The sequence below is a fragment of the Rhizobium sp. NPDC092011 genome (genome assembly GCF_044756305.1).
In the GTDB taxonomy this organism is placed as follows: domain Bacteria; phylum Pseudomonadota; class Alphaproteobacteria; order Rhizobiales; family Rhizobiaceae; genus Rhizobium.
The window spans coordinates 1,599,862-1,822,052 of sequence record NZ_JBIVSO010000001.1 but is presented as its reverse complement, the minus strand read 5'-3'; the positions used below and the strand labels follow the sequence as shown (position 1 = coordinate 1,822,052).

At 58.9% G+C, this 222,191-nt stretch carries 207 protein-coding genes, 1 tRNA gene and 5 pseudogenes (1 of these 213 running past the window's edge); 106 read left to right on the top strand and 107 right to left on the bottom strand.

Translation table 11 applies throughout. From position 1 onward, the window contains the following. Nucleotides 1-18 precede the first annotated feature (18 nt). Nucleotides 19-95, top strand: a tRNA-Met gene (locus ACIQJ2_RS08330). Nucleotides 96-909: 814 nt separating this feature from the next. On the opposite strand, the gene ACIQJ2_RS08325 is transcribed toward ACIQJ2_RS08330, so the two are convergent. The 6 genes from ACIQJ2_RS08325 to ACIQJ2_RS08300 form a co-directional block, all read right to left on the bottom strand. Next, complete coding sequence (locus tag ACIQJ2_RS08325) at nt 910-1,212, bottom strand: putative quinol monooxygenase (protein WP_400668676.1); 303 nt, start codon at nt 1,210-1,212, stop codon at nt 910-912. Continuing rightward, the gene (locus ACIQJ2_RS08320) at nt 1,209-2,150 is read right to left on the bottom strand and encodes an ABC transporter permease (protein WP_400668674.1); all 942 of its coding nucleotides are present in this window, start codon (nt 2,148-2,150) and stop codon (nt 1,209-1,211) included. The genes ACIQJ2_RS08325 and ACIQJ2_RS08320 overlap by 4 nt, the downstream gene beginning before the upstream one ends. After that, nucleotides 2,143-3,717, bottom strand: a complete 1,575-nt coding sequence (locus ACIQJ2_RS08315; RefSeq protein WP_400668672.1) for a sugar ABC transporter ATP-binding protein — start codon at nt 3,715-3,717, stop codon at nt 2,143-2,145. The genes ACIQJ2_RS08320 and ACIQJ2_RS08315 overlap by 8 nt, the downstream gene beginning before the upstream one ends. Continuing rightward, entirely contained in the window at nt 3,714-4,880 is a 1,167-nt protein-coding gene (locus ACIQJ2_RS08310) for a Gfo/Idh/MocA family protein (protein ID WP_400668670.1), read from the bottom strand. The genes ACIQJ2_RS08315 and ACIQJ2_RS08310 overlap by 4 nt, the downstream gene beginning before the upstream one ends. Nucleotides 4,881-5,002: 122 nt before the next feature. Beyond that, nucleotides 5,003-6,124, bottom strand: coding sequence for a substrate-binding domain-containing protein (locus ACIQJ2_RS08305; RefSeq protein ID WP_400668667.1), 1,122 nt, complete (start codon nt 6,122-6,124; stop codon nt 5,003-5,005). A gap of 38 nt (nt 6,125-6,162) precedes the next feature. Further along, the gene (locus ACIQJ2_RS08300) at nt 6,163-6,990 is read right to left on the bottom strand and encodes a sugar phosphate isomerase/epimerase family protein (RefSeq protein ID WP_400668665.1); all 828 of its coding nucleotides are present in this window, start codon (nt 6,988-6,990) and stop codon (nt 6,163-6,165) included. A gap of 188 nt (nt 6,991-7,178) precedes the next feature. Between ACIQJ2_RS08300 and ACIQJ2_RS08295 the strand changes: the two genes are divergently transcribed. Next, nucleotides 7,179-8,534, top strand: coding sequence for an ROK family protein (locus tag ACIQJ2_RS08295; protein ID WP_400668663.1), 1,356 nt, complete (start codon nt 7,179-7,181; stop codon nt 8,532-8,534). Between the two features lie 9 nt (nt 8,535-8,543). Next, nucleotides 8,544-9,548 carry a substrate-binding domain-containing protein gene (locus ACIQJ2_RS08290; RefSeq protein WP_400668661.1) on the top strand — a complete coding sequence of 335 codons (1,005 nt, stop codon included), beginning with the start codon at nt 8,544-8,546 and terminating at the stop codon, nt 9,546-9,548. 169 nt (nt 9,549-9,717) lie between these two features. Here the strand turns inward: ACIQJ2_RS08290 and ACIQJ2_RS08285 are convergent. Continuing rightward, nucleotides 9,718-10,203: pseudogene (locus ACIQJ2_RS08285) on the bottom strand (IS21 family transposase); the annotation flags it as partial. Between the two features lie 76 nt (nt 10,204-10,279). On the opposite strand from ACIQJ2_RS08285, the gene ACIQJ2_RS08280 reads away from it, so the two are divergent. Beyond that, complete coding sequence (locus ACIQJ2_RS08280; protein ID WP_400668658.1) at nt 10,280-10,636, top strand: hypothetical protein; 357 nt, start codon at nt 10,280-10,282, stop codon at nt 10,634-10,636. Nucleotides 10,637-10,818: 182 nt separating this feature from the next. Here ACIQJ2_RS08280 and ACIQJ2_RS08275 read toward each other — a convergent pair whose 3' ends face one another. Genes ACIQJ2_RS08275 through ACIQJ2_RS08265 form a run of 3 tightly spaced genes read right to left on the bottom strand, consistent with a single transcriptional unit; the run spans nt 10,819 to nt 12,963 of the window. Beyond that, on the bottom strand, nt 10,819-11,349 hold the full coding sequence (locus tag ACIQJ2_RS08275) for a lipocalin family protein (RefSeq protein WP_400668656.1): 531 nt from the start codon (nt 11,347-11,349) through the stop codon (nt 10,819-10,821). 34 nt (nt 11,350-11,383) lie between these two features. Then, nucleotides 11,384-11,935 (bottom strand): hypothetical protein, encoded by a 552-nt coding sequence (locus ACIQJ2_RS08270; RefSeq protein ID WP_400668654.1) that lies wholly within the window; start codon nt 11,933-11,935, stop codon nt 11,384-11,386. Beyond that, nucleotides 11,935-12,963: an SAM-dependent methyltransferase gene (locus ACIQJ2_RS08265; RefSeq protein ID WP_400668652.1), complete on the bottom strand. Its 1,029-nt coding sequence runs from the start codon at nt 12,961-12,963 to the stop codon at nt 11,935-11,937. The genes ACIQJ2_RS08270 and ACIQJ2_RS08265 overlap by 1 nt, the downstream gene beginning before the upstream one ends. 224 nt (nt 12,964-13,187) lie before the next feature. Here ACIQJ2_RS08265 and ACIQJ2_RS08260 point away from each other — a divergent pair, with 224 nt between their 5' ends. The 9 genes from ACIQJ2_RS08260 to ACIQJ2_RS08220 all read left to right on the top strand — a co-directional run bounded on the left by ACIQJ2_RS08260 (nt 13,188) and on the right by ACIQJ2_RS08220 (nt 20,194). Further along, complete coding sequence (locus ACIQJ2_RS08260) at nt 13,188-14,570, top strand: NAD(P)/FAD-dependent oxidoreductase (RefSeq protein ID WP_400668650.1); 1,383 nt, start codon at nt 13,188-13,190, stop codon at nt 14,568-14,570. Next, nucleotides 14,567-15,814, top strand: coding sequence for a class I SAM-dependent methyltransferase (locus ACIQJ2_RS08255; RefSeq protein ID WP_400668649.1), 1,248 nt, complete (start codon nt 14,567-14,569; stop codon nt 15,812-15,814). Before ACIQJ2_RS08260 ends, ACIQJ2_RS08255 begins: the two co-directional genes overlap by 4 nt. A 25-nt stretch (nt 15,815-15,839) precedes the next feature. Continuing rightward, nucleotides 15,840-16,211 carry a DUF2147 domain-containing protein gene (locus ACIQJ2_RS08250; RefSeq protein ID WP_400668647.1) on the top strand — a complete coding sequence of 124 codons (372 nt, stop codon included), beginning with the start codon at nt 15,840-15,842 and terminating at the stop codon, nt 16,209-16,211. Nucleotides 16,212-16,228: 17 nt separating this feature from the next. Then, nucleotides 16,229-16,678, top strand: a complete 450-nt coding sequence (locus tag ACIQJ2_RS08245) for a DUF2177 family protein (RefSeq protein WP_400668645.1) — start codon at nt 16,229-16,231, stop codon at nt 16,676-16,678. Nucleotides 16,679-16,806: 128 nt separating this feature from the next. Further along, on the top strand, nt 16,807-17,349 hold the full coding sequence (locus tag ACIQJ2_RS08240; protein WP_400668643.1) for a sigma-70 family RNA polymerase sigma factor: 543 nt from the start codon (nt 16,807-16,809) through the stop codon (nt 17,347-17,349). Beyond that, a complete protein-coding gene (locus ACIQJ2_RS08235; RefSeq protein WP_400668641.1) occupies nt 17,346-18,062 on the top strand; it encodes an anti-sigma factor domain-containing protein in 717 nt (238 codons plus the stop codon). Before ACIQJ2_RS08240 ends, ACIQJ2_RS08235 begins: the two co-directional genes overlap by 4 nt. Nucleotides 18,063-18,065: 3 nt before the next feature. After that, entirely contained in the window at nt 18,066-19,073 is a 1,008-nt protein-coding gene (locus ACIQJ2_RS08230) for an alpha/beta fold hydrolase (protein WP_400668639.1), read from the top strand. Further along, nucleotides 19,057-19,485 carry a DoxX family protein gene (locus tag ACIQJ2_RS08225; RefSeq protein ID WP_400668637.1) on the top strand — a complete coding sequence of 143 codons (429 nt, stop codon included), beginning with the start codon at nt 19,057-19,059 and terminating at the stop codon, nt 19,483-19,485. Before ACIQJ2_RS08230 ends, ACIQJ2_RS08225 begins: the two co-directional genes overlap by 17 nt. 151 nt (nt 19,486-19,636) lie before the next feature. Further along, nucleotides 19,637-20,194: a fasciclin domain-containing protein gene (locus tag ACIQJ2_RS08220; protein ID WP_400668634.1), complete on the top strand. Its 558-nt coding sequence runs from the start codon at nt 19,637-19,639 to the stop codon at nt 20,192-20,194. An 82-nt stretch (nt 20,195-20,276) separates the two neighbouring features. On the opposite strand, the gene ACIQJ2_RS08215 is transcribed toward ACIQJ2_RS08220, so the two are convergent. Beyond that, complete coding sequence (locus tag ACIQJ2_RS08215; protein ID WP_400668631.1) at nt 20,277-21,065, bottom strand: DUF4394 domain-containing protein; 789 nt, start codon at nt 21,063-21,065, stop codon at nt 20,277-20,279. A gap of 202 nt (nt 21,066-21,267) precedes the next feature. Here ACIQJ2_RS08215 and ACIQJ2_RS08210 point away from each other — a divergent pair, with 202 nt between their 5' ends. The 13 genes and pseudogenes from ACIQJ2_RS08210 to ACIQJ2_RS08150 all read left to right on the top strand — a co-directional run. Beyond that, complete coding sequence (locus ACIQJ2_RS08210; RefSeq protein ID WP_400668726.1) at nt 21,268-21,813, top strand: sigma-70 family RNA polymerase sigma factor; 546 nt, start codon at nt 21,268-21,270, stop codon at nt 21,811-21,813. Then, complete coding sequence (locus ACIQJ2_RS08205) at nt 21,810-22,514, top strand: anti-sigma factor domain-containing protein (RefSeq protein ID WP_400668629.1); 705 nt, start codon at nt 21,810-21,812, stop codon at nt 22,512-22,514. Before ACIQJ2_RS08210 ends, ACIQJ2_RS08205 begins: the two co-directional genes overlap by 4 nt. Nucleotides 22,515-22,657: 143 nt before the next feature. Next, a complete protein-coding gene (locus ACIQJ2_RS08200; RefSeq protein ID WP_400668627.1) occupies nt 22,658-22,924 on the top strand; it encodes a hypothetical protein in 267 nt (88 codons plus the stop codon). Nucleotides 22,925-23,111: 187 nt separating this feature from the next. Further along, entirely contained in the window at nt 23,112-24,404 is a 1,293-nt protein-coding gene (locus tag ACIQJ2_RS08195; protein WP_400668625.1) for an HD-GYP domain-containing protein, read from the top strand. A gap of 382 nt (nt 24,405-24,786) precedes the next feature. After that, nucleotides 24,787-25,035: a CopG family ribbon-helix-helix protein gene (locus tag ACIQJ2_RS08190; RefSeq protein WP_400668623.1), complete on the top strand. Its 249-nt coding sequence runs from the start codon at nt 24,787-24,789 to the stop codon at nt 25,033-25,035. Beyond that, nucleotides 25,032-25,322 carry a type II toxin-antitoxin system RelE/ParE family toxin gene (locus tag ACIQJ2_RS08185; protein WP_400668621.1) on the top strand — a complete coding sequence of 97 codons (291 nt, stop codon included), beginning with the start codon at nt 25,032-25,034 and terminating at the stop codon, nt 25,320-25,322. Before ACIQJ2_RS08190 ends, ACIQJ2_RS08185 begins: the two co-directional genes overlap by 4 nt. A 298-nt stretch (nt 25,323-25,620) precedes the next feature. Further along, the gene (locus tag ACIQJ2_RS08180; RefSeq protein WP_400746479.1) at nt 25,621-26,391 is read left to right on the top strand and encodes a hypothetical protein; all 771 of its coding nucleotides are present in this window, start codon (nt 25,621-25,623) and stop codon (nt 26,389-26,391) included. After that, on the top strand, nt 26,366-26,638 hold the full coding sequence (locus tag ACIQJ2_RS08175) for a hypothetical protein (RefSeq protein WP_400668615.1): 273 nt from the start codon (nt 26,366-26,368) through the stop codon (nt 26,636-26,638). Before ACIQJ2_RS08180 ends, ACIQJ2_RS08175 begins: the two co-directional genes overlap by 26 nt. A gap of 1,187 nt (nt 26,639-27,825) precedes the next feature. After that, nucleotides 27,826-28,119 carry a DUF982 domain-containing protein gene (locus ACIQJ2_RS08170; RefSeq protein ID WP_400668612.1) on the top strand — a complete coding sequence of 98 codons (294 nt, stop codon included), beginning with the start codon at nt 27,826-27,828 and terminating at the stop codon, nt 28,117-28,119. 102 nt (nt 28,120-28,221) lie between these two features. Then, the gene (locus ACIQJ2_RS08165; RefSeq protein WP_400668610.1) at nt 28,222-28,536 is read left to right on the top strand and encodes a hypothetical protein; all 315 of its coding nucleotides are present in this window, start codon (nt 28,222-28,224) and stop codon (nt 28,534-28,536) included. 299 nt (nt 28,537-28,835) lie between these two features. Next, nucleotides 28,836-29,870 (top strand): IS110 family transposase, encoded by a 1,035-nt coding sequence (locus tag ACIQJ2_RS08160; RefSeq protein WP_400668607.1) that lies wholly within the window; start codon nt 28,836-28,838, stop codon nt 29,868-29,870. A gap of 657 nt (nt 29,871-30,527) precedes the next feature. Continuing rightward, the gene (locus ACIQJ2_RS08155; RefSeq protein ID WP_400668604.1) at nt 30,528-30,770 is read left to right on the top strand and encodes a hypothetical protein; all 243 of its coding nucleotides are present in this window, start codon (nt 30,528-30,530) and stop codon (nt 30,768-30,770) included. Continuing rightward, nucleotides 30,757-31,149 (top strand): annotated as a pseudogene (locus ACIQJ2_RS08150) (glycoside hydrolase family protein); the annotation flags it as partial. The gene ACIQJ2_RS08155 and the pseudogene ACIQJ2_RS08150, both read left to right, overlap by 14 nt. Nucleotides 31,150-31,237: 88 nt before the next feature. On the opposite strand, the pseudogene ACIQJ2_RS08145 reads toward ACIQJ2_RS08150, so the two are convergent. After that, nucleotides 31,238-31,471: pseudogene (locus ACIQJ2_RS08145) on the bottom strand (IS3 family transposase); the annotation flags it as partial. Nucleotides 31,472-31,833: 362 nt separating this feature from the next. Here ACIQJ2_RS08145 and ACIQJ2_RS08140 point away from each other — a divergent pair. After that, a pseudogene (locus tag ACIQJ2_RS08140) lies at nt 31,834-32,168 on the top strand (DUF1515 family protein). 288 nt (nt 32,169-32,456) lie between these two features. On the opposite strand, the gene ACIQJ2_RS08135 reads toward ACIQJ2_RS08140, so the two are convergent. From ACIQJ2_RS08135 to ACIQJ2_RS08120, 4 genes are all read right to left on the bottom strand, one after another. Continuing rightward, nucleotides 32,457-33,482: an IS110 family transposase gene (locus ACIQJ2_RS08135; protein WP_400668601.1), complete on the bottom strand. Its 1,026-nt coding sequence runs from the start codon at nt 33,480-33,482 to the stop codon at nt 32,457-32,459. Nucleotides 33,483-34,207: 725 nt separating this feature from the next. After that, nucleotides 34,208-34,543 carry a helix-turn-helix domain-containing protein gene (locus tag ACIQJ2_RS08130; protein ID WP_400668598.1) on the bottom strand — a complete coding sequence of 112 codons (336 nt, stop codon included), beginning with the start codon at nt 34,541-34,543 and terminating at the stop codon, nt 34,208-34,210. Further along, nucleotides 34,540-34,755, bottom strand: a complete 216-nt coding sequence (locus tag ACIQJ2_RS08125) for a type II toxin-antitoxin system RelE/ParE family toxin (protein WP_400668724.1) — start codon at nt 34,753-34,755, stop codon at nt 34,540-34,542. Before ACIQJ2_RS08125 ends, ACIQJ2_RS08130 begins: the two co-directional genes overlap by 4 nt. 3 nt (nt 34,756-34,758) lie before the next feature. Continuing rightward, nucleotides 34,759-35,340 carry a hypothetical protein gene (locus ACIQJ2_RS08120; RefSeq protein WP_400668595.1) on the bottom strand — a complete coding sequence of 194 codons (582 nt, stop codon included), beginning with the start codon at nt 35,338-35,340 and terminating at the stop codon, nt 34,759-34,761. Between the two features lie 273 nt (nt 35,341-35,613). Between ACIQJ2_RS08120 and ACIQJ2_RS08115 the strand changes: the two genes are divergently transcribed. The 3 genes from ACIQJ2_RS08115 to ACIQJ2_RS08105 all read left to right on the top strand — a co-directional run bounded on the left by ACIQJ2_RS08115 (nt 35,614) and on the right by ACIQJ2_RS08105 (nt 37,830). Continuing rightward, the gene (locus ACIQJ2_RS08115; RefSeq protein WP_400746477.1) at nt 35,614-36,219 is read left to right on the top strand and encodes a phospholipase D family protein; all 606 of its coding nucleotides are present in this window, start codon (nt 35,614-35,616) and stop codon (nt 36,217-36,219) included. A gap of 166 nt (nt 36,220-36,385) precedes the next feature. Further along, the gene (locus ACIQJ2_RS08110; protein WP_400668589.1) at nt 36,386-36,679 is read left to right on the top strand and encodes a hypothetical protein; all 294 of its coding nucleotides are present in this window, start codon (nt 36,386-36,388) and stop codon (nt 36,677-36,679) included. A gap of 743 nt (nt 36,680-37,422) precedes the next feature. Continuing rightward, entirely contained in the window at nt 37,423-37,830 is a 408-nt protein-coding gene (locus ACIQJ2_RS08105) for a hypothetical protein (protein ID WP_400668587.1), read from the top strand. A 261-nt stretch (nt 37,831-38,091) separates the two neighbouring features. On the opposite strand, the gene ACIQJ2_RS08100 is transcribed toward ACIQJ2_RS08105, so the two are convergent. Next, the gene (locus ACIQJ2_RS08100) at nt 38,092-38,994 is read right to left on the bottom strand and encodes an alpha/beta hydrolase (protein WP_400668585.1); all 903 of its coding nucleotides are present in this window, start codon (nt 38,992-38,994) and stop codon (nt 38,092-38,094) included. A 299-nt stretch (nt 38,995-39,293) separates the two neighbouring features. On the opposite strand from ACIQJ2_RS08100, the gene ACIQJ2_RS08095 reads away from it, so the two are divergent. Continuing rightward, entirely contained in the window at nt 39,294-41,483 is a 2,190-nt protein-coding gene (locus tag ACIQJ2_RS08095) for a TonB-dependent siderophore receptor (RefSeq protein WP_400668583.1), read from the top strand. 381 nt (nt 41,484-41,864) lie between these two features. Here the strand turns inward: ACIQJ2_RS08095 and fhuB are convergent, their stop codons facing one another. The 7 genes from fhuB to ACIQJ2_RS08060 all read right to left on the bottom strand — a co-directional run bounded on the left by fhuB (nt 41,865) and on the right by ACIQJ2_RS08060 (nt 52,472). Then, nucleotides 41,865-43,847 carry a Fe(3+)-hydroxamate ABC transporter permease FhuB gene (gene fhuB / locus ACIQJ2_RS08090; protein ID WP_400668722.1) on the bottom strand — a complete coding sequence of 661 codons (1,983 nt, stop codon included), beginning with the start codon at nt 43,845-43,847 and terminating at the stop codon, nt 41,865-41,867. A 5-nt stretch (nt 43,848-43,852) separates the two neighbouring features. Beyond that, entirely contained in the window at nt 43,853-44,758 is a 906-nt protein-coding gene (locus ACIQJ2_RS08085) for an iron-siderophore ABC transporter substrate-binding protein (protein WP_400668720.1), read from the bottom strand. Beyond that, on the bottom strand, nt 44,748-45,560 hold the full coding sequence (locus tag ACIQJ2_RS08080; protein ID WP_400668718.1) for an ATP-binding cassette domain-containing protein: 813 nt from the start codon (nt 45,558-45,560) through the stop codon (nt 44,748-44,750). Before ACIQJ2_RS08080 ends, ACIQJ2_RS08085 begins: the two co-directional genes overlap by 11 nt. Before the next feature lie 83 nt (nt 45,561-45,643). Further along, nucleotides 45,644-46,234 carry a sigma-70 family RNA polymerase sigma factor gene (locus ACIQJ2_RS08075; protein WP_199147757.1) on the bottom strand — a complete coding sequence of 197 codons (591 nt, stop codon included), beginning with the start codon at nt 46,232-46,234 and terminating at the stop codon, nt 45,644-45,646. Between the two features lie 179 nt (nt 46,235-46,413). Then, entirely contained in the window at nt 46,414-47,094 is a 681-nt protein-coding gene (locus ACIQJ2_RS08070; RefSeq protein WP_400668581.1) for a 4'-phosphopantetheinyl transferase family protein, read from the bottom strand. 28 nt (nt 47,095-47,122) lie between these two features. Continuing rightward, nucleotides 47,123-48,442, bottom strand: coding sequence for a lysine N(6)-hydroxylase/L-ornithine N(5)-oxygenase family protein (locus ACIQJ2_RS08065; protein WP_400668579.1), 1,320 nt, complete (start codon nt 48,440-48,442; stop codon nt 47,123-47,125). 31 nt (nt 48,443-48,473) lie between these two features. Beyond that, nucleotides 48,474-52,472 (bottom strand): amino acid adenylation domain-containing protein, encoded by a 3,999-nt coding sequence (locus ACIQJ2_RS08060; RefSeq protein ID WP_400668578.1) that lies wholly within the window; start codon nt 52,470-52,472, stop codon nt 48,474-48,476. Nucleotides 52,473-52,796: 324 nt separating this feature from the next. On the opposite strand from ACIQJ2_RS08060, the gene ACIQJ2_RS08055 reads away from it, so the two are divergent. From ACIQJ2_RS08055 to ACIQJ2_RS08040, 4 genes are all read left to right on the top strand, one after another. Next, nucleotides 52,797-53,951 (top strand): GNAT family N-acetyltransferase, encoded by a 1,155-nt coding sequence (locus ACIQJ2_RS08055; RefSeq protein WP_400668576.1) that lies wholly within the window; start codon nt 52,797-52,799, stop codon nt 53,949-53,951. Nucleotides 53,952-54,038: 87 nt separating this feature from the next. Then, entirely contained in the window at nt 54,039-55,220 is a 1,182-nt protein-coding gene (locus ACIQJ2_RS08050; RefSeq protein WP_400668574.1) for a PLP-dependent transferase, read from the top strand. A 328-nt stretch (nt 55,221-55,548) separates the two neighbouring features. Then, nucleotides 55,549-57,003 carry an NCS1 family nucleobase:cation symporter-1 gene (locus tag ACIQJ2_RS08045; protein WP_400668572.1) on the top strand — a complete coding sequence of 485 codons (1,455 nt, stop codon included), beginning with the start codon at nt 55,549-55,551 and terminating at the stop codon, nt 57,001-57,003. A gap of 134 nt (nt 57,004-57,137) precedes the next feature. Beyond that, nucleotides 57,138-57,491 carry a hypothetical protein gene (locus ACIQJ2_RS08040; protein WP_199147821.1) on the top strand — a complete coding sequence of 118 codons (354 nt, stop codon included), beginning with the start codon at nt 57,138-57,140 and terminating at the stop codon, nt 57,489-57,491. A gap of 254 nt (nt 57,492-57,745) precedes the next feature. On the opposite strand, the gene ACIQJ2_RS08035 is transcribed toward ACIQJ2_RS08040, so the two are convergent. From ACIQJ2_RS08035 to ACIQJ2_RS08000, 8 genes are all read right to left on the bottom strand, one after another. Continuing rightward, nucleotides 57,746-57,919 (bottom strand): hypothetical protein, encoded by a 174-nt coding sequence (locus ACIQJ2_RS08035; protein ID WP_199147769.1) that lies wholly within the window; start codon nt 57,917-57,919, stop codon nt 57,746-57,748. Between the two features lie 547 nt (nt 57,920-58,466). After that, entirely contained in the window at nt 58,467-59,357 is an 891-nt protein-coding gene (locus ACIQJ2_RS08030; RefSeq protein ID WP_400668570.1) for a LysR family transcriptional regulator, read from the bottom strand. Nucleotides 59,358-59,405: 48 nt separating this feature from the next. Then, nucleotides 59,406-60,689 carry an NAD(P)/FAD-dependent oxidoreductase gene (locus tag ACIQJ2_RS08025; protein ID WP_400668568.1) on the bottom strand — a complete coding sequence of 428 codons (1,284 nt, stop codon included), beginning with the start codon at nt 60,687-60,689 and terminating at the stop codon, nt 59,406-59,408. A gap of 202 nt (nt 60,690-60,891) precedes the next feature. Continuing rightward, complete coding sequence (locus ACIQJ2_RS08020; RefSeq protein ID WP_400668566.1) at nt 60,892-61,851, bottom strand: bile acid:sodium symporter family protein; 960 nt, start codon at nt 61,849-61,851, stop codon at nt 60,892-60,894. Between the two features lie 154 nt (nt 61,852-62,005). Then, complete coding sequence (locus ACIQJ2_RS08015; RefSeq protein WP_400668564.1) at nt 62,006-62,974, bottom strand: threonine/serine dehydratase; 969 nt, start codon at nt 62,972-62,974, stop codon at nt 62,006-62,008. A 195-nt stretch (nt 62,975-63,169) separates the two neighbouring features. Next, complete coding sequence (locus ACIQJ2_RS08010; protein WP_400668562.1) at nt 63,170-63,622, bottom strand: MarR family winged helix-turn-helix transcriptional regulator; 453 nt, start codon at nt 63,620-63,622, stop codon at nt 63,170-63,172. 9 nt (nt 63,623-63,631) lie between these two features. Beyond that, nucleotides 63,632-64,420: an alpha/beta fold hydrolase gene (locus ACIQJ2_RS08005; RefSeq protein WP_400668560.1), complete on the bottom strand. Its 789-nt coding sequence runs from the start codon at nt 64,418-64,420 to the stop codon at nt 63,632-63,634. Between the two features lie 284 nt (nt 64,421-64,704). Continuing rightward, entirely contained in the window at nt 64,705-65,190 is a 486-nt protein-coding gene (locus tag ACIQJ2_RS08000) for a MerR family transcriptional regulator (RefSeq protein ID WP_400668557.1), read from the bottom strand. A gap of 83 nt (nt 65,191-65,273) precedes the next feature. Between ACIQJ2_RS08000 and ACIQJ2_RS07995 the strand changes: the two genes are divergently transcribed. Continuing rightward, entirely contained in the window at nt 65,274-66,512 is a 1,239-nt protein-coding gene (locus ACIQJ2_RS07995; RefSeq protein ID WP_400668554.1) for an NADH:flavin oxidoreductase/NADH oxidase family protein, read from the top strand. A 101-nt stretch (nt 66,513-66,613) separates the two neighbouring features. Here ACIQJ2_RS07995 and ACIQJ2_RS07990 read toward each other — a convergent pair whose 3' ends face one another. The 15 genes from ACIQJ2_RS07990 to ACIQJ2_RS07920 all read right to left on the bottom strand — a co-directional run bounded on the left by ACIQJ2_RS07990 (nt 66,614) and on the right by ACIQJ2_RS07920 (nt 83,588). Beyond that, nucleotides 66,614-67,744, bottom strand: a complete 1,131-nt coding sequence (locus ACIQJ2_RS07990) for a helix-turn-helix domain-containing protein (RefSeq protein WP_400668552.1) — start codon at nt 67,742-67,744, stop codon at nt 66,614-66,616. Between the two features lie 970 nt (nt 67,745-68,714). Continuing rightward, on the bottom strand, nt 68,715-69,215 hold the full coding sequence (locus tag ACIQJ2_RS07985; protein ID WP_199147797.1) for a DUF995 domain-containing protein: 501 nt from the start codon (nt 69,213-69,215) through the stop codon (nt 68,715-68,717). 30 nt (nt 69,216-69,245) lie between these two features. Beyond that, on the bottom strand, nt 69,246-70,190 hold the full coding sequence (locus ACIQJ2_RS07980; protein ID WP_400668550.1) for a glycoside hydrolase family 26 protein: 945 nt from the start codon (nt 70,188-70,190) through the stop codon (nt 69,246-69,248). A 17-nt stretch (nt 70,191-70,207) separates the two neighbouring features. Beyond that, entirely contained in the window at nt 70,208-70,747 is a 540-nt protein-coding gene (locus ACIQJ2_RS07975) for a DUF995 domain-containing protein (RefSeq protein WP_400668548.1), read from the bottom strand. Then, nucleotides 70,744-70,899, bottom strand: a complete 156-nt coding sequence (locus ACIQJ2_RS07970) for a hypothetical protein (RefSeq protein WP_400668546.1) — start codon at nt 70,897-70,899, stop codon at nt 70,744-70,746. The genes ACIQJ2_RS07975 and ACIQJ2_RS07970 overlap by 4 nt, the downstream gene beginning before the upstream one ends. A gap of 39 nt (nt 70,900-70,938) precedes the next feature. Further along, a complete protein-coding gene (locus tag ACIQJ2_RS07965) occupies nt 70,939-72,723 on the bottom strand; it encodes a glycosyltransferase family 2 protein (protein WP_400668716.1) in 1,785 nt (594 codons plus the stop codon). Nucleotides 72,724-72,767: 44 nt separating this feature from the next. Then, a complete protein-coding gene (gene galE, locus ACIQJ2_RS07960; RefSeq protein ID WP_199147807.1) occupies nt 72,768-73,754 on the bottom strand; it encodes a UDP-glucose 4-epimerase GalE in 987 nt (328 codons plus the stop codon). Beyond that, entirely contained in the window at nt 73,754-74,767 is a 1,014-nt protein-coding gene (locus ACIQJ2_RS07955) for a UDP-glucuronic acid decarboxylase family protein (RefSeq protein WP_199147809.1), read from the bottom strand. Before ACIQJ2_RS07955 ends, galE begins: the two co-directional genes overlap by 1 nt. 557 nt (nt 74,768-75,324) lie before the next feature. Beyond that, nucleotides 75,325-75,663 carry a slr1659 superfamily regulator gene (locus ACIQJ2_RS07950; RefSeq protein WP_199088194.1) on the bottom strand — a complete coding sequence of 113 codons (339 nt, stop codon included), beginning with the start codon at nt 75,661-75,663 and terminating at the stop codon, nt 75,325-75,327. Nucleotides 75,664-75,681: 18 nt separating this feature from the next. Next, nucleotides 75,682-76,236, bottom strand: a complete 555-nt coding sequence (locus tag ACIQJ2_RS07945; protein ID WP_400668543.1) for an ATP-binding protein — start codon at nt 76,234-76,236, stop codon at nt 75,682-75,684. A gap of 3 nt (nt 76,237-76,239) precedes the next feature. Further along, nucleotides 76,240-78,504: a SpoIIE family protein phosphatase gene (locus tag ACIQJ2_RS07940; protein ID WP_400668714.1), complete on the bottom strand. Its 2,265-nt coding sequence runs from the start codon at nt 78,502-78,504 to the stop codon at nt 76,240-76,242. A 92-nt stretch (nt 78,505-78,596) separates the two neighbouring features. Beyond that, complete coding sequence (locus tag ACIQJ2_RS07935; protein WP_400668541.1) at nt 78,597-79,772, bottom strand: methyltransferase domain-containing protein; 1,176 nt, start codon at nt 79,770-79,772, stop codon at nt 78,597-78,599. Further along, on the bottom strand, nt 79,769-80,284 hold the full coding sequence (locus ACIQJ2_RS07930; RefSeq protein ID WP_400668538.1) for a ubiquinone biosynthesis methyltransferase UbiE: 516 nt from the start codon (nt 80,282-80,284) through the stop codon (nt 79,769-79,771). Before ACIQJ2_RS07930 ends, ACIQJ2_RS07935 begins: the two co-directional genes overlap by 4 nt. Before the next feature lie 34 nt (nt 80,285-80,318). Further along, nucleotides 80,319-82,025, bottom strand: coding sequence for a putative bifunctional diguanylate cyclase/phosphodiesterase (locus ACIQJ2_RS07925; RefSeq protein WP_400668536.1), 1,707 nt, complete (start codon nt 82,023-82,025; stop codon nt 80,319-80,321). A gap of 387 nt (nt 82,026-82,412) precedes the next feature. Then, complete coding sequence (locus tag ACIQJ2_RS07920) at nt 82,413-83,588, bottom strand: aminotransferase class V-fold PLP-dependent enzyme (RefSeq protein ID WP_400668534.1); 1,176 nt, start codon at nt 83,586-83,588, stop codon at nt 82,413-82,415. Between the two features lie 190 nt (nt 83,589-83,778). On the opposite strand from ACIQJ2_RS07920, the gene ACIQJ2_RS07915 reads away from it, so the two are divergent. Then, a complete protein-coding gene (locus tag ACIQJ2_RS07915; RefSeq protein ID WP_400668532.1) occupies nt 83,779-84,567 on the top strand; it encodes a hypothetical protein in 789 nt (262 codons plus the stop codon). Between the two features lie 101 nt (nt 84,568-84,668). Here the strand turns inward: ACIQJ2_RS07915 and gstA are convergent, their stop codons facing one another. Then, nucleotides 84,669-85,274, bottom strand: coding sequence for a glutathione transferase GstA (gene gstA, locus ACIQJ2_RS07910; RefSeq protein WP_400668529.1), 606 nt, complete (start codon nt 85,272-85,274; stop codon nt 84,669-84,671). Between the two features lie 495 nt (nt 85,275-85,769). Between gstA and ACIQJ2_RS07905 the strand changes: the two genes are divergently transcribed. Next, nucleotides 85,770-88,121 (top strand): methyl-accepting chemotaxis protein, encoded by a 2,352-nt coding sequence (locus ACIQJ2_RS07905; protein WP_400668526.1) that lies wholly within the window; start codon nt 85,770-85,772, stop codon nt 88,119-88,121. 181 nt (nt 88,122-88,302) lie between these two features. On the opposite strand, the pseudogene ACIQJ2_RS07900 reads toward ACIQJ2_RS07905, so the two are convergent. From ACIQJ2_RS07900 to ACIQJ2_RS07890, 3 genes and pseudogenes are all read right to left on the bottom strand, one after another. Then, a pseudogene (locus ACIQJ2_RS07900) lies at nt 88,303-88,422 on the bottom strand (N-acetyltransferase); the annotation flags it as partial. Nucleotides 88,423-88,582: 160 nt separating this feature from the next. Next, nucleotides 88,583-89,824: an NAD(P)/FAD-dependent oxidoreductase gene (locus tag ACIQJ2_RS07895; protein WP_400668524.1), complete on the bottom strand. Its 1,242-nt coding sequence runs from the start codon at nt 89,822-89,824 to the stop codon at nt 88,583-88,585. Then, nucleotides 89,821-90,138: a MocE family 2Fe-2S type ferredoxin gene (locus ACIQJ2_RS07890; protein WP_199151534.1), complete on the bottom strand. Its 318-nt coding sequence runs from the start codon at nt 90,136-90,138 to the stop codon at nt 89,821-89,823. The genes ACIQJ2_RS07895 and ACIQJ2_RS07890 overlap by 4 nt, the downstream gene beginning before the upstream one ends. Before the next feature lie 179 nt (nt 90,139-90,317). Between ACIQJ2_RS07890 and ACIQJ2_RS07885 the strand changes: the two genes are divergently transcribed. After that, nucleotides 90,318-91,358, top strand: coding sequence for a LacI family DNA-binding transcriptional regulator (locus tag ACIQJ2_RS07885; protein WP_199151535.1), 1,041 nt, complete (start codon nt 90,318-90,320; stop codon nt 91,356-91,358). 189 nt (nt 91,359-91,547) lie between these two features. Here ACIQJ2_RS07885 and ACIQJ2_RS07880 read toward each other — a convergent pair whose 3' ends face one another. Both ACIQJ2_RS07880 and ACIQJ2_RS07875 read right to left on the bottom strand, forming a co-directional pair. Continuing rightward, entirely contained in the window at nt 91,548-92,582 is a 1,035-nt protein-coding gene (locus tag ACIQJ2_RS07880) for a sterol desaturase family protein (protein ID WP_400668522.1), read from the bottom strand. Between the two features lie 194 nt (nt 92,583-92,776). Continuing rightward, the gene (locus tag ACIQJ2_RS07875) at nt 92,777-93,706 is read right to left on the bottom strand and encodes a sugar ABC transporter substrate-binding protein (RefSeq protein WP_400668520.1); all 930 of its coding nucleotides are present in this window, start codon (nt 93,704-93,706) and stop codon (nt 92,777-92,779) included. A 230-nt stretch (nt 93,707-93,936) separates the two neighbouring features. On the opposite strand from ACIQJ2_RS07875, the gene ACIQJ2_RS07870 reads away from it, so the two are divergent. From ACIQJ2_RS07870 to ACIQJ2_RS07855, 4 genes are all read left to right on the top strand, one after another. Next, on the top strand, nt 93,937-94,770 hold the full coding sequence (locus ACIQJ2_RS07870) for a sugar phosphate isomerase/epimerase family protein (protein WP_400668518.1): 834 nt from the start codon (nt 93,937-93,939) through the stop codon (nt 94,768-94,770). Between the two features lie 50 nt (nt 94,771-94,820). Beyond that, nucleotides 94,821-95,948, top strand: coding sequence for an S-(hydroxymethyl)glutathione dehydrogenase/class III alcohol dehydrogenase (locus ACIQJ2_RS07865; protein ID WP_400668515.1), 1,128 nt, complete (start codon nt 94,821-94,823; stop codon nt 95,946-95,948). A 137-nt stretch (nt 95,949-96,085) separates the two neighbouring features. Beyond that, nucleotides 96,086-96,457 carry a PsiF family protein gene (locus ACIQJ2_RS07860; RefSeq protein ID WP_199151482.1) on the top strand — a complete coding sequence of 124 codons (372 nt, stop codon included), beginning with the start codon at nt 96,086-96,088 and terminating at the stop codon, nt 96,455-96,457. A gap of 163 nt (nt 96,458-96,620) precedes the next feature. Next, entirely contained in the window at nt 96,621-97,529 is a 909-nt protein-coding gene (locus ACIQJ2_RS07855; protein ID WP_400668512.1) for a TIGR03571 family LLM class oxidoreductase, read from the top strand. Nucleotides 97,530-97,558: 29 nt separating this feature from the next. Here the strand turns inward: ACIQJ2_RS07855 and ACIQJ2_RS07850 are convergent, their stop codons facing one another. From ACIQJ2_RS07850 to ACIQJ2_RS07800, 11 genes are all read right to left on the bottom strand, one after another. Beyond that, nucleotides 97,559-98,434: a DUF4118 domain-containing protein gene (locus tag ACIQJ2_RS07850; RefSeq protein WP_400668510.1), complete on the bottom strand. Its 876-nt coding sequence runs from the start codon at nt 98,432-98,434 to the stop codon at nt 97,559-97,561. Nucleotides 98,435-98,662: 228 nt separating this feature from the next. Further along, a complete protein-coding gene (locus tag ACIQJ2_RS07845) occupies nt 98,663-99,211 on the bottom strand; it encodes a phosphatase PAP2 family protein (RefSeq protein ID WP_400668508.1) in 549 nt (182 codons plus the stop codon). 99 nt (nt 99,212-99,310) lie between these two features. Further along, nucleotides 99,311-100,918 (bottom strand): GMC family oxidoreductase, encoded by a 1,608-nt coding sequence (locus ACIQJ2_RS07840; protein WP_400668506.1) that lies wholly within the window; start codon nt 100,916-100,918, stop codon nt 99,311-99,313. Between the two features lie 71 nt (nt 100,919-100,989). Further along, nucleotides 100,990-102,420 carry an NAD-dependent succinate-semialdehyde dehydrogenase gene (locus ACIQJ2_RS07835; protein WP_400668504.1) on the bottom strand — a complete coding sequence of 477 codons (1,431 nt, stop codon included), beginning with the start codon at nt 102,418-102,420 and terminating at the stop codon, nt 100,990-100,992. Continuing rightward, nucleotides 102,410-103,402 carry an NAD(P)H-dependent flavin oxidoreductase gene (locus tag ACIQJ2_RS07830; protein WP_400668502.1) on the bottom strand — a complete coding sequence of 331 codons (993 nt, stop codon included), beginning with the start codon at nt 103,400-103,402 and terminating at the stop codon, nt 102,410-102,412. Before ACIQJ2_RS07830 ends, ACIQJ2_RS07835 begins: the two co-directional genes overlap by 11 nt. A 2-nt stretch (nt 103,403-103,404) precedes the next feature. Next, entirely contained in the window at nt 103,405-105,018 is a 1,614-nt protein-coding gene (locus tag ACIQJ2_RS07825) for an AMP-binding protein (protein WP_400668499.1), read from the bottom strand. After that, complete coding sequence (locus ACIQJ2_RS07820) at nt 105,015-105,788, bottom strand: enoyl-CoA hydratase/isomerase family protein (RefSeq protein WP_400668496.1); 774 nt, start codon at nt 105,786-105,788, stop codon at nt 105,015-105,017. Before ACIQJ2_RS07820 ends, ACIQJ2_RS07825 begins: the two co-directional genes overlap by 4 nt. Continuing rightward, nucleotides 105,788-106,975 carry a CaiB/BaiF CoA transferase family protein gene (locus ACIQJ2_RS07815; protein WP_400668494.1) on the bottom strand — a complete coding sequence of 396 codons (1,188 nt, stop codon included), beginning with the start codon at nt 106,973-106,975 and terminating at the stop codon, nt 105,788-105,790. Before ACIQJ2_RS07815 ends, ACIQJ2_RS07820 begins: the two co-directional genes overlap by 1 nt. Further along, nucleotides 106,972-107,718, bottom strand: coding sequence for an enoyl-CoA hydratase/isomerase family protein (locus tag ACIQJ2_RS07810; protein WP_400668492.1), 747 nt, complete (start codon nt 107,716-107,718; stop codon nt 106,972-106,974). Before ACIQJ2_RS07810 ends, ACIQJ2_RS07815 begins: the two co-directional genes overlap by 4 nt. 9 nt (nt 107,719-107,727) lie before the next feature. Continuing rightward, nucleotides 107,728-108,654, bottom strand: a complete 927-nt coding sequence (locus ACIQJ2_RS07805) for a hydroxymethylglutaryl-CoA lyase (RefSeq protein ID WP_400668489.1) — start codon at nt 108,652-108,654, stop codon at nt 107,728-107,730. Between the two features lie 86 nt (nt 108,655-108,740). Next, a complete protein-coding gene (locus tag ACIQJ2_RS07800) occupies nt 108,741-109,301 on the bottom strand; it encodes a MarR family transcriptional regulator (protein ID WP_199146084.1) in 561 nt (186 codons plus the stop codon). A 220-nt stretch (nt 109,302-109,521) separates the two neighbouring features. Here ACIQJ2_RS07800 and ACIQJ2_RS07795 point away from each other — a divergent pair, with 220 nt between their 5' ends. From ACIQJ2_RS07795 to ACIQJ2_RS07760, 8 genes are all read left to right on the top strand, one after another. Beyond that, the gene (locus ACIQJ2_RS07795) at nt 109,522-110,568 is read left to right on the top strand and encodes an ABC transporter substrate-binding protein (RefSeq protein WP_400668486.1); all 1,047 of its coding nucleotides are present in this window, start codon (nt 109,522-109,524) and stop codon (nt 110,566-110,568) included. 25 nt (nt 110,569-110,593) lie between these two features. Continuing rightward, on the top strand, nt 110,594-111,658 hold the full coding sequence (locus ACIQJ2_RS07790; protein ID WP_400668483.1) for an ABC transporter ATP-binding protein: 1,065 nt from the start codon (nt 110,594-110,596) through the stop codon (nt 111,656-111,658). A gap of 2 nt (nt 111,659-111,660) precedes the next feature. Further along, nucleotides 111,661-112,557, top strand: a complete 897-nt coding sequence (locus tag ACIQJ2_RS07785; RefSeq protein ID WP_400668712.1) for an ABC transporter permease — start codon at nt 111,661-111,663, stop codon at nt 112,555-112,557. Further along, on the top strand, nt 112,557-113,381 hold the full coding sequence (locus ACIQJ2_RS07780; RefSeq protein WP_400668481.1) for an ABC transporter permease: 825 nt from the start codon (nt 112,557-112,559) through the stop codon (nt 113,379-113,381). The genes ACIQJ2_RS07785 and ACIQJ2_RS07780 overlap by 1 nt, the downstream gene beginning before the upstream one ends. Nucleotides 113,382-113,417: 36 nt before the next feature. Beyond that, nucleotides 113,418-114,800, top strand: a complete 1,383-nt coding sequence (locus ACIQJ2_RS07775; RefSeq protein WP_400668478.1) for an aminotransferase — start codon at nt 113,418-113,420, stop codon at nt 114,798-114,800. Between the two features lie 24 nt (nt 114,801-114,824). Further along, entirely contained in the window at nt 114,825-115,844 is a 1,020-nt protein-coding gene (locus ACIQJ2_RS07770) for a histone deacetylase family protein (RefSeq protein WP_400668475.1), read from the top strand. 61 nt (nt 115,845-115,905) lie between these two features. Next, nucleotides 115,906-117,237, top strand: a complete 1,332-nt coding sequence (locus tag ACIQJ2_RS07765) for an MFS transporter (protein ID WP_400668472.1) — start codon at nt 115,906-115,908, stop codon at nt 117,235-117,237. Between the two features lie 43 nt (nt 117,238-117,280). Continuing rightward, a complete protein-coding gene (locus ACIQJ2_RS07760; protein WP_400668469.1) occupies nt 117,281-117,721 on the top strand; it encodes a PaaI family thioesterase in 441 nt (146 codons plus the stop codon). 219 nt (nt 117,722-117,940) lie between these two features. Here the strand turns inward: ACIQJ2_RS07760 and ACIQJ2_RS07755 are convergent, their stop codons facing one another. Both ACIQJ2_RS07755 and ACIQJ2_RS07750 read right to left on the bottom strand, forming a co-directional pair. Beyond that, a complete protein-coding gene (locus tag ACIQJ2_RS07755; protein ID WP_400668466.1) occupies nt 117,941-118,861 on the bottom strand; it encodes an alpha/beta fold hydrolase in 921 nt (306 codons plus the stop codon). A 90-nt stretch (nt 118,862-118,951) separates the two neighbouring features. Continuing rightward, nucleotides 118,952-119,809: an alpha/beta fold hydrolase gene (locus ACIQJ2_RS07750; protein ID WP_400668463.1), complete on the bottom strand. Its 858-nt coding sequence runs from the start codon at nt 119,807-119,809 to the stop codon at nt 118,952-118,954. Nucleotides 119,810-119,978: 169 nt separating this feature from the next. Between ACIQJ2_RS07750 and ACIQJ2_RS07745 the strand changes: the two genes are divergently transcribed. Continuing rightward, on the top strand, nt 119,979-120,446 hold the full coding sequence (locus tag ACIQJ2_RS07745) for a helix-turn-helix domain-containing protein (protein ID WP_246761820.1): 468 nt from the start codon (nt 119,979-119,981) through the stop codon (nt 120,444-120,446). Between the two features lie 4 nt (nt 120,447-120,450). On the opposite strand, the gene ACIQJ2_RS07740 is transcribed toward ACIQJ2_RS07745, so the two are convergent. Then, entirely contained in the window at nt 120,451-121,392 is a 942-nt protein-coding gene (locus ACIQJ2_RS07740; RefSeq protein WP_400668461.1) for a LysR family transcriptional regulator, read from the bottom strand. 137 nt (nt 121,393-121,529) lie between these two features. Here ACIQJ2_RS07740 and ACIQJ2_RS07735 point away from each other — a divergent pair, with 137 nt between their 5' ends. Continuing rightward, entirely contained in the window at nt 121,530-122,774 is a 1,245-nt protein-coding gene (locus ACIQJ2_RS07735; RefSeq protein ID WP_400668458.1) for an MFS transporter, read from the top strand. 42 nt (nt 122,775-122,816) lie between these two features. Here the strand turns inward: ACIQJ2_RS07735 and ACIQJ2_RS07730 are convergent, their stop codons facing one another. Then, complete coding sequence (locus tag ACIQJ2_RS07730) at nt 122,817-123,809, bottom strand: AraC family transcriptional regulator (protein ID WP_400668455.1); 993 nt, start codon at nt 123,807-123,809, stop codon at nt 122,817-122,819. A gap of 171 nt (nt 123,810-123,980) precedes the next feature. Here ACIQJ2_RS07730 and ACIQJ2_RS07725 point away from each other — a divergent pair, with 171 nt between their 5' ends. From ACIQJ2_RS07725 to ACIQJ2_RS07695, 7 genes are all read left to right on the top strand, one after another. Further along, complete coding sequence (locus tag ACIQJ2_RS07725) at nt 123,981-124,475, top strand: flavin reductase family protein (protein ID WP_184711217.1); 495 nt, start codon at nt 123,981-123,983, stop codon at nt 124,473-124,475. 40 nt (nt 124,476-124,515) lie between these two features. Next, nucleotides 124,516-125,301, top strand: a complete 786-nt coding sequence (locus ACIQJ2_RS07720; RefSeq protein ID WP_400668452.1) for an SDR family oxidoreductase — start codon at nt 124,516-124,518, stop codon at nt 125,299-125,301. Between the two features lie 40 nt (nt 125,302-125,341). Further along, the gene (locus ACIQJ2_RS07715; RefSeq protein ID WP_400668449.1) at nt 125,342-126,580 is read left to right on the top strand and encodes a styrene monooxygenase/indole monooxygenase family protein; all 1,239 of its coding nucleotides are present in this window, start codon (nt 125,342-125,344) and stop codon (nt 126,578-126,580) included. Between the two features lie 94 nt (nt 126,581-126,674). Then, nucleotides 126,675-128,264 (top strand): phytoene desaturase family protein, encoded by a 1,590-nt coding sequence (locus ACIQJ2_RS07710; RefSeq protein WP_400668447.1) that lies wholly within the window; start codon nt 126,675-126,677, stop codon nt 128,262-128,264. A gap of 208 nt (nt 128,265-128,472) precedes the next feature. Continuing rightward, on the top strand, nt 128,473-129,663 hold the full coding sequence (locus ACIQJ2_RS07705; RefSeq protein WP_400668444.1) for a nitrilase-related carbon-nitrogen hydrolase: 1,191 nt from the start codon (nt 128,473-128,475) through the stop codon (nt 129,661-129,663). 102 nt (nt 129,664-129,765) lie between these two features. Continuing rightward, the gene (locus ACIQJ2_RS07700) at nt 129,766-130,254 is read left to right on the top strand and encodes a hypothetical protein (RefSeq protein WP_400668442.1); all 489 of its coding nucleotides are present in this window, start codon (nt 129,766-129,768) and stop codon (nt 130,252-130,254) included. Between the two features lie 57 nt (nt 130,255-130,311). After that, the gene (locus ACIQJ2_RS07695; RefSeq protein ID WP_400668439.1) at nt 130,312-131,718 is read left to right on the top strand and encodes an APC family permease; all 1,407 of its coding nucleotides are present in this window, start codon (nt 130,312-130,314) and stop codon (nt 131,716-131,718) included. Between the two features lie 152 nt (nt 131,719-131,870). On the opposite strand, the gene ACIQJ2_RS07690 is transcribed toward ACIQJ2_RS07695, so the two are convergent. The 3 genes from ACIQJ2_RS07690 to ACIQJ2_RS07680 all read right to left on the bottom strand — a co-directional run bounded on the left by ACIQJ2_RS07690 (nt 131,871) and on the right by ACIQJ2_RS07680 (nt 134,461). Continuing rightward, nucleotides 131,871-132,557 carry a response regulator transcription factor gene (locus ACIQJ2_RS07690; RefSeq protein ID WP_400668436.1) on the bottom strand — a complete coding sequence of 229 codons (687 nt, stop codon included), beginning with the start codon at nt 132,555-132,557 and terminating at the stop codon, nt 131,871-131,873. A 351-nt stretch (nt 132,558-132,908) separates the two neighbouring features. Then, nucleotides 132,909-133,586, bottom strand: coding sequence for a phosphoribosylanthranilate isomerase (locus ACIQJ2_RS07685; protein WP_400668433.1), 678 nt, complete (start codon nt 133,584-133,586; stop codon nt 132,909-132,911). Nucleotides 133,587-133,606: 20 nt separating this feature from the next. Then, entirely contained in the window at nt 133,607-134,461 is an 855-nt protein-coding gene (locus ACIQJ2_RS07680) for a MurR/RpiR family transcriptional regulator (RefSeq protein WP_400668431.1), read from the bottom strand. A 149-nt stretch (nt 134,462-134,610) separates the two neighbouring features. On the opposite strand from ACIQJ2_RS07680, the gene ACIQJ2_RS07675 reads away from it, so the two are divergent. The 6 genes from ACIQJ2_RS07675 to ACIQJ2_RS07650 all read left to right on the top strand — a co-directional run bounded on the left by ACIQJ2_RS07675 (nt 134,611) and on the right by ACIQJ2_RS07650 (nt 140,161). Further along, complete coding sequence (locus ACIQJ2_RS07675; protein WP_400668430.1) at nt 134,611-135,864, top strand: ABC transporter substrate-binding protein; 1,254 nt, start codon at nt 134,611-134,613, stop codon at nt 135,862-135,864. A gap of 77 nt (nt 135,865-135,941) precedes the next feature. After that, nucleotides 135,942-136,832, top strand: a complete 891-nt coding sequence (locus ACIQJ2_RS07670; protein WP_400668428.1) for a carbohydrate ABC transporter permease — start codon at nt 135,942-135,944, stop codon at nt 136,830-136,832. Further along, the gene (locus ACIQJ2_RS07665) at nt 136,829-137,668 is read left to right on the top strand and encodes a carbohydrate ABC transporter permease (protein ID WP_400668426.1); all 840 of its coding nucleotides are present in this window, start codon (nt 136,829-136,831) and stop codon (nt 137,666-137,668) included. Before ACIQJ2_RS07670 ends, ACIQJ2_RS07665 begins: the two co-directional genes overlap by 4 nt. Before the next feature lie 32 nt (nt 137,669-137,700). Continuing rightward, nucleotides 137,701-138,903, top strand: coding sequence for an aminotransferase class I/II-fold pyridoxal phosphate-dependent enzyme (locus tag ACIQJ2_RS07660; RefSeq protein WP_199146120.1), 1,203 nt, complete (start codon nt 137,701-137,703; stop codon nt 138,901-138,903). Nucleotides 138,904-138,914: 11 nt separating this feature from the next. Further along, nucleotides 138,915-139,853: a carbohydrate kinase family protein gene (locus tag ACIQJ2_RS07655; protein WP_199146122.1), complete on the top strand. Its 939-nt coding sequence runs from the start codon at nt 138,915-138,917 to the stop codon at nt 139,851-139,853. 164 nt (nt 139,854-140,017) lie between these two features. Then, the gene (locus tag ACIQJ2_RS07650; protein WP_199146124.1) at nt 140,018-140,161 is read left to right on the top strand and encodes a DUF1127 domain-containing protein; all 144 of its coding nucleotides are present in this window, start codon (nt 140,018-140,020) and stop codon (nt 140,159-140,161) included. A 299-nt stretch (nt 140,162-140,460) separates the two neighbouring features. Here ACIQJ2_RS07650 and ACIQJ2_RS07645 read toward each other — a convergent pair whose 3' ends face one another. Both ACIQJ2_RS07645 and ACIQJ2_RS07640 read right to left on the bottom strand, forming a co-directional pair. Then, entirely contained in the window at nt 140,461-141,534 is a 1,074-nt protein-coding gene (locus tag ACIQJ2_RS07645) for an ROK family transcriptional regulator (protein WP_199146181.1), read from the bottom strand. A gap of 11 nt (nt 141,535-141,545) precedes the next feature. Then, nucleotides 141,546-142,223, bottom strand: coding sequence for an SGNH/GDSL hydrolase family protein (locus ACIQJ2_RS07640; RefSeq protein WP_400668423.1), 678 nt, complete (start codon nt 142,221-142,223; stop codon nt 141,546-141,548). A gap of 271 nt (nt 142,224-142,494) precedes the next feature. Between ACIQJ2_RS07640 and ACIQJ2_RS07635 the strand changes: the two genes are divergently transcribed. The 6 genes from ACIQJ2_RS07635 (at nt 142,495) to ACIQJ2_RS07610 (ending at nt 149,117) form a co-directional block, all read left to right on the top strand. Further along, the gene (locus ACIQJ2_RS07635) at nt 142,495-143,535 is read left to right on the top strand and encodes a substrate-binding domain-containing protein (RefSeq protein WP_400668709.1); all 1,041 of its coding nucleotides are present in this window, start codon (nt 142,495-142,497) and stop codon (nt 143,533-143,535) included. 57 nt (nt 143,536-143,592) lie between these two features. Further along, nucleotides 143,593-145,086: a sugar ABC transporter ATP-binding protein gene (locus tag ACIQJ2_RS07630; protein ID WP_400668421.1), complete on the top strand. Its 1,494-nt coding sequence runs from the start codon at nt 143,593-143,595 to the stop codon at nt 145,084-145,086. 16 nt (nt 145,087-145,102) lie between these two features. Then, nucleotides 145,103-146,077 carry an ABC transporter permease gene (locus tag ACIQJ2_RS07625; RefSeq protein ID WP_400668419.1) on the top strand — a complete coding sequence of 325 codons (975 nt, stop codon included), beginning with the start codon at nt 145,103-145,105 and terminating at the stop codon, nt 146,075-146,077. Continuing rightward, entirely contained in the window at nt 146,077-147,036 is a 960-nt protein-coding gene (locus ACIQJ2_RS07620) for an ABC transporter permease (RefSeq protein WP_400668416.1), read from the top strand. Before ACIQJ2_RS07625 ends, ACIQJ2_RS07620 begins: the two co-directional genes overlap by 1 nt. Nucleotides 147,037-147,054: 18 nt before the next feature. Continuing rightward, nucleotides 147,055-147,738, top strand: coding sequence for an SGNH/GDSL hydrolase family protein (locus tag ACIQJ2_RS07615; protein ID WP_400668414.1), 684 nt, complete (start codon nt 147,055-147,057; stop codon nt 147,736-147,738). Between the two features lie 320 nt (nt 147,739-148,058). Further along, nucleotides 148,059-149,117 (top strand): acyltransferase family protein, encoded by a 1,059-nt coding sequence (locus ACIQJ2_RS07610; RefSeq protein WP_400668412.1) that lies wholly within the window; start codon nt 148,059-148,061, stop codon nt 149,115-149,117. A 9-nt stretch (nt 149,118-149,126) separates the two neighbouring features. Here the strand turns inward: ACIQJ2_RS07610 and ACIQJ2_RS07605 are convergent, their stop codons facing one another. Beyond that, nucleotides 149,127-149,759 (bottom strand): TetR family transcriptional regulator C-terminal domain-containing protein, encoded by a 633-nt coding sequence (locus ACIQJ2_RS07605; protein ID WP_400668410.1) that lies wholly within the window; start codon nt 149,757-149,759, stop codon nt 149,127-149,129. A gap of 264 nt (nt 149,760-150,023) precedes the next feature. Between ACIQJ2_RS07605 and ACIQJ2_RS07600 the strand changes: the two genes are divergently transcribed. The 8 genes from ACIQJ2_RS07600 to ACIQJ2_RS07565 all read left to right on the top strand — a co-directional run bounded on the left by ACIQJ2_RS07600 (nt 150,024) and on the right by ACIQJ2_RS07565 (nt 159,067). Then, nucleotides 150,024-150,851 carry a uracil-DNA glycosylase gene (locus ACIQJ2_RS07600; RefSeq protein ID WP_400668407.1) on the top strand — a complete coding sequence of 276 codons (828 nt, stop codon included), beginning with the start codon at nt 150,024-150,026 and terminating at the stop codon, nt 150,849-150,851. Between the two features lie 3 nt (nt 150,852-150,854). Further along, on the top strand, nt 150,855-152,480 hold the full coding sequence (locus ACIQJ2_RS07595; protein ID WP_400668404.1) for a GMC family oxidoreductase: 1,626 nt from the start codon (nt 150,855-150,857) through the stop codon (nt 152,478-152,480). 12 nt (nt 152,481-152,492) lie between these two features. Continuing rightward, nucleotides 152,493-152,813, top strand: a complete 321-nt coding sequence (locus ACIQJ2_RS07590; protein ID WP_199146142.1) for an NIPSNAP family protein — start codon at nt 152,493-152,495, stop codon at nt 152,811-152,813. A gap of 51 nt (nt 152,814-152,864) precedes the next feature. Next, the gene (locus tag ACIQJ2_RS07585; protein WP_400668401.1) at nt 152,865-153,929 is read left to right on the top strand and encodes a BMP family ABC transporter substrate-binding protein; all 1,065 of its coding nucleotides are present in this window, start codon (nt 152,865-152,867) and stop codon (nt 153,927-153,929) included. Nucleotides 153,930-154,023: 94 nt separating this feature from the next. Continuing rightward, nucleotides 154,024-155,607 (top strand): ABC transporter ATP-binding protein, encoded by a 1,584-nt coding sequence (locus ACIQJ2_RS07580; protein ID WP_400668398.1) that lies wholly within the window; start codon nt 154,024-154,026, stop codon nt 155,605-155,607. 2 nt (nt 155,608-155,609) lie between these two features. Next, complete coding sequence (locus ACIQJ2_RS07575; protein WP_400668395.1) at nt 155,610-156,647, top strand: ABC transporter permease; 1,038 nt, start codon at nt 155,610-155,612, stop codon at nt 156,645-156,647. Continuing rightward, nucleotides 156,644-157,534: an ABC transporter permease gene (locus ACIQJ2_RS07570; protein WP_400668393.1), complete on the top strand. Its 891-nt coding sequence runs from the start codon at nt 156,644-156,646 to the stop codon at nt 157,532-157,534. Before ACIQJ2_RS07575 ends, ACIQJ2_RS07570 begins: the two co-directional genes overlap by 4 nt. 15 nt (nt 157,535-157,549) lie before the next feature. Further along, nucleotides 157,550-159,067 carry an amidohydrolase family protein gene (locus ACIQJ2_RS07565; protein WP_400668391.1) on the top strand — a complete coding sequence of 506 codons (1,518 nt, stop codon included), beginning with the start codon at nt 157,550-157,552 and terminating at the stop codon, nt 159,065-159,067. 85 nt (nt 159,068-159,152) lie between these two features. On the opposite strand, the gene ACIQJ2_RS07560 is transcribed toward ACIQJ2_RS07565, so the two are convergent. Beyond that, the gene (locus tag ACIQJ2_RS07560) at nt 159,153-159,722 is read right to left on the bottom strand and encodes an invasion associated locus B family protein (protein ID WP_400668388.1); all 570 of its coding nucleotides are present in this window, start codon (nt 159,720-159,722) and stop codon (nt 159,153-159,155) included. A gap of 480 nt (nt 159,723-160,202) precedes the next feature. On the opposite strand from ACIQJ2_RS07560, the gene ACIQJ2_RS07555 reads away from it, so the two are divergent. Continuing rightward, entirely contained in the window at nt 160,203-161,297 is a 1,095-nt protein-coding gene (locus ACIQJ2_RS07555; RefSeq protein ID WP_400668385.1) for a hypothetical protein, read from the top strand. A 208-nt stretch (nt 161,298-161,505) separates the two neighbouring features. Then, a complete protein-coding gene (locus tag ACIQJ2_RS07550) occupies nt 161,506-162,072 on the top strand; it encodes a hypothetical protein (protein ID WP_400668382.1) in 567 nt (188 codons plus the stop codon). On the opposite strand, the gene ACIQJ2_RS07545 is transcribed toward ACIQJ2_RS07550, so the two are convergent. The 9 genes from ACIQJ2_RS07545 to ACIQJ2_RS07505 form a co-directional block, all read right to left on the bottom strand. Then, nucleotides 162,069-162,335 carry a hypothetical protein gene (locus tag ACIQJ2_RS07545; protein WP_400668379.1) on the bottom strand — a complete coding sequence of 89 codons (267 nt, stop codon included), beginning with the start codon at nt 162,333-162,335 and terminating at the stop codon, nt 162,069-162,071. The genes ACIQJ2_RS07550 and ACIQJ2_RS07545 overlap by 4 nt on opposite strands. Before the next feature lie 62 nt (nt 162,336-162,397). Then, nucleotides 162,398-162,637: a hypothetical protein gene (locus tag ACIQJ2_RS07540; protein WP_199146155.1), complete on the bottom strand. Its 240-nt coding sequence runs from the start codon at nt 162,635-162,637 to the stop codon at nt 162,398-162,400. Nucleotides 162,638-162,850: 213 nt separating this feature from the next. Continuing rightward, entirely contained in the window at nt 162,851-163,672 is an 822-nt protein-coding gene (gene trpA, locus ACIQJ2_RS07535; RefSeq protein WP_400668376.1) for a tryptophan synthase subunit alpha, read from the bottom strand. Beyond that, nucleotides 163,669-164,859 carry a tryptophan synthase subunit beta gene (trpB, locus tag ACIQJ2_RS07530; protein WP_400668373.1) on the bottom strand — a complete coding sequence of 397 codons (1,191 nt, stop codon included), beginning with the start codon at nt 164,857-164,859 and terminating at the stop codon, nt 163,669-163,671. The genes trpA and trpB overlap by 4 nt, the downstream gene beginning before the upstream one ends. A gap of 1 nt (nt 164,860) precedes the next feature. After that, nucleotides 164,861-165,793 carry an ABC transporter permease gene (locus ACIQJ2_RS07525; RefSeq protein ID WP_400668370.1) on the bottom strand — a complete coding sequence of 311 codons (933 nt, stop codon included), beginning with the start codon at nt 165,791-165,793 and terminating at the stop codon, nt 164,861-164,863. Continuing rightward, nucleotides 165,790-167,304, bottom strand: a complete 1,515-nt coding sequence (locus tag ACIQJ2_RS07520; RefSeq protein WP_400668367.1) for a sugar ABC transporter ATP-binding protein — start codon at nt 167,302-167,304, stop codon at nt 165,790-165,792. Before ACIQJ2_RS07520 ends, ACIQJ2_RS07525 begins: the two co-directional genes overlap by 4 nt. A gap of 24 nt (nt 167,305-167,328) precedes the next feature. Continuing rightward, entirely contained in the window at nt 167,329-168,243 is a 915-nt protein-coding gene (locus tag ACIQJ2_RS07515) for a sugar ABC transporter substrate-binding protein (RefSeq protein ID WP_246806519.1), read from the bottom strand. A 37-nt stretch (nt 168,244-168,280) separates the two neighbouring features. Then, nucleotides 168,281-169,738 carry an FGGY-family carbohydrate kinase gene (locus ACIQJ2_RS07510; protein ID WP_400668363.1) on the bottom strand — a complete coding sequence of 486 codons (1,458 nt, stop codon included), beginning with the start codon at nt 169,736-169,738 and terminating at the stop codon, nt 168,281-168,283. Between the two features lie 148 nt (nt 169,739-169,886). Beyond that, nucleotides 169,887-170,855 carry an AraC family transcriptional regulator gene (locus ACIQJ2_RS07505; protein WP_199146170.1) on the bottom strand — a complete coding sequence of 323 codons (969 nt, stop codon included), beginning with the start codon at nt 170,853-170,855 and terminating at the stop codon, nt 169,887-169,889. Between the two features lie 388 nt (nt 170,856-171,243). On the opposite strand from ACIQJ2_RS07505, the gene ACIQJ2_RS07500 reads away from it, so the two are divergent. Beyond that, on the top strand, nt 171,244-171,738 hold the full coding sequence (locus tag ACIQJ2_RS07500) for a histidine kinase (protein ID WP_400668361.1): 495 nt from the start codon (nt 171,244-171,246) through the stop codon (nt 171,736-171,738). A gap of 194 nt (nt 171,739-171,932) precedes the next feature. On the opposite strand, the gene ACIQJ2_RS07495 is transcribed toward ACIQJ2_RS07500, so the two are convergent. Next, complete coding sequence (locus tag ACIQJ2_RS07495) at nt 171,933-172,439, bottom strand: hypothetical protein (RefSeq protein ID WP_400668358.1); 507 nt, start codon at nt 172,437-172,439, stop codon at nt 171,933-171,935. A 733-nt stretch (nt 172,440-173,172) separates the two neighbouring features. On the opposite strand from ACIQJ2_RS07495, the gene ACIQJ2_RS07490 reads away from it, so the two are divergent. Beyond that, the gene (locus tag ACIQJ2_RS07490; RefSeq protein WP_199146693.1) at nt 173,173-173,385 is read left to right on the top strand and encodes a hypothetical protein; all 213 of its coding nucleotides are present in this window, start codon (nt 173,173-173,175) and stop codon (nt 173,383-173,385) included. Nucleotides 173,386-173,407: 22 nt separating this feature from the next. Here ACIQJ2_RS07490 and ACIQJ2_RS07485 read toward each other — a convergent pair whose 3' ends face one another. Further along, on the bottom strand, nt 173,408-174,646 hold the full coding sequence (locus tag ACIQJ2_RS07485) for a cytochrome-c peroxidase (protein WP_400668355.1): 1,239 nt from the start codon (nt 174,644-174,646) through the stop codon (nt 173,408-173,410). Nucleotides 174,647-174,809: 163 nt separating this feature from the next. On the opposite strand from ACIQJ2_RS07485, the gene ACIQJ2_RS07480 reads away from it, so the two are divergent. The 4 genes from ACIQJ2_RS07480 (at nt 174,810) to ACIQJ2_RS07465 (ending at nt 181,182) form a co-directional block, all read left to right on the top strand. Beyond that, nucleotides 174,810-176,381, top strand: a complete 1,572-nt coding sequence (locus ACIQJ2_RS07480; protein ID WP_400668352.1) for an acid phosphatase — start codon at nt 174,810-174,812, stop codon at nt 176,379-176,381. Between the two features lie 632 nt (nt 176,382-177,013). Beyond that, nucleotides 177,014-178,012, top strand: coding sequence for a LacI family DNA-binding transcriptional regulator (locus ACIQJ2_RS07475; protein ID WP_400668349.1), 999 nt, complete (start codon nt 177,014-177,016; stop codon nt 178,010-178,012). After that, entirely contained in the window at nt 178,002-179,783 is a 1,782-nt protein-coding gene (locus tag ACIQJ2_RS07470) for an adenine deaminase (protein ID WP_400668346.1), read from the top strand. The genes ACIQJ2_RS07475 and ACIQJ2_RS07470 overlap by 11 nt, the downstream gene beginning before the upstream one ends. 46 nt (nt 179,784-179,829) lie before the next feature. Further along, a complete protein-coding gene (locus ACIQJ2_RS07465; RefSeq protein ID WP_400668344.1) occupies nt 179,830-181,182 on the top strand; it encodes an NCS2 family permease in 1,353 nt (450 codons plus the stop codon). 115 nt (nt 181,183-181,297) lie between these two features. Here the strand turns inward: ACIQJ2_RS07465 and ACIQJ2_RS07460 are convergent, their stop codons facing one another. From ACIQJ2_RS07460 to ACIQJ2_RS07445, 4 genes are all read right to left on the bottom strand, one after another. After that, entirely contained in the window at nt 181,298-183,061 is a 1,764-nt protein-coding gene (locus ACIQJ2_RS07460) for an ABC transporter permease subunit (RefSeq protein ID WP_400668341.1), read from the bottom strand. Between the two features lie 13 nt (nt 183,062-183,074). Next, nucleotides 183,075-184,436, bottom strand: coding sequence for an LLM class flavin-dependent oxidoreductase (locus tag ACIQJ2_RS07455; protein WP_400668338.1), 1,362 nt, complete (start codon nt 184,434-184,436; stop codon nt 183,075-183,077). A gap of 111 nt (nt 184,437-184,547) precedes the next feature. Next, nucleotides 184,548-185,618 (bottom strand): extracellular solute-binding protein, encoded by a 1,071-nt coding sequence (locus tag ACIQJ2_RS07450; protein WP_400668335.1) that lies wholly within the window; start codon nt 185,616-185,618, stop codon nt 184,548-184,550. Nucleotides 185,619-185,654: 36 nt separating this feature from the next. Next, the gene (locus ACIQJ2_RS07445) at nt 185,655-186,776 is read right to left on the bottom strand and encodes an ABC transporter ATP-binding protein (protein WP_400668332.1); all 1,122 of its coding nucleotides are present in this window, start codon (nt 186,774-186,776) and stop codon (nt 185,655-185,657) included. 274 nt (nt 186,777-187,050) lie between these two features. On the opposite strand from ACIQJ2_RS07445, the gene ACIQJ2_RS07440 reads away from it, so the two are divergent. Beyond that, nucleotides 187,051-187,998, top strand: coding sequence for a LysR family transcriptional regulator (locus ACIQJ2_RS07440; RefSeq protein WP_400668329.1), 948 nt, complete (start codon nt 187,051-187,053; stop codon nt 187,996-187,998). 230 nt (nt 187,999-188,228) lie between these two features. Next, nucleotides 188,229-188,708, top strand: a complete 480-nt coding sequence (locus ACIQJ2_RS07435; RefSeq protein ID WP_400668326.1) for a flavin reductase family protein — start codon at nt 188,229-188,231, stop codon at nt 188,706-188,708. A 116-nt stretch (nt 188,709-188,824) separates the two neighbouring features. Here the strand turns inward: ACIQJ2_RS07435 and ACIQJ2_RS07430 are convergent, their stop codons facing one another. The 8 genes from ACIQJ2_RS07430 to ACIQJ2_RS07395 all read right to left on the bottom strand — a co-directional run bounded on the left by ACIQJ2_RS07430 (nt 188,825) and on the right by ACIQJ2_RS07395 (nt 196,705). Beyond that, nucleotides 188,825-189,262 (bottom strand): SRPBCC family protein, encoded by a 438-nt coding sequence (locus ACIQJ2_RS07430; RefSeq protein WP_400668324.1) that lies wholly within the window; start codon nt 189,260-189,262, stop codon nt 188,825-188,827. A 9-nt stretch (nt 189,263-189,271) separates the two neighbouring features. Then, nucleotides 189,272-190,105, bottom strand: a complete 834-nt coding sequence (locus ACIQJ2_RS07425) for a phosphoenolpyruvate hydrolase family protein (protein ID WP_400668322.1) — start codon at nt 190,103-190,105, stop codon at nt 189,272-189,274. A 1-nt stretch (nt 190,106) separates the two neighbouring features. Continuing rightward, nucleotides 190,107-191,315: a Tm-1-like ATP-binding domain-containing protein gene (locus ACIQJ2_RS07420; RefSeq protein ID WP_400668320.1), complete on the bottom strand. Its 1,209-nt coding sequence runs from the start codon at nt 191,313-191,315 to the stop codon at nt 190,107-190,109. Nucleotides 191,316-191,325: 10 nt separating this feature from the next. Then, nucleotides 191,326-192,222: an ABC transporter permease gene (locus ACIQJ2_RS07415; protein ID WP_400668318.1), complete on the bottom strand. Its 897-nt coding sequence runs from the start codon at nt 192,220-192,222 to the stop codon at nt 191,326-191,328. Nucleotides 192,223-192,225: 3 nt separating this feature from the next. Continuing rightward, on the bottom strand, nt 192,226-193,254 hold the full coding sequence (locus ACIQJ2_RS07410; protein ID WP_400668316.1) for an ABC transporter permease: 1,029 nt from the start codon (nt 193,252-193,254) through the stop codon (nt 192,226-192,228). Then, a complete protein-coding gene (locus ACIQJ2_RS07405; protein ID WP_400668313.1) occupies nt 193,251-194,756 on the bottom strand; it encodes an ABC transporter ATP-binding protein in 1,506 nt (501 codons plus the stop codon). Before ACIQJ2_RS07405 ends, ACIQJ2_RS07410 begins: the two co-directional genes overlap by 4 nt. Nucleotides 194,757-194,774: 18 nt before the next feature. Beyond that, on the bottom strand, nt 194,775-195,794 hold the full coding sequence (locus tag ACIQJ2_RS07400) for a BMP family ABC transporter substrate-binding protein (protein ID WP_400668311.1): 1,020 nt from the start codon (nt 195,792-195,794) through the stop codon (nt 194,775-194,777). Between the two features lie 71 nt (nt 195,795-195,865). Then, nucleotides 195,866-196,705 (bottom strand): SDR family NAD(P)-dependent oxidoreductase, encoded by an 840-nt coding sequence (locus ACIQJ2_RS07395; protein ID WP_400668309.1) that lies wholly within the window; start codon nt 196,703-196,705, stop codon nt 195,866-195,868. A gap of 112 nt (nt 196,706-196,817) precedes the next feature. Between ACIQJ2_RS07395 and ACIQJ2_RS07390 the strand changes: the two genes are divergently transcribed. After that, nucleotides 196,818-198,227: a PLP-dependent aminotransferase family protein gene (locus ACIQJ2_RS07390; protein WP_400668306.1), complete on the top strand. Its 1,410-nt coding sequence runs from the start codon at nt 196,818-196,820 to the stop codon at nt 198,225-198,227. 12 nt (nt 198,228-198,239) lie between these two features. Here ACIQJ2_RS07390 and ACIQJ2_RS07385 read toward each other — a convergent pair whose 3' ends face one another. Beyond that, nucleotides 198,240-198,611: a cupin domain-containing protein gene (locus ACIQJ2_RS07385; RefSeq protein ID WP_400668303.1), complete on the bottom strand. Its 372-nt coding sequence runs from the start codon at nt 198,609-198,611 to the stop codon at nt 198,240-198,242. Between the two features lie 412 nt (nt 198,612-199,023). Here ACIQJ2_RS07385 and hutH point away from each other — a divergent pair, with 412 nt between their 5' ends. The 3 genes from hutH (at nt 199,024) to ACIQJ2_RS07370 (ending at nt 202,496) form a co-directional block, all read left to right on the top strand. Then, a complete protein-coding gene (gene hutH / locus ACIQJ2_RS07380) occupies nt 199,024-200,550 on the top strand; it encodes a histidine ammonia-lyase (protein ID WP_400668301.1) in 1,527 nt (508 codons plus the stop codon). A 116-nt stretch (nt 200,551-200,666) separates the two neighbouring features. Beyond that, on the top strand, nt 200,667-201,671 hold the full coding sequence (locus ACIQJ2_RS07375) for an ornithine cyclodeaminase family protein (RefSeq protein ID WP_400668299.1): 1,005 nt from the start codon (nt 200,667-200,669) through the stop codon (nt 201,669-201,671). Nucleotides 201,672-201,677: 6 nt separating this feature from the next. Beyond that, complete coding sequence (locus tag ACIQJ2_RS07370; protein WP_400668297.1) at nt 201,678-202,496, top strand: phosphate/phosphite/phosphonate ABC transporter substrate-binding protein; 819 nt, start codon at nt 201,678-201,680, stop codon at nt 202,494-202,496. A gap of 65 nt (nt 202,497-202,561) precedes the next feature. Here ACIQJ2_RS07370 and ACIQJ2_RS07365 read toward each other — a convergent pair whose 3' ends face one another. Beyond that, on the bottom strand, nt 202,562-203,191 hold the full coding sequence (locus ACIQJ2_RS07365; protein WP_400668294.1) for a nucleoside 2-deoxyribosyltransferase: 630 nt from the start codon (nt 203,189-203,191) through the stop codon (nt 202,562-202,564). A 169-nt stretch (nt 203,192-203,360) separates the two neighbouring features. On the opposite strand from ACIQJ2_RS07365, the gene ACIQJ2_RS07360 reads away from it, so the two are divergent. From ACIQJ2_RS07360 to ACIQJ2_RS07345, 4 genes are all read left to right on the top strand, one after another. Beyond that, on the top strand, nt 203,361-204,608 hold the full coding sequence (locus ACIQJ2_RS07360) for an adenylate/guanylate cyclase domain-containing protein (RefSeq protein ID WP_199146740.1): 1,248 nt from the start codon (nt 203,361-203,363) through the stop codon (nt 204,606-204,608). Nucleotides 204,609-204,857: 249 nt separating this feature from the next. Next, a complete protein-coding gene (locus ACIQJ2_RS07355; RefSeq protein WP_199146741.1) occupies nt 204,858-205,379 on the top strand; it encodes a DUF992 domain-containing protein in 522 nt (173 codons plus the stop codon). 252 nt (nt 205,380-205,631) lie between these two features. After that, a complete protein-coding gene (pepT, locus tag ACIQJ2_RS07350) occupies nt 205,632-206,864 on the top strand; it encodes a peptidase T (protein ID WP_199146742.1) in 1,233 nt (410 codons plus the stop codon). Nucleotides 206,865-207,144: 280 nt separating this feature from the next. Then, entirely contained in the window at nt 207,145-207,915 is a 771-nt protein-coding gene (locus ACIQJ2_RS07345) for a hypothetical protein (RefSeq protein WP_400668291.1), read from the top strand. A 112-nt stretch (nt 207,916-208,027) separates the two neighbouring features. Here ACIQJ2_RS07345 and ACIQJ2_RS07340 read toward each other — a convergent pair whose 3' ends face one another. Then, nucleotides 208,028-208,648: a hypothetical protein gene (locus tag ACIQJ2_RS07340; protein ID WP_400668288.1), complete on the bottom strand. Its 621-nt coding sequence runs from the start codon at nt 208,646-208,648 to the stop codon at nt 208,028-208,030. A 298-nt stretch (nt 208,649-208,946) separates the two neighbouring features. On the opposite strand from ACIQJ2_RS07340, the gene ACIQJ2_RS07335 reads away from it, so the two are divergent. From ACIQJ2_RS07335 to ACIQJ2_RS07315, 5 genes are all read left to right on the top strand, one after another. Beyond that, nucleotides 208,947-209,852 (top strand): hypothetical protein, encoded by a 906-nt coding sequence (locus tag ACIQJ2_RS07335; RefSeq protein WP_400668285.1) that lies wholly within the window; start codon nt 208,947-208,949, stop codon nt 209,850-209,852. A gap of 422 nt (nt 209,853-210,274) precedes the next feature. After that, complete coding sequence (locus ACIQJ2_RS07330) at nt 210,275-210,772, top strand: spore coat U domain-containing protein (RefSeq protein ID WP_199089902.1); 498 nt, start codon at nt 210,275-210,277, stop codon at nt 210,770-210,772. A gap of 24 nt (nt 210,773-210,796) precedes the next feature. Continuing rightward, nucleotides 210,797-211,516 carry a molecular chaperone gene (locus tag ACIQJ2_RS07325; protein ID WP_199146745.1) on the top strand — a complete coding sequence of 240 codons (720 nt, stop codon included), beginning with the start codon at nt 210,797-210,799 and terminating at the stop codon, nt 211,514-211,516. Beyond that, on the top strand, nt 211,488-213,902 hold the full coding sequence (locus ACIQJ2_RS07320) for a fimbria/pilus outer membrane usher protein (RefSeq protein ID WP_400668282.1): 2,415 nt from the start codon (nt 211,488-211,490) through the stop codon (nt 213,900-213,902). Before ACIQJ2_RS07325 ends, ACIQJ2_RS07320 begins: the two co-directional genes overlap by 29 nt. A gap of 14 nt (nt 213,903-213,916) precedes the next feature. Further along, nucleotides 213,917-214,882, top strand: a complete 966-nt coding sequence (locus tag ACIQJ2_RS07315; protein ID WP_400668280.1) for a spore coat protein U domain-containing protein — start codon at nt 213,917-213,919, stop codon at nt 214,880-214,882. Nucleotides 214,883-214,966: 84 nt separating this feature from the next. On the opposite strand, the gene ACIQJ2_RS07310 is transcribed toward ACIQJ2_RS07315, so the two are convergent. The 3 genes from ACIQJ2_RS07310 to ACIQJ2_RS07300 all read right to left on the bottom strand — a co-directional run bounded on the left by ACIQJ2_RS07310 (nt 214,967) and on the right by ACIQJ2_RS07300 (nt 217,605). Next, nucleotides 214,967-216,754 (bottom strand): GGDEF domain-containing protein, encoded by a 1,788-nt coding sequence (locus tag ACIQJ2_RS07310; RefSeq protein WP_400668278.1) that lies wholly within the window; start codon nt 216,752-216,754, stop codon nt 214,967-214,969. A 234-nt stretch (nt 216,755-216,988) separates the two neighbouring features. Beyond that, complete coding sequence (locus ACIQJ2_RS07305) at nt 216,989-217,186, bottom strand: hypothetical protein (protein ID WP_400668276.1); 198 nt, start codon at nt 217,184-217,186, stop codon at nt 216,989-216,991. A 140-nt stretch (nt 217,187-217,326) separates the two neighbouring features. Beyond that, complete coding sequence (locus ACIQJ2_RS07300; RefSeq protein ID WP_400668274.1) at nt 217,327-217,605, bottom strand: hypothetical protein; 279 nt, start codon at nt 217,603-217,605, stop codon at nt 217,327-217,329. A gap of 244 nt (nt 217,606-217,849) precedes the next feature. Between ACIQJ2_RS07300 and ACIQJ2_RS07295 the strand changes: the two genes are divergently transcribed. From ACIQJ2_RS07295 to ACIQJ2_RS07285, 3 genes are all read left to right on the top strand, one after another. Further along, nucleotides 217,850-218,395, top strand: a complete 546-nt coding sequence (locus ACIQJ2_RS07295) for a GNAT family N-acetyltransferase (protein WP_400668272.1) — start codon at nt 217,850-217,852, stop codon at nt 218,393-218,395. Between the two features lie 140 nt (nt 218,396-218,535). Next, a complete protein-coding gene (locus ACIQJ2_RS07290; protein WP_400668269.1) occupies nt 218,536-219,495 on the top strand; it encodes an acetylxylan esterase in 960 nt (319 codons plus the stop codon). Continuing rightward, nucleotides 219,492-220,220, top strand: coding sequence for an esterase family protein (locus ACIQJ2_RS07285; protein WP_400668267.1), 729 nt, complete (start codon nt 219,492-219,494; stop codon nt 220,218-220,220). The genes ACIQJ2_RS07290 and ACIQJ2_RS07285 overlap by 4 nt, the downstream gene beginning before the upstream one ends. A 36-nt stretch (nt 220,221-220,256) precedes the next feature. On the opposite strand, the gene ACIQJ2_RS07280 is transcribed toward ACIQJ2_RS07285, so the two are convergent. The 3 genes from ACIQJ2_RS07280 to ACIQJ2_RS07270 all read right to left on the bottom strand — a co-directional run. Beyond that, on the bottom strand, nt 220,257-220,445 hold the full coding sequence (locus ACIQJ2_RS07280; RefSeq protein ID WP_199146762.1) for a hypothetical protein: 189 nt from the start codon (nt 220,443-220,445) through the stop codon (nt 220,257-220,259). Between the two features lie 146 nt (nt 220,446-220,591). Further along, on the bottom strand, nt 220,592-221,878 hold the full coding sequence (locus tag ACIQJ2_RS07275; protein ID WP_400668706.1) for a DUF763 domain-containing protein: 1,287 nt from the start codon (nt 221,876-221,878) through the stop codon (nt 220,592-220,594). A 108-nt stretch (nt 221,879-221,986) separates the two neighbouring features. Beyond that, a protein-coding gene (locus tag ACIQJ2_RS07270; protein WP_400668265.1) for an aminotransferase class I/II-fold pyridoxal phosphate-dependent enzyme crosses the window boundary here: on the bottom strand, nt 221,987-222,191 show its end. 932 nt of this gene lie beyond the right edge of the window; the window shows 205 of its 1,137 coding nt (coding positions 933-1,137); the start codon falls outside the window, past its right edge — the gene reads right to left on this strand; the stop codon is at nt 221,987-221,989.

Genomic DNA, 222,191 nt, shown 5'->3' with positions numbered 1-222,191 from the left:
CCTCCGGATTTGCGCTGGCGCGGGGTGGAGCAGCCCGGTAGCTCGTCAGGCTCATAACCTGAAGGCCGCAGGTTCAAATCCTGCCCCCGCAACCACTGATACCGACACTCCCGTGAGTCCAGCTCCGGGAGTTTTTGTTTTTTGGGCCTTTTCAGCAGTTTGCCGTTCGATCCAGTTCAGGATCGTACCTAGTTCTCCGTACAATAAAGCGTCGATTTCGCCCCTTGCCTTACCAGGTGAAAGCACGATCTTTTCGATTAAGGTCCGCAGGACTTCTGCAGCCTGCACTCTGTCCTCCGGCTGATTGAGTGTTGCGGTGAGATCCGCCACTTTTTTCGCGTAGATTGCCGAAGCACTTGGCAACAAGTCGGGCACATCTTGCGGACTCTCAGCCAGAAGTTCTCTCAGTTCGTCCTTACGAGCTTCGAGCGCGTCCATCTCGCACTTCATACTGGGCAGTCGTATTGCGCCAGCCCGTATCATCAACGATGATGCCGACGCGCTTACCGTCCAATGTTTGCGGCATAGTGCGGTCTTTCCAATGGCCCGCGAGCTGTCCAGATCTTTCGATCAATGTCGCTAATATGCCTTCCGGCAAAGAATGGAATTCGAGAAAATCTCTATCGCTCTGAAAATTCATACCAGCACCGTTTGCGAACGTGGAAAGGTTGCTGGCACGATCCCGGACGAGCCTGCATGTCCTCAACGTATCTGGTTTTGGTGATGGCGCAATGTCCGCAGATGGCGCAAAGCTGCTGCACGTTTCGCCGAAGCGGTCGTCACAATACGAGATCCGAGAACGGGAATATTACCACTCACACTGGTGATTGACGAGTTCCACTGTCATGGCATCAGAGGGCATCTGGCTGCGCCTGGCCTATGCAAGAAGCGCAGCGCCGCGAAGCTCGTTCATTTGGCCGGGCTGCCGATCATCCGCAGGTGTCGGATCTCGACGGGTCTTGCCAGCAGTGTGTCGATCTCAGACAGAAGCGGCATGAGATGCGGCATTTTCATGTGCTGGTCCAGATCTTCCTGGCTTCTCCAATTTTCGTAGAATACGAAAACACAATCATCGGCCGCATCCACATGGAAATCGTAGTTTAAGCAGCCGGCTTCCGCCCGTGTCGGGGCAACTTGCTTGGTGAGAAGGGCCTCGAGTTCATCGCGGCATTCCGGGCGGGCGGTGACGGTTCCGATGATCGTCACGGTCATGATGCGGTCCTTTTCTGGCTGAGGGCGACAGCGAGGATGATGATCCCGCCGCGCGCGATAAGCTGCTGGCTGAACTCCAGGCCCATGAGGATCAGGCCGTTGTTAATCAGGCCGATCATCAGCGCGCCAACAATGGTGCCGGCAACCGTGCCTTTCCCGCCGAACAGGCTCGTGCCGCCGAGCACCGCGGCTGCGATGACCGAAAGCTCGTCACCTTCGCCGAGCTGGAAGCGGCCGGACTGCAGACGCCCTGCGTAGAGCATGCCTGCCAGAGCCGCCGCGGAAGACGACATGACAAGAACCTTGAACTTGATGTTGCGGGTATCTATGCCGGAATAGCGTGCCGCGGTTTCGCCGCCACCGGTCGCCAGGACCCGCCGGCCGAAACCGGTGCGCCTTAGCACCAGGTGGCCAATCACGCCGAGGACGAGCATCCAGATCAGCAGCACCGGGATGCGGCCGAGATTGCCGCCTCCGAACAGCCAGGAATAGCCGGGGGACAGGATCGGAACCGCAGCGGTTGCAGAAATCCACATGGCCACGCCCTTGGCAATACCCATCATCGCCAGCGTGGTGAGGAAGGATGGTATGCCGATGCGGGTGGTCAGCCATCCATTGAAGCACCCGACCGCGATGCCCGTGGCGATGCCAGCCAGCACGCCCGCAAAAGGTCCGCCGACGGCGATTGCCATGGCAACGGTGACGGTCGTCAGGCCGGCCACCGCGCCGACAGAGAGGTCGATCTCGCCGGCTGACAGCACAAAGGTAATCGCAATCGCCATCACGGCGATCATCGCCGTCTGCCGGACGATGTTGAGCAGATTGTTGGGCGTGAGGAAGCCCTTGTCGTTCAGGGTGACGGCGAAGACGACGAAGATGACGATGAAGCCGATGTAGATGATATTCTGGCGCCAGTCGGCAGCGAAACGCTTAAGCATTGGTTCTCTCCTGGGCTGCGAGCGCCCGCTGTATCTCGGTCTGGAGCTTCTGCTCGGCTGCCTGCAGGCGGTGGGCCAGATCATCGGCCGAGACGGCCCGATCGTCGAAGGCTTCGCGCGGAAGATCCGAGTGGATGCGGCCGTCCGCCATGACAAGAATCCGGTCGCAGGCGGTCAGCAATTCCGACAGCTCGGACGAAATCATGATGATCGCCTTGCCTGATGCGGCAAGGTCGCGCACAAGCCGGATGATTTCCGATTTCGAGCCGATGTCGATGCCCGCCGTCGGCTCGTCGAGAATGAGAATGTCAGGATCGGTGGCGAGCCACTTGCCGATCACCACCTTCTGCTGGTTGCCGCCCGACAGCGTGGCGACCGCATGGTCGCGGCTGGCGGTCTTGATCGAGAGGCGGCTGATCTGCCTGTCGGTTAGGTCGGCTGCGGCTTTTCTGTCGACAACACCAGCGCGCGAGAGACGCTCGATGACCGCCAGAACCATGTTGGAGGCAACGGAATGGGCCGGGATGATGCCTTGGGTCGCCCGTGCTTCCGGCACCAGCGCCACACCACAGGCGATCGCATCGCTGGGCTTGCGGATGCTGACCGGCCTGCCCTTGATGCGGACCGAGCCGCTTGCTGCAGGCTCGATGCCCGCGATGAGCCGGGCGAGCGAAGACCGTCCCGATCCCAGCAGACCGGCAAGCCCCAGAACCTCCCCCGCATGAAGCTTGAAGGACACATGCTCAAGCTTGTGGACGCCGCTGACATCGGACACCTCAAGGAGAACCTCGCCTCTTGCCGACGATCCGCGCACCACATCCGACAGGCCCTTGGAGCGCTTGCCAACTATATGTTCGATCATCGTGTCTATCGGCAGCTCGGAGAGCGGCGCAGTGATCACGTGCCGGCCGTCACGCAGAATGGTGGCGCGGTCGGCGATGCGGGCGATCTCGTCCATGCGATGGCTGACATAGATGATCGCGACACCCTTGGCCTTCAGCTTCTGAAGGAAGACGAACAGGCGCTCGACGTCGGAAACGGCGAGCGCAGTCGAGGGCTCGTCGAGGACGAGAACCTTCGCATCCTGCGAAATCGCCTTGGCGATTTCGGTCAACTGCTTCTGTCCGGCACCGAGATCACCGACCAGGGCGCGGGGATCGACCGAGACCTCGAGCCGCGCGAAAAGCTCCGCAGCGCGGCGTTCGGCCTCTGCATCGTCGATCAGGCCCATGCCGGTGCGGCTTTCGCGCGTCAGGAACACATTCTGCGCCACGGTCAGCGTCGGAATCAGGCTCATTTCCTGGTAGTTCATGGCTATGCCGGCGTCACGCGACTCTTCCGGCACATGGGTCGTCAATTCGCGTCCGGCGACGATAATTCTGCCGGAATCTGGCCGATGAACCCCGTTGAGGATCTTGAGGATGGTGGATTTGCCAGCGCCGTTGCCGCCCAGAAGGGCATGGACCTCGCCGGGCAGCACCTCGAGATCGACCCCTTCGAGGGCGCGGACGCCACCGAAGGACTTCGAAATGCCTGTCATCCGGACGGCAGCGATACTGGCGTTCATCCCACTCTCTCCCATACGCCGCTCTCGCCGGAACGGATGAAGGCATCCGCGACGAGTTCGGTCAGCAGGCCGTCTTCGAAATTGGGGCTCGGCTGCTTGCCCTTCGCGATTGCCTGGAAGAAGTCGTAGCATTCGACGATCTTCGTTTCCGAATAGCCGATGCCGAGGCCGGGAATAGGCCAGAGACCGCCGCCATAGGGGTGCGCCGGGCCGGTGTACACGGTGCGGAAGCCGCGCGCATCCGCCGGATCATCCGCGAACATCACCTGCAGCTCGTCGCGGCGTTCGTAGTTGAAGTGGATCGAACCCTTCGTGCCGTGGATTTCAAGCGTGATGAAATTGTTGCGGCCATAGGCGTTTCGGGTGGCTTCCAGGCTGCCGATCGCGCCATTGGCAAATTTCAACATGGAAACGACTTCGTCGTCCACATCGACATCGCCGCGCTCGGCATCGGCCGCTTTTTCGGCCGCACCCAGCTTGTCGATGCCGCCCTGCTGCAGCGGACGGGTCTTGTTGTAGGTCGTGGTGAGCGCGATGACTTCCGCAATCGGGCCGACAAGATAGTGCGCGAGATCGACCACATGGGTGCCGATATCGCCAACCGCGCCGGAACCGGCAATCTTCTTCTGGAAGCGCCACGAGAGCGGTGAATCCGGGTCCGCTGACCAATCCTGCAGATAGGTGCCGCGGAAATTCAGGATGCGGCCGATCCGGCCTTCCTCGAGGTATTTCTTCGCCAGTGCCACCGCCGGCGTGCGGCGATAGTTGAATGCCACCATGTTGACGACGCCGGCCGCCTTCGCGGCCTCCGCCATGGCGCGGGCTTCCTCGACAGTGCGGGCCAGCGGCTTTTCGCAGATGATATGCTTACCGGCCCTTGCAGCCTCGATCGCGATTTCGGCATGGACATTGTTCGGTGTGCAGATGTCAACCACATCGACATCCGGTCGGTTGACTGTGGCGCGCCAGTCCGAGGAGGCTTCCTCGAAGCCGAAGCGCTGGCGGGCTTCCTCGGCCATGCCATCGGTCACATCCACCACCACCTTGCGGTGCGGAATAGCCGGGGCCGGCCAGAAGAACATCGGCATGGCAGCATAGGCCATGGCATGCGCCTTGCCCATGAAGCCGCCGCCGATCATGGCGACGTTCATCACTTTCGTCATCGAGGTGTCTCCTGATTTGCTGCAGCCACAGGCTGCTCAATATGCCGGTGGGATCAGCGATCCCCTTGAACCGGGCTCTCTTCGCGCGGCGCGGATGTTCCGTGCCGCGCGCTGTCGGCAGCTTAGTTTCCGAGGCTGGACTTGACGTTGGCTGTCGCCTCGGTCGAATAGACAGTCTTCCAGGCATCCAGCAGCGTGTCGCGGGTGACCGGCAAAGCCGGCAACGCGACGAAGGCCGGGGCCGTCTTGCCGAGAAGGGCATAACCGGCGAGCTTGGCTTCGACGACGCCTGCATCGTAAGGACGCTGGGCGCCGAGACCTTTGATGAAACCGTTCTGGGCCATCGAGATCGCCACGTTTTCGCCGAGGTCGATCGTGGTGATGATCAGGTCGTCCCGTCCGGCATTGCGCGCGGCGGCGATGACGCCTTCGGCGGGCACGTCCCAGACCGCCCAGATGCCCTTGACGTTCGGATTGGACGTCAGAATTGCACCGGCGGCCTTTTCCGCATCACCAGAGAAATCCGGACCGCCGATGCCCTGCTCGGCAACGATCTTGATATCGGGATAGTCCGATGCGACGGTCTTCTTGAAGGCATCATAGCGCTGTTTGGTCACGAAGAAATCCGCGGCGTGGAACACCAGGCCGATCTCGCCCTTGCCGCCCAGCGCCTTGGCCATCAGATGCGCCGAGGCGACACCATTGCCGTAATTGTCGGCGGAAACGACGGAGACGTAGTCCTTGCCTGCCTTGAAGCCAGCCGGCACGTTGTCCATGAACACTAGCTTGACGCCGGCATCGGCTGCAGCCTTGTAGGCGGATGCGGTCGCCGTCGGATCGGTCGGGATCGAGACGATGATGCTCGGCTTCTGCGCCATGATCGTCTCGAGGTCGGCGACCTGCTTTTCCGGCTTGAAGCCGGCGTCGGTGACCGCGATGACCTTGATACCCATGGCCGCGAACTGCGTCTGCAAGCCATTGATCTGGGCGCGAGACCAGTCATTGCCGCCGTAATGCATGACGATGGCGGCCGTGGCACCCATGCCCTTGACCTTGGCGAGTTCCTCATCGGAAAGCTTCACGCCGGAGGCCGGCGACGGGTCTTCACCGGACGGGCCCTTGGACAGAACCGTATCCTGCAGCTTGGCGAGCGCAGCATCGGGATCGGCGGCAAATGTCGGGGCCGCGATGGACATGGCTGCCGCGATGGCCGCGGAGCACAAAAGAATGCGTCTGGTAATCATGGTTTCCTCCCGTGGGTGGGGCCTTGCCCCGGCGGCCTTCAATCCTTCTTGGGATTGGCCGATTTCAGATAGGTCATGCTGGCAAGAGCGCCCTCCAGCGGGTCGGGCCAGGCATCGAGTTCGGCGCAGATCCAGCCGGCAAAGCCGATCTCGCGCAAGGCGGCAACGATGCCGTCGGTCGGCACGTCACCCCGATCAAGGGGCGTGAAGGCGAAAGGCTCTCGCTGCAGGCCCTTGAGATGGACATAGGAAATGCGGGACGCGTGATCCCGGATGAGCTTTGAGGGATCACCACCGGCTGCGGCGAGGTGCGCCGTGTCCGGGCAGAAATCGATACCCGTCAGTCCGAAGATCTTGGCAACCTCCTCCGGTCCTTCCACGATCGTCGAGAGATGGGGATGATAATGGGCGCGCAGGCCGCGTGCGCTTGCAATCTCCCCGACCCGATCCAGCGCTGCGGCAAGCTTGTGAAAATCTGCCTCCCGCGTTCCGTCGAAACGCTTTGCGCCACCACCGACAACCAGATGCAGGGCACCGAGCTCGGCTGCCCGATCCGCCGCACGGGTTACCCGTGCCAGCTCCTCGGGCAGGATGTCGTCGAAGATGAAGTTTCCGCCGGCATAGGCCGCGACCAGGATCAAGCCATTGTCGGACAGCAGGGCGCGCATGTCCCCGGCGGAGAAGTCGAGCAGGTTGCCGTCGAAGAGTTCCACGCCCTCGTAGCCTGCCGCCGCGATATCGGCAAAGGCGCGCCGCATGTCGCCGAAGGTTCGGTAAGAGAGCTGTGTGATCGAGGTGACGCCGACGGCGCTTCCGCCCAGCTCCCCCCAGCAGTTGGCATGATAGGCGAGTTTGCAGCCATCCATGGTCCTCTCCTCCTCAAGATATTCCCACCAGATGCCGACCTTAGTGCGCTCGAATAAAACACATGTCAACATTTAAAATGCATTTAGTGGCTTACTTATGCTGATTTAATGCAAAAGATTGTTGTTGCGCGTCTCAAGGCGAGGATTTATCAAGGCTTAACCGCTTGGTTCGGGCGAAAGGAACAGACATGCCTGCGACGGCGAAGATGGACGCCGATCTACAGCCCCGCCGAAAGGGCCGACCGCGCACGGCGGAGACGGCTGCGCCCAGCCTTGTGGAAATCCTCAACCTGGTGCGCACGGAGAAGGCCACGACTCGGCAGGAGCTGGAGCGCGAGAGCGAACTCGGTCGCGCCGTGGTGGCGGATCGTCTGGGCACGCTCACCGAGCTTGGGCTTGTCGATGAGAGCGAGCTGGGGACGGCCACAGGCGGACGGGCGCCGCGGCTTGTGCAATTTTCCGCTCATCGCGGTAGCATTCTCGTCGCTACTCTCGATCAGACAGCGCTGGGTGTCGGCCTCGCTGATCTCGGTGGCAACCTCAAGATGGAGCATCACGAGGCGGCAGATCTGACACAGCCCGTCTCTGCGCTGCTTGACCGGCTCACCACGCTGTTACGCTGGATTGTCGACATGCAGCCGGATGCCGGTGAGTTGTGGGGCATCTCCATTTCGGTGCCGGGCGTGGTGACTGATGGCGGCGAAAGCTTCTTTCAGAGTGCCACGCCTCCGGTCCTGCCGGGCTGGGAAAGCTTCCCCCTGGTCGAGAAACTGGTCGAGGCCTTCGACGTGCCCGTCTGGCTGCGCTCCAGTGTCGAGACCATGACGATGGGTGAGTTTCACTCCGGCGCTGGTGTGGGCCATCGGGCGATGCTGTTCGTCAAGGTCGGCAAGCGCATCGGTGCCGGACTGATCAGCGATGGCGCGCTGTTCCGGGGTGCGCAAGGCGCGGTCGGCCTGATCGGCTCTGTGCCCGTCAGCACGGGGGAGCGGCACGGAACGCTGGAATCCATGGCCGGCTCGGAGGCGATCATTCGTGATGGCCGGATCCAGGCGGAAAAAGGCTTGAGCCCGATCCTCGCCGAGCATGTGCGGCGCGGCGGCGAGGTCACGGCAATCGAAGTGGCGCAGGCGGCGCGTATGGGCGATGTGGCGGCCATCGACATCCTGTCGCAAAGCGGGCGCATGATCGGGCAGGTCGTGGCGACGCTCGCCAACATGCTGAACCCGGAGCTGATCGTGCTCTCCGGATCGATTGCCCAGAGCAATGATATCCTGCTGGCAGCGGCTCGCGAGGCCATCTATGGCGCATCCCATCCGCTCGTCAGCCGCGACCTGCAGATCATCCGCTCACAGATGGGCAGTTCCTCCGGCCTTGTCGGTGCCGCCATCGTGGCAACGGAAAGCCTGTTCTCGCCCACCGTCCTGCGCGACTGGATCATGGCCGGGCGCCCGCAGGCGCATCCACAATTCGAGGCTCTTCGCGGCCGGCTAGAGACGCAGACCGCGGCCGTTGCCGCGGCCATGCCGCCTCCGAAAGCATGAGGTGCGTCGATGGTGATTGAAGGACTTGGTCCCCATGGCGAACGCGCCTCCGCGCCTGAACGGGTCTTGCTTCTGCCGGAGGACAAGGCGCGGGCAAGGGCTGCGGGCCTGCGCGTCGCGATCGTGCTGCATACGCTGGCGAGCGACTGGGCCAAACAGCAACTGGCCGGCATCGTCGGAACGCTCGGGGATTGCGGCGTGGCGGTCATCGATGTCGTCGATTGCGGCTTCATGCCGGAGGTGCAGATCGAGGCGCTGGACCGGCTGATCCGCGAAGCGCCGGACGCCATCATTTCGCTCCCGGTCGCCAATGCGAAGGTCGCCGCCGCCCATGCCCGCGTATCTGCGGCCGGAATCAAGCTCGTGCTGCTTGACAATGTCCCGACCGGTCTGCTGCCGGGCAAAGATTACGTGTCGCTGATTTCAGCCGACAATTTCGGTCTCGGCAAGATGGCGGCGGAAGGCATTGCACCCCATCTCACAGAGGAAGGCGATGTCGGCGTACTCGGCTACGACTCCGATTTTTTCGCGACCAACGAGCGCGAGATCGCCTTTGTGAAATGGATGCGGATCAACCGACCGCGCCACCGCCTTCATGTCGCCCGATTCCCGTCGCTTGCGGAGGCGGGCACCACGGCTTCGGTGCTGGCAAAAAAGCATCCGGGCCTCAAGGGCCTGTTCGTGGTCTGGGATACACCCGCGATCGCGGCCGCTGCCGCCTTGGCCTCTGCAGGACTATCCGTTCCGATCGGCACCGTCGATCTCGGCAAGGACGCCGCCATCAGCCTGTCCGGCGGCGGACCGATCGTCACGATCGCGGCCCAGCAGCCGTTCCGGCAGGGTCAGTCGGCCGCCTCGACAACGGTCACCGCCCTCCTCAATCGCCTGACGCCAGCCTGGGTTGCCCTGCCCGGCGTCTTGGTCACTGCTTCCAATGTCGTGGAATGTTTCCAAACGATCTGGCGATCTCCTGCACCTCGAGAAGTCTTGAGGCAGCAGAACCTTCTCCGCTGAGCTTGGAGGGTCGGAAGGTTGCTGCCATTCTTGAACGGTTTTCCGGTGAGCCAAGACGTGAACCGACAAGACCCAGGTGGCATCGCCGAACTACGCCTTTGCCTTCCGCTCTGTCCCTGCGGCGGGCAAGTCGACGACTGACGCGTACACTTACGCCAAGCGACTGCGCATGGGCCTGTCGCGTCTTGCCAGACAATCGATCAACGACAACCGCCACCGTGTCGCCGGCATAATCGACGAACAGTTTGTCGCCCGCCATATGATCCTGCCGCATCGTCACCGGCAGCTTCAACGCCCAGCCGCGATACAGGTCGCAGTACCGACTATAGCGATAGCCATCGGGATGAAGACCGATGTATTCGTCCCATAGGATCTGCAGCGTCATATGCTTGCGCTTCAGCTCGCGATGGACCTGTTCCCAGTCAGGCTCCGGTGCGCGGCGGTGTCCTATCTTCGTTCCGGCCGCCTTGTAAAGCGCTGCCTCCAGGACCGTATCGCTGACGTCGTCGCCCAAAGGCCACGACAACCCGGCAACCGCTGCCCGCCGTAGCGTCTCGCGCACCGTCGACGGCGCAGTCCCAACCCGCACCGCAATCGACTTGTGCCCAAGTCTTTGCTCAAAGCGATATCTCAGTATCTCGCGGACACGCCGCATCTCCAGTCTCTCCGCAGGCATACCGTTCCTTCCCTGTCACCATCGACGGAAGGAACTTCACACCTGCAGAACACCCTTGCCAGATGCCCGCCAAAGGGGGCGGCATCATCTCGGAATAAGGGGGCGGCTATTTCTCGGAATTGGGGGGCGACATCATTTCGGAATCAGGGGGCGGATTGCCTCGGAATTTGCAGACCTCGCCCGTGCGACACTCTACTGGATGATCACGCGGGCACTCGACAAGTCGACCGAGGGGCAGCTCGAGATGATGCAGGCGCACATCGTGGACTTGATCGCTAGCCAAGGGTTCGATGAAGCGGCGTCCTATGCCGTGTTCGATGATCTCATCGAGAAATACAAGGATGGCCGCTGGCGCTTCCGGCGCAAGGTCCACCTCATCGACAAGCCTGACGATCTCGATCTGGACGTTTGATCTCCGACCTTGTCGCTGCGGTTCCGTTCGTGCTGCCGCCAGCTTCCTCGTTGCAAACGATGTTTGCCTTCTTGAGTGCGTTTCCCCCCGTTACTCCTTTAAACGACGTTTGATTCTGAATCGTTTTTCTGGAGGCGTTTCAGTGGTAGCGGGGAAATAATTTCCGCGCAGAAACCGGTCCTTTATTGCTCTGGAAACTCCAGCTTGCGGACATCATAACCGAGTTGGCTCGCCTTACGCACCATTGTCTTCAGTTTCGCCTTGGACGGTACGGTTCGCGCGTAGATCCAGAGGTTGGTCATGTCCGGGTCGGCGCTGATGAACCAAGATTTGTCAGGTGCCTTGTACAGAATCCAATAATTGAACGTGATGAGAAGAGGATAGTGAACCCGCATCCTGGCGTTGGTCGATCCGAAGTCGAGGATACGGCCGGTTCCTTCGACGGTTTTCAGGCGGCCTTTGGGGGTATCCACGTGGCAGCCGTCTTCCACAGCGATTTCACCTCGTTCCTTGCCTGGCCTGTATGTCGAATATCCTGCGACACAACCATCGGTCAGCCACATCGGCCGGCGGCCGATCTCAAGCCAGGTCCCGCGATAGTGATCCATGCCGACTGCAACCGGCTTCGCCTCTGCCCATGCCTGTGCCGAATAGCCGTAAAAGGCTGTGAATATCAGTGCTGTGGCACTGATCGTCCTGAACACTCCCTGCATGTCTTCCTCCTTTTTCTCGTAGACTTCGATTTGCCTAACTCGCATCCGAGCTGGCCTGCTCGCGCGCTCTTTCGACCCCGGCGTAGCGCAGAGCGATAAACGCCAGCAGACTGGCGACGGCAAAGGCGTTGAGGTCGAAAAGGGTTAAGAGCTCTGCGTCGGTCCAAACATGCAGCGGTGGGCCGATGAAGCTGCGCGAGACCATGAAGACGACAAATACCAGACCGACCAGTCCCCGCTGCCACCATTTCTCGTCCGGGCGAAACGCGATCGCCACCAGCATGATGCAAGCGGCAAAGAACAGCTCCGTGCCGGAGCCTGGACCGAAAAGCTTGGTCTCGAACAAGGTGTCGAAGGTTCCGAAGAGCGGCAGCGCTATCCGTGCTGCGAGTGGGAACCGGCGCGCTAAAAATGGGATGGCGAGGAAAAATGGTGCCGACAGCAAGGTGCCGAGAGACGCCGCCACGCCGCTTCCGACCAGATACCAGACATAGAGCGGATAGAAGGGTTTGTTCAGCGCGACCACCCAGGCGATCGTAGCGGTCGCCTGGGTCAGTGGGTCAAGCCGTATAACCTTCTTCGACATTATACCGCCGGCGCCAGAAGATAGTGACCGACACCCCAAACCTCACCATTGTCGTGACCGAACAGACCGGCTGTCGCCAGGAAGAAAAGCCGCCAGCGGCGCTGCCAGAGCGAGGCATCCTTGCCATAGACCGCCGCAAGGATCGGCTGGATGCGGTCGATCTCACGGTCGAAATTGGCCAGCCAATCAAGTGCTGTGCTGCGATAGTGCGTGCCGGACCAGCGCCATTCCTGGTCGACCTGGAACAGGTCGCCGAAGCGATGCGGCAGGTCGTACGCCGGCATGATGCCGCCGGTGAAGAAATGATGGGCGATCCAATCGGCCGGATCGTCGTGATCGAAGCGGTATGAGCGGTTCTTGTGAGTGAAGACATGCAGGAAAAGCTTGCCGTCCGGCTTCACCCAGCCGCGCACGCGCTCAAAGAGCATCCGCCAGTTGGACATATGCTCAAACATCTCGACGGAGACGACGCGGTCAAACCGCGCATCCGTCATGAAGTCGTTCATGTCGGCGGTGATGACCTCGAGATTCGTCAGCCCATCCTTCTGGGCCAAGTCGAGGATATAGGCGCGTTGCGACGCCGAGTTCGAGACCGAGGTAATGCGTGCGTTTGGAAAATTCCGCGCCAGGTAAAGGGACAGCGAACCCCAGCCGCACCCCAGTTCCAGGATCGCCATGCCATCTGAAATGGCTGCGTGTTTTACCGTCTCGGCGAGCGCGAAAGTTTCCGCCTCGGCGATGACCGTATCCGCCGCAGGATAAAGACAGCAGGAATATTTGCGCTGCGGCCCGAGCACCAGAGCGAAAAACTCGGCCGGCACTTCGTAATGCTGGCGGTTGGCTTCGTTGGTATAGGTCGCGACCGGAAAACGGCTCATCGTCTCGACGAAATCCCGCTCCACATCCGCGGCCGTTTCGGCAAGCCGCCGCTTGGTCCGGCCGCACAGGAAATCGATGCCGGCGAGTGTCATGCCGTCGGTGAGCGGTGCTCGTTCTGCGGTATTGATGGCAAAGGCCAGCATGTTCATGAAGTGTCTCCTCCTTGGCGGTGCGAGCGGTCGGCGAGCCTGACACTCGCAAACAGTGGACAGGGATCGAAGTGATCCCCTTCTCAATGCGATCTACGGAGGAAAGGGCCCATGAGTTTCGCGGAAGTTCAAGAAATACGCACGACAGGCCGAAACTTTCTCGGCCGAGCTTTCGTACGTCCCTCAGTATCGGGAATTCTCCCGCATCCGGGGGAGAGGAATGAATGGCTTTCGATAGAGATATTGGCGGCAAGCGCCTGAACATCGCGGTAATCGGCACCGGCATATCGGGTCTGTCGGCTGCATGGCTGTTGTCGCAGCGCCATGACGTTACCGTCTTTGAGGCGGCAGACCGCATCGGTGGCCACAGCAATACGGTCGAATTCGAAAGCGCGGCGGGCCCGGTTGCCGTCGATACGGGCTTCATCGTCTACAACGAGGTCACCTATCCCAATCTCACGGCCCTGTTTCGTACCCTCGACGTGCCGACGGCGGCGTCGAACATGTCGTTTGCCGTCTCGCTGAATGACGGCGCTTTCGAATATTCCGGGGGTACGGGATTCGGCCTGTTCGCTCAGAAATCCAATCTCGCCAGCCCACGTTTCTGGTCGACGATGCGCGACCTACTGCGTTTTTACAGGACCGCCCCGCGAGATCTGGCGATCATGGGCGGCATCTCTCTGGACGATTATCTGAACCGTAAGGGCTATGGCCGTGTGTTCCGCGACGACCACCTCTACCCGATGGCCGCGGCGATCTGGTCGACGCCGGCAATGCAGGTCGGTGCCTATCCTGCCGCTAGCTTCATAAAATTCTGCTGCAATCACGGCTTGCTCGAATTGTGGAACCGCCCGGTCTGGCGCACGGTGCAGGGCGGCAGCCGGGAATATGTGGCGCGCATGACGAGCCGCTTCGCCAACAGGATCCGGCTTTCGACACCGGTTCAGGCCATCCGCCGGGTGGAGGGGAGGGTGCAACTGAACGACGCGCATGGTGAGCAGCACGTCTTCGACGATGTGGTGGTTGCGACCCATGCGGATCAGGCGCTCCGCATGCTGGCCGATGCCAGCGATGACGAGCGGCGCGTGCTCGGCGCCTTCCGTTATTCGCGCAACGAGGCGGTGCTGCATGGCGATGCCGCGCTGATGCCGAAACGCCGCGCAGCCTGGTCGAGCTGGAACTATGTTGCCGATACGCGGATTGGCGCGCGCGACGAGCCGGCCCGACCATCGATCACCTACTGGATGAACCGGTTGCAGCCGCTGGGTGCAGCGCCGCCGACATTCGTGACGCTTAATCCAGAGCGCGCGCCGCGCGAGGAAACCGTGATCCGCCGCGAAGTCTACGAGCATCCGGTCTTCGATCTCTCCACGGACCGGGCGCAGCAGGAAATCTGGACGCTGCAGGGCATGCGCAATACCTGGTTCTGCGGCGCGCATTTCGGTTCCGGCTTCCTCGAGGACGGCATTCAGGCGGGTCTTGCGGTGGCGGAAGATCTGGGTGGCCTGCGGCGGCCCTGGCAGGTTGCGCAGGAAAGCGCCCGCATCGTGCGCACGCCGCTCGCCAGACCCGTCGAGCTGCCGATTGGACTGGAGGTGCCGGCATGAGCCCGTTTGACGATTTCTCCCGCCTCCCGTTGGGTCTGGATGCCGAAGTCGGAAAACGCCGCTTCGGCGGGCGGCTGATGAAGCGCCTCATGGGCAATCTTCGCCATGGCCGTCTGCGGGTCGTGCTGCCGTCCGGCGAGGCCGTCGAGGTGATAGGCCCGGAACCGGGCCCGGACGCCGTGATCCTGATGCACCGTTGGCGGATGTTGCGTCGTGTCCTGACCGCCGGCGATATCGGTTTTGCCGAAGGGTTTCTTCAAGAGGACTGGACGACGCCGGATCTGACGGCGGTTATCCGGCTTGCCGCTCAAAACAGCGACGCGCTGGCGCCGGCCATAGACGGCAACGGCATCTTGCGGCTGCTGAACCGTGTCGGCCACCTGCTGAACGCCAATTCGAAGCGCGGCAGTCGCCGCAATATCGAAGCGCATTACGATCTTGGCAATGACTTCTACAAGCAGTGGCTCGACGCCTCGATGCTCTATTCCTCGGCGATCTTCGACCAGACCACACCGACGCTGGAGGCCGCACAACAGAAAAGGCTAGCGCGTATCCGCGAAAAACTGTGCCTGTCAGGTGGCGAGCGGGTGCTGGAAATCGGTTGTGGCTGGGGTGCGCTGGCTGCCGATCTGGCCGTCAGTTCCCGTGCGGATGTCGTCGGCATCACGCTGTCGCCCTCGCAGCTCGCCTGGGCGAAGGACGTGGTCGCGAAGGACGTGGTTGCCAACGGCGGCAAATCCGCCGACGTCGATCTCCGTCTCCAGGACTATCGCGACATGGACGGACAGTTCGACCGCATCGTCTCGATCGAGATGTTCGAAGCGGTGGGCGAAGCCTATTGGCCAAGCTATTTCGAAACCCTGAAGCGCTGCATGAAACCGGACGGGCGTGCCGTCCTCCAGATTATTTCCATCGAGGAGCGGCGGTTCGAAAGCTACCGCGGCAGCATCGACTTCATCCAGAAATACGTGTTTCCCGGCGGTTTTCTCCCGTCCGATAAAGCGCTCCAAGCCGCAGTGACCGCCGCCGGCCTGAAGCTCGTCGAAGTCGAACATTTCGGAAAGTCCTATGCCCGAACGCTGCGGGAGTGGCGGGCGCGGTTTCACGCGCGCTGGCCGGCTATCGCCGCACTTGGCTTCGACGAGCGCTTCAGGCGCCTCTGGCACTACTACCTCTGCTACTGCGAGGCGGGCTTCGAAGAAGGAAGCATCGATGTCGGCCTCTATACGATCACGCATGCGTAATTCACTGCCAAAAGGAGAACCAGGCATGATGAAGATGATGATAGCCACAACCCTGTCGACCCTCACGGCCTTCACTTTGGCCCACGCCGCCGATATCGACGGCCAATGGGCCCGCGGCGACGGCAATGCCAAGGTCCGCATTGCATCCTGCGGATCGGATATCTGTGCCACAAACACATGGATCAAGCCGGGCACGCCCAGGGAAAAGAAGGGCGACCGGCTGGTCATGACCATCAAGCCGGGTGCCGATGGCGCCTATTCCGGCACGGCCTTCGATCCCCAGCGCGACATGACCTACAATCTGACGGTGACGGTGAACGGAGACAAGATGACTACGAAAGGGTGCGTCGTGGCCGGCCTTCTGTGCAAGGGCATCAATTGGACCCGGATCAACTGAGCGTGGAGGATCGAGCGATGAAGGAGGTCGGCGTGACGCGTCTTTTCGTGTCTTATGTCGTGACGCTCGTCATCTTCGTCGCAATCGACTTCGTCTGGTTGACCGTCACGGCGAGCAGGCTCTATCAGCCGGTCATGGGCGACATGCTGATCGCCGATTTCAGGCTTGCGCCGGCCGTCGCCTTTTACCTGCTCTATATCCTGGGGCTGATATTTCTGGCCGTGAGGCCCGGATTGGCAAAGCGCTCACCGCGATGGACGGCACTCCATGGAGCCGTTCTCGGTTTCACCGCCTACGCGACCTATGATCTGACCAACCAGGCGACCTTGAAGAACTGGTCCACGGCTCTCACCCTTGCCGATATCGCCTGGGGAACGATCCTGTCCGGAACGGCTGCTTCGGTTGGCTGCTGGATTGCGCTGCGCGTATCTGGGCGCAACAGTCCCGTGTCAGGAACATCCAGATGATCGACGACAGTCCCCTTTCAAATATTTCGTTTCGTCTCTATCGGCAGGCGCCAAGATTTATTGATCGAGCCTCCTTGTCTTTCCAATTCGGCGATCTCTATAAAAGGTCGGCAGCAAGGTATTCCCGAATGCAAACCAATGACATCGCAGATTTGATCAATCGGGTCGCCATCGGAGATCGAGCCGCATTCGCGTCTCTCTACCGGGCCACCAATCCGAGGTTGTTCGCAATCTGCCTTCGTATCTTGAGACACAGGACCGACGCGGAAGAAGCGCTTCAGGAAGTGTACATCAAGGTTTGGCAGCGTGCGAAGACCTTTGCCACGGGTTCCGGGTCGCCATCAACCTGGCTTTCGGCGATTGCCCGCAACCACGCCATCGACGTCATTCGCGCCCGCAAACCGATCACCGACGATATCGACGAGGCTTACGATCTGGCCGACGAGACGATTTCGACGCCCGAACAGTACATGGTGCTCGTGGATGAAGGACGCCGCATCGATATCTGCATGCGCGAACTGGATGCAACCCATGCCGGCGCCGTCAGACGTGCTTACGTGGAAGGGCTGAGCTATCTCGAATTGGCCGACGACCTGCATGTTCCCCTGAATACGGTCAGAACCTGGCTGCGCCGGAGCCTGCTGAAGCTCAGGGAGTGCATGCAGCGATGACACTGGGCGATCACATTGACGATGGCGGACGGGCGCAGGACGAAGTCCTTGCTGGGGAATATGTGGTCGGTGTCCTGTCGGCAGAAGCGCGCCGGCGCGTTGAGCAACGGATGACGAGCGACCGCTCTTTCGCGCTGCTGGTCGAGCGCTGGCAGTCGGACCTCTCCTCGTTCAACGACGACTATCAGGATGCGACGCCCGGAGCCGCCGTGTTCGCGCAGATTGAAGGACTGCTGTTCGGCGCACAGCCTTCGCCCGTTGCGAGAGGGCTCTGGAATGCGGCAAGCTTCTGGCGCTGGGTCTCGCTCGGAACTTCGGCCATTGCCGTCGCAGCACTTGTCTACGCCTCGGGCGCATTGCGGCCGTCCTCGTCGCGCGGCCCGGTCGTGGCGCAGCTTTCTGCACCTGACAACCCGGTCAATCTGCTTGCCTCGTTCGACGCGTCCAGTGGTCGCTTGAAGATCGTTCCGGTTGCAGCCGGCACACGCCAGGAAAAATCGCTGCAGCTCTGGTTCGTGCCGGGAAGCGGCAACCCACGGTCGCTCGGCGTCTTCCAGCCGAATGCCGAAGGTGAACTGCTGATCCCGGCGGACCTGCGTGAAACAATCAGTGCCGGTGCCACGCTTGCAGTCAGTCTTGAACCGTTCGGCGGTTCGCCGACCGGTCTTCCCACAGGTCCGATCGTCGCCAGCGGCACGGCAAGACAGCTTTAAACCATGCCCCTTCGAGTTCTCCGCCTGATCGCCGCGCTTCTGATGATCGGTATCACCGCGGTCGGTACCGCGCGCGCGGTTGCCGCCTCGAAGAATGAAGACCGGCCGGTCCGTATCGATGTCGGTGGCTTCAGGCTCAATAGCGTCCTGTTGGAAGCGGGCCGAAGGGCCGACCTCCCGCCGATCGTCTTCATCCATGGCGCCAGCGCCAGTCTTTACGATCCGATGTTCTCGTTCCGCGCCAAGCTGCAGGGGAGAGCGAAGCTGCTATTCATTGATCGTCCGGGTCACGGCAATTCCGACATCGGCGGCGAGCAGAACATTCTCCCTGACGGCCAGGCCGACGCCATCGCGGTGCTCATGAAGAAGCGCGGCATCGCGAAAGCGATCATCGTCGGTCATTCCTTCGGAGGAGCGATCGCGGCATCCTTTGCGGTCCGCCATGCGGATATGGTGTCGGGCCTCGTCTTCCTGTCTCCGGCAGTCTATCCATGGGATGGCGGAATCGCCTGGTATTACGAGGCCGCCAGTGCTCCGGTCACGGGTCCGCTGTTCAGCACCCTGATCGTGCCACCCGTCGGAATTGTCGCGATCGATCGTGCAACGAAAGGCGTGTTTGCCCCCAACCCGGTTCCTCCGGATTACATCGGGAGGACGCATGCCCTGCAGGCGCTGCGACCGGTGGCTTTCCGTCATAATGCTAGAGAGGTTGCCGCCTTGAGCGATTGGGCCAAGGTGTCGTCGGCAAACTACCGCAAAATCAAGGCGCCGACGGTCATCATCACCGGCGACACGGATGGCATCGTTTCGCCGGAGGTGCACTCCCGGCATCTCGCCCGCGATATTCGTGGCGCACGTTTGATCGTCGTGCATAATCTCGGACATAAATCGGATTTCGTCGCCAGCGATCTGGCAATCGCGGCGATCGAGACGGTTGCCGGCCGCAAGGTGAACATCGCCGCCGTCAAACGGGATGTCGAGCGGCGGATCGCACATGATGGAAAGGATTGATGGCAAGGGCGATGTCTGGCAGCGGCGGTGTCGCTGGGGATTGTCCGCTTTCTACGGTCTCGCGGGCATTCTGCATATCGTCCTGCCCAAACCCTTCCTCGGTATAACACCCGCCTGGGTTCCCGAGCCAGAAACTGTCATTTTCCTGACCGGATTGTGCGAGATCGCAGGCGCTGTCGGGCTGTTGATGCCGCGGCTGCGGAAAGCTGCCGGCATTGGCCTGGCACTTTATGCCGTCTGCGTATTCCCGGCGAATATCAAGCATGCCATTGACGGACTGGGGGCTGCGACGGTTTCGCCATGGCAGTGGCTTTACCATCTCGTTCGCCTGCCTCTGCAGCTCCCATTGGTTTGGGTGGCGCTCTTCGCCGGAAGCGTCGTTGTCTGGCCATTCAGACGGTCTGAAAAATAGCTTCGTGATCGCATGAAAAAAGACGCCAAGAATCGCATTTCCGCTGAAACTCTTTTTCTCACGCTCTCGTCTCTTGTTGCGTCACCCATGAGGGGACGGCCTTGGGAGGCGCGCATCCGCGCCGGGGCGTTCAGAGGAAGAGGAAAATATCATGCTGAAGTCCGCACTCCGCGCGGTTGCTGTCGCAGCCATCGTATCCGCCACTGCTGCCGGTGCCTATGCCGCCAATCCGAAAGTCGGCGGTGCGCCCATGTACGAAACCAAGAACATCGTCGAAAATGCCATGAATTCGAAGGATCACACGACGCTCGTTGCCGCCGTGAAAGCCGCCGGCCTCGTCGAAACGCTGCAGGGCAAAGGTCCGTTTACCGTTTTCGCGCCGACCAACGAAGCCTTCGCGAAACTGCCCAAGGGCACCGTCGACACATTGCTGAAGCCGGAGAACAAGGCGCAACTCGTCAAGGTCCTCACCTGCCACGTCGTTGCCGCGGACGCGATGTCGATGGCCATCAAGAAGATGGTCAAGGACGACATGGGGACGCATAACATTAAGACGGTCGGCGGGTGCGTCCTCAAGGCCAAGACTGTCAAGGGCAAGATCACGCTCACCGATGAAATGGGCGGCGTCGCTCATGTGACAATCGCTGACGTGAAGCAGTCCAATGGCGTGATCCATGTCATCGACAAGGTGCTTCTGCCGAAGATGTAATCCGAAGCCATGCATCACGAGAAAGGCCGGCGACCCCATGGGTGCCGGCCTTTTCATTATTCATCTTAGGACGTCAGTCGAATTACATGGCCGGCAAAATGGCGATATCACGGACTTCATTGTCGAGCCCGGTGATCGGGCCGACAGCAGTCGCTGCACCGGTTTCGAGGTTGACCGTGTAAAGTGTCTTGGATGCCGCGAGGTAGGCCGTGTTCTTGCCGTCCGCCATGCCCTGGATATCGAAGGCATAGGCGGCTGGCTTGTCCTTGAGGCCGAGCTTGCCGACTGCCTTCAGCGTGCCATCATTCGGCTTGGTCTGCTGGATCAGCGCGCCGATCGTGGCATCGATATTGTACATCGCGGTCTTTTCCGGCTTGCCGACGGAGTTGGTGTAGGCGGCCGCCACGATGTTCGGGGTCTCACCCTTGTGCATATCGCCATCCTCGAAGGCGAGCACGCTATCGACCGTCACTGCGCCCGTGTCCGGATGGACGCGGTGGTTGGTCGTGCCGGTCATGAAACGCAGGCGATCTGCCATCGGGTTGAAGTCTACAACAACGGGCGCCTGGGTCATCGTCAGCATCTTGTCCATCTTGGCGACATCGGTGGCGTCACCTGTTTCAAGATTGATCGAGACGATGCGGTGATCCGGGGTGACGCCGATCACGGTCTTGTTGCCCGGACGGAAATCGATGCCAACAAGCTTGTCGACGCCGGTCACGTCCATCTTCTTGGTAACGGCGGGTTTTGCGGTATCGAACATGACGAGCGTCTTGTCGCCGGTCAGGCCGAGGACGGGGGCCGCGAATGCGGTCGATGCCATCGCGATGGAAGCGGCGGAAGCGATCAGTGCGAAACGAATGGTCTTCATGTCTTTCTCCCAAGTTGAACCGTTCGGAAGTCGCCGAGCGCTTGGCTCTCTACGCCTCCTGAACTGAAGACACGCCGGCCGTGCCGTTTGGATGCAGCCCGCGAAAAAATAATTTCGACTTGCATCCATCTGGTCGCTTAGTGGGTATAGCTTTCAAAGCCGACAGTTTCGCTGTCGGTATTGGGAGAAGGTATTGATGCTGATGGGTCCCGCGCCGGACGATCTCGATACGGCACTCGCTGCCTGCGCCAAGGGTGATCGCAATGCGCTGCGCCTGATCTTCGATCGCGAGGCGGGACGTCTGATAGTGGTCGCCGAGCGCATCGTTAGACGCCGGGAGCTTGCCGAGGAGGTCGTGAAGGACGCCTTCATTCGCATCTGGACGCATGCCCACCAGTACTCTTCCGATCGCGGTTCCGCGCGCGGCTGGATCTACGCCATCGTCCGAAATCGTGCTCTCAATCTCCTGCGGGACGGAAAGCGCGAGCACACAGTCGAGGAAGTGGAAACCCTGCGCGAAAGCGAACAGGCGGATGAGGTGATGGCGGCGTGGCACAGGCTGGACCGCAATTCGCGGCTCTACGATTGCCTCGGCGCACTCGACGAGACGAAACGGCGCGGCATCCTGATGGCCTATATCGGCGGCTATTCGCATGGCGAGATCGCCGGGAGGCTGCGTATTCCTCTCGGCACGGCCAAGTCCTGGATCAGGCGTGGTCTCTCGGCACTCAGGGAGTGCATGGCATGACCTACGACCGCAAGGACATCCCAAACATTGCCGACGAATATGTCCTGGGCCTGATCGAGACCACGGACGCTGCGGAGATCGAGTTTGCCATGGAACGCGATGCCGAACTGAGAGCCGCAATCGCCGCAAGCCGCGAGCGTTTCCTGCCGCTGGACACGGGTGTTGCGCCGGCTGCGGCAACCGAAGATCTCTGGCGGCGAATCGAGGCAGCCTTGCCTGTCCAGGATCGAACCGGTGCTCAGCCTTCAATATCCATCGCCAACGACAACCGCAGAAACAGTTGGCGTATGGCCGCGATCTCGGCCATCGCCGCCACTTTTGTGCTCGCCATAGGTCTTGCTTACAGCCTGACGCGGACGGTGGAGCCGCTGGTCGTGGCGGTTCTGATCAACGAGTCGGGTGAGGTTCAGGCGGTGGTCGAGGATTTCGGCAACGAGCATGCGACGATCCGCATGCTGGCCGACTTCAGCGTGCCGAAGGACAAGACGATACAGGTCTGGACCTTGCCGTCGCGGGAAAGGGGGCCAGTATCGCTTGGCCTGATCGATGGCGTGCGTTCCGCCCGCCTGGATGGATCTGCACTTCCGATGCCCAAAAACGACCAGCTTTACGAAATCACGCTAGAGCAGGCCGGTGGATCGCCAACAGGGCGCCCCACAGGACCGATCCTCGCCAAGGGTCTAGCGAAACTGCCGCGTTAGTGGAAGAGCTGATCACTATTTTTGCTGCAGGCTGAAACTCAACGTCGAGGCATGCCGTAGATCCTGAGTGAGGCGCCAGCTCCGGCTCAGGTCGGCATGATCCACCGAAGCTAATTGACGCCGTAAAGCGAGAGGATTTTCTTATGGCCGGCTTGCTGACATTTGATGAATTGACGGCTCAGGTCATTTCAATGGCCAGGGATCAGACCCCGAGGGCCTCGATTGAGCTTGGCGTCATTCAGGGGTTTTGTTTGGATGTGGCGGCCGACCTGTCACCGGATCTCGTGCGTTACCTGTCAAGCGTCAGCGGTCTCGACCAGCTCGTTTCCACTCTGGAATCGATGCCAGACCTGATTAGACCGGCTGCTTCCGATCGGGCGCTTTGGAATTTCGTGCGTCCCAAAGCATAAGTCCAACAATCACATTTAGCGCTCTCTAAAATAATGATTTTCATGGACTAATTTGTCATTTGCGGAAGAACGCAATTCTTCCGCAACGTTCTTCCGTTAGCCTGCCGGCTATAACAGGGCTGGTCTGATGACGGGTATTCGAATCCGCCTGGCGGAAATTATAGAAGCACTAAGCAAAGCCCTCGACATGACTGAGGGACAACCGGCAGGCCATTGCATTCGGAGTTGCTATATCGGCACACATATCGGCCGGGAAATCGGACTCGACGACGATGAGCTGCACGACCTCTACTATACGCTCCTCCTGAAGGACCTCGGCTGCAGCAGCAACGCAGCCCGCATTTGCGAGCTGTACTTGGCCGACGATCTGAGTTTCAAGCACGACTTCAAGTTGGTGGACGGAAGTCTCAGCCAGGTGCTGAGGTTTGTCATCGGCCATACCGGAATGCAGGCCGGCCTTGCTGAGCGGTTTCGCAGCATTCTCAACATCCTGCAGAATGGTGGAGAGCTCTCGACCGAACTGATCCAGACCCGCTGCCAGCGGGGCGCCGAAATCGCCCGGCAGATGCGCTTTTCCGAAGCGGTAGCGCACGGGATTCTCGGGCTCGACGAACACTGGAACGGCGGCGGCAAGCCGAACGGCGCGGCGGGCTCGCAGATCCCACTGTTTTCGCGTATTGCCCTGCTGGCGCAGGTCATCGATATTTTCAATCTCAGCGGCGGTTCGCAGAATGCGATCCGCGAGGCGAAAAAGCGGTCCGGCGATTGGTTCGATCCTGCCTTGGTCGACGCATTCATCAAAGTCGCTAACCGGCCCGGCTTCTGGGATGCACTGAAATCGGAAGATCTGGAAGCTATCGTTCTTGCGTCCGAACCCGGACAGCACGCGGTCATGGCCGATGACGACTATCTGGATGATATTGCTGCAGGCTTCGCGAAAGTCATCGATGCCAAGAGCCCCTACACATCGGGTCACAGCGATCGCGTTGCATTGTTTGCCGATCTGATCGCCGAGGAAATGGCTATTGATTTCGAAGGACGCCGGCTTCTAAAGCGTGCCGCCTTGCTGCACGATATCGGTAAGCTCGGTGTCAGCAACAGCGTGTTGGATAAGCCCGGCAAGCTTGATGACCAGGAATGGCAGCAGATGCGACGTCATTCCGAGTTTTCCGAGCAAATTCTTTCTACCATAGACGCCTTTTCGAAGGCAGCACTCATCGGCGGCGCGCATCACGAACGACTGGACGGCAAGGGCTATCCGCGCGGTCTGAAGGCTGACGACATTCCTCTGGAAGTACGTATAGTCTCTACCGCAGATGTTTTCGATGCCTTGACGGCGGATCGTCCCTATCGGAGCGCCATGCCGATAGATAAGGCGATTGCCATTCTCTGGGAGGGTGCAGATGCGGCCCTCGATCCCGCTTGCATCGAAGCCCTTGAGCGTGCGCTTGCGAAAGCGAGCCTGAAGAGTGCCGCTTGACCGCAATCTAGTGCACCAAAAGGTAAGCCTGAAGTGGTTTGTAGCGACTGCGGCGGTTTGGCCGCATTCGTCTCTCATGTTCGGGAAGTGATCAGACTGCGGATAGCCCGATGTAACTCATTCCGTTGAGGAAAAAGGGGGGCAAAGCTGGCGGAAATATTTTCCACCTCAGCTTGTCTTATGGCCGCCAAATATACAAGTCTCAGTGGACTCATCCCCCCGCAACCAATCTTCCCCAACGACAACGATGTATTGCCGCCGCTCAATCTGGAGGGCGGCATCGCGTATTCCAACAATCGCCCCCAAAACACATATAGCAAGAACCTTGACGAACCACATTGGTTCACCAATAATTATAGTGAACCAAAGAAAGTTAAATGCCATGACCGCTGCATTTACCGTGCGGGTTTCGGATGAAACCGCAGACAAGCTTAATAAGATTGCGGAAAAGCTGGATCGCTCCCGCGCGTACATGGCCGCCGAGGCCATCGAGGCATTCGTTGAGCAGCAGGAGTGGCAGCTCGCCGAGATCGAGGCCGGGTTGGCCGAAGCCAATCGCGGTGAGTTTGCCAGCGATGATGATGTGGCGAAGGTTGTCGGCAAGTACGTCAAGTCTGCCCGTCAATCATGAGTCGGAAACGCATCCGCTGGACGCTGCGAGCGCTGCGGCGGCTTGATGAGATTGGTGAGTATATCCAGAAGGACAATCCCGACGCCGCTGCGCGCGTTGTCGCGCGGATTGTGTCGGCGGCGGATATGCTGGCGGACTTTCCGGCAAAAGGACGTGCCGGTCGTATCAAGGGCACTCGTGAAGTGGTGCTGGGGGACATTCCCTATATCATTCCCTACCGCGTCGGGTCGGATATCGAGATTCTGACCGTCATGCATGCCCATCAACGGTGGCCTTCGGAGCTGTAGTCTCGCTATGGATGCGGCGATCATCTGGACGGAAGATTGGCTCGCAGCTCATGGTTATCGTCGGCTTGGTGGGCCGGACCTTGTACGTGCAGTACCTTGTACGTGCAGTACCGTGGTCAAAGGTCTATCGTTTCGCCACTGATCGCGGGTATGTCTACCTGAAATGGAGCGCGCCCGCTTATGCGAGCGAGGCGGCGTTAATGACTCGTATGGCCGAGCAGTTTCCCGCCGTTATGGCAAGCCATGAAATCCTCGGAGGAAAGGTCAATGTCTACCGGCGCGGGGGGCTCACGCGGCATTGCTCGGCATCCGTCCAAGGCCGCCAGTACCGTGCCAGCACCAAGGAAACCGGACTGGAGCAAGCCAAGGCGTTTGCCGAAGACTGGTATCTCGGCCTGCGCGGCAAGCTGGCGGCGGGCATCCTGAAACAGAGACCACCTTTGCCGAAGCCTCCAAGAAGTTCGAGCAGGAATATGGTGTCATTACCGAAGGCGAGCGCAGTCAGAAATGGGTGGAGGGCCACAGCATTCGTTTGCGTCTCCACCTGATCCCATTCTTCGGCAAAATGGGTCTTTCGGAAATTAATGCCGGGACGGTTCAGGACTATCGTGTTCACCGCATCGGCTCGGCTACGACGGGCAAAGCGCCTGCCCGCAGCACGTTGCACGACGAGGTGGGAACCTTGCGGCAGGTGTTGAAAACGGCGATCCGTCACAAGTGGCTCACCCATCTTCCTGATCTGTCGCCGCCCTATAAGACACAGGGCAAAATTACCCACCGGCCATGGTTCAGCCCCGTCGAATGTAAGCAGCTTTATGAGGCTACGCGCCAGAATGCCAAGGAGCCGAAGAACCCGCACTTTCGTTGGGAAGCGGAGCAGTCGCATGACTTCATCCTGTTCATGGCCAACACGGGCTTGCGCCCGGACGAGGCCAAACAGCTCCAGCATCGCGACGTGACCATTGTCGAAGATCCCCGAGAGCCGCGAGCGCATCCTCGAGATCGAAGTGCGCGGGAAGCGCGGGATCGGCTAGTGCTAATCCATGCCGGGTGCTGTGAAGCCCTATGAGCGCTTGCGCGACCGGCTAAAGCCGGTTCGCGGGAAGGATAAAGAGGGCGGCGAGATCGTCGTGAAGGCTCCACAGCCCACCGATCTGCTGTTCCCCGGCAATTATCTCAAGATGTTCAACAATCTTCTTGAGGCGCAGAACCTCAAGCTGGATCGGGATGGCAAGCCGCGAACAGCAAACAGCCTACGTCATACCTATATCTGCCTGCGTCTCATGGAAGGTGCTGATGTGTCAACGGCGGAGTAAGGGCGGATGTCCTGGCCCTCGCCAACCGGCGAAAGGAACGCCGCCGTGCCGAGCGGTAGCGCCGCAATCGACCCTTCCCAACCGGGAATTCAAACACCGGGCGACCGGGCGCGGCATTTGCAAAAACGCTGCCTTCTATGCCTACATGTCGAGTGTGAGATCAACCAGTTCCTGAAAATCGGTCAAAATGACCATAACGTCATTTTGCTTTTGCTCTTCGGCGCCAGATGTTGCAAGATACGGTCGCTCGGGGGATGAACCCGGTGGAACGATGCATCCCCCTCGCGCGGTTGTAGTCATACGCTACTTCGTACCAAGGCCGAGGCGCGACGTTGAGGTGTTTGTGAGACACTGTCGTTTGCCTCGACCTTTGCGTAATCAGCACTGAAAATTGAATGGAATCAACGATGAATTTTACACAGAATTCATTAGCGACCATTGACTTAGCAGAGTAATTTTGACTGTCACATGGCCTTCAAAAAAGAATCGCTTTACAATCAATATGAATCCTGTTCAGCCCTGATTCATTACTGCCTGGAGGTTCTTTACGAAAAATATTCAGATGACCTGGCTCGGCCTGTAAAAGGCGAACTGTATTCCGGAATTATCTGCCCGTTCAGTCTTAGTAGCGGTCATCCTCTTACTATGAACTGATTCGCTTTTCGGCTCGAACCTGACATCGTTCCGCCCGTGCTACAGCGTGGCTTCCCAGTGCCAATCGGCTCTCGCAGCCCAACAAGTAGTGCCGCTGATTTGCAATTAAATTGTTAGCATCGTCGCAAGCACTTCAATGGTCCCGCGGGGCGAGCATGCAAACGGCGCGCCGACCACGAGACCAACAAACCCAAGCGCGATCGCCGCTACCAATCCATGCTTATGCCAGCCGCATGCTGCCCCGAATCCGACGGCGATAGCGATTATCGTGAATGCCCAGACCCATCGAAAGATTACCCAGGCCCACCTAGGGGCAGCATTTGTGGGCATCAAATACTCCATGCTGAGGCGTGTGAACCTGACATGGGAGCGCGCGATCACGGTTGCAAGCCGCCCGATTGGCATAACTGCTGGTCGGGCATTTTATTTGGTCCAGACGGGCTGAGCTGCGCGCCTGGGCCAAAACCTCTTGAATTTCCGACTTCCGCTCCTAAATCTGGCGCCGTCAAAGGTGCTTGAGAAAGGAGATGGCGATGGCTAACACCCTTTTTGACGCTCCACTGTTCCTAAAAAAGCGGCATTATATTCAGGAGCTTGCGAGCCTTGAGGATGCCCTTGATGTTTTAGAGGAATGGCCAGAGGACGATAGAGATACGACCTTCGAGGTTCTTGAAAAAGCATGCCGTATGGCTGCTCAGGGAATATTCCCCCTACCTGCGTTCCGGGAAAACCTGCGCCGCTTCCTGATAAAGAGGCACATGCTGGCGAATATCGAAGAAGTTCCTTTTCTGGCCCAGCGTTCAACTGGTCGCAATATTGGCTCCTGACGCGTTCGACGCGCTATTTTGAAGATTCCAGCCCGATCAGCGAATGCCGGTCGGGCTTTTCGTTTCCGGGCACCGGAATTTCAAACATCTAGGTGAATTTAAATGGCCGGCAGACCGCCGAAGGAAAAGTCCTTCGCCAACATGCTCAATATCGCGATCAAAGCGGCGACGGAAACTGGCGGCTCAAAGCTCCGCGCTGTTGCTGATGCCCTCATTGCGAAAGCGATCACCGGCGATGTTGCCGCCATCAAAGAGGTGGCAGACCGGCTTGATGGAAAGGTGGCGCAGACAATTCCAGACGACCCGAGCAACCCGCTTCATGTTCGCTCTGCGCGAGATCTAACAGACGATGAACTTGCAATTATCGCGGCAGGCGGCAGCATCGGAGCTTCTTCGGAGGAAGGCAGCGAGGAATAGCCTCACCGGTTATGCCAAGTACATTGAGGTCCCCGGCGCGCCTGCGGATGAGCAAGACGAGGATACCGAGAATTTCCTTCCGGTTGAGACTACGCTTGCAGAGCATCACACGCTGATCTTGGAGCTGCTGATCGGTGCATCGCCAAGCGTTATGGCCGGCTGATGATCTTCATGCCGCCACGATCGGCAAAGAGCACCTACGGCTCGGTTGTGGTGCCGAGCTGTTGGTTATGGGATGGCCCGCCCTTCCGAGAACATCGAGTATGATGTCTCGTCATTGAAGGAAGAGGAGCCAGATCATGACGATTTCGATATTTGGCATCGACATAGGAAAGAACAGCTGCAGCGTTGTCGGAGTTGATGACAAAGGTTCGGTGATTGTCCGCCGAACGATGCGGCGTCAGACGCTCATTGAGTTTGTAGGCAAGTTGCCGGCGTGTATCATTGCTATGGAAGCATGCTGCGGCGCTCACCACCTTGGGCGACTTTTCGCAGCACGCGGACACGAAGTGCGACTGATGTCGCCCGAGTATGTTCGCCCCTATATTAAAGCGCAGAAGAATGACGACAGGGATGCGGAGGGCATCGCGGAAGCCGCGTCGCGTCCCACAATGCGATTCGTCGACCTCAAGAGTGAGGAGCAGCTCGATATTCAGTCGCTGCACAGGGTTCGATCGCGCCTCGTTGCGCAGAGAACCACGTTGATCAATCAAATCCGGGCGCTCCTCCTTCAGCGCGGTCTCATTTTTGCTGCCGGTCGTCGTAAGCTTGAGGTTGCCCTGGATGTCCTTCCGGGTGATCAAGAGGCGAACTTGTCTCCGCGCACGCATCAATTGATTGTCGAATTGCGAAACGAGTGGAAAGTTCTGGATACGAAGATCGCAGCACTGAATGCTGAGTTCGTGTCGCTCGCGCGGCATAATCTTGCGATGCATCGTTTGACGACTATCCCCGGTATCGGTGTCCTTAACGCCACAGCCCTGGTTGCCGCGATCGGCGATGCCAGCAGTTTCAAACATGCGCGAGATCTCGGCGCGTGGCTAGGACTTGTTCCACGACAATTCACGACCGGTGGCAAGCCATGGCTGCTCGGAATAACGAAACGCGGCAACAACTACCTTCGAACTTTGCTTGTGCACGGTGCACGAGCGGCGATGCCCGTACTCAGTCAAAGCGATACGCCTGTCGGCCAGTGGCTTCGAACGCTGGTTTCCCGCGGTATTCACCGGAATGTCGCGATCGTGGCCCTTGCAAACAAGCTTGCGCGTATTGCCTGGGCTATTTTGCGTAAGGAGCGACCGTATGAGAAGACTTTCGGCGTAGCGCCAGCGTAACGGGGTTGGTTGCGCTTATGCGCAGCACATGATGTTTGCGAGAAGGAATATAGATGGCCTGACAGTCAATCGGCGTTCAGAAAGCCCAGGCGTGGAAATGGTTCATTGAAACCGTGTTGGTTATCGTGGCTCTGGACGTGCGGATATCCATCTTGGCTACGGCGTGACCGTAAGACCGAATACGTTGAAGCAGACTGCACAGAGCATCTAAAAAACTACTTGCAAACAGGGCGGGCCATACGTTTCCACGCGAAACTGAGCCGGTTAGGCGCATAAGGCTCAGTTCCGCGTGGAAACCACCAGCCCGATCTTTCGACGGGCCGAATCGTGGGAACTGAGCTGTCAGGGAGTGAAATAATCTCCCGGGTATTGAACGAGCTTGGATTAGAAAGGTTCCCGATGCCAGGGGAAATAGCTCTGCCTCGGGAGCGATTCTAACGAACGCTGCCGAGCAAGATCATCGAAGGAACTCCCAGAACCGCCAAGACGATGAGCGCTGATATCGCAACCTTGAGCACTTTGATCCGCCGCGTTCTAACGCCATTCCAATCGTAACCCACGCTCGCTAACTCCTACAGATCATTGCAGATTCGCAACGTAGGCACGTTCCGTCTTTGGGCAAGGCGAGGGTGGCCGTCATCCACAGAGGAAACCCGAATGAAACTCGTACCCAGACCGGGTCGGGTGCTTAAGCGTTCGCTCAGTCTGCGGATGATCGAGGCCTTTGTCGCGATCACACTGCTCGACTTGGCGGCGTCGCTGGCGCCTGCCGTCGCATCATACCTTCCTTTCACTCTGGTCTGGCTTCTGGCTGCCGCGTCTGTCTGCGGTTCGCTGGCATGGGTTGCCCGGTTCGTCCTTCAATCCAAAATCTCAGGAGATCGCGATGCCGATCAGTAAACTCCGCGCCACGCCGCGGGCAAAGGCTCTCATTGCATCAATCGTAGCCGCTTCGGTCGCCGGGTATGTGTCGATCTTCCCCGGACAGCCAAAGGTTCACGATGACGTTGCGCTCGCCATCAAGACAACGATCCCATGGGAGGGGCGTCAGCTCGTCGCCTATCTTGACCGCATCGCCAAGCCGCCTGTCTGGACTGGGTGTGACGGGGATACCGACGATGTGAAGCCGGGTCAGGTTTTCACGCTTGCAGAATGTGATCAGCGAACTGCCATGAAGATGGAAAAGCGATATCGGCCGGCGCTCGTTGCCTGCATTTTCGAGTGGGATCAGCAGCCGCTCGCTTGGCGCGGCATGATGCTGTCCCTGTCGTGGAACATCGGGACCGGCCGGGCCTGCGGCTCGACGGCTGCTCGGATCGTCAATGATGCCACTCGGCAGGACAAGCGCCCTGATTATCTCGCCAGCTGCAACGATCGTGGGTGCGAAAGTGCTCAAGTGCCGCCTGCCTTTCGGCCTCGGAATATTTTGGCGCTCGGGCAGTCGACTGAACACGCGGGTCGAGATGCTGTAAGTACTCACGGTACCAGCCCCTCAGCGCATTCTTGGGGGGATAACCCAACTGGCGAATGGTCGCGTTAAGCCGCTTGCCGAGCCGGATATAAAGCTCAACGGCTCGAAGTCTGTCTGCGTAGGAATACATGAACTACCTCCTGGTGGTCCAAGCTTTCGTCCGCACCTCCGGTGTCTTCTGCTGATGTTGCCTCTCTGTGCGCTGATTTCGGGCTGTCAGACAGCGACGCCGCAGAATGCGTGCGACGGCTGGCAGAAGCTTCAACCAAGCCTGCAAACGTCGGTAACGATCCTGCAAGCGGATCGGCAGTTTGCCAACCAAGTCGCGGCCCACAATAGGTTCGGGCATGAACAAAAGTGCTGGTGAGGGCGCATGTCCTCGGTAGTCTTTCTCACGCTCTTCGCTGTGACCACTGGCGCACTCGGGTGCATGATTGCCGCCGGTCTCCTCTCAATCCCCCATTGAAAGATCCGGAATGTCGCCAACAGAATTTGATCCGCGCCTTCATCAGCAGATTGGGGGAGGTGCTTGCAGAAGTCCGAAACCTGCGAGATGCGTTTCGTCAATCAGAGATCAAGTCGGACAACGGCCGAGCCGCCATTCATCAGCGCATGGACCATCTCGTTGATCGGCTGGGCAAGGTTGAGGGGAACGTCGCCGCTGTTCAGGAGGATATCTCCGAAATGCGGCCTGTCACCGACGATGTAAAGCGATGTAAGCTGATGGGCTCGGCGCGCTCGCCATGATTGGAATCGCCGGCGTGGTGCTCGGAGTATCGTTCGCGGATGCGCTGAAGCGGCTCGGATTGGTCGTCATTGGGAAATGAATCTATCAGACATCCGTGTTTCCCCTCATCAATTGTGCCGCGGGACATTGATGGGCCGCCCTTGAAGGGGGCGACCCCGCGGTGTGATAAGATTTTTACTGATTTAGACATCGCTTGCAGGAAAATTGTCGGCGTTACAAAGAGTGCACACCATTCGACTACGCGCTGACAGAACGGCCTTTAACTATCCCGTGCTTTCTTGCACAGCTTCATGTACGGCCTGCACTGTCTCTTGTGAGCGTTGTCTTAAACTGAGATATCCAACCTTAAACGCCGCGAAACTGGTACTTAAACCTGCGTCAATGCTCGAAATGTGCCGCCATTTTTCAATAAGGCCCATACCACTCTAGCAATCTTGTTCGCCGCCGCGACAGCGGCAACCTTGTAGGGGCGCCGTTCGGCTAGCCTCGCAAGCCATGTATCCACGGAGCGCGCCTTTGCCTTCGCTTGCCTGACCAGCGTCATGCCCGAGACGAATAGCAACGCCCTTAAAACCGGATTTCCCCGCTTTGATATTGGCCCAGATCGGCTCTTCCCGCCGCTGTTGTGCGCCTTGGGAGCCAAGCCAAGCCACGAAGCGAAATGCCGACTGGATTTGAACACAGTCGCATCCGGCACATAGGCCTTTATTGTGGATGCGGTAATGGGCCCGATCCCCGGTATGGCCAAGAGGCGTCGCGCGTCACTTTCCTGCTTAGAAAGTGATGCAAGCTCCTTCTCGAAGCGAGCGATTTTGACATTCAGCGCATCGATCTCGTCGTAGATAGCTAAGATCACGTCCCGCACCGCTGCCGGTATTTCCTGCAGGGACCCCGTGCGAAGTTCTGTTGCTAATCGCTCAAGCTTCGCAGTACCGGTGCCCGTAATTATGCCGAACTCGGACAGATGGCCTCGAAAGGCCTGGAACGCTTTTGTTCTCTGTCGAACGAAGAGCGCCCTGGCCTTGATTAAGACGGTCAACGCTTGCTGTTCAGCCGACTTCACCGGCACGCTCGGCATAGCCGCCTGTGTCGCCGCTATGGCGATCGCGTGCGCGTCTACAGTATCTGTTTTGTCTCGTTTGACAAAGGGTTTTACATACTGTCCGGGGAGGATTTTTGTTAGGTGGCCGAGTGCGCCAATCTCTCGCGCCCAAAAGTGGCAGGCACTGCCGGCTTCCATAGCAACGGTGCAAGGCGGAAGCTCCTCAAAGAATCGTTTTACATCCTCCCGACGCAGCTTTTTGTTGAATGTCTTTGTGCCGTCGGCGTCGATCCCATGCACCTGAAATACATTTTTGGCCAGGTCCAGACCAACGATAACTGTGTGTGACAAAATAATCTCCCCTTGGTGAACCAGGGAGCGACATAACGTCGACTGATTAACTACTGATGAGAATTTGGTGGCAGAGGAAGTCAGACAGGAGCATTCCCCGGCCTGTCGCAAGGCCATCGTGTTCACAACGCAGAAGGAACGAGCCGCGCAAAAAAGAAGCCCGCCGAAGCGGGCTGAATTATGGGAATCAAGCAATATGCGGGAGAAGGGCTCCCCCAGGCCGGAAACGAATGGTGGTCGACAAAGTTCCCAGCGCTACCCCCAAAAAAAGAGCCCTGCCTCTGGGGGAGAGGGCAGGGTTGTGGCATGCGAACATCCAGTGGAGGGAAATTTGTTCGCATAGGGAAATTTTAAAAGCGATTCCTGAAGCGAAAATTAAAAACCCTGCCGGGCGCACCGGCAGGGGCACTTAGCAGGAGTCACACATTTGAATGCGAGCGGGGTGGGTGCACAAATGCTGCTCGCGTAGCGGATGCTACTATTGAATGAATTTCTTGTGAAGTATTTTGCAACTGCTAAAATGATCGCCGCCGAAGCGGTGGCTTCTTCAGGAGATTGCGGATGCTTGCCGGGAATTCGATCTGAAAGGGCGTCGTCATTTTGCGGCATGGGGCGAATCCAGCGCCCAATTGTCACTGCCAATCTTTGCATTGCAAAATGTGGGCCGCGCCCAAAAAGAAACCCGCCGAAGCGGGTTCCAGCTATTGATTTGTGGCCGCTTGATATCAGCATGCCGCCCTTTTTTGTGGCTCCTCGTGCGAACCGATATTGATTGCCCGAAGCGCCTGGACCATTTTCATAGGCTCAGAATTGATGAGAAGCAGATAGGCACGCATCGCTTGCACAGGGCGAGAACGTCCTTGCTCCCACTGCTTCAACTGATCAAAGCCAAATCCAAAGGTCGCGGAAAAATCCTTCTGCGATAGGCCAGTACGCGTACGAATGGCCTTTACGTCAATTTCAGCCGGCACATGGAGCTTGTAAGGTTCGGCTTCGCCGCGAGCGACGGCCAAAGCCTCATTCAAGCCCTCTGCGATTTGATCGAATACCTTCTTACTCATTTTCGTTCTCCTGCTGCGATCGGTAAAACCCGTCTTGAATATTCATGCACAATCTGGTCCGAAAGTTTCTTCAGGACGTTCTTTTCTGCTTTCGTAAGATTGACCTTCTGACTCTTCCCGAACACTGTGATCAGAAAGACTGGAAGATCTTCTCCAGAAAAAAGGGTGATTGTGCGGACGCCACCACTTTTCCCTTTGTTGTTGCCGCGAATAGCTCAGCGAAGCTTACGACAGCCCCCGGTTCCTACTATCTCATCTCCAGCATCTGGATGTTCTCCAAGATGATCGATAAGATCGTCGATGTCTTCGTCAGACATCCCGGCCGCCTTAGCAGCCTTGCGAAATGCGTTGCGTTCCGAGAATCCGCAGGCTTCTCCGGCTGCCTCGTCCACCGCTATTTCCACGGCGCCCATGGGCAGCCTCTCGGGTGCAAAATAAACAGCTGCAGAATAGAAGCGTAAATCGGATCTTCCGGCAGTAGCTTCTAGGAGTGCTCGATCAGCGTTTTCACACGGCAAATCCCGGGCAGGGCAATTGTAATAGAACCGCGCGAACTCTGGATATTCGAGTAAGGTTGCAAGGATTTCCCGAAGGCGATCGAGATGCTGGCGTAAGGCCGGCGATTTCATCATCCCGCGTCCTTTGAACCGCCCATCGAAACAGCGAAAATTCACGTAATGCATCAATTCATTGAGAGCAATCGCATCGGCTCCCCTGATTGTCATGACACTGGCTTTCGGCCTGGGCTGGTCACTGTATTGGTCTTCGTCGGCATCCAGATTGACCACGTCACCCATGGTGGTTCTCCTTCAAGTTGGATCCATTGTAAGCGCCCATCCCCTTCATCACACTTCTGGCTTCGCTGATGCGCCGTTGAAACGCGTCCGATTTGGTAATGATGCCGTTCTTTTGGTACCGATCGAAGACGTCCTCCCCGACGAAAGCGATCAAGTCTCGAATGACCTCTGCCTCGCGGGGTGTGATTGTGTATGCGGCCGTTTGCATGGCGCACGCCTCCGTTCCGCCGATTGACGGCGGTCCCAAGTGTGGAATTTTTGGAAAACTAAGGCTTGCTACGCCTCGTTTGTTCTATAAATGTTCTCATTCCCGCGAAGAGTCAAGCGCCCTTAAAATGCTATGGGAAAGAGATGAGAATCGCCGCAGCCGCAATTGCCACCCTGATCCTCATCAGTTTTGCGTACGCGGGTCAGCCTGTGACGGCCCAGATCTCTGTCTGCTTCACGCCGGCAGAACAATGCGAGAGCCAAATAGTGGAGGCGATCGACAAGGCGCAATCCTCCATCCGCGTCCAGGCGTACGGCTTTACCGCATTCCCAATCATCCATGCCTTACAGCGAGCCGCGGGCAGGGGCGTTGAAGTCCTGGCGATCCTCGACAAGACCAACGAGCGGAAATATTCGGGCGCTACATTGCTCGACGCTGCCGGCATTCCGGTCTGGATCGATTTCGAGCCGGCGATAGCGCATAACAAGATCATGGTGATCGATGAGCGACTGACGATCGGCGGCTCATACAATTACACAGCGTCGGCTCAAAAGCGGAATGCCGAAAACGTAACCTTCACCGATAGCGCCGAGATTGCACGCCAGTTCATCGCAAATTGGGATGACCGGCTGAAGGTGTCTAGAGCGTTTGAGCAGGGCTCACAAGAATAAGTGGATGCTGAGCAAACTGAACTCACCTAAGTCGGGCTTGCTCAGCCGTGTTCCAATCACGAACTGTAAATTAGGGTTGCCTTATCGAACATGAAGCGTAGGCTCAACACTTCAGCTCAGAAGTAATTTGAATACCGTTCGCCTTTCGGGCGACGGGGAGCCTTCTATGCGCGAGCATAACTACTTCATTTCTGGCGTCCTCCAACCTGACGAGGTGCGTGCTCTGCAACGGATTTATGATCACGTTGTCGGTCAATCGTGGTTCGACCGACAGCCAGACGCACAGGAAGCCTTCGCCGAACGTCTCATTTCTCTTCATCGCGGCGGTCTCGTAGATTTCCCTAAACTGCGACGGTTTGCTCTTCTGCATGCCGCAAAGCACTATAGTGGCACTTCTGTTTCCAAGAAGCATCTGGCGCTAGAGTTGCTCGCCAACGCTGACGATATTCAAAGCGTTTAAGTGGCGTGACCCTTGTGGCGGCGCGTCATCTCCCCGACTTGGCATTGCCGGATGGAGCTTTCTCGCGTGTCGTCAAACCTACGGTTTACGTCATCAAAAGAAAGCCCTGAGGCAGAACCACAGGGCAAAAGGCAGAATTGCGGAATGTGAAAGGAAATCCGGTCTCGACAATTTGATCTCAGGCTGCCGGGACCGTAAAAAAAGCTATCAAAAGCTGCCGCTCTCGTAAAGATGCGGTTTTGATCTGAGCAACCAAGCTCTGCCTCATGGAGGCGAGGCAGAGCTGAAGCACCATCATAGCACTTTATGCGAAACGTCGATTGGGGCGTCAATTTCGCACGGCGGCGTTACAGCGGGTTCCTGACTGCTGCCTGAATGATCTCGGCTGCCGGTGAAAATATCGGCGTCGTTAGCTATCGGATCCTCGTCGCAGTAATTCTTCTATAAGCAAGAACCGGCCGACTGGCGATGCTCGCTGCTCGCGCATCAAATTCGGATTATTGACGTCCAGCGTTGAAAACGGACCATTCCGGTAAATGCGAACGGGCCTAGCATAGGAAGCAGAACGACGCATCCGATCATCCAGATGTGTGCCAGCGCATTCGCGAACCAAGGCAAGTTCAGTTGAACACCCTCCGAGGCACCATCGGAGCTTGCACTCGCCGATACGATGACGACGAGTAGAAGATATCCGCCAGCTACCCAATAAACGTAACGCCTTGTCAGCTGCAGGGCTCTCTTGCGTGTCATCGCGCGAGAATCCTTCCGGAGCAGTTGGTATCACCTGGTGGAGCGGATATACGGGTTATGGCTGCCGGCAGACCATAGCCATAAAGCAAATTGAACATATGATCAGCCGGCGAGGGGCCCAGCGGTCACGTGAAATCCTGGAGGTACTTGCCAACGCCGAGCGAGGGCCGTTAACGGCGCCGCAAATCAAGGCCGTCGAAATGCTGCTTTCCGACCCGGAACACGCTGATAAGATTACCGAAGAGTATCTAATAGACGCCATTGTCGAGCTCCTAACGACGGCAGAGGAAGAAGCGAAGCTTTTGGCAGTGACACATAAAATCCCGTTCTGGAGGGCGCTCGCTATCACCTGGTTTAGGAAATGCAAAAAGCGGCGCCCACCTGCTCAGCGCGCTGCCTAGGGTTTTGTTCCGCTTTCAATTGTCGCAGTCACGCCGTTGGCTGCGACGATTTCCCTTTTATTTTCAAGATAATCCCCTATTGCGCGCTTCAACTCGACTTGCCACTTGCCACGGTCTATAAGGCTCAGGCTGTCCAGTTAGTAGGTTGAAGCGGTCCTCCGCAACCAAACAAAAAAGCCGCGTCTAGCGTGCTTTTGTATCCGGTAACGCGGAATGTTTGACCTAGTACAGATGTAACCCGGCTGGGCGATGAATGTAAATTTATCTCACCCGGCGGAATGCAATCTGTACCGCCCTGTTCAGTGCGATCGGGAGGACGGACATGTGGTTTTCCCCCGCATATTCCTCGAATGTGACCGTCCGCGCGGATGGAGTCTGCTTGGACAAGCGGTGCGCCATGTCGCGGGCGAATTCTATGGTGCGGGTTTCCTTGGCGTGCGCCTGCCGTTTCTGCTCTTCGGCAGTGCCTTTGTGAAAGGGCGCCAGGATTTCGCCTTCATATTGGCCCGCGGAAAGGTGCAGCTCGCCATGGAAGAAGTCTCTGTTTTTCTCAGTGAACTCCTGTTCCACCTCGAGAATTGTAGCGTCCTCCCAGTAGATCGCCGGGCTTGCGGAAATCCAGCGATTGAAGGCGTCGGGCTTCCTGAACATCGCATAGAGCGTGAACAGACCCCCGAACGAATGGCCGAAAAGCGACTGGCGCGATCGGTCGATTGGCGCTTGTCGCTCGATCCACGGTTTGAGCTCGTTCTCAATGAGCGCCAGGAGACGCTCGGCGCCGCCGGTCTTTACATCGGGCGTGTCGGGGTAGAACGGCGGATAGATTCGCCCCGGCGGCGGGCTCAGATCCCATGAGCGGCGCAGAGGGTCGTAGGGTTCTTCGGTGGGATAGCCGATGGCGACGATCACGCCCTCGGAGACGTCAGTCCCGTTGGGGTAGCTTGCCTGCACCTTCAGCGCATCGACAGCGGTCGCGAAACAGGCGTTGCCATCGGTTAGGTAAAGGATCGGCCACCCCTCTGCCGGCGCCGGCTTATCGGGTCGGTAGAGAAAGATTCTGTGTGGCTGATCGGCATTGTCGAACTTCAGATCTGCGAATGTGCAGCCGGCAAGAGCGACGGGTGCAGGAGGTGCGGCCGCGTGGTCTGTTGGGGGATGAAACATGGCCTCTCCGGCAGACTGGGAATGTGCAGCACGCGAACAGTCCGTGCTGTGCTTCAAAATAAGATGACTGTATGACTCATATTATTTGATGCGCGATCTGACAAGCGGCTCAGATGCCTTGTTGACGGTAGTTTCGCACTGAGTGCTCACCAAGCAGGTTGGCATCGCGGAGCCATCTCGCCATGTGAAAACGAAAGCCAACAAAAACATGATTCTTTTACTCATCTATTGTTGACGCCGACCGCACCATCGAACTAACTTGCGCCATCCATTTTGAAAACGGGTAGGCGAACAAACTGATGAAGCAGGGATCCTATAATTATATCAATAATTTGACGCAGAGGAGATTCCATTTTGCGGGTAGCGCCACAGCGCTTGCCACGCTGTTTGCCTTGAGCGGAACCGCCTTGGCGCAGGAAGCGTCCGGCAACACGAACAGTGTAAATGCCACCCAACTCGCGCCGATCATCGTCAGCGGTCAGTCGGGTGACGCAAGCGACAATACGACTGTAGCGGCAAAAAAGAGCGCTGGCGCCACCAAGATCAATACGCCAGTGCTCGAAACGCCACGCTCCGTATCAGTGATCACTCGAAAGGAACTCGAGGAGCGCGGCGCCCAGGATGTCGTCGAAGCCGTGCGCTATTCCGCCGGTGTTCAGACCGGCTCCTACGGCTTCGATCCGCGCTTCGACCAGATCTACATACGCGGCAACGACGTGACGACCGATGGCGACTATCGCGATGGGCTGCGGCAGCCCTATATGAACTACGCGATGTTTCGAACCGAACCCTATGCGCTCGACCGCGTCGAGATCATCAAGGGACCGGTATCCGTGCTCTACGGTGCGGGTTCTCCGGGCGGTATCGTCAATAAGGTATCGAAGCTGCCGACGGAGGAGACGATCAGAGAGGTCGGTATCCTCTATGGAACGTCGGATCGTGCCCAGACGATGTTCGATTTTAGCGGACCGGTCAGCAAGGACGACGATAGCATGCTCTATCGCATCACTGGCCTTGCACGGAAGGGCAATACGAATTTCGACATAGCCGACGACCGCTATCTGATCCAGCCGTCCTTCACCTGGAAGCCCGACGACGCGACGAAATTCACGATCTACGGATCGGCGCAATCGACGACGGCGGATGCCAACGTCGGTGCAATGATCGGCCCCGATGGTAATGTTCTCGATTTTCGAGACAGCGATCCGGACTACGACTATCAAAAGACCAAGCAGCAGCAGGTCGGCTATCAGTTCGAGCACGAGTTCGACGGTGGTTTCACCTTCCGCCAGAACCTTCGCTTCTCCCACCTCGATCTGAAGGCGCGGTACCTCAGTACACTCGGCTGGACAGGAAACGTTGCCAATCGCGGGGCAACGGCAATCGGCGACAGGATGAACGTCTTCCAGGTCGATAACCAGCTCGAGTCCAAATTCAACACCGGGCCGGCTGCGCATACGATGCTGTTCGGCCTGGATTATACCCGGATGAGCGATTCCTTCGCCTATGGCATGGATGCGACGTCCAGCCCGGCCTATGACTTCGATATCACCAACCCGAGCTATGGGGTGTCCGGTCCGACACCGAGCTACAACTTCAGCCGGGTCAATGCGAGCCTGCAGCAGTTTGGCGCCTATGCGCTTGACCAGATCGAACTCGACAAATGGCGCTTCACGCTTGGTGGGCGCCAGACCTGGGTCAAGCAGTCGACCGATACAACGGTTGTGCCTTCTGATACGACAACGAATAGCAGTCTCAACAAAAGCGCGTTTTCAATGCAGGCCGGCGCGCTTTATCTCTTCGACAACGGGATTGCACCCTTCGCCAGCTACTCGACCTCTTTCAATCCGGTCACGCAGCGATCCGCATCCGGTAGTGTGCTCAATCCCGCGAAGGGTGAGCAGTATGAGCTTGGCGTGAAGTACCAGCCGCCAGGGACCGACATCCTCCTTTCGGCGGTCGCCTATCATCTCGTCGAAAAGAACAAGCCGGTTCTGGTCGACCCGCTGACGGGCATCTATGCCTCCCTTGGCGAGGTGACCAACAAGGGCATCGAACTGGAGGCAAGAGCCAATATCACCGATGGTTGGGATGTGGTTGCCGCCTATGCCTATAACCATTCCGAAATCACGCGCGGCGACAATGCAGGCAATGCGCCGTCCGTGACGCCGCAGAACATCGCCAGCCTATGGTCGAACTACACTTTCCAGGAGGATTCGGCTGCCAAGGGTCTGACCGTCGGTGCCGGCATCCGCTACACGGGCGAGACTTATACGAGCGCGGCAAACACAGCCAAAAATGATGCGAGCTTCTATCTCGATGCCGCCATGTCTTACGACTTCGGCGCGATCGATCAGAAATACAAGGGGCTTACCGCATCCGTCGATGTTCGCAACATCGCCAACCGCCGCCTCACGGTCTGCAACGAAGGCTATTGCTATCTCGGGCAGGGGCGCAACGTCACGGCTTCCTTGAAGTATCGCTGGTAAGCTGCCGGCAGGCGCCGTCGTTCACGGCGCCTGCCTTTCTTTCGCGAGTTGCCTATCCCGTACGAGGTTTTGCCTCGGAGCCTGCTATTCGGGTTCTTGCCAACCAGGGGCTCGATGGTCCCCTCCGCCAGGGGCTTAACAGTTGAGCATGGGCGAGAGTACGCGACATTCTGTCGGATGGCGTCCGCACGCCGCGAGCCTTGACCAGCTCTCACGCGTCGAACCAACGGCGTGTTTTCATCCTCGTCTCTTCGAATTCCGGCGTATGCTTGGCAGAACGAGAGGGCCCCTGCTTTTCCTGGAATAGCAGAGGCCCTCTGTATTTTGCCTTCTTACGCAAGCCGGAAGAGAAACCGCGACGCACTGTTCCTGGACATGGGTCTAGGTCGCTCTGCGCCGCTTCATCAGCAGGCCCAGCAACAAAGGCGCACCGACGAGAGCGGACACCAGGCCCGCGGGCATCTGGTAGGGAAAGGCGATCATCCTGCCGAACCAATCTGCAAGCACCATGAGTCCGCCGCCCGCGAGCGCCGCACCAGCAAGCTGAGGCGCTGCACGGCGCAATCCAAGTTCGCGGGCAAGATGTGGCCCCATAAGGCCGATGAAGCTCAAGGGGCCCACGATGAGGGTGGCTGCGGCTGTCATGGCCGCGGCAAGAGCAAAAAGGCTGGCGCGGGCCTGATTGACGCGGATGCCGATCGCCTGAGCAGCCTGTGGGCCGAGCGGCAGCAGATCGAGCCAGCGATGAGCCAGGAAGGCAAGCGCAAGCCCCGCCGCAGCGGCAGTCGTTGCCGCAATCGCCTTGGGTGCGTCGACGAGGTAGGTCGAACCGCTCATCCATTGCATGACGATCATTGCGCGCGGATCGCCGCCTGCGGCGAGCACGCTGATGAAGGCATCCAGCATGGCGCCGAGCGCGATGCCCGTCAGAAGCACGCGCTCCGGCGCAAAGCCGGAGCGAATGCCGAACAGGAACATGGCGATCAGAACTGCAAAGGCGCCAAGTCCGCCGAAGCCGAGCTGTGCCGCCATGCCGGGGGCGGGCAGGACGAACAGCGCCGCAGTCACGCCAAGCGTGGCGCCGGCCGAAATGCCGAGCACTTCCGGGCTTGCCATCTCGTTGCCGCTGAGACGTTGCAAGATCGCACCGACGACCCCGAGCATCGTGCCGGCCGCGAAGGCGCCAACGATGCGGGGCAGGCGATAGGGCAACACGTCAGGCCAGTGCGGCAATGTCAGAAGCGCCCATGCGCCGTCGGGCGTGCGGCCGAAGAAGACGGCACCGAGCAGAAGAAGGAGAAGAACGGGGATCGATGCGAGCAGCAATGTCCTCGACGTGCGCACGGCGCGGATCGCGTTCTGCATCGAGCTCGGAGCGCTGCGTTGCACAGCCTTCAGACGCGGCAGCATCAACAGGAGCAGCGGGGCACCGATCAGGGCGGTGATGGCCCCTGTCGGAAGGAATGTTGAGGACGCTCCGGAAAGGAGCAAAAGCGCTTCATCCGTCAACAGCAACAGGCCGGCACCGATAAGGGGCGACCAGATGAGTTGGCTCTTCATGTGCCGGGCGCCGGCAAGCTGGGCGACACGCGGAGCGATCAAGCCGATGAAGCCGATAATGCCGACTGCGCTGGTGACGATAGCTGCGAGCGCAATCGCAATACAGACTGCCGCGATACGGGTGCGCTTGACGGAAAGGCCCAGCCCGCTCGCGCCGCTATCGCCAAGTTCCATGAGCGACAACGGCCGCGCCATCAGCAAGGCTGCGATGGCAAGAATGGTAATTTTCGGCAGGAGGAATACGGGAATGGTCCAGCTCTGCTGCGCCAAAGATCCGGCCCCCCAGATGAACAGGCCGGACAGATAGCGTTCGTTCATGAGGACGAGAATGGCGGCAAGTGCGCCGCACCAGACGCCGACGATCAACCCGGCAAGCACAAGCGCCAATGGTGAAAAGCCGCGCCTTGCGCCGATGAGAAAAACCACGGCTGCCGCTGCCGCGCTGCCGAGGAGGGCGACCGCGTCGCGGCTGAGCCCCTGAAGGGCGGGAAAGGCAAGCATGACGGCAACCAGCGCCAGATTGGCACCGGCCGAGATGCCGAGCGTCGACGGCGAGGCCAGCGGATTGCGCAGCACTTGCTGCAACAGGCTTCCCGATAGCGAAAGGGCGCCGCCGGCCAGCAAAGCGGTGGCGATCCTCGGCAAGGTCGAATAGAGCAGCAGCAGGCGCTGTGGATCGTAGGCGGCTTCCTGTTTCAGCAGTCGCGACAAATCGGGACCGAGCTGATGCCAGGTGAGCAGGCCGGCAAGCGCCAGCAGCGTCAACGCCACGGCGGGCGCGCCGTAGCGATTGTTTGCTTTCATGCGAGTCATGCGAGTTTTTCCAGGTGATCGAGCAGGATACGTGCGAAGCGCTCGGCTTCCTGCACCATGCCGAACATCAAGGTGCCCGGCAGCACGGAGACGCGTCCGGCCTGAACGAAGGGGAGGCTGGTCCAAAGGGGGCTGTCCTGCAGGGCGTCGAGGACGTTGGGCGGCAGAAGCGGCTCGAAGGCAATCAACCGGAGACTCTGGTCGAGCGTCGCCAATTGCTCAAGGCCGATCGTTTCGAAACCCCAATAGTCGCCAGTGCCGGTCCAGGCATTTTCGAGGCCGATCCTGGTCATGACATTCTGGTAGAGGCCGGCGCCGCAGTAGATGCGCGCGTGGCGTTGGTCGACGAAATTGATCAATGCGAGCGGCGGCGGCTTGAGCTTTCTTACCCTGTCCGCGCAGTCGTCGAAGAAGCGCTCGGACCGTGCAAGGAAATCATCGGCCTGTGGTCGTCGGCCGATCGCTTCAGCGAGCAGCCGCGTCGCCTCGATGGAGCGCGGCAGCGCATTGCCGCCTTCGGCATAGACAGTCAGCTCTAGGACCGGTGAAATCGCTTCGAGCTGAGGCTTCAATGGAGCGAGATAGGGCGTGGTCAGAATCAATGCCGGTTTGATGCTCGCCAGCACCTCGAGATTGATTTCGCTGGTGGTGCCGAGATCGACGACACCATGCGGCATTTTCGGCTCGACGACCCACAGGTCCCAATCGGCAAGCGAAGCGATGGCCGCGGGCGCGACACCAAGCGCAAGCAGCGTTGAAGCCAAGCCGTAATCGAGCGAGACGATGGGGCCGGATATGGGCTCTGCAGCCGTTCCGACACGAGGAGCTGCAAGAAGCGTCGCAACTGCCAGAAGTGTTCGGCGCGATAGCTTAAGATTGTCGAGGATGCGTTCAGATGACATAGGCAAGCGGCGTTCCATGCACTGGATGCGCGGTGACGCCCATATTGGCGCCATAGATCATATGCAACGTCTCTTCCTTCATAAGGCTTTGCGACGCTCCCTTGGCAATCAGATGCCCGTGCTTCAGCGCATGCAGATGGTCGCAGAAACGAGCGGCGATGTTGATATCGTGCAGGACGAGAATGACGCTCAGGTCCTTCGTTCGGCAAAGCTCACGCACGAGCCCGAGGATTTCCATCTGGTGCGCAATATCGAGTGCCGATGTCGGTTCATCGAGGAGCCGGCAACGGCTGTCCTGGGCAACCAGCATGGCGATCCAGACCCTCTGACGCTCGCCGCCGGACAGCGTCTCCACCATCCGGCCCGCCAGGGTATCGACATGGGTGAGCGTCATGGCCGTCTCCACCTTTTCCCGGTCGAGATCGGTAAAGCGGCCGAGCGCTCCGTGCCAGGGATAGCGCCCGCAGGCGACAAGCTCCTCGACCGTCATGCCTCCGGCCGACGAAGTGTCTTGCGGCAAGTAGGCCACGGCGCGCGCGAAAGCGCGAATGTCATAGGACGCGGCTGCAATGCCGTCGAACAGGATACGCCCGCCGGTCGGCTGAATTTGTCGGGCCAGCAACTTGATCAGCGTGGACTTGCCGGAGCCGTTATGGCCGATCAAACCGGAAATTTCGCCGGCGTTGAAGCTGATGTCGAGCGGATGAAGAATGGTCTTGCCGTCGACCTCGAAGCTAACGGCTTCGGTCGTAAAAACCGCAGAATGATGACGGTCGCTGCGGGCAGGTGTTTCGTCTTTCATATTCGTTCCTGTTGCAGCGCTGTGGCTGCCTGACATGCTCGCGGTCGTCAGAGCGTCGGAATCCGCGGCAGGGAGTGCCTTCTTCACGCACGCATCTCCCGAACACGTGCGGACCGGTTGCGTCTCTGATCGCGGACGTCAGCATAATCCTGACCCGCTTCGAGCGAGATCGCGGCGAGGCAGCGCGAATGGGCTTCGCGAAGAAGGCCGCAGACAAGCGCACAGGACACGCCGGCCTCCCTGGCGATGATATTCTGAGGGACGTCGTCGAAATAATGCTCCTCGTAGAACTTCCGGGTTCTGGCGGGCATGGCTTCGACCGTGCAGCGGAAAGCCTTGTAAGCCTCCGCTTCGTGAAGATGTTCTTCGGGGCTTCCGTAGGCGGAAGTGTTGCCGCCGACTTCCTCGCCGACGAACAGGCCGCGTTCATATTGAAGGCGCCGCATATAGTCGGTCGCCAGGTTGCGGACCATGCGCATCACATAGGGTGTGGGTGCTTCTATGTCTTCTCGCAGCGGCTTGGAGACCAATTGCAACAGAACTTCCTGCACGACATCCTCGGCCAAAGTCATGCAGCCGGTGACCCGGCGCGCGACGGAAAGAAGCTTCGGATAGGCATGAAGTGCCGCTTGGAGTTGCTCATTGGACGTCGACGGCGAATGGTTGGCAATCATGTCGGGCTCTCGCTGAAATCCAAAGTTGCATTCCGGTGTGCCCCTCTTTTTAGAAGGAGACCCTATAAAACATGATTATATGAGTCAAGATAGTGGGGCGGAAAAGTGTCGCATCTTCTAATTCATGGCCTATCACTATGATTTTGTTTTATATTTAAAGAGAATTCGCGCGGGAAATCTCATGTTGAGTGGTGGTGCCAGATCGGTTGCGAGACCGGTTCTGATGTCGCGACAGACCATTCGAAAACGCCCGTTTCTGTGTCGCCGAACCGACCGGAATGGGTGAATATCGGCTCTCTCGACGCCACGAATCCCATGCTGGAAGTTGTGCCGCCCAGTGCGAATGTCACGCTTTGCGGGTTGATGCGGAAGCCCAGTCCAAGACATTTGAGTGCTGCCTCTTTCTGGACCCAACGAGCTAGAAAGATGTCGCTGCGAGGTCGCGGCTCCAACTGACTTATTTGATTGAGTTCGTCTTCGGAAAGGATCATCGGCATGATTTCGAGTGCCGCCTGCTCGGAGAACGCGTCGAGCCGTTCGATGTCGACGCCGATACGGCCGCCGTAATGGATTGCAAGCGCCACTCGATCCCGCGTGTGGGAGAGATTGAAATCGATACCGGGATGGTCGGTGAGGCAGGGTCTGCCTGATGGCGTCATCGCAATGGACAGCATTTGGGGCGGGTAGCCGAGACGGTTCCCGAGGATATGACGGCATAGAAACCGCCCCGCCGCGAAGAGGCGGCGCGCTTCGGTCGAGCGAAACGCCGCCGCGCGCTGCTGCTCGTGTTCGCTTAACGTCTGATCCGGGACACGAAATCCATCGCGCAGCCGCAGGCAGTGAAGCTCAACCTGCGCCATGTCTCCCCCCGCTTGCAAAGCGCCCACTTTACTCCGCCGCCTGTCCCATGTGCGTGGAGAGCCCTGATGGATGAGCCTGCGTTTCCCACTGAACGATGGGATCGAGTTGACCGACGTTGAAGTGTTCGTGACCGAGCAGTGCGTTGGCGATGACGGCGCTGCGCCAGGCAGCCAGGCTGAGCTGCGGTTCGGCAATGCCATGGCTGTGGCGGCCGGCATTCAGAACGAAGATGCGGTTCTTGCCCGGGCCGTCCCATGCCAGCGAAAAGTCGCTGTTCAGCACAGGCTCACCGATGGAGCTCAGTTCGATGCGGTTTTCGAGCGAATGCAGGAAATCGGGAAGCACGAAGCGATAGCCGGTGGCAAGGACGATCAGGTCGACGGCAAGCGTTTCAATACTGTCGTCGAAACCGTTGCGCATTGTCAGCCTGACTTCGGGGCCATCCTGCGCGGCCGCGATGACGTTGCGGAAGGGCCGGAGCGATATGCCCTGGTCCGGAGTATTCAGTGTTTCGAGCCTGCGCTCGTAGAGCCGGCGATAAAGCTTCTTCAAGGTCGAGGCGGAGACGCCATCGCTCGCCAGGACCTGCCGGCGGGTATGTGTGAGCCGCAACTCCTCAGGTAGCCCGTGGAAGCGCTCCATATAGCTCGGCGTGAAGAGCTCATTGGTAAAGGGCGTGGCATCAAGAGGTTCGAAATTCGGACGACGGCTGACCCAATGGATGGTCGAGGCACCGTTCTGATCCAAAAGCGCATCCACGATCTCCGCACCGCTTTGCCCGCCGCCGATGACGGCGATGCGCGCGGTTTTGACGCCCCCAAGCTGCTGGGCGGCCTCGCTGCTGTGGAAGGTTATCGATTTTGCCAGCTGCTCGGCCCAGGCGGGGCGCGCCGGGATCTTTCCGACGCCGACGGAGAGATTACGGGCGTCGATTGCGCCGTCGTCGGTTGTCACCGAGAAGACGCCGTCATTGGCATGGATCTCGCGCACCTGAGACCCGAAGCGAAGCGAGGTCAAGCCGCGGGCGACCCAGCCGAGATAATCGGCAAATTCCTTGCGCGGCACTGCCTCATACTCCGCATTGAGAAACTGGTAAAAGCGTTTATGAACAACGAGATAAGACAGAAAGCTCCACCGACTTGTCGGGTTCGTCGCCGTCACCAGATCCTTGAGGATGGAGGTCTGCATCTCGGCGCCCGGCAGCATCATTCCAGGATGCCATGCGAAGGATGGACGGCGTTCGAAGAAGCGGACGGAAAGCTGCGGGACGGAATCGAGCTGGGCGGCAAGGCTGAGGTTGAACGGACCAATTCCGGCCCCGGCGAGGTCGAGCACGTGCGATGTCATGATGCAGCTCCAGAATAATATCGTAAGGGGGTTACTTGACGATGCCTGCGAACGGAGAACCCGGTGCGAAAGCCTGATCGAGCCGCCGCGCGAAACGCTGATGGAAGGGTGTCTTGCCGATAATCGTCAGATGGTTGGTGCCGGTAACGATTTCCGATGCCGTGGCGTTCGGCGAGTATCGGCGCCAATCGATGACGTTGAGCGAACGGGTCAGGGAATCCTCGGCCGCAAAGGAGTGGATGCGGAAATCCGATTGTTGCAGACGGTAGTTGCGGAAGATCATTCCATTGTCGATGAGGATCCAGAACGTGTGCTCTTCGGAGCCGATATCCGGACCGTCCGTCGGCAGTTTGACATTGTGTCTGACGATATGATGCAGGAACTGCTCGTAGACTTCCGCATCCATGGCGGCGAGAAGCCGCTTCCAGTCCTCGCGCATTGGCGTATGGGCGAGCCAGGTTTGAACGGCGGCATGGGTGCGGTCCCGGACGCCGTCGTCGAAGTGTGGTGTCACGCCGACCGTGAATTCCTCGTCCATATCGCAGACGTCGACCATGCCGATCATGCGCAAGTCGATGTCATCGCCGATCTGCCGTGCCGCCTCATAGGCAAGCAATCCCCCCCAGGACCAGCCGAGGAAGGCGCAGGGCCGGCCCTTGGCTTGTCTGCGCACCGCCTCGGCATAGCGCGCGGTGATGTCCTCGACGCGGGTGCTGAGCGTCTTGGTTTCCGTTAGGGAATAGCAGATGAAGCCCGTCGCCGGCTGTTCCGGCCCGAGATAATCGACGAGCCGCATATATTCGCGCGTGCTGACGAGAAGGCCGGGGAAGCAGTAGAGCACTGGCCGATCGCCATTGCGGCGGAGATAGACGACATCGACGCCGGCCTCGTCGCGATTGCCGTCGATGGCAAGCGCCAGGTCGCGCACTGTGGGATGATTGAACATGTCGGCGATGGAGAGCGACCAGTCGGGATGGCGCATCTTCAGGCGCGATACGATGCGCACTGCCGCGAGCGACTGCCCGCCGATATCGAAGAAATTCTCGGTGACACCGATATCGCCGATATCGAGGATCTCTTTCCAGGTGTCGAGGATTGCTCGCTCCTTGTCACCGACAGGAGCTGCCATCGCGCGCTCCATGCGCGGGACCGGCAAGGCGGCGCGATCGAGCTTGCTGTTCGGCCCCATCGGCAGCCTGTCGATCAGCATGATCGTCTGCGGCACCATGTAATCGGGCAGGGCTGTCATGGCGGTGCGGCGCAGCTCGGTGACGCCAAGGTTTTCGCCCTCGCGCGGCACCACATAGGCGACCAGAGAGCTGCGGCCACCTTCATTGTGCAGAAGGACGACTGCTTCGGCAACGCGCTGGTCCGATCGCAGAACGGCTTCGATCTCGCCCGGCTCTATGCGAAAGCCGCGCAGCTTTATCTGGTGGTCGACGCGGCCGGCAAATTCGACGATGCCGTCCTCTCGCCACCGGCCCAGATCGCCCGACTTATAGAGGCGTCCACCCGGCATGAAGGGATCCGGAATGAACCGATCCGCCGTCAGTTCCGGCTGGCCGAGATAGCCGCGCGCCAAGCCGCTGCCGCCGATATAGATTTCGCCGATGACCCCGACCGGAACAGGCGCAAGGTCGGCATCGAGAACATAGATGCGTCGGTCGCCCACGCCGCGGCCGATCGGCGCGACTGTCCCCTCGAAACGGGTTCCGGCCGGGATCTTCCAGATCATCGGCGTCATGATGGTCTCGGTTGGCCCGTAGCCGTTGATCAGCAGCTGAGCCTTCAGGTTTTCGGTGATCATGTCGAACACCGCTTGCGAGAGCGCTTCGCCACCAAAGGAATAGAGTCTCAACCGCGGTACGTCGCTGTTCTCGCCCGCATATTCGGCAAGGCCGCGCACATAGCTGGTAGGCAGGCTGGCATTGTTCACGCCATGGCGCGTCATCATCGCGAAGGCGTCTTCCGGCGTCGCGAGCTTGTCCTGTGTCAGCACCACACCGCCGCCGGCCATCAGCGGCACCATCCAGCGTTCGTGGCCGCCATCTGAGGTGAAGGGGAGAACGGGATATTCGCAGGATAGCTCGCTCATCTCATAGATGCGCAGCGTTGCCTTGCAGTGATGGGCGAGGGGGCCGTGTTCGACCGCCACGCCTTTCGGAACGCCTGTCGAGCCGGAGGTGTAGATCACATAGGCCAGCTGCTGCGCGGCGATGGCGGTTGTGGGCGCTTGGCTGCTTTCCGTTGAAAGGTCGATCTTGTCGAGGTTGAGGAAGGGCGTCGCAATGTCGCTCGGCAAGTTCGCAATGTGCCTTGTTCGGGAAATGACGAGCGAGAGACCGGGAGCCGTCAGGATATGGCGATTGCGCGCCTCCGGATGATCCGGCTCGACCGGAGTGAAGGCGCCGCCCGACTTCAGTACCGCGAGAATGGCAATGATCGCATCGATCGACTTTTCAAGTGCGATCGCGACGCGCTTTTCCGGGCCGATCCCAAGAGCGATCAGACGATGTGCTAGCCGATTGGCAGCCGCTTCCAGTTCTCCATGCGTTACGGATTTTTCGCCTTGGGCCACCGCAAAGGCATTTGGCCGCCTTCTTGCCTGCGTGGAGATGACCTCGTGGACAGGCGTCCCGTCGTCAGGCTCCGGCGCATCCGGATAGGGTGCCGAGAGCCTGTCCAGCTCCTCTGCCGAGACGAAGGGAACATGTTTGATCTGCGCGCTCGGATCGCTGCCAAGCCTTGCAAGCGCGACAGCGAAATCATCGGCTAGGCGACTAATCTGTCCGCGCTCGTATTTTTGCGGGTCAAAGCCGAAGCTCAGGCGAAGCTTGCCGCCGAATGCCGGGAGAACGGTGACGACCAGTTCGGCGTCGCGGCGAGCCTGAGGCTCTATGGGGCTGTGGATGCCATCTATATTGGAGCTAGCCTCCCGAAGGCGCAAGGGTGGGCGGACATCGAGCAGCGTTTTGACGAGACCGGTCGTATCGAAAGACTCATCACGTCGCAGAAGAGCGTCGGCAAGCGCCTCAAAGGGCAGGCTATGTCGTGCTGCAACCGCGATTTCCTCGACGAAGGCTTGGCGGGTATCTTCCAATGTCATCGCGCCATCGAGCTCGGCCCTCAGGACCAACACATCCTCGCTGCGTGCGGCAATCGTTTGTGTCTCCGGTCGCGTCACCAACCCGATCCTCTGCGCGCCATGGCCCGAATGGCGGCGCAGGACGATCGCAAGAGCAGCAAGAAGGTCGCACGAAGCGTCCTGGGGCGAGGCCATGGGAGCAAGTGGATCAGGCGCTGAAACCTCAAGCACATGCTCCAGCCAGCCTTCGTCGACAATGCTCCTTCCCGTCAATGTCTGCTGGAGCAGCGATGCGATATTGTCCTGCGCCGTCAGCCGGTGGAACCAGAAATCGACCAGCTCGGGTGCCGGATTGCGCGGCGTGCCATTGCCAGCCATCCATAGCGCCGCATCGGGAAGCGCGGTTTCGGCCGGGCTTGCCGGGCGGTTCACATCGATATTACGGAGGAAATCCGTTGCCAGCAGATCGAGCGTTGCCGCGTCGGCAAGGATGGCGTGCAGGGAAAATACGGCGCCGATTGCTCGTCCGCTCTGCGTGAGGAGAATGAAGCGGGCCGGATTGCCGTTCGTCAGGTCGACTGCACGAGCCCGTTCAGCGGCGGCGGCTGTCACCAGTGCATCGCCAAGATCGTCGCCGATTGGCAGGTCCGCCTTGATGATCTCGACCGCGCCGCCGCTCTTCAGGAACTGCTGAACTGCACCGCCTGCTCGTGCCTCGAATTGCGATGTGATGAGTGGGTGCTGATGCGAAAGGGCAGCAAGAGCCTCGCGCGCTGCCGCGGCAGAGATTGCAGGGAAGGTAAGGCCAAGTATTTGCCGCCCATAGACGACTTCATTGCCGGTCTCCGACAGCTGCCAGATACGTGATTGTGCGGGCGATAGCGAGCATTTGCCAATGTAATCGGAGTGATTTGCTGCCGTTGCGTTCCGATCGTGAACAGTCATTGGTTCGCAAATCTCCCTATAATCTTGAAGGGAATAGCCGATCAATGGAAATACAATGGTGTATTACTCTTAATATCCGCGATGGATATTGAGTTTAATTGATCGAATATTCTGGTTTTATGCTGTCAGTATATCCGAAAAATCGGAAATTTCGTTGATTTGGTTGCATAACGAACGGCAATGGCGGAAATTCAGCGGAAAAATGAAAAAGAATTCTCAAAAATATTTTGAATTTCTTCGAGCGCCGTTCGTTGCTGCAGAACGAGCGCCGGGGACGAGCCTCCGGTTCCGGGATGGAACGGCTTTCAAAATATGGAGAATAAGATGGATGCTTCCTTGGCATTGAGGAGCGAGGTGACCGCGACGGGGGCGTGTGATCTGCGTTTGCCGATTTCGGGCTTTGCCAGCCACGCACTCGCCCTCGGTCAACCGCTTGTCGTCTCTTCAGGGCAGTCATCCGCTGGCTTTCGTGTCTCTTATCACGGGATCGAAGTCGCTTCCGGCTATCTCCCAGGTTATGCCGGTAACCCGTTGGTTTTCGACAATATATCGGCGGCGGTTTCTCCGGCTTCGGATGAGGATATCGTCAATGCCGTGTCGGAAGCAGTGCTGGCCTGCAATCCGCAACTGCCCTCTTTCGCGATCGAGCTTGCGGATGATGGTCTGGTGAGGCGCCTTACGGAAGCCGGCGCCATCGAACGGGGCGGGGACCACTTGATCGTGCGCCCCGAATCCCTTTTTCAGCAGCCGAAGTCCTGGCTTGGAAGCGCACCCCGCGCCTATCCCGAAATACCAGTCCTGACGAATGGCATCCATCATCCGCAAAGGCCGCCGAAGCCCGTCGGTCGGGTCTATAGCCGCTTCATTCCCTGGTTGAACACGCAGCTTGGCTTTCATGTCGCCGATCTTGATGCCGATCTCGGACATTTTCACCGCTGGATGAACGATCCGAGGGTGGCAGCCATATGGGAGGATAGCGGTGATCTTTCCTACCACCGCTATTTCATTGCGAGCCGTCTCGCAGACCCGCGCACGTTGCCGCTGATCGGAACGTTCGGCAGTGTACCCTTCGGCTATTTCGAGCTCTATTGGGCGAAGGAAGACCGCATCGGGCCGCACTATGAAGCCGATGGCTTCGATCGCGGCTGGCATGTGGCGATCGGCGAGGACGATTTTCGCGGCAAAGCCTTTGTCAGCGCCTGGCTGCCTTCGCTGATGCATTACATGTTCCTGGCGGATGCTCGGACACGCCGCATCGTCGGCGAGCCGATCCATCATCACGCCCAGCAGATCCGCAATCTCGACCGCTCCGGCTTCGCCAAGGTCAAGCACATCCAGTTTCCGCACAAGAAGGCGCTTCTGGTCATGCTGCTGCGCGAGCGCTTCTTCATGGATCGGCTGCTGTCGCCTGATCTGACGGGCCTTTCCGGTGAGGATGGCCAACCTGTGCTTGGTTCGCTGCCGCGAGCCAGCGCGTAATGCCAGCGGCTGGCGAACCTGACGGCTACTGCGCCGAGGCGGTTTGCCGGCCAATCGACACTTCACTCCTGACCAAAGAGATACGTCATGAACGAGACGCCGAGATTCGATGCCTACCGAGCCGCTATTCCCGATGCGCTGATACCGCATCGCGACGATCCTTTCGATGCGGCGGTGCCGCCGATCTATCAGACATCGCTGTTCCTGTTCGACAGCTACAAGGAACTGGAGGATGTCTTTGCCGGCCGCTCGAAAAAGCCGATCTATTCGCGTGGCGACAATCCGACGGTTCGCATTCTGGAGCACAAGATCGCCGAGATGGAAGGTGCCGAAGCGGCGCGCGCCTTTTCGAGCGGTATGGGTGCGATTGCGGCAGCGGTCCTGGCTTTCGTCGGACCGGGCGACCGCATTGTCACCGTGCGGCATGTCTATAGCGACGCCTTCCGTTTCTTCGAAAAAGTGCTGAAGCGTTTTGGCGTTGCCGTCGACTATGTGGACGGTGCCGATACGGAGACGATGATAGCGGCGCTTCCCGGCGCTAAGCTCGCCTATCTCGAAAACCCGACCTCCATGGTGTTCGAGGTGCAGGATCTGAGCGCCATCGCCGAAGCTGCGCGCCGTCATGGCGTCGTGACGATGGTCGACAATTCCTGGGCGACACCGATTTTTCAGAGCCCGCTTGCCGTCGGCATCGATATCGTCATCCACGCCGCATCGAAATATCTCGGAGGGCAGAGTGACACGGTGGCGGGTCTGGTCGCCGGTTCAAAGGTGTACATCGATCGCATAAACAGCGAGATCTACCCCTATACGGGGGCGAAGCTCGCGCCGTTCGAGGCGTGGCTCGTCCTTCGCAATCTGGAAACACTACCGTTCCGCATGCGCCATCATCACGAAGCCGGCCTTGAGGTTGCATCCTGGCTTAAGGCGCATGGGGATGTGACCAATGTCATGCATCCAGCACTCGCGGATCATCCAGGAAAACGCACCTTTCGTGGCTTCGGCGGATTGTTTTCCTTCGAGGTGTCCGACGAGATCGACGTGGCCGATTTTGTCGACGCCTTGCGCCTCATCCGTATCGGCGTCAGCTGGGGCGGTCCCGAAAGCCTCGTCGTTCCGGCAAAGGCAGCGCTCAGCATCTCGCCCGAGACCAATGTCTTCGCGCGCTTCGGCGTCAGCGACCGCACGATCCGACTGAATGTCGGGCTGCATGCCGCAAGCGATGTCATTGCCGACCTGGAACAGGCGCTCACGGCGGCGAAACGCTAATCGGATCTTAGGCTGTTGGATCGCATGAGCGGAGTGGCGGTACCACTCCGCTCATGCGTCTGCTCATTGCCGATACATGTCGATCAAGGTTGATCGAAACGCGACTGGCGTTCCCATCGCCTTGCGTTCGATCGGAGAACGCGAAGCTAAATTCGTGTTGGAAACACTTCTACGCTCCTCCGTGCAATCCGTCTCCGTTGAAAGATCATCCTATCCAATTGCTACCGGTGCGCGCACCCGGCTGCCCCATATTGCAATTGCTACAGGGGTGGTTTGGGAGCATGCTGATGAACGAGTCCGATAGACTCGCGCAAATGGGGAGAGGGGAATGACAATTCAAAATCCATCGCCTTCATTGCACAATGAAGATCTGGCACCCGCGGAGGAGAGGAAGTGGGGCGCATTCAGTATTTTCAATGTGTGGACATCCGACGTTCATAGCCTGTGGGGCTATTATCTCGCCGCCAGTCTGTTCCTGCTATGCGGCAGTTTCATCAACTTCGTGATCGCGATCGGCATCGGCTCGCTGGTCATATTTATTCTCATGAGTCTGGTCGGCAACGCCGGCGTGAAAACGGGCGTGCCATTCCCCGTTCTCGCCCGTGCCTCGTTCGGCACCTTCGGCGCCAATGTTCCAGCGCTGGTGCGCGCCATCGTCGCGTGCTTCTGGTATGGCGCGCAGACTGCGGCCGCCTCGGGTGCGATCGTCGCCCTTCTCATCCGCAACGAGAGCATTCTCGCCTTCCATCAGAACAGCCACATGCTCGGCCATTCGACACTTGAGGTCATTTGCTATGTTGTTGTCTGGGCGCTGCAGCTCCTGATCATCCAGCGCGGCATGGAAACGGTGCGCAAGTTTCAGGATCTCGCCGGTCCTGCCGTGTGGATCATGATGCTGGTGCTTGCCGTCTATCTGGTGGTCAAGGCAGGCAGCTTCTCCTTCGGCAGCGAAATCCCGCGCGACGTGCTGTTGGAAAAGACCAAGGATGCCGGTGTCCCCGGTGAGCCAGGAAGCTTTCCGGCGCTCGCGGCCGTGGCTGCGACGTGGATCACATATTTTGCCGCGCTCTACCTGAATTTCTGCGATTTTTCGCGCTATGCCAAGGATACCAAGACCTTGCGAAAGGGCAATCTCTGGGGGCTGCCGATCAACCTGCTTGCCTTCTGCCTCGTCGCCGGGGTGACGACAACGGCTGCCTTCACCGTCTATGGCGAAGTGCTCCTGCATCCGGAGGCGATTTCGGCGAAGTTCGACAGTTGGTTCCTGGCGCTTCTGGCGGCACTGACATTCGCGGTCGCAACGCTTGGCATCAACGTGGTGGCAAACTTCGTCTCGCCGGCATTCGACTTCTCGAATGTCTTCCCGCGGCAGATCAGCTTCAAGCGCGGCGGCTATATCGCGGCTCTGATCGCCCTGATACTCTACCCCTTTGCACCATGGGAGACGGGTGCCGCACATTTCGTCAACTTCATCGGCTCGAGCATGGGACCGATCTTCGGGATCATGATGGTGGACTATTATCTGATCCGGAAGGGCGAGCTGAACGTCGCAGCGCTCTATCAGGAAAATGGCGAGTTTCGCTTCCAGAACGGCTGGCATAGGAATGCTTTCATAGCGCTAGTCATCGGCGCGCTGTTCTCTTCGATCTTGCCGACGTTCACGTCGATCCTGCCGGACTGGTGGGCGACGTATGGCTGGTTCTTCGGTGTCGGCATCGGTGGAGCGGTTTATTACGCGCTCCGCGCCAGCGCCCGCGGTTCCGCCATCGGGGCTGCAACGTGAACAACAGCGTTTCCGCCACCGGAAGTCAGTGACGTCAGGTGGCGGAGCAATCCGGTGGGGAAGCAGGACGCCGGGGCCTTGCCTGTTTCCTTCACTTCTGCCTTTCTTTGGGGGATGCCATCCGGAGAAGCGCGATGCCTGAACCTGATCTTGATTCAGAGGAGAAGATTGACTCGACCTTCCGTAACGGCTCATTGACGGCCGCGGGGATCATTCTCGGCTTCTCGCTGAATTTCATCGGCCGCTGGCTATCCAACCCGAACGACTGGAGCCGCATCGACATCATCCCGATGATATTGCTGACGATCGGCATCTCTATCCAGGTCAAGGTGATGGCTGACCTTCTTGCACGCGATTCCCTGATCGCAGCGAAGTACGACCGCTCGCGGCGCCTGTTTCTGATCGGCCTCGTCTTCGTTGCTATCGGGGTCGGGGTTGCCTTGCTGAACGATATTTTGGGCTTAGGGTCGATGCAGATGCTGGGCTGATTTGAAGACGTGCGCGTTGCGCTCGACGATCAATAGCCCCAACACCACCTAGCCCGGCAAATCGCTTCGTGTCTTTGGACTGAGTTCCATGAGCCGGCGCTTGGTCAAAGCCAGTCCGCGATGCGCAAGGATCTTCCCGCGAACAGCTTCGGGCTCCGCTGATGTGCGGTAGAAAATAAGAAGGCCATAGCCGATCATCTCAGCTATGGCCGTTCCGTCAAGATATGATCAACGGAAAGAATGCGGATGGGGTGTTAGCGGCAGACGCGCTCCTTGCGGACGACCCAATGGCCGTGAACCTTGTGCTTTACCGTCTTTACGACGCAATCGCGATGGTGATGGCGATGGTACGGAGCTGCCTGAGACGGTGTGCTGATGGCGACGATCGAAGCCAGAGCAACGGCGGAAGCGAGAAACAGGTTTTTCATGTCGAACCTCGTAAGCATTGGGGGTGATGCTGCGCGTTTACGCATGACCTTGATATTCGAATCCGGATTAACCGAAAATGAATAGCACCCTAACAATTTTGTAATGTGGCGGCTCGTTGGGGCGTCGCTAGCCGCGGTCCTGATATATCCAAGGTCGTGCTGATGAAGAGCGGGACATGCTCAGGTCGGTCATGGCCACGCGAGGTTTCGCGCCGCATTCCCATCTATCCGATCGATTGTCGCTACCCATTCAATGCGGTCATCGACATCTCTTTTCCAACCACGAGACGGCAGGCGCTTCTGGCGCTTTATCCTATTCGTGCACGTCAGGGCGGTCGTTTGTGTGGACATGAACAAAGCGCGTTTTCCTTGCGCCTACTCGCGACATTGGAGGCGATGATGCCGTGCTTGATTGCGTTGTAGAGTGTTCATGACGTTCATTGCCAGCCTTCGCGCCATGCCGGCACGTATGTAGATACCTGGATATAGTCGGCGCACTCGTTCATTCGCCATTTGCCGTTTAGCAGATTTATGAGACAGGGTCGGTTCAGCGCCGGCATTCTTCGAGTAGCCATCGGCGGAAAGCGGCAAGCGGAGGGTGCGTTTCCCGATCTTTCGGCCAGGCAAGGTAGTAGGATTCCGAGCTTTTCATGGGAAGGTCGATTGCGGCGACAAGCCGACCTGCGGCAAGCTCCTCTTCGATCAGGAACTCCGGCAGCAGCGCGACGCCCAATCCGACCATGGCTGCCTGTGCCGCGGTGGCGAACTGATCGAAAAGCATTCCGTGGACGGCATCGGAGGGGACGCCGTTGAGTTCCATCCATCGTTCCCAGGCATCCGGACGGGTGGTGAGATGCAACAGCGGCGCCTTGCGGATGTCTGCTGCTTCCTGGAAGCGATATTCATCCCGCATCTGCGGACTGCAGGCCGGAATAACCGTCTCGTCGCGCAACAGAGCCAATTCGCCACCTGGCCAGTGAGCTGCGCCGAAGTGGATCGCTGCGTCGACTGGCTCCAGACGGAAGTCGAATATGCTGAACCGGGTCACCAGATTGACGGTAATCCCCGGATTGGTCGAGAGGAAACGCGGGAGCCGTGGGGCGAGCCAGCGCGTGCCGAAGGTCGGCAGGATGGCCAGTGTCAGCATTCCGCCATGGGGGTTTGCCCGGAGGTTAAGCGACGCCGTGCTGATCTTGCGCAGCGCATCGCGAATTTCACGAACATAGGCGTCGCCGCCGACCGTGAGACGGATGGTCTGCCTCTCCCGATGAAACAACTCGACGCCGAGTTGCTCCTCGAGAGCTCTGATCTGTCGGCTCACCGCGCTCTGCGTGAGATCCAGCTCCTTGGCTGCTGCTGTCACGCTTCCGGTCCTTGCCGCAGCCTCGAATGCCGCAAGGAGTGACAGCGAGGGAAGAAAGCGGCGCGGCACTTGCATGGGCTATGGTTCCTTCAAAAAGACGCTGCCGGACCGGCTCCGCCCTTGTCAGAACCGCTCCGTGGCAAGATGCGCAACCTGCGCTCCGGCTTCGTAGTAGGATTCCTGTAGCACTCTGATGCGTGAGGTTTCCAGCTTCGACGACGGAAGAGGCATGGTCTCCAGGCTGATATCGCCGGAGACAAAGGCCGCGAGGGTCTTTCCAAAGGTCGTTCCGGGCGCGATGCCGCGGCCATTGAAGCCGGAGAAGCCAACGATGTTCTCGTCGAATTCATGAAAACGCGGCACGGCATCCGATGTCATGCCGATCTTACCATACCATGCTGCTTCGAATTCTATATCGGCAAGCTGCGGGAAAATGCGCGACATCGCCCGCTTCGCCCATGCGGTATGGACGGCGTGACCGCCATTGCGCAGCGCGCCGACGCTTCCGAAAACCAGCCGGCCCTTTCGGTCCATCCGGAACGACGACAGGATTTCCTTTGTGTCCCAGCATCCTTCCAAACCTGGCAGGATCGACGCCCGAAGATTGGCGGACAATGGCGGCGTCGCGAGGTTGAAATAGGGCAGGTGGACTTGCTCCCGGCGGACGGCTGCCCATGGGCCAACCGAATAGGCGTCGGTTGCAACGATAATCCATTTGCCGCTGATTGAGCCGCGACTGGACGAGACCTTCCAGCTTGCGCCGCTTCGCTCGGTTCGAAGTGCGGGGCTGTTGGTGAAGATGCGCACACGATTTTGGATAGCGGCTTTCGCCAGGCCTCGCACATAGGCAAGCGGCTGAATGGTGCCTGCCCTCGGATCGAACAACGAGGCTGCGTAGGCCGAGGAGCCGACGCGTCGCTGCGTCTCCGTGGCGTCGAGCAACTCCAGCGGAGCGCCGCGTGCCGTCCACTGACGATGGCGCTCGCGAAGTTCACTCACGCCTGCGTCGCCGACGGCCAAGTGAAGGGTTCCGTTCCTTTCCAGCTCACAGTCGATCTCATACTTGTCGACGACGTCTCGAACGAGAAGGGGAGCATCGCCGAGAAGCCGTAATGCGCGCTCCCCATGTTGCGAGCCCAGCACCTTCGGAATGTCGTCAGGCATGACCCACATGCCGCCATTGACCAGGCCGACATTCCGCCCCGCGGCGCCGAAACCGATTTCCGTTGCCTCCATCACCGCCACGTTGACGCCACGTTCCGCAAGATGGAGTGCGGTGGACAAGCCACAGAAGCCTGCGCCGACAACCACGACGTCGGCGGTCACGTCGCCGGCGAGCTGCTCTGTTTGCGGAGCGGCGGGCGCCGTAAGTTCCCACAGACCGTGGGAGCGCGGATCGTTCAACATTAACTTCATTCCCTGATGACAATACCGCTGACGTTAGCGCCCACATCTGCCGGGCAGTAACGACGGTTTCGTCAGACATCTTGACGATTGGGAATGACCTGCGATCGGCCGACCGCCGGATCCGTGTTCAGTCTCCGCCTGATTTGACCAGCGCTTTGCTTACATCCGTTCATTTAGATGGTGCGATCGATCGCCCCTTCCGTCATTCGAGGACGATGGATTTCTCCTCGCTATCGTCCTCACGTCGTCCGGAAAAATAGTTGGCGATCAATGCGCCTGAAATGTTGTGCCAGACGCTGAAAATTGCGCTGGGCACGGCCGCGAGCGGCGAAAAATAGGCCGTGGCAAGCGCCGCTCCCAATCCGCTGTTCTGCATCCCGACCTCGATCGCCAGCGCCTTGCGCTTGTAGAGGTTGAGGCCGAAAGCCTTGGCGGCAAAGAAGCCGAGGAGATAGCCGAGACCATTGTGCAGGACGACGACTGCAAAGATGAGCAGGCCGGACTGGGCGATCGCGCCTTTGCTGACGCCGACGACCGCCGCAACGATCAGCACGATGCCAACAACGCTGACGAGAGGGAGTATCGGAGTGGCTGTCCGGACCAGGCGAGGCAGAAGCTTCTGCGCCAGGAAGCCGAGAGCCAGCGGCAGGATGATGACCTGCAGGATACCGACGAACATGGCCCACGCGTTGACCGGCAGATACTGGCTGGCAAACCTCCAGACGAGGAAGGGGGTGACGATCGGGGCCGCGAGTGTCGTGACGCTGGTGCAGGCAACGCTGAGCGCCACGTCGCCCTTGGCAAGATAGGTCATGACATTGCTGGACGTGCCGCCGGGGCAGCAGCCGACGAGGATGACGCCGGCTGCGACTTCCGGCGGCATGGGAATGATGCGTGTCAGCAGGAGCGCCAAAGCCGGCATGATGACGAAATGGGCAACAACGCCAATGGCGACTTCAACGGGGCGCCTGCCAAGTTCCCTGAAATCGTCAAGGGAGATCGTCAATCCCATGCCAAACATGATGATACCCAGCAGGATGACGATGTAAGGCGCGACCTGCTTGAAGACGTCGGGCAAAAGGAAACCGAGAACGGCAAACAAGATGACCCATAGGGCGAACGTCTTGCCGACGAAGGCCGAGAATGATGCGAGCGCTTTCACGATGATCTCCTCAGAAGTGGATAGTCCCCCATAGTCCGCGTGTTGAGCCTGTCAAGCGCACAGCCGGGCCAAAGCGTTCGCCCACCATAACCGTCCATCGGGCATGCGGATCAACGTTGGAAAAGCACCTCGCTGCCGCGTCGCGTTTACGCGATTATTGCGTCTGCAAGGAAGCGATCCATCTCTGCATGTCCTGAGCGGAAATATTCCCTCCGCAGACGATCATCCCAATCGCCGCGTCCGGCGGCAGTCTTGGAGCAATCTTCACGGCTGCCGCGACAAGGGTGCCGGATGCGAGCTCGACCCATTGCTTGCCCTCCTCTCCAAAGGAAACCATCCCTTCGACAGCGTCCCGATCGGAGACCACAACCATTTCCTCGACATAGGCTTGCGCGTGGCGAAGCATCAGTTCGCTTACTGCAGGAACCCCGAGGGTCGAAATGATGGAGCTGACTTCGATCTCCACCGGCCTTCCAAGGCGCAGGGCTTGATCCATGGAATTCGCTCCGGCGGTCTCTACGCCCCAGATCCGAATTTCCGGCTTTCGTTTTTTCAGCGCAGTGGCAACTCCCGCCAGCATCGCACCACCACCTACGGCGACGAAGACATCGGTCAGTTGCGGGCAGTCTTCGATGAACTCCAGCGCCAGCGTGCCGTGCCCTTCCGCGATCGCGGTATCGGCGCAATCGTCGAGTACAACATATCCTTGCTGTTCCAGGTGTTCGGCATGCGCAAAGGCGTCATTGACGTTGCCTGTCACGATGACCGGGAGACCGAGCGTGCGAATTTTCTCAATAGACGAGGCGGGTGCCGATTGGGGCATGACGATCGTGACATCGGCGCCGAGCTTGCTGGCGGCCTGTGCCACGGCGATGCCGAAATTGCCGCCACTGACCGCTACAAATCGCTTCGAGGATAGTTCCGCCTCGAGACTGGCAAACTTGTTCAGGACGCCACGCGCCTTGAACGAGCCGCCGATCTGGGTGTTTTCCAGTTTCAGATAGACCGGCCGCTGGATTTTGGCGGAGAGGCCCGGGCTCAGAATGGTGGCGGTGTGGATGATCGCTCCACTTATCCGGGCTGCAGCGGCATGTATGGAAGACAGTTCAATCAGATAATTCATTTCAACCGATGATCGATGAGGGTGAACGGGTGGAATGCCACGGTGCTTCGGGTTTGCGCGGGCATGGGGCTGTCGGGAAATCGATAGTGGTTAATCGGCAGGCCGCCGGCTGGCCTGAAACACGGGAAAGCTCGGCAGGATCTGAGCGAAGTCGTCAACCGCGCGGGCGCGCCCTCCAGGGTTGTGTCGCGAAGATTAGGGTTCGCCTGAATCCAATGCCTCGATGCGCTGAGACACATCGCGTATTAACTCCAGCGCGTCAAGCAGCCGCTCTCGCGAAAGGCCTTTGCTTGCCTCATCGGCCCATCGATGCTGCCGGGGAGCTATGCGTGCGATTGCGGATCGTCCCCGTTCCGTGATCTGGATCAATTTCGCACGTTTGTGAGCCGGATTGTCGCGGCACTCCAACATCCCCTCGGCGACGAGAACATCGGTCAATCGCTGTACGCTTTGACGTGCCAAGCCCATTTTTCGCGCAATATCCGCGACCGTCCCTGGTGCCTCGATCACAGCGCCGATGACCTGCCATCGGGCCACTGTCAGCCCGACCGGGACGGCGATACCTTCCGCCGCTTTCAGGAAATTTCCGTTAAGGCGGAAAACAGCCAGGACCAGTTCCGTGAGCGCATCGCCTTCAGGTGTTCGCATGTCGCCCTCTCAAGTTTCTGTTCGCTTCGCCAAGTTCCTGAGGTTGTCGGCGACCAGCTCGGGCCGTTCAATCTGGAGCCAATGGCCGGTGCCGTGGGCTACCACGTGCGGAATGCAGGGGCGGAGCGCATAGAGCGCGCTCGGACCATCGGTTGCATCGGCACCTACGATGAATAGTGGGCCCTGATAGGCATCAAGTGCCTCTCCGGCATGCCATTCGGCCACCGCCTTGCCAACGCCTGCTCGCGATTCCGGGGTCGTTGCATTGGCATCCGCGAGAACTCGCGTCCGGACCGCTTCGTCGGCACCGGTGATGGTCGAGTAGTATTGTTTGAGAAACGCAAGACTGTCCGGGCCGCTTAGACCCGCGACTATTGCCGCCATCACCTCTTGCGGGACGCCGCTTGGATCCGTTACGGGATCGATGAGGAGTACCCCTCGCACGCGCTCCGGATGAGCGCCGGCCAAAGCCAACGCTGCTGCACCGCCGCCACTATGCGCGACGATGAGGAAGCGATCCCATCCAAGCGCGTCGACTACGGCAAGTGCATCCTCGGCGCGCGCTGAGAAACTATATTCCTGGTTTGCAGCAGCTGCCGAATGGCCATGCCCCCGAAAATCGATTGCGCACGTCTCGAACTCAGCGGAAATCAGATTGATGACTTCGCGCCATTGCTCGGAACGACCGCAATCAGCATGGAGAAAAAGAACGCGAGGGCCTCTGCCGGATCGGTAAACTGCAAGTTCTCCCTGCGGACCTTCGATCTTTTCCATCGATATCAAGACGTTAGCATGCATTGCGGGCTCCTTGGAAAGCATGGCGCCAAAATGCATATTTGACAGCATGCTGTCAATGTTCAAAATGGAAGCTTGCGTGTCTTGCATCCCTCGGACTGTATCGCTCCCGCCAAATTCTTATTCCGCGTGATGAAGGTGCCGCCAGCCGAGGAGCGGCGTTGATACAGTGTGCTAGGAGCACTCGCTGGAAAGACCTGTCGGCTCTCCGCTCGAAATGTGAGGTAAGCGATTGGATCGGGAAGATTGAGTGTTTGCGCTATTCAAAGAAAAGCGCAGACGCATATCTAGCGGCCTTTGGTTGACGGCCGCTGACTTGTCTTGCCGAGGCGCTTGATGTCATGGGTGATCATGGCTGGCATCTCGACCTCCCGACCAAAGACGCGTGACAAGACCCTTTGCGCATTGGCGGCACAGTCGATGTCTCCTGGCCTCGCTTTGATGTCGCCGATGAGCGTAACGAGTTGTGCCTTGGTTTGCACCAGCCGCGTTTCGAGCGCCTCAATATCCGTCACCTTTTGCTGCAGCGCCTCCAGCAGAGCTTCATGATTCCATTGCTTGAGATCCGGTGGCAGAAGCAGCCGGATTTCATCGAGGCTGAAACCCGCCTTTTGCGCCGTCGTGATCAGCTCAAGCATCAAAGCCGCTTCGGACGGATAACTCCGGTAGCCGTTCGGCCTGCGTTCGACAACCTTCAGCAGGCCGGCGCTTTCATAGAAACGGATCCGCGACGTGGTGAGGCCGGTGCGTTTCGCCAGTTCTCCGATGTTCATGCCAAATCCTCGCGACATTGGGTATTGACCTTAAAGTTAACTCAAAGGTTATGGTGCACGCAAATAGTTTTAGGAGTGCATTGATGTCCCTGTTTTCCCCGCTGGCGCTGCCCAATGGCGTCATTGTTCCAAATCGCATCGCCAAGGCAGCGATGGAAGAGAATATGGCCGACAACGACCATGCGCCCTCCGCAGATCTGATGCGTCTCTATCAGGTATGGGCGAAAGGAGGAGCGGGTTTGATCATCACCGGAAACGTCATGATCGATGCCCGCGCGATGACTGGGCCTGGTGGTGTCGTGCTTGAAGACGATCGGCATCTCGATCGCTTCAGGGCCTGGGCTGCGGCAGGCCGTTCTCATGGCGCGCAGATACTGATGCAGATCAATCACCCCGGACGTCAGATGCCCGCGGCACTCGGGCAAGGCACGCTGGCGCCTTCTGCTGTCGCAGTGGATATCGGCGCCCTGTCAAAGCAATTTCCCGCGCCGCGCGCCATGACTGTTGCTGACATAGCCGAGGTGGAAGATCGTTTCGTGAATACGGCCGTTCTGGCGGAGCGTGCCGGCTTTACCGGGGTGGAGATACATGCCGCGCATGGATATCTCGTCAGCCAGTTTCTTTCGCCATTGTCCAACCGCCGCACGGATCGGTGGGGCGGAAGTCTGGAGAACCGGGCGCGCCTGTTGCTCGATATCGTGCGCGCGGTGCGGGCGGCGGTCGCGCCCGGTTTTGTCGTGGCGGTCAAGCTCAACTCCGCCGATTTCCAGCGTGGCGGCTTTTCGCCTGAGGATGCGCGGTCCGTTGTCGCGATGCTGGGCGCCCTGAATGTCGACATGGTTGAGCTTTCCGGCGGCAGCTATGAAGCGCCGGCAATGATGGGGACGGCTCGGGACGAGCGAACGCTTGCCCGCGAAGCCTATTTCCTCGAATTCGCGCGCGATATCCTCGATGTTGCGGGTATGCCTTTGATGGTGACCGGCGGCATAAGGCGACGCGAGGTGGCAGAGCAGGTGGTCGACAGCGGCGTTGCGATTGCGGGCATTGCCACGGCGCTCGCCATTGAGCCGGACCTGCCTCGCAACTGGCAACGCGGCCTGCCCGAAGTTCCTCAACTCAGGCCGATCAGATGGAAAAACAAGCCTCTTGCGGCCTCGGCACATATGGCTGCCGTCAAATACCAGCTCGTCCGCCTCAGCCGACAACGCCGCACAGCTCCCGGCGTCTTGCCAGGTTGGGCGCTTGTACTGGCGCAAGCCAAAGCGAAATGCCGCGCCAGGCAGTACCGTCGATGGATGGAGGCGCGGAGGACCGCGCCTTGATTGCGGAAACGGATGGGTGGTAGCGATCACGGTGCTGCCTGATCCGGAGATCTTATCGCAACAACGTGCGTCGCTACGTGATGCGGAGCGGCCGGCGAGCATCAAAGACCAAGTGTGTTGAGCCAATCGCCGAAGCTGGGTGTCTCCGCCATCGATCGCAGATGTTCCGTTTTGCACTCCCCGGAGTGTCTGCGGACTTCGCTGGGGCTGTAGCGGAATTCATGCGTGAAGGCTCTGCTGAAATTGGCTGCGGATTCGAAGCCGAATGCGCTGGCGATATCCGCAATCTTGTGACCGTTGCTCATATCGGCAAGCGCGGCGCGCGCCGCCAGAAGTCGCCTTCTGCGTATGTAGTTCAACACGCCGCCTGACGCCTGGAACAGCTCGTAGAGCCTGGTCCGCGAGATCGCCAGTTCACGGCTCACTGCCTCGGGGGTGAGGTCCGGCGAGCCGAGATTGTTCTGTATAAAGCGACGGGCCTTGGCCATCAGTCCGATTTCCGAGGCGCTATCGCCGTTCATTTGGCCATTCACCAGCGGCGCGACGCTATGGAAGATCATCTCCTCAAGCTGTTGACGCACGCCATGCAAATCATCTTTCGTCAATCGGCCGAGATTGGCCTCGAGAAATGAGACGTAGCTGGACACGAGTTTGACACGCGCCCCGCCGAGCACGACGTTATTGCTTGTGCCCGGCAGGCCGCCATGGTCGGCAAATAGATCGCAGGGTAGTATCAGGGTCACCGATTGAGCGCTTATCGTGCGGCCATAGAAAGGGCAGCCAAGCGCGCGGATCTCCATCATGCCAGGTTCGTTTTCGACGACATGCCCGTTGACGCTGGTCCATGTCTTGCCTGTGCGCAGGAATGTGATCTGCCAATGATCTATGGCGCTAAAGCGCACTTTTTCGGCCGAGCGCTCGTAGCGGAAAGGGGCCGTTTCCTGCTGTATCAGCAGGACCCCTTCGAGATTCCAGACGGTTTGCTTTGCCTCAAAGCAATCGCCCGGTCGGGCGGCCTCGGGCAGATAAGTGTCGACCAATGGTGCCATATGGTCTTGCCATGCCGAAAATTGGTGGGCTGGAGCGGAATCGGCCGTGGAAAATGGCAGCGACGCCAGTTCCTGCCGGTCCGCCATCGTTTCATAGAACGGAACCTGCAGCGTCCGGGGCCATCGGCGTCTTTCGATAAAAGTTGATTGTTCGGGGGCAGACTCGATTTTAGTCCGCGTCATCACGATGGCCTTTCGACAGGGCGTTCACGGTCGATGGTTGGCGAGATGCTCGCAAGGGGTGAGCGCCGGACCGGATCGCTCTCAGTAAGGGCGATCTCGGTTCGGGCAGGGGGATGCGAGCATCGGTTCCGAACAAATAATGTCGGTCTCTGATATCGCCCGCATGTGCGAAAAGTCGCAAAACAGCCTGAATTTGCGTCCACCCGACCGCCTGGAGACTGGCGGATAGATATAAAGGAAGCCTCTGCATCATATCTTGAGAAGCGAATTCCGGCTTGCAGGGCGAGTTGGCGAATAGACCGAAGAAGTCTGTGGATGCCTGGCCGAAGGCTCTAGGCAGTCCTTTAATATCGCGACAAACTAACAGTTCTGCAGACAACATTGTTGCAGGTCCCCGCCAGTATTCTGGAGGGGAAATTATGCCGCTTTCGTTAATATTTTCAAGATATTTATAGAAGGCGCTTAATTATTTTCTTCCAGAATCCACAAAACCAAGTCATCAAGGAGACTAGTCTTATGGGTTTTACCCAAAAATCTCGGGAAGATTGCAATAAAAATCGAAGAATTGGATTTGTTGCATCGGCGATGTTTGTATTCTTGGCTTCAATATCCTCCCCTATGAGTGCAAATTCTGCTGAAGACACCCATTCAAAGAACAAGACTGTTCAGCTGTATATGAAGAAGTATGAGAAGAACAACGTCGTCTTCTATAGTGGAAGCTCGCTTTCCAGGACGACTTCGGTTTCTTCTGCGGACTATTTCAAGGGGTCTCCTTATATTTGTACGCCGAGCGGCTTTGGGCGGACCTCACACTGCTACAATCGCAGCGCCTTTTGAGGGGTGAACAGGGCGATGTCACGCTTTGTGTCTGAAAAAGAATAGGGGCATTGCACGGATGGCGGCTCGGCGGAACAGGTGAGACGCAGGCCGCACCGCTATCGATACAATAGCCCCTATCAGACATTGGACTTCAATTGGGCAGATGTTTGCGGACATAATCGCCCAACCGCAGCTTCAGAACTTCGTCATCATGTTTGATTGGGTTATGACGGAATACATACCATTTCCCGCCTGATGCTCGTTTCTGATAGATGATCCCGGCTTTCTCGCGATGTAGGAAGCAGGAAACATTGGGTGCAGCGCTTGTCTTGCTATACCAGACAGCACTCATGCAGAGTCTCCCTCGATCTGTCGCATACCACATACCTTTTGCGTAGGATTTCCGAGAGCCGGTGTGTGACCAAGCCGTAAAACGGCGATGGTGACGAGAGAAATAGCCAGCGCCTTCCTTCCATATCCAGGAGCGCCCCGCGTAGAGTTTTCTAAGTTCGGCGGCGCTCATCGGAGCGGCCTTGATGGCCGCCCGTGTTGTCATTCGGTCGATCTGACGCGGCGTTGCGGCGTCTGCGTTGCCCGCCAGCACCAGCACCGACAGCAACACATTCATGATGGTAAAGCGGAACGAAGACATGTGTCTCTCCTCAACCTTTCATCACAACGATCAGTTCAGCAGAGGGCTGGCAACGCGCCAGTCCGGTCGGCCAAGGCCATAGGGCCAAGGATAGACTTCGCGGTCGTTGAAGTAGACGACAGCCTGCAGATCTGGGAACTGGCTGTGCGGCTTATTCGCTTCTTCGGCCCAGCCGTGCGTGTAAGCCTCATTTCCCTGATAGCCCAATTCCGCGATGACGATAGGCTTCTTGAAGCGCTTGACGCGATCGTATCCGGGTTTGGTTGCCTCAACGAAGGTCGAATCCCGTCCCAGCGTACGCTGATCGAACGGTTGATAGCCGAAGACCGACAAGCCGACGACATCGACGAATGAATCACCGGGATAGTAGGCTTCGAGCCCTTCCTTGCCCATGGGAGACCACATGTATTTCGCCGTCGGCAGGCTCTTGCGGCACACGGTGATCGCGTGCCTGTAGGCCTTCACATAGTCGTCCGCCTTCCAGTATGCCCAGGTGAACTGCCCGTTCTTCTCGTCCATTTCCTGGGCCCAGCGAATGGTAACCGGCGCGTTGAGCTTGGCAGCGGCCGAGCAGATTGCCGTCATGTTGGAATCGTAGTGCCCGGCCAGAATGCCATTGAGCAGATCGGTCGGCGTAACGCGCCAATTGCGTGCCCATGACCAGGGTTCGATGGTGATCAGCAGCGAACGCCCGCGTTTGCGTGCGTATTCATCCGCCGTGTTCAAGGTCGACAGATCGACATCCTCCCAGGGCAGGAAGAGATGCTCGATCTTGGGGTTTGGATCGTTGGAGAAGTCGCCGTTCGGATCGTAGGCACCCCCCGGTAGCGATTGCGGTGTGATAATTGGCCGCTTGTCGTTGAACAGGGGCCTTGTATCGGCTCTCGCATCCAGGCCGCCGCTCGCGACATATATTCCTCCGCAAAGGACGCCGGTCGCAAGCAAAGCAGTCGTCAGTTTCGATAGGGTTTTCATCGGATTGCCTCCTTCCCTTATTCGGTTTTGTGAACGGTCAGGGCGGCTTTCATGGCTTCCAGTCGCTGTGACACCAGATCATCGGCGATCAGTTTTGTCGCCTCATCGGTTTCTTTAACGGCGGGATGGCGAAACACGAACCATGTCCCGCCGGTCTCCCTTTTCTGATAGATCGTTCCATCGAATATGCGATGAACGAAGCAGGTCTTGGCCGGAAACTGGCCGTTCGCGGCGTGCCAGGTTGCGTCAAGACATAGGCGGCCGTTATCCGTCACGGCCCATCGACCCTCGGCCCAGGATTGTCCTCCCGTTCCGTCGACCCAGGCGGAAAACCGTCTGTCGATGTTCTGCATTCGGCCCGCGCCATCGGGCCAGCGCCAGCTCTTGTCGTGGTAGAGCGTGTAGAGCTCGACCGCCGTCATCGGCCTTGCGCCATCCGGCAGTGTTGTCGTTGTCGCGGCATGAACCGGGCCGCTCCCCGCTCCGAGCCCAAGAACAACGGCAAGCGCAAGCGATGTCGTAGGGATGAGGGAGGCTATATTTTTCAATGACTTCATATCATTTCTCCCATGATTTGATTGGAGCGCGGCTTTGTCGCTGTTGTTGAAGCGGCCGGATGCCGATCTCGAAAGCTGTCGATCATCTGTTCGGCAAAGCATCCGCCGCCGATCGTGCCTGCATGTCCGATGCCATCAACAACCATTGTCATTTGGGTCTCCCGCCAATGGCGTCCTTCCCGTCATGAGCTTCAGTTACCTGCGTTGTTCACCTGCCAGTGCGGATGGAACACCATCCGGTGTAGTCCTCGTCCTCCCACACCCGCACCTGCCACTGAAGAGCGCTCTTCGAACAGCGTGTAGCCGTCCGCGTTCCAGGCCAGCGATTGCACTCCGTCGTGGCCGCGCTCAATGAGCCCAGCCACGGGTAGCGCAGTGAGGGCGAGCAAACCGCTTGCAAGCGCGGGACGATAGAGACGCCTGTCCGTTTTGACGGAGTTTTCACGGGCATGCTGACGGACGATCACCACCAGCAGCAGCGTGTAGATGGCGGCATTGAGCGTCGCGAAGATGTAGAAGCCGCCGGCTTCTCCTGCGATGCCGACAAGCAGTACCGGTAGAACCGAGGCCAGAGACAGCATGCAATAGGGCGCAAGGACCCTAAAAGGTATCGGATCGACGTCGGAAGTGCCTTTCGGCGTCACGCGGAAATCCACGAAGGATCCGGTTGCGCGATCGCGAATAGCGGCAAGCGTTCCTGCCAGCGCCCACGGCCAGCGAGCGAACAGAAACAGCGTCATCTCCCAGCTCAGGATTTTGGCGTCGATCGACCGGAACGTGCCAGTGCTGCGCCAGCGATAGGCAAACAGGATCAGCAGAATTGATTGCGGCGCAAAATGCAGCAGGAAATCCGGGTACGAAACGTCGACGAAGGTCTTACCCCGAGCGAGCGCGATCACCGGCAGGACAAACATCAAGGCCATAAAAAGCGAGAACAGCGGATACCAGAGCTGCGAAAACAGGAACTGGATCTTGAGGCGCAGGGGCAGCCTTTTGATCAACTCAGGCGAATATTGCAGCAGGATCATCATCAGGCTGCGCGACCACTGAAACTCCTGGGTGATGAGATCTGCAAAGGTGCGGGGACCGTCGCCATGGGCGATGGCGTCGAGCGCATGGACACCACGCCAACCGTGCGCATTCATCATTAGCGTGGTGGAGTGGTCTTCCGCCAGCTCTGGCCCAAGCCCGCCGATGCTGCGCAGGGCCTTGGTGCGGACGGCATAGTGCGAGCCGATGCAGAGCGGTGCGAGGCCGCAATTGAACCCGGCCTGAAGCGACCCGTGCATGCTGGCTTCGGCGTAGAGACGGCCACGGGCCGACCAGCTTTCGGATGCATTCTGATCGCAGATGCTCGGCGCGGACACATAGCCGATCGCCGGATCCGCGAAAGGACGGAGCACCTGGAAGAGATAGCCTTGCTCGGGCACATGATCGGCATCGAGTTGTGCCACGAAGTCATACCGCTCATAGCCATATTGATCGTAGAAGAAGGCAAGGTTGCCTTCCTTGCAGCGGGTGCGCCTCGGCCAGGTCTTGCGATGATAGTCCTCGCGTCCCTTGCGAGTGGAGACCTGGACGCCGTTTTTGCGGCACCAGTCCAGCGTTGAGGGCGATGGATCCTCGTCGGCAAGCCAGGTATCGTGCGGGACCTCCTGCATCAGCATCGCGTGCAGCGTCCGGGCAACGACTGCGAAGGGTTCAGAGGGCGCTTTCGTAACCACCATTGCCACGCGACTGCCGGCGGGGAGCTGCAATGGTCCCGACGGTTTCCTGGCGCGAAAGAAGACGGCGATGAAATAGGCCGGGATGATCGTCACCCAGGCCAGCACCAGGGTGAGCAGAACTGATCCTATCGCGTCGACATGGTGAGCGGGTGTAAGCCACCAGCTCCAGAAATAGCCGAGAGCGGCAAGCCATAATGTTGCGCAGGCAACATATTCAACGCGCTGAGGACCTTGCAGAATTCGGGTCATCAATCGTTGGTCTTGAGTGGCAAGAGCGCGTGTTTGGATCGAGGTCATCCCCGCACCTCCAATCCGAAAAACGGGGCTGCAGTGCGAATGATTGTTTCGATGTCGGAATGAAGCGCGCGGAAGCCGAGTTTTTCCGCGGCAAGGTCCGACGCGGCGTAAAGAGCCGGCGGATCACCCGCACGGCGCGTGCGCATGGCGACAGGAACCGGGCGGCCGCAGACGCGTTCGATCGCACTGACGATTTCCTTGATCGATGTGCCGCGTCCGGTTCCGAGATTGACGGCAAGATTGTCACCGCCCGACAGCAGATATTCCACCGCCAGGACATGCGCTCTGGCAAGGTCCGTCACATGAATATAGTCCCGGACGCATGTGCCATCTGGCGTATCGTAATCGCTGCCGAAGACATCCAGCGTCTCAAGCGCGCCCCCGGTCGCCAGCAACGCCCGAGGGATGAGGTGCGTTTCCGGATTGTGCCATTCGCCGAGTTCCCTCTCGGGATCGGCGCCAGAGGCATTAAAGTAGCGCAGCGCCACATAATTAAGCCCATAGGCGGCCGAATAGTCGGCGAGCATCTGTTCGGCGATCAGCTTCGTTCTGCCATAGGGATTGATGGGGCGTGGTGTCTCGGTTTCACAGATCGGCAGGCGATCCGGAATTCCGTAAATTGCGCAACTCGATGAAAAGATCAGTTTGTTCGCACTGGCCCGGCGGCATGCTTCCAGCACGGACAACGTGCCGTTCACATTGTTCGCATAATACTTTGCGGGGTTTTCCACGGACTCGCCGACATAGGCCGATGCCGCGAAATGGATGATCGCCGCGGGCTTGTATTGGAGGATCGTTTCCGCAAGACGCCACGTGTTGAGGATATCCCCCTCCACCAGTGGTCCCCAACGTACCGAGCTTGGGTGGCCGGTCGAGAGGTTGTCATAGACGACCGGCTCGAAGCCCTGGCTATGGAGGTGCTTGGCGGTGTGGCTGCCGATGAAGCCGGCGCCCCCCACAACGAGTATTGTTTCCCTGGACATCACGCAACCTCGAAAAGCTCGCTGTTGGGACGAACAAGCTGCCGCTCGAAGTAGGCAACGGTGGATTCCAGGCCATCTGCGAGAGCGACGGATGGTTCCCATCCAAGCTCGCGTTTGGCAACGGTGATATCGGGCCGCCGTTGACGCGGGTCGTCGATCGGCAGGGGCTGGTAGACGACATGCGATGACGAACCGGTCATGGTGACGATCTTTTCAGCGAGCTCGCGTACGGTAAATTCCGCCGGATTGCCGAGATTGACCGGCGTGTGAATGGTCGTTTCGTTGCCCATCAGGCGGATGAAGCCTTCGATCAGATCGGCGACGTAGCAGAACGACCGCGTTTGGGATCCATCGCCATAGACGGTGATATCCTGGCCTTTCAGGGCTTGTACGATGAAGTTGGAAACGACACGGCCGTCATCGGGGCGCATGCGTGGACCATAGGTGTTGAAGATGCGCGCAATTCTGATGTCGACGCCGTGTTGAGCGTGAAAATCCCGGAAGAGCGTTTCGGCGGAGCGCTTGCCCTCATCATAGCAGGAGCGAGGACCGAAAGAATTGACGTTGCCCCAATAGTTCTCCGGCTGCGGGTGAACTTGGGGGTCGCCATAGATCTCCGAAGTGGAGGCCTGGAAGATGCGTGCCTGGTGCCGCGTGGCGAGTTCCAATAGATTGAGCGAGCCGAAGACGCACGTCTTCATCGTATGGATGGGATCAGCCTGATAGTGCGGCGGCGACGCCGGACAGGCCAGATTGTAGATCTCATCGACGGGTATATCGAGCGATGCAATGACGTCGTGGCGGATGAAGCTGAACGTATCATAGCGAAGCAGATGTCTAAGATTGTCTATCCGCCCGGTTGAGAAATCATCCACGCAGATGACTTCATGACCGCTCTGCAAAAGCCGATCGCAAAGATGAGAACCGAGAAATCCTGCGCCGCCGGCAACAAGAATTGTTCTTTTCTGCGTATTCGTTGGAGATAAACTTGCAGATTTGAACGCTATGCCCATCAAACCCTCCCGGAAAACTAGACACGAAGCTGAGTGTTCAGGAAAAACAGAGTTTTTCCCTCTCGCGATACGATTACAATTTGAGATCATTGCTGCAATTTTGGATTATAGTTTACTAATATTTAACTATTCTGTCGTTAGCAGAGAATGCGAAAAGTTTACATTCTGTCCATTTTTAAATGTATTCTGTGAGTTGATATACTACAAGTAATTGCACCAATTTTTCAATTTTCAGATTTAAAAACTGAAGTATTTTTGCATTTTTCTTTACGTTTTAATTTCTCCATATCTTCTACTATTCAATCTCGAAAGTATATTATTGGCGTCACGCGGAAATGGGATGCCTCAAAAATGAGAGCAGGCTCCGTCGCGCTGCCGCGCTGGTGACGACAGAAATAAAAAGCCTGTGAGCAATGGCTTGCGATGTAATAGTCGCCGGGAACTCTCGGCTGTGTCACACGTCGGCGCCGGAGAGCAGCCTCGCTCGGGGCTTTCAGTCGCCGCGGGCGCTTAGGGTCGACAATTCGCCTTGCCGCATGGTCTCCAAGCCGCTGCCCCTAGGTCAGGCGCAGGTCCAGGCGCGGGTGAAGCTTCTTCAGATTCGGCAGAGACTTCATCTGCCAGGGAATTTGCGACGAGCCGCATACCGTAAGGTGGATGTCGGCATGCTTTCGGGCTTCGATCGTCAGCTTGGCGAGCAAATTGATCCCGGACGAGTTCAGGAACTGCAAACCGGTCAGGTCGAACGTTGCCTTGCCGCCGCTTCCGTGAAGGATCTGCCTGGCGAGATCGTAGACCGGAGCGTAGGCGTCTGGACCAGCCAAACGCATGGTCCCGTCGAAATATAGGGTGCTACCTTCGGACCAGACGCGGAACGCTTCTTCTTTGATTTCCATAAACGGCCTCTCGCGGGTTCAAGACAGGGAAATTGCCATAGCGGCATAAGTTTGAAGTTTCGTCCGCTTGTGCGGACCGCCGTCGTCGAAGCGCCAGGCCAGCTGAACCTGGTAATCACTCATCAAAGTCAACAGTCCTAACCCGGATGCATTGCCGCCCGCAAGAACACTGGCCTCGATCTGTTCTATAAGGAGATCGCCGGGATCGCCATTCGTGACCTTGTGCAACAATTCCTGGAAGCGAGCCGTCGCATCGCGGTCAATCAGGTTCGCGATCCGCATCCTGAAACTGTGAGCGTCGGCCAGTGCCTCGATCACGATCTCACCGGTGGCACGAAACTTAATCGAGTTTTCGATGAGCTCGTTCGTCAGATAACCGATGTCGTGGCGGATCGTCTTGTATTGCCGCTCGGAGGAGCGGAAGCCGAGCGACATTGTTTCGGCGATGAAGTCCGATGTCATGGCCGAGTGGCGCCATGCCAAATGAAGTGGCCCGTCAAACAGGCAGATTCGCAATGCGTTTGCTGTGTCGAACGAAACCAGATGTTCCTGGCCGAAAGTTGCAGTTGTCATCTCTCACCTGTGCCGCATCACGACAAGAGTAATATCGTCATGAATCTTCTGGGTTCCGATGTAAGTCATGAGGTCATCGAGTATGCCCTTGACCACTTCTTCGGCTGTGCCGCCGTGCAGGCGGCGGGCATCTTCCAGAAGCCGTTCGAAGCCGAACAATTCGCCCTTCGAGTTCTCCGCTTCGGTGACGCCGTCCGTGTGGAGCACGACCATATCGCCCTTTTCGAAGGCGATTTCCCGTGTGTCGATAAAGGGAGCTATATCGGCTTCGAGGCCGACGGGGAGGCCGAGATCTCCGGTATCGATCCTTTCAACCTCGCCGTTCTCGCGAACGATGATCATGTCTTCGTGTTGGCCGGAGATCGTCAGCCGCTTGCCATCATAATCGAGAAACGACAGGGTCAGATGTTTGTCGGTCTTTGTCCGCTCGATGTTCTTGAAGATCGTGCGGTTGAGATCGGTCAGGAATTTTGCCGGATCCATTTCACCGGCCTCCTGCAATGCACGGGCGATCGATTGCACCATCAGCATCAGCACGCCACTTTCAAGTCCGTGGCCCGTGACGTCGCCGATACCGATCTTCAGATTGTTTCCATTTTGCAGAACGTCGTAATAGTCGCCGCCGACCTCATCGGCCGGGCGCATATAAGCCGCGATTTCCAGATTTTTGTTGGCGGTGAGTTCCTTGGCGCGCGGCAGCACCATGAGCTGTATCTGCCTGGCGACATTGAGCTCGGCACCCAGCCTCAGGTTTTCGCTTTTCAACTGACCGTTCAGGGTGGAGATCTCTTCCTTCGCCGCTTCGATTTCCCTGGTGCGGTCGGACACGAGCTTCTCGAGGTTTTCCGTGTGGAAGCTGATATCCTCTGCCATGCGGTTGAAGGCGATACCGGCCTCTCCAACTTCGTCCTTCGTGGAGATGTCGACCCTGACCGAGTAATCCTTTGCCTGGATGCGCTTTGCGGCGCTCGCCAATGCGCTGATGCCGCCGGTGACACGTTTCGAAGCAGCAAAGACCGCCGCCGTGACGATCATCAGCGACACCAGAACCGCCATGATCTGATAGAGCAGGATGCGATTGGTGGCGCGTGATATCTCTTCCTTGGCGGCAATGAGCGATGCGTAGATTTCGCGTTCGGGCACCACGATTCCGAGCGACATGACTTCGCGCTGCACGGGTCCTTCCACCCAGAGATTGGTCGCATGCAGCTGTTTCACCACGACGAGATAGGGAACCTTTTCGCCTTGCTCGTCGAGGGAAATATGCTGGATCACGCCGTCCGCATCGAGCGGCAGTGTCGTGATGGCCTTCTGCACGCTGTTGCGCAACGACCGGTCGAGGCCGGTCACCCCCTTGGCGGCCGCGTCGTTGGATGCGCGCAGGCCGATGATCTTCTCTCCCACGGGATTGATCGCGACGACGTTTCCGTTCGACATCGTCAGAAAGCCGAAGCCGCTTTGGGCGACTTTCACGTTCTCGACGATCTCGGCGAGTTGGGTGAGGGTGATATCGGCGCCGGCAGCGCCCGCGACCCCATGCCGATCCGGCGTCCACAGCGGGTGGAAGAAGCTGACGATCAGCTTTCCGGTGATCGCATCCGTGTAAGGCGCAGTCTGGGTGATGTAGTCGGCAACCGGCCGTGACGACGGGCTCGATGCCCATTGCTGCCAGGACTCATAAAGACCCGGAAAGAAGAATGTCCAGAAGTCCGCGCTGTTGTGGCCCGGGTAGAGTCGGTCGAAGGTTTGTGCCTGCGTCGTATAGGGCGCCGTGCGGAAGATCGGGCGTTCCCGCGGCCCGATGTAGTACATCTGCAGTTTCGAGGCGCCGTTATGCAGCAACGATGGCGCAACGAGATTGAGCACGGCGCTCCATTCGATGTCGGCCTGGACCTGGGGCATCGGACGATGATCCTTGTCCAGCAGATAGCCCCAGACACTGACGACCGATGGCGTTCCGGGAGCATTTTGCGCCCACTGGCCAACCGGATCATAGGTCACGGTGACAGCACCGGGAGAGGCCTTGTCCATGGCGGAGCCGATAGCCCCGCTCCTGGTCGGATTGTCGATCTGTCCCTGCAAAACGCCGGCGAGGGCCTTCACATCAGAATGGACCTGATCGATGAGGAGACCGACTTGCGTGGCGGTGGAATCCGTATAGGAGCGGATGTAATCCTGACTTGCTTTCTCAAGGCCTTGACCGACCTCGGTTGTCGCATTGCGCGAAAGACGCTGAACGTTCCAGAGCGCAAGGCCACCACTGACCATCAGGTCGAAGAGAACGGCGCCGCCGACAACGATCAGAAACTTGGCGCGAAAGGAGCGCAATCCGAGCTTTTTCTTGGCCAATGAGGTTTCCATCATAGCGGTTTCTGTCCCGAGGTGGCCCATATCGGCCAGCCCGCATAGCCTCTGGGGTGCAGGGCGGCAAAGATGTGGTCGGCAAAACCTTGCTTGAATTTCTCTATGAATTCCGGAGAATCGCCACGTCGGACCGCCATCTCGTCGGCGTAGACGTTCTGCCATGCCGTGATGATATCGGCGAAATCCTGCGGATCGCCGTCGAGATTGGTGACCATGAAGCTTTCCATCCTGACGTCCGCGAAGCCTGCATCCAGCAGCATGCGACGACCTTTCGGACCCATCTCGACATCCATGTCGAAGTGAGCGAAGAGCTTGGCGACCTCAGTATATGTCCACTGAATGCTCTCGGCTCTCGGCTCTCCGAGGCAATGGGAGTTCTTCTCGTTGGTGATGTAGACGCGGCCTCCGGGTTTGCATATCCGATAGAGCTCTCGCAGCAGGACATCCGGGCGATCGAAGATCTGCAGCGAATGCCTGCAGGTCACGAAATCGAACTGGTCGCTTTCGAACAGCATCTGCGATGCGTCGCCATAGGTATATTCGATATCCTGTACATCGAAATCCTCCGCGACCTTGCGGGCATAGTCCAGGCTCGGGATCGAGTGATCGAGGGCGACAATCCGCGTCGGCTTGAAGTCCTTTCGCACCAGCATGGCGAAATCGCCGATGCCGCAACAGATATCGGCGATGTTCATGCCCTCGCGAAGTCCGTGGCGCGGCAAGATCTCTCGCTCGTGCCGCCACGTCATTTTCGTCTGTGTTCGGAGGATCGGTATGAAGCTCTGGTTTTCAACGAAGGTCTGGCCCGGATAAAAAGCGGAATCGTAGATATCCACGGTGATATTCGGCGAAAGATCGCTCAGGTGGCGGAAGAGCCGCGACGCCCATGCAACGACGCTGGACGCTACGACCGTCAGCTTGAGATCCGGCCTTGAGCGCGTTGCATCGAGCAGGACATGCGTCAGCGCGCGGAACGCGGTGTTGTTCATGTGCGTGACGCGCTTCAGATTGATGTAGCAGATGCCGTTCACCGTCTCGATGCCGGTGCGCAGAAGGGCCAGGTCATCGGCAAGTTCGGAGACCGAATGCGGCCTGAACACCCCGGATAGGGAAAATTCCTGGTTGTTGGGGTCGAATTGTGCGGTGAAACGGTTGGGGAGAGGGTTGCTCAATTGAGGAGCCTTTCAAGCGCTAGGTCCACCACAAGGGTGAGCATGCCCGTGTCCTGCTTTTGCAGTCTGATGTTGGCATCGTAATTGACCAGCAATCCGAAAAGGATTGCTTGCTCCGCGCGTGCGGCATCATCGGTAATGACATCGAGATAATGGGCGAGTGCCTGACCGATCCTCGCATGTTCGATGATAGTCTCGTAGGAGGCGCGCTGTTCGTCCGAACAGGGAAACGTCAATTCGATCCGTTCGATCGAGCCGTTCCGATAGAAACGGCAGGTTAATGCACCGTTGCAAGCGCGCGTATGGAACGACATTTCGAAGAGTTCGTTCAAAGCGGCAGAAAGCAGGTTGGCGTGGCGGGTGGGGTCTTGACGATCGTGGCTGACCATGTGGGCGACATAGGCAGCGCATTGATCGCAATGCCGCCAGTCCGCCGCGAAGGACGCCATGTCCATTTCCAGCTCGAGCAATGGTTGAGACGCGTTATCCGCTTGCATTTCTGTGGTGTCCACTTGAGAAGCTCCTGGATGAAAAGCGTTTCGAGGATCACGGTCTGACGTGAAGCTCATCGAACGTCGTCGCCATCGACTGCGCGCGTCCGCCTTGTCTTATGAATTCTTCAAGTCGTTCGGCCCGCATCGGCGGGCTGATGCAATAGCCCTGGAGCCGATCACAGCCCTCCTGCAGCAGCCATCCAGCCTGTTGCGGCGTTTCGACGCCCTCTGCCGTCACTCGCATGTCAAGGCCGTGCGCCAAGCCGATGACAGAGCGAACGATGGTTTGGCTCTTCGTGTCCTGCATAAGATCCTTGATGAAGTAGCGATCGATCTTGATCGTATCGAAGGGGAAATTCTTCAGGTAGCTGAGAGAGGAATACTCGGTGCCGAAATCATCGAGGGAAATCTGTATGCCGAGCACGTTCAACGTGTTCAGCGTGTCGAGATTGTTGATGGTTCGCTCCAGTAGTACGCCCTCCGTGATCTCCAGTTCCAGGCGCTCGGCGGGAAACCCGACGACATCGAGCGTCTGCGATACGCGATCGGTAAGCCCGGGCGTCAGGAACTCGGCAGGCGATAGATTGACGGCAAGCGTATAATGCCCCGGCCATGAAAGTGCCTCGCGGCAGGCTTCTTCGAGCATCCACTGGCCGATCTCGCGCATAAGGCCATCGGCTTCCGCCATGGGAATGAATGCCGCCGGAGGTATGATCCCAAGTGTGGGATGCCGCCAACGCAACAGGGCCTCGAAACCCACGACCGTGGATGGAGGTTCCACCAGCGGCTGATACTCGATGAAGAACTCATCGCGCTGGAGCGCCACGCGCAGGCTGCGCCGCAACAATTCCCTTTGTTCCACGACGATCAACATGGTTGGGTCGAAGGTTCGCGCCCGCCGTCGTCCCTCTTTCTTGGCGGCATAGAGGGCAACATCGGCCGCCTTCATCAATTGCTCGTCCTCGTTGCCGTCGCGCGGCGCGATCGCGACACCGACGCTGACGCCGACGAACAGGGAGATGCCGTTGACGATGAACGGCTTCTTGAACGCCGTGACCAGCGCGTCGGCCAATTCTTCCGCTTCGAAGGCCTGCTGCGGCCTGACCTGGATGATGGCAAATTCGTCGCCGGCGAGACGATATACCGTGCCGCCCTGACCAAGGGTTTCCTTGATCCTTTCGGCGGCGAGTTTCAAAACGATATCGCCGGCGCCATGGCCAAGCGTGTCGTTGACCGGCTTGAAGTCGTCGAGATCGAGCTGCATCAGCGCAGGCCCGATCTTGCCGCTCGCCGGAAGCAATTGCGCGAGCTCCGCACTGAATTGCCGACGGTTCGGCAAGCCGGTCAGGGCGTCATGCGTTGCCTGATGGATGAGTTGCGCTTTTTCGCTGTCGTCGGATGGCTGGCCGATTCCGATGCCCGCCGCCTTGGTTTCGATAATCAGGAGCCCCGTATGTATAGGGGAAATGAGGAAGCTGCATTTCCCCTTTTTCGGCGTGTCGATCTGGATCGTGCAGGGTTCGCCGGTATCGATCGCCTGCCTGATCCGTGCGGCAAGAACCGGCTTGGCAAGTGCGGGATAGGCTTCCCACAATGTCAGCTCTTTTTTGGATGCGAGGGCGATATGATCTCCAAACGCTCTCGAGGAGTCGAGCAGCTTGAGATCGAGATCCCAAAGTGAAACCGCCGCCTCCAGGCGGTTGGTAGATTCGGACTCGTGTGGAATTCGCTGCGACCGGTCCACTCGGTTTTCCGGCATATGGCCTCGCCCTCCCAAGCCGGCCGAACAACAATACGGCCGCTGTCCCATTTGAACCGGTCCATTCGCATCGGAGCTTGCGCATCGACAACGCAGCCTCATCCGGCGCACGGGCGCGGGTCGCAAATTACCAGAACGTGGCAACCGCTTTAAACGAATATATTACGAGGCGTTCAATTAGCAATGATTGTTGAAGTGCAAGTGAGTTAAAGGGATGGAAAATCTTGCGATTTGTCTCATTCTTGCACGCTGTAAGGTGTGTCCGCCGCCGGCGAATGGCGTGGAGGTTGTAGTTTTTACATTTGCCGGAAGGAAAGTGAAACTTCCTGGGCCTGAAGCCAACCCGGTTGCAGTTTTGAAGGGCGAGCTGAAACGCCGATGCTTCACCTAGCAGGTCAGCCGGCGGCAACGCTCGGTGAGCGCGAAAATTTCATCCTCCCTATTGTAATAATGGGGTGAGGCCCGGATCAGCGTCGGCAAGGCGCGAGCCGTCGCGTCAAGGAGTGTGCTTGACGCCCTTGATATGCTGACATGAATGCCCGCTTCCGCAAGGATACTCCTGACGGTTTCCGCCGGGTGACCGTCTATCGAGAAAGATACGATCGCCGCCGGTTTCGGTCCGAGATCATACACGTGAACCCCCGGTAATTGCTGCAATTCCGCACGCAAGAGCATGCCGAGTGATTGGCAGCGCGCCTCTATGTGTTCGAGCCCCAGGGCAAGTGCATAGTCGATCGCAACGCCAAGGCCCAAGCGCGCCGCATAGTTGTTCTCCCAGCTCTCGAAACGCCTTGCGTCGGTGCGCAACTCATATCGGTCGGGCTCGACCCAGGGTGCTGCAAAGTGGTCGATGACGGGCGGATGCAAATGTGCGAGCAATGATTGCCTTACGTAGAGGAAGCCGGTGCCACGAGGCCCACGAAGAAATTTGCGGCCCGGAGCCGTCAACATGTCACAGCCGAGATGATCGACATCAATGGGCATTTGCCCGGCCGCCTGGCAGGCATCGAGCAGATAGGGCACGCCATGGCGACGGGCGATCCGGCCGACTTCTGCGGCTGGATTGACCAGCCCGCCATTCGTCGGAACCCAAGTGATCGCGATGAGACGAACACGATCGTCGATCATGCTTTCTAGTGCCTCGGGATCGAGGACGCCGTTGTCGTCGTTTGGCACGACATCGATCTCAACGCCTTGCGTCTTCGCGGCATGCAGGAAGGCCACGTAGTTGGCCGCATATTCCGCGCGCGCCGTGAGGATCCGATCTCCCGGCTTGAAGGTGAAGGAGTAGAACGCCATCTGCCACGCGACAGTGGCATTTTCCGTCAGCGCGATCTCCTCCGGTCGAGCGCCCAGCAAATTCGCAACGCTGGCATAGACCGTATCCAATCTCCGATGTGCTTCCTCGGCCGCCTCATATCCGCCGATTTCGGCTTCGCGCCTCAGATAGCCGGTCATGGCATCCAGGACGGGCCGCGGCATCAAGGCGGCGCCCGCGTTGTTCAAGTGGACGCAATGTTCGACACCGGGGGTATCAGCCCGAACATTCAAGAGATCGATCATTTGGTCGTGCCTTCTCCGGGAACAGCGGCCGGCTTTCGCTCGTCGCGCAGTGCTCGCCTTGTCGTCGTGCTGTTGAAACATATAGCGGTGCGGTGGTGGTGCAACTGGTCGCAGCGATGCACCTTGGACTTATCAGGATGGTCTTCGTCGCTGGACTTGACGGAACTCCGGGGACGAGGCGCCATAAGCAGTGGATATTCCTGTCTCTTTTGTCCACTTAACGTTGAGAGCACTTCACAATTCGCGCGGGCTTACTCATGATTTCGGGATAAGTAGCGAGGGGGGTGGAATGAAAAAAATAATGATTCTGGCGGCCATGGCCGTGATGGCCCTTCCGTTGGCGGCGAAAGCCCAATCGGTGGTGGCCAACAAGAGTAGTTATGGTTATGGCAGAAACATCTTGAGCGATCCGGATACCCTCAATTGGAACATAGAGGAATGCAGCCACGGCGCTATCAAGCCCGATGTGCAGGAGAAGCTGGCAAAGCTCTTGAACGTGTCGGAAGCGAACGTTCGTCGCGAGTTTTGCCGCCGAATGCTGACCGGAATTGCGCGCGGCACTATTTCCTATGATGACTATACGCGGTTTATGACCGGGGGTGGGATGACGCCAAGCATTTCGCGCGCTTTGCGAACTGCCGGCTCCGGTCCAAAGAGGCCGCAAGATGAGAGACGTGGCGACATTGTTCTTCCCGCTGGCGCCCGAATGGATTCAGGAGAAATTTTCAAGGGCACCACCGTCGCATCCGGCAGCAAGGGGCGCTTTTCGGTCGAGTCGTCACGGCGTTCCGTGAAATGTTCAGGCACCTATGATCTTCGTGACCGACGCCCAACGATCACCCTTCCGGTCAAATGTTCGGACGGTCGCACGGGGCGGGTCGAAGTCACAAGAACGCCGGATCTCATGTCGGCATGGGGAAAGGTAAAGCTGTCCGATGGCAGCAGCGGCCGACTGACCGTAGGCAAAGCCAGCAACTAATCATGACGGAGGCGAGGAGGAGCCTGCCCATCAGGGCAGGCTCGACGGTTTGGTGAGCCTTGATTTGGCCATCTGGTCTGACGAAGGGCTAGTGCCTATCGTCAGACCAGCTCTTCTGCCTTCAACGCAGCCTGCACCGCCGGCCGGCCGGCGACTGTCTTGATGAAGCGATTGACATTCGCATAGGCGGACAGGTCTACGCCAACACGGCCGGACCAGCCCAGGATCGTCCACAGATAGGCGTCGGCGGCGGTGAAACGATCGCCGAGCAGATAAGACTTTCCTTCAAGGCTGGCATCGACATAGGCGAGACGCTTGGCGATATGCGCGCGGTTTGCGTCCTTCGTCGCTTCCGGCGTATCCGGTCGAAAGAGCGGGCCATACGTCTTGTGAAGCTCGCTGGAAATGAAGGCCAGCCAACGCTGAGCCTGGTAGCGGTCCATCTCGCCGGCTTTCGGCATCAGGCCGCTCTCCGGTTTCAGATCGGCAAGATACTGAACGAGTACCTGCGATTCCGTCAGCAGCTCGCCGCCTTCCAGCACAAGAGCCGGTACGTAACCATTCGGATTGGTGGCGAGATAGTCTTCACCATGCTCCGTCTTCTTGGTGGCCAGATCGACCTGAATAACGTCGAGATCGATAGCGGCTTCCCGCGCCACGATGTGCGGCGCAAGCGAGCAGGCGCCGGGTTTGTAGAACAATTTCATAAACTAGACACTCCTGGGTTTTGCCGCCGCTCACTGCCACGGAGACGCTTTCATGCTCAAGACAAATTTGCTTGATCCGGAGTTCTTTCATCGAGGGCTTGTTGATCTCTTGCATGATCATCCCGCCGCGTGACATTCCATTGCAGATGGCTTGATAATTGGCGCCATGCGACATGCGCGGGCAGGTGCGGACTGCGGCTTGCATTATAATATTTTTTACTAATTTTGCGGTGCAATACCTGACATTCCAGCTTCTATCCAATCGAAACATAAATTCTCTGCAAATGATTGTCAGAATTTCTTGGGGACCAGAAGTTATGGTGAGGTACGCCGCTTGAGAGATATTTCGATACACGTATTTTTAATCAAGAACATCTAGCTTTCTCCGTGGGTGAGCGGTCCTGATTGTTGTCAGCCGCTTGCGGAATATTATTACTTTCAAAGGCACGTGGGGGCGCGCCGAGTGATCGCAACGCCACCCGACAAGGTGGTGATATGATTTTGAAATCTGCTACTAGTCGCAATATTTTTTCAGTCGCAGCATGCGGCGTCGTCGCAACGGTGGCAGCTTCGGCGATCTTGATTGATTCCGCCTACACCAATATTCGTCAGTCCAGCCTCAGCGAGATGCAGCAGATCGCCAGCACGACCGCAGCGGGATCGGAAAAGACCCTCGGAGCGGCAATCGCCGTCGTCAACTCACTTGAGACGGTGCTGTCCACCATGCGGATCGCCAATGACGCGAGCCGGACGACTGCCGATGCGGTCTTGAAGAACTTGCTTGACGGCAATCCGGGCGCGCTGGGCGTCTGGACGGGTTGGGAACCGAATGCCTTCGACGGTAAGGACAAGGATTTTGCGGGTAAGGAAGGCAATGATGCCACGGGCCGCTATATTCCCTATTGGGTCCGCAGCGGCGGCAAAGTTACCAACGTCCCGCTCGTCGACTACACTGTCGCGGGCGCCGGCGACTATTACCAGCTTCCGTTCAATCAGCGGAAGACCGTGATCATCGAGCCTTATTCCTATGCGATCGACGGTAAGCAAGTGCTGATGACCTCGATTGCCAAGCCGATCATGATCGATGGGAAGCCGGTGGGTGTCACGGGGCTCGATATGGCTCTGGACGATGCCCAGAAGGCCATTTCCGCCATTCGACCGATGGGAACGGGCTTCATGAGCCTTGTTACGGGCGCCGGCGGAATAATCAGCCATCCTGACGCTGCTCTTATCGGAAAAAACATCAAGGATGGCGGTGCCGAGACCGCAGGTTGGGATCAGCTGATTGCCAATCCCGGCACTGAGCGCGAAATCACCGGCGCTGACGGCGGGACTTATTTCGCCATCGCCGAACCGGTAAAACTAACCGACACCACGTCATGGTACGCGATCGTGGTCGTTCCGAAAGCCACCGTCTTCGCCCAGGTCAACAGCGTCGTGAGGAATGCGATCGCAGTCACCTCGATCGCGGCCATTCTTCTTGGACTTGCCGGCTGGCTGATCGCCCGCAAGTTCATTCGAAGGATAGAAAACGTCATCGGCGAAACCGATCGTATCGCCAATGGAGATCTCGGCGTTGCACTCAAGGACCGTGAGAGACGCGACGAAATCGGGGACTTGTCGCGCTCGTTGCACATCCTGCTGGAAAGCAACCGCGACAAGGTCCGCCTGCAAGCCGAGGCGGAGGCAAGCCGTGCAACACAGGAGGCCGAGCGCGCCGAGCGCGCACGCATCAACAATACCCAGGAAGCGGAAGTGAAGTTCGTCGTCAGCGAGCTCGCTGCAGGGCTGGTCCAGCTTTCAGATGGAAATATGACGGTGCGGCTCGACCGGCCATTCACGTCGGCTCTCGACGAAATACGCGGCAATTTCAATACCTCAGTTGAAAAACTTCAAGCTGCGCTGGTCTCGTTCTCGGAGAATGCCTCCGTGATCCAATCCGGGTCGGAGGAAATCCGAACCGGCGCCGACGACCTTGCGAGGCGTACGGAGCAGCAGGCTGCCTCTGTCGAGGAAACGGCGGCAGCACTTGAGCAGATCACCACCTCCATCAAGGATTCGACCACACGCGCCGAAGAGGCAGCAGCCTTGGTCGGCCGCACCAAAGGCAATGCCGAGCGGTCCGGCGAGATTGTTCACAGTGCGGTCGAAGCCATGAACGGCATCGAACAGTCTTCCCAGTCGATTTCCAACATCATCGGCGTCATCGACGATATCGCGTTTCAGACGAACCTGCTGGCTCTCAATGCTGGTGTCGAGGCTGCCCGCGCCGGGGAGGCGGGCAAGGGTTTTGCCGTCGTCGCCCAGGAGGTCCGGGAGTTGGCGCAGCGCTCCGCAACGGCTGCCAAGGAAATCAAGGCTCTTATTCACTCGTCGGGAGATCAGGTCAAAAGAGGCGTCAGCCTCGTTGGCCAGACCGGAGAGGCGCTGCGGGCGATGGTTCAGGAGGTTCAGCTGATCGATCGCAATGTACAGGCGATCGTGCAATCTGCCAGGGAACAGTCGACCGGTCTTCAGGAGATCAATACGGCGGTCAACCAGATGGATCAGGCGACGCAAAAGAATGCTGCCATGGTCGAGGAATCCAATGCGGCAACGCATACGCTCGCCAGCGAGGTTTCCTCGCTTTCGGCCAGGCTTGGGCAATTCAAACTGGATGCGGGAAGGGTGGTTTCGCTAAGCGCCTCGCCACGTAGAACAACCGATGCGGCCTCCGGCACCGCTCGACCAGCCGCAACCCCGCATGCAGGGCCCGAGCTTTCCGGTCAAAGAGCCTTGGGCGAAAGACTTCGCTCTGCCTTCGGAAAAACTTCGGCAGCAACAAGCCCGGCCTGGGAGGACTTTTGATCGCTGAAGTGCTTCTGGCGGACGGAGCACGGTTTCGCGACTAGCGGCAAAGCTGTCGTTGCTGACCAAATCGGTTGGAAATTGGACCACTTCAACTGCATCGAGTCCCAGCTTATATGGCGCTCGATGCAACATTGTCCGCAGATAGGTCGTCACGGATGTGGTCCCATCCGGTTCCAGCCCAGCCGCTGTTTCCTTCTCCCCATCCTGCCTTGTCGTCGGCGTTCGGAAGATACCAGTAGGCGCAGCGGCAATTTCTGCAGCCGGAGCTATCGTCGAAGACTGCTTATATATTGTGCAGGCGGCCTGTGGTCGCAGGATGGAAAAGGAAGCGATGCTGCGTGAACCAAGGGTCGGCGCAGTCAGGTGATCAGCAAGGTAGATGCCGTGTGGTCTTGTTCTGTATGGTTGCGATCAGGTCAGCACCGGTATATGGCGCCTGACCCTATCGCTTGAGGCCGTTACGCTGCTCGCGGTAGCAGCGACTTGAGGTTTGCGCCTCCAGCCAAAGCTTCGACGGGCAAGACGAGGCGTCTGGCAATCAACATCTCGCTCAGCTTGATATCCTTGGCGACCCTGTTGCCCGGCCCGACGCCGCTTGCTGCGACCAGCCGTTGCTCGCCGTCGAGATGGAACAGGATGAAGGCGCCCTCGCCAAGATCTCTGCGAACAACGGAGCTGCCCTCATCGGCTAGGCCGGCGATCTGGAGCGTATGATCGAACTGGTCCGACCAGAAATAGGGGACGGCATCGTGGGTGCGGTTTGCACCTAACAGGTTAGCCGCGGCAAGAATACCTTGATCCTGCGCATTGCGCCACGCCTCCAGACGCAGTCGACGGCCGCCATAAAGCGGATGTGGGAAGGAGCAGCAGTCGCCGGCGGCATAGATATCAGCAACCGAAGTCTCCAGATGTTCGTTGACGGCAATGCCGTTATCGACGGCAATCCCTGCCTGAGCGGCGAGCTCGGTGCGGGGCTGTGCGCCGATCCCGACGACCAGTACGTCTGCCGTGATCATGTCTCCATCGGACAGCGAAATGGCGACGTGCTGCCTATCCGCTTCAATATCGAGAACGCTCGCACCGCATTTGACGACGACGCCGTTGCGGCGATGCAGAGACGCCATTGCTTCGGCGATCGGTCCGGGTACGCCGCGCGTGAGAATGCGCTCCTGCGCCTCGATGATCGTAGCCTTGGCACCGCGGCTGCGCGCCGAAGCGGCGACTTCCAGCCCGATGAAGCCGCCGCCGAGCACGGCGACATGCATATCGGCGCGGATCCAGGGACGCAGCGCAAGCGCGTCGTCGATCGTCCGCAGGTACACTATCCGGCTGCTGGCTGGGGCGTTCGGCAATCGCCGGGACGTTGCGCCCGTCGACAGCAGCAGTTTGCTGTAAGGCAGCGTTCGGCCATCCGAAAGGATCAGCTGCTTTGCGGAGGTGTCGATAGCTATCGCAGTTGCGCCGCCAATATGCCGAATGTTGTGCTCGCGGAGCATATGATGGCCAAGCACCGCTAACGCGTGAGGATCTCCTTCATCCAGTAGAATCTTTTTGGAAAGCGGCGGTCGCTCATAGGGAAGGTGAACCTCCTCGCCGATGATGGTGACCGGATGCGGATATCCGTTTTCGCGCAAGCTTAACGCCGCGCGAGCACCGCATTCGCCGGCACCGACGATAATGATGCCCGTATCGTCGGTCATGCTCCGATCCCGATCATGACGCGATCGCCCTCCACTTTGACCGGATAGGTTTTCAGATTGACGCAGACCGGCGCGCCCCGCGCCTCGCCCGTCTTGTAGCTGAAGCGGCCATTGTGCTTTGGACATTCGATGGTGTCATCCATGACGAGCCCATCGGCCAGATGGATCTTTTCATGGGTGCAGAGGCCATCGGTGGCGAAATACTCGTCGTCCGGGCTGCGATAGATCGCAAAAGTTCGCCCGGCATGGTCGAAGCGGATGACATCCTCCTGATCGATTTCATCGGCACCGCATGCGTCAAACCAGCTGGTCATTTCTTCCTCCTCATTGCAATCGGCTCAAGCCGTCGATGCCATTTTCAGATGTCGGGAAAAACTTGACGCCGAACCTTGACCGCGCTTCGTTTTCTTTCCCCGACTGGTTTCAAGCATGCGCGAGATAGCCCTTCACATTCCACGCTGATTATGATCATTTTTCCTCAAGGAGGAGCGGAATGAAGAAGGCACGTCTGGTGGACATCGCCGTGGCCGCGGGTGTCGGCCCAGCGACTGTGGAACGCGTTCTAAACGAGCGCGGCGGCGTGAAGCCGCAGACGGCGGAGAAGGTCGTGCTGGCCGCCAAGCGGCTGGGTTACAAAGGAAACATTCCAAGCGTCTATCGTGGCACGATCCGCATTGAGGTCATCCTGGTCAGGCCGGAGTCGCCGTTCTTCAGCAGACTCAACCGCGCTTTTGAACGTATTGCCGCCTCGCTGGACAGCTCAATCGCCGTCAATCGAACCTTTATCGACGAGAGCGATCCGGAAAAATTTGCCGCCCATGTCGCCAACAGCAGCATTCGCCGGCATGGTCTGATTGTTATAGCCGTCGACCATCCGGTGATCAGGGAGAGCTTGCGGAAAGTTCGCGCCGCCGGCGTCGAAGTGGTCCAGATCGTCTCATATCTCACCGGTAGGGACGATGTGTTCGTCGGCATAGACAATTATGCCGCGGGCCGAACCGCCGGCCTTTATATGTCGCGTATGCTCCAGCACGTGAAGGGAAGTATTGTCGCCGTCTGTCATAGCTGGGCCTATCAGATCCATAGGGAGAGGGTTCGGGGATTCTCCGATTATTTGGGTTCCAAAGGCAGCACAGGGCTGGCGTTTTCAGAGGTCGTGTTCGGTCGTGATGACGAGGTGCAATCTGCCGAATTGTTGGCACAGGCGCTGCGACGTTTCCCGGATACTGTCGGTGTCTACAATGCCGGCGGCGCCAATCTCGGTGTCGGCTCGGTACTTCAGCGCTTCCAGGAGCAGAGAAAAGGTGAATGCGTGTGGATTGGGCACGAGCTCAACGACGAAACCCGGCGCTTCATATCGTCGGGCCTGATGACGCTCGTTCTCGATCAAGCGCCGGAGACACAGGCAAGGCGGGCACTGGATACTATTCTGTCGCGAATGGGGATCATCGATGTGCCGGTCAATCAGGATCCGGTGCCGTTCCTGACCTATACGTCGGAGAATATAGGAATGCCGGTTGTCACTGTTCGGTGATAAGACAAAAACGACAAGGCCGGAGCCTGCGAAGGAGGGCCGCAGGCTCCGGCATTTCCCGCCATCGACGGCCGACTAGGCCGGTGGCGGGGGGAGAGCCAAAGTAGCGCATATGGCGCGCAGCATGACTTCGGCAAGCTTGTGAGATCATTGTGCCGGCTGGCGTGACCGACCGGCTCTGACTTTGCCTTAGCCCGTCGTGCCGGAGCGGCGCACTTGTTTCTCGGCATATTTCTTGGCGCGCTCCATGAAGCGCTTGTTCATACGATCCTCCGCCTCCTTCGAGCCATCGTGAAATGTGCCGAACCATTGGTCGAGCGGAATGACACCGTCTGCATAATTGCATTCGAAGAATTTGTGATGGAGATAGTGATCATAGGCATGGGTATCGATGCCCGTTTCCTCGCCGATGACGATCTTGTCGAAGCCGGCATGGCCCGGCGCCGGCGCCAGCGCGGCATGGGTTAGATGGAACAGCGCATGGACCGGACTGGACGGCACGATCCAATGAATGAGAACGCCCGAGAAATACAGGAGATGCTCGACCGGATGCATGGCCAGACCTGACCATGGACCTGGATTGACGTTGTTATGATGCAGCTTGTGGACCGCATGATAGAGCGGCGGCCAATGGATCAGACGATGCACGAGGTAGAAGTGCAGATCGCGGAAGGCCGGGATCGACAGCATGATGATCGCGCAATAGATCGGGTGTTCGGCAAAATCCACATAGGGAATGATGCCATTGGCAAAAGCCCAGAGGGTCACCACTTCGAAGGCGGTCCAGAAAGGTACGGCGCTTGCGAAGGTCCAGATCACATTATCGGTGGTCTGGTTGCCGAAGAGGAACGCCGAATTATCCTTCGACGGCCATTTGCTATTGTATTTGAAGCTCGTGCCCTGCTTCTTCTGCATGTAGAGACGCAGGTGGAAGGCGCCGAAAAACACGAAGACCAGAGCGGCATTGCGCACGAGTAAATACGCGATCCAGCCCGGCGCCAGCGTCCTCATGGTTTCCATGGAGGGCGTCGCGTAAATCCACAGCAGCGTTGCGACGACGGCATACACGACATTCCAGGGCATCAGATAACCGGGATATCCGAAGAACCATTTCAGGAATGCGATCGGTTTGGCCGGCCAGATGAAGACGGGCGGGTATTGCAAAAGCTTCTTTGGCTTCCAGTCGCCGCGCTTGTCGCGCGTGCCGTAGAGCGTGTCGTCCATGATATGCCTCCCGGTAAATGAAACGATGCAGTCAGTGTCAGCGGTGTCGACTGGAAACGACAGCATTGATTTGATGAAATTTGCTCACGGCGATGAGATGTTCGTCGAGCTTCGATGGGGATGGGAAGGGGGCTCCATGGCTCCTCCTTCCCTGGCATCGGCAGCTGCGCTCCTCGTCGCCGATGCCTGCCTCGTCAGTTCAGGCTCTCGAACTGAACCATGTTTTCCCGTGTCACCAGCTTGAAGGGGATCCACACTTCGCGGTCGATCTGCTCACCCTTGATGGCCTTCAGAGCGGTATCGACGGCGCCACGGCCCTGTGCCTTCGCGTCCTGGAACACCGTGACTTTGAGATCGCCTGACTTCATCGCCTGCAATGCGTCCGGCGTCGCGTCGATGCCGGCAACGATCGTCTTGTCGGTCGAGCCGCCGGCATTCTTGATTGCGGAGATCGCGCCGAGCGCCATTTCATCATTGTTGGCGATGACCGCATCGAAGCTCAGCCCGGACGTCAGCCAGTTCGAGACGAGATCTGCGCCATCGACGCGGCTCCAGTTGCCCACCTGCTCGCGCACGACCTTGATGCCGCTGCAGTCGCTTGATTTCAGGACGTCATGCACGTCCTGCGTCCGCTGGCGTGCCGCCTGGCTGCTGAGATCGCCGACCATGACGACGACGTCGCCCTTGCCGCCCAGCATGCGACAGACTTCCTTCGTCTGCAGCGTGCCGGATTCGGTTTCATTCGACCCGACGAAGGCCTGCTTGTTTGCAAGTGTCGTCAGGTCCGTCGGCTGGATGTTGACGTAGATCAGCGGAATACCGGCATCCGCCGCTATCTTGCTCATCGCCGGCGTTCCGTCCGAATCCACCGGGTCGACAATGATGGCCGAGACGCCGCCAGCCGCGAAGTTGCGCACCTGATCGAGCTGCTTGTTGACGTCGTTGGCGGCGTCGACCACCTGCAGATCCAGGCCCTTGGTCTTGCCGTAGTCCTGCATTCCATTGGCGATCAAGGTTTGGAAATTGGTTGTCAGGTAACCCATCGAGACACCGATCCGATCGGCGGCATGGGCTTGCGATGACAGCACGAGCGCGAGCGCGCTGGCGCTCAAAAACTTCAACATGTTCTCCTCCCAGGAAACGGCGGCCCAAGTGACCGCTAGGAAAGAGTTATCGATGGAGCTGGTCGGCGTCCGGGAGTATTTTGATGAAAAACCATCATGCCGACGGTCGGTGAGCGGGCGAATACATCCGCTTTGCAATGAAACGTACCGATGATCAAAACCCATCATCGGATCAGCTGGCAAACACTTGGAATTCGTGATCTGAGCAACCCGCTGCGACGGGAGGAACTATGCAGAGTTTGCTTATATTCCAGTCGCTTTGGTCCATGGAGCAACGCAGCGCGCGTTATCCTGAGCTCTCCCTGGAGGAGAATATCGGAAAGATTGCTGCTGCCGGCTTTGATGGCATCAGTACCCATTGGTATGACCGCGATGTCGTTGCCCGGATTGCAGGCCTTCTGAAACAGCATGGTTTGCAGGCGGAGGGGCAATGCTTCCCCAAGACCGTCGACGATCTGAAGCCGGCGTTGGAAGTCGCGGCTGAGTTCAATGTTCATCACATTTGTCTTCAGCCGGACGTGCGACTGCGTCGGCTGGAGGATTGCATCCCTTTGCTGGAAGGTTGGCAGCGGCTGGCGGAAGAGGCCGGCATCGATGTCTGGATCGAGACCCACCGCGACCGGATGACGACCGACCTGTTCTTCACGCTCGATTTGCTCGATCGGCTGCCGAACCTGCGGCTACTTGGCGATATCTCCCATTTCCTCGTCGGGCGGGAGTTTTCCTGGCCGGTATCCGAGGAAAACCATGCGCTTATTCATCGGATCCTGGATAGTTCCTGGGCCTTTCATGGCCGCGTTGCCTCGCGCGAACAGGTTCAGATCGAAATCTCCTTCCCGCATCACAGACCTTGGGTCGATCTTTTCCTCGGCTGGTGGGATTATGGTTTCAGGAGCTGGCGCAAGCGGGCCGGTAAGGACGCAACGCTTGCCTTCACCTGCGAGCTGGGACCGAAGCCCTATGCCATCACCGGAAGGGACGGTGAAGACAGCACCGACCGTTGGGAGGAATCCCTCCTCATGAGGCAGGAAATCCTTGATTTGTGGGCAAGAACTGCCAGCTAACAAATCAGACGAGACATCTCGAATAGACTATTGATTTTGGAGGAATTTCCATGGACGTAAGAGCAGCAGTCGCGGTGCAGGCCGGTAAGCCACTTGAGGTGATGACGGTTCAGCTTGAGGGACCTCGGGCCGGCGAAGTGCTGATCGAGGTCAAGGCGACCGGCATCTGCCACACCGACGATTTCACCCTGTCGGGCGCCGATCCGGAAGGCCTGTTTCCCGCCATCCTCGGCCATGAAGGTGCGGGCATTGTCGTCGATGTCGGACCGGGTGTGACCTCGGTCAAGAAGGGCGACCACGTCATTCCGCTCTACACGCCCGAATGCCGCGAATGCCCCTCCTGCCTTTCCCGCAAAACCAACCTCTGCACGGCGATCCGCTCGACCCAGGGCCAGGGCCTGATGCCGGACGGCACCTCGCGCTTCTCGATCGGCAAGGACAAGATCCATCACTATATGGGCTGCTCGACCTTCGCCAATTACACCGTGCTGCCGGAGATTGCCGTCGCCAAGGTCAATCCCGACGCGCCCTTCGACAAGATCTGCTACATCGGTTGCGGCGTGACCACGGGCATCGGCGCCGTCATCAACACCGCCAAGGTGGAGATGGGCGCGACCGCCATCGTCTTCGGTCTTGGCGGCATCGGCCTCAACGTCATCCAGGGCCTGAAGCTTGCCGGTGCCGACATGATCATCGGCGTCGACCTCAACAATGACAAGAAGGCCTGGGGCGAGCGCTTCGGCATGACGCATTTCGTCAATCCGAAGGAAGTCGGCGACGACATCGTGCCCTATCTCGTCAACATGACGAAGCGCGGTGCCGACCAGATCGGCGGCGCCGACTATACCTTCGACTGCACCGGCAACACCAAGGTGATGCGCCAGGCACTCGAAGCTTCGCATCGCGGCTGGGGCAAGTCCGTGGTCATCGGCGTTGCCGGCGCCGGCCAGGAGATTTCGACGCGTCCGTTCCAGCTGGTGACGGGCCGCTCGTGGATGGGCACTGCCTTTGGCGGCGCCCGTGGCCGCACCGATGTTCCGAAGATCGTCGACTGGTACATGGAGGGCAAGATCATCATCGATCCGATGATCACCCACACCATGCCGCTCGAAGACATCAACAAGGGCTTCGAGCTCATGCACTCGGGAAAAAGTGTCAGGGGTGTCGTGATTTACTGACGGGCTGAAGCGCGTTGGAAGTTTTTTGGCAGTCCGAGCGACGGATAAATCGAAGACCATCGTTCAAGAAGAACGCCGGCCTCCTGACGAGGTCGGTGGCTTGAACATGAATGGCCTTCAGGCAAAAGGATATGCCCATGACCCGCAAGCTGCTAAGTGTGACCGCCGCCGCTCTCTTCGCCCTGTCCTCGGCAACCGTGGTCTTCGCGCAAACAACGACCCCTGCGACGACGGCAACACCGGCTCCCGCTGCGACCTCGTCCACTTCCGCACCTTCCTCGGCGATGCCATCAAAGGATGAAATCAAGACGGCTCGCCAGGCTTGCCGGCAGGATGCGACCGGGCAGGGCCTCAAGGGCCAGGCACGCAAGGATGCCGTCAAGAGCTGTCTCCAGCAGAAATATCCGGTACTGGCGAAACGCAAGACCTGCCACGACCAGGGCACCGCAAAGGGCTTGGAGAAGAAGGCGCTGCGCGACTTTGTCAAGCAGTGCGTGGCTGCGGCCTAAATCTCAGCACGGACTTTTCCTAGCGGAAGCATGGCTCGCCGACTAAAAGGCGAGCCACTCAATTCGGGCTCTGCACCAACTTGTCATGCGCGGCGACATAGCTCTTTTTTCAGAGAAGATCGAACCTATCTCTTTGTGAGAGCAATATGTTTCGGGACGCACCGTGCTTTTTCATCCAGATCAGCTTTCACTGGGCATCGTCTTGCCGGCTCAGGCAAGAACACAAGCCGATATTCAATTCCCCACACAACTTGCGACGGCAGCCCACGCCGATAAATTGGGTTTCGACGTCTTGTGGGTGAGGGATGTCCCCCTGAATAGCGAGAGCTATCCCGATCCGATCGGGCATGCCGATCCTTGGGTTTTCCTGGGTGCTTTGGCTGCGACCACTTCCCAAATTCATCTGGCAACCGGCGCGATCGTCCTGCCTTTGCGGCACCCGCTGCATATCGCCAAGGCAGCACTTTCCGTCGCAGCGCTCTCGAAAGGACGGTTTGTCCTCGGGCTAGGCTCGGGCGACAGGCCGAGTGAATATGAAATCTTCGGCAGAGATGTCGAAAACCGCAAGACACTCTTCCAGTCTCGTTGGGATCGTCTCGCCGCTGCATTGCGCCCGGATCAGGCCGTGACCGACGAAGAGGGTAATCTTCGCGAGGAATTTTCCATAAGGCCTGTTTTGCAGCAGCCCGCTATCCCGATGGTGGCGGTGGGGTCATCGGCGCAATCGCTGGAGTGGATTGCCCGGCATGCAGCCGGATGGATGACCTACTATCGTCCGCTGCCGGTGCAAAAGGATCGGCTGGCACTTTGGCACAATGCACAATTGAAGATCACCACGGAGTTTCGCGGTTTCGGTCAGTCGATGGTGCTGGAATTGCTCGATAAACCCGACGCCATTTACGAGGAGATCAATCTCGGCGCCAGATCGGGACGGCGAGCGCTGATTGGGACATTGTCAGCCATGCGGGAGGCAGGCATTCATCACGTCGCATTCAATCTGATTTCGGATAAGAGGTCTCCAGCCGAGGTCATGGAGGAAATCGCCGCGGAGGTCATGCCGGCCCTGCGATAGCGTGTCCCGCGTTGCAAAGCGTCAGCGCATTATTGGCGCTTGGACGGGCCGGCGTCGAAATCATGCTCGGCTGCCTCACGCTCATGGCGATCGAGCGCTGTGCAAAGCATCAATGCGATCATCTCGACCGTCGCGTCGGCATTTTGCGGGCGGTGTTGCGGATTGAATGCCACGCCGATGACAATCGCGTGGTCGGCCTTCGTGGGCGCTGGCCAGAAATCGAACCTCGACTGGTCAAAGGGATAGACGCCGGCAGTCACGACTTCATTCGAAGCGGCCGCCATTTTTGCCGCTTCCATCTCGAGCTTTGTGAGCTTTTCCTCGCCTTCAACTTTCGATGCTTCGTCGCCGTCTATGAAGACGAGCGTGACGGGGAGATCAAAAAGCGCTGTCAGGACTGATCGTGTGATCTCAGTCGCTTGCCGCGCAGATCTCACGGCGAGCATTTGTCGAGCGTACACCCTCATCTTGGCCTGATAGAAATGGAGGCGGTCAAGTTCGGCGGAATCGTGCCGCTTCGTTGCTGCAATCGTGCTTGTGATGCAACCTATGACGAACAAGAGCGCAATTGCCCAGATGTTGGAGGTATCGGTAACGGCGAGAGAGAAACGAGGCTCGGTGAAGAAGAAATTGTAGGCGAGGGCGCCGAGAAGTGCGGAAAGCAGCGCAGGGCCAAGACCGAAGGCGACGCCGCTGGCGACGACGGGCAGAACATAGATAAGCGACAAATTGGGTATCGCTTCGTAACGATCAAATCCGGCCGCGATTGCGGTGGCCATACCCGTCATGACCAGTGAACCGAGATATTGGATGACCGAAGGGATGCCTGAAAGGCCGATATCGCGCGTCACGGGATTTGCCATTGCGCGACCTGCGGCGTCATCAATATGGTTGTTCATCGACATGGCCGGATTCTCCTTCACAATGAAGGTGGATCATCGGGCATTTGAATTCCATGCGGAAATCCGCAGCGCTTTATAAGCATTTCATAAAGGCGTGGCCGCGGCGGGTCATGACGAGAGCCTTCGCGCGCTCGCGAAGGCTCTGACCGGCCCCAGGAACCTCCGCGCGTTGCCGAAAGCACCTACCCCGCTGAAGCAATGTGCGGGCGCAGGAATGGCCGCCCCCGCCATTCAGAGGATATTGGTGAGAAACCGATCGACCCGCGTTTCCTGCTTATACAGCGATTTGACAAGAGCGGCCGCGAGCGTCGCGGTCAACGCGCCTCCAATAATATCACTGACATAGTGGGTGCCGAGATAGACGCGCGAGAAGGAAACGAGGAGGGCAGACAGGAGAAAGAGGCAGCCTTGCCTCGCGCGATTATGAAACAGGAAGGCTGCCGCAATCGCGAAAGACGCCGTGGCGTGATCCGACGGGAAGGAAGGATCACTGCTGCGCTCGATCAAGATCCGGGTGATGCCGGCGTCATATGGTCGGATGCGCTGCACGAAGAGCAGGATAACTTGATTGATCGCAAGTCCGATCAAAAAGCTCAGGCCCGCGGCAATCAGGACGTGGCGCGTTTTAGCCGGCGGGGAGCCCGTCCACCATTGAGCAGCAACAGCAAGGACGAGCAGAGGTACGCCGTAGACCGAGAGCATCATCATCGTCTGGTCGAAACCTCCGGTCCCGGACAGGCTATTGATCCATCCCGTGATGGCTGCATCGAGTGCGTACATTGGGTCTCCTATCGTCTGGCGATGGGATGCAGCACTTGACTGACAGCTGCCTGAACTATCGAACAGCTATTGCGTTGCCGGGTGGCTCGGGAGCGGAAGCTAATGCGATGCCCCGAGCGATGCCTCATTCTTCGCGAGAATGAAATCCGCGCAGCGCTCGGCGATCATGATGGTGGGCGCATTGGTGTTGCCGCTGACGAGGGTCGGCATGATCGATGCGTCCGCAATCCGCAAGCGAGGAACCCCGACGACGCGCAATTGAGGATCGACCACCGCCATCGCATCGCGGCCCATCTTGCAGGTGCCTGACGGGTGATAGACGGTCTTGGCGATGGAACGGGCGTGGTTTGCGATGGCTTCATCGGTCTGTGCGCTGTCGCCTGGGGCAAGCTCGCCGAAACCGAGCTTTTTCATTGCGGGCGCTGCGAGGATTTTTCTGCCAAGCTTGATGCCGCGCACCAGCGTATCGACATCGGCTTCCTTCGTCAGATTATTGCCGACGAAGATGATGGGATCATCGGCGTTCCGGGTTCTGAGCGATATCTTGCCTCGAGCCTCCGGGCGCAGGATGCACGGATTGATGGATACCCCGTGCCCGTCCATCTGGCCGCGCGATGCATCGCCGACAAGGGCCGGCGTGACATGAAACTGAATGTCTGGCCGCCCGCAGCCCGAAGTGTCGATAAAGCCTCCGCTTTCCACGACATTGGACGCGAGCAGGCCTGACCGGTTCAGCGCATATTGCAGTCCGTTGATGGCGGCGCGGAACCCTCGGTCCTGCCCCTTCAGCGAAATTGGTCGGTCGGTGATGCCGTAGACCGATGCGGTGATATGGTCCTGGAAGTTTTCGCCGACGCCGGGCAGATCGCGTAAAACAGGAATGCCGAGCGAAGACAGGCGTTCCGCCGGACCGATACCGGAGAGCATCAGGAGTTTGGGCGTTGCCAACGCGCCCGCGCACAGAATGACTTCTTCCGCGGCTTTGGCCGTATGCTCGACGCCGTCGGTGGTTCTATAGACGATGCCCGAGGCCGCGCCGTTTTCCATCAGGATGTTCTGGACGGCACTCTCCGTGCTGATGGTCAGCAATGGCGAGTTCCGGACGGCTTTGAGGTAGGTTGCCGCCGTCGAGCCGCGACGCGCCTGGAACGTCGTCGTCTGATAGAAGCCGATGCCTTCCTGCGACGCGCCATTAAAGTCATGGGAGAAGGGCAGGCCGACTTCCTGGGCCGCTCGCACGAAAGCAGAACTGATCGGATGGCGAAACCTCGGTTCTGACACCTTCAGCGGCCCACCCGTGCCATGATAGTCTCCCGCCAGTGTTTCGTTGTCCTCGCAACGCCTGAAGATCGGCAGCACGTCGTCAAATCCCCAGCCATCGCAACCAAGGTCGCGCCAGGTGTCGTAATCCTGCGCTTGGCCGCGAATATAGATCATCGCGTTGACCGAAGAGCCGCCGCCGAGCGTGCGGCCCTGTGGAACCACCAGCACACGGCCGTTTGCGCCGGGCTCGGGTTCGGTCTCGTACATCCAGGTCCGCTTCGTGCCGAGCACCCGCACGAAGGTCGCGGGTATATGGATAAACGGCGTATTGTCGCGTGGCCCTGCCTCCAGCAGGAGCACGCGCTTGCCTGCCGAGACCAGCCTGTTTGCGACGACGCAGCCCGCAGATCCCCCGCCGACAATGATGTAATCGAAGACCTTCATTCGCAGTCAGCTCCTCCGCCGCGCGTGACAAGAGACTGCGCCGTTCGCCGGCGCAGGAAAAAAGCGGTGCCTCAGGCGCCGATGTGGCTGACGAATTTCACGGTCTGATAGGCGTCGAGACTTTCCGCTCCGCCCTCGCTGCCGTATCCGCTTTCCTTGATGCCACCGAACGGCGTTTCCGCGGCAGCGATACCGAAGTGGTTGATCGAGACCATGCCGGCTTCGAGTTCGGCAGCGAAACGGTCGGCGGTCGCAAGCGAACGGGTGAATGCGAAGGCAGCAAGACCAAAGGGCAGGCGGTTGCTGCGTTCGATCGCCTCGTCGATGGATCCGACGCGCACCAAGGCGGCAACCGGACCGAACGGCTCGTCGTTCATGATGCGTGCGGTTTCCGGCACATCGGACAGGACGGTGGGCTCGAAGAAGAAGCCTGCATTGCCGATGCGCCGTCCACCGCATTCCAGTTTGGCGCCGGCCGCGACAGCATCCTCGACGAAGCTTTCCATGGCATCGAGACGGCGTGGATTGGCAAGCGGTCCCATCTGCGTGCCATCGGCAAGACCATCGCCTACTTTCAATGCCTTAGCGCCGGCAATGAAACCATCTCGGAAGCTGTCGTAAACCGAATCTTCGATGTAGAAGCGTGTCGGCGAGGCGCAGACCTGGCCGGCATTTCGATATTTCAGCATGACGCCGAGTTTTATCGCGGCGGCAACGTCCGCATCTGCCGCAACGATGTAAGGTGCGTGACCGCCGAGCTCCATTGTCGAGCGTTTCATATGCGAAGCCGCTTGCGCTGCGAGCGCTTTGCCGACCGGAACCGAGCCGGTAAACGTGATCTTGCGGATTGTCGGCGCGGCGATCAGATAGTCGGATACTTCGGCAGGCACACCGAAAACGATGTTGATGACACCGTTCGGTACGCCTGCCTCCTGAAAGGCCCTCGCCAGCTCGATGCAGGCGGAAGGTGTCTCTTCCGGCGGCTTGGCTATGATCGAGCATCCGGCGGCAAGCGCCGCCGAGATCTTGCGTACAAGCTGATTGATCGGAAAGTTCCACGGCGAGAAGGCGGCGACGGGCCCAACCGGCTCCCTGATTACCATCTGGCGTGCGCCGGGAATACGGGCCGGAATGACACGCCCATAGGCACGACGTCCCTCCTCAGCATGCCATTCGATGTGTTCGGGAGCGGCATTGGCCTCGCCACGCGCCTCGGCAAGCGGCTTGCCCTGTTCCCGTACCATATGCTGGGCGATCGTTTCGGCACGTTCGCGTACGAGGCCGGCGGCGCGAAGCATGATGCGGCAGCGCTCGAGCGCCGTCATCTTCCGCCATATCTGGAAGCCCTTCTGTGCTGCGGCAAGCGCGTCGTCGAGATCCGCGCGTTCGCAGATCGAAAGCTCTGCGATGATCTGTCCGGTGGCGGGATTCTTAACGGCGGCGGTGCGGCTTCCAGAGCCGGCACGCCAGGCGCCGTCGATCAATAGCGGTTTACTCAACATGGCTTATTTTCCTCGGATTGCTTTCGGAAATGGGCGTTGGCAGGGCGCTCAGGACTTGCGCATATTCGGCTGCGATACGGCGGACGATCTCCGCGGCTGGGAGAACCTCGGAAACAAGGCCGGTACTCTGGCCCGCCTCGACCTTCCCTCCGCTCACATCGCCGTCGAAGGCGGCGGCCTTCAGCGAACTGGCGATGAACAACGCCTTGCGCTGATCGTCGGAAAGCCCGTCGGCTTCGGCTTTGGCCATCTCCTCGGCAAAGCGATTGCGAACGACCCGGATGACGCCGAAACCACGGCCGACGACCATCGTGTCCGCGACGCCCGCCTTGACCAGCAGATCCTGATAGGCGGGGTGCAGCCGTGCTTCCCTGGACATCATGAAGCGAGAGCCGAATTGAGCAGCGCCGGCGCCGAGCGAAAGCGCGGCGGCTAGACCATGGCCGTCGGCAAAGCCACCGCTCAATATCAGCGGCATGTCCGGGACGGCTTTTGCGATCGCGCGACCGAGGACAAGGGTCGAGACAAGCTCCGGCGGCGGATGGCCGCCTGCCTCGCCACCAACGGCGATCAGTCCGTCGACGCCGGCGTCGGCGGCCTTGCGGGCATGCACTTCGCCGGATACGACATGCAGGCAGATGGTTCCGACAGCCTTGAAGCGGTCGACGTACTTCTTCGGGCCGCCCTGTGAAGCGATCAGCACCGGAATGCGCTTTTCGATCAGCATGTCCATGATCGCCTCGGCGCCTTCGCGATAAAGCGGCAGGTTGACGGCGAAGGGCCTCTCTGTCCCGGCCTTGATCTCGTCAATCGCCTCTTCGAGATGATGTGGGAACATGGGGCCAGCCGCGAGCACTCCGAGGCCACCGGCATTGGAGACTGCGAGCGGCAGCGCGGAGTTCGAGGACGCCCAGGACATGCCCGCCTGTATGATCGGCAGATCGATGCCCAGCAATTTGGTGACACTGGTTTCGATGCGCATAACTATACCTCGAGGCCCGCGAGCCTGCGGGCATGGGCGGCAAGCTGCTTCTTCTGGATTTTCGAACTGGCCGTCATGCCGATCGACTCGAAATCGGGCACGATCCAGACGTGCCGAGGGACCTTGAAACCGGCCATTTCTCGCTTCGACCAGTCGATGATCTCGGTGGGCGTGGCCACGCAACCTTCATTCAGGATGATGAAGGCAGCGGTTACCTCGACAAGCCGTTTGTCGGGTATGCCGACGACCGCTGCCTGGCGGATGAGCCTGTTCTGGTGCAGCACGTTTTCAACGTCGGCGGGCGAGACATTCTCGCCGCCGACGCGGACGATATCCTTGGCGCGGCCGAGGAATTTCAGGCGACCGGCGGCATCGAGTTCGCCAAGATCGCCCGTCGACAGCCAACCCTCGCCATCGATCGCTGCGGCGGTTTCCTCCGGCTTGTCGAAATAGCCCTTCATCACATTCCAGCCGCGAACCTGGATTTCTCCGGTCTCGCCGGTGTCTCCAATGCGGCCGTCGTCGAGGCGGATGCGCACGTCGACACCAGTCTGCACACGCATTGCGGCGCTGACGCGAATTTCCTCCGCTTCCCACCAGCAAGATTGCGAAACGTTGGGGGATGCTTCCGACAGGCCATAGCCGACGACGCACTCGCGGGCACCGAGTTCATCGATGACACGACGGACGATGGTCGGCGAGGCGGCGAGCCAGGCGCCGCGAAGGCTGAGGCGACGTTGCTGCAGATCGGGATGCGACAGCAGCATCAACGCCATCGTGTCGTTGCCCGAGAAATGCGTGCAGCGTTCCTCCTCCATCAGGCGCAGCGCCTCGCCGGGCTCGAAGCGCTCCATACTGACGAGCGTGACGGCGTGCTGAAGGCAGGAGAGGATTGAGAGCGTGGTGCCGGCAACGTGGAAGAACGGGCGGGCGCTGTGAAACCGGTCGCCGGGCCGCAAACCCATCCGCATGCCGGACAGGTAGCCGTTTGGCAGCATGTTGCGATGTCTGAGCAATACACCTTTGGGGAAGGACGTGGTGCCGGATGTATATTGGATCAGCAGGATGTCGTCAGGTTCGTCACAGGGCGCGATCGGTTCCGCTTTTTTCGCGCAGAGGTCGGGCCAGCTGGTAGCAGCTGCGGGCACGTCTTTGCCGAGCACCAGGATCCTCTGCAGATCGGGCAAGGCGTCATGAGGCAGGCCGCCATCTATGCTCGGGCAGATCTCCCGGAGCATTCCGATGAAGTCGATCTTCAGGAAGCGATCACACGTGATGAACGTGCTGACCCGCGACTGCCTCAAGGCATAGGCCATCTCGGCGGCGACGAAGCGGGTATTGATCGGCACCGTGACGGCTCCGAGCGAGCCGAGCGCAAGAAATATCACGACCCAGTCGGTTGAATTGCCAAGGCACAGGCCGACGTGGTCACCTCTACGAACGCCTGCGGCTGCGAGCGCTGCGCGGGTATCGTCAACCTTGCCGGCGAGTTCGCGAAAGGTCAGTCTGCCGCCGGCAGCAACGATCGCTTCGACATCGGGCGCAACGGTCGCTGCGCGCCGCAGGGCTGAAGAAACCGTAAGCGGGCAAATTTCCGCAAGATCAGAAATGCTCATTTGCCACCCTTGTTGCCAATCGCTTCAGAAAATTTTTCGATGCCGGATCGCCATCCCCCGTCGGCAAGGCAGCGTTCGATTGCTGCCATTTCGATGCGGATGCCGTTCGCGAGATTCGTCTCGTGGCCGAGGTCCACGGCCTGCTTCGTCAGTGCCATCGCGAGCGGTGGAGCAGAGGCAACGCTTTCGGCGATTTCCTGTCCCACCTGCGCCAATGTTTCGTCGGGTACGATCCGAGCGACCAATCCCCGCCGATAGGCTTCTTCGGCAGGCATCGTGCGGCCGGTGAACAGCAGTTCCTTTGCGCCCATGCGGCCGATGACGCGTTGCAGCCGCTGCGTGGCGCCTACCGTTCCCCATTGCGGTTCGGGGAAGCGAAAGGTGGTTTTTTCCGTGGCGACGACGAAGTCGCAGCTCATCAGGATTTCACCGCCCGAGCCAACGACCGGGCCTTGCGTGAGGGCGATGACGGGCTTGCCGCAGCGCCCGATCGCATCATATGCGGCAAAGGAGGCATGTCTGCGGGCGATCACCCAGGCTTCATCCTTGCCGGCTCGCTCTTTCAGATCGGCGCCGGCGCAGAAGACCGGCCCATTCGCCGACAGCAAGACGACGCGGATATCGGGCTGAGTATCCATTCGTTGGAACGCCTCGCGAAGCGCAACGCACATTTCCAGATTAAGTGCGTTACGGGCCTGTGGCCGATTGAGAACGATCCGGGCGATCGCACCATCCTGCGTCACCGATACGGCATCCTGGGTTGACGTCATTAGATGACCCCCTCGCTGCGGAGCGCGCCGATATCGGCGTCGCTCAAATTCAATTCGTCCTTGAGCAGAAATTCGGTGTCGGCACCGAGCAGCGGCGGGCAGCCGATCTCCGGCGGTTCGAAGCCATCGAAACCGATCGGCGTGCGCAGGGCTGGGAATTCTCCTTCGGTCGGGTGAACGAACGATCCGACCACTTCGCGAGCCTGCATATGGGGATCGTTGAGGATCTCCCTGACAGTGTTGACTTCGCCCGCAGGAATGCCAACTGCGCGCAGCGCCTCCGCGAGCTCTGCCCGCTCGCGTGCGGCAATCGCCGTCCTCATATTGTCCATCACCCGCTTGCGGTTGGCGACGCGCCCGGCATTCGGCGCCAACACAGGGTCTGACGCCAGATCGTCGAGCCCAAGCACTCGGCACATAGGCAGCCAATGCTGATCGCTGCCGCTGATGTGGAGCCATCCGCCATCGCGGCACTGGAATGCGGCCGAGGGTACTCTGCCCGGATGTTCGGTGCCGGATCTCGATATGTCTTCGTTCAGTGCGAAAAGCCGCGCCGCGGCAAGAGCGAGAAGGCTCGCCTGAATATCCATCATGGCGAGATCGATATGGCAACCTTTCTGGCTGCGTCCACGCCCCACCAGCCCGGTGAGAATAGCGATGGCGATCCACAGGCCAGCCGTCATATCGGCAATCGGTACGCCGGTCTTCGCTGGTGGTGAGTCCGGATGGCCGGTCAGGTGCATCACGCCGGACAGCGCCTGGAACACGGTGTCGTAACCTGCACGGTCGCGATAGGGGCCGGTCTGACCGAAGCCGGTGTTGGACACGTAGATCAGTCCCGGATTGAGCGCCGAGAGGCGGGCATAGCCGAGATTGAAGCGGTCCATATCGCCGGGCAGGAAGTTCTCGAGCACGACATCGTGGCGCGCGGCAAGCCGGGCGGCGATATCCTGAGCCTTCGGCGACTTCAGATTGAGCGTGAGCGATTGCTTGCCGCGATTGAAAGCGAAGAAATAGGCGCTTTCGCCACCCGGAAGCCGGGGTTCGAAGAGGCGGGATTCATCTCCGCCTTTCGGTCTTTCTACCTTGGTGACCGTCGCGCCGAGTTCGGCCAGGATCTGCGTTGCCATCGGGCCGGCCAGAACGCGCGAGAAGTCCAGGATGCGAATGCCGTCGAGCGGTTTCATTTCGCCTCCCTACGGAAGCTGCGCATCTTCGCGTTGAGCTCACGGCCTGCGACCATCGCCTCGTCGTAGGGAAGGTCGCCAACCCGGTAGTAGAGGGACTTGGCGGCAGCCATGGCAAGCGGATTGGCCGCCGCCCAGGCTTCGGCAATCTCGAGCGCCGCATCAAGCAGTGCATCCGGTGCGACGACACGATTGCACAGGCCAAGGGAAAGCGCTTCGTCGGCACCGATCAACCGTCCGAGGCTGATCATTTCGAACGCTGCCTTGCGACCGAGCGACCGTTGCAGCCCGGTCATGACCAGGGCCGGGACAATCGAGTGCTTCAATTCCGGATAGCCGAATTTCAGGTTGGTGGCGGCCACCATCATATCGCAACCGATGGCAAGGCCGGCGCCTCCGCCGATGGCCGCCCCTTGCACGGCCGAGACGATCGGTTTGGAAAGGCCCTGCATCATAGCTTGCGTCCGGCACGTCAGATCGGCGCGCCTGTCGACGAGATCCTGGTTGTCCGGGGTCAGCGTGTCGAATTCGGCGAGGTCGGCGCCGGCGCAGAAGCCGCGGCCACTGCCGGCAAGCACGATTGCACGGATTTCCGGGGCGCGATCCGCTTCGAGCAGCGCATCATGGATCGCCTGCGTCAGTCCGGTGTTCAATGCGTTGAGCTTGTCGGGTCGGTTCATCGTAATGATGCGAACCGCGCCGCGGCTCTCGACAAGAAGAATGGATGTGTGTGGTTCAGTCATTTCCCGATCCTATGCTGCGAAATGGCCGTAGCCGCTGCGTGCGACCCTGCTTAGCAGTTCGCGCCCGAGGATTGCCTCGCAGAGGCGGGAAGCCTCCTGCAGCTTCGAGAGGTCGAGGCCAGTATCGATCCCTTCCGCCTCGAACAGGTTGACGAGATCTTCCGTTGCCACGTTTCCCGTATAGCCCTCGCCGTAAGTGATCTGCGTGGGATGACCGCCAACGCCGCCGATTGCGCTGTCGAACCAGCGGCATCCAGCTTCATGGGCGGCAAGGCAATTGGCAAGCGCGGTGCCGCGGCTGTCGTGAAAATGCGCGATGGCCGTCACGTCCGGCAGTTCGCGCATGATTCGTTCGAAAAGGCCGTGCACGCTGCTTGGCGTTCCGTGGCCGGTGGTATCGCAGACTGAGACATGGGTGACGCCGAGTTCCGCAAAACGTGCGAGATCGGCAAGCACGGAGTTAGGATCCACCTTGCCCTCGAAAGGGCAGCCGAGCGCCATGGAAATCACGCCGATCAGACGGAAGCGACCGGCGGCGAGATCAACCATTTCGGCGACGTTTGCCCATTGCGCGTCTCGTGTCGTTCGCAGGTTGCGCTGCGTGTGTGATTCAGTCGCAGAAACAAGAAGGCTGATCTCATCTGCGCCATGGCCGGCCTCCAAGTCAGCGAGCGCGCGTCGGACTGCTTTTGGATTAGGGCAGGTGGCCTTGTAGCTGGATCCCTGCCGCTTGCGGATGCCTGCCAATATCTGGGACGCATCGGCAAAGGCGGGGACATGTACGGGGCTGCTGTAGCTTGTCGCCTCGATGCGCGGAAAGCCCGCAGCCGAGAAGGCGTCGATCAGCGAAATCTTTTCCTTGGTGGAAATGGCGGCGGCTTCGTGCTGCAGCCCGTCACGTGCAAAACATTCACAGATTATGACCCTGGCCGACATGCCTCACCTCCATCCGACTGTTGGTAGAGATGGATTTATTTGTTCACATTGTCAACTAAATTTCTTCTGGAAAATTTCCGCGCACCTCATTCCTCCTCCATGCTGCGGAGATCCGACTGGGAGGCGGAGCTTCGCAGCTCGTGATAGTATTTGCTGCTTGTCCGGGTGACGCGGCGCAAGAGTTCCACCAGAATTTGCTGTTCTGCATGGCTCAATGTCGAGAGCATTTCTTCGTTGCGCTGGAAGGAATCGTCCAGAATCTTGCGTGAGAGATCCAGGCCCTCGGGGCTGAGTGTCAGTAATATGCTGCGGCCATCATCCGGATTGGCTGTTTTGGCGATATATCCCCGTTCGATCATTGTCGAAACGGTGCGGCTCATCTGGCTTTTGAGTAGGCCGCTGTGCTTTGCCAGCTCCTGCAGGGGCACTTCCCCCAGATATTTGAGGACGGCCAGGACGCGCCATTCCCGCGGTGTGACGCCGTATTTCGGTCGTATCGACAGAGCTGCGATTCGCGTCGAAAGCCCCGCCAACCGCTGCAATTGAAACGAAAAAAGGTCGCGAATATCTGCTTCCTTCGCTGTGTCGCTGGCGTGTCGCTCGAAGTAGTTGCCGGATTTCGCTTCAAGTTCGTCGCGGTTTCGCACTCTGCATTCCTTTCATGGGTCTTGTTGTGTTCCGGCGTAGCGAAACTTTGCGCTCTCTGCCATGTCGTCGCAAAATGTCGCATCAATATAGTTGACAAGGTGAACGATATAGTTAAGTCTGTGAACTAGATTGGCATGGTGCTGTCGACTTGTCGACCGTGTCGATCCCGTCAGGGGAACGACGGGACGCCATTGGATCTGTCTCTTGGGAGGAGCAAGCATGATTTCGCTTCGGCATAGAGTGGCCGGACTATTGGGTGCGGCGATGATGGCTTTACTTGCGGTTCCGGCTTCGGCTGCGAATACGACGCTGACCATCGCCGGCTTTGGCGGCAACCTGCAGACCGATCTGCGCAAAACGATCTGGCAGCCGGCGGCCGATGCCGCCGGCGTTGATCTGCGAGAGGAGACGCATGACGGGCTCGCCGCAGTCCGCGTTCAGGTCCAGTCCGGCTCTCCGACTTGGGATGTCGTCCATCTCGGTGCCGACGAATGTGCCGTCGGCGGCAAGGAGGGACTGTTCGAGGCGCTCGACTATAAGGTCATCGACACCAATGGCTTCGACAAGCTCGCCTATGGCGACAACTGGATCGCGACCAACACCTATTCGGTCGTGCTCGCCTGGCGCACGGATGTCTACAAGGACAAAAAGCCCCAATCCTGGAAGGATCTCTGGGATGTAAAAAACTTCCCCGGCCGTCGCGCGCTCAGCACCTATCCGCAGGAGATGATGGAAATCGCCCTTCTGGCCGATGGTGTCGACAAGGACAAGCTCTATCCGCTCGATACCAAGCGTTCTCTCGCATCGCTGGACAAGATCAAGAAGGATGTCGCGGTCTGGTGGTCTTCGGGCGCCCAGTCGGCGCAACTCATCAAGGACAAGGAAGTGGACATGATGGCGATCTGGGGCAGCCGCGTCGCCAACGTCATCACGGATGGCGCACCGGTTGAATATACCTATCAGGATGCCATTCTTGGCTATGGCTGCCTGGCCATCCTGAAAGGCTCGCAGCATGTCGCCGCGGCGCAGAAGTTCATTGCAGGTGTCGTGTCACCCGAAGTGCAGGCGCGAATTCCGGAAATGATGCCTTACTACGGTCCGACCAACGCCAAGGCCTTCGAGGTCAAGAAGTTTTCGGCGGACGTTCTTGCGAAGTCGAACATGTCCCCCGAAAACGTCAGGAAGCAGACTTTTCTGAATGCCAATTGGTGGCGGGATAACAATGCCCTCGTGCGCGAGGACTACAGCCTGCTGATGTCGAACTGACGCATATCGAATACGGAGAATGGCAATGACATCGGGTTCGGTTTCGATACGCCAGATTTGCAAGGCCTACGGAAGCTACCAGGCTCTGAACGGCATATCGCTCGACATCGCCGCCGGAGAGTTTCTGACGCTCCTGGGTCCGTCAGGCTCGGGCAAGACGACACTCCTGAATGTCATTGCCGGCTTCGAACGGCCGGATAGCGGAAGTCTTCTCGTCGATAATGCGGAATTCATCACCAAGCCGCCGCACAAGCGCGATCTGGGCATGGTTTTCCAGAATTACGCACTCTTTCCGCATATGGATGTCTTTGCGAACGTGGCCTATCCACTGAAGTTGCGGAAGGTCGAGGCCGGGACACTCAAGTCGAAGGTGATGAAGGCGCTGGAGACCGTCCATATGGCGCATCTTTCCGGCCGACGGATCAATGAGCTGTCGGGCGGGCAGAGGCAGCGCGTGGCTCTGGCGCGCGCCATCGTCTTCGAGCCGAAGCTGTTGCTGATGGACGAGCCGCTCTCGGCACTCGACAAGAACCTTCGCGAACACATGCAGATCGAGCTCAAGCGTCTGCATCGCAGACTCGGCATGACGACGGTTTATGTCACCCACGACCAGCAGGAGGCATTGACGATGTCCGATCGCATCGCTGTCCTGGACGGCGGCCGCATCATGCAGCTGGACTCGCCGAAGAACATCTATGATGCGCCGAACAGCAAGTTTGTCGCCGGCTTCATGGGCGATACGCGCTTCGTTGCGGTGAGGGGCAATGGTTCGACCTTCCTGCTCGATGGGCGGGTGTTGAGGCTTGCAAGAGAGCCTCAGATTGCAAGCAATGACGCCTGGCTCATGGTTCGTCCCGAGCGGCTGCGCTGGCAGGGCAATGCCGAGCAGGACAACCGCATAGAAGGGACAGTGACCGACGTGACCTATCTCGGTGACAGTTACATGGTGTCGCTGGAGCTGCGCGAGGATACCGAAATCTCGATCCGGCACACTGGCAGCGAGACGGTTGCCTTGCCGGCTCCCGGTGACCAGCTGGCACTATGGATGTCGCCCGAGGCAAGCGTCGTCGTCGAAGGAGCCCGCCTGTGACGATGGTCGATGCTAATGTCATGACATCACGGCTCAATATCGGTGTGCTGCAAAGCTCAAAGCGCAAGACCGGATTGATCTTTGTCGGCCTGTCGCTGCCGGCGTTCTGCCTCGTGACGGTCATTTTGATCATCCCCTTCGCCTGGCTGGCCTGGATGTCGCTCTACGATGCCTCGGGCGCGCTTTCGGCGGAAAACTATGCACGCCTGTTGCGGCCGGCCTATGTGGACAGCTTCCTGACGACCTTCAAAGTGGCGGCGATCGTCACCGTCGTCTGTGTCGTGCTCGGCTATCCTGTTGCCTATCTTCTGTCGCAGCTTTCCGACCGAGCGGCGCAGATCCTGATGATATTCATCATCCTGCCATTCTGGACGTCGGTTCTGGTGCGCACCTACGCCTGGCTCGTGCTGCTGCAGCGCCAGGGGCTGATCAATACCTGGCTCGTCAATCTCGGCCTCATCTCGGAGCCGCTGCCGCTGGTCAACAATTTGACGGGTACGATCATCGGCATGGTCCATATCATGCTGCCGTTTCTGATCCTGCCGCTGTATGCGTCGATGAAAACCATCGATCCCGTTCTGATGCGTGCAGCCGCCAATTGCGGGGCCTCTCCGGCGCAAGCCTTTCGCCAGGTTTTCCTGCCGCTGTCGCTGCCGGGCGTCGCCACCGGCGTCGCGCTGATCTTCGTACTGTGCCTTGGCTACTATCTTACGCCTGCCTTGCTGGGCGGCGGCCGCGTCGCGATGTGGTCGACCCAGATCGCCGACATGATCGCTAAATTCTCCAATTGGGGGGCGGCCAGCGCGCTCAGCGTCGTGCTGCTCGTGGTCACGGGCGCGATCCTCTGGATCGTCAGCGCGCTATTCAAGGCCGCAAGCGTCACAAAGGGGGGCGTGTAATGTTGAGAGCTCCGGCTACGTCGACCCAGATCACCCATACGGACCGGCTCTGGCTCTATGCTATCGTCGCGCTGATCCTGGCGTTTCTGATCATACCTTGTCTGATCGTCATACCGATGTCCTTCTCGGAGTCGCAGTACCTTGAGTTTCCGCCGCGGGCCTGGAGCCTGCGCTGGTACGATGCCTTCTTCTCGTCTCCGGAATGGCGGCAGTCGGCCATCGTCTCATTCAAGGTTGCCGGCGCCACGACGGTGCTTGCGACCCTGCTCGGGACGCTCGCCAGCTACGGGCTCTTCAAATCGACCAGCATTTTCAATGCTGTGATCAGGGGCGTTCTTCTGTTACCGATGATGGTGCCGTTGATCTTCGTTGCGATCGGCGTGTTCTTCGTCTTTGCGAGAGTAGGAATGAACAACACGCTGACGGGGCTGATCCTGGCGCATACGACGCTTGCCATCCCTTTCGTCATGATCGCGGTTTCCAACGGTCTTTCAGGGTTCGACATGAACCAGGAGCGCGCGGCCCGCAGCCTCGGAGCGTCGCCAGCATATGCTTTCTTCACCGTCACCCTGCCACAGATCAAGATCTCCATTCTGTCGGGCATGCTTTTCGCCTTCATCACCTCGTTCGATGAGGTGATCGTCTCGATGTTCGTGTCGAGCGGTGCGAATTCGACCCTGACAAAACGCATGTTCGCCAACATCCGCGATCAGGTCGACCCGACGGTCGCTGCCATCTCGTCGATGCTGGTGGTGGCATCGATCATCATTCTGATCGGCGCCCAATTCATCCGACGGCCGAAAACCAAGGCGGCCGCTATTTAATATGACGGCCTGCTCGGCCGTGTTCAGGAGGAAATCATGCTTCATAATTCACTTCGCATGCGCGACATCGCCGTGCAGATCCATCCGCAGACCAATCTGGCTCTTCACGAAAAGGTTGGTCCGACGATCATGGCTCGCGGCGAGGGCGCCTATGTCTACGACGATGAAGGCAAGCAATATATCGAAGGCATGTCGGGCCTGTGGTGTGCTGCACTCGGGATGAGCGAGAAGCGTCTTGTCGATGCCGCCACACGCCAGCTCAACACCTTGCCCTACTATCAGAATTTTGCCCACCGGGCGACTGAGCCGGGCATCGAGCTTTCGGATCGGCTGCTGCGCCATGCGCCCGTGCCGATGTCGAAGGTTCTGTTTCAGAGCTCCGGATCGGAAGCGAACGATACGGCCGTCAAGCTCATCTGGTATTATTTCCATTCGCAGGGCCGCTCGGAAAAGAAAAAGATCATCGCCCGCAAGCGTGGCTATCACGGCACCTCGATCGCGTCGGCCAGCATCACCGGCCTGCCGCATCTTCATCGCGACTGGAACCTGCCGCTCGACGGCTTCCTGCACGTGACTTGCCCGCATTTTTACCGCGAGGGACTGCCGGGTGAGACCGAAGAGGATTTTGCGACGCGCCTTGCGGAAGAGCTCGATGCACTGATCGTTGCCGAAGGGCCGGAAACGGTCGCTGCTTTCTTTGCTGAGCCTGCTATGGGGACTGGTGGGGTTGTGCTGCCTCCGAAGACCTATTTCGAGAAGATCGAGAGGGTCTTGAAGAAGCATGATGTGCTTCTTGTCGCGGATGAAGTCATTACCGGTTTCGGCCGCACGGGCAATTGGTGGGGAACCCAAACCTATGAGATGCACCCGGACATCATCACCTGCGCGAAGGCGCTGACCTCGGCCTATATGCCTCTGTCTGCCGTTCTGCTTTCGGAGCGGATCTATGAGGGGATGCGGGCGCAAAGCGAGAAGATCGGCGTGTTCGGCCATGGTTATACCTATGGTGCACATCCGGTCGCCTGCGCGGTGGGTGTAGAAACGCTGCGCATCTATGAGGAGGAAGGCGTCATAGACGGCGTCAAGGCGCTCGGCGACCATATGGGCAAGCTCTTCAGCCCGCTGATTGATCACCCTCTCGTTGGTGAAGTTCGCGGTGTCGGCCTGATGTGGGGTGTGGAACTCGTACGCAGCAAGAAAACCCGCGAAGCCTTTGCTCCCGAGCTCCAGTTCGGTCTCGGAGTGCAAAACCACGCCTTCGAGAATGGTCTCGTTTGCCGTTCGCTCGGCTCGGCCATCGCCTTCGCACCACCGCTGATCTCGACGACTGCGCAGATTGAGCAAATCTCCGACCGCTTCAAGCGTGCGCTCGACACGGCGCTCGACGATTATACTCGCACCGGCGGCAAGCTCGACTGAGAGCCGATCAAGGAGGGAAGCCAGATGCTGGCCGTATTCGATGATCGTCAGTCTTTGCACCGGCCGTTGACCCGGCTGGCGGGAGGTAGGCTCGCGCCGAACCCGGAACAGCCGGATCGCATCATCATGCTCAGGCAGGGCCTTGAGATGTTCGGCGCCAAACTCGTTGCGCCGGCTGAACATGGAGGCGACGTCATTGCCGCCGTCCATGATGCCGATTATCTCGACTTCCTGCAAAACGGGTTTGCCGAATGGCAGAGATCTCCGGCCAACGGGCCGGAGATGCGCGCCAGTGTGCATCCGACTGTTCATATGAACCGCAAGCCGGTCGATATATTGGGCCGCGCCGGATACTTCCAGGCCGACGCCAGTTGCGTGCTCCTCGAAGGGACGTGGGAGGCCGTCAAGGCCAGCGCCAACACGGCAGCCGATGCGATGCGGCGGGTCTTGGACGGGGAGGAACGTGTCTATGCCCTCAGCCGTCCGCCCGGCCATCACGCCTATGCCGACAAGGCAGGCGGCTTCTGCTACCTCAACAATACGGCGATCGCAGCCGAGCTCGTAGCGCAGAAGGGGTTGCGCGTTGCGATCGTCGATGTGGACGTGCATCACGGCAACGGCACGCAGACCATCTTCTATGATCGTTCGGATGTGTTGACGGTTTCCGTGCACGGGGACCCCGCCCATCTTTATCCCTATTACTCCGGCTATGCGGACGAACGAGGCGTCGGGCGTGGTCACGGGTTCAATCGTAATATCCCGGTGCCGCTTCTAAGTGACAGCGACGTCTATCTGGATGCCGTGGGTCTTGCCTGCGATACAGCGGCTTCATTCGCGCCGGATGTGATGATCGTCGCGCTCGGCCTAGATGCCTCGTCGGACGATCCGTTCGCTTGCATGAAGGTCGATGAAGACGGCTTCAGGCGCATGGGGGAGCGGCTGGGTAAACTATGCCGGAAGACTTTGGTGGTGCAGGAGGGAGGCTATCCTTCGCCGCGGCTACCGAACCTGCTGCAGAGCTTTCTGATCGGCTTTAACGCCTGATCCGACGCGTCGGCGGTTGCGCGTCGCGCCCGTCTGACCTCAATCAAAAGTGGAGGAAACGATGGTGGAGCTTGCACCGCGAGCGACGGCGATCAGCCATGTCCGTGATCTTGCATACAAAAAGGTCGCCTGGCGCATCATGCCTCTTATCATGTTATGCTACATCGCCAACTACATAGATCGGACGAATGTCGGCATTGCGCAGATCCATATGCGAACCGACCTCGATTTCTCGGACGAGGTCTACGGAATCGGAGTGGGCCTTTTCTTTGTGGGCTTCATTCTCTTCGAGGTGCCAAGCAACCTCCTTCTTGCCCGTATCGGCGCGAGGCGAACCTTATTGCGTATCATGGTCGGTTGGGGGCTGATGACGTCGCTCACCATGTTCGTCCGGACACCCTACGAGTTTTACGGCGCGCGCATATTGCTCGGCATGGCCGAGGCGGGGTTCTTTCCGGGCGTGCTTCTCTATCTGACCTATTGGTTTCCATCGACGAGGCGCACGAAGATAACCGCGCTCTTCTTCCTGGGACTTCCCATTTCCGGTATCGTGGGATCGCCGTTGTCGGGCTGGATCATGCGCACCTTCGATGATGCATTGGGGTTCCAAAGCTGGCAGTGGCTGTTTCTTCTCGAGGGAATACCTGCCGTGCTGCTGGGTTTCGCGGCATTTTTCTGGCTTCAGGACAGGCCGGCCGATGCCGCGTGGCTGACAAAGGAAGAACGAGCCGTCATCGAAGCGGACCTTGCCGACGAGCGCCGGCAGAAGCAGCAGGGAGAGCGTGAGCATGCATCGGGACTTCGAAAAGCACTCAGCGATCCGCGCGTCTATATCCTCGGCTTGATCGGTTGTGGCACCTATACGCTGGCCAATGCCGTATCCTTCTGGTCACCCCTCTTGATCAACGCGTCCGGTGTGAAGGAGGTGCTGGACATAGGCCTGCTTGCGGGGCTTCCGCCGATCGTCGGTATCGTCGTCATGATCCTGGTCGGAATCCATTCCGACAAAACCCTTGAAAGACGTTGGCATGCCGCCGTTTGCGAACTGATCGGCGCCGGAGCGCTTGTCGCCCTGTCGTTTTCCATCGGTCAACCCGTGCTCACCATGGTCTTGATCGCAGTCATGACCGCTGCGCACTACAGCGGCCTTACGGTCTTCTGGTCCATTCCGTCGGTCTATCTCTCGGACGAGGCGAAGGCGAGTGGGATCGCCATTTCGACGGCGATGGGTTCAGTCGCCGCCGCCGCGACACCGATGATGCTTGGTTATATTCGCAGTGCGACCGGGTCGCTCTCGCTCGGCTTGCAGATTTCGGCGGCGATCATAGCGATCGCGAGCCTGATCCTGCTGATCGGCATTCCAGCCTCGGCGCTGCGCGAGAGGCACCGGTGATCTATCGTCGGCGCTTCATCGATTTTCAACCAGCGAGGGACTGATGGAATTTCCCGCCTCTTCCGATCAATGGACCCGGCTCGACAGCCAAGGTTTTTCTGCGTTGGTCGGCCCGATCTTCGGCCGGATCGAAGGTGATGGTCGCAGCCTTTATCGCCTTGATCCCCAAGAACATCATCGAAACAGGAGCGGTGTCGTTCATGGCGGTGTCATCATGACGCTGGCCGATATTGCAGCCGCCAACACCTTGCGAGGAGCGGCACCGGATTGCGGCTTCACGACTGTCCAGACGGATGTTCACTTTATGCGTGCCGCCTCCGTCACTCTGCCGCTGACCTGCGAGTGCGTTATCGACAAGCTGGGGCTCTCTTTGGCGTTCGTGGAGGTCAGGTTAACATCGGATGAGCAGGCCGTTGCAATAGTTCGAAGCATCTGGCGTATCACTGAAAAGAAAGGCGTGTGGATTGCGATCGAAGCTTCCTGACCTGGCTGGCGATTGGCCTTTACGGTTTCGCAAAGGGTTTGCAGATGCACCGGGCACGACCGGCATCTGCCGGAACCGTCTCCGATTCCCGAGTTGAATGCTCGATATTAGGCTATGGAGGCCGACTTCCTGATGTGTGGTGCCGATAGATGGTTTCTAATAAAAACCATCTATCGGCGACCCTTCATGTTTTCTGCGCGTCAGTTCGGGCGCATTATGTTAGGATCGGCGGATGAAATCCACGATGAGGCTTGCCACGTTTTCCGGCGCATCTTCGAAGCAATAATGTCCGACGCCGGGGAGGCGTTTGATCGGGGCTTTCGGGAAGATCGCGGCAAACAGCGGCAGGAAATGTTCGGCGGCTAGTGTGCGGTCGGCCTCTCCCCAGATTGCCAATGCCGGCTTGGCGCGGATAGCCTGATAGGCGGCCGCGTCGGGCGTCTCGAACTTGTGAGCTCCCGTGGCAAACCCTTTAGCCCAGCCGATTGCGCCGAGGCAGTCTGCCGGCGTCGCGAACGGCGCCGCATAGGCGGACAGCCACTCGTCCGTGATGATCGTGTGGTTCTCAAAACCGTTCAGCTTCAGGGTGCTCAGAATGTTGAAGGAAAGCTGCGCAAGAACTGCGTCGAGGCTACCATCTTCGTTGGCCTTTCTGGTCCACTCGAACCAGGGGGCAGCACCCGCATTGGCAATGATCCGATCAAATAGATCAGGTTGGCCAAAAGGCGTCGGTGCGTTTGCCGAAATCACGCTTCGGATTCGGTGCGGCTGCCGGCTCGCCAGACCCATGCCGACAGGACCACCGAAATCGTGCATGACGAGAGTAACGTCGCGCAGGTCCAGCGCAAGCACAAAACTCTCGAGATTGTCGATGTGATCCTGAAGCCAGTAGGTGCAGTCTGTCGGCGTCTCGCTTTTGCCAAAGCCCATATGGTCGGGAACGATCACACGGTGTGTTTGAGCCGCGATCGGGATCAGGTGGCGGAACAGGTAGCCCCAGGTGGGCTCGCCATGCAGGCATAACACCACGCCGCTATCTCGCGGTCCTTCATCGATGTAATGCATGCGAAAGCCGGGCGCCTCGGTGTAGTGCGGCGAAAATGGAAACGTACCGCCGAATGTTGCATCGGATATACTCATGGAATGGCTCTCTCTTTGGAGCGGCTGCGTGCCGTGATCGTCACGCAGCTCGCGTTCGGGCGGGCAGTGCTATCGTTGCGCGAAGTGCTGCTAGAGCGCAGCCGCGAAACGCCTGATATGGGCGGCGATCGCCTCTGATTGCTCCTCGAGCGCGAAATGACCTGTGTCGAGCAGATTGAAGTCGATCTTGGTCAGATCCCGTCGATAAGGATGAGCGCCCGAGGCCGGAAAGATGTCGTCGTTCTGACCCCAGGTGATCAGCGTCGGTGGTTGATGCTTGCGGAAGTACTCATGCCATTCGGGATAGAGAGCCGGATTGGTTCGATAGTCGTAGAGGAGGTCGACCATGATATCCCTGTTGCCGGGTCGATCCAGAAGCGTCTTTTGAAGGACCCAGCTGTCCGGGCTTATCGTCGAGATATCCTTGACGCCATGCGTGTAGTTCCACTCCAGCGCCTCGTCCGACATGGCCGCCTCGCGTATTCTTTGGAAATTTTCCGGCGAGGGGTCGCGCCATAATGCTTTTGGCAGTTCCCAGAAGCTTTCGGGCAGGCCTTCCTCATAGGCATTGGCATTCTGCACGATCAGAAACGAGACCTTTTCAGGGTGCCGCGTCGCGAGACGAAAACCGACCGGGCCGCCGAAATCCTGCATGTAGAGCGCGTATTTGGTGAGGCCAATCTTGTCGGTAAATCCTTCCATCACGTCTGCCAGGTGGTCGAATGTGTAGGGGAATAGCTCCCGCGATGGCGCTTCGCTGTGGCCGAAGCCCGGGTAGTCGGGGGCGACGAGATGAAACTGATCGGCCAACCGATCCATCAACTCGCGGAACATGAAAGAGGATGCGGGGAAGCCGTGCAAAAGCAGGATTGTTGGGTGATCGGGGTTTCCGGCCTCTCGATAGAATATCTCAACCCCGCCAACATCAATTCGGCGATAGTGCGTCATGTGAACTCCCGTTCTGCAGTCGCCTCATTGGCGACTGTTGTGGTTGCATAGTGAAACCACGAAATGGCTATCACTTGCGGTTTTAGTTTGCAACCTCTATGTTCGAAATTAGCGTCGGCCGCGAGAAGCGGTCCAGGCGGCGATGCATGGAGCGCGGGTCGAGCGAGAAATGGCAAAGAGAATTAGTCACAGGGATTCAATGTGCGGCGTCGCCCGACCTTTGGACGCGATTGGCGATTGGTGGTCGCTGCTGATCATCCGTGACGCCTTCAATGGCCTGCGGCGTTTCGGCGAGTTTCAGAAGAACCTGGGGCTTGCGAAGAACATTCTCTCGGCTCGGCTGCGCAATCTGGTGGCGCACGGCATCATGGACATAGAGCCGGCGTCGGATGGCAGCCCCTATCAGGAATACGTACTCACGGAGAAGGGTCGGGGCCTTTTCCCGCTTCTGGTCGCTCTGCGGCAATGGGGTGAGGACTTCTTCTTCGAGCCGGACGAGAAGCATGTTCTTCTGGTCGATCGCAAGGTCGGTATGCCTGTGCGAAAACTTGAGTTGCGCTCGCAGGATGGCCGTGTGCTTGGCCCTGAGGACACGGTGGTGACGTGGCCGCCGGAAACTGGCGACCTCGAAGCCTGAACGCCTAAGCCAGGGCGCGAGGGTAGGTTTCGCCATGCCCATCCATTCTCCGGGCCGGGAACAGATTCTGGGCCATGAAGTCGATGAAGGCGCGAACCTTCGGCAATATCTGCGGGTTCGATGGCCATAATATTCGAAGCGGAATGGCGTTGTCCCAATCCGACCACTCGTCCAGCACGGTCGTCAGTTCGCCACGCGCCAATGCCGCTTCCACGGCAAAGTCGGAAAGGCAGGCGATGCCCAAGCCTTGCAGAGTCATATGCAACAGTACTTCGATATTGCCGCAGCTCATGCGGGCGGGCAGGCGTATGTCCACATCCGCACCGGCCCGTCGCAATGGCCATCTCTGAACCTGCCCCGTGGTGGGGAAACGGTAGAGCAGACAGGCGTGTTGCGCGAGCTCTTCCGGCTGCTTGGGCGTGCCGTGGGCTGCGAGATATCCGGGCGTGGCGACGTAGAGAAAGCGACTCTCACCCAGAAGTCGGCTCATCAGGCGTGAGTCACTCGTCCCCGTCCCGCCTCGTATCACCGCGTCGAAACCCTCGCCGATCACGTCGACCAGGCGGTCGCTGAAATCCAGGTCCAGCTCGATCTTAGGATAACGCTCGGCGAATGCGGCCAATACGGGCTGCATCAGGCCGCTCACCATCGGCAGGCTGACGCGAAGCCGGCCGCTGGGCTCTGAAGAGGCATCCATCAGCTCGCGTTCGGCTGCGGCAAGCTCGTCGACGATCCGGCGGCAGCGCTCCAGAAACAGACCGCCTTCCGTCGTCAATGCCACCTGCCGTGTGCTGCGTTGGAACAGGCGGACTCCAAGTTTTCGCTCCAGCCTGGCCACGCCCCGGCTGACGGCCGGCGGTGATATCCCCAATCGTGCTGCTGCGGCGGCAAAGCTGCGGGTTTCCGCGACGCGCATGAAGATCGTCAGACCGCTGAGGCTATCCATGTGTTTTAATCATATCATTTGGGTTATCAATGAAGTGATTATTGGGCCATTTATCTCCAATTACAACAAAAATAGCATGAATATTCTGTTGTTTTGCCTTGCGGCTAGCGTCCGCATTGGCCCATTCAGAGGTCTTCATGCTCAATAATCTTCAATCCACCCGGGATGAACCGACTGCGGCAAGTGCTGAGGCTGCGCCACCGGCGCGCGGTGCGCTTTCAGCGCTCGTTGCCCTTGCGTTGATGGCCTTCGGCATGGGGACGACCGAGACCATCGTCACCGGATTGCTGACCGACATCAGCCGTGACCTGATTTCCAGGGATGTAACGGCCGAGGCCCTGCAGTCGGCGGGCTGGCTCGTTTCCGCCTATGCCTGGAGCGTCACCATCGCAGCCCCCTTGCTGACGATGCTGACATTGCGCCTTCCGAGGCGCAGCATATTGATTGCCGCCGGGGTTGTTTTCACCATTGTCCATATCGTCTCCGCGCTGGCCAATAGCTATGGTCTGCTGCTGACGACGCGCATCATCGCGGCGAGCGTTCACGGCGTTACCGCCGGCATCGCGCTTATCACGGCAGCCGAGCTGGTAGCCGAAGAGCGCAAGGGTTGGGCGATCGGGATCATGCTTTCCGGCTTCACGATCGCCAATATTCTCGGCGTTCCGCTGGGAACGTTTCTCGGCAGCACGTTTGGCGACTGGCGCTCCGCCTTTTGGGCGATTGCGGTATGGGGTGCTGTCGCGACATCGGCATTGGTATTTCTGCTGCCGCCGGTCCGCAGCAACAACGATTCATCGCTTCTGCAGGAAATGGCAGCGTTCAAAAAGCCCTTGCTGCTTCTGGCGCTGCTGGTCTTGGCGCTCGCCTTCGGCAGCAGCTTCGTTGTCTTCACCTATATCAAGGCCATTCTGGAGGATGTCACCCAGGTTCCGCCTATGGCGGTGACGTTTGCGCTGCTGCTGTTCGGATTGGGCATGACTGTCGGCAACGTCATCGCCTCCCGCAGCGCCGATTGTTGGCCGTTGCGCACGATCTATGCGAGCCTGGCGCTGCTTGTCATCGTCATGCTGGCGTTTACGCAGACCGCCCATGATAGATTGCTGGCGTTTCCGACCATTTTCCTTTGGGGGGTCGGCAGTTATGCTTTCATGCCTGCGGTGCTTCTGCGCGTGTTCCAGAAGGCGCAGACGGCGCCAAGGCTGGCTTCGGCCATGAACGTTGCGATCTGCAATGCGGGGATTGGCGGCGGCGCGCTGCTGGGTGGCTATGTTGTCGCCAGTCCGCTGGGCCTTATGGCGACGCCGGTCGTTGCGGCAATGGTTGCCATCGCCTGCATGGGGGTGATCCTGTTTTCGACGTGGCTCGAACGCCGCACAGCGTGAAGCCCATGCGGTGGCGTGGAAGCCGTCTGCCATCAGACTCGATCAGTTTCTTGTCCGACGCAAGGTTTCCGAAGGGCTTTCGCCGAAGCGTTCGCGATAGGCGAAGGCCGTGCGGCCCAGATGGCCAAGGCCGCAGGCAAAGACTGCGTCTGCGACGGTAAGGTCAGCTTGCCCCGCCAGCAGCGTCTTGCGCAGGATCTCCAGGCGCGCGCTCTGCACCGCCTCGATCAGAGTATGTCCACGAGCCCGGCGGTAGCTGTCCTGCAATGTGCGAAGCGGAATACCGGCAGCCTCGGCGATATCGGCAGTCGTGATTGCGCGCGTCGCGTTTGAACGGATGTATTCGTCTGCCCTGCGCACGGCCATAGGACCACTGTCCGGCGCGGGTCTTGCGAGCGCCGGCTGGTGATTGTGCCGTAATCCCGACAGAAGCAGGCTCGTCAATCCATCTCGGAGCATGGTTTTATAAGCAAGCGGCATATTGGCTTCGAGCGATGAGCAGAGCATAAGATCCGCATGGCGCAAAATGCCTTGCCCGATCGGTGAGGTGAGATCAACCGCAGGATCGAACTCGATCCTGCCGGGTTCGCCATCTATGAGTTTCCCCAGATAGTCCTCGACCGGGCCGCGCTCCATCAGGACGATCAGCTTCTCGCAACCTTCCTTCCAAAGCATCCGCGTCGAGAGCGTCGGGGACAGAAACGTGGCACTTTTACCGGCGACGGCAAGCGTCTGGCTATTGCCGCATTTCACCAGGGATTCGCCCTTGATCGGGATCTGCAGCAGAAAAAAGCGGGAAAGCTCTCCGGGATCGATCTCCACTTCGGCGCCATAGGAGACGAGATTGATGGAGTAGCCGGTCTCTTTCACCAGGCGATGGCGCGCATGAAATCCTTGCTCCGCCTTGCCTGTTACCATGAGGAAATGTGGGCAGAAGATCTGTCCGATCGCCATGCGCGCGTCATCGACATCGCAGGTATCCACCCGCTGGTCGCCGCTCGATCGTAGTGCCTCTATTCCGATCATTCCGCCCATGACTGCTTTCGCTGCGATTGCTTTCGAAAGTGAGGTTTCTGACCGCCTGTTGCCGGATCTGGACATCACCTCGCGCAATCTGGATTGCCGTGCGCTCCACTTCGCCGGAACATCGGGGAAATTTTAAGCATGAAATGGATCTAAAATCCATTCGCCAAGGGAACGAAAAAGATGGGTAACGAGGAATTCCGCGCCGGCATGCGCAAGCTGGCTGGCGGCGTCACGATTATTACCTCCATCGACAGCACGGGTCAGCGCTGCGGACTGACTGCGACCGCGGTCTGTTCGCTCTCGACCGAGCCGCCATCTTTGGTCGCCTGCGTCAACCGCAACAGCTCCGTTGCGGCGGTGGTGGAAAGCACCCGCGTTTTTGCCGTCAATGTGCTGTCGTTCGATCAGCAGGATGTTGCAGAGGTCTTTGCCGGTCGTGCCGGCCTCGTGCGGGAAGAACGTTTCGCCTCTGGCAAATGGCGCGCGATCGAGACAGGTGCACCGGTGCTGCACGACACGGCGGTGACGTTCGAATGCGAGCTCGCCGAGATCAAGGAGTTCGGCACCCATCTCATCCTGATCGGTCAGGTCGCGGCCACGCATCTGTCCGAAGGGCGGGATAACCCGCTGCTCTACGGCAACGGCGCATTTCTGACGGCCGCAGCCGTCGCCTGATCGCATCTTTTGAAAACCGAAAGCAAGAAGGGGAATGTCCATGCGTGGACTGAAAGGTAAAACTGCGATTGTTTCCGGCGGCGCTACGCTGATCGGCGAAGGCGTAGCCAAGGTGTTGGCTGACTATGGGGTGTCGGTCGTCATTGCCGATATCAACGACGAAGCCGGAAGGGCGGCGGCAGCGCGCTGCGGCTCGAATGTCCGTTTCATCAAAGCCGATATCACCAGCGACGATGAGATCAAGTCGCTGATCGATGAGACCGTGAAGGTGACCGGACGGTTGGACTTTCTTGTCAACGTCGCCTGCACCTATCTCGACAATGGCGCCGATACCACCCGCGCCGACTGGCTCAGGGCCTTCGATGTCAACATTCTGGGATCGATCGCGTTGATGCAGGCCGCGCGTCCGCATCTCGCGAAAAACAAGGGCGCCATCGTCAATTTCGGCTCCATTTCGTCGCGCGTCGCCCAGACCGGGCGCTGGGTCTATCCCGTTTCCAAGGCGGCGATCCTCCAGCTCACCCGCAATCAGGCCATGGATCTTGCACCGGAAGGCATTCGCGTCAACGCCGTGTCGCCGGGCTGGACCTGGAGCAACGTCATGGTGGAACTGACGAAGAACACCCGTGAGAAGGCGGACAGCGTCGCCAAGGATTTTCATCTTCTGGGGCGCACCGGTGGACCTGAAGAGGTGGCGGAAACCGTCGCCTTCCTGCTCTCGGACAATGCAAGCTTCATCACCGGCACGGATATCCGCGTCGACGGCGGTTACACAGCAATGGGACCGGAGCGGAATGAACCGGCGATCCCGCGGCTGATGGACTGAATGCCGATCGTCATGATTTCAAAGAGATAAGGGGAGCGAGATGACAAAAAAGCGGAATTTTACCATTGTTGGCGGCGGTCAAGCGGGACTGCAGCTTGCCTGTGGCCTTCTGGATGCGGGCCATGCGGTTCATGTCGTGCAAAACAGGACGGCGGAAGAAATTGCATCAGGGCGCGTGCTTTCAAGCCAATGCATGTTCGATGCCGCCCTGCAGAACGAGCGCGATCTCGGCTTGAACTTCTGGGACGAGAGCTGCCCGACGGTCGACTCCATCAATTTCGTCGTGCCGGCCCCGGATGGTTCCGGCAACAAGGCAATCGAGTGGAACGGCAAGCTGGACGGGACGGCCCAGAGCGTCGATCAGCGCGTAAAGGTGCCGCGCTGGATGGCGGAGTTCGAGCGTCGCGGTGGTCAATTGACCATCCATGATGCCGGTATTGAAGACCTCGAAACCTATGCCCGGCAAAGCGATCTCGTGATCGTCGCGGCCGGGAAGGGGGACATCGCCAAGATGTTCGAGCGCGATGCGGAGCGTTCACCCTTCGACAAACCGCAGCGGGCGCTGGCGCTGACCTATGTCACCGGCATGACGCCCCGCCCTGAGTATTCCGCCGTGAACTTCAATCTGATCCCCGGCGTCGGCGAATACTTCAATTTCCCGGCAATCACGACCACCGGCCCCTGCGATATCATGGTGTTCGAGGGTATTCCGGGCGGCCCGATGGACTGTTGGAAAGAAGTTGCGTCTCCTGAACAGCACCTTGAAAAGTCGAAATGGATTCTCGATACCTTCCTGCCGTGGGAAGGTGAGCGTAACCGGCATGTCGCGCTGACCGATGACAATGGCCGTCTGGCGGGCGCCTTCGCGCCGACGGTCCGCAAACCGATCGGCCATCTGCCGTCCGGCGCGCTGGTGCTCGGCCTTGCCGACGCGGTCTGCCTCAACGATCCGATCACCGGTCAGGGTTCCAACAACGCCTCGAAGGCGGCGAAATGCTATCTCGATGCCATCCTGGCGCATGGAGAGAAGGCATTCGATGCGGCTTTCATGCACGCGACCTTCGAGGCCTATTGGAGCTATGCGCAATTTGTCGTCGGCTGGACGAATGCGCTGCTTTCACCGCCACCGCCGCATGTCCTCAACATCATGGGGTCGGCCCAGGCCTATCCGGCGCTTGCCCATCGCATTGCCAACGGCTTCAACGATCCGCGGGATTTCTTCCCATGGTTTGCCGTACCCGAGGAAGCGGACGCCTATCTGCAGCGGCTCGCCGCCTGAGCCGCGAAGGGGGACGCACTGCGCCTTGGCGTCATCGTAAAAAGAAAACATGCCCCGTCATATCCGGCGGGGCCTTTCCCGCTTGAGGCAGATTATGGCTGAACCGGATTACATCATCATTGGAAGTGGCATCAATGCGCTCGTTGCGGCCGCCATGCTCGGAAAGAAGGGCAAAAAGGTCCTGCTTGTGGAGCGCAACGACCGCATCGGCGGTTGCCTGCGCACGGAGGAAATCACCGCCTCCGGCTACCGCCATGATGTCATGGCGACGACGATGGTGCTTTTCCTGACGTCTCCGGCCTACGGCGCCATCGGCAAGGACCTAGAAGCCCGCGGACTGGAATTCTGCCATTCGCCCCTGCCGACCGGAGTGCTGCGACCCGATGGCAGTCATGCCATTCTTGCGATGGATCGCAAAAGCAACATCGATCGTTTTGAGACGATTTGCCCGGGAGATGGAAAGGCATTCGACGCGGACATGAGCCGGTTTGCGGGCAATGCCGGCTTCGTCTTTGGGCTTCTCGGCGGCAATCTCTGGTCAAGCAAAACGGCAAAGCTCGTGGTGAAAGAGGCATGGAAGTATGGCTTGCGCGGCTTGGCAGCCTGGTTCGGAGAGGCGCTTGCGCCGGCACGTGGCTATCTTGAAACGACTTATAGATCCGAGGAGCTTCGCGCACTCTGGGCGCCATGGGTGCTGCATTGCGGCCTCGGCCCGGAAAGCAACTACTCGGCGGAAATGGCGCGGGTCATCGGCTTTGCCATCGAGGCTGCCGGATGCCCAATCGTCAAGGGCGGCGCAGAAAACCTGTTGCGCGCCTTTGAGCGGCTGATCCGTGACCACGGCGGTGAGATCATGACGGGCGCCGATGTCTCCGGCATCGAGACGAACAACTCCGGTCGCGCAGAGGGTGTCATCCTCGCGGATGGGGGGCGCCTGAAGGCGCGCCATGGTGTCATCGCCTCGGTGACGCCCAACCAGCTCTACGACAGCCTCTTGAAGGACCTGTCCGCGCCACTGCCGCAGGAAGTCAGCAAGGGGTTGTCGGCCTATCGCTACGGCAAGGGCAACATGCAAATGCACTATGCGCTGAAGATGCCGCCGCGCTGGCGACAGGGTGATGAATTGGGCAAGGTTGCTCTATTGCACCTGACATCAGGCCTCGACGGCGTATCGCGTTCCGCCAATGAAGCGGAACGCGGACTTCTGCCGGCGGAGCCGACCGGTTGCGTGGGGCAGCCGACGGCGCTTGATCCGAGCCGCGCGCCGGAAGGCGGTGCGATCCTGTGGCTGCAGTTGCCCGATACACCACGCTTCATCAAGGGCGACGCTGCGGGAGAAATCGAATGCCCCGCCGATGGCCGCTGGACGGAGCCCCTGCGAGAAGCCTTTGCCGACCGGGTCGAAGCCATACTGCGCCTCCACATCGAAAACTTCGACGAGGCCGTGCTCGCGAGGCGATGCTATTCCCCCACCGATTTGGAGGCCATGAATATCAATCTTGTGGGCGGCGATCCCTATGGCGGGTTCTGCGGGCTCGACCAATTCTTTCTCTGGCGTCCGTTCAAGACATCCGTCAATCACAAGACCCATGTGCCCGGTCTCTTCCATATCGGGGCATCGACCCATCCAGGGCCTGGTTTGGCGGGAGGATCCGGCTTCTTGCTGGCGTCCACGCTGAAGTAGGCGAGGCTCGATGACGGCTAAAACTCCTGCGGACTGCCAGCCATGTAATACCTCAGTATCATAGTCATGTCCCTGCAAGTCTCCTAGCCTTGGACTGTACCTGAACAGGGACTGGGATCTCGGTGGTTTAGCCGTCCGATAGCATCGTCACGCGACAAGCTACGGCACTCCATATCCGCGAGTTTCTCAATTGCAGGAGGAGCAATGCATGGACAAGCGGCCCGACTACGTCGCGCCCTATATGGCGATCGGACTTTCAACGATCGTCACGGGAACAGCGGAAAGGCGGCATATCCGCCATAACCTCGAAACCATCGAGGAGGCGATCCACGCGTCGATTTCCATCTGCTCGATCAACGCGCCGGTACGGGTCGTCGCGCTGGCCGAGGGCGCGTTGACTGGTTTCACCGACGAGATTTTCGACGTGCCGCATGTCACGGCCGCAAGGGAAATGTTCATCGATCTTCCCGGCGAGGAAACGGAAGCGCTCGGCAAGCTCGCACGCCACTACGACACCTACATTATAGGACAGTGCAAAGCGCGCTGGCCCGACGTCATGGAGGATCGCTTCTTCAACACGCTCTTTGTGATCGATCGCAAGGGCGACGTCGTCCATCGAGCCGCCAAGAACCATATCTGGTGCCGCGAGCGCAGCTGCACGCCGCACGACATCTATGACCGCTGGGTTGAGCGCTTTGGAGACGGAATAGAAGCCTTCTATCCCGTGTTGCGAACCAACGATATCGGCAATATCGGCACAATATGCTGTTCAGACGGCGAATACCCGGAAGCGGTGCGCGCTTTGGCGTTTGGAGGCGCCGAAGTGATCTATCGGCCGTCCGAAGCGATGCCGATGACTGGTTCCGGCTATCCGGGCGGAGGAAGCTGGATGATCCAGAATCGCGCCCATGCCGATTTCAATAGCGCCTACATGCTCTGCCCGAACATTGGTCCGGTCTATCTCTCGCCGAGTTCGCGGCACCCGATCGATATTGCCGGCGGCAACGGGCACATCGTCGACTATCGCGGCAACATCATGTCTCATTCCGCAAGCGGTGCCAACACGATGGTGGCAGCCGTCATCGATATCGAGGCGCTTCGTCAGTTCCGGGCGATGAATCTCAATTCGAACTGGCTGAAGGACCTTCGCACCGAGCTTTTCGCCCGTATGTACGACAAGCCCATTCATCCCAGCAATTTGTGGATGGAAACTGACCCCGCGCGGCACGCGACCGTCGATGAGATCTATCGGCAAAACATTGCGCGCCTGGTGGAGCGCGGCACCTGGACTCCGCCGCACCACGCGGTTCCCGGCGCGCGCTACACCCCGTCATCGCCGGAAGGTGAGGACGACTGGAACGAGGCCAAGGCTTTATGGAGGCCCTGGCACAACGGATAGCAGCAATTGACGGCCCGCTTCACAGCCGCTTCCGCACATAAAAATAGGGGCGCGGAACGGCTGGCGAGCCGTCGAACAATCAAACCAACTGGGAGATTATCGATGAATATGCAACGTTTCTTGCCGCCGCGAGTGCTCAGGGCGCTAGCTGTACCGGCATTGGTGAGCGTTATTGCTGCCACCGGGTCGATCGCACCGGCCTCAGCCACCGAGCCAAAGCGGGATGACATCGTCGGAACCTGGGTCGTTGTCGCGCCCGATGCGCCGTTTACCCATCACATGTTCGTCTTCAACGCGGACGGCACCATGCAACAGGCCAATCCCGATGCGGGCAATCCGGACAATAGCGATAGCGATGGGAAAGGCATCTGGATCCGCAAGCATGACAAGATTCTCGGCAAATTCGTGGAAGTCACCGCGGATCGAAAGACGGCGAAGTTCGTCAGCCGTGGTGAGGTTTCCTATGAAGTCGTGGTCTCCGGCAACACGTTGAAGGGCACTGCCTCGGCAAGATTCTTCGGTCCTGATGAGCAACTGCTGCGCGGTCCTCTGCCAACGCCGCTGGAAGGCAAGCGTGTCATCCTGCCGTGAGCGGACAGGCCTTCCGTTCGGCTCCATCTCATCTCTCGACGTCTAGGATCCTCGGTCATGACGACTTCCAATTCCGCGCCTCGCCGGGCGCTTAGGGCTATCGATATCTTCTTCCTTGTCGTTGCTGCCGCAGCGCCGCTTGCGGCCATTGCCGGCAACGGCGCGCTTGGGGTGCTGCTCGGCAATGGCGTGGGCATGCCGGCCTCCTACTTGATTTCAGGCGTGGTGCTCATTCTCTTTGCGATAGGCTTCGTGCGGATGAGCCCGCATGTCACCCATTCCGGTGCCTTCTATGCCTACGTCCGACACGGGCTGGGCGCTCGCGCCGGCGGTGCGGCTGCATTCGTTGCGATCATCGTCTATCTCATGATGGTGGTGGGCAGCACGGCAGGCTTCGGCTTCTTCGCCAATGTGTTCTTGGCGGAGAATCTCGGCTTCGATCTTTCCTGGAAGGTTTGGGCGGCGTTGTCGCTGCTGGTCGTCGGGCTGGTCGGCTACCGCGAGATTACCCTCGGTGCGCGGCTATTGTCGGTGTTGCTGACGCTCGAGATCTTGATCCTGGCGGCTCTGGTGGTCTCGGTCTTCTGGCCCTCCAGTCCGGCTGTCGTGACCTTCGGTTCCTTCACCTTGTCGGGCATATTCAGCGGCTCCTTCGGCCTCGGCCTGATGTTCGCCTTCTGCTCGTTCTTGGGTTTCGAATCCGCAGCCATTTATACGGACGAAGCACAGGAGGGGCATCGGACGGTCAGCCGCGCACTCATCGCCGCCGTCCTTTTCATCGCGGTGTTCTACGCCATCGCCATGTGGGCCGTGATCATTGGCTTCGGCGAAGACAAGGTTGTCGCGGCGGCCGGTGAAAATCCCGGAACGCTCATCTTCCGCGCGTTCGGCCTCTATCTGCATCCGGCCTTTATCGTTGCGGTCGAGTTCCTGATGATGACCAGCGCGCTTGCGGCGACGATCGCCCTGCACAACGCCGCCTCGCGCTATCTATTCGCGCTGGGACGCGAGGCCATGATGCCGCAGATGCTCGGACGGTTGCACGCAAGACTGCAATCGCCTCACATAGCCAGCCTGGTCGTCTCTGCGATCACCTCCGTTATGGTTGCGGCGTTCGCCCTTGGCGATGCGGATCCGTTGATGACCGTGCTTTCCAGTACCTTTGGCCTTGCCGCGCTGGGGATCATTCTGCTGCAGGCGGCGACATCGCTGTCGGTGGTGGTCTTCACACTGCGCTCACGACGGGAGGCGGGATTCCTGTTCGATTTGGTGATCGGGTTGCTGGCAACGGCGGGGCTCGCGATCGTCGCCGTTCTGGTGGTGATGAATTACGCCACACTGACGGGCAATCTCGGTCTGTTGGACTATGCGCCCTGGCTCATACCGCTGGCAGCCGCGATCGGTATCGGCGTCGCATCCGTTTCCCGTCCGCAGCCGGATGTTTCACGCAAGAGGGCAGCGTAAAGAGCGCATTGAACAAGCGGTCAAGTCAAATGCTTGACCGCTTGTGATCGCCTCGGCCGTGGCGTGAAGCGCTGAGGTCATAGTGATCAACCGTTGCTGGTAGGGCGGGTCAAGCCGATTGGCATGACGGCGCCGCGATATGCGAACGAGCCCTAGCGCGATCTCAGCTTCTTGATGAATTCCGCCCGGCTGCGTGCACCTGCCTTGGCGAGAACCCTGCTCACATGGGTCTTGACGGTTGGCAGCTCTATATTGAGGCGCCGACCGATTTCCTTGTTGCACATGGCCTCGCCGATGAACGATGCGATTTCGCGCTCGCGTGGGGTCATTTCGGCAAAGCCATCGCACTTCGGCTCGTCGTCTTCGTTGAGACTGAACAGATTGCCTTCCGTGAACGCGACGAATTTATCGAGAAAGTCGATATTCTGCGCTGTAAAGGCGCCTTCGGAGGCGCTGCGCAGCAAGGACGCACCAGCTACCATTCGGGTTCCCAGCCAGAAATACAGTTCGGCCTGATAGGCGGTGTTCTGTGGCTTCAGGAACTGCTCGAAATATTCGAGCGTCCCCAAATCCTCTTCTGCGGTCTCCCGACCAAACACTTGCAGCCGACATGAGGAGCCCGAGACGCGCTTTGGATGAAGAGGATCGACGCGCCAGAAATGATGATAGTAGCGCTGCTTCCAATAGGACGACAGATTGAGAAGCTGATGATCGAGGACGTGGCGTCCTTCGTCGACCCTATAAAAACAGCAGCCGCTTAGCGGTATGGCCGACGTCACGACGGCCAGGAACTGCTCTGCGAAACCTTTGGGCGGGAAAGCACTGTCTGTCTGGATCATAAAATCACGATATGCAGCGCGGAGATCACAAGAAACCATTGAAACAGGAGCTGACAAGGCTTGTCAACGACGCGGCAGCCCGTGGTCATCTTTCTGACAGATGAACTTTCGAGGTAGGCCAGATGGTGGGCCGATCCTGCCCATCCGGGCAGCTACGCTAAACCTGTGGTAGATGCTAATATTCTAAATGCCGGCTCGGACACCACCCGCGGGCCGGATAGTGCAGCGTCCGACGACGATATCATGCCCCAAACCATTGTCGTCGGACACGCGCACTTCCTCAGCGGTTCTGATCCTCTGTTTGTCGCACAATCCCGCAAATTGAGGCTTCCCACATTCCCGCGCTTGTGTTCAGGCGGCCTTTGCTGCCGTCACAAAGGCGGCGATTTTGTCGATATCCTTGCGGAAGCCGCCCTCAGGCAAGGGCTTGTTGGTGTGCGTCAGCGAATCCACGGCCCACGGCTGGACCGCGGCGATGGCCGCCCGAACATTATCCGGCCCAAGGCCGCCGGCAAGGATCACAGGCAACTTGCTGCGCTTGACGATTTCGCGGCTCAGCGACCAGTCGTGAGTGACGCCGGCAGCACCGATCCCATCGATGTGAGCTGCAACGGAATCGAGAATGAAGGAGTCCGAATAGGGTTCGAACGCCGCGGCGTGGTCGAGCGCTTCAGGCCCGGTCATCGGGATGGCCTGCAGGATCTTCAGCTGGGGATAGCGGGTCAGCAGGGTCTCGCGCAACTGCCGCACATGCTGTGGCGTCACCAGCTTGATGTCTCCACACAGGTGCAGCACGTCCGGACGAACCGCACCAACCATATCGGCGATCAGGCTGAGGTCGCTTTCGACGGATAATGCCACGCGCTCTGCCTTGCCGGTCAAGGCGTCGACAATCTCGCGCGCTGTCTCGAAGCTGATTTCTCCCGGCAAGCCGCGATTGGACGGCGTCACGCCAAGATAGTCGACGCCTGCCGCGGCAGCCGCCAGTGCTTCGGAAACGGTCTGCATCGTATAGATTTGAACTTTCACGGAACTACCTGTTTTAATGATTAGATTGATTTCGGAAGTATGGCGTTGACCATGCGCTCTTCGGTGAGTTGCGCACGTTCGGTATTGCGAGCCACCAGCGCGGAATAAAGGGCATCGATGAGGGCCATCTGGGCGATCTGGGCCGCCATTGGTTCGCTGCCCTGTTCGTGAGACACGCTCACGAGAACGACATCGGCCAGCCGCGCGAGCGGCGAGGCGCTATTGCCGGTAATACAGAGTGTCGCTGCGCCCCTGGCCCGGGCTTCCTGAAGGATCAGCACGGGATCGCTGGTAATGCCGGAATAGGAGATGACCACCACCAGATCTTCCGGCCCCGCAAGTGCCGAATGCATGATCTGCAATTGCGAGTCGACCGGCGCGTCGCAACGAAGGCCCAGGCGGATGCAACGTTGATAGAAGGCCTGTGCGACAATCCCCGAGCCGCCGACGCCGCCGACGAGGATGTGTCTTGCACCGGCGATCAGGTCGAGTGCTTTGGTGAAGGTCGCTTCGTTCAGCACACCCTGTGTGTCGCTGATGGCCTGCCCCACCGCTCGAAACAGTCGAACTGCGGCATGGAGGTCGCTGGCCTCGGGCTCGTGTCCGGTCGCATCGCCTCGATCGCGCGGCTCTTGCGCCAGCGCCAGTTTGAGATCCGTAAAGCCTTCGAAACCTGCTGTGCGGCACATGCGCAGGACGGTCGTATCGCTGACATCGGTCGCCTGGGCGATGGCCGACATCGAATTTCGGATGGTGGCGTCGACGTTCTCAAGGACCCAAAGCGCAACGCGCCGCTCCGACTCTGACAATTTCGGCAGAACGCTTCGCAGCCGGCTGCTGGCTGGATTCACTGGACCACGCAGGTCAACGGTCATGACGGTTCTCTTGCTGGCGGACGCTGTTGAGTGAAAAAAGCTAACATGCCGATGTTGTGGTGTCACTATAGACAACATAATTTTGTTGTGGCATCACTGCATGACGTAGCGGAGGGGCTGCGCAAACTTCTCAAGGAGGATGGGAGGATATGGTGAAGCTGAAACGTCTTCTCATGGGCGCGGCCTTCGCGCTTGCCGCATTTCCGGCGATGGCCGGCGAACTGACATTCTGGCATGCCTATGCTGGCCAGCAGGACAAGGTTGATTTCATCAATTTCGCGCTGGGCGAATTTGCCAAGAAGCATCCTGATATCAAGCTGGATGTCGTGGCTGCGGAGCAGTCAGCCTATAAAACCAAGCTGAATACGGCCATGGCGTCAGGCAATCCTCCCGACGTGTTCTATACCTTGCCCGGCGGCTTTCTGAACGCCTTCGTCAAGGGCGGGCAGATGTATGCGCTTGACCAGGATCTCGCCAAGGACGGCTGGCGTCAAAGCTTCCTTGAAAGCGCCATCGCGCAGACAAGCAAGGACGGTCATACATATGCGGTGCCCGTCGACGTGGACTCCGTTGTCTTCTGGTACAACAAGGCGCTGTTTGCCGAAAAAGGCTGGACCGTTCCGAAGACCTATGACGAGCTCATGGCGCTGGCCGAGAAGATCAAGGCCGACGGCGTCGTGCCATTTGCTCTCGGCAACAAGGATTCCTGGCCCGCCACCTTCTGGTTCCAATATTTGGAAATGCGCCTGAAGGGCTCGGGCGTCGTTGCGTCTTTCGTCAATGGCGATGCGAATGCGACATTCGGACCCGAGGGTCAGAAAGCCTTCGAAAAAGTCGCTGATATCGCCAAGAAGCAATATTTTCCAACCGGCTTCAACGGCATGAGCGACCAGGAAGCCAACATGCTGTTCCTGAACGATCAGGCGGCGATGATGTTGAACGGTACGTGGCAGATCGGTGCTTCGTCAGACGCTCCGCAGGGCTTCGAGCTCGGTTCTTTCGCGTTCCCGACAGTCCAGGGCGGCGCGGGCGATCAATCCGATGTTCTGGCCGGCGTTGCCGCCTCTTTCGGGATCTCGCAGAAAGCCGAAGATAAGGCTGATGCAGTCACGCTCTTGAAATTCCTCACCTCGCCGGAAGTGATGACCAAATATGTCGAGCTGCGCAAGACGATGGTGACCGTCAAGGGCGCTACCACCGAGGCTGCGGCCGGTCCTGTGCTCTATGCCATCAGCAACGGCCTTGTGAGTGCTGCCGGTCATCTCGACTCCTTCTACGACACGGCCATGCCGCCAGCTGCGACCAACACCTATTACACATCGCTGCAGGGTGTTCTGGATGGCTCTGTCACGCCGGCAGACGCCGCCAAGCATCTGGAGGACGCGCTGAAGACGAGCAAGTGACGCTTGCTGTCATCAGACCGCGAGGCCGCCGACGCGTGCGGCGGCCTAGACGAAATTGGAAAGAAGCCGGCGAGATCATGAGTGCAGACTGCCTAGCAAAAAGACACAATCAGGCGGCGCTTTTGTTTCTGTCGCCGGCGCTGTTGTTCATTTGCGCCTTTGTCGCCTATCCGGTGGCCTATGCCGGCTGGTTGTCGATGTTCCAGTGGGATGGGGCTTCTGCTCCCATATACGTCGGTGCCGGAAACCTGTTGCGCCTCATGGCAGATCCCGTCTTCTGGGCATCCTTGGGACGCAACCTGTTCGTGGCGCTCTCGGCTATCGTCTTCCAGGTGTTCCTGGCACTGGCGATCGCCTATTGCCTGGTACGGGTTGTCCCGGCTTTCAGCCGCATCTTTCTATTCTTCTATCTCGTGCCGGTCATGGTGAGCGAGATCTGCATCGGCCTCCTGTGGAGGTTCATGTACAATCCTTATTTCGGGCTCGTGAACGCCGCCTTGAAGTTCGCCGGTCTGGATAGTTTGAAGCGCGGCTGGCTGGGTGAATCCGACACGGCCTTCCTTGCCGTCGTGGTCGTCATGAGCTTCACCTATCTCGGGCTCTACGTCCTTCTGTTCACATCAGCAGTACGCAGCGTACCGGAAAGCGTCTACGAAGCCGCCGAGATCGACGGTGCCGGAGAGTTCCGCAAATTCTTCTCCATCACCATCCCGATGGTTTGGGATGCCGTCCGCGCCAATTCGCTTCTTGCCATCATCGGCTCGCTGAAGACCTTTTCCCTGGTGTTCGTGCTGACCAATGGCGGCCCGAGCCATGCCAGCGAGGTGGTTTCCACCTATCTCTACAAAGTGGGCTTCAGCAGCTTCCAGATGGGCTACGCTGCCACCATCGGCTTCGTTCAGATGGTGTTGACGGCGCTGGCTGCCTGGATCGTCTTCCGGTTCCTCAAGCGCAAGGGGGATGCATGAGTACCGCCGTTCGTCGCTGGAGCCTGACGAACACGGTCGTGCTTGTCGTCCTGACGCTGCATGTCCTGCTCGTGATCTTTCCCTTCATCTGGATGATCTACAGCACCTTCAAGACCAACAGGGAGTTCATGCGCTCCGTCTGGTCATTTCCGACAAGCCTGAATTTCGATGCCTATGTCGGTGCCTGGAGCGGCGGCGCGCTGGGTGGCTATGCGATCAATTCGCTGATCATCATGGTGGGGGCGACATTGATCACGGTGTTTGTCTCGACGCTGGCCGGCTATGCGCTGGCCATCTACCGGCCACGCTGGATGCCGGTCGTGGAACTATCGTTGACAGCGGCGATGGCGATCCCCGCCTATGTGGCGCTGGTTCCGTTGGTCGTCATGCTGCGCAGCGTCGGACTGCTGGACACGCATCTCGGTGTCATCCTGCCGACCGCCGCGTTCAACATACCCGTTTCAATCTTCATCATGCAGGCGTTCTTCAACACGCTGCCGCGAGAGCTTTTCGACGCAAGTCGTGTCGACGGCGCATCCGAATGGCGCATCTTCTACAAGATCGCACTGCCGATCGCCCGCCCGGCCATGTTTACGGCCGGTATCGTCAACATGATCTGGGTCTGGAACGATTTCCTCTTCCCGATGGTCTTCATCAACAACCCCTCTCGCAAGACGCTGCCCGTCGGCCTGACGGATTTCGTCGGCGAGCACATTACCAACTACCCGGTGATGCTGGCTGCGATCCTGATCGCTGCGGTGGCGCCGCTCATCCTCTTCATCTTCTTTGAACGCCAGATCACGGCCGCGCTCATCGGAGGCGCCGTGAAAGAATGACCCACAGGTCCGATTTTCCCAGGAGAAATGCCATGTCGTCCAAAAATCTCGATTTCGCCAGCCAAGCCGTCTTCTACGAGCCGGAAGAGCATTCGCAGTCGATCAGCTATCCGATCTACATGTCGGCGAATTTCCAATATGGCGGCGATATCTACGACCAGATCGTGGCCGGTGCGCGCAAGGAAGTGAATATCTATTCCCGCTGCGGCAACCCGACGGAATACAAGCTCGAGGAACATATAGCGACCTTGACCGGCGGCACGGGCTGCCTTGCAACGGCCTCCGGCATGGCGGCGATCTCGCACGCGCTGTTCGGTATCTTGAAGGCGGGCGATCATATCGTCGCGGATCTGACGACCTATTCCAGCACGCATGAGTTCTTCGATCATCGTGCCCAGGATTTCGGTCTCAAGGTCACGCTTGTCGATTGCTCGGATGTACGCGCCGTCGAGAACGCCTTCACCGACGAGACGAAGGTGCTCTATGTCGAAGCAATCGCCAATCCGACGATGAAGGTGCCTCCATTGCGCAAGCTGGTGGAACTCGCCCATAGCCGCGGCATCGTCGTCATCTGCGACAACACCTTTGCGTCGCCCGCGGTTTGCCGTCCGCACGATTTCGGCGTTGATGTCGTTGTCGAAAGCGCCACCAAGTTCATCGGCGGCCACAACGACGCCGTTGGTGGCGTCATTACGCTGAAATCCGATATCCTGCCGGCGGATTGGCTGGAGGATGTACGCTGGAATACGCTGAACAAGCTTGGCGCTCCGCTTTCGCCCTTCAACGCCTGGCTGCTTCTGCGTGGGGCGCAGACGCTGGCGCTTCGCCTTGAAAAGCAGTGCGCCAATGCGCTGGCGCTTGCCAAGCATCTGGAGGCCCATCCCCGCGTCAAGCGCGTCTTCTACCCCGGCCTGCCGTCGCATCCGAACTACGCATCGGCGAGCGAGCAACTGCGCGGCGGCGGTGCGATGCTGTCTTTCCAGGTCGACAACGAAGATTTCGGCGTGCATCTGCTCAAGCGCCTGAAACTGTGCTCGTTCGCAGCCAGCCTCGGCGGCTTGCGTACGACGACGCAAGTTCCAGCCACAATGGCTTTCCTGGACATTCCAAGCCAGGAGCGCGAAGCTATGGGCGTGGTTGACGGCCTGGTGCGCTTCTCTGTCGGCATCGAGCATATCGACGACATCATCGCCGATGTCGATCAGGCCATCGAGCAGATGCATATCGATCTCTGAGGCGAACTGGAATGGCAGTCATAGCCCTACTCGGCGATATCAATATCGATCTGGTACTCGATATCCCCATCTATCCGGGCGAAGGCGGAGAAGCGATCGCCACCCATCAGACGGTGGCGATCGGCGGCTCCGCGACCAACACGGCGATTGCCCTGGCGCGCGCAGGGCATGAATGCCGCCTGATCGGGCAGGTCGGTCAGGATGCATGGGGAAGACACGCACTCATGGAGTTGCAGGCTACCGGCGTGGCGACGCGCTGGATCGGCCAGGATCCGAGCGAGCCGACCCAGTTGAACATTGTTGCAGTCAGTGCGACAGGCGAGAGGACGATGTTCGCCTATCGCGGCGCCAACGCGCAATTGTCCGCAGATATGGTCGACGAGGCGGCGTTGGCAGGCGCTGCACTGCTCCATCTCTCCGGTTATGCATTCTTGCAGCCACGGCAGGCGGGTGCGGCGATGCGTGCGATCGATATTGCGGTGCGCAAGGGCATTCCCGTCACACTCGATATTCCGGGCGGTGTGGTCGATGCCCTGGGGGACAAGGTCCGGCCGGTGCTGGCGAGCCTGGACACGATCATGCTCGCCGACAGCGATCTGCCGCGACTTCTTGGTGAGCCGGTTGACGCGACGCTGGACGACTTGGTTGCTGTTCTTCTGGAGCGGGGCGTCGACCGGGTGGCAATCAAAGGAAATAGCACAGCGTCCCTGTTATATCAGCGGAATATCCGGGACAGTGCGCCCTGGTTTTGCGTCGACGTTGTGGATACCGTTGGCGCGGGTGATGCCTTTGCCGCCGGCCATATTCATGGGCGCATCACGGAGTTAAGCGGTGGCTATTGCTGCCGGCTTGCCAACGCCTTCGGCGCAGTTGCCGTTACACGCAAGGGCGCAGGGCTCGCCATGCCTGCCCTCGATGAAGTCCTCGACCTCATGACCTGCGATCGATAGCTTGTACCGGCAGTTATAAGTGCCGCAGGGTTTTTGCCTCCCCCTAGTTGGTTTCCAAATCGTTTAGCGAGCCGTGCAAAAGCGACATGCCTCTCTTGCAGGCATGTGCGTTTTATTTAGGCGGGTAAATGCTTATTTAGCGCTCAGAAACAAAGGAGACTGAGATGAGAGTTATTGAGAAGATTAAACGTTTTACTGAGGCTCGCAGAGCAATCCGCGAACTTTCCGCACTGGACGATCATGCACTTGCCGACCTTGGCATTTCCCGTTCGCACATCGCTTATGCAGTCAACGGTCGCGGCAACTAAGCCACGGCGCGCGTTTTCCAGTCAAACGATCGGCCAGTCAAACGATCGGATTGTGCGGACTTTGAAGCGGAAGGGGAGAAACCTCCTCCACGACCGCAAGCCCGCCAATAGTAACTTTCCAGAAGCCTCATGAAGGTTTCTGGAGCGGTCATGCGGCCTAGGTGCCGCATTTGACCTTGCCCCAGGCAGTGCAGCCTAAGGCTAGAAAAGAACCAGCCGCCTGGATTCAAGCGATATCCATCGCGTTCAATGATAGCCAGGCGAGCATTCATCCTCCCCCGAAATATCTCCGCAAGAGTTCATTCCACCATGAATCTGGAGCTGAATGGCAGGCTGGCAGCGCCGACGGCCTTGGGTACGCTTGAGGCTCTGCCGACAAGCGCCTGAACGAAGGGCAGCTTCCTTTCAACCGCCAATGCAAGCTCCGAACAGACCTCGGCGGGAATAAAGGACGACAGGATCACCGTCCTGATTTCGATGAACTGCGATAGAGATTCAATCGAGCCAACGAGCGTTTCCGCACAGGATTGAAGCCACTGTTGGCCGGCGGCGCCGAGGTCGGGCCAATTCTCTTGACGATTCCAGATTGACTTCGCAAGTTCCGGCTCCGTCACCAGAGACCGTTCAAGTGCCGATACGCCAACATCGTGGCTGACGGGAGAATTGCCGTTATAAATCTGGTGGTTAAGTATGAGACGGCTATGCAGCCGCGCACCGAGGTAAAAGAACAGGAAGTCCTGCAAAGGTTTAGCGACGCCGAAAAGGCTCTCGCCGGCCGCTGCGGCGGCGATGTCGTTTTGGACGTAAACCGGCAGACCCAAGTCTGCCTCCAACCGTCGATGAAGCTCCTCATTGGTGGAAATGCGGCTTTCTTTCGGTGCGGGAATGGCAACGCCAATACCGGCAATTCTTTCCTGTATTCGCGGCGGCAGGCTATTGATCGCCTTCATCACCTCGTGGGTTGCACCCTCCAGATCGTCGAACTCCCCGATTTTCCTGTGGGGCAGGGAGGAGCTGAACCTGATGTTACCGACGAAATCGACCAGCACCACATGCGTATTCTGGTGCCCGACACTGACACCGACTGAGTAGGCGCCATCTGGATTGAGCATCAAGGGTGTCGTCGGCGGTCCAACGCGGCCCTTCTGCGCTTCTCCCTTCATGACCAAGCCCTCTTGTTCGAGAGACCGCACGATTACCGAAATCGTCTGTGCGGATAGCCCGGTCTTCTCGCCGATCTCGAGGCGGGTCGTCGTCTCGTTCTGCAAGAGGAGGGAGAGGACAAGCCGTTCGTTGTAGCTCCGTACGCTGAGAGCGTTGAGGCCGCTTGCGCGATCGGCGATGCGCAAGGGATTAGGAGGGGCAAAACGCATGTCGGGCAAAGTTATCTTCCTTTGGAGGACTTGGGCGCGGAATGCAGCTCGGCCCAGCCGATGGACAGCACTTCTTGGGCGAGGGCCTCGCCCAGCAGGCGATGCGCTTCGCCGTCGATATGGAAGCCGTCCTGCGGCGCGCATTTGCAGACCGCTCCGGCATCGAAAAAGTGAACTTCGAGAGAATCGGCCATGACTTCGAATTCCAAAGCCAGTTTCCTCGATTTTTCCTGTGCACCTGAAAAGATCGATTCCCATTCCTTGATGTCATCCAGCATCGGAGGAGGGGAGACGATCATGATTTCCGGATCGTGACCGTTCGGTCCCGGCGCTAATTCCCGGATGTCATGCACGAGGCAGCCCATGCCCATCGCGACTTCGGACGGCGGCATGTGAAAGCGCGCCTTGAGATCGTTGGTGCCCAGCATGAGGATCACAAGATCGATGGGCGCATGGCTCTGGAGGCAGGGCTTCAGGTAGGTTCTGCCATTCTTGTGTGCGCCTTCGATCGGATCGCTATGAACGGTGGTCCTGCCGCTCAGTCCTTCCTCGATGACATGCCATCCGTCGCCGAGCGCGGCTTTAAGAATACCCGGCCAGCGCTCATCAACCGGGTAGCGATCCAGCGGCGTTCCGCCAGGTATCTGCCCGTGTGTATTCGAATCCCCGAAGCAGAGAACAGTACGCACCTATCGCTCCTCCATGCCTGCCGACATGGCTTCTTTTGCACCTAGATGGTCGCGTTGGCAACATCGGATCAATTATTCATTCAACTTGAATAACTATTGACAGGATCAGAATCTCGGTGTTTGTTGCCGCCACGGAGGAATTGATCAGACAACATGAATAATTAGCGCGGGGCGGTCTTTCCCCGCGATGGAGGGTTTTGTCTGTCGATCGCCGATATCTGCCATGGAGGAGCTAATGAGCAGCTTGTTGAAGAGACTTACCCTTTCCCTGATGATCGCATCGTCCCTCAGCGCCATGCCGCTGCGGGCACAGGAGGTGAACCTGCTCGACGGCGTCACGACGCCTGCCGAAAACAATCCCTCAGTCGAGCCAGGCAAGTACAAGAAAGATGCCCCCTGGGTCATTGGCATGAGCAGCTTTGGCGTCAATGCCAACACCTGGACGGTTCAGGTCGCGCACGAGGCTGAAGCCGCCGCAGCGCGGGACAAGCGCATCAGCAAGTTTATCCTTCTTGACGCCGGCTTCGACCAGAAGAAGCAGGTCGCCGATATCGAGGATCTCATCGCACAGAAAGTCGATGCCATTATCGTGCAGCCGGTCACGTCGACTTCGGCAGACGCCAGCATCGAGAAGGCGGTCAAGGCGGGGATTCCCGTCATTCTCCACACCGGCCGCATCGAGAGCGATGCCTACACGACCGAGATCCAGGGGGGAGCCGAACACTTCGGCAAGGTCATGGGGGACTTCCTGGTCAAGGAACTGAAAGGCAAGGGCAATATCTGGGTTCTTCGCGGCTTGGCCGGTCACCCGGAAGACACCAATCGCTATAACGGCCTTCTTCAGTCCTTGAAGGGGACGGAAATCAAGATCGCTGCCGAGGAAAACGGCGACTGGCAGTATGATAAAGCGAAGAAGGTCTGCGAGACCCTCTATCTCAGCAATCCCAATGTCGACGGCATCTGGTCCTCGGGTGCCGACATGACGCGCGCATGCGTCGACGTCTTCAAGCAGTTCGGAGCGCCGATCCCGCCGATCTCGGGCGAGGGCAATAACGGTTTCTTCGGTCAATGGATCAAGGACGGGTTCAAGTCGGTTTCCTCCGAATACAGTCCCGCTCAAGGTGCTGCTGGCGTCAGGGCGGCCGTAGCTCTTTTGGAGGGCAAGGAGCTCAAGAAGCACTATGCCTATAACCCGCCCGGCTGGGACGTCGACAAGGCGAAGAAATACTACCGCGACGATCTTTCCGCCAACGTCTGGTGGCCGTCCGAACTTTCCGAAGATCAGCTGAAGCAGTTCTACGGAAAGAAGTGAGCCCGTCCGCCGGGAGTTCTGCCCAGGCTCCCGGCGACTTCACATCGGATGCGAATGATGCAAAATCTCATTGAAATGTCGCGGATCTCGAAGACGTTTGGCGGAAGCCATGCTCTTCGCGAAGTCTCGCTTACACTGATGCCGGGAACTGTCCATGCGCTGATGGGCGAGAACGGAGCCGGTAAATCCACCTTGATGAAGATCCTTGCCGGCGTTCATCAGCCGGATAGCGGTGACATCTTCAAGAATGGTCATAGAATCTCGTTCTCGAACCCGCGCGCGGCGCTCGAATTCGGAATATCGACCGTCTTTCAAGAGCTTTCACTGCTGCCGAATATGTCGATCGCCGAAAACATGTTTCTGGGTCGGGAACCAAGAACGCGTTTCGGCGGAATCGATCGGCGGGGGATGAGGGGCGAGACACGTGACGCACTGGCACGGCTTGGTCTTGACCTCGATCCGAACATGCTGGTTTCCGAGCTCTCCATTGCGCAGCGGCAATTCGTCGAGATCGCGCATGGTATCGACGCCGAAGCCGACATCTTCATTCTTGATGAACCGACTGCAGCGCTGAACGCGGCGGATGTCGAGATCCTCAACAGGCACATTCGGGCGCTTCGAGACCAGGGAAAGGCGATTGTCTACATCTCGCATCGCATGGATGAGATCTTCAACATCTGCGACATCGTCACGATCCTGAAGGATGGCCGATTTGTCGGCACACGACCTCTGTCGGAGATGACGCCGTCCTCGCTGATCTCAATGATGGTCGGCCGAGAACTGAGCGATCTGTTTCCGCGCCGCACGCAAGTGGCGAGCGATGTCGCCATCGAGCTTGCCAACGTCAAGATCGATGCACGCTCGAAACCTTTCTCGCTGTCGGTTTGCAAGGGAGAGATCGTCGCGCTTGCCGGCCTCGAGGGCCAAGGGCAGCAGAAGATCCTGCGATCATTGGTGGGGGAGCACCAGCCTTCGGGAGGCACAGCCGTCATAGGGGGTCATCAGATCCGTCTGCCGATGCGTGCGAAGCGAAGCATAAGGACAATGCAGAGGATCGGAGTAGGGTTCGTTCCCGAAGACAGAAAGGACGAGGGGCTCTTTCTCGGACTTCCCATCGAACACAATCTCTCGATGTCGCTTCATGCCGCCCGCAACGAGTTCTCGATCGTGCGTTCCTACAAGGACGTCGTCGCGGCAATGATGCGTGGCATGAATATCAAGTCGGCAGGTCCTGGTGCCAACGTTGGATCTTTGTCGGGCGGCAATCAACAGAAGGTGCTTCTCGGGCGATACCTCGCCGCCAAAATGGATGTCCTGCTGATCGAGGAGCCGACACGCGGCGTCGATATCGGTGCGAAGTCCGAAATCTATAAATTGCTTCGCGAATTTACCAACCAGGGCGGAGCGGTACTCGTTCTTTCGCGCGAGACACTTGAACTCATCGGCCTTTGCGACCGCATCTGCGTCGTACACGGCAATACCGTCGTTGCCGAGATGCCGGCCGCGGACGCCACAGAACACGGCATTCTCGACGCTGCGCTCAGCGCATGAACGGGAGGAGATAGAAATGAACCTCACAGCCAACTCGCGCCTAATCAGACTTTTCGGGAGCCGTGGCCATCGCCAGGGGCTCTGGCTCTTGCCCGCAGTGCTGGCATCGGTGATCGCATGCTGGCTCGCCTTCTCAACCGGCCAGTTTGCCACAAGCGGCAACGCGCTCAATCTCGTGGCGCAGGCGATGCCGCTGCTGATCACCGCGATTGGCCAGATGCTGGTCGTGCTGATTGGCGGCCTCGATCTGTCTGTTGGTTCCGTGATCAGTTTTACAACCGCGATTCTGGCGTGCGGAGGGCCTGCCTATGTGGTTATTCCTGCCGCATTGCTGCTTGCAGCGCTGATCGGCCTTCTGAATGGATTGTGTGTCACCCGCCTCAACGTGCATCCGATCATTGCGACGCTGTCGATGCAGTACATCGTGCTTGGCGTTACACGCGTTCTGCGGCCCGTTTCCGGCGGAACTGTGCCCGATGTCGTCCGATGGTCAGTCGAGGGAAGTCTATTCGGCATCCAGATGCCGCTCATTTGGGGCACCATCACGCTCATTATCGCGTGGAAGCTTCTTTACGGCACTCGGTATGGCGTCCATCTCTTCGCCATCGGTGGCGGTGCCGCTGCGGGGGTGGATGACGCTGCCCGCAACTTTGGCATTCCGGCCAGGCGAAACATCATGCTCGCCTATGTTGCCAGTTCCTTGTTTGCCTGCGCAGCCGGTATTTTCCTCGCAGGACGCATCGTGTCCGGCGATCCCAATGTCGGGCTATTGTTCGAGCTTGATGCGATCACGGCCGTGGCCATCGGCGGTACCCAGCTTTCTGGTGGGGTTGGTAGCCTGCAGGGAACGGTCGTCGGCGTTGCCATCCTTGCGCTTCTGTCCAACGGCATGAATCTTCTCAATGTCACCCCATTTGTCCAGACCGCGATCAAGGGATGCTTGCTCATGCTGGTGGTCGCGCTGCAGTCTCGCAGAAGGATTGGCCTCTGATGTCGGCTCTCGTTCGTTCGCCCCTGGCGCAGCGGTTCGCAAGGATCCCGCCGGCCTATTATCTGTTCGTGATCCTCATTGCGATCCTCTGGTTCACCAGACCGCAGATGTTGAACGTCAATGTCATAGGCGTGTTCCTCCGTCAGGTGGTCCCGCTCGGAATATTGGTGCTCGGCCAACTCCTGGTGATGCGCGTCAAGTCTATCGATCTATCCGGTGGTGGTGTCATCCTGCTCGTCAACTACTGCATCTCGTCGGGCATGTTCCCAGGAGCCTCGCTATCCTTCTTTGTCGTATTGGCGCTTGCGATCGGGCTGGGGATTGGGCTTTTCAACGGGTTCATGATCGCGATCCGGCGGGTGTCGGCAGTGATCGTGACCCTAGCGCTTAACATCGTGCTGATCGGCTTGGTCCAATATCTCTCGAGTGGCAAGCCGCCCGGGGACGTGCCGACCCTCTTTGGTGAAATTTTCAATACCCGCTTTCTGTCCATTCCGACGCCGGTCCTCTTCTGGATCGGCATCACGGGAGTGATGTCTCTGGCTCTGGCGTGGACGGTTTTCGGGCGGTTCGTGGCATCCGTAGGCGAGAGCGTCGAGGCCGCCCACTTCTCCGGCGTACCAGTGGAGAGAACGGTCATTGCGGCCCATGCGATCGCAGGCTTGATCGCCGGGATCGCAGCCCTCGTTCAAACAGCTTCGATTGCCGTCGGCAGCGTGCGCGTTGGATTGGACCTGCCGATCCTGTCCGTGGCGGCCACCATCCTCGGCGGTGTGGTTTTCGGCAGAGGCGAAGGCGGCGTTTGGGGACCCTTTTTCGGCGTCCTGTGCTTCGCATTCCTGTTCGTCGTCATGACGATGTTCGGAGTTGGCGAACCAGGCAAGCTGGTCGCCCAAGGTCTTATTATCCTGCTCGCGGCCATCTTCTACGGCCTCAAGACGCGCGGACCCAAATCCTAATCATCAAAAGAGGAAGCAATGGCAGACAAACGATCCATTCTATGTTTCGGAGACTCGCTGACCTGGGGCTGGATCCCCGTCGAACAATCGTCGCCGACGCTGAGATATCCTTTCGAGCAGCGTTGGACCGGCGCGATGGCGGGCGAACTCGGTGAGGGTTACAGCATCATCGAAGAGGGGTTGAGTGCGCGCACGACCAGTGTCGACGATCCAAATGACCCTCGGCTTAACGGAAGCGCTTATCTTCCTTCCGCACTTGCGAGCCACCTTCCGCTCGACCTTGTCATTCTGTTTCTCGGAACGAACGACACCAAGTCCTATTTCCGAAGAACGCCCTATGAAATCGCCAACGGGATGGGCAAGCTCGCCGGGCAGGTTTTGACATCGGCGGGTGGTGTCGGTACCCCCTATCCCGCTCCCAAGCTGCTTATTGTCGCTCCGCCGCCATTGGCACCCATGCCAGATCTGTGGTTCGACGGCATGTTCGAGGGCGGATACGAGAAATCGCAAGAACTCGCCAAGCACTATAGCGCCTTGGCGTCCTTCCTGAAGGTCGATTTCCTCGATGCCGGTGCGTTCGTCTCGACTGACGGAGTGGACGGGATCCATTTCTCGGCGGACACAAACGTGACGCTCGGTAAGGCAATTGCCCGGAAAGTGACTGAAATCTTCGATCGGCAATCGCACCAGACCGCGGCGTAATGGCTTAACTCTCTGCTCGACGAGCGGCATCGCTCGTCGGCAACCACCAGGAGGGAGTAGGAACTACACCCCTGCGGAGACCCAACTTCCGAACGAGATGCTGCGAAATCGACGACGACCGGGTCCGTTTTTCCAGAACCTGAATGCCATTGGCTCAGTCCTTACACAGAACAAGGCAAAATCGCCCAATGGTTGTCGCTGGCTCCCATAAGGGCCGCAGGTGCGGCACGGTTCTTGTTCCGACTCGTGGTTGAGTGTAGGGCCGGTGAAGCTTAGGATTGTCTTGGCCATCGGGTTCACAAAACGATTTGGACATCGCTATGTCGCAGCAGCAACATGTCGCTCACGGTGCTCGCGTCGGGGTGCTTGATGAACTGAGGTTGCTGGCGGCACTTGCTGTCGTGCTCTTTCACTTCGGATTTCGAGGGCGCACGCTCGGGGTGACGGAGATGTCGCTTACGGCCCGGGAATGGCTTCTGAAATATGGATATCTGGGCGTGCAGATGTTCTTCGTGATAAGCGGCTTTGTCATCGCTTATTCAGCGGAGGGACGAACGCCTCTACAATTCGGGATCGCCCGTTTCGCACGCATCTATCCGATGTTCGTATTGTGCATGACGATAACTTTCCTGATCGTCGTAGGTTACGGGGCGCCGCATCTCAATGCGACGACCTTTCAATGGGCAGCCAATTTGATCGTCAAGCCGGAGCTGTTGGGGCAGCAGCTCATGGATGGTTCGTATTGGTCGATTTCCTACGAAATCGTCTTCTACGGCTGGGTTTTCGCGTTGATGATGCTCGGCCGTTTCAAGCGTGAGGCGTATCCGGTCATTATTCTAGGCTGGCTTCTGATTTCCGTCGTCGACCGGGTGTTTTTCGGCAGTGTCTTGATGCGCCATCTCTTTCTGACCGATGAAAGCGGGTTCTTTTGCGCCGGCCTGGTTCTCTATATGATATTCCGAGAGGGGTATCGTACCCGCAATGTCGTCCTGCTTGTTCTATCAGTCATGGTTGCGATCTATCAATCGATGGAGCTGACGCAATGGAATCGCGTCAATTATGGAACCAGCTATAGTGATCTTGTGGTCAGTCTCTCCTGCCTCGCAATCGTCGCAATCATTGCACTGGCGATAAGGCGGCAGCGATCGCTTTTGCCCGCAGGGTTGATGCTTGCGCTCGGTGGTATTAGCTACCCCCTCTATCTCCTGCATCAGCATATTGGCTATGTGATCTTCAATAAAGTCGGATCGGCAGCTTCGCCGGAAGCGGCCGTCACCGCAACTGTTCTGCTCCTGATATGCATTTCATATCTGCTTTGGCGCTTCGCCGACGAGCCATCCCGGCGCCTGACCAAATCTGCCTTGATGCGGCTGTTCTAGAATCGCCGTTCACGCATGTGGCAAGACGCCCCGCAACACGGTTTCAGCGATAGTCTTCGCCGCCATCTCGTAATCCTCAACCTTCAATCGGGATTTTTTCAGCCCGTCGGCAGCGATCGGCTCGAAGTCGGCATAGAATTGCGTCGAGGCCCATAGCATGATGAACAGGTGCCGGGGATCGACGGGCAAGATCTTCCCTTCGGCGATCCAGGCCTCCACCACCGCGACATGTCTGTCGGTGACATCGCGGATGTGCTGGCGATCCTTCTTCTTCAGGAAGCGAGCGCCCTGAATGATTTCGCTGGCGAAGAGGCGGCTCTCTGCAATGTTTTTTCGAGTATAATCGAGCTTGGCGCGGATATAGAGACGAAAAGCATCCGCCGGTTCCCGGTCCGCCGTTATGTATTTCAGCGCATTGTCCCATCCTTCAAGCAAGTGCTCGATGATGGCTGTGTAGATCTGCTCTTTCGACGAAAAATAATAGTAGACATTCGCCTTGGGCAAGCCGGATGCCTCGGCAATTTCGGCGATCCGAGTGCCATCATAGCCTTTTCGCGAGAAAATCTCGATCCCGGCCTTGATGATCAGCCGAATGTTGCGTTCGCGGATTTTTTCTTCCGGATCCTTATGTTCCCGTGGCATGCCCGCTCCGTCCTCTAATGTTTTATGCTTTGAACCGACGCTTGAAAATGGCAACAGCGCTCGGTCGCCAAAGCCCGCTTTTCCACTGAAAAGCGGGCTTTGGCGTTCGTCCAAAAAAGTTGACGATATGATCAGGAAAAGCTGACCAAGCCGTCATTTTTCTATGTATAGTAAGTTGACACTTTAGTCAGGTTTTGTCTAGTCTCCACTCAACAAGCGAAAACGCGGGGAGACGATTTCGTGCCAATGACTTTACGAGATGCGATGGCGGAAGCACTTGCCGGTTGGGAGGCGGATCTGCCGTCCGACTGGCGTGCAGCCCTCGGCGATATCGGCGACCACTTTGACCGCGTCGATGCGGATCTGGAATTCGAAGCCTGGGAGCCGATCTTTCCGGTGCGCCGCGGACGCCATTTTCCCGGTCAGCCGAAAGGCGCGCATGCGCTCGCAGCCTTCGATGGCATTGCCCCAAAGGATGTGCGTTGCATGATCCTTGGGCAGGATCCGTATCCCGAGCCGGGCTTTGCTACAGGCCGCGCATTCGAGGCAGGCAACCTTGCGTCATGGAACGAACTCGACAAGATGTTCTCGAAGAGCATCAGAGCCTATATGCAGCTCATCACCGCGGCGCGGACCGGTAACCAGGGCCTTTCGGAAAGCTTCGAGCACTGGCCGGACGTTCGGCAGATGCTCTGCGATCCGGCTCTCGGTTTCGAGGGGCCAAGCGCGATCGGCGACCGTTGGGTTCGCCAGGGCGTGCTCCTGCTCAATGCATCGCTGACGCTCTCGCGTTTCAAGGTCGATATAGATCCGCATCAGGCGAGGGGACATCTGCCTTTCTGGCGGCCGTTGATGCTCAAGGTGATTGCCACCTTGCGTGAGCGCGATCAGTCGATGGTCTTTATCGGATTTGGCGATGCGGCAGCCGACCTCTTCGCGGCAGCCGGCCTCAGCGAAGGCGAGCACGGTAGCTATGCTTTGGTTCTGCGTGATCATCCTGCCTTCGCAGAGCGCGTGCTTGGCCGCGAAAATCCATTTCTTCTTTGCAATTCCTATCTTGAGGCGAGGGGCGCGAGCCCTGTCGCATGGTAAATTATGAGCATTTCATCCGAATATGATTACATCATTGTAGGCGCCGGCTCCGCCGGCTGCGTACTCGCCAATCGCCTGTCGAAAAATCCCCAGAATCGCGTCCTCCTGCTGGAGGCTGGCGGCAAGGATCGAAATCCGCTGTTTCGTCTGCCTATGCTGATGGGTAAACTGTTTCATTCCGGCATCTACAACTGGCATTATCACACCGAGCCGGAGCCTTTTCTCAATAACCGTTCGCTTTACTGGCCGCGCGGCAAGGTTCTCGGCGGCACGTCGACGATCAACGGCATGATCTACGTGCGCGGCAATCGCCACGATTATGACCGCTGGTCGCAATTCGGCTTGCCCGGCTGGTCTTACGATGAGGTTCTGCCCGCCTTTCGCCGTTCGGAATCCCATGTGCAACGCCATGGGGCGTTTCACGGCGACGATGGAGAACTGACGGTCTGCCGTGCCCGCGGACACAATCCGCTAATGGATGTGTTTTGTGAAGCCGGCCAGCAGGCAGGCTACCCTTTGAATGACGATTTCAACGGCGAGACGCAGGAAGGTTTCGGCCGATACGATTTCACCATCCGAAAGGGCAAGCGCTGGTCAACATCCTGGGCCTTCCTTCGTCCGGCTATGCACCGTTCCAACCTCACGGTGATCACGGAGGCGGAAACGACTCGACTGCTGATCGAGAATGGCCGTGCAACCGGCGTCGAATATCTGAAGGCTGGAAACGTATCGGTGGCGCGTTCCGCTGGCGAGATCATATTATCGGCGGGGGTCGTGAATACGCCCAAGGCACTCCTTTTGTCAGGGATCGGCCCGGCGGATGAATTGAAGGCGATCGGGATCAAGCCGGTTCTTGATCTTCCCGGTGTCGGCAAGAACCTTCAGGACCATGTCGACTGCGTGATGAGCTGGGAGTGCCGCGAACCCATAACACTCTTCGGCGATCTTCGTGCCGACAAGCTGATCCCCGCAGTTGCGCAGGGCATGCTGTTCGGCGAAGGCATCACCACCACCTTTCCCTACGAGGCCGGCGCATTCGTCCGTTCCAATGATGGGCTGGTGGCGCCCGATATCCAGCTTCATTTCATGCCGGCGCTCGAAAAGACGGCCAACCTGCATTTCCCCAATCCGTTTCGCAAGAAGCAGCGCGTCGAGGCCAATCATGGCTTCACCATTCGCGTCGGCCCGGTCAATCCGGTCAGCCGTGGCGAGATCACGTTGCGGTCGACCAATCCGACGGACAAGCCCAAGATTCTCGCCAACTATCTGCGCGACGAATTCGATATACGCACTATGATCGATGCCATCAGGCTGACGCGCGATATCGTCAACCAGAAGGCATTCGATGGTTATCGCGGGCTTGAGCTTGCGCCCGGCCCAACCGCGAAAGACGATGCCGAGCTGACGGCATGGCTTCGCGCCACCGCCATGACCACCTTCCATCCCGTTGGCACCGCCAAGATGGGCAACGATCCGATGGCCGTCGTCGATGCCAAGCTCAAGGTGCACGGCATCGATGGCTTGCGAGTGGCCGACGCCTCGATCATGCCGATCATTTCGAGCGGCAACACCAACGCACCCGCCATCATGATCGGCGAAAAGTGCGCCGAATTCATCCTGAATGCCTGAAGGGAATAAACAATGATCCTCGAACACCGCACCTATACGTTCAAGCCGGGCACGGTCGACAAATGGATGAAGAAGTATGAAGCCGAGGGTCTGCCGATCCAGAAGCGCCATCTCAACCGTTTCGTCGGACTTTACGTCTCCGAGATCGGCACGCTGCACACCACCGTGCTGATGTGGGCCTATGACAGCCTTGCCGACCGCGAAGCGCGTCGCCAGGCCATGTATGCCGATCCGGAGTGGCAATCCTTCATCTCCGGCGTCTGGGCGCTCGATGCGATCCAGAAGCAGGATGTGATGATCATGAACCCGGCACCTTATTCGCCGGCCATCTAGGCGAATTGGCAGACTAGACTGCACATAAATACAAAAGAGGGAACTTACGACATGAAGAACTCAAGAAGCGACAACGATTTTTCGCGCGGCGTCGATCGGCGCACCTTCCTGCAGTTAGGCGCCGGCGCTGCCGCGTTCGGCCTTGCTGCTGGCTTGATGCCGCAAGCGGCGCGTGCTGCAGGCGGGCTCGTCGCGCTCGTTCATACGCAGGCGGCCGGCGACAACGGTCCGGTCGACGCCATGATCGCCAAGCTGAAGCAGCTGTCGACGGAGCAAGGGTTCACCTATCGCGCCGTCTATGCACAGGATCCCGCGACTTACGAGACGGTCTTCCGCACGCTCGGCGATGCCGGCGCCTCCATTATCATCTCGACCTTCAATGAAGTCGCAGAGCCGTTCAAGGCGCTCGCGCCATCCTATCCCAACACCAAATGGATTCAGCTTTTTGCCGACCCCTTCGAGCCTGCAATCCCGAACGTTGTCACGGTCTCCTATGACTATTATCTCGGCTGCTATCTCTCCGGTGTCTTTGCCGCGAAGATGTCGAAAACCGGCAAGATCGGCTTTATCGGCGGCGTCTCGATCCCACCACTGAATGCCGATTTCAACGCGCTGAAGGCCGGCGTCCATTCGGTCAACCCCAATGCCACGGTGACGGCTGCCTTCGCCGGCTCGTTCCAAGACCCGGCCAAGGGCCAGGAAATTGCAACGCAGATGTTCAACGATGGCATCGACTACATCCAGACCGATGCGGCTGCCACCGACGGCGGCATCATCGCTGCAGCCAACGAGAAGGAAGGTCGCATGGTCAGCTGCCTCTCGCCGGCGCAGTTTGTGCTCGGGCCGAAGTCGGTGATCTCGATCGTCGGATTGGACTATGGTGTCTCGCTCTACAACGAGGTGAGCAAGGCGCTTGGAGCTGACTGGAAGGGCGGCACCCACGAGCACACCGGTCTTGGAACCGATGTCATCAACTTCATTCCCTCGCCGCTATTTGCCGAACAGGGCCCGGCGGAACTGACGACGAAGGCAAAGGAGGCCCTGAAAGATGTCGACAAGGTGCGCGCCGGCATTCTGGACGGCTCCATCAAGGTCGAGTTCAAGACCACTCTTTAATGCCGGTTTGGCCGGTTGCCTTAAGGCAATCGGCTCGAGCATGTTGGGCTCCGGCGATACGCCGGAGCCGCTTAGTCATGTCGGGAAGCTTCTCATGTCCAATCACTCACCGCCGGCGCTCGCATGCCGCGACGTAACCGTCCGCTATGGCGATGTGACCGCGCTTTCGGACGTTTCGATCGAATTCGAGGCAGGCCTCATCCATGCCGTTCTCGGCCAGAATGGCGCTGGCAAAACAACCTTCGCCCGTGTTGCATCGGGCCTCGTGCAGCCGACCGCCGGGCAGGTCGAAATCTCCGGGCGGGTCATCCGCACAGGCCATGTGCGCGACAGCCGCGAAGCGGGCGTCGAACTTGTCCATCAGAGCTTTGCTCTGCCGCCATCCTTTACGGTTGCCGAAGTGATGGAGTTCGGTGCGCCGGGTCATGGAGGCATTTATTCGCGCAAGGCACTGGCTCAGAAATGGCGGGCGCATTTGCAGAGCCTCGATATCCAGGTCGATCTTTCGCGACGTATTCGCGATCTGCCGGTCGAGACGCAGCAGAGCATCGAGATCGCCCGCGCTCTTGTCACCGATGCGAAAGTATTGATCCTCGACGAACCGACTGCCGTTCTCTCTCCCGCCGGGATCGAAACGCTCTTCGCCCGCGTGCAGAGACTGAAGGAGCGCGGCGTTACCGTCATTCTCATTCTTCACAAGATCCGGGAGGTCCTCGCCATAGCCGACACGATCAGCGTGCTGCGCGGTGGTCGGCGCGTCGAAGGCCCATTGCCGAAAGCCGGTCTCACGGCCGAACAACTGACGGCGCTGATTGTTGGCGATGCGGCGCGTCCGCAGAGCACAAAGGACAGGGACGCGTTGCTTGGCGTCGGCGAACCCGGAGACATCCAGCTCCGTGGAAATTCCGCCTGCGCTGCCCAGCGGCCGGTATTGACGATGAAGTCGGTATCCACCGTTCCGGACGACGAGGGGGCACCGCTCGACCATGTGAGCCTGTCCATCCAACCCGGTGAAATCGTCGGCATCGCCGGTGTCGAGGGCAATGGTCAGAAAACGCTGGTGCGTGCGATTGCCAGCCTCGCGGCTCTGTCGGGCGGCACGATCGCGCTCGCCGGGCAGGACGTCACGACGAAGGCGCTGGCAGCTAGACGAAGCGCAGGGCTGCGGATCATTCCGTTCGAACGCAATGTGGAAGGCCTCAGTCTGACGAGTTCTCTTTGGGAAAACTGGAGCGCCCGCGAGTTGCTGCAGGGATCCCTGTTGAAATTCGTCAACCCCGCTCGCATCCGCGCGCTCTGTGACGGTTCGCTGAAGAATTGGGGCGTTCACTACCACACCTCCGCACAGCATGCTGGCTCGCTCTCGGGCGGGAATGCTCAGAAGGTCATTCTGGCGCGTGAAATCGATGTGGACGCCAAGCTCATCATTGCCGCCCAGCCGACGCGGGGGCTCGATATCGGCGCCACGGCTTTCGTTTGGAAAGCGTTGCGCGAAGCGCGCGACAAAGGAGCCGCGATCCTGTTGATCTCTTCGGACCTGGACGAATTGTTCGATATTTCCGACCGTGTGGTGGTCATGCTCTCCGGCCGCATCGCCGGTGAGTTCACCGGCCCATACGACATTCAGTCTGTCGGCGCCGCCATGGTCGGCGCGACATCCGTCGCTGCTGGAGCCTGACGATGAAGAACAAGCTTGTCGTCATTCTCCGCAGCCTGGTCTTTGTGGCCCTCTCGCTGATCCTCTGCGCCGTGCTCTTCCAGTTCGCCGGTTATAACGCACCGCAAATGCTGATCGCCGTTGCCGACGGCGCATTTTTGCGACCCGGCGCTGTCGAGCAAAGTTTGAGATGGGCGCTGCCATTATTCATTACGGCCATCGGCGTCAGCATCTCCTTCCGCGCCGGCTTCTTCAACATCGGTGCACAGGGGCAGTTCTATGTCGGAGCGATCTCCGCGGCCTTCGCGGCGGAGGCCTTGCGTGGCGGTCCTGTCATCATTGTCGTGCCGCTGAACTTTCTGGCCGGCATGGCGGGTGGCGCGCTTTGGGCGCTCTGGCCGGGTCTCCTGAAGCTGCGTTCCGGCACAGACGAGGTGATCACCACGCTGATGGGCAATTTCATGGCGGGGCTGCTTCTGGTCTACGTCACATCCGGTCCGCTCAAGGATCCGTCGGGCACCGGCCAGCAGGCGTCGAGCCGTCCAATCGATGCGGCATATCGCATTTCCAACTCGCTCGGTCTCTCTCCGGCGATCATCGGCATCGCGCTCGTTGTCGGGGTCGCAATGTGGCTTCTCGTCAACCGCACCAGCTTCGGCGTGCTGGCAAGCCTTGCCGGCCGAAACGGTACGATGGTGCGCTGGCAGGGTGCGAAGCTCTGGCAGCTTGGCTTGTCGAGCTTCATCATTTCCGGTGCGCTGGCGGGCCTTGCCGGAACGATCGAGCTGATGGGTCCCAATGGCCGTATCGCGTCAGGATTCTTGCCGACGCACGGCTTCACCGCGATCCTGATCGCGCTTGTCGCCAATCTCTCGGTGGTCGGCACGGCCGTCGTCTCGATCTTTTTCGGAGGCCTGGCATCCGCCGCGCTCTACCTGCCGATCATGGCAGGTCTGCCGGCTGCGGCGATCGACATCATCAATGCCGCCATCGCGCTCTTCATCACGGCCAGATCCAACGTCGTCGAGAAGCTTCTGCGTCTGGGAGGACGTCCGCAATGAATGACATCATCATCGCCATTCTGCGTTCCGGTACGCCTCTGGTTTACGTGACGCTTGCCGGGGTCATCGCACAACGCGCAGGCGTGTGGAACCTCGGCCTTGAGGGACTGATGATCATCGGTGCCTGCGCCAGCATTCTCGGCATCATGTTGACGCACTCTTTCGTACTGGCGATCCTCATTGCCATTGTGTTTTGTGTGGCTGCCTCGATGCTCCTGTGGTTCGTCATCGAGAAGCTGAAGGCCAATCCGATCATTGCCGGGCTTGGGTTGACCGGCCTCGGTATCGGCGGCACGGCGCTGGCGGTGGAATCGATCTTCGGCAGCCAGGGGACCGTGACGGCGCCCTTTGGCGTACCGAAGCTCGGACCGGCATTCGGTTCCTACGGTGTGCTGTCGATCTTCGTTGCCGCAATGCCATTTGTCGTTTTCGCCATGTGGCTTCTGCTGCGGCGCAGCCGTTTCGGTCTGCAACTTGCGGCCAGTGGCGAGCATCCCTTTGCCGCACGAAGTGTTGGCATTCAACCGCAGCGCATGCGTCTCCTGGCCTTATCGATCGGCGGAGTGCTGTGTGCCATTGGCGGAGCGGAGCTTGCGGCAGGAAGCCTGCAGTTCTTCGCACAAGGCATGACGGCGGGGCGTGGTTTCATGGCGTTTGCCGCCGTCATCTTCGGAGCGGCCCATCCCGTCGGCGCGACGTTGGCTGCACTCTTCTTTGCCATTGCTGGTGCGCTCGGCATCCGCGCCCAGCTGATGTTCGGAGATAAGGTTCCGCACGACCTGCTGCAAGCGCTGCCCTATCTCGCCACCGTATTTGGTGTCTGGCTTTCCGGCCGGCTGAGCGGTTCCAAGACAGCGGGAAGCTTTGGCGAATTGAAGGACCAATAGGAGAGGGGAAGCGTCATGACCAAGATTTTGATCAGCAACACCAAGATCCTTGCGGTCGATGCTGCCCATGGGACGCAGCCGTTCGCCGGAGACATCCTGGTGAGCGACGGTTTGATCGCCGCAATCGGTCCCAACCTCATTCCGCCCGATGGCGCTCGCATCATCGACGGTCGCGACCGGCTCGTCATGCCGGGTCTCGTCAATGCCCATACGCACTCCAGCGAAACCTTCTTCCGTGGCCGCTATGAAGGCATGCCGCTGGAAATCTGGCTTCTCTATGCCTATCCGCTTCTGGCGAACGACCCGATCGGCAAGCGGCTGCTCTATTTGCGAAGCCTGTTGCTGGCGATGGAGTCGCTACGCAACGGTGTCACGACCCTCTGCGACGATTTCTTCGATCCGCCGGCCCATGATCTCGACCGGCTCGGTACGGTATTTCGAGCCTATGAAGACGCAGGCATTCGCGCCAATGTTTCCAGCGCGGCCATGAACATTCACACGCTCGATGCCTTGCCGTTCGCGCGCGAGGTGATGCCGGCAGACTTGCAGGATCTGCTCGACTTCGGACCTGCGATGACGGCTGACGCCTATGTCGATTTCTGCAAATCCGCATTTGACGGTCTGCATGGTCGTGCAGGGCGCGTGAACTTCATGATCGCGCCGTCTGCGCCGCAGCGCTGCACACCGGAACTTATGATGGCCTGCATGGAGCTGGCGGTGGCAAAACATGTCCCGTTTCACACTCACGTGCTGGAAACCCGCACGCAGGCGGTCACCGGCCACGAATTGCACGGCAAGAGCCTCATCGCATACATGAAGGATCTGGGACTTCTGCGGCGCAACACCACGATCGCGCATTCGGTCTGGGTCAGCGACGAAGACATGTCACTGATGGGTGATGCCGGTGTTTCGGTAGCCCATAACGCCATTTCCAACCAGAAGCTTGGCGCCGGTATCGCGCCGGTGAGACGCCTGCTGGATGCGGGTGTGACCTTGGGTCTCGGCACAGACGGCGTGTCGTCCAATGATACAGCGCGCATTTTCGATGTCATGCGCGTGGCCGGTCTCATTCATTCCGTTTCCGGTCCGGATTACGAAAAATGGGTCACAGCCGACGAGGTCCTGCGCATGGCAACGATCGGTGGCGCGAAGACGGCGATGCTCGAGCATGTCACCGGCTCGTTGGAGGTCGGTAAGTCCGCCGATCTGATGATGCTGAACCTGCGATCCTATCCCTTCCTGCCGTTCAACGACGCCGCAAAGCATCTCGTCTATTCGGAAAACGGCTCGTCCGTAGAGAAGGTTATGGTCGCCGGTCGCATCGTCATGGAGGAGGGCCGTCTGACCACTGTAGACGAGGCTGCCGTCTTTGCCGAGTTGGCCGAACTCGTGCCGGCGTGGCTGCAGGAACATGGCGAACTTGAGCGCCGCAACAGTGTGTTCGCCCCAGTTATGGCCGAAATTCATCGCCGCGCATCGACGACCAAGTTGCCGCTTCACCGCTATCAGGGCGATCTTCGTTTCCCTGGTTGAGCTGATAGATCTATCCGCCGGTCAGGGGAAAGAGGCGAGATGACCAGATGGCTTGGCCGGGCAAGATCTCGATAATGCGGCACTCCTATCGAAATGGTAGGCTTGGTGCTTTGCCATTTGTGACGGCACGGGAACTGCTGAGCGAAAGTGCGAGATTAAGCGCGGTGAAAAAGCCATTGAGAGAAATTGGAAAAATCTCCTCCGATCCCGTCTCCACGCTGACCGCCTTGACGTAGAGACCATGCGCGTATTGCAAGCTCGCGATCATGCCGGCGCCAAGATTCAGCTCCACGATGCAGCCTAGTCGCGTTGTGGTGCTGAAGGGTAGCACCGGTCCGGGCGCTGCCCCATCGCATTGCAATATCACCCCATCCTGCCGCAAAAGACCGTCTGGCAGGACGAGCGCGCCTCTCAGGCCATCGTTCTCGGGAAAGAGCTCGATCGATAAGACGCGTCTGCATGTGTCCATATCGAATTGGGTCTGAGAAATCGCGCAGTGCCTTCCGGGAGCCTCGGCGACCGCGCCGCTTTCGATGAAGACGGTCCAATCGCCGCAATGTTGTTGCTGTGCGATCGGGATGTTGCGGTTAACCTGCTCGATCATTGCGATTTCCAATGCGGCGAATTGCCAATCCAGGCGAGCGTCGCTGAGCATGTTGTTTCTTGCGGGCGAGTGCTGACCTCAGAGGAACATCAAAACCTATAGATCTCGTAGCGTCATCTCCGCCATTGTGCGTCCCCCAAATGGGGTAGGATTGGCAGTCCTCGCACAGATTGCGGCTTTGGCGGAGAGGCGATCTGGAGCTGCTGCGCAGCATCGGTCAAAGGCAGCGATGGCAGAGCGGCTCCATCATCGATGAAACATGCGGGTGTGAGCACCAATCTGCCGCAAAACGGCGGGTACTTTGAGTGTCGGGGGCGCGACATTTACGGAAGATAACTTTCGCCCGCATCGGTGATCGGACTGACTGCAAAGTCGGTGGATCTTTGCAACCTGCTATTGAACTTCGAGGCGAGCCGTCTATTTACGGCGCTGCAGATATGGGTAGGAAGTCGAACCCCAGGATCACGCGAGGCTCCGGCTTCGATCGGCTTTACTGATGCCCATGCCACCACTCGGAGCTTCAGGCGCACAATGACATTTCCGACTATCCAGCTTCCCCCGAGGGCCCTCAAGCTTGCTCAGGGTACACTTACTACGGCGCGAGGCAGCTACTTTTCATTGCCGATCGTAATTGCACTCACTGTCTTCGTGGTGCTGTGGGAAGCCCCTGGCATATTGAGGGATTGGACCATCAACCAGAACCCGGTCATGCTCGATAGCGGCGACATTCGCGACGGCAAATGCGAGACTCGAAAAGGCTTCTTCACGACATGTTCGGCGCATCTAAACTATGCCTATAATGGCCAGAACTATGACAAGGACGTAGAAATCATGTTCGTGGACGCACATACCGGCGACTACGAAACCGGTCTCGTCATCTCTGGCGAGCATCCGGAATTGGCGACACTCAGCCTCGGCATAGATAAGCTCTGGAACCGGATCATCACGTTTGCAGTGTTCGTAGTCCTGTTGGGGGGCGTCTCCATCGGCCTGATATACCAGATCTTGCGTGTCTGGCGCGTCCGCAGCGGGTTGAGCAGACCGGCTGAACTCGTCCCTGTGCCCGTGGAGATTACAGGCGTCGACCGGGCGGGCAACCGATTGACGGTAACCTATGCCGACAAGATTGCCGGTAGGAAGACGGGGCGGGCCGCACACACGTGTTTCGAGCCGGGGCAGGCGCCCTTGCTGGTCGGGACAAAGGGCGACCATGCCGTAGCGCTTGCCGTCTGGCATGGAAAGTCCGCTCTCCCCGTTCTTCTGGATGAGCGGCTGGAGCGGATCGACATGACGGCAGAAGAGCGCGCAACGGCTCTCGCGCCGTTGACTGCGGAGTTGGCCGGGCAGCAATTGGAGCTTGTCACTCAGCGCAAGAAAGGTCCTTCGATCAAAGCTCGGCTTGCCAGAGTGTTGCTCGTGATATTGCTGATCATCGGTGCCGTTTTTGGCTATTGGGTGTGGTACGTGACCAGTGCGGACTCGCAATTCAACTCCCCCGGAATGGACATCAACAACATGATGCCGGCTCCCCTCAACAGCTGGGGCTGTGAGCAGCTGAAGAAGCGTTTCGGTGATCAGCGAGCGCCATTCGGATGTGTAGCGTCGGACTTCACCAGCTGGCGGTAAGCCAAATCTCGGAAACATCATTCCGTTTGACGCGAGCTCGCTTGGGCTCGCGTCCATATGCCAATGCTCCCTGAGGCATTGGTAGCCTTAAAGATTTCGCCAGCATTGCTGGTAAAATAGCGATCTTCTCAACCTGTATTCTGCTTCACGCAAGGTTGTGTCTGTACTGTCGATACGTCTTGTGACTTCAACCTTCGGCGGATTGAAAATGGCAATTTCCATCGGTGCAGACAGGAAATACGGCGCTTTACTGGGCAGGAGCGGCGGTAACTCGAAGGCGAGCAAGCTGCCCAGCGTCTATGATGTTTTTCCGCGCTCTCCCGGTTCGGGTGGAACACCAAAAGTCTCGAATCCACCCGGTACGCACCAGCAGCCGGCCGTTTCTCAGCCTGAAATCGCGACGAATGGTTTCATGGCGTCATTGAAGGCCAAGCTTTCGGAGACGACAGACGATCCCGAAAGTTATCTGCGCTCCCAATCCATGCTCGGCGCCCTGAAGGCAGGAAAGTTGACCGTGACAGACGCCGCGCAGGGCAAGGAAATCACGGCCTGGGACAAGGATTCAAAAGCCAAGCCGACCAAGGCGGACAATATCACCAAGAGTGACTGGACCACTTTCCTGAATGACCATCTCAAGCGCGATGATCACGGAGCGTTCCAAAAGACCGCTGACGGCTCTTATGTGGATAAACACCCCGGAGAAAAAGCCTATTTCGGTCGGGTCGCCGGGAAGTACTACTATGTAACGTGGCCGTCCGATAAGGCATCGACCTAGAGGGCAATCCCCATGGAGGCCGGCATAGACTGTGACTTCGACGAGGGTCGGTCGGCGACATCCTGCGACAAGGTCTTTCCATCGCAAGCGTCGAGCAGCTTAAGCACGCTTCGGGCCTGGCTGATGTGTCGTTGAAACACATCGGACTTGCCGACAGTGCCGTCTCGCTGCCGCTGGTCGAAAACGTCTTCGCCAAGAAAGGCGACGAGTTCCCGAAAGATCTCCGCATCTTGAGGCGCAATCAAATAGCCGGTCGTTCGCATGGCGCACGTCTCAGTTCCCGCCGGTTGCCGGCGGGGCTCCTTAATTCCGTTTTCGGTTACAGCTAAGCCGCGTTCAGATCCGATATCTCGCCATGCTTCACCAGCAGGCGAGGCGACGTCATGTCACCGGTCTCCTCGTCCACCATGACCGCATAGGCCGCAACGCCGACGAAACGATCGGACATCGCCGAAGCTATCTTCTCGGCGCTGACCGCATTGGATGCTTGACGCATCTCGCCCGGCACAAGGTTGCCGCGATTCTTTCGATACGGCAGGATAATGAACTTTTCGGCGCTACTCATGGCTTTTTCCCTGATTTGTTCTCAAAATGTTCTCATTTTCAGAAAGAGTCAAGTATGAGAACCGCTGATCAACCATAGGGCATCATCGTTCTCTCGAAGCCATTGTCAGACGAAGCCAGCAAAGACCGTTGTCGCGCTTGCGGCTTATATCCCGCCTCTCGTGAACGCGCAGATCACCATCGGAGCCGAAACGTCGGCAGGTCGGCCAAGCTCTCAGGCGCGACTATCAATTGCGTGCCGATATTCGGCGACCAGCTGAGCAGCCGTCGAGTTGAACGCCTCACCGGTGCAATCTTGAAGCATCGTCTCGAACCGTTCGATCAAGGCGGTCGCAACGATTACGCCGTCTGCGACCTTGGCGACGGCGGCCGCCATTTCGGGTGTCTTGATGCCGAAACCGACCATGATGGGCATGTCGCTAACGCTACGGCAGCGTTCGACCGCACCCGCGATCACGTCGATCGATGCGGACGGACCGCCGGTTGGCCCGACCACCGGGATGCAATAGAGGAAGCCGCCTACACCACCATGATCCGAAACGAAATCGTCCGCCGGCAGCGACGGCGCTGCGAGCGGGATCATGACGAGCCCATGCTTGCTGAGGTGTTTGAGAAGCGCGTCGGCTTCCCGCAACGGCAGGTCGGCGACAATCAGACCATCCACGCCTGCGGCGGCCGCGCGCGCGGCAAAGACGTCATAGCCCATGGTCCTGATAGGATTGGCGTAGCCCATCAGGATGATCGGTGTCTCGTCGTTATCCAGGCGGAAGGCGGCGCACAGGTCCAATGTCCGCGGCAAGCTGCCTCCCGCTGCCAGCGCACGTCGATTTGCCCGCTGGATCGTCGCACCATCCAGGATTGGATCGGAGAAGGGATGGCCGATCTCCAGCAGATCGATGCCATTCTCGGCCAGGAGCCGCATTCGCTCCAGGCTTTCGTCAAAGGAGGGATCGCAGGCGACGGTAAAGGTAACGAATGCGCTGCGGCGTTCCGCCTTCAGCCGTGCGAACATGAGGTCGATACGATTTTGCGTCATTCGCAATTTTCCGCCCAGATGATGTCGAGATCCTTGTCGCCCGAGGAGGGGACCATGACGACCACGGCGTCATTTCGATCATAATGGCGCGCTATGCGCTCCGCGGCGGCCAATGCGTGGCCCGCTTCGAGCGAGACCAGGACGCCTTCGCGGATCGCAAGCCGCAGGACCGCTTGACGGGCGTCTTCGTCGGTAAAAGTAAGCGTCTCGACGCGGCCGCGCTCAACGAGATCCGCAAGTTCGGGTGCGGAGCCGGGATAGGCAAGTCCGGGTGCGATGGATGCCGTTGGCTGGATCTGGCCGTTTTCGTCCGCAAGCACCAGCGTTTCGGCACCATGGAAAATGCCCGGCCGCCCTTTCGCAAGGCGCGACGAATGCGGCTTGCTTTCGCCGCCTTCACCTCCTGCCTCAACGGCTACCAACCGGACCTGATGGTCGTCGACGAACGCGGAAAAAATGCCGAGGGTTGAGGAGCCCCCGCCAACGGCCGAAACAATCGCCTTGGGCAATACACCCGCTTCCAATAGTTGGAGGCGGGTTTCGCGGCCGATCACCGACTGAAACGCACCGACTATGGCTGGAAAGGGGTGAGCGCCGATCGGCGCACCGGCGAGATAGGCGGTCGTAGCGCTATTGCCCATCCAGTGGCGGATCGCGGCAGAGGTTGCCGCGCTCAATGTCCGGTCCGCATCCTCCACGACTTGGAGATCGGCGCCAAAAGCGCGCATTTTCTTGATGGTCGAGGGGTGCCGTTGCGCGTCGCTGCTTCCCATGTAGATCGTGCATGCGAGCCCAAGCCGCGCCGCGACGGCGGCGGCTGCCACTCCGTTTTGGCCCGACCCCGTATCGGTGACGACGGAACTCAGCCCCATTCGCACGGCAAGCAGGCTTTGCCCGAGGGCTGAATTGGCGTAATTGCCGCCGTTGAAGGTCAAGTCATCGCGTTTGAGGATGATGCGAGCACCGCCATTGACGGACGCCAGCGCAATGGTTTCGAAGATTGGCGTCGGCCTGCCGACAAATCGACCTAGAAGGTCTTCGAACGTCCGGCGAAAGCCAGGATCCTCCCAAGCTGCGTCGAATGAAGCTTCCAGGCGGTCCAGCACGGGCAAGAGCACGGGCGCAACGAATTGCCCGCCAAACCGTCCGTACCGGCCAGGGCGTTCCTTCAATGAAGCGGTTGCCATATTAGGCTGTCCCTTGGCCGATGCGGCGCACGAGCACCGCGGCGAGGATAATGGTTCCGGTGATGATGTCCTGAAGGAATGTCGATACGCCAAGGATGGTGAGGCCATTGCCGACAACTGCGATAATGGCGGCTCCAACTACGGTCCCCGGCAGGTTCGCTTCACCCTCGCGAAATGCGGTCATTCCGAGAAATACGGCAGCATAGGCGCTTAGGAGGTAACCTCCTCCGCCTGTAGGGTTGGCGCTGCCGATGCGGGCGGTCAGCAGAATTCCGACCAGAGCCGCCAGCACGGCCGAGACGATGAAAGCCGCAACGGTATTGGAGACGATCCTGACGCCGGCCAGTCGCGCCGCCTCACGGTTTCCCCCGATCGCATAGAGTTTGCGGCCAATTTCCAGCTTATCGAGCAGGATCCACACAATCAGGGCGATGGCGATCAGCCACCATGTCAATGTCGGCAGGCCCAGCGTATGACCCCGTCCGATATCGCGGAACCCGCTTGGAATGTCTCCGAGCAAGGTGGCGCCATCACAGATCCAGAAAGTGATGCCGCCGATGATCGTGCCGACCGCGAGCGTGGCGATGAACGAAAGCACCTGGAAGCGCGAGACGACATAGCCGGAAATTGCGCCGAAAAGCGCCGCGACCACCAAGACCAGCAGGCAGGCGAGGGGAGCTGGCACTCCAAGCTTGAAGAGATAGACCGTGAAAATGCCTCCGAAGGACACGATCGAGGCCGTCGAAAGATCAAATTCGCCGACCGCCATCACAACCGTCGCACCAATGGCGACAATCGCCAACAAGGTCATTTGCTGCGTGATGTTGATCAGGTTCGACATTGAGCCGAACGCGCTCGGGGAGACGATGGAGAAGGCGGCTATGATCGCGACGAGCGCGAACAGGGTTCCGTATTGTCTGGCAAAGCCGGTCATGCGGATGGATCTTTCCTGCTGTCTTGATGGAATGCGGCGTCGACAATCCGGGATGGAGTGAGTTCCTCGCCTTCCAGCCGTGCCGTGATATCGCCGTTTGCAAAGACCGCGACGCGGTGCGAGAGCGTGAATAGCTCGTCCATGTCGCTGGTCGTCATGAGTACGGCCGCGCCATCGGCTGCGATCTGCCGCACGATCGCGTGGATCTCCGCCTTGGCGCCGACATCGACGCCGCGTGTCGGTTCATCGAGGATCAGCAGTCGGATCTGCCCACCGAACCAGCGGCCGAACAGGAGTTTCTGCTGATTGCCGCCCGAAAGTGTCAGAGGCATCGCCCAGGGCGAGCTCATTTTCACAGCGAGCCGCTCGCGGATCTCGTCGGCGCGGGAGGCCAGCATGGCGCGGCTGGTGATCGGCAAGGCAGGGTTCGCACGAACGCGTTTGAGATCGCTGATCGCAAGATTCTCGGCAATCGAGCGCACCGACACCAGCCCCTCGTTGCGACGATCTTCAGCCACGTAGGCGCCCCCCAATCGAATACGGGCGCGGATGTCGCCTGACCTCAAGGAGTGGCCGTCGACGCGGATTGCTCCGCCCTCGGTCGGCCGCGAGCCCCAGATCATCTTCATGAAAGAGGAGCGGCCGGCGCCAACCAGGCCGTAAAGGCCGAGGATTTCGCCTTCGCATACGGAGAGCGACACCGTGTTGCCACGCATTCCGAATGGTAGCCTCTCGACTTCGAGTACCGGTTTGCCGATGGGCGGCGGCAATGATCTGCCGCTTCTGATTTCGTCGCGACCCGACATCAACCGCACAAGGTCCGCCCGCGTCGTGCCCTGCATGGTGCCCGTGCCGACCGTTTTTCCACTGCGAAGCACGGTGAAGCGGTCACAGATCTCAGCCACCTCGTCGAGCCGGTGAGAAATGAAGATGATAGCGACACCGCGTGCGGCAAGCGCCCTGACTGCTCTATGCAAACGTTGTGCTTCTCCTTCGGAGAGCGAAGCCGTCGGCTCGTCCATGACGATCAGCCGTGCCGGATCGTTCATCAAGGCGCGGATGATCTCGACGAGCTGCTTTTGTCCCGTTGTCAAACGCGCGGCGGGAACATCGAGCGGCAGATCGGGAGCGATGCTGGCGGCCGCCTCCGCCACCACCCGGCGCATGGCTTGACGGTCTATGAACGGGCCTTTGCGGGGGTAGGGACGCCCGACGAAGGCATTCTCAACCGCGGTAAATTGCGGCACGAGGCTGAGTTCCTGATGGATGAAGCGAAAACCCAAAGCTTCGGCCTGGCGGACGCTCTCGATCGCCGTGTGCTCGCCGCCGACCAGAATCTTGCCGTCATCCGGCCTGGCGAGGCCGGACAACGTCTTGATGAGTGTGGACTTGCCAGCACCGTTTTCTCCGAGCAGGCCATGAACCGAGCCGGCGGTCACAGAGAGGTCCGCGCCCGCCAGCGCCCGAACGCCGCCGAAGCGCTTTTCGAGACCGCTTATCTGAAGCAACATGGCCAGAACTCTCCAGTGCTCAGGTCAAGGGCACTTCACGCCGAGCGTCTCGGGCGTGACCATGACGGCTGGGACGGAAATCTCATCCTTATCGGCCTTTCCGCCGCCGAGGATCTTTTCGAGCTGTTCGGCGCCGATCTCGGCTATTTTGGGAAAGTCCTGGCGGAAGGTTGCCTTGTAGCGTGTGCAAGACTTGATCATGTCGATTGCCTGCTGGCTGCCATCTATCCCCATGATGATGAACTTTGCATCCGGCTTTTCCGATTCAGCCGCAAGTTCGGCGCCGACGCCGGGATCGTCCCAAGCCGCCCAGACACCGTTGATGTCATCGCCGTGCTGGCGAAGGATGTTTTCCATGGCGACGCGGCCGTCATCGACGGGGCCTGGAACCTTGACGAAATGGTCTGCGATGACCTTGATATCCGGATTCTTCTTGAGCGCCTCATCAAGCGCCAATTCGCGCTGATGCACGCCCGGATGCGCCGAATGGAAGAACTTGACGATATTTCCCTTGCCGCCGAGCGCCTTGAACAGCGCGTCCGAAAGCTGCGTGCCGAGATCGAAATTGTTGGACGTGACGTTGACTGCGACATTCGCGTTCTTCGACCCGTCGAGCGAGATCACTGGAATGCCTGATTTCGCCGCCAGTTCGACCTGATCGCCGATCTGCGCCGGATCTGCCGAAATCAATACGATCGCGGAGGCTTTGGCATTGATCGTATCCTCCATGCGCGATGCCAATTGGCCAAAATCGTTGCGCGTATCGATGATGCTGACGGTCCAGCCGCGCTTTTCGCCCTGTGCCTTGAAGCTCTGTGCCATTTCATTGGTCGGCACTGAGCTGATGTAGGGCGTCAGGATGGTGACGTTCGTGGCAAACGCCATGGAGGCGGATGACAACAGAGCGGCAACGCTTCCCCAGATTGCTAGTCTTTTCAATTTCATGCTCCTCTTCCCAAAGTGACGATAATGCTGGTTATGGTTGCCCATCGGTATGGATGATACCGATGGGGCGGAGCGCATCGATCGCTCGCAGATAGGCTTGAAACATTGCGTCGTAGCGCGCCTTTTGGCGCGGATCGGGTTCAAACACCCTTTCCACACGGGTCATGGCCGGCACGGCTTCGGCGATCGACTGGAATGCGCCGATACCGACGGCTGCGAGAATGGCCGCGCCAAGGCAACCGACATCGGTGAAGCTGAAGCGATGCAGCGGTATGCCCAGGCAGTCCGCGCGGATCTGGCTCCACAGATCGGACCGGGCGCCGCCGCCGCCATAGAGCATGTAGTCGGGGCGAAATCCGGCGGCTTCGACCAGAGAGCTCATGGAGTGGCGAGCCGCAAGTGCGACACCTTCCAGCACCGCGAGAGCGAATTGTGGCGCACTCGTACGACTGTCGAGGCCGATGAAGGCACCGCGGATTTCGGAATCCCAAAGCGGCGCGCGTTCTCCTTCGAGATGCGGCAAGAACAGGATCGGTCTGTCGGCGCGGCTCGCTTTTTCAGCGAGGGCAGGGATATCACCCGGCTCGACACCGGCTGTCGCGGCCCACCAGCGCAAGGAATCCGCGCCGCTCTGTGTGGGGCCGGCGTTGACCACAAGCCCCTCGATCGTCGCGAAGGTAACGATCCCGGGCGCGCCGATGCGCTCCGAGCCGGCGAGGGCAAGGATTTCGGACGTCCCGCTGACATACATTCCTTGTCCCGGACGGAATACACCGCAGCCGAAGAGGTTGCCCCACGCATCCATGGTGCCGGTGATGACGGGGACCCGGTGTCCAGAGGCCCCCAATGTCATCTCGCCAGCAATGTCGGTGAAATGCTTGAGCGGCGGCAGCTTGGCCTTCGCACCCGGCACCCGATCGATCAGCGCTTCGATATATTGATGATCCAGCCCAACCTGGCCGAAGGCCGAAATCGGATCGGATACCGCTTGCCCCGTAAGCTGCAAAAGGCAGAAATCGCGGGCCGACAGAACCTGATGCGTTTGAGCCCAGAGATCCGGATGGTGTTTCGCAAGCCACATCATCTTGGCAAGCACATGGCTCGCCCCGATGGGCAGTTCTGCGCCCCACCATTCCTGTTTCTCGGCGGGCGCGATCGTTGCGTCGAGCTTCGCAGCTTCCGCTCCGGCGCGGATGTCCTGCCAGCTGATTGCGGGCATCAATGGTTTGCCGCCGTTGTCGACAAAGACATCCGTGTTTACCTGACTGCAGATGCCGACTGCACGGATGTCTTCCGGGTTGCGTCCAGAAAGCAGACTGGCAATCGCGTCATGAATCCCATCCAGCCAATGTTGGGGATCCTGTTCGACCATGCCGGGACCTGGCCGTGAGGTGGGATAGCTGTGGCTATGATGCTCGATCACCCTGCCGTCCATCGCGAACAGCGCTGCCTTGACGGAGGTCGAGCCAATATCCAAGCCGATGAGCATTCTATTCTCCAGGCCGCCAACCAATTGCAGCGATTGGGCGGACCTTAAGCTTGCGTCATGGAACTGTCATGGGAGTTTGCCGCCGGCAAAGCACCAGCAGATGCGAATTCTGCAGGATATGGATAGTCCGGACTGCCTGCGCGTGCGCCTAACGGTCCTGGCGGATATCAGCCGAGGGAAGTACGCCAAAGGTATCCTTGTATGTCGCCGAGAACCTGCCGAGATGATGAAGCCCCACGCTTCTCGCCGCCTGGGCGGCCGCAAGACCATCGTTGCGGATCAAACGTCGTGCTTCTTCCATGCGGATTCGAGTGAGGATTTCGTGTGGTGTGCGCTGATAGTAGGTGTGAAAACCGTCGTAGAGCGCACGTTCGGATATGCCGATTTCGTTCGCTATGGCAGACATCACCAGTCGCTCCGCGTAGCGCGATTTCAGTATATCCATTGCCTGCTTTACATGGCGGGGGGAGGCTTGCAGCCGTTCGGGGACAACGGATGCGCCGCTGGTAAAGGCAATATTGCGCAGGAGTTCGTCGACCACCGACGTGAGTACAGGGCTGATGGTCTCATGTTCGACAGGGTCGGCAGCTTCTGCCAGCATGTCGGAAAAAATATGCAGCAGAAAGGTGAAGTGGCGCCCATGGGGGGTCGCAAGATCGATGACCGGATTGAAGACGAGGTCTCCGCTGCGTCGCCGACGCGCGATTTGTGTCAGGCGCTCATCCACCAGCTTGCGGTCGATCTGCAACATCCATTGGCGCGTTCCTTCCCGCCAGCGTGAATGGAATTTGGGGCCTGGCGAAAGGATGAGCGCCTTGCCGGGTTCGGAGCGGAGGCGCTCCGTGCCGAACGCAATGTCGACGCCGCCGGCCAGCGGCATTTCAAGCATATAGAATTCTTCGAAGCCGCGAGAACTCACAGAAACTTCCTGGCCGTATTGCAGGAAATTGAATCCCGAACTCCCAAACTGCAGGTGTCTATGGCGGAAATCGACGGTTTCGTTCTTGTAGGCAGGCGCCAGGCGGTGATCGCAATAGGAGGCGACTAGGTGGGCTTCTGCCTCTCCCAGTATCGTCGCCCTCTTTTCTTTGACCTCCAATGCCGAAACGTCTGCCATCCATACTCCTCACGCGCTCGACAATATTGCAGCGGCTTCCGTTGATCGCAAGGATCGCAGCACGTGTTGTAACAGCGCTTAGGGCAGGGACACGCCGTTTCTTCAGTTCTGGTTGGTTTGGCCTTGCGTTTTCTCTAAAGGGTCGTCTCTCGTCAAGATTCAAGTGAGGCAGTGCTTGCGATAAGATCTTGAGGAACCGAACAGACGTGGCCTACAACCGATGATCTATGCGGGATTGGGGTTGGCAAGTATTAATGGAATATCTCAGCCAATTTTTCTCCCGTTAAATCGGATTTATTGTTCACCACATGGTTACGATCTTAACATGTTCTGTTTAGAAGCCTGAGAGCCGCCCTGCACATAGGCGTTAAGCTCTAAGGATTCTGTCATGAAGAAGATTATCGTATTGGCCTTGCTTGCATTCACGTCTCCTCTCGCGGCGCACGCTGCAACCTTCAAATTTCCCGACGAAAAGCCCGTCGCAAGCATCACCATTCCGGATAGCTGGAAGCCGGAAGAAACCGACAGCGGTGTCCAGGGAACGACGAGTGATTCTGCGGTCTATCTTTCAGTCGACGTTGCCACCAACAAGTCCATCGACAAGGTTGTTACCGATGCCATCGATTTTCTGGCAAAGAACAAAGTAACGATCGATCCCTCAACTAAAAAGGAGACGCCCACTACCGAGGTCAACGGTATGCAGATGGGCACCTTGGAGTGGGATGGTAAGGATGACGACGGCCCAATTAGCGTAGGCTTGCTCATCATTCAGGTAAGCGCTGACAACGCTCTCGTTGTGACCTATTGGGGAGACAAGGGAGCTGAAGACAAGCACGATGCCGAAGTCAAGGCAATCGTCGCCTCGATCAAGCCGGTTCAGTAACTTCGTCGGTGGCAGCGGTCAGCTTGTTGCCGCTGCCACCTGAACTTTTGAATTTCTTAGCTAACTGTCATTGTCGCGCACCATAATTTGCCAGCGTAACAAGAACACAGTGCCGAGTGCGTCTGACGGCAGCATCAATCGCTCATCTTCGGCATATAAACCTCACTGCGACTTTAATTTGCCTCAGGGAAGGGCTAATCGATTGGAACAATCCTGCCGGCTTTCCACGTGTAGATTGAGAAGGTCGGTGCCTCCCTGTTTCCAGTCACCTTATCGTTCTCGACCAGAATACCCTCGTCCGCGTTCATTCTGACTGCAACGGCCCTGGGGTCGAGATAGATCGTTGCTTTGCCATCCTTGATGTTAGTGATGAGGCTGAATTGGTAGTGACCGTAGCACAATTCATCTTTAATGCCGGCTGCCAGCTGGTGGACGGCGGCGTAGGAGCGCAGCGCCAAGTCCTGTGAGGGGATGTCATGCGCGTTGAGTGCCGCACGGGCGCTCTCTAAATCGGTGGTCAGCGTCTCGCGGGGCGCATCGGTGAAGATAGTGCCATCCGCTTCCTTTTTATAAAGGCCTTGGTAATCGACGTTCGACAAGGCATCGCCACCAATGATCTGCGGCTTGACGGAGATGTCTTGCAATTGGCGCGCAAGCACGCCAATTTCGGAATAACCACCCCCGTAATAGATGACTTCCACCCCAGCCTGCTTCAGGTCCTCCGCCTCCTGCTTCAGTTTCTCTGTCGCCTGAAAGTAATACTCATATGCGCGAGGGTCGACGGAGATCTTGAGCGCCTCGGTGGTGCTATGAAGGCTAGCGAGACCGCGAGGGTTGTGGCCAACAGGACATAGCTTTTCATGAGACCTCCTTGAGGGCCGCTCCTAAGTAGAGATAACCATGATGATGCGTGTTTATGAATGGCCACTGAATAAAGGGACAGCTACCTTTAATTGTGCCAGACGTGGCTGCTGCCGCCTTTGCCGCTCAGATTTGGCAAAGTAGGGTGCTTTTCGGCAAGGTGTCGGTGCGCATAGCACTTCGTTATTGTGAACCAACATTCTCAGGTCGCACTTCATCCTTGAACCCACCCCTTTGTCGCATAAAAATCAGATAAGGTTTGTTATGGAACTAAATTGGACGCGGCTGGCTAACAACTGGGTGGTGGCTGTGTCGAGGCGGGATCGTTTGTCGCCAACGAATACGAACGCGCCATGTCAGGCACGCATTGCCAGGTCTGACGAAACTGCATACCCTGGGTATCGCCGAAGATATCATCAGCGCGAGAAGTTATTCCTTCCGGCAGCATGTAACCTCATGAGCGATATAGCAGGTGCAAACGCCAGGCCTTATCGGATGGGAACAACGGGAAGCCGACATGCGCGCTGAAGCCTTCGGAGCAGTTCACTATCCTAAACCAACTGGGTGACAGCTATGGATGTCGATAAAGCAATTGCGGTAGTCACCGCTTCCGGTATTGAGCTGACGGACCGGCGCCGCACGGACCGCGGCGATGGCTGGTCTCTCAGTTTCTCGAACGGAGCGGAGCTCGAAATAGACGATGCGGGCAACGTGAAGGTCTCCGGCAAGGGCGCTGAGACTGTTACCGGCTTGCTCGATTTGCCAGCCATGCGGAAGCATACGTAAAGCAGAACAAGTGCTTCGCTCTTTACTTTGGCGGGTCATAACCATCGGTGAGCGTGCCGAGAAATGCGACGACATCATCGATCTCGGCCGGTGATAATGCCGGCTCGTCGCCAGCCTTACGATCGAAGGGCGGATCGGTATTGATGTTCGCCTTCGCGCCTTCCGGAAGATCGTCATACTTGTCGACGCTGCCATCCGGCTTGCGGGAATACCATCGCTCCGGATGGGTCTCCCGCTCGACATAAAAGCGGACGGCATCCTTCAACGAATGAATGCCACCATTGTGGAAAAAAACTTTACGCAAGGCGACATTGCGCAACGTTGGCGTGCGGAAAAGCCCACAATAGTCCTCGCGCCCTACGAAGTCGGTACGCAAAGGACCGCACAGGCCGAGGTCATGGAATGCCGGATCCCTGTTGGCGGGAATGTCACGATTGCGTGGCACGCCGATAGCGATCAACCCATAGTCGGTAAACTGAGGCGGCGTGCCGTCGTTTCCGCGCTCGCTGATATGGCAGGAGGCACAATTCCCTTTCTCAGGCGCGTTGAACAGTTCCAGGCCCCTTGCCTCCTGCGGGGTAAGCACGGCGTTGCCGGCCAGTACTGCGTCGTATTTGCTCGAGTAAGGATAGAAGGTGCGATAATCCTGCTGAAAGACTTCCAGCGCCTTAAGCGCAGTGCGAAAGGCCATTGCGGGATCTATGCGCGCGTTCGGGCCGGCAATATCGGCGATCGCGTTGCCATAACCGGCTGCGAGTACATGTCGTCCCACCTCGACTTCGCTTTTATTTCCCATCTCGAAATCGGAGAGCAGCGGGATCTTGGCCTGCTCACGACCGCGATCGACCCGGCCATCCCAGGTGAGGCCGCCAGTGGGGCCGTTGTCTATGCTTTCGTCGGCCTCGTCCTCGGATTCGAAGAAATGTTCGGTGAACGATGGGACGACCTGTAGATATTTGAGCGAAGGCACCGTCCGCAACCCGGGCCTTTGCAGGTCACCGCCGCCGAGCTGTACCGCCAGATCATTAGCCGGCCCGAAACCATGGCCGGGATCGTGACAGGATGAACAGGCCATTTTGCCAGACGCGGAGAGAGAGGGATTGAAGAAGAGAGCCTTCCCAAGCGCCGCCAAGGCCAAGGATTGCTGTCGCACCTCCGAGCGCGACAGAGCCTGACCCGTGTGCGCGGATGTCAGTAGCAGCAGGAATGCCGCGGCGGCCCCTGCCCCTAGCCATAACCCTCTGCGAAATTTCAGTTGCATCGCTATGGCCACGTCTCCTCGCAGCAATGTCGCATCTCGTCTCGAAGCATCGGTAGCCGCATTTTAGAATCATTTCCATTAACGCTTGCGTTGCCTAATCACGCCGATAAGCTGCCTTATCGAGGTGGAGGCGCATCCACCGACATCCTGGAGGAAGGTTCAAATGAAGTCGATCACCGCTACGGCCGCCTTTACGTTAAGTCTTTCCGTGGCCGCTCTTGGCCCAGCTTTTGCCGGCAGTTCCGGCACAAAGGCAGTACCAGCCGAGAGTGCCGCCAGCGATCTGAAATTAATCGACACCGTCGTGGTGATTTATGCGGAAAACCGAAGCTTCGACAATCTCTATGGCAGCTTCCCGGGTGCCAACGGCCTATCAAAAGCATCGGTAGGTGCACGTACGCAGCGCGACCGCGATGGCAAGCCCTTCCGCGAACTGCCGCCGATCTGGGAGGGACTCACTGCCAAAGGCGTGACACCCCCGATAACGCAGGCAGAGACCGAGCATCTTCCCAATCGGCCGTTCCATGCGGACGATCCCAAGGGGTTCAATCTCACCCTCAATGCGATTACGCGCGATCTCTGGCACCGCTATTATCAGAACCAGATGCAGATAGACGGCGGACGCAATGACAAATTCGTCGCTTACGCGGATTCAGGCGCACTGACGATGAGCCTTTGGGACGGCTCGAAGACGGCGATGTGGAAGGTCGCCCAGAAATATGTGCTGGCCGACAATTTCTTCATGGGTGCTTTTGGCGGGTCCTTCTTCAACCACCAATGGCTGATCTGCGCCTGCGCTCCCTATTATCCCAACGCCGATACCAGTGCCGCCAAGCCTTCCATCGCCGTCGTCGAGCCGGATGGGGTAACGCTCAAGGCTGCGCCCAACTCGCCGAAATCTGCGGTCGATGGCATTCCGAAATTCGTCGGAGACGGCAACCTCACTCCTGATTTCTACGCCGTGAACACGATGCAGCCGCCCTATCAGCCCAGCGGCAACGGTCCGGCGGCAGGCGGCGACAAGGCACTCGCAGACCCGAACAAGCCGACAACCTTGCCGCCGCAGACCGAGCCCACCATCGGCGATATGCTCAGCCTCAAGCATGTGACATGGGCGTGGTATGGCGGCGGTTGGCAGGATGTGCTCGACAACGGCAACAAGGAACCCGTTCCGAACCTTCAATATCATCACCAGCCGTTCAACTATTATGCCAACTTCGCTCCTGGCACTCCTGCCCGAGCCGAACACCTGAGGGACGGCGGCCTGGGCGGCGCCGAATTCATCAAGGCGATCGACGGCGGCACGCTGCCGCAGGTTTCCTTCTACAAGCCGCAAGGCAATCTCAACGAACACTCCGGCTATGCAGATGTCCAGGCGGGCGACGCCCACATTGCCGATCTGATTGCGCATCTCGAAAAGAGCCCGCAATGGCAGCACATGCTGGTCGTTGTCACCTATGACGAGAACGGCGGTCTTTGGGATCATGTCGCGCCGCCCAAGGGCGATCGCTGGGGCCCCGGTTCGCGTATCCCGGCCATTATCGTCTCACCCTATGCGCGGCACGGATATGTCGATCACACGCCGATGGACACGACCTCGATCCTGCGCTTCATCACGCACCGCTTCCAGCTGCCGACCCTCCATGGCATCACGGTTCGCGACGCAGCGGTTGCAGCCCATAAACAGAAGCCGCTCGGCGATCTGACAAGTGCGCTGGTCCTCAAGGACAAGTAAAGCCGGAGGGCTGAAATAACGTTGGCTAAAGATGGGGCGGCGGACAGCAGCATGATCAGGCTGCTTCCGGCGCTCTCCCTTTTCTCTCGGCAGCAGTCGTGATTTCTCTTCGAGGCGGATACGAGTACGGCATGGCTGTCTGAGCCGCAAAGCGTTGAGTTGCTTACACGGAAAGAGATCAAACAGAGCGGCCTGCCCGGCCGTTTCATTCTCTATATCCATGGGGATTGAAATCGACAGCGGAGACTGACCTCGTTCGTCTCCGGCTGAACAAGTCCACCACACAGAGACGCCCTTGCCGTCGCCGGGACCTTTCAACTCGGTGTATCTGCTCATCGACCTCCTCCATACCTGTCCGCTAACATCAGCAGCCATCCCTTGTTCCGGTATCTGCGCAAGCTGCTGCAGTAGGTGCATCGGCCCGGTATTCCCTTGGCATACTCTTACTCAAGGGCCGTTTGAGCGGCTCAGAGGACAAGGGTCGCGCGATCGATGAGAAGTCGGGCTACCGAGGGTTGGTCAACCGGAATGGATTGGCCGCCGCCTTTGCCTCGAAACGGGAAAATAAGCACTTGCAAAAGTAATCCCCCGTGATTAATCGTTTAATCATAGGACATCGAGACCAGCCCGGAATGAGCGAAACGCGCCCTTCTTCCATTCGTGAAATTGCTGACAGGCTGGCTGTGTCCACCGCAACCGTCTCGAATGCCCTGCGCGGCAAAGGGCGTGTTTCTCCGGCACTCATCGAGCAGATCAGAGCCGAGGCGGATAGACTGGGCTATGTGCCGGATCATACGGCGCGCGCGCTGCGCACCGGCAAGAGCAATACGGTGGGCTTGCTCGTTCCGAACATCGGTCAACCTTTGTTTCCGGCCTTTGCACAGGCCATTGAGCGGGCTGCCAAACAGCGGGGCCTTGCCGTTCTTATCGGGGATAGCCAGGGCGACCCGCAGCAGCAGGACTTCGAGATCAGAAACATGATCGCCCGCGGCGTCGACGCATTGATCGTCATTCCGACCCGCGGCACGACGGTCGTGCCTGACAGCGTTGCGGTTCCCGTTGCCGTGATCGACAGCGCGGTCACCATTGGGAATGTTGCCGCAAGCGATCACCGCGAAGGCGGCCGCAAGATTGCGCAGCATTTGCTCGCACTTGGTCATGACAAATTGCTTGTGCTTGCCGGCCCGGAAAACTCGTTGGTCGCGAGCGAGCGTGTCGGAGGAATGTGCGAAACCTTCCTCTCGGCTGGTATAGAGCCGACGTTGCAACGTAGCGACGCGACGTTCGAGGCGGGAAACATCCTCGGTCGGGAACTTGACCTCACTCGCTTTAGCGCTTGCGCTGCCGCCTATGACGCATTGGCCATTGGCTTTGCGCTTGCCGTTCGCGAGCGGGGTTACCGTATCCCGGATGATTTATCGCTTACGGGTTTCGATGACCTGATGTGGGCGCAGATCGTCTCGCCGCCGCTGACGACCGTGCGGCAGGATCTTGAGGCTGTCGCAGTGCACGCACTTTCCTTCGTCGCCGGCGAAACCGGCATCAGCAGAATTTTTCCGACTGAACTTGTTGTGAGGCAATCCACCGCGCGGCCGTTGGCCTTCGCTCAGGGAGACAAAAATGCCGAATGAACCCCAAGATATCAATTCGTCCGACCTGCGTGATCGGGCCGTGCGGGCCGCCCGCGGGCTGGAACCATTCGATGTCCTGATCGTCGGCGGCACGCTCGTCGATGTCGCGACCTCGGAGATGCGGCCGGCTGATATCGGCCTTGTTGGTCCGCTGATTGCGAGCGTTCATCCTACAGCAAGCAGGAGCGACGCCAGCCGGACCGTCGATGCTTCGGGACGCTTCATCGCGCCCGGTTTCATCGACACGCATATGCATGTCGAAAGCTCCATGGTAACGCCGAGGCGGTATGCGGAAACCGTCGTTCCGCAGGGCACGACGACCGTGTGCTGGGATCCGCATGAAGTCGGCAATGTCGCCGGCCTCGACGGTATCCGATGGGCGCTGGAAGAAACGAAGCAACTGCCGCTGCGCTTTCTGACCTTGGCGCCGTCCTGCGTCCCTTCGGCGCCCGGGCTGGAACTTGCCGGTGCCGAGTTCCGCGCCGGCGAAATGGCGACCATGTTGAGTTGGCCCAACATTTCGGGCGTCGCCGAAGTAATGAACATGCGTGGTGTGCTTGAGCGAAGCGAGCCAATGCGTGGGGTCGTCGAGGCTGGGCTCGCCAGCGGCAAGCGGGTCTGTGGCCACGCCCGTGGCCTCGAAGGCGCTGATTTGCAGGCTTTCGTCGCGGCCGGCATTCAATCGGATCATGAAATCACTTCCGGAGAAGACCTGCTGGCGAAATTGCGGGCTGGTCTCACCATCGAGTTGCGCGGCTCGCATGATTATGTCCTGCCCGGTGTGATCGAGGCGCTGAAGAAGCTGTCGCATCTGCCGCAGACGCTGACGATCTGCACGGACGATGTTTTTCCGGATGATCTGGTGAGAGACGGAGCGATGTCCTCCGTTCTCAGGCGCCTTATTGGCTACGGCATGAGGCCGATCGACGCCATTCGAGCCGCAACGCTCAATGCTGCGATGTGGCTCAATCGGTATGATCTTGGACTGATTGCTCCCGGTCGACGCGCCGATATCGTCCTCCTGTCCGACCTTGAAAGGATCAAGGTCGATCGCGTCTACGTATCGGGGCGCGAGGTCGCCAATGGCGGCAGCCTATCGGAGGTCATCCAAGGTGGCGCGCACGCGGATGCGTATGGTGACACCGTCAAGCTCGGCAAGGTTTCCGCCGCCGATTTCGACATTGCCTTGCCTGGCATGACCGAGGCTCATGTCAACACTGTCGTCAGCCCACGCTTTACAAAATGGGGAGAAGCCACTGTCACGGTGACGGATGGCAAGCTCGTCCTGCCCGACAATATGCTCCTGATGGCGGTCATCCATCGCCATGGCAGAAAAGACCCCTCGCCTGTTATCGGCATTCTGGAAGACTGGGGCCATTGGCGCGGCGCGCTGGCAACGACGATATCGCATGACAGCCACAACCTGACCGTCTTCGGCCGCAATCCCGCTGATATGGCCGCGGCGGCCAATGCCGTCATCGATGCCGGCGGCGGCATGGCAACGGCTGCGGATGGCAAGGTTACGGCTCTGCTTGCGCTGCCCGTCTGTGGCCTGTTGTCGGATGCTCCAGCACAAGAGGTTGCCGAGGATTTCGCCAAGCTGCGTTCGGCCGCCGACGCGATCGCCGATTGGATGCCGCCAATTCGTACCTTCAAGGCGGTCGTCGGAGCCAGCCTTGCCTGCAATCCCGGCCCGCACGTCACCGACCTCGGGCTGACCGACGGCACAACCCTGGAAATCAGACCGCTTCTGGCCACAGGCCGAAACTGACGTCACTCGCTGCACGGCAATGATTGCCGACTTAGGAGATACATACATGGCCCCAAATACGAATGTTGTGCAGCCAAGCGAAGCATCCGAAGCGCGGTGGAAGACCTACTTTCGCATGCGCGAACGCAATACCAATACAAAAACGGAGGTGATTGCCGGCATCACCTCCTTCCTTGCGGCTGCCTATCTTCTCGTGGTGATCCCGTCCCTGCTTTCGGCTGGCGGTATCGACCGCGCGGCCGCGACGACGGCGACTATCCTCGTCATCATCGGGGCGACGTTGTTCATGGCGTTCTATGCCAACATGCCCTTCGTGGTTGGCCCTGGCATCGGCGGCTCGGTTCTGGTCGGGCCGACCATGGCGGCTGTGGAGCATATTCCGTGGCAGACCGGTCTTGCCATCTCGTTCTGGTCGAGCGTCATTTTCGTGCTGCTGACCGTATTGGGCGTGCGCCAAGTCATTGCCCGCATGGTGCCAGCCCAGATCAAACTCGGCTTGGGCGCGGCCATCGGATTGTTCATCGCCCTTCTTGGCTTCAAGAATGCGGGGCTGGTTGACGTCAACGCCAAGAGCCATGCGCTCATGCTCGGATCCTTCAGCTCGGGACAAGCCATCATCGCCGTTTTCGGGATTTTCCTGGCCGTCTTTTTGCGCGGGCGGAAAGTGCCGGGACCGATCCTGTGGGCTATTCTGGGCAGCACGCTGCTTGGCATTCCTCTTGGCGTCACGAAGCTCCCGACCACATTTTTCGGCGTACCGCACGGCATCTCCGAAATCGGTCTGCAGCTCGACTTCTTCGGCGCGCTCAAGATCCAGTATTTCCCCTATCTCTTTGCCTTTTTCGCCTCGGAATTCTTCTCGACGCTTGGCACGACGCTCGCCGTCGGTGCAAAGGCCGGTCTGGTCGACGAAGCCGGCAATATGAAGGATCTGGGCAAGCCGTTTCTGGTCGATTCCATTGCGGCAACGATCAGCCCTTTGCTTGGTATTCCCTCAGCCACGGCACTTGTCGAATCCGCCACTGGCGCCGAAGTAGGCGGCCGCACGGGCCTTGCCTCCATCGCAACGGCGGCTCTGTTCGCCCTCACCCTGCTCTTCACTCCCATCGCATTGATGATCCCGGCAGCCGCCACCGCACCGGCTCTGATCCTCGTCGGCATGTCGATGTTCGGCGCTCTGAAGAAAGTCGATCTCGAGAACTTCTCAGACGGTCTCTCCGCCCTGATGATGGTCTTGCTGACCTTGGTTTCGAACAGTTTCGGGACCGGTATTGCCGGAGGCCTGCTGTTCTACGTCATCGTCAAAGTGCTGTCGGGCGAAGCAAAGCAGGTGTCGATCGGTATGTATCTCCTTGCCATCCCGCTTGCCTATTATTTCTGGACCATCGCTGCTCATTGAGGCGCAGATAGCGCGCATATTTCGCGCGCCGATACAGCATCAACGCAAAGGCCGGCCATCCATAGATGGCCGGCCTTTGTTCTTGTTGCGCTATTCCCAAGCAGAGCAAAAGGTCTCAATGCGATGGCTGCTTGCGCTGCAGGATCTCCATGGTCAGGAAAAGCAGCGTTACGATTGCCAGAATGACCGTCGACGCAGCCGCAAGGGTCGGACTGACCTGCATGAACACGTCATCCCACAGCTGCTTCGGCAAGGTGGTCACGAACCCGCCACCAACAAAGAGGACGATGGTCAGCTCCTCGAAGGATTCGAGGAAGCCGGTGATGAAGCCGACGATGAGCGATACGCTGACGAGCGGCAGGGTGACGCGCCTTATAACCTGAAACCGGTTGCCTCCCAATGTCGCGGCCGCCTCGTCGAGCCGCCAGTCATGTCCCTTGAAGGCTGTTACCATCACGACAAAGACGATTGGCAGTGCGATGACGGTGTGGCCGAGGATGATGGCGAGGTTGGTCGCCACCAGCGACATGCTGGCGAAGAGGTAGAACATCGCGATCGCAATAACCAATTGCGGCACGATCATCGGTGCCGTGAATGTCAGAAAAGCGACGTTCGATATCCGCCCCTTGGAGCGCGCGGTCGCGAATGCGGCCGATGTGGCAAGAGCAAGCGTCAGCGCCGCAGTCGCGAGACCGATCCCGAAGGAGCGCAACGTTGCCATTCGCCAGAGCGGTGATTGCCAATACTCGGCGAACCAGCGAAAGCTGAAGCCTGACGGAGGAAAGGAGAGGAACGTACTGCTGGTAAATGCCATGGGAACGACGGCCAGGATCGGCAGCAGCAGCACGGCGATCACGAGCCAGCAATAGATCGGAAGAAATCCTTCCAGGGATAAGAACGGCAGATAGCGCTCGCGCAAGCGGTCGCAGGTCGCGAAGAATGAGCCGAACAAGGCCACCAATGCCAGGCCAATCCGCCGCCTGCGTGCCTGGGCATGCTGAGCCGGATTGCCGCCAAGCGCCGACGACAGCGAAAACAACCAATCGCAAATGAAGACGGCAAGCATGGTCATAAGTGTAAGCAGGACAGCAAGCGCACTGCCCATGCGCCAGTTTTGATAGGAGTTGATCTGCTCGATGACCAGCTGGCCGATCATGGTCTGAGCGGGGCCGCCGAGCAGCGCTGGCGTGATGAAGAACGAAAGCGCCACAATGAAAACCAGCAGGCCGGCGGTTGCCAGGCCGCGTACAGTGAGCGGAAAATAGACGCGCCAGAACGTCTGCGCGCCGCTTGCACCCAATGTCCGGGCCGCCGAGACGAGGCTGCGGTTTACCGCATTGAGAACGGGAAACATGATGATGACGGCAAGCGGCAACAGCGTATGTGTCATCGCAAACACCACGGTGCCTCGGTTGAACAGCAGGTTCCCTCCCCCTGGTATGCCCAGATAGTGCAGTAGGCTGGATAACGGGCCATTGCGGCCGAGCAGGACGAGCCAGGCAAAGTTCTTGACCAGCGAACTCGTCCAGAAAGGCGTCAGTATGAGGACGAGAAGCCGCCTCTGCCGTACAGGCGCCTGATGGGCGATCCAATAGGCAAGCGGATAGCCGAGTACGAGGCTCCATGCGGTCACCTCGACGGCGATCCCTGCCGTGCCGAGCAAGATCCGCCGATAGACCGGCGTCTCCAGCAACTGCCTGAAAGCGCCGATGCTGAGGCTGCCGTCCGGGTCGACGAATGCCATAGACACGAGCCGCAGCGTCGGCCAAAGGAAGAATACCGCCAGGAACAGGAAACCTGGGAGGAACAGCCAAGCCGCGCGTGGCCGCCATGCACCGAAGAGCCCGGCGCGAACCGGATGTATAGATGATACGGTCATAAGGCGGCTTTCATCATGAGACCATCTTGTCGCGGGCGCGTGACGGGTGCGGATTGGCGCGATGCTTCAGGCCAAGGCGGTCCCGCAGGGTTTGACCCGTGTATTCCGTTCGTGCCCGTCCACGCCGCTGAAGCTCCGGCACGACAAGTTCAACGAAATCATTGAGATCGCTCGGCAATGTATTGAAAAGAAGCATGAATCCATCTCCAGCTCCGGTATCGATCCATTCTTCGAGAAGATCGGCAATCTCCGTCGGCGTCCCGCAGATGGGCGCCGTGCCATAATCGTAGAGCTGGTAGATTTCCCGCAGCGTCTTTGTGGGATGGGCAAGGATGAGAGCCCGCAACCTTTCGAAGAAGCCCTTCTCGCGATTGGTCGTCTGCGGGATGACGCCGGGCGGAATAGGTTCGTCGAGCGACAGCCCGCCGAGATCGACGCCAAGCTGCTCGCTCAGCATCTTGATGCCGACATCGGGGTGAATGAGCGATTGCAGCAGATGATACTTATCGACCGCTTCCTGACGGGTCTTGCCAATGCTGCAGCGAAGGCTCGCCAGAACCTTCAGCTCGCTCGGATCCCGTCCATAACGGGCCATCCGACCCTTGAGGTCGGAGTAGAAGGCGCGCGAAGCCTCCAGGTCTCCGGCAGCTGAGAAGACCACATCGGCGGTTTCAGCGGCCAGTTCCTTGCCGTCACCGGACGCGCCGGCCTGAATGATCACCGGATGTCCCTGCGGGGGCCGGGCCTGGTTGAGAGCGCCATGAACGGTGAAATACTTGCCCTTGAAATCTACAGGGTGCTGTTTGGCAGGATCGAAGCTGGAGGATTGCTGCCGATCGTAGACGAAGGCGTCGTCTTCCCAGCTATCCCAATAGGCCTTGACGATCTCGACGCTTTCGCGCGCCTTTTCGTAGCGTTCATTGTGCGGCGGCAGTCGATCGAGCCCAAAGTTGCGAGGGGCGTAGTCGTTGGATGACGTGACGACATTCCAGGCGGCGCGACCATTGGAAATATGATCGAGCGACGCGAACTGGCGGGCGATATTGTATGGTTCGAAAAAGCTGGTCGATACCGTTGCGCCAAGGCCGATGTGAGAGGTTTCCCCGGCCAGTCTGGCAAGCAAGGTCATCGGCTCGAGCACGTTCATGAACTTGGGCCAGCGCCGCCAGATGTCCAATTGGTCGGTCCGGGCCGCCGGCGTATCGGCAACGAAGAACAGGTCGATCTTCGCCGCCTCGGCAACGCGGGCCATCTCGATCATACGGTCGATCTTGCCGGCTTGCCCCGTGACGGCGGCGGGATGCAGCCAGCCTGCGGGATGGAAGCCGTCTCCGTCGATCAACACAGCGAGTGGAAACTCAGATTTTCGCGACATTGGATATCCTTTCGGCAGTCAATTCGGCACAGATGATCCGGCGACGGCGGCTCTCGCCGTCGCCTTGTTTTAAGGCTGCAGTCGCAGCGATAGGGACGAAGACGCTTTGGCTTAGATCGCCAGCTGCCACTCCTTGAAACGCTTGTCGGACGCTTCGAAATTATCGGCCCACCAGCTGTTGTTCGTGGCGACGAGGTCGGGGAGGTTTTCGGCGCTAGTCGGCAATAGGGCCGCCTGCTCGGGTTTCATGAGAGCAAAGGCCTTGCTGTTGGTCGGGCCATTGGCGACAAGGGAGGAGTAGGCCGCCTGACGATAGGCGCGGGAGTAGAACTGTATGTAGGCCTGCGCCTGCTCCAGTCGGGGAGTGCCCAGCGGAATGCCGAGACCGTCGCAGGAATAAGTGCCGTTCCACACGATCTTGATCGGTGCGCCCGATGCCTTCACTTCGGCTGCGCGAGAAGACCAGGCATTGGACATGTCCACCTCGCCGTTCTGAAGGATCTGCGAGTTCTGCGCGCCATTGCCCCACCAGATCGCGACCGATTTCTTGATCTTGTCGAGCGAAGCCAAGGCCCGATCGACATCGATGGGATAGAGATCTTTCGGGGCGACCCCATCGGCGACGAGCGCATGTTCGAATACGCCGATGGCATCGCGCGAAAGGCCGCGCCGCCCAGGAAACTTGTCCAGGTTCCAGAAATCCGGCCAGGTGATCGGCCCCTTGTCGCCGAAGACATCGGTTCGATAAGCCATCGTGTCGGCGAAGACGGAATAGCCGAGCCAGTTGTCGGCGATCATGCCGCTGATGATTTCGCCGTTTGGGTCCTTTACGCCGATGGGCGCCAGATAATTCTTGCCGCTGGTCAGCTTGAGAACGTGCGAGGTATCCATGGAGCAAACATCCCAGATGTAGCTCTTGGTATCGACGAGCAGCTTGAACTGGGTGACCGGATCGGTATCGTGGGCAACATGTACGACCTTAATGCCGGTCTCCGCTTCGAAGGGCTCGCTGAACGCCTTTTTCATGGCCTCGGAACTTGAGCCGCCGTAATCGGCGACGACGATCTGGCCGGTCGCGGCGCGGGCACGACTCGTGAAAACGGCAGGCGTGGCGAGACCGACAGCCCCCGCCGCGGTGAGCTGCAGAAACGAGCGTCTGGTTGGCGTAGTCGATAATGGCATGGTTTCTCCCTCCGGTTGTCGACATGTTCCATGTCGTTATTTGCTTTGTGCTTTATCTCGCCCCTGCCGGCGCACCACTCTGGCGTTGCGGCTTTCCCAGCGAACATGGAGCTGCTCACCAAGGCTATGGGGCTCTAGGCCAGCGGGCTGCCGGATCGTCAGCACCGTGCCGCTCGCCAGCTTGACAAGAAGTCTCCTCTCCGAGCCGGCATAGACCTGCTCGATCAGGGTGCCCGACAGCAGACCGTTGGCGGCGGCCGTGATCGATAGGTGCTCGGGCCTTACGATCAGTGAGACCTCTTCGCCGGGATTGCAGTCACAACCGGCCGAAGGGGGCAGATTGCCGTCTTCGGTCGCGATGGTTCCGACCGACGTCATGGTGCCGCGGAGGATGTTGGAGATGCCGATGAAATCGGCGGCAAATTCTGTATCCGGCCGTTCGTAAAGATCCTCCGGGGTGCCGATCTGCTCGATGCCGCCGTTGTTCATGAGACAAATGCGGTCGGAGAGCGCCAGCGCCTCTTCCTGATCGTGCGTCACGAAGATAATGGTGGATCCGGTCTCTCGGTGTATCCGCTTCACCTCGATCTGCATGGCTTCACGTAGCTTCCGGTCGAGCGCAGACAGCGATTCATCCATGAGCAAAATCGATGGTTCGTAGACGAGGCAACGCGCAAGCGCGACGCGCTGTTGCTGCCCGCCGGAAAGTTCGGAGGCAAAACGATGCTGGAACCCGTCGAGGCCGACCATGGCAAGCGCGGCGCGCGTCTTGCTCGAGATCTCCTTGCTCGCGACCCTCCGCATCTGCAGCGGAAAGGCGATATTTTCCTCCACCGTCAGATGCGGAAACAGGGAATAGTTTTGGAAGACCACGCCGATACCGCGGCGGTGGGCCGGTACATCCGTCTGGTCCCGACCGTCGATAAAAAGACTGCCGACCGAGGGAGACACGAGACCAGAGATCAATTGCAGCAACGTCGTCTTGCCTGAGCCGGATGGCCCGAGCAGCGTAAGTAACTCCCCGGGGCGTACCTGCAAGTCTAGCGGCCTGAGCGCTGTAACGCTGCCATAGGACTTGCCGATCCCCCTTGCCTCCAGCTTGGGAACAATGGGCGAAATATTGATTAAAGCTGCCGCTTGCAGTGTAGTTGACCGCACGTTTCCAAGTTCCTCCTCAGCGCGGCTCACCACTTCTTTCCCCAGACAGCGATACCGGCGTGTTCAGTCATCCTCGGGAGAGGTTCGTAAACCGCCGCCCGTAAGGTACAGAAAAATCCAGATCTCTTGATCGCGTTGCGCTCTTGTCGTTCTCAGCGATTGATCTGCTATGAATGGATATGTTGGTGCTGCACTTAATCGCAAAAAGAGATTGTTTGCAATATCGATAATTGAGAAAAAAGAATGAATGAGAACGTGAGTCGAGAGGGTAGACATGTTGACGTTCAAACAGCTCGAAGCCTTGTACTGGATCGGCACGCTCGGCAGCTTCGAAGCCGCCGCCCAGCACCTCGACACGTCTCAATCTGCAATATCGAAGCGAATTCAAGAACTTGAAGCAAGTTTCGGAGTTGCCATCTTTGATCGAAGCAGGCGCGTCGCGCAGCTCACGCCGAAGGGGGTCGAAATGCTGGAGCTGGCGGCGGGGCTGCTGGAGCAGAAGAATCGGTTCGCCGAGCGCTTCAGCGCGCCCGATTTGATCGAGCGTCGACTGCGAATCGGCGCAACGGAAGCCTGCGCAATGACCTGGCTTGGCGATTTCGTCGGCCGCCTGCGCTCCGCTTTTGCCAAGATCACTTTGGAACTGGTTATCGATTCATCGACCGTGCTGGCACAGAAACTGACGGATGGCCAGCTCGATCTTGCCGTCATGCCGGATGGTTTGACCGATCCGCGTTTCCAGGTCGTACCCGTGGGATCATCGCAATGGGCTTGGGCATGCGCGACCGGACTTGCCGTTGGCGACGGCAGAATCAGCATGCGCGAGCTTGCCAAACACACGATCCTGCTGCGCGCCGACCCCGCATCGGAAATGTTGATCGGCACTACCCTGCGTAATGCCGGTGTGGCAACCTCCAATATTATGGCCGCCGGCAATTTCCTGGCGCTTATCAGCATGCTCATTGGTGGTGCCGGCGTAAGCGCCCTGCCGACATTCTTTTTCGACGCCAATTTTGCCGGAAACGCGATCCGGCGGATCGACGTGGTCGAACAGGTGCCGGATCTCACTTATTTGGCCGTATATCCGGCCGTAAATGCCAGCCCCATCCTGAAATCGGTTGTGAAACTGATGCAGGAGAGCTGCGACTTCTCGAAGGCTTACGGCGCCTGGGATCCTGGGGCTGAGGAGGTGCCGGTGCCAGCTAGGTCCAAGGACGCATGAGCTGAAGGAATGAGATCTATGAATATCACGACGACATCAATCATTCTTTTTATTCCTCAATTGATATTGAAATAAATCTCTTTTGGTAATATTGAGGATGAAGGAGCAGTTCTAGGATGAACAGCGGGCGAAGGCGACAGCCGTCGCCGAATTCGTAAAATGCTTCATCGAGACAATGGATTGTCCCAGGAAGTACAGCAAACCCAGCAAAGGTAGGCGCCATGTCATTCATGCCGGATTCTCGTCTTTTCCGCGAAACCGTGGGGCACTATGCCTCCGGCATCACGGTCATCGCCGGCATATCGGAGGGGCAGCCGGTAGGATTTACCTGCCAGTCGTTCCATAGTCTTTCGCTGGAGCCGCCCTTGGTCTCCTTCAGCGTCATGCACAGCTCGACGAGTTGGCCGAAGATCCGAGCTGCGGGCACTTTTTCGGTCAATATTCTAGCGTCGGGACAAAGGGAAATTTCCAATGCCTTCGCGCGCTCCGGAGGTGACAAGTGGCAAGGCGTCGCCTGGAGCGGAACGTCTTCGGGCAATCCGGTCATCGAAGGATCTCTCGCTTGGGTCGATTGCACGCTTTACGAAGAACATCTGGCCGGCGACCATCGCATCGTGATCGGGCTGGTGAACGACATGAGCGCTGCCCAGTCGGACAAAGATCAGCAGCCCCTGATATTCTTCAAGGGCCGGTATATCGAACCGGCATGATCCGGACAATGAAGAGCGGAACGCCGTTCTTCGCAGAGCAGGATATGGCGCCTGCCTGAGACAAACGGAGCGCCAATTCAGGCGCTCCGCCATCCATTTCTCATGGCGTCGATCTATTATTTGCCGATCTTTGCCTGAAGGGCCGCCCAACCCGCAGCGAAGACGTGCGTGGAGACGATTTCGACGTATTTTCCCGCATCCTCCGGTTCCTCATCGAATATCGCTGTCCATTCCGCGAATGTCCGGTTCCCTTCCGTGATCGGGAGCAGCCTTATGCCGGCTATGTAATTCTTCACCGGAAAAGCGGGTTTCACGAAGCTGTAGGATAGCGAATGATCGACGTCGCTGAGAGCCAGCAGCTGTTCGCGCACATGCGCGCCATCCGTGAGATAAAACGAGCGGATGCAGCCGACATCGCCGCTGCTATGCCCACCCTCGATTTCGCTTTTCGCAATGGCCGGATGCCAATTCGGCAGGCCGTTGAAATCACGCACCAGTTTCCACACCGTTTCAATCGGCGCATCGATCACTGCACTTGCATATGCCTTGGCCACATTCCCCTCCTAATGTTTGATGACAAGACTTTTGAAGGCCCTCGTCTGTTCGACGAGCGCTTTTTCCACTGGCAGGCGCTCCATGCTGGAAGCGCCATAAAAACCATGGCAACCCGGGCATCGCTCCAGAATGTAGCGGGCATCCTCCGGTTCGGCGATGGGACCGCCATGGCATAGGACGATGATGTCGGGATTGACGCTCCGGGCTGCGGTGGCGATCGCATTGACCTCCTCCACGCACGCTTCCAGCGTCAGCGCGGTATCGGCGCCGATCGCGCCACCGGTTGTCAGCCCCATATGGGCCACCACGATATCAGCGCCGGCTTCGGTCATCGCGCGTGCGTCGTCGGGCGAGAAGACATAGGGGGTCGTGAGCAGGTCCTTGCTGCGCGCCAGCCGCACGAGTTCCACTTCCAGCGCATAGCCCATGCCGGTCTCTTCGAGATTGGCTCGGAAGGTGCCGTCAATCAGGCCAACCGTCGGGAAATTCTGGATGCCGGCAAAACCCAGCTCCTTCAACTCGTCAAGGAAATGATCGAAATTGCAGAATGGATCCGTGCCGTTCACGCCGGCAAGAACCGGGGTGTGCGTGACGACGGGTAGCACTTCGCGTGCCATGTCCAGCACGATCTCGTTGGCATTGCCATAGGCAAGAAGACCGGCCAGCGATCCCCTTCCGGCCATGCGATAACGGCCGGAATTGTAGATAACGATCAGATCGATGCCGCCGGCTTCCTCGCACTTGGCTGAAAGGCCGGTGCCGGCGCCGCCGCCGATGATGGGAATTTTCGCATCGATCTGCTGGCGGAACTTTTCCAGCAACTGACTTCTTTTGAACTTCATACTAACGCCTCTTGCTGATGTCGTGGAAGTGTCGAACGGCCTCGGAGCAGAACTCCGGGGAATTGATTGCATGCGGCACTCGAAGCACCTGGCGGTCCTGCGTCTGCTGCACCGTGCTTTCGATGGCGTCGAACAGCGCGGCGTCGGCTTCGGGATCGTGGAACGGCTGGCCTGGAGCGTCCAGAAGCGACACCCCTCCGAGGGGCAACAGGAAGCGCACCGGACCAATGCTGCGGTTCAGCCGCTCGCCTATCCATTTGCCCATCGCCACGTTTTCTTCGACCGTCGTGCGCATCAGCGTGATCTGCGGATTGTGCACATAGAGATTGCGGTGGCGATATTTCTCGGGAACGGTGTCGATGCCAGCGAAATTGACCATGTCGAGCGCGCCGCAGGAGCCGACATAAGGCAGCGGCAGCTGCGCAAGGAAGCCGAAACGCTCCTCCGTCGCCGGCAGAATGCCGTCAAACAGCAGATCGCATACTTCTGTTGTGGTGATGTCCAGGACCCCGGCCAGATAGCCGGACGCGGCAAGCTTTTCCATCGACTGACCGCCGATGCCGGTCGCGTGGAACACAAGGCACTCGTACTGGTCACGCAACCGCTCGACAACCTGGGTGATGCAAGGCGTGGTGACGCCGAACATCGTCAGGCCGAGCGATGGCCTGTCGTCCTGTTCGGCTTCCTTGCGATTACGAACCATGCCGGCGATCGAATTGGCGGCATTCGACAGGACCGTTCGCGAGATGCGGTTAAGCCCGGCAATGTCGGTAATCGAGTTCACCATGGAAATATCGTTCGGGCCGACATAGGCGCTGATATTGCCGGCGGCCACGGTCGAGACCATCACGCGCGGGGTGCCGACGGGCAGAACCCGCATGGCCTGTGTGACCATCGCGGTTCCTCCCGAGCCGCCGAGGCCGATAACGCCGCCGACGTCGCTGCGCGACAGGATGAAGTGTTCGAACGCAAGGCCCATCGCTGAAACGGCGGAACCGCGGTCTCCCGTGAAGACAGCTTCGACGCCACCTGGATGGAAGCCGGCGACCGATCTCGCATCAACATTGACGTTGGCCGACGGCGTCGCGGTCGAGAGATCAACCAGGACTGCGGGCAATCCTTGTGCCCTGATCAGCTCCGCGACGTAGCGCAGTTCGTCACCCTTGGTATCGCAGGAACCCGCCACATAAATGGTCTTCGGCATAGTCATCGTATCCTCCTCACGTATTTTTCAATTTTCTTGCAGCTGTGCGTAGCCCCAGGCCGATCATCGCCAGCAGAGTGATGCCGTAGGGGGCTATGTCGGTGATCTGGTTGGGGAGCCCCTGCCCCTGGAGCCGTAGACCGATCGCATCCGCCAGGCCGAAGCCGAAGCATGCCAAGGCGATGCCGAGCGGATGGGCGCGGCCAAGCATCACGGCGACAACAGCTATCCAGCCTCGTCCCGCAGTCATGTTTTCAGCGAAAAGCGCGACGGAGCCCAGAGCCAGTTCGGCGCCCGCCAATCCGCAAAGTCCACCGGCGAAAACAACGATCGCCATTTGATAGCGGTTCACATTTGCTCCCATTGCCGCAGCGGCGGATGGTACCTCGCCGATGCCGCGCAGTCGCAGGCCCCAGCGCGTGCGGAACAGGTAGATATTGACGAGGATCACCAGCAGCCATGAGAGATAGACGAGTACATTGTGTCCGCCGAGGATCGCGCCGAGCACCGGAACGTCGGCAAGCCCCGGAATGCCGAAGCGTGACAAGGCGGTGACGGACGGATCAACGAGTGTGCCGGTTACGCCGAACAGGGCGCTCAGAAGATATGTCGTCAGTCCGGAAGCAAGCAGGTTCAGGCCAATACCGATGACGATCGGATCGCCACCAAACCTTGCGCCGCCGAGGGCGAGCGGCATCGCGAAGATCGCTGCGCAGACCAGCGCCATCAGCACAGCGAGTACTGGTGAGCCGAAGGCGACGCTTGCCGCGACGGCCACGAACGCACCGACGAGCATGTTGCCCTCTAGCGCAATGTTGAAAACGCCGGCACGCTCGCACAAGGCCCCCGCCATCGCCGCCAAGAGCACCGGCGTCATCAGATCTAGGACCTGCGAAAGAAGCATGGTTATCATGATCTATCGCCTCCTCAGGAAGATTGGGCGGGCAGCGAGGCAGAGGATGATCAATGCCTGTAAGACCCATGTGAGGACCGCTGGAAGGCCGAGTGCCCGCTCCATCGAAAATCCACCCACTTGCAGTGCCGAGAAGAATATCGAAGTCACGACGGTGGCGATCGGGCTTGCCATCGCAAGGACCGCAGCCATCAATCCCGACCAGGTGTAGCCCGGCGCAAGCAAGGCGCCGTCCGTGAAACGATATTGCTGCCCGAGGATGAGCAGGGCTCCGACCAGGCCCGCCAGGGCGCCGCTCAGGAAAGCCACGCGCTGGGTCTGACGCGGCAGGTTCGTTCCCGAATAGCGAGCGAACCGCGCGTTGAGGCCTGTCATGCGCCATTCGAAACCGTTGACGCCGTGCCTGTCGTTGACGATCACGGCGATTGCGACCGCAGCCATGATCATCATGCCCCAGCTGATCGGCAGATCGAGGATGCTGCCGGGTAGGCGTGCTCCCATGGCGACGCGATAGGTTTCCGGCATACCGGTCGACGGGTCGCGCAAGGGATAGCGAACGAGATAGGATGTTATGCCGCGAGCGATATAGCTCAGGAGCAGGCTCGCGATCAGAAACGGAATCGCGAGGCTTAGCTGGAGGATAGCCGCGATCCAGGCGTAGAGGCCACCGGCGCACATGGCGGCCAACAGGGCCAGTACGGCTCTGACGGCACCGGGAACAGGCAGGTAAAGCGCAACAAGCGCCGCAGCAAGGCCGCCGACCAGCATTTGCCCGTCGCCGCCGAGATTGACGAGGCCGGCGCGCAATGCGATCGCCGCTGCCAGTGCCATGCCGACCAATGGCACAGCGCGGGTGAATGTCTCGCCCAGCCCACGGCCGGCGACGGCACCCGTGATGATCTCGCGATAGACCGAGAGCGGATTGGCGCCGGTCGAGAGAACGACGAGCCCGCCGAGGACAACTGCGGCGATGATGGAGAGCACTATGGCCCCCACCCGCGATTTCGTATCGAGGCTTGCTGCCGTCGTCATGCGCTTTGCACTCCCCCCATCATCCACCCGCCGATGGTGCTTTCGTTCATGTCGTTTCCGGTGAGGCTGGCGTTGATCCGCCCCTCGAACATCACCAGAATCCGATCCGAAAGCGCCAGCAGTTCGTTCAGATCCGATGAGACCACCAGGATTGCGCGACCTTTGTCGCGTTCGGCAATCAGCGTCTTGTGAATAAATTCTATCGCGCCGACATCCACCCCGCGTGTCGGCTCCTCGATGATGATGAGCGGCGATTGGTGCTCGATCTCGCGGGCTATGACCACTTTCTGCATGTTGCCGCCTGAAAGCGAGCCGATAGGCACCTGCTCCGAGGTGGCTTTTACCCTGAACTGCTCAATCAGCCTGCGCGCCTGGGTGCGGATGGCCTCTTTGCGGAGAAATCCCCGGCGGGAGGTGTTGGGGGTACGATGCGTGCCAAAAACGATGTTGTCTGCAATCGAGGCCGCGGGCGCGGTGCCCGTCAGATGCCGATCTTCGGGCACATAGGAGATGCCTGCGGAACGGCGATCTGCGATCGAGAAATCAGAGACGTCCGTTCCCGCGACAACCACCGACCCCGCCGCGTTCTCAAGTCCCGTGACAGCGGAGATCAGTTGGGGTTGACCGTTTCCGGAAACGCCGGCGATGCCGACAATCTCCCCAGGCCGAACGTCGAAAGACACGTCATCGACGATGGCGACATCTCCCTTGCGAACCGAAAGGTTCCGGACCGAGAGCATTGGCGGCGCGGTCGACACCACCTTCGTCGCGACTGTCGGCGGCACATTCCGTCCGATCATGGCGCGGATGATGTCGGCCTCGTTCGTGTCCGCAGTTGTCAAGTTGCCCGTGAGGCGGCCGTCACGCATGACGGTGATCTGGTCGGTGACGGCGATGACCTCGGGGATCTTGTGGGTCACCAGAATGAGGGCCATGCCTTGGCTCGCCAGGTGGCGCATAGCCGTGAAGAGGCTATCGCGCTCTTGCGGAGTGAGGACGGCCGTCGGTTCGTCGAGGATCAGGATCTTCGCCTGCCGTGACAACGCCTTCAAAATCTCGAGGCGCTGGCGTATGCCGACCGCCAGATCGCGCACACGGCTGTCGGGGTCGATCTCGAGCCCGTGCTTGGCGCCGAGACCGCGAACAAAATCGCGAGCGGCGTCCGCCGAGACGAACGGACCATTGCCGGGCTCGTTCTGGAACACCAGGTTTTCCCAGACGGTCAGGTTCGGAAACTGCCTGAACGTCTGGTGAACCATGCCTACGCCGGCGGCGATGGCGCCGAGCGGGCTCACGAAATCCGTCCTCTTTCCGTCGATCAGTATTTCGCCGGCGTCCGGCTTGATAAGCCCATAGAGGATGTTCATCAGGGTCGACTTGCCGGCCCCGTTTTCCCCCATCAGCGCATGGATCTCACCAGTCTTGACCGTGAGGCTCACACCGTCATTGGCAACAAGACTGCCAAATCGTTTCGTAATGCCCTTCATCTGAAGCAAGGCCATCGTCCTACTCCAGGGTCGTCACTGAGCCATGGGATCAGGGATGGCGATCGCGCCTGACACGATCTTTGCCTGGATTTCCTTGAGCTTGCTGATGACTTCGGCCTCCTTTGCAATCGCGCAGCCGGAGTTCGCGACATCCGGTGACATGGCCAGCAGTTCCAACCCGCCTTCGGCGAGACCGAAGCTGACCACCGGTTTGGCGGAGCCCTTCAGAATGCCATCGATGGTGGCGGGAAGAATGACATCGACGCGCTTGAGCGTGCTGTCGAGAATGGCACCGGGCGCGTCGCCACACTGATTGACGTCGAGGCCGATCGCCATTGCGCCGGGCTTGTCCGCGACCGCCTTGAAGACGCCGCCGTTGCTGCCGGCGGCCACCGCATAGATGCGATCGGCTCCATTGGAGAGCTGCAGCGCTGCCTGCGTCTGCGCTCTCACCGGATCCTGGAAGGGATTGTCGCCACCGATCCATGACGTCGGCAAGACGTTGATGTCTGACCGGACCGCCTTGGCGCCGAGAGCAAAGGAATCCGTGTAGCGATGCAGGAAGGGGATATCGAGCGCGCCGATCACGCCGACCGTTTTGGTGCTCGAGGTCAGGGCAGCTTCCGCTCCGGCGAGATAGGCGGATTCCTGTTCGCGAAACACGGCGCAATGAACATTCTTCGGCGCATCCGGTATGCAGGTGTCAATGATGACGAAGTTCGAATCCGGATATTCCGGCGCCAGATCGGCGATGATGTCGCCGAACTCGAAACCGACGACCGCGATGATTGGAGCCTTCATGTCGATCGCAGCCTGGACATTCTGTCGGCGCGTGGATGGATCAGTGCCTTCGAATATGCGCGCTTTTACGCCGTGGGCGTCTGCGGCCTTCTCGATGCCGGTCTTTCCGAGGCCCAGGAACTTGTTCACCCCAATGCGGCTGGGCGTGACCAGAACGTAAGGGGCATCCTCAGCCTTGGCCGGAACGCAAAGCGTCGCAAAGGCAAACACGGAACCGAGGCAGGTATTCAGGAATTTGCTGGCTGTCGTCATTTTGGACTCCAAGGGCAAGTGTGTCGCGGATTGGCGGAACGCAGAAGCGCCGAACGGGTCGGCGCGCCGGTTCAGTAGGGCGTATCGCCACCATCGGTATTGATCGCCTGACCGCGAATGATCATCGCGTCGTCGCTGAGTAGGAACGAGATCGTGCGCGCGAGCTCGGCCGGGTCGATGTGCCGGCGCAATTGCGAGCTGACGAGCTGCTTGAACACGTCATCTGGAGCTTGATCGACGAGACCGCCATAGGCGACCGCAACCTCGCGAAGCATGTCCGTGGCCATGCCGCCCGGGCAGACGCAGTTCACATTGATGTCGTTCGGCGCCAGCACTTCAGACAGGACGCGCGTGAAGTTGATCATGGCCGCCTTGCTGGCGCTGTAGGCGAGCGACTGGGTGTGTCCCTTCTTGCCGGCCTCCGATGCGACATTGACGATTGCGCCCTTGATGCCCTTCGCAATCATTGCCTTGGCGACAAGTCGCGCGGCTTCGAACGCGCCAAAGACGTTGATGGAGAAAATGCGCTCCCAATCCGTCCAGGGTGTTTCAAGTGGATCGACATGACGGACGATGGCCGCGCAGTTGACGAGCCCGTCCAGGGCGCCGAGCCGATGCTCAGCCTGCTCGATTGCTGCTGCGATAGACTCGGCGCTGCTGAGGTCGACCACGACGCCAGAAACCGTTTTGGAATGGGGTCCGAGGCCTGCAATTGCCTCATTCAAGGCCTGCTCGCGGACATCGCCGATGACGACCGAGGCGCCTTCAGCCGCCAGCAGTTCAGCGGCGGCCTTGCCGGCACCGCCTGCACCGCCGAGGACTAGATAACGTTTGCGTGCATGCGAGCGCGTTGGCACGACTTGCCGTACGGCCAATGGCGCATGCTCGCCCCTGGTGGCGAAAGATCCCATTTTTTCCTCCCCTGGGCCTGCTGACCGAGGCCCTTCATCTCGTTCTCCGCAAACCAAGTTGCTCCATTCCTCGAGATCTGACAAAGTCCACTTGTCGAGAAGTGGATCAGGAATGAACAGGATTTCACCGGCAAGGATCAGCCGGCTTATTGGTGACTGGCGCATGCTCGAGGGCAAGATCAGCCAGCAGCTGAGTTTGGCAATCGCCAAGCTGATCGCCGCAAGGGAGCTGCCGGTCGGTGGTCTGTTGCCGTCGGAGCGGGCACTCGCAACGGCGCTTGCGGTAAGCCGGGGAACTGTCGTTGCTGCCTATGCCTCTTTACGGGATGCGGAAGTGCTGGACAGTCGACATGGCAGCGGCCACCGCATCGTTGCGTCTGCGACGACCTCCGGTGCTGCGCATACGCGCCTTGCCGGCGAGGTTCTGGCGCTTCCCCAGGATATCGATATGACCAGCGGCGCCCTGCCGCCCTCACCCGTTCTCACCCGAATGCTTGCAGCTTTGCGCGGTGCGGATCTTGCGAGCGTGGCCGCCGGCCTTGGTTACGATGCCTCCGGTCTGCCTGCGCTCCGCTGGGCTGTCTCTCGTTACTATACCGACCTCGGACTTCCGACCCATCCGGACAATATTCTGATCACCAGCGGCGCCCAGCAGGCGGTTTGGCTTCTCGCCAACGCTCTGGTCGATCCCTCAGATGCAGTCGTCGTGGAAGACCCAGTCTATCGTGGCTCGTTAGAGGCCTTTCGCCGGCGCAATGCGCGGATCGTTCCCGTCGCTGCCACGGATACTGGTCTGAACATGGTCGAATTGGAAAAGGCGCTTAGAAACCGGCCAAAGCTTCTCTATCTGTTTCCGGAGGCGCACAATCCGACGGGGCGGTCGCTGGACGATGCCAGTCGCCGCAAACTGGTGGATTTGCTGGAGCGTTACCCGACGTTTCTCATTGAAGATGGCGCGCAAAACGAACTGTCTACCCTCGCAGGAACAACGCCGCGCCCGCTCGCGGGCCAGACGAGCCCGGAGCTTGTCGCAACGATCGGAACGCTATCGAAGCTGTTCTGGGGCGGTATCCGCATCGGCTGGATCAGGTCCACTCCTCCAGTCGTGAAACGCCTTGCGAGCTTCAAGGCGGTCAATGACCTCGGCTGTTCGATGTTCGACCAGCATCTCGCCGTCGGCCTGCTCGAAAACATAGCGGAAGCGCGGACATATCGTCATCAGGAGGTCGCCGGCCATCTGAAGACGGCCGAGGATCTAATTGCGGAGTATTCTCGAGATCGATGGAAATGGTCGCGTCCAGCGGGAGGCACTGCGATGTGGATCCATATGCCCGGTGTTGATACGGTGGCGCTGTGCCAGGAAGCACAACGCCATCGCCTGTTCCTTTCGGCTGGTCCCGGTTATTCGGCGCAGGAGAATTTTGGCGACTTCATCCGTCTGCCATTCGTTCGGCCGCCGGCGACCATGCAATTCGCGATCGAGACTATTTGCGATTTGGCGAGCGCGAGCTCACCCGCCTAGCCGATAGAGGGCCTACCGCTCCAGGTTTACATAGGATTCCGGGAAGAAGCGCGGTGTGCAGAGGCAGTAGAACTCCAGATCCACTGCGCCGGTGTTCTCGATGCGTTGCGCCGCGCCTGCCGGTATGACAGCCTGGTCCCCGACCTGAAGCCGCTGCTTTACGCCGTCGATCTCGAGTATCCCTTCGCCTTGGCGAACGATGTAACGCTCTATCACTGCGGTCAGGCTGTGCAGCTGCGTGGTAACGCCTACTTCGACGCGAGCGACGGCAAGCGACGCTTCCGGAGACGCATCGCAATTGTGCAACTCCGTAATATAGCATCGCTCATCGGTCCAGAACTCGCCCTTACCGTTTGCGAAAACGATCTTGTCTTCCGTAGCCATCAATTTCCTCCGTCATGTTCGAACCGGCAAACTGAGCCGCGAACGGAGGAGTTCACAAGGACCACTTTGTGAAAAGTGGTTCGAACCTCGCCGTTTGGGTAATAATGGGCGATGTCCCGTCCAAGCTCGTGTCGTAAATCCAACAGTCATGGTTCCCATGGCCTGGCGCCGACGCCCATGTACCGATTTGAAGAAAATAAAACATATCAACAGCTTGCATTGGAACGCTCGTGGCGAAGGCAGGCCAGTCCGTGTGGCATTTTCAATGCGCGTATTGCCGCGCAACGAGATAGCAGTGTTCTCCAATCGATATGACTGCCGCTGCCCCGATGACGTGGTATGGGTTAAACCTAGCTGATCCGACGATGGACATTGGCGGAAAGCCGATCGCAGGTGCTGGAGGCAAGCGGGAATGAACAAGACGGGCAACACCGTATCCTTCACCGGAACGCCTCCGACGGCGAGCGATATCGCGGCGATCGCGCGACGAAATGCGACGGTTGCGATTTCGCCTCAGGTCGAGGGAAAGATCCTTTCAGCTCGTGCAGTCGTGGAACATTATCTCGCCGACGACCGCCCGGTCTATGGTCTGACAACTGCTTTGGGTGCCGGCGTCGATACCAGACTTGATGCAGATGATCTCGTTGCCTTTCAGATGCGCGTACCGCAGGCGCGTGCTGTCGGGGTCGGCCCTGCATTGCCGCGCGACGTTGTTCGAGCCATGATGGCCGCGCGCATCGCCGGCATGGCGGCGGGCTCGTCCGGTGTATCGCTGCCGGTATTCTCTGGATTGGTGGCGGCGCTCAATGCGGGCTTTCATCCGGTCGTGCCGTCGCTTGGCTCTATCGGCGCCGCCGATCTTGCTCCGCTTGCGCACATGGGCAGAGCTTTGCTGGGAGATGGTGAGGCCGAGGTCGGCGGTTCGGTAACAGCAGCTCGCGAAGCCCTTGAAAAGGCAGGTTTGCAACCTCTGCCGCTGGGACCGAAAGATGGTCATGTTCTCGTCGTTGCCAACAGCCTGTCTGTCGGCAGAGCCTGTCTTTGTCTGGAGGACGTCTCGCGGTTGTTTGACTGGTCGTTGGCTGCAATCGCTTTGAATTTCGAGGCTTTCCGCGCCAACACATCCGCTTTTGACGATCGGGCGCTGGCAGCGAGACCGGCTTTCGGCCAGAGGGAGGTCGCAGCAAGACTTCGCGAACTGCTTTCCGGAAGCTCGCTGTTGGCCGATGGTGCGGCCCGGCGGTTGCAGGATCCCTTGAGCTACCGCTGTGCCCCGCAGGTTTGGGGTGCGCTTCACCATGCAATCGACGAGGCCCATGCGGCGACGGAAATCGAGCTTGCCAGCTCGGGCGACAATCCGGTCGTGCTTGCCGATGCCGGGCTGATCCTTTCTCATGGAAATTTCGACATGACCGCCTTCGTGCTGGCATGGGAACACCTCGGTCAGGCGCTGGCGCATTGTGCCGCCGCAACCGCCTATCGCACCATGAAAATCATGTCGGCCGCCATGTCAGAGCTGCCTCGGTTCCTGACGCCGCTCGGCCAGAGCCGCACGGGCTTCGCGACGGTGCAAAAGACCGTCTCGGCGCTGGAAACCGAAATACGACACTTGGCGGCGCCGATCTCGCTGACACCGATTCCAGTCGCCGACGGTATCGAAGATCAGGCATCGATGGCGCCGAGTGTGCTTGCAAAGACCGAAGCGATCATCGAGCGGCTGCGCTATCTCGTCGCTATCGAGCTTATTGCCTCGGCTCAGGCTGTTGAGCTTCGTGGTGTGGAGGGCGAGCTTGGCACGCTCAGCGGGCAGGCCTACCGGCAGGTTCGCGCTCTCGTGCCGCCTCTCGGTGAAGACCGTGCTCAAGGGCCGGATTTCGAAAGACTATCAGAGTTCATTGAGAACACGGGATGGAAACAAGGTCCCCTCCACAATTCATGACTGGGTTGAGGATTGCGGCACCATGGCTGTCGACGACTCATCGAAACTTCGCGGCAAGCAGGCAACCCGCCTTATCGACAAACCGGACTAGTCGGCAATCGACTTGGAGAATGGCAATGCAGGAAATCTGGATCGACTATCTGAACGCGCTGGATGCCAAGGCACTGGCACTTTCCAACGATGAAATTCTCGATGCTGTGACCAAGGCGCTTGATGCGCAAGGGCGTGGAGAGACCGTGATCGAGCCTCGTGTTCATCTCGTTCCGGAAAGCTCAGACAAAGGGCATTTCAATGTGTTGCGCGGCTATGTGAAACCACTTGATTATGCAGGCGTAAAGGTCGTTGGCGACTTTGTCGACAATTACAAGCAGGGCTTGCCTTCGGAAATGGCCGTGCTCAACCTGTTCGATCCGCATACCGGCGTGCCGAAGGCTGTGATCGATGCGACCGCCATCACCGACATGCGTACCGGCGCCGTCACGGCGATCGGCGCCCGACATCTGGCCCGTAGGGACAGCAAGATCCTCGGTCATATCGGTGCGCGCGGGACCTCCTATTGGAATGTGCGCCTGCTCGACCACCTCTTCGATTTCGAAGAGATCCGCGTCCACTCCCGACGCCCTGAAAGCCGGGATGCCTTCGCTGCGCGATTGGAAGCGGACCTCGGCAAGAAGATCGTCGTGACGGATAACTGGGAAGATTGCCTCAAGGGCGCCGATATCATGATCGAGGCCAGTCGCCTGCCTGAGCCGACGCCGCTGTTCAAGACCGCCTGGGTCAAGAAGGGGGCGTTTGTTGTGCCTTACGGTACGATGAGCGCGCTCGAGTTCGATCTGACCGACATCATGGACAAGGTCGTCGTCGACGATTGGGGGCAGTGCGGCCCCAGTCGGCCGTTCGGCGCCTTGCGCCGCCATGTCGATGAAGGCAAAGTCACCGCCGAGACGCTCCATGCCGAAATCGGTCAGATCGTTTATGGCGCCAAGCCCGGCCGCGAAAGTGACGATGAAACCATCCTCTTCTGGCATCGCGGGCTCAGCACCACCGATGTCGCGCTCGGCGCGGCAATGGTCGAAAAGGCCAGGCGCATGAATATCGGCCAGCGCCTTCGCTTTGCGTGATTGGTCATGACGACGCCCCTCGCCCCACCCATCGCGTGCTCGCGCATGTATAATCTCAGCCCGAGGATTTCGGAGCAATGGGACCGTCTGTTCCATTGGCTCTCCCATCGCGCCGATATCGATCTCGAGATCATTCCCCATGCCGCGCCTGCGCCCCTTTCAGAGCTTTGGGCGCGGCCGGACATGGGCATCGTTTTCATGTGCGGCTATCCGTTTTCCAGGTTGGCGCCCGAGGAACGTCCCGTGCCGCTGGCCGCGCCGGTGTCCCTTACGGACTGGGCCAAAGGAGAGCCGGTCTATGCAAGCCACATTGTCGCCAGGCGCAGCGCGTCATTTGATCTCGCAAACCTTCCCGCCCTGCGTTGGGGTTGGACGGTGCGAGACTCTCAATCCGGCTACAATGCGCCGCGGGAATTTTTCGCCGAAATCGCAAACGGACGTCCGCTTCGGGAGACGATTGGTCCTCTGCTCAATCCGCGAGGGGTGATCGAGGCGATCGGCGCGAATGTGATCGATGTCGGTGCGATCGATGCCTATGCCTATCAACTGCTGGAACTGCACGAGCCCGATATGCTCGCCTCTTTGCGAGTGATCGCGACGACAAGGCCGGCACCCTTTCCGCTTCTGGTCGCCGCCAGGCAGTTGCCTCTCGAAATAATCGATGTGCTTCAAGCCGCTCTTCTTGAAGCACAGCAAAGCCCGGATGGTCGCGCAATTCTGAAATCGCTCGGCCTTGCTGGCTTCGCCAGGCCGGATATGGCAGCCTATGACCAGCTTCCGGCAAGAGCCAAAACGATTGATGACGCTTTGGCTGGGCGTTGGTGACCCCGCGATATTATCTCATCGCATTCGATCGATGGCCTCGAAAGGGGCTCCCCTCTCGCGAGAAATCAGGCGCCGATGGTAGGTTTCAGCAATCTTTCGGCCGCCAGCTTCAAGCATTCTTCGAAGGCGGTCAGGTCAAGGAACATCTGATCGGACGCCACCTTGCGCGTGACGATCGCACCGTTACGCGTCGCAATCCCGCCATCCAGCATCAGATTCTCGGCCATATCGAAGTTTTCGAGTGCCATGCCATCCGGCCCGCGATGGCGTCCGTCGGCGCCGAGATGCACGTCCGATCGATAGAAGGTGCTCACGCGCTCGAAATGATTTTCGGTGGCATTGGAAAAGGCAAAGGCGGGGCAGCCGCGTGCGCACATGAAGCCCAGCTCAAAGACCGTGCCGACATCCGCCGAAACGCCGCGAAATGGCGTAAGATTGGCGATGATGAGATCAGCGCTGGTCATCAGGCTCTCGTTGATGGCGCTGATCGCCAGTCCGCGCTGATATTTGGTTTCCGTTTCCGGAACAGTCAGATCGCCGGGCGATACCGGCGTAAAGCCATAGCTGCGCGCCAAGGCAATCTTGCGGTCCAGCACTTCCCGCGCATTAGGAAGAAACACCTCAGGACCTGCCAAATAAGCTCTCAATTCGCTACCCCTAAACAATTTGTTGCAGCCCGGCAGCCGCCGAACCATATGAAGGATATGACCGATTCAGCGTTGTCGCGCCATAGCGGAAGAGTTGGCTTGCAAATCCGCGAATTTGAGACGGGGCCTTGTTCCCGAGAAATGACGTGGGCGATATATTCGCCTCGGCACATGCAGCGACTGCCGGCGGCAGACAGAAGAATTTGTGGGGTAGGAAATGGAATCCTCTATTGAAGCAACGGCGGCCGCGGACATGGACGACCGCGGCAATTGGCCGACGAAGCAAAGCAAGATCCTTGACTGGCTGATGCATGATGTACGCGAGCAGCGCTTCATCGATAACATTCTCGTTGAGCTGTGCGAGAGGATGCGGGCAGTCGGTATATCGGTCGCACGGTCGACCATGCATTTCAGAACGCTGCATCCGCAATGGCTCGGCGCGCGGATCCTTTGGCGCACCGGCATGAAGGAAGGCGACATCGCCACCTTCAGCTATGGCGTGGAGAAGACGCCGCAGTTTTTGGCGAGCCCCATCAACGAAATTTTCAATGGCGCCATCGAAGTCCGGCAAAATCTGGAGGTCTCGGACAAAAACCAGCTGTCCTATCCTTTATACAAGGAAATGCATGCGGAAGGGCTGACGGACTATATCGCCTGGCCGATCTATCATACGCTCGGCAAGCGCCACATCGTCACCTTCGCATCCGATGCGCCAGGTGGTTTCACGGAACGGGATATCACCTTCCTGAGGGACCTCCTGCCGGCGCTGACGATGGTGACCGAGATCAGGCTCAAGAACATCATGGCGCGAACCCTCTTGCGCACCTATGTCGGGCCACATGCTAGCGAGCAGATCCTTGCGGGAGCGACGACGCGCGGCAGCGGCGCCACTGTCGGCGCTGCAATCCTGATATGCGACCTTCGCGATTTTACCACGATCTCCGATATGTGGCCGAGGGACGATGTGATCGAGCTGCTCAACGGCTATTTCGATGCCATGGTCGAGCCGATCGAGAAGCATGGCGGCGAAATCCTGAAGTTCATGGGGGACGGCCTACTGGCAATCTTCCCGCTCAGCAATCCCGATGCTTGCCACAACCTACTCGTCTCCATTAGCGAGGCGCAGGCTGCCGTTGCGGCGCTCAACGAGGAAAATCGCAAGGTTGGCCGAGAGGTGCTTCGCTACGGCGTGGGCGTGCATGTCGGCGATGTGATGTACGGCAATATTGGCTCGCGCACACGGCTCGACTTCACGGTCATCGGCCCTGCCGTCAACATTGCTTCCCGGCTGGAATCGCTGACCAAGCAGGTGAAAAGGCCGGTACTGCTGTCCAAGGCATTCGTGGAGATGGCCGGCTGCCAGCGCGATATGGAAAGCCTTGGCTCCTTTCCGCTGAAGGGTCTTGGCGAACCTGTCGATGTCTTCGCATTTACCGCAAAGGAAAAGCTGCCGGAAAATGCGTGATCGACTGACAGCCTTGTTTTGTACTGTTGCGCGGCCGATTTGACGCGGCGCGATTCAGTCGGTTGCAAAACGTGAAGGCACGAGGGGCTGCCCCGATCGATCCTGCTCCCTATATTGCAAAGTGGATCATGACGATAGCCGCCTTATTTTGGGGATCGTTCTGGAGTTACAGACGTTAGTTGAGAGCTGATTCCGTCGGCTTGGCTAAAGGGTGAATACACCCATAATACTCTGACAAGGAGAGAACAGATGAGAAAAATCCTGACACTGGCACTTTCTGCCGCATCGCTGATCGTCGCCGGCACTGCGTCTGTGCGCGCTGCGGATCTGACGACCTATAGCGATGAGGACACCGACCAGCGTAATGGCGTCAAGATCGGCTACCTCGATTGCGAAATCGGCGGCGGTGTCGGCTATGTCCTCGGCTCGGCGAAGGAAGTGGAGTGCACTTTCCATTCGACAGTCGGAAAGGCGCGCGTCGATCACTATACCGGTGCGATCCGGAAGATGGGTGTCGATCTCGGCTTTACGACCCGCAGCCGGCTCGTCTGGCTCGTGTTTGCGCCGACAGCCGGCTACCATCGTGGTTCTCTGAGCGGTCTCTATCAGGGTGCCACCGTTGAAGCGACCGTGGGTGCCGGCGTCGGCACGAACATTCTCGTCGGCGGCACTGCCGGCTCCATCCAGCTTCAGACGGTCAGCGTCACGGGTCAGCTTGGCCTCAATCTTGCCGCGACCGGTACGTCCGTTACGCTGACCGCGACGAACTAAGGTTTTGCCGCTGCGAAGCGGCTTGAACTAGATGGTCGCCCTTCGATTAAGTGGGGCGGCCAGCCCTTGGTCGGTGCTTTCTGCATCGACAACAATCGCCCGGCCGGTGGCCGCGCTCGATCGAAAAACTCCATCCTTTTTCAGCGATTTTGAATCTCCTCCGTGGCTGCCCTTTCGAATGAAAATGGTTTCGCGACGAGGCGGCATGTCGCTATAGCTATGCAACCCAGAAGACCAATTGGAACCAGGCTCATGACCGATACCGTCACCGATCGCTTCCTTCGCTATGTTGTCGTCGACACACAGTCGGATTCGACGTCGAACACGCACCCTTCTACAGCGAAGCAGAAGAATTTGGGCCGCATCCTCGTTGAGGAGTTGCTGGCGATCGGTCTCGCCGATGCGCATCTGGATGAATACGGCTATGTCTACGCGACGATCCCGTCGAATGTCGACAAGCCGGTTCCGGTCATCTGCTTCTGCTCCCATATGGATACCGCGACAGATTTCACGGGCACGAATGTCAAACCGCAGATCGTGCGAAACTACAATGGGGGAGACATCAGGCTGATAGGCGATCCGCAGCGGGTCATTCGGTTCGATGAACATCCTGCTCTGCGCGATCAGATCGGCAACGATATCATCACCTCCGACGGCACCACTCTCCTCGGAGCCGACGACAAGGCTGGCCTTGCCGAGATCGTGGCCGCTGCGCAATATCTCGTCGACAACCCTGATATCCGCCACGGCACCATCAAGCTGCTGTTCACGCCCGACGAGGAAATCGGTCGTGGCGTCGACAAGGTGGACCTTCAAAAGCTGGGAGCGCAGTTTGCCTATACGGTCGACGGTGAAACCGCAGGTCACATAGAAGACGAGACGTTTTCGGCCGATGGCGTCGAAGTCCTTATTCAAGGTGTTGCCATTCATCCCGGTTTCGCACTTGGGAGAATGGAAAACGCCATCAAGATTGCCGGTGCTATCATCGACAGATTGCCCAAGGACATCACACCTGAAACGACAAGCGGCCGTGTCGGCTTCATCCATCCGACCGGTGTCAGCGGTTCGATGGAGAAGGCCTCTCTCGGTTTCATCATCCGCGATTTCGAAGAGGCCGGTCTCGCAGTCAAGGAAACAATACTTGAGGGGATCGTCAAGGACGTCATGACGAGCTATCCGGGGTCGTCCCACACATTCACAGTGAAGCATCAATATCGAAACATGAAGACAATCCTCGATGATCATCCGCAGATCGTCGATTATGCCGTCGAGGCGATCCGTCGCGCGGGCATGACGCCCGTGCGTGGCAGCATCCGCGGCGGCACCGACGGCTCGCGGCTCTCGTTCATGGGGCTGCCATGCGCCAATATCTTTGCCGGTGGCCACGCATTTCATTCACCGGTGGAATGGGTCAGTCGCCAGGATATGGAGAAGGCCGTTAAAACGCTCGTTGAACTGGCAAAGATCTGGGCTGAGCGCGCCTAACCATTCGCCTCCGCAGAATAGCCTTGTCCAAAATATGAAGTAAGAACAGCCCTGTTGCGAAATAGGGCAGCTCTATCTGCGCGTCGTTGGCAACGTTATCATTCTGCAAGGCATCCGCGAAATTTATTATTGCGATATTACTAAATTAGACTATCCTGCAATATTGTCTTGGGAGGAAAGGACAACAGTCGTCGCCCATTCATTCCAACCCTACGGTGCGCGCGCTCCGACAATCAGAAACTGGCTGCTTAACCGGTCAAAACTGAAACGGAGTTTAGTCATGAGAGTACGATCTTCACGGATGGCGGTTGCCGCATCCGCAATTCTTTTGTTGGCTTCGACAGCTTACGCAGAACCTGGCGGTGGAACGGATCACGGCGGTAGCCGGTCTGGCAGTGGCGGGCTGGGCGCAGGTGTGGGTGTTTCCGTCGGCGGCATCAATGCCGGTGTCGGCGCTGGTCTCGGCTCCAACGGATTGAATGCCGGCGTCGGAGCTTCAGTCGGCGGGACGAACGGCGTCAACGCAGGATTGGGTGCTTCCGTATCCGGAACGAGCGGTGTCAATGCTGGTGTCGGTGCGTCGGTGGGCGGTTCCAGCGGCGTTAACGCCGGCGTTGGAGCTTCTGTCGGCTCCAGCGGCGTCAATGCGGGCCTCGGAGCCTCGGTTGGTGGATCGGGCGGCATCAATGCCGGTGTGGGTGCATCCGTCGGCGGATCGGGTGTTGGCGTCGGCGTGGGCGTCGGGGTCGGCAACGGGTCCGGTGGTGGCAGCGGTACCGGCACCGGCGGTGGCACAGGTACGGGAACTGGCACGAGCGGCAGCGGTGGAATAGGCACGGCAAGCGGCGGCCTTGGAACTGGTTCCGGAAGTTCCGGCTTCAGTACAGGCGCAAGCACTCGCACGCTTGCCGCTTTCCGCAGCATGTCGAGCGCAGAGCAGAAGCGCATGCTCATTGCCTGTCGTCAGGTAGCGGCCTCGGGCAATTTCGACTCGGGCCTCGTCAATCTTTGCAAGCTGTTACACAACACAACCCTCGCCGGGCGATTCTAGCGGCCCCGCTATAAGGCCGTTTTCCAGCGAGCATTGCCTGGAGCAGAATATCGGTGCCCATTGTCGTGCGAATGCGGTGATGGGCACTCACTTGTCTGCCGGACAGTAAATGTCACCAGTCTACATGAGCGACGTTGTCGATTACCTCTCGACTGCGACGTAGCATCATTCCCGGGGCATCAGCCGCCTGGTTCAACAGGTGGCGCGCACCGGCCAGCGGGCGAAACCCTACCCTTTCCTCGACGACGGGCGGTGGTTCCTGGTTCACTGACGGTGTCTCGGCCTGTGCATATTCCGGATATCCCGCAATTAAAGGGTCGCGCGTTTCGCATTGCGGCAGGCAGCGATCGAAGCGTTCCGCTCCGTCGGCCGCCGCGACCTTGGTCCTTGTCGTGTCGGGGCGCAAAGCAACGTGCCTGACCGGTGCCACACCCTTGGCGGTGGCAAAAGGAGATGGTGTCGGGGTCGGCACGGCTGTCGCCATCATTTGCCTGACGGGGCTGGCATCGACAGCGAGTTGCGGCCCATTTGTTGCTTCGTGCTCCAATGACCTGGCGGTGTTGACCGTGATACGGCCGCTGTCGTCGAAGAACCGCATTGCGCGTTCGCTGGGTGCTGTTTCGGCAATCAGATAGAGCGCGCCGACCACTGTGCCGCAAACGGCAAGACCAGCACCTAGCCGCCGGGTCACCTCGCTTTGACCGTTCCACCATCTCACAGGCTGCGTATCCATAGGTCGCTCCTTTCGACAATCTCTCGGATATGCATTCTCTTGAGAACTATGGCGCAGGTTTTACCGAAACATGGCCAATTGCAGGCCTTGTGCAAAGAAATATTGATGGAAATGTGTGGTCGAATCGACTTCACGTTGTAGGGATATATTTCGCTGTTAAGGTTTATCCTTAAAATCCTCGGAGTTAATGGCGTGTACCACAAGACAAAACGGTGTTCTTGTGATTTTACTGTGCCGTGGCCCGGGTGGAGCCGAGCCACAATACCCTTGTGAAACTTAAGATGATGAATTTCCGCCCATGGCATTCACGGCAACTGAGCTTGTTCACAACCAGCATTTTCTATCTGCGATGCTGCAGAATGCCCATGAACTCATGGCAATCTACAGCGAGAATCCCCGCATAGCCTCGATTATGGCGGCACAGCAGCGATGGTTGATGGCGCATGCCGGCTTTTCGCTGCACCTCGGCTACCCCGATGAGCCGATTGCGGGGCTCTATGCCAGTCGCTTCATCGATTTTGCCGTGACGCATGGCATTGCGAGCCGCAATACGGCGGCCGCCTTCCTGAAGGAAATGCTGGCCTATAAGTTCGTTCAGCCAGTGCAGCGCGGTTCGGATCGACGCATCACCCTGCTGGAGCCCACCCCATTTACGTGCGAGTACATGATGCGATGGATCCATACCCATCTCATCGTGCTCGATACGCTCGATGGCGGAAACCGCATGGCGACGATTGCCTCGGATCCGGAGGCGACATGGCGCATGCACCCCATCCTCGCCAAGCGCATCATAGATAGTGATGTCTTGCGCAATCCCGGAGCGACATTCAACCTGTTCAACTGGGCGACTTCCGGTAGCGTAGTCATGGACTATCTCATCTCGCGCATCACCTCGATCGATTTTGCCGCCGACAAAGTGCTGATCGGTCCGCTCTCCATGAAGGCCATGCAGAACCAGGTCATGATCTCCAAGACGCATTTGAAGCGTCTGTTCAAGCGAGCCGCAGAATTCGGCAGTGTTGGTTGGGCTGGAGCACCGGGAAAGAGCAGCTTCTGGCTGTCCCACACCTTCGTATCCGAGTATTGGAACTATCAAGCCGAGAAGTATGCGATCATCGACGCCGTGAGCCATGCCGTATTCAATATGGCCGAAAGTAACGGCGAAAGATCGAGTGTCGTGGCTCTGGGGCCTGCCAGCGACTGATTGACCATATTCGCCGTCATGTGAAACCTTTGCGCGTACTTGCTCGCAAAGCGGGTATTGGCGTCTTATCAACCGATACAGACCCACACTATTTGTAAGTGCCTCGCCCTCCTGACTTGGTCGACTTACGGACTGGATGCTGTCACGGCGGCAGCCGCATGAGTCGGAAGGAGTGAAACATGTATTCCTACTGTATTTGTGTAAATCATGATGGCCGGCTCAACTTGGCGTTAACCATGTTTTTCAAAAATGACGTTTGTATACAAATACATGCTAAGAAATTGCAACTTATACTCACCAACAACACTTTTGATACTTTCCCGGCCCATGCACTCGGTTTCTAGCTCATTGCCAGAATCAATAACATATGATTAGTTTCTTATATTCTGACGTATTGGAGAGCATGATTAGGGAGATTGCGAATGCAGAAGATGCTACGCCGTGCCATACTCGTCGGTGTTGCAACGATCATAGCAGCGCCGTCCGTCATGGCCGCCACAGCAACTGGCAATATGACCGTTACCATCACCATTCAGTCTCAATGCACGATACAGACCGTAGGCAATCTCAATTTTGGCAACAGTGGCGTCATCACGGCCGATATTGCCCAGACCGCGACCATCGGTGTCCAATGCACATCCGGATCGACCTATAACGTCGGCCTAAGTGCCGGCGCAGCGCCCAGCGCAACAGTGACCACTCGCCAGATGGTAGGAACAGGGGCAGCGACGATCAACTACGGCCTATACAGAGATAGCGGACACACCCAGAACTGGGGTGTTACGATAGGCACCGATACCGTAGCGGGTACCGGCAATGGCAGCGTACAGAACCTTACCGTATATGGTCTGGTTCCACCACAATCCACGCCCGCTGCCGGCGTCTATACAGATACGGTGGCAATTACCGTTACCTACTGAATCCACTAGACTGAGGAGGCTATCATGCGACGCATGCTGTCATGCATTGCCGCGACGACGCTCTTTGTCCTGAGTGCAGATTTCGCCAGCGCCGTCTCATTGCGAGCAGCGCCCACCAATCTCGACCTTGTCGCGCCTACAAGTACAGGCGTGCTCAACCTGACCAATGACGGCGATCATCCCATAAATGTGCAGGTGCGCGTTTTCAAATGGAGCCAAATAGGCGGTGTCGAGCAGCTCCAACCAACGACGGACGTCGTAGCCAGCCCACCGGCGACCAAGATGGCGCCGAACGCCCAATATGTGGTCAGGGTGGTGCGAACGAGCAAGGCACCGGTGCGGGCCGAGGAAACATATCGCGTCATAGTTGATGAACTGCCGGACCCGGGCCGCGCGCGCGCCGGTACAATAACTTTGATTGTACGCCACTCAATCCCTGTCTTTTTCAGGAATGTGGATGCCAAGGCCGCTGATGTTTCCTGGGCCTTAAGTCGTCAGGGCAACAGTCTTTTTCTAACCGGCAAGAACAACGGCAACAGTCGTTTTCGTCTGTCGAACATCACCCTCAAGCAAGGAGCCGCAAAAATCGGCAGCCGGGACGGTCTGGTCGGGTACGTTCTTGGGGGGGCCACAATGCAATGGCCGATCGGGAGCGCGAAATCCCTTTCCGGCGGTACTCTAACTTTGCAAGGCCAAAGCGATCTTGGGCCGTTCAATGCCAACATCGCTGTTATCAAGCGTTAGGGTCGGCACCGTTCTTGTAAGCATCTCTCTTTCGGTTTCGGTGCTGCGTGCCCAGGAAGTTCCCAATCCGCCGGCAGCAGTTGTGACCGCTGACCAATCTGCTGGCACGCGTGACGTCTATCTTGAAGTATTCATCAGCAACGTCTCGGTGAAGATGATCGGCAATTTCAAACAGCGCCCAAATGGTTCGCTTGCAGCAACAGCCGGGGAACTGCGCGAGGTCGGCATAAGGCCACCGGCAGGCACCGATGACAGTAAGCTGATTGAACTCAGTACGCTGCCCGACCTGTCATACCAAGTCGACGAGGAGACCCAGCGTCTTTACGTCCAGACGACCGACAAAGGCCGCATGCCTCACGTTATCAACGTCAGGCAACAAGAGGAGAGCAAGAACCCTGCGCCCCAGTCCGGCTACGGCGCCGTGCTCAACTATTCCCTCTACGCAAGCTCAAATAGTCTTCTGCAAAGCGAATCCAGCATATTCCAGGGAATATCGGGATCATTCGACGCCCGGATATTCAGTCCATACGGTACGCTCAGCCAGTCCTTCATAGCTGGCTATTCCAACGGCAGCCTCGACGGCGTGACGCGCCTCAACACCACCTGGAGCTACTCGGATCCGAAAAACCTCGTCACCTATCGCGCCGGCGACCTGACGACCGGAGGTTTGTCATGGACGCGGCCGGTTTATTTCGGAGGAATCCAATTCCAACGCAATTTCTCGCTGCGCTCCGATCTCGTGACCGAACCTCTTCCGGCATTCGCTGGCACCGCTGCAGTCCCTTCGACACTTGAGATCTATACGCAGAATGTCCGAACTTATTCCGGCGATGTTCCTGCCGGGCCGTTCGAGGTGACGAACCTGCCAGCCTTTTCGGGTGGTGGACAAGCGACCGTCGTCCTTCGCGATAGCCTTGGGCGGGAAACGACCCAGACATTACCGTTCTATTCCTCCAATCTGCTTTTGCGACGCGGCCTCCTAGATTTCTCCGCGGAGCTCGGTACCCCCCGGCGGGATTTCGGTACGGAATCAGACGACTATGACGGCCGCATCATGGGCGTCGCCACCGCTCGCTACGGGTTGACCGACTGGCTGACACTTGAGGGGCATTTCGAGGGTGGCTCGGACCTCCTGAATGGCGGCGCGGGTGTCGCCTTTCCGCTGGGTGCGTGGGGCGTGGCGTCGGTTGCCGGCGCGGGAAGCAAAAGCGGCGATCGTTCCGGCGCGCTTGTGAATGCCTCACTTGAATTGAACTACGACAAATGGGCTCTCTATGCCCGCATACAGCGCGCCTTCGACAATTACGATGACATCGCATCCGTTTCCGCCAAGCCGACAAACAGCACGGCGGGGGAGTTCACGATATTCAGCGCCGGCGTGCCCCGCGCTATCGATCAGGTCACTCTCAGCGTGCCGACGCCATTGGATCTTTCCAGCCTCAACCTTTCCTACACACGGCTTGAAAGCGCCGACGGCACGAAGAATAAGATCGCCAGCCTTTCCTATAGCCAGACCTTCAAGCACATGACACTCTATGCCACCGCCTTCACCGACCTCGACAATCAGAGCAACTTCGGCGTCTTTGCCGGTCTTTCGATCCCCTTCGGCGGCAACATCAACGCAAACACAGGCGTTCAAAGCGGCCCGAACGGTCTCGATGTCGTTGCCGATGTCTCCAAATCGCTACAGCAGGAGGACGGCAGTGTCGGCTGGCGGCTGCGTACATCGGAGGGGCAAGACACCAACCGGGAGGCGACAGTCAGCTACCGGGCACCTTTCGCGCAATTCGAGGCCGGTGTGCAGCAGCAGAATAAGGACGCTCGTGCCACGGCGCGGATGGATGGCGCCATCGCCGTCGCGGGGGGCAGCGTCTTTGCAACCAATCGTATCGATGATGCCTTCGCCGTCGTCGATGTCGGTGCCCCCGACGTCGAAGTTCAGCAGCAAAATAGGCCTGTCGGCAAAACGGGTCAGAGCGGCCGAATTTTGGTGCCGAATCTGAATTCCTATGAGCCAAACACCGTGTCCATCGACCCTAAGAACCTTCCCGTCGATGCCGATGTACCCGCGACGAAGGAGATCGTCGTTCCAGCGGATCGCAGCGGTGTTGTCGTCAAGTTCGGCGTGTCGGAGGCGCCGCAGGCCGCTCTCGTGACGATCGAAGACAAGAACGGCGCGTTCCTCTCCGCCGGGCTTAGCGGCAAATTGCAGGGCGCGGATGAGGAATTCGTCATCGGCTATGACGGCCAGGCCTATATCCGCGGCCTGCATGGGCAAAACACAATCGAAGTCTCCCTGGGCGACGGGACGAAGTGCCATGCCCAGTTTGCCTATAAGCCACAGCGCGGGCAGCAGGTCGTTATCGATGGTATCAGGTGCTTTTAAGAGGAGCAGGAAAAGTGTTTCGTTCGATTGCCTTTCTGTTCGTCCTGCTGTTGCCCTCGCTGGTCCTTGCGCAAAGCTGCAGTTTCAGCGTCGCCAACGTAAATTTTGGTCCCGTCGATACGCTGTCGGGCAATCCAGTCAACACCACGTCGACGCTAAACGTCAGCTGCACCGGCGGCTTGCTGGATATCGGCAAGCGCCTCCTGATCTGCCCGAATATCGGCGCAGGCAGCGGTGGCGCATCCTCGGCAGCCGCGCGGCAAATGTCGAATGGAACCAATTCATTGAATTATCAGCTTTATTCCGATACCGGCTACAGCGCAATCTGGGGATCGAGCAGCTGGTCCTATCCATCGCGGGCACCCCCTTATGCCTTGACCATGGCTTTGCTTAGTGGAGGTTCACTGATCGGGGCTTCAGGTAGCTTGACGGTGTATGCCTCGGCTCTGGGCAGTCAAGCCACGGCAGCGACGGGAGCTTTTACATCGAGCTTCGCGGCTGGCGACACTCCATTCATTTATAGCTACAGCAGTGCCACCACCTGCGCGGCTCCCTCAGGAACCTTGGGATCGGCCACGTTCACCGTCAGCGCAAGTGTCGCCGCGAATTGCCTGATCAACGTCCAGAACATCAACTTCGGCACACAAGGCGTGTTAAGCGCCAATGTCGATGCCACGGGCTCGGTGACCGCGACCTGTACGCCAGGCACGCCCTATACGATCTCGCTGAACGGCGGGACGGCGAATGCCGCACCGACAGCGCGAAAAATGTCTCAGGGAACCCAGACGGTGACTTATGGCCTATACAAGGATTCAAACCGCTCGCAGCCATGGGGCGATGTCAATACACCCGGTAGCACAGTGGCCGGAACGGGGACTGGCACGGCACAGCTTTTGACAGTCTATGGTCGTGTGCCGCCACAGACGACACCTCCTCCCGGTGCCTATATCGACACGGTCGTCGTCACGCTGACCTACTAAAGCACGTCGCGATCTTCCAGTTTGGCTCTTTGCACTCCGGATGGTCGATCTCATGCGGCATTTCCTGGTCGAAACGAAGCTCCCTCAAGCGCTTGCGCCGCCCGGCTTGGTCTTTGCAGTCGATACGACGGCCTTCTCCTCCGGCATGTCGGAGAAGCAAACCATGTTGCGGCCGTTGCGCTTGGCCTGATAGAGGCGGCGGTCAGCCACCACCGCCAGCTCCTCCCAGTGCTCGAACGCACCCTGCGATCGCCAGTCGACGCCGAAGCTAGCAGTAACGTTCAGCTTGTATTCTTCGCTGATGACGGCTTGCGAAAGGGTGTCGCATAGCCGCTGGGCCGTCGCATGCGCAAAGGGTTCCGTCACGTCTACCAGCACGATCAGGAACTCCTCGCCGCCGTAGCGCGCAAACAGGTCCTGCGCGCGCAGATAAGGGCTTAGAATCTGTGCGGTTCTATGCAGGACCAAATCTCCGACGGCATGGCCATGGCGATCGTTGATCTGCTTGAAGTGGTCGATGTCGAACATGATGATGGCAATTCCATCGAAGTCAGCTCCGGGAACCGTAAGCAGCTCTCCCATAGCCTCCCCCAATGCGCGGCGATTGAGAAGGCCGGTGAGCGCGTCCGTCTGCGACAGTCGGCGCAGCTCCTCCGTCATCGATTTGCGCTCCATCTCCAGATGTCGCTTGAAGCGCTGTTGCTCGCGCAGCAGATCGAGCCGCTGGAACATCTCGCGCGCTTCGCTTCCTGCATGTCGCATTGGCGGCGGCTGGAGAAGATTGCCGGCGGCGATATCGTCAATCTGCCGGATGGCCGCAAGCATCGGGCGGAAAATGGACCGTCCGAGCACGTAGACCAGACCGAGCATGACCGATATTGCCGTGCCGGCCAGCAGAATCGCGACCAGCATCGTGTTGAAAGCCTTCTGCCGCATGGCTTCCAGAGAGTTCAGCGCGCTATTCTCGATTTCCTCTCGCAACTTCTCGGTCGAAGTCAGCCCGGGAACGTATTTCTGACTGAATTCGGCCGGTGTCGGCGGATTGCCGCTATTCATTTCGAAAGCAACCCGTTGCGCATAAAGCAAGGATCCGGAGAAGTAGTTTACCATCACCTGATCCAGCAATTGCGCAATGCCAGGAGACTGCAGCGCAACCGGAGTATAGGTCTTCAGAATCGTATTGACCTCCCGAAGCCGGCTTAACTCCGCGTCGAATGCCTCGCGATAGCGCTGACGCGCGTCTCCCTGCGAGGTTGCCATCATCACGACATAGGACCCAACTCTGCCGGCTCGCTCTCGTAGTGTTCCAGCCAAAGAGGTCAGTATCACCTCGGCGCTGGTCTCGGGTGCCAGAGCAATGATCGATCGACCGGCGATATCGCGGTAATCCTGGGCGCGATCAGCCGCGCGGAACATCGCTCGGATTGCCTCGGCTATTCTTGCGCCACTGCGCTGATCATACGGGATAGCTGCGACGGCATCGACGGCGCTTCTGCCAGTCTGCAGTTGCGATTTGAGGGCAATGAAAGTAGTGCGCATCTCCGCGGATCCGTCGATCTCCGTTCGAAAATGCGTCTCGATGCTCGCAAGGTCGCGATCCGTTTCCTGCCTGCTGTTCGTCAAGGCAGCGATGAACTGAGGCTGCTGCTCTTCGGGGGCACCCATGAGACTGTTCGCAGGGCCTCGCTCCCTGGAAATCGCGGCAGCGGCATGTAACGCGACGTGGAACCGATTGAATTCAGCAACGCCGCGCTTGTAGTTGATGTAGTCTGACAGGCTGAAGGCAATTGTTGAGCCGGCCATCATCAAGCAAACCATGATAACAGCTATGGCTCCGATCCATTGCAGCTGTTGGACTCTAAGCCGCGACAAGGAATGTTCTCCATAAACAATCACCTGGGGGAGATTACACCAGATTCAGTGGAATCTTCACTTAACGAACAGGCTTAAATATTTCTCACGCTGGCGACCAAGTTGCCGGGATAGCCGATACCGCAAGGCAAGGCGCGATAGGCGACAAAAGCGCCGGATTTGCGTCACCAAGGCAGCCTGGATCGCGATGAAACACAGGCGCGTCCACCGAATGGCGGACGGTATTCCGGGAGGTTAATTCTCGACAAAGACCGCGGGCATGAGGTTAGCCCGGGCTGAGTAATGCGGCTGACCGACGACATGCGAAATCATCAGTGCGTAGACGAGGATCGCACCCAGCACGATGGCGATGCCATGGAACGGAAGGTTTGTCTTCGAGGGCGGGTTCGCCGATGCCTGCCTGCCTGGATCAATCCGAGGGGGGCTTGCCACTGACGCTTCCGCTTTCGAGAAGGGAAGTAGCAACTCCCTTTCCACGCGCGCTTGCCGCTCAAGCGGCTTGCTGAATCTCCCTATGGGCCTGAACTGGATAATATCGCCCATTTTCATACGGTCCCTTTTGTGACGCGCAGCTACTGGCCATTCTCTATGCTGCTATCATTATCGATGTAGTCAACAGGGACAACGACCTTCTCTGGTCGCTGTTCGCCATGCGGCACGATTACGGTGACGATGCAGCTGTTCTCGCCAGGCCTGACCGATAGCAGGCGCCCCTTGGTCTTCGAAAGAACCTCATCGGCAGCATTCGAGCAATCCCGTATCTTGTCGCCGGCCCGAACCGCTTTTCCCTGCTCGGCCAGTGCCAAGCCGGAAGCCGACAGTCCGAGGATTAATACCGAGATCCTGATCATTTGTGCAGTATACTCCAAAATGGGCATGGAAGCGACTTCGGAGCGCAAGAAAGCCGGCCTATCCCCTTCATCTTTTCGTTGCAGGCCGGCGGATCCGGAACGGTGAGTTCCGAGATGTTGCAGAAATATGCCGACTGCACGCAGCAGTGGACTTTTTCCGCAGTTTCATGGATGGAGACACCACGAAATTCCTCGGCGCGAGGTCAACGAGACTTGCGTCGACCGTTCTGCAGCAGGAAGCATCATGCTCAATCTGGAAACCTCCCGACTCATTCTCAGGCCCTGGCAAGATCGGGATCGTGCGCCGTTTGCCGCCATCAATGCGGATGACGAGGTCCGGCGCTACTACTATCCGAGCTTGCTCACGGCGGCGGAAACGGATGAGCTGATCGATGAAGCCAATGAAGGGTTGTCCCGAGACGGATTCGGTTTTCTCGCCGTTGAGCGCAAGGCCGACGGCGCTTTGATCGGTGGTGCCGGCCTGTCGCGTCCGGGGGAGGAAGTCCCGGGCAATTTTCCGCTGGAAATCGGCTGGATTCTGGGACGAGCCTACTGGCGGCAGGGCTACGCCGCGGAAATCAGCCAATGCTGCCTTGACTTTGCCTGGCGACACTTGGGAGCTGAATGCGTGATCGGCTACACCTCGGAGATCAACCTTCCCTCTCGGCAAGCGATGGAAAAGATCGGAATGTCTCGCGTCGAAGGCGCTGACTTTGATGACATCACTGTGCCGCCCGGAAACATCCTGCGACCGCATGTGCTCTATCGCGTCGATAGGCCCGCGCGCTAAAACCCCGTGCTTCCTTTCGGAAGCACAAAGGTCGCTCTATCTGTTTTAATCTACGCATCAGGCTTTCCGAAAATCGTGTCAGATTTTCGGGCCGCTGCTGTAGCCTTGCGCCGTCGGCGCTTTCGCGCGAAAACCTTGTTATGAGCATACCAACAATCCATCCCTTTGCTTTCGATCCGACCTACGGCATGCAGCTGGAGCAACTCCAGTCCATCGAGCTGCCGGACGCGCCCAAGAGCTTCGACGATTTCTGGCGCAAACGATACAAGCTTGCGATTGCCGTCGACCCGCAACCGAGACTTCGCCATAGCAAGCTGCGCGACGATCGCTGGCACGTTTTCGATATCAGCTACACCTCAACCGATTCGCTAGAGATCAAGGGCTGGCTTCTCCTTCCGCGCCGCGGGCAGGTACGGCGAGGATTGGTCGTAGGACACGGTTACGGTGGGAGAGAGCAACCGGATTTCGACCTGCCGCTCGAAGAGACGGCAGTATTGTTTCCCTGCTCCCGCGGCCTGTCTCTCAGCGCATGTCCACAAATTCCAGCAGATGCGTCAGGCCATGTAATTTGCGGCATCGAGAGCCGCGACACCTATGTCATTGGCGGCTGCGTCGATGATCTCTGGCTTGCTGTTTCAACACTGGAGATGCTCTACCCGTGGATCGCGGGCCGCATCGGCTATAGCGGCATCAGCTTCGGCGGGGGCATCGGCGCGCTCGCAATTCCCTTCGATACCCGCATCGACCGTGGCCATCTCGTGGTTCCGACATTTGGACATCGGCAGCTTTGGCTAACCTTGCCGACCGTCGGCAGCGCGCAGTCGGTGCAAGCTTATCAGGAAGAGCACGGAAGTGTGCTTGAAACGCTTTGCTTCTTCGACGCCGCGATTGCGGCGAGCCGTATCAGGGTGCCGATGCTGATTGCACCTGCCCTTTTCGATCCGGCAGTTGCGCCGCCTTGCCAGTTCGCTGTCGCAAATGCGACGCAGAAGTTTAACGAAATCTTCATCCTGGATGCCGGCCATTTCGAGTACGATACGATGAACGAGCAGAACGCAGTTCTGCGAGACAAGGTAGGGCGATTTTTCAAGGTGCCATGAACCGCGAATATCTGCGCTGGTACAGTCAACGGCTGGAACGAGACATGGAGCTTCTGGTGTTCGGTCATGCCGGCGCCAAGGTATTGATGTTTCCCACGCGAGACGGACGGTTCTGGCAATATGAGCAGATAGGCCTCGTCGCCAGCCTTGCGGAAAAATTGAATGCCGGGCACCTTCAGCTCTACTGTATCGAAGGGCTTGCCGGCGAAACCTTTTATAGTTCTGGCCGACATCCCTCGGAGCGCATCCGTCGCCACCGGGCTTTCGAAGAATATATCCTGAATGAAGTCCTGCCGCTGATGGCAGAGAAGAATGGCCACGAGTGCACGATCGTCCACGGCTGCAGCCTTGGCGCGTTCCAGGCGGCCAGTCTGGTGTTCCGTCATCCGCACCTCTTTCGCAAGCTCGTCGCCTTCTCTGGGCGCTATGATCTGACGATGCGGGTCGAATCTTTCATGGATCTGTTTGATGGCTATTATGACAACGACATATATTTCCATACGCCGACGCATTTTCTGCCGGGATTAGCCTGCGAATGTCAGCTCGAGAGGCTTCGACAGATCGATATCGTCCTGACGATAGGCGACGCTGATCCCTTTATCGACAACAACCGACATTTAAGCCGCCTGCTTGCCGATAAAGGGGTCAACCATCGTCTGCATGTCTGGGATGGTCGCGCCCACAGAGCTGGCGCGTGGCGCAGGATGGCGCCACTCTACATCTGAGCGCCCTTGGGGCATTTCCAGGAGAAGTGCTCGGAACTACACCAAGCCCGCCGGAATGGGTCTGCTCATCTTGCGCGCGCCATAATCCCGTTCGTGGGATCGGCGGTGCTGTTGTTCATGAACGGCAGACAGGTCGACAAGGATGCGCTCCATCATGCCGTCCGGATAGGTTCCGGTGTCATCGGTTTCGACTTCCGACTGCGCGGTAACGATCTTCAAATTCATCTTTGGTCCTCCGCCTTGGCACGAAAACTCTCGAATCTAGCGTCTGTTCCAGCAATATCCGCGAAATTGTTAAAAAATTAACTACGTCCATTAATGAACTCGAACGCCGCGACGCCTGCCAAAGCTCCACATACCTGGCTGACGAGCTAGCGCTTTGAAGCGTGAAGCTTTGCTGCTGGATCGTCGTCTTCCGAGTTCGAGGCGGGCTCCCAGCCGAAAACGCTGCGGCCGCCATAGGAGAAGGACTTGTCGAATTCGCCGGCCACGATTTCCTTGAGGTCTGGACCTGTAATGTAGCGTTCCAGCACTCTCGACTGATCGTCGAGCCGTTTTAGCGCCGCCAGTTCCTCATCACGGCCAAGCCGCCCCTTCCTGACGGCGGATTTCATTACGCTGATCGTCTCATCATAGACCTTCAATGGTACAGGAAAGGGATGGCGATCCTTCCCGCCATGGGCCAGCGAAAAGCGTGCGGGGTCGGAGAAGCGACAAGGAGCGCCGTGCACGACCTCGGCGACCATCGCCAACGCCTTTACTGTCCGCGCGCCGACACCTGGCGTCAAAAGTAGGTCTTCGAAATCCACAGGACCTCGATCGGCCGCGGCGGCCAGATTTCCATGCAGGCGCCGCATGTTCACGTCTTCCTCCCGCACGTCGTGGTGTGCGGGCATGATCAGATGGGGCAGCATCGGCTGTGCCTCTTGTTCGCTTTTCACTGGAGGTTTTCCATCCAGTATTTTGAATTCACGCATAATTTTATCCGGTCCAAGCGAGGTGAGCAAATCCAGCTGATGATCGCGAGAGCGCTCGGCGCGCCGGTCGGCAAGATTGATGATCTCGCCCTGATCCCGTCCCTCGATTGCGGCATGTGGCGAATCGAGAAAATTGCTCAATCCCTCGGACAACCAGTGATACCGCCTTGCCTGCCGTTTATCGCCATTCATGCCCTGCTGGATCACAACCCATTTACCGTCATCAGCGACGATGAAGCCGTGCAGGTAGAGATCGAAGCCATCCTGGACGGCGGCGCTATCCACTTTCGCGATGAGCCGGCTGGTATTTGCAAGTGACGAGCCGTCAATGCCGACCCGATCGCCGATATCAAGCAGTTCTTCCGGGGTCTTGCGTGAATGCGCGCCACGGCCGCCGCAGACATGGATGCCGAGTTCACCGGAGAGAGGCGTAAGGCCACGTTTCAAAGCGCCAAGTACGCTCGTGGTGATGCCGGAGGAATGCCAGTCCATGCCCATCACCGCGCCGAAGGACTGGAACCAGAATGGATTGGCAAGGCGGCGAAACATTTCATCGCGCCCATAATGCTGGACGATCGCCTCGGTGATCACGGCGCCCAATCTTGTCATTCGGTCGCCGAGCCAGCGCGGCACGCGGCCACCATGCAATGGAAGGTCAGCTTTTCCGGCTCTTTGCGCCAATATCGTCACTCTCGATTTTCGGTGACGACATTCTAGTATCGGCAGCTGATTTGCGCCATCCGTTCTGTCTTTGTTTTCGGCAGGCGACGAACGTCGAGCAGACAGGCATCAAGACTGATTGCGTCGGAGATAGGAACGCATGGCCGATATGCCCTCATCAATGTTGGCGCGGCCAAAGCCTATGCGAAAGCGATCGGCTGGCGTCGGGCTGAGATCGGATCGATAAAGGCTGGCCGGCAGAAGAAGTACCCCGGCCTGCTCAACGAGTTCACGCGCAAAATTCTCGATGCCATCAGCCCCTTTGTAACGTGGA

Bases quoted from the DNA above. Each gene is read 5' to 3' on its own strand.
- ACIQJ2_RS08325 (WP_400668676.1), bottom strand. From the start codon at position 1,212: ATGACCGTGACGATCATCGGAACCGTCACCGCCCGCCCGGAATGCCGC.
- ACIQJ2_RS08320 (WP_400668674.1), bottom strand. From the start codon at position 2,150: ATGCTTAAGCGTTTCGCTGCCGACTGGCGCCAGAATATCATCTACATC.
- ACIQJ2_RS08315 (WP_400668672.1), bottom strand. From the start codon at position 3,717: ATGAACGCCAGTATCGCTGCCGTCCGGATGACAGGCATTTCGAAGTCC.
- ACIQJ2_RS08310 (WP_400668670.1), bottom strand. From the start codon at position 4,880: ATGACGAAAGTGATGAACGTCGCCATGATCGGCGGCGGCTTCATGGGC.
- ACIQJ2_RS08305 (WP_400668667.1), bottom strand. From the start codon at position 6,124: ATGATTACCAGACGCATTCTTTTGTGCTCCGCGGCCATCGCGGCAGCC.
- ACIQJ2_RS08300 (WP_400668665.1), bottom strand. From the start codon at position 6,990: ATGGATGGCTGCAAACTCGCCTATCATGCCAACTGCTGGGGGGAGCTG.
- ACIQJ2_RS08295 (WP_400668663.1), top strand. From the start codon at position 7,179: ATGCCTGCGACGGCGAAGATGGACGCCGATCTACAGCCCCGCCGAAAG.
- ACIQJ2_RS08290 (WP_400668661.1), top strand. From the start codon at position 8,544: ATGGTGATTGAAGGACTTGGTCCCCATGGCGAACGCGCCTCCGCGCCT.
- ACIQJ2_RS08275 (WP_400668656.1), bottom strand. From the start codon at position 11,349: ATGCAGGGAGTGTTCAGGACGATCAGTGCCACAGCACTGATATTCACA.
- ACIQJ2_RS08270 (WP_400668654.1), bottom strand. From the start codon at position 11,935: ATGTCGAAGAAGGTTATACGGCTTGACCCACTGACCCAGGCGACCGCT.
- ACIQJ2_RS08265 (WP_400668652.1), bottom strand. From the start codon at position 12,963: ATGAACATGCTGGCCTTTGCCATCAATACCGCAGAACGAGCACCGCTC.
- ACIQJ2_RS08260 (WP_400668650.1), top strand. From the start codon at position 13,188: ATGGCTTTCGATAGAGATATTGGCGGCAAGCGCCTGAACATCGCGGTA.
- ACIQJ2_RS08255 (WP_400668649.1), top strand. From the start codon at position 14,567: ATGAGCCCGTTTGACGATTTCTCCCGCCTCCCGTTGGGTCTGGATGCC.
- ACIQJ2_RS08250 (WP_400668647.1), top strand. From the start codon at position 15,840: ATGATGAAGATGATGATAGCCACAACCCTGTCGACCCTCACGGCCTTC.
- ACIQJ2_RS08245 (WP_400668645.1), top strand. From the start codon at position 16,229: ATGAAGGAGGTCGGCGTGACGCGTCTTTTCGTGTCTTATGTCGTGACG.
- ACIQJ2_RS08240 (WP_400668643.1), top strand. From the start codon at position 16,807: ATGCAAACCAATGACATCGCAGATTTGATCAATCGGGTCGCCATCGGA.
- ACIQJ2_RS08235 (WP_400668641.1), top strand. From the start codon at position 17,346: ATGACACTGGGCGATCACATTGACGATGGCGGACGGGCGCAGGACGAA.
- ACIQJ2_RS08230 (WP_400668639.1), top strand. From the start codon at position 18,066: ATGCCCCTTCGAGTTCTCCGCCTGATCGCCGCGCTTCTGATGATCGGT.
- ACIQJ2_RS08225 (WP_400668637.1), top strand. From the start codon at position 19,057: ATGATGGAAAGGATTGATGGCAAGGGCGATGTCTGGCAGCGGCGGTGT.
- ACIQJ2_RS08220 (WP_400668634.1), top strand. From the start codon at position 19,637: ATGCTGAAGTCCGCACTCCGCGCGGTTGCTGTCGCAGCCATCGTATCC.
- ACIQJ2_RS08215 (WP_400668631.1), bottom strand. From the start codon at position 21,065: ATGAAGACCATTCGTTTCGCACTGATCGCTTCCGCCGCTTCCATCGCG.
- ACIQJ2_RS08210 (WP_400668726.1), top strand. From the start codon at position 21,268: ATGGGTCCCGCGCCGGACGATCTCGATACGGCACTCGCTGCCTGCGCC.
- ACIQJ2_RS08205 (WP_400668629.1), top strand. From the start codon at position 21,810: ATGACCTACGACCGCAAGGACATCCCAAACATTGCCGACGAATATGTC.
- ACIQJ2_RS08200 (WP_400668627.1), top strand. From the start codon at position 22,658: ATGGCCGGCTTGCTGACATTTGATGAATTGACGGCTCAGGTCATTTCA.
- ACIQJ2_RS08195 (WP_400668625.1), top strand. From the start codon at position 23,112: ATGACTGAGGGACAACCGGCAGGCCATTGCATTCGGAGTTGCTATATC.
- ACIQJ2_RS08190 (WP_400668623.1), top strand. From the start codon at position 24,787: ATGACCGCTGCATTTACCGTGCGGGTTTCGGATGAAACCGCAGACAAG.
- ACIQJ2_RS08185 (WP_400668621.1), top strand. From the start codon at position 25,032: ATGAGTCGGAAACGCATCCGCTGGACGCTGCGAGCGCTGCGGCGGCTT.
- ACIQJ2_RS08175 (WP_400668615.1), top strand. From the start codon at position 26,366: ATGCCGGGTGCTGTGAAGCCCTATGAGCGCTTGCGCGACCGGCTAAAG.
- ACIQJ2_RS08170 (WP_400668612.1), top strand. From the start codon at position 27,826: ATGGCTAACACCCTTTTTGACGCTCCACTGTTCCTAAAAAAGCGGCAT.
- ACIQJ2_RS08165 (WP_400668610.1), top strand. From the start codon at position 28,222: ATGGCCGGCAGACCGCCGAAGGAAAAGTCCTTCGCCAACATGCTCAAT.
- ACIQJ2_RS08160 (WP_400668607.1), top strand. From the start codon at position 28,836: ATGACGATTTCGATATTTGGCATCGACATAGGAAAGAACAGCTGCAGC.
- ACIQJ2_RS08155 (WP_400668604.1), top strand. From the start codon at position 30,528: ATGAAACTCGTACCCAGACCGGGTCGGGTGCTTAAGCGTTCGCTCAGT.
- ACIQJ2_RS08130 (WP_400668598.1), bottom strand. From the start codon at position 34,543: ATGAGTAAGAAGGTATTCGATCAAATCGCAGAGGGCTTGAATGAGGCT.
- ACIQJ2_RS08120 (WP_400668595.1), bottom strand. From the start codon at position 35,340: ATGGGTGACGTGGTCAATCTGGATGCCGACGAAGACCAATACAGTGAC.
- ACIQJ2_RS08110 (WP_400668589.1), top strand. From the start codon at position 36,386: ATGCGCGAGCATAACTACTTCATTTCTGGCGTCCTCCAACCTGACGAG.
- ACIQJ2_RS08100 (WP_400668585.1), bottom strand. From the start codon at position 38,994: ATGTTTCATCCCCCAACAGACCACGCGGCCGCACCTCCTGCACCCGTC.
- ACIQJ2_RS08095 (WP_400668583.1), top strand. From the start codon at position 39,294: ATGAAGCAGGGATCCTATAATTATATCAATAATTTGACGCAGAGGAGA.
- fhuB (WP_400668722.1), bottom strand. From the start codon at position 43,847: ATGAAAGCAAACAATCGCTACGGCGCGCCCGCCGTGGCGTTGACGCTG.
- ACIQJ2_RS08085 (WP_400668720.1), bottom strand. From the start codon at position 44,758: ATGTCATCTGAACGCATCCTCGACAATCTTAAGCTATCGCGCCGAACA.
- ACIQJ2_RS08080 (WP_400668718.1), bottom strand. From the start codon at position 45,560: ATGAAAGACGAAACACCTGCCCGCAGCGACCGTCATCATTCTGCGGTT.
- ACIQJ2_RS08075 (WP_199147757.1), bottom strand. From the start codon at position 46,234: ATGATTGCCAACCATTCGCCGTCGACGTCCAATGAGCAACTCCAAGCG.
- ACIQJ2_RS08070 (WP_400668581.1), bottom strand. From the start codon at position 47,094: ATGGCGCAGGTTGAGCTTCACTGCCTGCGGCTGCGCGATGGATTTCGT.
- ACIQJ2_RS08065 (WP_400668579.1), bottom strand. From the start codon at position 48,442: ATGACATCGCACGTGCTCGACCTCGCCGGGGCCGGAATTGGTCCGTTC.
- ACIQJ2_RS08060 (WP_400668578.1), bottom strand. From the start codon at position 52,472: ATGACTGTTCACGATCGGAACGCAACGGCAGCAAATCACTCCGATTAC.
- ACIQJ2_RS08055 (WP_400668576.1), top strand. From the start codon at position 52,797: ATGGATGCTTCCTTGGCATTGAGGAGCGAGGTGACCGCGACGGGGGCG.
- ACIQJ2_RS08050 (WP_400668574.1), top strand. From the start codon at position 54,039: ATGAACGAGACGCCGAGATTCGATGCCTACCGAGCCGCTATTCCCGAT.
- ACIQJ2_RS08045 (WP_400668572.1), top strand. From the start codon at position 55,549: ATGACAATTCAAAATCCATCGCCTTCATTGCACAATGAAGATCTGGCA.
- ACIQJ2_RS08040 (WP_199147821.1), top strand. From the start codon at position 57,138: ATGCCTGAACCTGATCTTGATTCAGAGGAGAAGATTGACTCGACCTTC.
- ACIQJ2_RS08035 (WP_199147769.1), bottom strand. From the start codon at position 57,919: ATGAAAAACCTGTTTCTCGCTTCCGCCGTTGCTCTGGCTTCGATCGTC.
- ACIQJ2_RS08030 (WP_400668570.1), bottom strand. From the start codon at position 59,357: ATGCAAGTGCCGCGCCGCTTTCTTCCCTCGCTGTCACTCCTTGCGGCA.
- ACIQJ2_RS08025 (WP_400668568.1), bottom strand. From the start codon at position 60,689: ATGTTGAACGATCCGCGCTCCCACGGTCTGTGGGAACTTACGGCGCCC.
- ACIQJ2_RS08015 (WP_400668564.1), bottom strand. From the start codon at position 62,974: ATGAATTATCTGATTGAACTGTCTTCCATACATGCCGCTGCAGCCCGG.
- ACIQJ2_RS08010 (WP_400668562.1), bottom strand. From the start codon at position 63,622: ATGCGAACACCTGAAGGCGATGCGCTCACGGAACTGGTCCTGGCTGTT.
- ACIQJ2_RS08005 (WP_400668560.1), bottom strand. From the start codon at position 64,420: ATGCATGCTAACGTCTTGATATCGATGGAAAAGATCGAAGGTCCGCAG.
- ACIQJ2_RS08000 (WP_400668557.1), bottom strand. From the start codon at position 65,190: ATGAACATCGGAGAACTGGCGAAACGCACCGGCCTCACCACGTCGCGG.
- ACIQJ2_RS07995 (WP_400668554.1), top strand. From the start codon at position 65,274: ATGTCCCTGTTTTCCCCGCTGGCGCTGCCCAATGGCGTCATTGTTCCA.
- ACIQJ2_RS07990 (WP_400668552.1), bottom strand. From the start codon at position 67,744: ATGACGCGGACTAAAATCGAGTCTGCCCCCGAACAATCAACTTTTATC.
- ACIQJ2_RS07985 (WP_199147797.1), bottom strand. From the start codon at position 69,215: ATGTCTTCGTTCCGCTTTACCATCATGAATGTGTTGCTGTCGGTGCTG.
- ACIQJ2_RS07980 (WP_400668550.1), bottom strand. From the start codon at position 70,190: ATGAAAACCCTATCGAAACTGACGACTGCTTTGCTTGCGACCGGCGTC.
- ACIQJ2_RS07975 (WP_400668548.1), bottom strand. From the start codon at position 70,747: ATGAAGTCATTGAAAAATATAGCCTCCCTCATCCCTACGACATCGCTT.
- ACIQJ2_RS07970 (WP_400668546.1), bottom strand. From the start codon at position 70,899: ATGACAATGGTTGTTGATGGCATCGGACATGCAGGCACGATCGGCGGC.
- ACIQJ2_RS07965 (WP_400668716.1), bottom strand. From the start codon at position 72,723: ATGACCCGAATTCTGCAAGGTCCTCAGCGCGTTGAATATGTTGCCTGC.
- galE (WP_199147807.1), bottom strand. From the start codon at position 73,754: ATGTCCAGGGAAACAATACTCGTTGTGGGGGGCGCCGGCTTCATCGGC.
- ACIQJ2_RS07955 (WP_199147809.1), bottom strand. From the start codon at position 74,767: ATGGGCATAGCGTTCAAATCTGCAAGTTTATCTCCAACGAATACGCAG.
- ACIQJ2_RS07950 (WP_199088194.1), bottom strand. From the start codon at position 75,663: ATGGAAATCAAAGAAGAAGCGTTCCGCGTCTGGTCCGAAGGTAGCACC.
- ACIQJ2_RS07945 (WP_400668543.1), bottom strand. From the start codon at position 76,236: ATGACAACTGCAACTTTCGGCCAGGAACATCTGGTTTCGTTCGACACA.
- ACIQJ2_RS07940 (WP_400668714.1), bottom strand. From the start codon at position 78,504: ATGGTCAGTGGTGGCCTTGCGCTCTGGAACGTTCAGCGTCTTTCGCGC.
- ACIQJ2_RS07925 (WP_400668536.1), bottom strand. From the start codon at position 82,025: ATGCCGGAAAACCGAGTGGACCGGTCGCAGCGAATTCCACACGAGTCC.
- ACIQJ2_RS07920 (WP_400668534.1), bottom strand. From the start codon at position 83,588: ATGATCGATCTCTTGAATGTTCGGGCTGATACCCCCGGTGTCGAACAT.
- gstA (WP_400668529.1), bottom strand. From the start codon at position 85,274: ATGAAATTGTTCTACAAACCCGGCGCCTGCTCGCTTGCGCCGCACATC.
- ACIQJ2_RS07905 (WP_400668526.1), top strand. From the start codon at position 85,770: ATGATTTTGAAATCTGCTACTAGTCGCAATATTTTTTCAGTCGCAGCA.
- ACIQJ2_RS07895 (WP_400668524.1), bottom strand. From the start codon at position 89,824: ATGACCGACGATACGGGCATCATTATCGTCGGTGCCGGCGAATGCGGT.
- ACIQJ2_RS07890 (WP_199151534.1), bottom strand. From the start codon at position 90,138: ATGACCAGCTGGTTTGACGCATGCGGTGCCGATGAAATCGATCAGGAG.
- ACIQJ2_RS07885 (WP_199151535.1), top strand. From the start codon at position 90,318: ATGAAGAAGGCACGTCTGGTGGACATCGCCGTGGCCGCGGGTGTCGGC.
- ACIQJ2_RS07880 (WP_400668522.1), bottom strand. From the start codon at position 92,582: ATGGACGACACGCTCTACGGCACGCGCGACAAGCGCGGCGACTGGAAG.
- ACIQJ2_RS07875 (WP_400668520.1), bottom strand. From the start codon at position 93,706: ATGTTGAAGTTTTTGAGCGCCAGCGCGCTCGCGCTCGTGCTGTCATCG.
- ACIQJ2_RS07870 (WP_400668518.1), top strand. From the start codon at position 93,937: ATGCAGAGTTTGCTTATATTCCAGTCGCTTTGGTCCATGGAGCAACGC.
- ACIQJ2_RS07865 (WP_400668515.1), top strand. From the start codon at position 94,821: ATGGACGTAAGAGCAGCAGTCGCGGTGCAGGCCGGTAAGCCACTTGAG.
- ACIQJ2_RS07860 (WP_199151482.1), top strand. From the start codon at position 96,086: ATGACCCGCAAGCTGCTAAGTGTGACCGCCGCCGCTCTCTTCGCCCTG.
- ACIQJ2_RS07850 (WP_400668510.1), bottom strand. From the start codon at position 98,434: ATGTCGATGAACAACCATATTGATGACGCCGCAGGTCGCGCAATGGCA.
- ACIQJ2_RS07845 (WP_400668508.1), bottom strand. From the start codon at position 99,211: ATGTACGCACTCGATGCAGCCATCACGGGATGGATCAATAGCCTGTCC.
- ACIQJ2_RS07840 (WP_400668506.1), bottom strand. From the start codon at position 100,918: ATGAAGGTCTTCGATTACATCATTGTCGGCGGGGGATCTGCGGGCTGC.
- ACIQJ2_RS07835 (WP_400668504.1), bottom strand. From the start codon at position 102,420: ATGTTGAGTAAACCGCTATTGATCGACGGCGCCTGGCGTGCCGGCTCT.
- ACIQJ2_RS07830 (WP_400668502.1), bottom strand. From the start codon at position 103,402: ATGCGCATCGAAACCAGTGTCACCAAATTGCTGGGCATCGATCTGCCG.
- ACIQJ2_RS07825 (WP_400668499.1), bottom strand. From the start codon at position 105,018: ATGAGCATTTCTGATCTTGCGGAAATTTGCCCGCTTACGGTTTCTTCA.
- ACIQJ2_RS07820 (WP_400668496.1), bottom strand. From the start codon at position 105,788: ATGACGTCAACCCAGGATGCCGTATCGGTGACGCAGGATGGTGCGATC.
- ACIQJ2_RS07815 (WP_400668494.1), bottom strand. From the start codon at position 106,975: ATGAAACCGCTCGACGGCATTCGCATCCTGGACTTCTCGCGCGTTCTG.
- ACIQJ2_RS07810 (WP_400668492.1), bottom strand. From the start codon at position 107,718: ATGACTGAACCACACACATCCATTCTTCTTGTCGAGAGCCGCGGCGCG.
- ACIQJ2_RS07805 (WP_400668489.1), bottom strand. From the start codon at position 108,654: ATGTCGGCCAGGGTCATAATCTGTGAATGTTTTGCACGTGACGGGCTG.
- ACIQJ2_RS07795 (WP_400668486.1), top strand. From the start codon at position 109,522: ATGATTTCGCTTCGGCATAGAGTGGCCGGACTATTGGGTGCGGCGATG.
- ACIQJ2_RS07790 (WP_400668483.1), top strand. From the start codon at position 110,594: ATGACATCGGGTTCGGTTTCGATACGCCAGATTTGCAAGGCCTACGGA.
- ACIQJ2_RS07785 (WP_400668712.1), top strand. From the start codon at position 111,661: ATGGTCGATGCTAATGTCATGACATCACGGCTCAATATCGGTGTGCTG.
- ACIQJ2_RS07780 (WP_400668481.1), top strand. From the start codon at position 112,557: ATGTTGAGAGCTCCGGCTACGTCGACCCAGATCACCCATACGGACCGG.
- ACIQJ2_RS07775 (WP_400668478.1), top strand. From the start codon at position 113,418: ATGCTTCATAATTCACTTCGCATGCGCGACATCGCCGTGCAGATCCAT.
- ACIQJ2_RS07770 (WP_400668475.1), top strand. From the start codon at position 114,825: ATGCTGGCCGTATTCGATGATCGTCAGTCTTTGCACCGGCCGTTGACC.
- ACIQJ2_RS07765 (WP_400668472.1), top strand. From the start codon at position 115,906: ATGGTGGAGCTTGCACCGCGAGCGACGGCGATCAGCCATGTCCGTGAT.
- ACIQJ2_RS07760 (WP_400668469.1), top strand. From the start codon at position 117,281: ATGGAATTTCCCGCCTCTTCCGATCAATGGACCCGGCTCGACAGCCAA.
- ACIQJ2_RS07755 (WP_400668466.1), bottom strand. From the start codon at position 118,861: ATGAGTATATCCGATGCAACATTCGGCGGTACGTTTCCATTTTCGCCG.
- ACIQJ2_RS07750 (WP_400668463.1), bottom strand. From the start codon at position 119,809: ATGACGCACTATCGCCGAATTGATGTTGGCGGGGTTGAGATATTCTAT.
- ACIQJ2_RS07745 (WP_246761820.1), top strand. From the start codon at position 119,979: ATGGCAAAGAGAATTAGTCACAGGGATTCAATGTGCGGCGTCGCCCGA.
- ACIQJ2_RS07740 (WP_400668461.1), bottom strand. From the start codon at position 121,392: ATGGATAGCCTCAGCGGTCTGACGATCTTCATGCGCGTCGCGGAAACC.
- ACIQJ2_RS07735 (WP_400668458.1), top strand. From the start codon at position 121,530: ATGCTCAATAATCTTCAATCCACCCGGGATGAACCGACTGCGGCAAGT.
- ACIQJ2_RS07730 (WP_400668455.1), bottom strand. From the start codon at position 123,809: ATGGGCGGAATGATCGGAATAGAGGCACTACGATCGAGCGGCGACCAG.
- ACIQJ2_RS07725 (WP_184711217.1), top strand. From the start codon at position 123,981: ATGGGTAACGAGGAATTCCGCGCCGGCATGCGCAAGCTGGCTGGCGGC.
- ACIQJ2_RS07720 (WP_400668452.1), top strand. From the start codon at position 124,516: ATGCGTGGACTGAAAGGTAAAACTGCGATTGTTTCCGGCGGCGCTACG.
- ACIQJ2_RS07715 (WP_400668449.1), top strand. From the start codon at position 125,342: ATGACAAAAAAGCGGAATTTTACCATTGTTGGCGGCGGTCAAGCGGGA.
- ACIQJ2_RS07710 (WP_400668447.1), top strand. From the start codon at position 126,675: ATGGCTGAACCGGATTACATCATCATTGGAAGTGGCATCAATGCGCTC.
- ACIQJ2_RS07705 (WP_400668444.1), top strand. From the start codon at position 128,473: ATGGACAAGCGGCCCGACTACGTCGCGCCCTATATGGCGATCGGACTT.
- ACIQJ2_RS07700 (WP_400668442.1), top strand. From the start codon at position 129,766: ATGAATATGCAACGTTTCTTGCCGCCGCGAGTGCTCAGGGCGCTAGCT.
- ACIQJ2_RS07695 (WP_400668439.1), top strand. From the start codon at position 130,312: ATGACGACTTCCAATTCCGCGCCTCGCCGGGCGCTTAGGGCTATCGAT.
- ACIQJ2_RS07690 (WP_400668436.1), bottom strand. From the start codon at position 132,557: ATGATCCAGACAGACAGTGCTTTCCCGCCCAAAGGTTTCGCAGAGCAG.
- ACIQJ2_RS07680 (WP_400668431.1), bottom strand. From the start codon at position 134,461: ATGACCGTTGACCTGCGTGGTCCAGTGAATCCAGCCAGCAGCCGGCTG.
- ACIQJ2_RS07675 (WP_400668430.1), top strand. From the start codon at position 134,611: ATGGTGAAGCTGAAACGTCTTCTCATGGGCGCGGCCTTCGCGCTTGCC.
- ACIQJ2_RS07670 (WP_400668428.1), top strand. From the start codon at position 135,942: ATGAGTGCAGACTGCCTAGCAAAAAGACACAATCAGGCGGCGCTTTTG.
- ACIQJ2_RS07665 (WP_400668426.1), top strand. From the start codon at position 136,829: ATGAGTACCGCCGTTCGTCGCTGGAGCCTGACGAACACGGTCGTGCTT.
- ACIQJ2_RS07660 (WP_199146120.1), top strand. From the start codon at position 137,701: ATGTCGTCCAAAAATCTCGATTTCGCCAGCCAAGCCGTCTTCTACGAG.
- ACIQJ2_RS07655 (WP_199146122.1), top strand. From the start codon at position 138,915: ATGGCAGTCATAGCCCTACTCGGCGATATCAATATCGATCTGGTACTC.
- ACIQJ2_RS07650 (WP_199146124.1), top strand. From the start codon at position 140,018: ATGAGAGTTATTGAGAAGATTAAACGTTTTACTGAGGCTCGCAGAGCA.
- ACIQJ2_RS07645 (WP_199146181.1), bottom strand. From the start codon at position 141,534: ATGCGTTTTGCCCCTCCTAATCCCTTGCGCATCGCCGATCGCGCAAGC.
- ACIQJ2_RS07635 (WP_400668709.1), top strand. From the start codon at position 142,495: ATGATCGCATCGTCCCTCAGCGCCATGCCGCTGCGGGCACAGGAGGTG.
- ACIQJ2_RS07630 (WP_400668421.1), top strand. From the start codon at position 143,593: ATGCAAAATCTCATTGAAATGTCGCGGATCTCGAAGACGTTTGGCGGA.
- ACIQJ2_RS07625 (WP_400668419.1), top strand. From the start codon at position 145,103: ATGAACCTCACAGCCAACTCGCGCCTAATCAGACTTTTCGGGAGCCGT.
- ACIQJ2_RS07620 (WP_400668416.1), top strand. From the start codon at position 146,077: ATGTCGGCTCTCGTTCGTTCGCCCCTGGCGCAGCGGTTCGCAAGGATC.
- ACIQJ2_RS07615 (WP_400668414.1), top strand. From the start codon at position 147,055: ATGGCAGACAAACGATCCATTCTATGTTTCGGAGACTCGCTGACCTGG.
- ACIQJ2_RS07610 (WP_400668412.1), top strand. From the start codon at position 148,059: ATGTCGCAGCAGCAACATGTCGCTCACGGTGCTCGCGTCGGGGTGCTT.
- ACIQJ2_RS07605 (WP_400668410.1), bottom strand. From the start codon at position 149,759: ATGCCACGGGAACATAAGGATCCGGAAGAAAAAATCCGCGAACGCAAC.
- ACIQJ2_RS07600 (WP_400668407.1), top strand. From the start codon at position 150,024: ATGGCGGAAGCACTTGCCGGTTGGGAGGCGGATCTGCCGTCCGACTGG.
- ACIQJ2_RS07595 (WP_400668404.1), top strand. From the start codon at position 150,855: ATGAGCATTTCATCCGAATATGATTACATCATTGTAGGCGCCGGCTCC.
- ACIQJ2_RS07590 (WP_199146142.1), top strand. From the start codon at position 152,493: ATGATCCTCGAACACCGCACCTATACGTTCAAGCCGGGCACGGTCGAC.
- ACIQJ2_RS07585 (WP_400668401.1), top strand. From the start codon at position 152,865: ATGAAGAACTCAAGAAGCGACAACGATTTTTCGCGCGGCGTCGATCGG.
- ACIQJ2_RS07580 (WP_400668398.1), top strand. From the start codon at position 154,024: ATGTCCAATCACTCACCGCCGGCGCTCGCATGCCGCGACGTAACCGTC.
- ACIQJ2_RS07575 (WP_400668395.1), top strand. From the start codon at position 155,610: ATGAAGAACAAGCTTGTCGTCATTCTCCGCAGCCTGGTCTTTGTGGCC.
- ACIQJ2_RS07570 (WP_400668393.1), top strand. From the start codon at position 156,644: ATGAATGACATCATCATCGCCATTCTGCGTTCCGGTACGCCTCTGGTT.
- ACIQJ2_RS07565 (WP_400668391.1), top strand. From the start codon at position 157,550: ATGACCAAGATTTTGATCAGCAACACCAAGATCCTTGCGGTCGATGCT.
- ACIQJ2_RS07560 (WP_400668388.1), bottom strand. From the start codon at position 159,722: ATGCTCAGCGACGCTCGCCTGGATTGGCAATTCGCCGCATTGGAAATC.
- ACIQJ2_RS07555 (WP_400668385.1), top strand. From the start codon at position 160,203: ATGACATTTCCGACTATCCAGCTTCCCCCGAGGGCCCTCAAGCTTGCT.
- ACIQJ2_RS07550 (WP_400668382.1), top strand. From the start codon at position 161,506: ATGGCAATTTCCATCGGTGCAGACAGGAAATACGGCGCTTTACTGGGC.
- ACIQJ2_RS07545 (WP_400668379.1), bottom strand. From the start codon at position 162,335: ATGCGAACGACCGGCTATTTGATTGCGCCTCAAGATGCGGAGATCTTT.
- ACIQJ2_RS07540 (WP_199146155.1), bottom strand. From the start codon at position 162,637: ATGAGTAGCGCCGAAAAGTTCATTATCCTGCCGTATCGAAAGAATCGC.
- trpA (WP_400668376.1), bottom strand. From the start codon at position 163,672: ATGACGCAAAATCGTATCGACCTCATGTTCGCACGGCTGAAGGCGGAA.
- trpB (WP_400668373.1), bottom strand. From the start codon at position 164,859: ATGGCAACCGCTTCATTGAAGGAACGCCCTGGCCGGTACGGACGGTTT.
- ACIQJ2_RS07525 (WP_400668370.1), bottom strand. From the start codon at position 165,793: ATGACCGGCTTTGCCAGACAATACGGAACCCTGTTCGCGCTCGTCGCG.
- ACIQJ2_RS07520 (WP_400668367.1), bottom strand. From the start codon at position 167,304: ATGTTGCTTCAGATAAGCGGTCTCGAAAAGCGCTTCGGCGGCGTTCGG.
- ACIQJ2_RS07510 (WP_400668363.1), bottom strand. From the start codon at position 169,738: ATGCTCATCGGCTTGGATATTGGCTCGACCTCCGTCAAGGCAGCGCTG.
- ACIQJ2_RS07505 (WP_199146170.1), bottom strand. From the start codon at position 170,855: ATGGCAGACGTTTCGGCATTGGAGGTCAAAGAAAAGAGGGCGACGATA.
- ACIQJ2_RS07500 (WP_400668361.1), top strand. From the start codon at position 171,244: ATGAAGAAGATTATCGTATTGGCCTTGCTTGCATTCACGTCTCCTCTC.
- ACIQJ2_RS07490 (WP_199146693.1), top strand. From the start codon at position 173,173: ATGGATGTCGATAAAGCAATTGCGGTAGTCACCGCTTCCGGTATTGAG.
- ACIQJ2_RS07485 (WP_400668355.1), bottom strand. From the start codon at position 174,646: ATGCAACTGAAATTTCGCAGAGGGTTATGGCTAGGGGCAGGGGCCGCC.
- ACIQJ2_RS07480 (WP_400668352.1), top strand. From the start codon at position 174,810: ATGAAGTCGATCACCGCTACGGCCGCCTTTACGTTAAGTCTTTCCGTG.
- ACIQJ2_RS07475 (WP_400668349.1), top strand. From the start codon at position 177,014: ATGAGCGAAACGCGCCCTTCTTCCATTCGTGAAATTGCTGACAGGCTG.
- ACIQJ2_RS07470 (WP_400668346.1), top strand. From the start codon at position 178,002: ATGCCGAATGAACCCCAAGATATCAATTCGTCCGACCTGCGTGATCGG.
- ACIQJ2_RS07465 (WP_400668344.1), top strand. From the start codon at position 179,830: ATGGCCCCAAATACGAATGTTGTGCAGCCAAGCGAAGCATCCGAAGCG.
- ACIQJ2_RS07460 (WP_400668341.1), bottom strand. From the start codon at position 183,061: ATGACCGTATCATCTATACATCCGGTTCGCGCCGGGCTCTTCGGTGCA.
- ACIQJ2_RS07455 (WP_400668338.1), bottom strand. From the start codon at position 184,436: ATGTCGCGAAAATCTGAGTTTCCACTCGCTGTGTTGATCGACGGAGAC.
- ACIQJ2_RS07450 (WP_400668335.1), bottom strand. From the start codon at position 185,618: ATGCCATTATCGACTACGCCAACCAGACGCTCGTTTCTGCAGCTCACC.
- ACIQJ2_RS07440 (WP_400668329.1), top strand. From the start codon at position 187,051: ATGTTGACGTTCAAACAGCTCGAAGCCTTGTACTGGATCGGCACGCTC.
- ACIQJ2_RS07435 (WP_400668326.1), top strand. From the start codon at position 188,229: ATGCCGGATTCTCGTCTTTTCCGCGAAACCGTGGGGCACTATGCCTCC.
- ACIQJ2_RS07425 (WP_400668322.1), bottom strand. From the start codon at position 190,105: ATGAAGTTCAAAAGAAGTCAGTTGCTGGAAAAGTTCCGCCAGCAGATC.
- ACIQJ2_RS07420 (WP_400668320.1), bottom strand. From the start codon at position 191,315: ATGACTATGCCGAAGACCATTTATGTGGCGGGTTCCTGCGATACCAAG.
- ACIQJ2_RS07415 (WP_400668318.1), bottom strand. From the start codon at position 192,222: ATGATAACCATGCTTCTTTCGCAGGTCCTAGATCTGATGACGCCGGTG.
- ACIQJ2_RS07410 (WP_400668316.1), bottom strand. From the start codon at position 193,254: ATGACGACGGCAGCAAGCCTCGATACGAAATCGCGGGTGGGGGCCATA.
- ACIQJ2_RS07405 (WP_400668313.1), bottom strand. From the start codon at position 194,756: ATGGCCTTGCTTCAGATGAAGGGCATTACGAAACGATTTGGCAGTCTT.
- ACIQJ2_RS07400 (WP_400668311.1), bottom strand. From the start codon at position 195,794: ATGACGACAGCCAGCAAATTCCTGAATACCTGCCTCGGTTCCGTGTTT.
- ACIQJ2_RS07395 (WP_400668309.1), bottom strand. From the start codon at position 196,705: ATGGGATCTTTCGCCACCAGGGGCGAGCATGCGCCATTGGCCGTACGG.
- ACIQJ2_RS07390 (WP_400668306.1), top strand. From the start codon at position 196,818: ATGAACAGGATTTCACCGGCAAGGATCAGCCGGCTTATTGGTGACTGG.
- ACIQJ2_RS07385 (WP_400668303.1), bottom strand. From the start codon at position 198,611: ATGGCTACGGAAGACAAGATCGTTTTCGCAAACGGTAAGGGCGAGTTC.
- hutH (WP_400668301.1), top strand. From the start codon at position 199,024: ATGAACAAGACGGGCAACACCGTATCCTTCACCGGAACGCCTCCGACG.
- ACIQJ2_RS07375 (WP_400668299.1), top strand. From the start codon at position 200,667: ATGCAGGAAATCTGGATCGACTATCTGAACGCGCTGGATGCCAAGGCA.
- ACIQJ2_RS07370 (WP_400668297.1), top strand. From the start codon at position 201,678: ATGACGACGCCCCTCGCCCCACCCATCGCGTGCTCGCGCATGTATAAT.
- ACIQJ2_RS07365 (WP_400668294.1), bottom strand. From the start codon at position 203,191: ATGGTTCGGCGGCTGCCGGGCTGCAACAAATTGTTTAGGGGTAGCGAA.
- ACIQJ2_RS07360 (WP_199146740.1), top strand. From the start codon at position 203,361: ATGGAATCCTCTATTGAAGCAACGGCGGCCGCGGACATGGACGACCGC.
- ACIQJ2_RS07355 (WP_199146741.1), top strand. From the start codon at position 204,858: ATGAGAAAAATCCTGACACTGGCACTTTCTGCCGCATCGCTGATCGTC.
- pepT (WP_199146742.1), top strand. From the start codon at position 205,632: ATGACCGATACCGTCACCGATCGCTTCCTTCGCTATGTTGTCGTCGAC.
- ACIQJ2_RS07345 (WP_400668291.1), top strand. From the start codon at position 207,145: ATGAGAGTACGATCTTCACGGATGGCGGTTGCCGCATCCGCAATTCTT.
- ACIQJ2_RS07340 (WP_400668288.1), bottom strand. From the start codon at position 208,648: ATGGATACGCAGCCTGTGAGATGGTGGAACGGTCAAAGCGAGGTGACC.
- ACIQJ2_RS07335 (WP_400668285.1), top strand. From the start codon at position 208,947: ATGGCATTCACGGCAACTGAGCTTGTTCACAACCAGCATTTTCTATCT.
- ACIQJ2_RS07330 (WP_199089902.1), top strand. From the start codon at position 210,275: ATGCAGAAGATGCTACGCCGTGCCATACTCGTCGGTGTTGCAACGATC.
- ACIQJ2_RS07325 (WP_199146745.1), top strand. From the start codon at position 210,797: ATGCGACGCATGCTGTCATGCATTGCCGCGACGACGCTCTTTGTCCTG.
- ACIQJ2_RS07320 (WP_400668282.1), top strand. From the start codon at position 211,488: ATGCCAACATCGCTGTTATCAAGCGTTAGGGTCGGCACCGTTCTTGTA.
- ACIQJ2_RS07300 (WP_400668274.1), bottom strand. From the start codon at position 217,605: ATGATCAGGATCTCGGTATTAATCCTCGGACTGTCGGCTTCCGGCTTG.
- ACIQJ2_RS07295 (WP_400668272.1), top strand. From the start codon at position 217,850: ATGCTCAATCTGGAAACCTCCCGACTCATTCTCAGGCCCTGGCAAGAT.
- ACIQJ2_RS07290 (WP_400668269.1), top strand. From the start codon at position 218,536: ATGAGCATACCAACAATCCATCCCTTTGCTTTCGATCCGACCTACGGC.
- ACIQJ2_RS07285 (WP_400668267.1), top strand. From the start codon at position 219,492: ATGAACCGCGAATATCTGCGCTGGTACAGTCAACGGCTGGAACGAGAC.
- ACIQJ2_RS07280 (WP_199146762.1), bottom strand. From the start codon at position 220,445: ATGAATTTGAAGATCGTTACCGCGCAGTCGGAAGTCGAAACCGATGAC.